The sequence below is a fragment of the Rhodonellum sp. genome (assembly GCF_030656585.1).
GTDB lineage: Bacteria > Bacteroidota > Bacteroidia > Cytophagales > Cyclobacteriaceae > Rhodonellum > Rhodonellum psychrophilum.
Genome location: NZ_JAUSPP010000031.1, coordinates 403,547 through 630,200 on the forward strand (window position 1 = coordinate 403,547; position 226,654 = coordinate 630,200).

Sequence of the window (226,654 nt, forward strand, 5' to 3'; positions counted from 1 at the left end):
TTCTTCTTCCACTTCATAGAATAGGACCGTATTGACCCTATGTTTCGGGGTCAGAGGATTTGGGCGTGTCGTTCCATTTTGCCTTAGGCGTGCATCCGTGAATGTATAGCCCAAAAAGAGCTTGAAATCTTGGTATTCCAGCTTGACATTTGTTTCGGTTCCCTTTGATTCACTGGACCCCTCGATATTGACAAATCGGAATCCTGCCTGAACCTCCTCAAGAAACAAAGGATTATCGAGATAGGTGTAGAAAAACAGATGGTTGATACTCAGAAACAATTGGTCATCGAAAAGTCCGGTTTTGTAATTCACATCCCAATTCAACCCGTAGCTTTTTTCAAGCCTGTTGGTATTGGGATCAATCGGCAAGACATTTCGGTATTGGATCCTTTCGCTTTCTTCCGTGAAAATGGTCGGGGCTTTATAGCCCAGTCCTCCACCAATTCGGGAAGTGGCTTTTGGAGAAACACGATAGAGAAGTGCCGCTTTGGGGAGGATTGCCCATCCATAATTCCCCACATAATCTGTTCTTAATCCAGTTTCGAGGGTGGTTTTTGCTGAGGTTTTCCACGTGTTTTGGAGAAAGAGCCCAAAAGTATTCAAGTCATAATCCCTAAGGGAAGCCGAACCAAATTGCTCTTCACGGAAGCTTTCGGTCCAGATATTTCCCCCAAGGACCCAGTCCATTTGTTCCAGATCCATTCCCATGGAAATCTCGCTGAAGGTCGATTGTTGCAATCCCTTGAAGCGATAATCCCCGGAAGTCAATCCCCGGTCGAAGAAATTGACACTGTTTTTCACTTGGAAATGCCGACGATCATCGAATTTGTGGTCTAAGAAAAACTGGCTGCTTACCCGCTGGGTTTTGTTTTCCTCGAAGAAGCCATTCGGGTTTTCCTCAGGATTTTTGATATAGGCCACGTTGCCGCCCAGTCTGTCTTCGAAGGTGGTGTTCAGCCCAAAATTCAATTTTGTTCTTTCAGAAGGATAGAGAAAAATACGGGGGTTGAAGGTGAACCTTTCGAATTTCGGGATGGCAGTTAACCCAATATCAGCAGGATCGTAAGGACTGTTGGTGTTGTAGGCTCCAAAAATGGTGGTTCCGGTCTTGTCGTTTCTTTTGCCATAAAAACCGCTAAGATCCAGTCCCCCTGCATTGGTCCCGTTGAGGAGGAAACTCAATTCTCCATCCGTTTCAGGGGTTTTGGAAATCAAGTTTACCAATCCTGCAATGGCACCTCCACCGTAAAGTGTGGAAGCAGAACCCTTGATGACTTCCACCTGTTTGAGATCCAATGGAGGGATCTGGAGCAGTCCCAGCCCACTTGCCGCACCGGAATAGAGGGGAAACCCGTCCTTCAGGATTTGGGTATATCTTCCGTCCAATCCCTGGATTCTGATTCCGGCATTGGCGCTGGTGGGGGAAGTGATTTGGACTTGGATGCCGGTACTTTCACTGAGCAGCAATCGGATATCACCGGGTTTCATGTTGGCTTTTTCCTCCAGCTCTTCCCCTGCGATAAACTCTACCCGGGTGGGGATGTCCTCGATGGATCTGGAACTCCTTGTGGAAGAAATCGTGACCACATCCATTTCCTGTTCCTGTGGTTGGAGAAAAACGACAATTGGATTTTGGCCCATCTCTGGGATTTCAAAACTCAGGGTTTTTGCTTCATAGCCCATCAAGGAAAAGCGGATGCTGATTTTTCCCGTGGGAATGTTTTCCAGGACAAGAAGTCCTTGCAGGTCAGAAACTGCGCCGGCAGTACTTCCGGTGACCATGGCCAAAACTCCGACGAGTGCTTCTTGGGTGTTTTGGTTTTTAAGTGAAAATGAAATGGATTTTTGGGCAAAGGCATTGCCAAGCAAAAGGCAAAGCCAAAAGGCCAGTATGTACTTTGGCATGTTGGTATTTGATTTTTTGGATGAGTTTCAATAAGTTTTTAAAGGGGTCCGGTGGAATGTGGATCAGTGGATTATCCGGATTCCGGTGTGGTTGGAACCGCGGATTCAACCCGTTTGATGTCCGTATAGTCCTAAACTAAGAAGGCATACGTTTCCAGCAGGTGAAATTCAACCCGAAATATGCATTAGGTTTCTAAATGGAATCGAAACTGCAAGAAAATCAGCCTATTGAGAGAGAAATTTCTGAAACCAATAAGGTAAGGCCAAAATAGTCAAGACCTAATTGATTATCCGTTACTTACAATCTTGAATTGAGTTCGTAATGCATAAAACGGGTTCAACCGAGTTTTGGTGGTTGCCAAATGGAAAAGGAGATTTCCGGAATGGAAAAAAATGGATAAATGGGAGGAATGCTTTTCAAATCTAAAATCTCCGAGCAGGTAGCTGTCAATGCGTTGGGGAAATAAACTGCTGCACAGGTTTGACAAGGTCCAAAAGGATTGCAACAATGGTGATTTTCATGGTCATCCGCCGCTTCCTGTTCCATTGTAATACTGTCATGATGGCAATCCTCCTCCACATGCAAAGGCGCCGAGGCCAAAAACAGCACATAAAGGAGCAATAAGAGCGGCAGCATTTTCACACAAGAAAAGTAATCAATTTTAAGGTGAAATTGGTTTTTTTATGATTGGGAAAATTCTCTTGACGGAATTTTTGATCGAAATCTCAAAATGCATTGTAACTGTTCCATCTCCAATCAATCGGTTAGGCATGGAAGCAAATAATATCCAATGTAGAAAGATTCATCGGTAGTATTGAGCCAATATGGATAGACAACAGTGCTGATGAAAGTTAGAACCTCGGGCCTCGATTGAATCCGTTTTATACATTGCGACTGCCATTCAACACAGTATTTGTCTGATAATTGGTCCGTTGTTGACTTTTATTGACTTCACCATATCGGTTTCAGGAATTGGTCTCCCAATGGTTTGATTTTCTTTCGGTCCCAATATCCATAGTAAGCCTAATGCGTATTTCGGGTTGAAATAGGGGCAATACATAAAAAACCCTTCTGAAGTATAATCAGAGGGGTTTTTATTTTGAAATTAAAAAAATCACATTTCAAATAGGTCCATTCCCTTCATTATCCATCTTCTTTCCTTGATGTCGAAAGTTACTTTCTGGTCGGGAAACTCAATAAATTCTTCTTTTCCGGAATTTTGTGGATAGTAGGGGCTCAGGTCTTCGCCTTTCACCATTTTATCAAAAAGCATAAAGCCCTTCTCTTTCATTTCGGGTACTTCAAATTTCCAGGTCCTAAAAACCTCTTCATAGTAGGTGAGTTCGCCATTGGCATTTCTTTGCATTTTGACTCCGATTGCTATTTTTTTCTCTTTTAGGGAGGGGGCGATCCTGCTGGTCAATACATATTCATAATCATCTTTTTGATGATATGCTTCCACTGTATATTCTTTGGCAAGCGTGCTGTAGTGTTCATCAAAATCCGCATCAAACTTATTTTCTTGGGTACCTTTTTTTGGAAGGTGCCCCATATAACGAATGGTTGTCAACAAGAGCTGGCTTTTTTCCACTTCTGTTAAATGCTTGTCGGCCTCGTATTTATTCTCAGTAGAACAAGCAGAAACCAATAGCATCAGGGCAGCAAGGATTGGAAATAGGAATTTCATTGCTTTTTGAGATTTAGGGATAAAGATAAAAAGACTTGCCATTGGCATCAAGCCAATGACAAGTCTTTCACTAGGTTTAAGAAATCTTATTTTGCGTAAACAATATTCAATGGAGAGAACTCAGCCCATCCATCCGTCCAATCCGTTGTGCCAAATGCACCAACGAAAGGAACATTCTTGTCAAAGAAAGCAGTTCTTGTGGCTTCTGAAAATTTAGCATCTTCAAAAGAAGCTCCCGTCAAGAGTGTTCCATTTGCCACCAAAGAAAAGTTGGGATTGTTTGGATAATTGGCTACGGTATATTTTGCAAAGAAATTGTCTGGGTTCAGACCATATCCTCTGTAGAAAGCTTCCCATGGACCATCAGCTGCAGGAAGTGAAACAGAGGTGTTTTTGGATTCCCAATAAGCTTTTACATTGGCCACATCAGCACCACCACCAGCTGCATAGTCCGTATTTGGGTTGATCAGGATATTGTTTGTCAATACTCCTGTACCAGATTGGTACTGTTGGGTGACCGAAGCAGTATTGAACCTCAAGCCTACAGGGAAACCTGCAATAACTGAATTGGCAATGGAAACCGCAGTTCTTCTTCTCATATCCATTCCGTGGAAGTTGTTTCCGGAAATTGATCTTCCGACTCTGTCTCTTGGTCCATAAATCGTGATGTTGGAGAAGGTTCCGGTGGTATATGGCTGCACGTCATTGTCGTTTGGTCCATTGTCGGTTTCAAAGCCATTTGACTGAGACTGATCCGCATAGAAAGGATTCCTTACGGCCAAACCAAACTGAACATTTCCTGAATAACCGTAATCTACATCGAAATCATCATCCCAAGTAGAATGGGAAATCAAATATCTTCCATTCACTGTACCGCCAAACCATTCAAATCCGTCATCTCCACCAAAGGATACCATCAGGTGTTCCATGAAGGTGCCTCTTCCAACACCACCCATCGTGATGGAGTTGGTTTCATTGTTTGGCGTCAATTCAATTCCTGCATATTCCACTCTAAGGAATTCATATTCTCCGGAACTGTCAGCATCGTCCTCTCCACCAAAATTGGCGACAGGATCGATTCCTTCCACAGCTGGATTCGCCTGGTTGGTTTTAGCCCTTCCCAAGATCACCAAGCCACCCCAGTCAGAGCGGTCTCTTTCACCTGGAGCCTGTGCGGAGGTCATGATGATAGGAAGTGCTTTTGTACCTCTTGCAATCAATTTACCGCCTCTGTTTACGATCAATGTGCCTTTTGATCTTTTCTCGCCGTAGATAACTGTTCCTGGCTGAATAGTGACCGTTTGGCCAGTTTGGATAAATACTTGTCCTTTTAACAAATACTGCTTGTCAGCAGTCAGTGTTCTGGTCGACAAGTCACCTATAAGTTCTACAAGGGTTTCTTCCGGTTCCGGTGTAACGGGTGTTGGGTTGTCTTCTCCACAAGAGAAAGAGAAGGCCAGCAATGCCGCAAAAGCAGCGAATTTCAGGGTCTTTTTCATTTTTAATGTCAATTAAGTAATTGGTTAAGTAATGTTTTTGCTATTTAATCCTGTAGCTAAGAGAGGCACTGAAAAGGCTTCCTTTTTTCCACAGGTACATGGGATCATCCACTTTGGTGTCGATTTTCCTGTCGAAGTTTGAATCTTGGTAAAAACGATATTGGAAATTAAGTAGGTCCTGTACACCAAACTTGAAGGTGGTCCTGTCACGGAAAGTCTTGGAGACGGTCAAGTCAATTGCCTGTCTTGGCATTTCATAGATCTCGGGATTGTTGGCATTTCCTGCCACAAAGATTCTTGGACCGGTCACATTATAAGCCGCGCTTATTTGGACATTACTGTTTGGATTGATGTAGTACAATGCGGCGTTCACAACATAAGGCGATTGGCCTTGTAATGCCCTTCTGCTATCCTGAAAAGACACATCATCCCCCAAAAAGACTTCCGACCAGATCAAAGAAGCGTTGACGTTGAAGGAAAGATCCCTTAAAAACGGTGCTGATGTGAAGGAACTGAATGCCTTTCTGGCTTCCAACTCCACTCCGTATACCGTTGCGTCCACTGCATTGGCATATGTAAATTGGAGCTGCTCTGTTACGTTCTGCTGAACCGTTTCGATAGGCTTATCAAAGAATTTGTAAAACGCGCCGAAGCTGAATGTTTCTCCCTCATTCGGGTAAAATTCATACCGGAGATCAAAATTGTCGATCCGTGCCATTTCCAGATTTGGATTGCCAAAGAAACCAGCGAGGTATTCAAAACTGTAGTAAAGAAAAGGAGCGAATTCCCTGAATTCCGGCCTGTTCAACGTCTTTCCATAGCCCCCTCTGATCAAGGATTTTTTGTTGATGTTATAATCCATGTTGAAGGAAGGAAGCACTGCCAGCTCTCTTTTGTCCACTCGAACCAATCCGCCATCATTGCGACTGTCAAGTTGCTGGATGCTGTATTCGGTTCTTACGCCACCGGAAAAGTTAAATGCTCCCAATGGATACACTCCACCAATGTACCCTGCAGACACCAAAGTGGAAGCATCGTAACTGTCTGTCGGACGGGTACCTTCCTGAATCAACCAGCCATCATTGTTTCTGTAATTTTCAGGAGCGAAGGATTGGTCTATCGGGAGACGGATTAAATTCTCCTTAGAACCAGTTTCGTGAAAACCTGGATAGTATGTTGTGATGTAGCGGGCATTGAAATTTCTTGCCTTGTAATCCACCAAATACCCTGCTCTCAAAATCCTTGGTCTGTCTTTTTCTACACCTTTGAATTTTTTCTCGAAATTGACGCCGTTGCTGATGCCATAATCTTTGAGGTAACCATAAAACCTGCCCAAATCCTGGGGACTGGACGCTGGAGGGTCATTGATTACATATTGTCCTTCTGAACCTTCAGTACTGAAATAACTCCTCAACCTTCTGAAATCAGGCTCTTCTTGGTACATGTAATTGCCTCCCAAAACCCAATTCAACTTCGTTTGCTCATCGTTGAAAAAATGTGTTCCTTCCAGTTGACCTGAATAGATCAGTTTGGATTCATAGCGGAAAGCATAGTCCCTTGCACCTTCAGTTCTTTGCACAAAATCTTTGCCCTCTCTAAGAACGGTTTCGTTCAAACCTGTTTGGTTGAAGAGATTTCGGAATTCGATTTTATTGTCCTTGTTCAATCTCAAAAGCCAGTTGGACATGATCCCCACTTCGTTGCTTTTGGAGTAATAATCATCAAAGTACTCATCCCTTTTTTCAGTGATCGCGCCTGGCACCGGGAAGAAATATCTGTTTCTTTCGGCTTGATAATATTGCTGGTTTTGGGCCCAAGTAAAACTTGTAACGGTGGAGAGTCTTTTGCCTCCAAGGCTCCAATTTTTCCCGAATGACAAGCCCGAACTTAGGTTTGGCAATGCAGTACTGGTGTTCACCCCATAATTATTGTCCAAAAGCCTTCCCGCTTCTGCTCTGAGTGGACTGCCTCCTGAGGCGTTTAACAATTGATCGGTAGTTGGGAAATTTTTTGGCAAATCCCTGGAAGTATCGAATCCGAGAACATCTGTTTTAGAGCCTCTTGTTTGCTTGTAGTCTTGAAGTGAAGTCCCGTTTCTGAAACCAACACCCATTCCAAAATTGATGAAGTCCTCATCAGGGGCATTTTTGGTAAAAACCTTCACCAAACCGCCCGCAAAATCTCCAGGAACTTCCGGAGAAGGGGATTTGTAGATCATCATCCTGTCCAGGTTTTCGCTTGGGATCAGGTCGAAAGAAAAAGTTCTCTTATCCACTTGGGTGCTCGGCGCAATGGCATTGTTGATCATGACCACATTGTATCGGTCATCCACACCCCTTACTCTTACAAATTTATTGTCGACGATGGTAACACCCGAAACCCTTTTCATCACTTGGGCGGCATTGCCATCTTGTGAAAGCTTGATTTGGTCAGCAGAGATGCCACTGACTACTTGAAGGGATTTTCTGATTTCGGAAACAATGGCCACATTAGAGCCTGTTTCCCGGGTGGCCATGACGACCACTTCTCCCAAATCCCCAAGATCTTCTTCCAATTTTACATTCAATACAGTGGCTTTTTCTGCCACTACCTGAATGTCTTCAAATCGAATGCTTTTGTAGGAAATGAATGAGATCACCAAGGTGTAACTCCCTGGCTCGACTCTGGTGATTTCAAAATCACCATCCAAGCCGGTGGCCACACCAAGACTGGTGCCTTCCAATCTGACATTGGCTCCGATGATGGTTTCTCCGGATGCAGCATCCGATACGACTCCTCTTATGCTTCCGGATTGGGCTTGCAGTCCCAATGCGAAAAAGAAGGTCAACAGCAATAAACAAAGATTTTTCTTCATGTGGAAATACGTGTTTTTACGAACACCACAAAGGTCAGAAGAGAATGTTAACTGATAGGGTAGTAAAAATTATCAATTCATTAATTAGGGGGTATTTAAAAAGTTTCAGCCATCACAATAATTTAATATTGTGATGGCTGAGCAATGGATTTGAATCAATTTAAATCGCTATTTCTTTGGAATGAAGCTTATTTCAATGTTACGCTTTTGTTAATGGGGATTTTGTCCAAAATAATCCTGACCAGATCGCGGCTATTGACCCGGTCCGCTTCAGCCTCATAATTGAGTATCAATCTGTGATTGAGCACATCTTCGGCGATTTCCTTGATGTCCTCAGGCAATACATAATCCCTTCCGTCCATATAAGCAACAGCCCTTGCAGCAAGGTTGAGGTTTATACTGGCCCTAGGCGAAACGCCAAATTGGATGTACTTGGATTCTTCTTTCAATCCGTATTTTTCAGGGAATCTTGTCGCAAATACCAATTCGATGATATAGTTTTCCAAAGGCTCTGCGATTTTCACTTCATTGATCTGGGAACGAATTGCAAAAATATCCTCCTTGGTGAGTATCGCGTTGACTTCGGATTTAAAATGCATGTTTGCCATCCTTCTCATCACTTCCAATTCATCTGATTTGGAAGGATAGTCAATATGGACCTTCATCATAAATCTATCTACTTGGGCTTCCGGAAGCGGATAGGTTCCTTCTTGGTCCACCGGATTTTGCGTAGCCAAAACCAAAAAAGGCCTGTCCAACATGTACGTGGTTTCCCCAATGGTGACCTGTTTTTCCTGCATGGCTTCCAGCAAGGCAGACTGAACCTTGGCCGGAGAACGGTTGATCTCATCCGCCAAAATAATATTGGAAAAAATCGGACCCCTTTTGACCTTAAAATCAGCTTCCTGCTGGTTGTAGATCATCGTTCCGATCAAATCCGAAGGCAAAAGATCCGGGGTGAATTGTATCCTTTTGAAATCAAGGTGAAGCACTTTTGCCAGTGTGTTCACCGTCAATGTCTTCGCCAATCCAGGAACGCCTTCCAATAAAATATGGCCATTGGTAAAAAGACCGATCAAAAGTCTGTTGACCATCCGGTCCTGACCAACGACGATTTTCCTAACTTCTTCTATTACCTCTTGAATTTTCTGTTGATGCATGGTTTGGTTATTGGTTGATTGGAATGCTCACAAAGTGAGAAGAATACCCAAAGGTACGGAATCCAAAAGGCTTATCCTTTGGGAACGGGACGGATTGCCCAGTAACAACCCATTTTCTGAATGGTCTCCTTTGAAATAGGATTGAAAATGAATTGGTGCCAAAATTAGAATAAAATAGATGCTATCCCAATACCTATTTTGGGTAATTTATCAGCGGTAAAATGCAGCCAAGAATCCGACTATTTTTCACCTTTTCTTCTTAACGGCAGATTTTCCAATAAATTTAAAATTTGTGGTTTTTTTACCATCCGACAATTGCCCTACCCGAAGATGCAACAGTCGATAGATTTCCTCCTGGGAAAATTCCCGGACTTCTCCCACATCAAATCCACTGATGGTGAGCTCCTCCATCGACCAGCGAACCAATCTCAAAGTCGGGAATCCGACCGCTGCGGTCATCTTGCGCACCTGTCGATTTTTTCCTTCAGTCAACTTCAACTCAATCCAGCTGTCGGGAACATTTTTTCTGTACCTGATCGGTGGGTTTCTTGGAGGCAATTGCGGTTCCTCATCCAACAATCGGGCCTCTGCTTTTTGTGTGGCATACATTTTCCCATCCACATTAATTTCCACCCCATTTTGCAAAGCAGCGATCGCCTCAGGTGAAGGAATCCCCTCCACTTGTGCCAAGTAAGTCCTTTGGTGCTTAAATTGAGGATTGAGCAGGTGGTGGTTCAGCGGCTTGTCATCTGTGATCAAGAGCAAGCCTTCGCTGTCTTTGTCCAATCTGCCGACGGGATAGACCTCTTTCGGGAAATCCGAAACTTCTTTCAAGGAATCCTTTTCGCCGCTAAATTGGCTAAGGATTCCAAAGGGTTTGTAAAGAATAAAATAACGAGGACTGGACATTTGTAATAGAAAGGGGCAAAAATTTTGATTACAATCAGGAAATGGATTTGGAAAACAGAAATGGATTTGTTCAAAAAAAGAATCGTTGTGAAACGGAGAAAAAAGAGGGTCGAAATCTTGCCTTTTATGCAATCTTAAGGACCCTCAATATGTTTTTTCAGCCGATCAACTCCCACATCCTATGCAATCAAAATGGCTGTCCATTGGTTTGACGCCCATGCGTTGCATTTTTAGATTATGGATCTGATCACGGATTTCCATGTCCTGAAACATGTCTCCGGTAAGGGACCCTTCCAGACGTTCTATTTCAGTGTCCAAAGCGGTGGTTTGTTCTGTATTCATAAGGCCTTTGTTTTGGGGATTAGCAAAATTCAAGATATAAAAGTTCAGGGATTTTCGTCAATTTTTTTTAGCCACTGAATAGCAAAGATTTAAATTTCCTTTTTTAAAACGTTCTTAAATTTTCCAAAAAGGAACAATTCCAACCATTATTTTGTCATTATTACATTAAAAGCATCTCCTTTTTTGATTTTAACCCAAAGCACATGAAGCAAACAGACCTTAAATCACTTTTGGCGCTCCGCAAAACCCTGCACAAAAACCCAGAAGTTTCCGGCCGGGAAATTGAAACCTCTAAAAGGATAAAGGAATTTTTTATACCCTTGAAGCCCGATCTAATCATCGAAAAACTAGGAGGTGAGGGGATTGCATTCGTATTTGAAGGTTTGGAAAAAGGTCCTGTTTCGCTTTACCGCTGCGAGTTGGATGGCTTGCCTATCCAGGAGAAAAACGACATTCCCCATATTTCAACACTTCCCGGAAAGTCCCATGTATGTGGGCACGATGGACATATGGCCATCATATCCGGATTGGGTTTGGAATTGTCCAAAAATCGACCACAAAAAGGGAAAGTGGTTCTGCTTTTTCAGCCTGCTGAGGAAACCGGGGAAGGCGCAGCCGCCATCCTGAAAGACCCCAAGTTTCAACAGATCAAGCCCGATTATGCCTTTGCCCTCCATAATCTTCCTGGATATGAACTGAATCAGGTCATCATCAAGAAAGGTGCGTTTGCAGCTTCTTCCGTGGGAATGATTGTCAAATTGCATGGCAGAACCTCCCATTCTGCCCACCCAGAGGCTGGAAACAGCCCCGCTGAAGCGATGTGCAAAATTATTTTGGCCTTGGAAAGACTTCCGGATGCCATGAAAAAATTCACATTGGTGACCGTTGGCCATGCCCAGCTTGGAAATGTTGCCTTCGGAACCACGCCAGGGGAAGCGGTGGTGATGGCCACGCTGAGATCCTTTGACAATGAAACAAGGGATAAGTTGGTTGGTTACGCCGAAAAACTCATCGCTTTGATCGCAAAGGAATACGGACTGACATTTGAAATCACCTATACCGAATCTTTTGCCGCCACCCACAACGATCCTGACGCCTGGCATTTGGGAAATGAAGCCGCCAAAAAATTGAAGTTGAAAACCAAACATATTCGGGTTCCTTTCCGCTGGTCGGAAGATTTCGGCTTATTTTCCGATTATACCAAAACCCTGCTCTTCGGCTTGGGATCAGGCAAAAAACAACCGCAACTCCACGAACCCAATTTTGACTTTCCAGATGAAATTATCCCTACAGGAATCCAAATGTTTTTGGAAATCATGGCACAAATCCACGGCAAACCAGAAGTAGCCCAATCCTAAAATCAAAACGCAATCGTCCAAGAATGAACCACTTGGTTCACCGGAATTCCTGGAACAGCAATTCGCCCTATTTAAATCCCTTTATGAACCACACTTCTTACATTGAAATCAGTAAATCCTCCTACAAAAAAAACATTCAATTTATACGGTCGGAGGTGGGTCCGGGACCCACGATTTCGGCTGTGGTAAAGGGAAATGCCTACGGTCACGGAATAGAAAATATCGTCCAAATCGCAGAAGCGGCAAACATAAGACATTTCAGCACTTTTAGCTCAGATGAGGCCCTCCGGGTTTACCAAAGCAGCAAAAAAAACAGCGAAGTCATGATCATGGGGATGCTCGCCAATGAGGACCTGGAAGAAATCATCAAAAAGGGGATCGGTTTTTTCGTTTTTGAATTCGACAGATTGAACGCCGCTACAGAGGTAGCAAGAAAGATCGGTGTGAAGGCCAAAATCCATATCGAGGTAGAGACCGGTTTTCACCGGACGGGATTTGAATGGGAGGAAAGGGAAAAACTCGAACTGTTTCTCAAAAACAACCTTGAATTTCTGGACTTAAAAGGACTGTGTACGCATTATGCCGGTGCGGAAAGCATCAGCAATTATGTGCGGGTTATGGATCAGATCAAAAGATACCACCAATTCAAAGATTGGTTTGCCGAAAAGCAAATCGAATTTGAAAAGTACCACACAGCCTGTTCTGCAGCTACATTGAATTATCCGGAAACGATCATGGACTTGGTCCGGATCGGAATTGCCTCTTACGGCTTTTGGCCGACACAGGAAACCTACATGAGCAAGTTCAAACAACTGCCTGAAAACAACAAAAACCCATTGAAAAGGCTCATTTCTTGGAAAAGCTCCATCATGAGCACCAAAAAAGTCAAAATGGGAGACTTCATCGGCTATGGCTCCAGTTATATGGCTCCGCGAAACATGACCATTGCCTTGGTGCCGATTGGGTATTCCCATGGATACAGCAGGATGTTGAGCAATTTGGGCAAGGTGCTTATTGGCGGCCAACTCGTATCAGTGGTAGGAACGGTCACGATGAACAGCATTGCGGTGGACATTACAGATCTGAAAGGGGTCGGGAAAGGGGACGAGGTCGTCCTGATCGGAAAACAGAAAAAAGGAGAAGTCACGGTAGCTTCCTTTGGAGAATCCACACAACAGGTAAATTATGAATTGCTGACCCGCTTGCCTCAGGATATTCCAAGGAAAATCATTGCCTGATTATTGGGGTTACAGATCTCCAAGCTAATTTTCAGATTCGGGATCAATAAAATATAACGGTTTTGTTCCCAAAAGGGAAGATTTTTCTCCCCAAATGATATCTAATGGCCTTGGAAAGGACAACTTTTTCCACGTCTTGGCCCATTTGAACCAAGTCAGAAACGCTGTTATGGTGCCTGACCCGCGCCACGTCCTGTTCGATGATCGGACCTGCATCCAATACCTCAGTCACATAATGGGCGGTGGCGCCAATGATTTTCACACCCCTTTCATAGGCGGCATGGTAGGGTTTGGCTCCGACAAATGCCGGCAGGAAAGAGTGATGGATATTGATGATCTGATTGGGATAATGCTGGATGAAATCCCCGCTCAGGATCTGCATGTATCTGGCCAGCACGATAAAATCCACATCATGGGATTTCAACAAATCCAATTGTTTTTTTTCCGCCTCAGCCTTGTTGGCATTGGAAGTGGGGATGTGGTGAAAGGGAATTCCAAAATTGTCCACTACTTCTTTCAGGTCCAAATGGTTGGATATGACCAAGGGGATTTCTACCTCAAACTGTCCGGAATAATACCTGCTTAGGATATCAAATAGGCAATGGGAGAGTTTGGAGACAAACAAGGCCATTTTTGGTTTGGGGGAATTGAAATGTAGATTGTACTCCATCCGAAAATCTTTCCCAACCTTTTCCCAGAAAACAGCCCCAATTTCTTCTTTTGCCAAGGCAAAACTTTCAAGTTCCCAGGCTGCGCGCATAAAGAACATCCCCATGGCTTGGTCCACATGCTGGTCTATTTCAAGAATATTGCCTTTGTTCACAAACAAAAAATCAGAAACCGCCGCTACGATCCCCTTTTGGTCTGGGCATTGGATGATTAAAATCGCTGTTTTCATCGGAAGTAATTAGGATTCAAAAATAAAAATATCCAAAATGAATGTTGTTTTTCCAAATATTTTCAAAAAAAGCATGAAATAGATAATAAAAACACAATGGAACAACCGAAAATCGGTTATTCCAACAATGCCTGAATGTCATCCTTGCTGAGGGTCTTCATGAAGCTTTCCTCGGTACTGATCAATTCCCCGGCAAGGGCCATTTTTCTTTCCTGCAGGGCCATAATTTTTTCCTCCACGGTATTGTGGGTAATAAATTTATAGATCATGACCTTATTTTCCTGACCGATCCTGTGCGCCCTATCGATCGCCTGTGACTCAACTGCAGGATTCCACCAAGGATCCAACAAGAACACATATTCCGCTTTGGTTAGGTTTAGACCCACTCCACCGGCCTTTAGGGAAATCAGGAATATTTTGATTTTGTCATTTTCCTGAAAGGATTCCACCTGGGCTTGTCGGTCCTTGGTCGTTCCGTCTAGGTAAGCATAGGGGATTTGTTTTTCCTCCAAATATTCCTTCACAATGGCCAAATGCCGAACAAATTGACTGAAAACCAAAACCTTATGCCCCTCACTCGCCGTGGCATTGAGCATGTGGATCACATCCTCCAGTTTCCCGGAATCTCCCGTATAGTCTTTGTTGGTCAAGCGGGGATGGTTGGCAATCTGTCGCAGCTGGGTCAAACCCCGAAGCAGCATGAATTGTTGGTTTTTAAGTCCCGGAAGACTATTTTCATTGACGATTTTTTCCCTGTAATAGCTCTTCACTTCCTCATAGGCCTTTTCCTGATCGGGTGTCATGGTGGAATATTTCACATTGACAACCTTCTCGGGAAGGTCGGTGGCCACTTGGGTTTTCAACCTCCTTAGGACAAAGGGTTTGATCATCGCATTCAATTTGATGGCCTTGTCCCGGTCGTTCTTTTTCTCAATCGGCAATAAAAACTGTTTTTTAAACATGCTCTGATTGCCCAGAAGTCCATTGTTGATGAAATTCATCTGGGACCAAAGATCCATGGTGCCATTCTCCACGGGCGTTCCTGTGAGGATGAGTTTGTGCTTGCATTTCAACTCATTGACTGCCTTGGAAATGATACTTCCCGGATTTTTGATGGCCTGGGATTCATCCAAGATGATGTAGTTGAAATAAAAATCCTGTAGGAGTGAAAGGTCCATCCTTGTGATCCCATAGGAGGTCAATACCAAATCATATTTGGCAAATCGACTGTTGTCTTTTAGTCTTTGCGTGCCGGTATAGACCAAAATCTTCAATTCGGGCGTAAATTTCTTGGCCTCAAGTTCCCAGTTGTAAATCAGGGAGGTTGGCATCACCAAGAGTGATGTCGCGCCTGAAGTCCTTTGTTTTTCGTGGGCCAGAAGCGCCAGTGTTTGGACAGTTTTTCCAAGACCCATGTCATCTGCCAGGCAACCTCCAAACCGGTATTCATTCAGAAACCGCAACCAATTGTACCCCGCTTTTTGATAAGGTCTGAGTGTTCCATGAAAAGTCTCAGGAAGATCATAGTCTTCAATGGTGTCAAAGTCCTTCAGTTTTTCCAGTTTTTTGCTCAGGGAAAGCTGGACAAGGTTGTGGTTTTGCAGTTCCAAGGCCAGTGCGATGTGGTGTTTTTTCAACTTCAGCACGGGGTCGTTCTTTTCCTGATCTTCCAAAAAGGAGAAAATCTCTGAATAATTGACAAACCACGCCTCGGGGATAACGGCGATTTCTCCATTGGGCAACTCAAACTCCGATTTTCCCTGAAGCAAAAGTTTCCGGATTTTGGAGAACGGGATTTCGTAGGTGCCAAACCGGATCAAAGCGTTGACATCAAACCAGTCGATGTTTTCCTTTACCTCCACACTGATGTGTGCATGGCCTATAAAGTAACGTTTTCCTTTAAAAATGGCAGATTGGCGGATTTTGATCCCCATTTCTTCCAAGTTGTCCTTATGGGTATTGATCCATCCAAAGGCTTTTGACTTGGTCAGGGAAAAACGGGAAGATTTAACCGGAAGACCCAAATCCTTCAGATAATCTCCATAGGACTTTTCCTTTTCCAAGTCACGGATGACTTTGTGAAAAACATAGTTGTTTCCCAATTCCTCGAGTTCGACATTGTTGGAAGCCTTTTCTTCTGAGCGAAACGCATAGTCACCATATTGGAACTGGAGGTCAAAAACGATCTGGTCTTCGTCCTCATTTTCCAATTTGTTGCCAAACAGGTCCAATTTTGGGGTTCCGGGAAGGTCACTGAGACTCAGGACTGGTTCTGGCTGACTTCTCTCCACCTTGATGTCAAAACCTTGGGCATAGACGTCAAAGGAGGCCACTAGCTGGGTGACAAACTTTTTGTAGTATTGTTGCTCGATTTTTTTGGGAATGACAATGAATTTTTTGTTCAGAAATGGCTGTAGCTTTTTTCCATCCACACCTTTCGCAAAACTAAAAAGATTGTTGTCCACCACCAGCCAGGCGGGGTCGTGACAGACCAGATAGCCATTCCGATATTGCCATTCCAGTTTTTCTCCCCGGTATTTGATCGTTGGGAAATAATGCGTGTTTTCCTCATTTCTTCGGAAATGGAAAAGCACTTTGGCTTTTTCCGGCATGATCTCAATTTCCCTCCAAATCGGATTGCCATCATTTCCCATCTCAAACAACCGTTTTCCCTGGAGGTTTTCAAGGACCTTAGCCCTCAATCCTTCCACTTTGACCTCGATCAGTTCTTGGATGGTTTTGTTTCCGGTTTTTTCATCATAGATCTTCCGAAGATATTCCTTGGCTTTAAGTTTCTTGGTATTGAGTTTTTTCACCAAGGCATCCTGTTGCATTTCATCCATCCACTGAATCAGTGCATAGTCCTTCTCATCAAGACCTGCAGCAAACTCGGGTGCATTGACATGCGAAATATTTTGGTGGGCAAACGAAAGCCTGCCCTTTTCATCCAGCTGAATCACAAAGGATTCGAAAAGCAATCCAAGGTATTCGTGGCTAAATAGGGAGTATACAATCTCAAAAGGCTTCTCGGAAGAAACTTTCATAGTTTTCTGGGAAAATAATCAACGGAGCAAAACTGTCCAATCAACAGTTTTTTTGAATTTAAACTAGCTCGAAAATTAAACAATAAAATTTATAATAAGGGGTTTTCCCAGAAAGAATGGGAAATAAATAGGAGAAATAAGACAAATTATAAGAGGTTGGGAAGAATTTAATCATCCGGAAAGTCCAAATATGCAAAAAATGAGGTGTGGATAGGTTTTTATTGCCCTTTCCTACCCGTAAACCGATCGACCAATTTTCACCCAAATATCCAGGAATGCGATGGCCAATGACATTATCTTTTCTTCCGTTTTTTGGGAAAAACGGCTGTTCTTACTTTGGGATTGCCCTGAGTTGGTTTTTGTATTGCAGCCACTTTCTCACTCTTAAAAACTGTTCCCATTTGGGAAAAAGCGTAATGTCCTGGATGCCATGGATTTCAGCGTAGAGTCTTTCAGCAAGCGGATAATTCCCAACTTTGAAAGCCTGAAAGGCATATTTTACAGCGACCATTGCCCGGGCATGTTCAAGTTCCTGTTCTATATAGGCATCTCCCGATTTTTGCAAGGCGAATTCGATTGAATCGGGGCTGGTTTTCACCGAATTGGACTGGATTTTGTTTTTCAGGACCAAACCTTCCAAAGTTGTACAGCGACTCAAGGCCACATAGACTTGTCCGGACTCGAAAGAGCGACTGATGTCCAAGATCGCCCGTTCAAAAGTCAAGCCTTGGCTTTTGTGGATGGTAATGGCCCAGGCGAGTTTCAGTGGGAATTGAGAAAAGGTACCGATCACTTCGGATTCTACATGATCCTCTTTTTCGTTGTATTTGAATTCCACGTTTTCCCAAAGCTCCCTTTCCACCTCGTAAATCCGTCCTGGCATGGATTGTACCTGAATAGAATTCTTTTCGATCTTCGTGATCTTCCCGATCATGCCATTGTAATAGCCCAAAAAGGAGTTATTTTTCATGAAGATTACTTGGGCACCCACCTTGAAGGTGAGATCCATCGGGTCAAAAGGAGCCATGTTCGGCGGAAAATTGTCCTTGATTATCCCGGGAAAATGATGTTCTGTCCCCTTCAGTTCTTCCAGCTTTTTGCTGTTGATTTCTGCGATGGTCTGATTGTGCGTTCCCAGCAACACATATCCCTGGTCCAAAAGGTCAAAGGAATATTTTTTGACCGTTTGGTTCAACAAGGCAATATCGTCAAAGGTGTGTGAAGATTCACGGACCCTGTTGAGCAAGGCCTTGAACTCTTCGTCCTTTTGCCGATAGATTTTCTGAAGCTCGATATGAATGGGCTGCAGGCTTTTGAATGCATGGGAGCCAAAGAAAAATCTGGTATTGTAATGTTGGGACAAATGCTGCCAGTCCTCATTTCGGACCACGGGCGGCAATTGGAAAGGATCTCCGATGAGAATCAATTGGACTCCCCCAAAAGGCAGGTGCAATTTTTTTCTGAATACCCGAAGGATTTGATCGATCACGTCCAAAAGCTCCACACGGACCATGGATACTTCATCGATGATCAGGATGTCGAGCCTTCTGATCACATCCAGCTGGGGTTTTGCAAATGAAAAAGTCTTGAATATGGAGGTCTTTTTGTCACGGGCATTGGGCTGAAGCCGGGGATCTCCAGGCAGGAAGAGCTGCCTTGGATCAATCCTGAAGAAGGAGTGAATCGTTTTTCCCTTGGCATTGATGGCAGCGACTCCTGTAGGAGCGATCACAGCCATATTTTTATCCAGGTTGATTCTTTTTAGCGTATGGAGGAAAGTGGTTTTGCCAGTTCCTGCCCTTCCGGTGAGAAAAAGGGATCTTTCGGAGAAAAGCGCAATCTCCAAAGCCTGAATAAATGCCTTGTTTTCGGTGTCGAGATTGTTCTTTTTAAACTCGTCATAAAAAAACTGCTTCAAAGAAAAAGAGGACATTCGACTGGGTTTTGATGAATCCCCCAAGGTAAGGAGAAATTGAATGATTCCCATTGACAGCCTCCACAAACAGCCTAAAATTAAAGCCTATTACCGCCCAGACTCACATCTTGCTGCCAATTTATCTCACGCAATTTCATTGGAAAAAAAACTTTGTTTCATAAAAGCCTGGTCTAAAATATCCAAAAAACACATCGACGGCATATTCCTGCCAAAAAAAGGCCTTGCTGGATTTTAAATCCAGCAAGGCCCAAATTTCCAAAAACCCGGCAAGTTTATGCCGTATGGATTGATGGATTCAATTGGCTACAAATCATCATCCTCTTCGAAATCGTCATCGTCCGGAGCGCCCATGTCAAACATGGAGCTGAAGAGGTCCTTGAACTGCATCCCTGTTTCAAGCAATTTTTTGCTCAACTGGCTGTACTCCGCCAAACCGTGGAGTGCAAATTCCATGAAGAACTCCTTTTCTCTTTCCGGAAGGTTTTTCACCGTCTGGGTAATGACGGTTTCAAGTCCCGGAACCCCATGCAGAAGGGATTTGTACGTTTTGTCATTTTGGGAAGCCAAAATGTCCAGGGAATTTCCTTCCCCAAACCATGCCACCGTTGCCTCATAAGGATTGGCCAATTTTTCTTTTTTGTTCTGCTCAGGTGATGGGAAATAATCCGTGAACAGGGTCCTGATGGCTTTTCCAATCAAATTATAGGCGACCAAACCGGCACCTTCCTGTTCTCCTTCATACACCAACTCCACTTTTCCGGTAATTGCTGGAATGACGCCAATCAAATCTGCGATTCTGATGACGGTACTTTCCTCATTGTTCAGATAAAGGCGTCGCTCTGCCGCACTGATGAGGTTTTCATAGGCGGAAATCGTCAAGCGGGCAGAAACGCCACTTTTTTCGTCCACATATTCGCTACTTCTTGCCTCAACTGCAATCTGCTCGATCAGGTCCTTCATCAATTCGGGAACATGAATTTTGTCCAAGGGCTTGCCGTCCAGTCTTGCTTCCTGTGCAGTGATCCTCTTTCCGATTTCGATGGATTTTGGATAGTGCGTGATGATCTGGCTTTCGATACGGTCCTTGAGTGGCGTGACGATACTTCCTCGATTGGTGTAATCTTCTGGGTTGGCCGTGAAGACAAATTGGATGTCCAAGGGCAATCTCAGCTTGAAACCACGGATCTGAATATCGCCTTCCTGCAGGATATTGAACAGGGCAACCTGAATCCTTGCCTGCAAATCGGGGAGTTCGTTGATCACAAAAATGGAACGGTGAGACCTTGGCACCAGGCCATAATGGATCACCCTTTCGTCATTGTAGGAAAGCTTCAGTGTAGCGGCTTTTATGGGATCCACATCACCGATCAGGTCAGCAACAGAAACATCCGGGGTAGCGAGTTTTTCGGTGTAGCGGTCGTGTCGATGCCACCAAGAAATGGGTGTATGGTCGCCCTTTGAGGCGATAAGGTCATGCGCATAGGCAGTCAAGGGCTGAAGTGGGTCGTCATTCAACTCTGCTCCATCCACCACTGGCACATATTCATCCAATAAATGGGTCATCAATCGGGCAATTCTTGTTTTGGCCTGTCCTCTCAATCCCAAAAGGTTGATGTTGTGCCGTGAGAGTATGGCGCGCTCGATATCCGGGATTACAGTATCTTCAAATCCCCAAATGCCTTCGAACACGTTCTCTTTTTTCTGGATTTTTTTGATGAGGTTTTGGCGAAGTTCTTCTTTGATCGAGCGGGGCTGGTAGCCGGACGCTTTCAATTCCCCCAAAGTCTTTATTTTCAATAATTCTTTTGCTGTCAATTTCTGATAGTCCATGCTATACACGTTTTGTTCTGTTTCTTTTATAATCTTCAAAAATAAGGTCTCCCAGACCTTTCAAACTGCTGTAATAAGCATTGCCATTGTTCACCTTGGTGAATTCTTTGACGAATTCCTTGAGATAGGGATCCGTTGCGATCATGAAGGTGGTCACAGGGATTTTGATCTTGCGGCATTGAGCAGCCAATTTTAGCGTCTCGCTGAGAATTTTGCTGTCGATACCAAATGCGTTTTTATAATATTTGATGCCGACTTTCAAACAGGTTGGTTTACCGTCGGTGATCATGAAGATCTGTTTGTTGGGATTTTTTCTCCTTCGGAGCAAATCCATGGCGAGTTCAAGTCCCGCTACTGTATTGGTGTGGTACGGCCCGACTTGTAGGTAGGGCAAATCCTTGATTTCAATCTGCCAAGCATCGTTTCCGAACACGATAATGTCCAAGGTGTCTTTTGGATATCGGGTTTTGATCAATTCGGCCAAGGCCATGGCCACTTTTTTGGCCGGGGTGATCCTATCTTCCCCATAGAGAATCATCGAATGCGATATATCGATCATCAGGACTGTGGAGGTTTGGGTTCGGAATTCATTTTCATTGATTTCCAAATCCCCTTCCGTCAACAGGTAATCCCCAGAAAGTCCATGGTTGATCTGTGCATTCCGCAAAGAATCCGTCAGGGCTATCTGATCCAGATTGTCTCCAAATTCATAGGCACGACGATCCGTTCCCTTTTCTTCCCCTTGTCCCGAATGGGTTGTCTTGTGGGTTCCTCCCTTGGCTTTTTTGAGTTTTCCGAAAATTTCTTCCAGGGCACTCTTCCGAATGGTTTGCTCCGCTTTGCCAGTGATTTTGAAACCACCTTTTTGGTTTTCTTCCGTCAGGTAGCCCTTGGACTTCATCTCTTCGATAAAATCCCCGATGCCGTACTCCGGATTGGTCATTTTGTAGCGCTTGTCCAGGTTACTCAGCCAATTGAGGGCCTCCGACACATCTCCTCCCGTCATGGTCACCAATTGAAGAAAAATGTTCAACAGGTTTTCGAAAGCATTTTTCTCAGGGTCCTGCGGGGGTATATATTGTGTAAATCTAAATCCTTTCATAACACGGTCATAACCAAAATAGGGGAAAACTGGTTTAAATCTTGTACGATTAATATGAAAATATATGAAAAACTATCTCTTTCCCGTCTACCTGGTCACAGGCTTTCTCTTGATCTATGTGACCTCCGTCCAGGTGAATTTAAGCACAGGACTGATCCTATTTATGTTTTCCATTTCACCGGTTTTGGTGCTTTGGATGGTTTATAAAGTATTGACGGCCGATGTGGAGGTCAAACATACTTTCGAAGAAAAGTGGTATGAGGACTACGATGCGCCTCTTTTGGAAAAAAAATAATCCTAAACCAATTGCGATGAATAAAAAAATAAGGGTAACCGGAAATGTTCAAGGAGTTTTTTTCAGAAAGTGTACTCAACAAAAAGCCCTGGAATTGGGGATAAAGGGTTGGGTCAAAAATGAGCCAGACGGATCTGTATTGACGGAAATCGAAGGTGAGTTCTATGCCGTGATGGCAATGGAAGAATGGCTGAGGAAAGGACCTCCGAATGCAAAAGTGGACGCCCTCTGGGAAGAAGAAGGAGAAAAACAGGGGTATGCGGATTTTTCAATCCTGTATTAATTCCCGAAGGCGAAAAGTATTACTTTTCACATGCCCCTTTCACAAAGGAGGTTACGCCGCTATTGGTGGCCAGACAGTCATTGGAATAAGTCTTTCCGTCGCAGCCGCAGACAGGATCAAAAAGCATATAACAAACTGCTTCAGTATTGATTTTTGCGGGATCAATACAGTTCACTATTTCCTTGGGTTGCTGGTCCTCACACTGGAAAGCTAAAAATATTCCTGAAATGGCCAGAATGATTATTGACAATGTCTTTTTCATGAATTTGCGATTTGTTATAAAGACGTAAAACCGAGGAGAAACGCTACAATTTCTTCAGATTTTTCACTCGGGTCTCGGATAAGGGGCTTTTCCACCCACAGTCAATCTGATAAAGTACGAATACTCACGCTCCTGATTCAATAAAAAATAATCTTTTGTATGCATTTTCTTCAAATAAATTTCGATTGATTATTTTTGACCGCATTCAAAAACCGACGCAAATGAATCCCTCAATAGATCCGATTCTTCACCTGAAAAAAACATTTTCCAATATAAGTTACGCTGAAAAAAAGCTGAGAAACAGGGAGTTTATCAAATGTGAATTTATCGCTTGTGATTTTGCGAAAAGTGATTTGAGAGACAATGATTTTGAGGATTGTACTTTTAAAAACTGCAATTTTTCCATGGCTTTGATCGAAGGGGCGGGTTTTAGAAATGCCACTTTCATTGGATGCAAATTGCTTGGGGTAGATTTCACGAGATGTAACAGGTTTCTGTTTTCCTTCAGTTTCCAAGACTGTTATCTGGATTACTGCACTTTTTTTGGCACAAAACTTCGAAAAACGAAATTCACAGGTTGCTCACTCAAAGAAACGGATTTCACGGAGACGGATTTGACAGAAGCTGTTTTTGATGCTTGTGACCTGAGCGGGACAAAGTTTTCCAACACGATTCTGGAGAAAGCGGATTTTCGTTCGGCCAATAATTTTGCCATTGACCCCGACAGGAACAAAATGAAAAAGGCGAAATTTTCAGCCTTGAACCTTGGAGGCTTGTTATTCAAACACCAATTGGAGATCACCAATGATGGATAGGTTGCAATTCAATACTCCATTGCTAAAAGTGTTGTTATTTTGGTCGCAAGAGGTCTTATTCCCAAATGCAAACCTCTGAATTTTTGAAAAAGGTTTGCTGCCCTTTTCAAGTGATTTTTTCAACCCGTTTTATGCATTACAAACGCTATTCAATATTGTAATGAACTGATAATCAATTGGGTGTTGACTATTATTAACTTCACCCTATTGGAGTCAGGAATTATTCTCCCAATAGTCTGATTTTCTTTCAGTTTCAATCCCATTTGGAAACCTAATGCATATTTCGGGTTCAAGAGTCGTTCAGTCTCTGTTCCCCCAAGTTTGGAAAGGGCTTCATTTTTCGTTTCCTCCTGCGACTCTCGATAATTTTCTTAATTTTGTCAATCAAAAAAAGAAAACAATATGCTTGACAAATTACAAGCACTCAAAGATAGATTTGAAGATGTGGGTCAGCTGATCATTCAGCCGGATGCGATGTCGGACATGGGCAAATACACCAAGCTAACCAAAGAGTACAAGGACTTGGAAAAAATTGTGGAATTGTATGACGAGTACAAACTGGTTTTGGATAACATCACCAGCTCCAAGCAAATTCTGGACAAGGAAAAAGATCCGGATTTTAGGGAAATGGCCAAGGCGGAGATCGAGGAGTTGAAAAACAGGCAAGAGGAATTGGAGGAAAAACTCAAGCAACAATTGATTCCCAAAGATCCAAATGATTCCAAAAACTGTATCCTGGAAGTAAGGGCAGGTACCGGAGGGGATGAGGCCGCGATTTTTGCCGGAGATCTCTTCAGGATGTACCAACGCTTTTGTGAAAAACAGGGCTGGCAGCTTACCGTACTGGATCTAACCTTTGGCTCCTCAGGAGGATACAAAGAAATCATCAGCACCATCACGGGACCTGATGTCTACGGGATGATGAAGTATGAATCCGGAGTCCACCGCGTACAGCGCGTGCCCGCCACCGAAACACAAGGTCGGGTCCACACCTCCGCAGCTTCCGTTGCCGTCCTCCCAGAAATGGATGAGGTCGAGGTGAATATCAACATGAATGAAATCCGAAAAGACACCTACTGTTCCTCCGGTCCTGGTGGACAATCGGTCAACACCACCTATTCGGCGGTAAGGCTTACCCACCTTCCCACAGGAATGATCGTGACCTGTCAGGATGAAAAATCCCAGATCAAAAACTTTGAAAAAGCGCTGAAAGTATTGCGTTCCAGGCTTTACGAAATTGAATTGAACAGGCACAACGATGCCGTGGGCGCACAAAGAAGGTCAATGGTAGGAAGTGGAGACAGGTCTGACAAAATCCGGACTTACAACTATTCCCAAAGCCGCGTGACGGATCATCGTATCAACAAAACCGTCTATAACCTTCCCGATTTCATGGAAGGAAATATCGAGGAATTCATTTCCGCCCTGAGATTTGCAGAGAATCTTGATAAAATGAAGACCAATGGCATGGAAGAATAGCCATTTGCTGAAAAAAGAAGGATAATAATTGCAGAATGCTAATAATTTTAGGCGTTAAACTGTAATATTTTGGTTTTTAGTACAGAAAATCACAAAAGGGCGTTAACTTAAAGAAAACTAAAACCAACCTGCATGATTATTAGTGGAAATAAAAGCATAAGTCTGGTTTCTTGGCAAGATGGACATTTCCATAGCTTATATCCCTTGGCCAACAATCCAAATATAGCCAAGAACCTCAAAGACAGTTATCCTCAGCCCTATACGATTCACGATGCACGGTTTTGGATCGAGCACAACCAAAAATTCAATCCCCCACAAAACTTTGCCATTGAGTTTGAAGGCAAATTAGCAGGATCGATTGGCTGTGAGATCGGGAAAAATGAATTGAGCACAAATTTAGAGCTGGGCTTCTGGATCGGAGAACCATTCTGGGGAAAGGGTATCGCGACTGAAGCGGTCCAGCTTTATAGCGAATACGTGATTGAAAAATTTCCGGAAATCAAAAGGATTTACGCGCAGGTATACGATTTCAATTTTGCCTGCATGAAGGTGTTGGAAAATGCCGGATATGTTCCCGAAGCCATTTTGAAACATGGCTATATAAAAAATGGTGAAGTTGGAGATCTTTTCCAATATGTGATGATTCGCGATGACGTAGAAAAACACGCGTAAAACAAACGGCCTGGTTCTTGGGAAATCCTTCCCGCTTTTGAACCAGGCCATTTATTTTTAGATATCGATGGCCAAAGCCTGTTCAATATCCCAGATAATGTCGGAATAATGCTCTACTCCAATGGAAATCCTAACCAGTTTTTCACTGATTCCCAGCAAATTTCTGTCCTCCTCGCTTACATCGCTGTGGGTCATGGTCGCTGGATGCTCTACAAGCGATTCAGTACTTCCCAGTGAAACCGCCAGTTTGATAAGTTTCAAATTGTTCAAAAAAGAAAAGGCTTCCTTTTCTCCTCCGACGATGTCAAATGACAACATCGCTCCTGCTGAGGTCATTTGTTTTTTGAAAACAGCATATTGAGGATCCCCAGGCATTAGATTTCCGAGGTAATAGACTTTTTCCACCTTAGGATGATTTTGAAGGAATCCCGCTACTTTCTCGGCATTTTCAGCCTGCTTGGTCATCCTTACCTTTAAAGTTTCCAGACTTCTCATCAGCAACCAACCCGTCCAAGGTCCAGTCATATTTCCCAAAAAGGTCCTAAGGGTCCTTACACGCTTCATGAGCGATACATTACCCAATACTGCACCAGCAATAAGATCAGAGTGACCCCCGATATATTTGGTGGCGGAATAGACGACCAAGTCCGCCCCGTGCGCCAAAGGATGTTGCCAAAGTGGCCCCATATAGGTATTGTCGACGCAAACGATCACCTTATCATCATTTCTGGAATGCTGGTCAGCTACCATTCGGCAAACTTCCAAGTCAAACAGCGTATTGGTGGGATTCGCTGGCGTCTCCACAAATACCATCTTGACCTTGTCTTCAGCCCCTTTGGACTTTACCATTTCGGTGATTTCTTCCAATGACTGGGAACTTGTAAATCCAATGCCATTGATTCCGTATTGTGGCAAAACCTTATTGATGAAATGATCTGTACCGCCATAGACGGGCTTGCTGTAAAGAAGAACATCGCCAGGCCGCAAAAACTCCAGCATAACTGTAGAAATGGCCGACATGCCGCTTTCAAACACAGCACATTCCTCTGCCTGATCCCAAAGACAGAGTCTTTCTTCCAAAATTTGAAGATCCGGATTGTTCAATCTGCTATAGATCAATCCCAATTCCTCGTTAGGTTCTTTTTCCCTTTTGCCATAGGCAACCTGAAAAAAGGATTTGCCCTCTTCAGCAGATTTGAATACGAAAGTGGAGGTTTGGAAAATAGGACATTTGATCGCCCCTTCGGACAATTCCGGCTTGTATCCATGGGTCATCATCAGACTTTCCGGATGAAAATTTCTTTGGTCCATTACATTTGGGTTTAGGAGTGCAAATGACATAAAATCTTCCAATAAAATCAAGAAGACTCATAAAATATTATTTTGAATCACTTAAAAATATATGGATTTTATTTTATAAAAATGGATCAGGAATATATTTTATTCCATTTTACCAAAATAAAATTTTGTTTGGCTTTTTGAATAACGAGGTCCGCCTCCAAAAAATATGGGGGGAAACCCAAAAAGAAATTTCTCATCAATTTCCTTTTGGGTTTCATCAAGACCCCGATGAATGAGGAGGGTACCCCAGTAGGGGGTTGAAAATTAATTCACGATTATTTTCCTGTAATATTCCCGCTCTCGGGTGCGGATCGCCACGGTATGGAGTCCCCGTGGCAAATTGTAGATTGCGTATTCAAAAACCCCTGGTCTTCCCTTGATTTGATTCAAAGTTTGTCCCAAGGCATTCACGATTGAAATTTCCTGGACATCGCCTAGGCCCAGCAATCTTAAATTGAGGTTTCCTTGCGACGGGTTTGGATAAAGTTCGATTTTGGCATCGAAATTTTCCTCTCCTATACTGGTAATGAGATTCACATTGACCTTCAAACTTCTTTCTTCACCCTTGTTGCAGCCGTTCATTGGAGAGACGATCAAGTCGAAATTCCCCTCCTTTTTCCAAGTCACCTTGACTTTACTTGTCCCTTGCCCTTCCGAAATTTCTCCTCCACCATCACTTACACTCCACTGGTAGTTGACATTTGGCACTTTCACCACTTGGTATTCTTCTTCGGATAAGGCGACCATAACAGGCCCGGAAATTACTGAGGGAAGTTCGGGAACATTTTGCACCAAGATGCTTTTAGAAAAAGCCAATCCATTTCCACAAGGGTTTTTGGGGGTAACTTTTAGCTGCTGGGCATTCAATCCTGTCCATTGCACTTTGACCTTGGAAGTTCCCTGGCCTTCCAGGATAAGTCCACCAGTCAATTCCCATAAAAAATCGGTCCCTGGAACATCGAAAACTTCATATTCTGCAAAACTATTCAAGCAGACCGCCCCTTCGCCGGTAATTTCGGGGATTTTTACAGGCTCGGTGGAAACCAACACCTCAAGTCCACGGGTACTTCCATTTCCACAATTGTTTTTCCCCCTAACCAATACTGCATTTCTTCCCGGACTGTCCCATCTGACGATAACTTTGTTGGTTCCCTGACCTTCCAAAATGGTCCCCCCATCCACTCTCCAGTCAAATTCCTCTCCCTGAAGCAAATCGGACTGGACGGTGTAAATCTGCTGACTGAGGCAAATATTGCTTTCCCCAAAGATGACTGTTGGGGTTTCCGGGACTTGGCAGCTGTAACTGAAAAGCGTTCCCTTCGCACCGACAGCATACCCCCGGCTCAGGTCGCCGAAACTGATCCCCGAAAAATTCTGGAAGGTCCCCGTGGGCATTCTTTCCCAGGTCTCACCGGCATCGATCGTCCTAAGCATCAATCCTTTTTCGCCGGCAATAAATCCAACAGACTCATCCAAAAAATCAATAGCAGTCATGTTTTGTGTAAACGATGTGGTGATCTTTTTCCAGGTTTTCCCTTGGTCCGAACTTTTCAGAATACTGCCTTTGTCTCCGACAACGATGGCATTTTGCACGTCCAATAATTTCATCGCATTTAGGTTTTCTGTGGTAGGAAGGGTGATTTTCTCCCATTGTTGCCCGCCAAAAGACCATCCCAAATACCCGTTTTTTCCGATTACGATCCCAACCGCAAAATCAAAATAGGCGATGTCCCTTAAATCCACATTCGTATTGCTGCCAGTGACTTCCTTCCAATTCACACCAGAATCTGTCGTCGAAGAGATAAATCCACCATTTCCGACTACATAACCCACACTGTTGGCAAAAAAGAAAAGTCCATTGATGTTTACCTCCGTGTTGAGGTTGAGGGAGGTCCAGTTGGAGCCGGAATTTCCCGTCCTGAGGACAATCCCGTTTTCTCCGGCGAGATAACCAAAGTTGTTTGTGGGAAAAGACAAACCGTTGAAAGCAATGGACAAAGGCCTGGAGCGATCCACCAAGGAGGTTCCACCATTGGAGGTCACCAAGAACCTGCCCGCCTTTCCAATGATATAACCAAGATTTGCCGTTTTGAATTTTGTTCCCGTATAGTCATTGTCCACACCCGATAACCGAAGTGTCCAGCTTCCTCCAGAATTGATGGAAGAAATGACAAAGCCGTTGGTTCCTACAGCAAACACAACATTAGAACCCGTCCTAAAGCTTGCTGCGGCATAATTCTCGGAATTGTTGATGTTGATGCCATCGAAGGTCAGGCCTCCATTGACGGTCCTAAGCAGCGTTCCGGAGTTGCCCACTATCACCCCGGCATTGGAATTGGTTTTGTTGAAAGAAACGCTGATCAGGTCCCTTTCGGTACCGCTGTTGACAACTGTCCAAGATTGGGCGGCATCAATTGTTTTTAGAATTATTCCCTTTTCACCCACGGCATAACCCGTTTTGCCTGACACAAAATAAATGTCATTCAATGATTTACTTTCACCGGTATTGCCCAAGGTCCATGCATTACCTCCATTGAAGGTTTTGAGAACCTGTCCGGAAGACGTTGCAATATAGCCGGTGTCAGAATTGACAAAATAAAGACTGTTCAAATCCGTGGTGTTATTCACTTGTTGCTTCGACCAATTTTGTCCGCCATTGGTGGAGCGGAACACTTCGCCTTTTTCTCCGACGATGTAAGCCCTATTTTCATTCAGAAACTTTACTTTTTTCAAAGTGGCTGCAGTAGCCAAATTTTTCAGCTGCCAGGTGCTCCCGCCATCGGTTGTCAGATAGACTTGTCCATTTTCACCCACAATGAGTCCTCTGTTTTGATTGAAAAAATCCACGGCGAGCATTTTATTGTCCGTCGGAGGTTCCAATTCAGTCCAACTCAATCCCCCATCAATGGTTTTCAGGATAATCTGTTCCCCTGAAACAAAACCTATTTCGTCAGTTACCCATGAAATTCCAGTCAGTTTATTTCCCCAACCCCCAAGCCTTCTCCAGGTTTGGGCAAAAAGCGAATGCCCTACGATTACGAAAAAAAGCAATAGCAGTAGAAGTTTCTTCATAATGGGGAAGTCTATTTCAGGGATTTTAGCGCACTAAAACGAAATTAAATATAAGAATAGTCTAGAGGTTTACAAGGTGTCGATTTGAGCCCTAGAGTCAAGCCATTGCGAAATTTGCATAAACAGCATTAAACTTTTGAGGAAAGGTGAATTTCTTGCTGTTATGGTTTAGAAAATAAATTGAATTTTTCGAATAATTTCAAATTGGTTTTTGGAAAACCTCACCAAACTAACAATTTTCATTAAAACACCCCTTTTACTAGTCTTTAGATCGCTGCGGAAATGGACACTTATGGGCAGATTGGGGAATGAGAATTGGCCCTTGCCTCTTGATGGAATCACCTATTCTCAACCAACGCCACAACGCTTCTTTTGAAACTATTCCCAATCCTGCAGGTCCTGATTTTTGGCGGTTACATGGGGTTTTCGCTTTCGTCAAATTGAGTTTTTGGTTGGTCCTTATAGTGAACAGCCCGTCCGCTGGGATCCCAATTGAATGTACCGTCGATTTCACAATGGAATTTTAAAGGCATATCGTATATTTACAATAACCAAGATTTTTACTTCCAGCTATCGGGGATAAACCAAAAAAAAGATGAAAAAAACAATATTTAGCCTAGCCCTCTATTTGGCTTTGAGTGCTTGCGGTTCCAATGAACGGGTGAGCAAGGAAGTTTTTGAGCAGGTTAATAGAAGCATGGAAGTCAAGAAACTGAGTGAATCCGAAATCATTCAGGCGGCCATGGTTTGGGGGGAAGAAATCAGCAAAGAAAGCCAGGAACAGTTGATGGCAGCGCTGAAGAAAGCAATTGCCGATGAAGGGGTTCCGGGTGCCATCGAATTTTGCAACGTGAATGCCTTGCCAATTGTAAGGGAAGTTGGGGAAAAACATGGTGTAACTGTCAGAAGGGTCTCCATGAAATACAGAAACCCCGAGGACAAACCCTTGCCTGAGGAAGAAGCGCTTCTAGATGCTTATACCTACAATTCCGAAAACGGGATCAAGAACGAGCCCAACATCCAGAGAATCCAAAATGGCGATATTTTGCTTTTCACAAAAGCGATTGTAATTCCCGATGCCTTTTGCCTGAACTGTCACGGGTCGATCGACAAAGAGATCAGTCCGGAGACTGCCCAAAAATTGAAAAATCTATACCCAGAAGACAAAGCCACCGGACATAAAGTGGGCGACCTTCGGGGAATGTGGAGCATAGGCCTCCCAAAAAAGGAATTGATAAAAAGACTTTAATTCCCAAAAGCAGAAATACGATCTTGGTAGGTAATGGAAAATTCGCCTGTGTGAGGAGGCTCGGGGACGTCCCTTCAAATCTCAAGCTCAATTTATCATCAATCTGTATATTCCAAAACATGCATTGGGCTTCCCATTGGGGTTGAAACTACAAGAAAATCAGACTATTTGGAGAATAAGGAGAAGTACCGAGTCGGTGACGTTAAATACGGCAAACAACTCACTGATTTTTAAGCAATTTCAGGATTGAATTGAATTTGTAATGCACAAAACGGGTTAAAAAAGGTGCGGGCTAGTTTTTGCACTTGGGTTTTGCGGTGATATTCAATGCTTCACGTCTTTCGCCCTAAATCATCACGAAGGATTTTAAAAAATTCAAGGTTGTTTTTTGGATCAAAAATCTCTATCAAAATTTCGGTTCACCCATTCAAGTTTTTCCTTCTTCTGTCGATGAAAAAGCTTGAGCGAGTGAACCGTATTTTTGGAATATATATCCCTTAAACCCAAAATATGCATTAGGTTTCCAAATGAGATCGAAATTGCAAGAAAATCAGCCTATTGTGAGACTAATTCCTGACACCAATAAAATGAAATCAAAAACAATCAACAACTAATTGAATATCAGTTAATTATACCATTGAATTGAGTTCGTAATGCATAAAACGGGTTCAATTACTTTTTTTGTTATCCAAACACAATCATTTGGATTAGGCTTGGTTTTATAAATACATTCTCTATAATCAGAGAATTATTTGCCAAAAGTATCCTGTTTTTTACTCTACAGTTACGGATTTGGCCAAGTTTCTTGGCTGATCCACATTACATCCTCTCATCACGGCGATGTGATAGGACAAAATCTGAAGAGGTACTACAGCCAGCAAAGGAACAAATGCCTCTTCTGTAGCAGGAATCTCGATCACGTGGTCCGCTAGATTTCTTACCGAAGTATCTCCCTCTGTCACTACCGCAATGATTTTTCCTTTCCTTGCCTTAACTTCCTGTATGTTACTTACTACCTTTTCGTAAGAACTGTCCTTGGTCGCGATAAATACGACTGGCATTTCTTCATCAATCAAGGCAATCGGACCATGCTTCATCTCTGCAGCTGGATATCCTTCTGCGTGGATATAGGAAATTTCCTTCAGTTTCAAAGCACCTTCCAGGGCAACGGGGAAATTATAACCACGTCCCAAATAGAGGAAGTTTCTGGAATCCTTATATTCTGCTGCAATTTTTTCTATCTGATCGTTTAGCTTCAAAGCCTTTTCCACCTTCCCCGGAATAGTTTCCAGTTCACTCAACAGTTGGATATATCTGCTTTCAGGCAAAGTTCCTCTTTGATAGCCAAGTTTCAAGGCCATCATCGTCAAGACAGAAATCTGTGCCGTAAACGCCTTTGTGGAAGCCACCCCGATTTCCGGGCCTGCGTGGGTATAAGAACCTGCGTGGGTCGCCCTTGCAATGGAAGAACCCACAACGTTACAAACCCCAAAAATGGTCGCTCCTTTAGATTTTGCCAATTCTATCGCTGCCAGGGTATCTGCCGTTTCGCCCGACTGGGAAATGGCGATGACGAAATCCTTTTCACTCACGACAGGGTTTCTGTAACGAAACTCTGATGCATATTCTACTTCCACCGGAATTCTCGCAAATTCCTCAAAAAGATACTCTGCTACGAGACCTGCGTGCCATGAAGTACCACAAGCCGTAATGATGATTCTTTCTGCGTTTTGGAATTTATTCATATAATCCCTCAAACCGCCCAATACCAATCGGCCATTTTTGGCATCCAACCTTCCTCGCATACAATCTGCGATCGATCTTGGCTGCTCATTGATTTCCTTAAGCATAAAATGCTCGTAACCACCTTTCTCTATCGCTTCCAACTGCATTTCCAGTTGGTTGATATAGGGATTGGTTTCTACATTTTCAATCGTCTTGATTTGAAGTTTATTGTCCCTGATCACAGCGATTTCATAATCATCCAGGTAAATCACCTGGTTGGTATATTCGATGATCGGAGTAGCATCAGAAGCGAGAAAATACTCGTTTTTCCCAACACCAATAACCAAAGGGGATCCTTTTCGCGCCGCGATGAGCGTATCGGGCTCTTCTATATTCATGATAACAATCGCATAGGCGCCCACCACTTTGTGCAGAGCCAATCTCACAGCCTCTTCCAGGCTACAGTCATTGTTGTCGTAGATATCTTCGATAAACTTGATGAATACCTCGGAATCTGTTTCACTTTGAAACTGATATCCTTTGTTGACGAGGTCGGTTTTCAACACTTCATAGTTTTCTATGATCCCGTTGTGGATCATCGCAAACTTTTCGTTGGAAGAATAATGAGGATGTGCATTGACGTCATTGGGTTCTCCGTGAGTTGCCCATCGGGTATGCCCAATCCCTATTGTAGAATTGAGATTTTTGAGATCAACCAGATGGTTTTCCAATTCAGAGACTTTTCCCTTCTTTTTGTAAATGCTTAGGCCTTCCTTGTTGAGGAGGGCTACGCCGGCACTGTCATAGCCCCGGTATTCTAATCTTTTGAGACCTTTGATGATGATAGGCAAAGCTTCTTGCATGCCTACGTATGCTACTATTCCGCACATAAGTAAAAATATTGAGGATTAAAGGTAATGTTTTATAATAATGGCAATCAAAAATGCAACCAAAAACCAATCTTCAATAAAAAATTCAGTTTTTACGCTTTTCAATTGCGGTAATCATTTACAATGCTCTAATTTTAGAGTAATATATTTTTAATTTGATATTGTTTTTATTGACCACAAATTCTTTAAAAGATTTCTTAAAATCATCTCCCGCTGTTCCGGGTGAGTTTGGGTAAAGGATCCAATCATTCCTTTGCAGATTGGATCTATACACTGAATTGATATAAGAAGTGATTCTTTGATTGTAAACCTTTGATTCAGAGAAATAAGCCAAAAGAGCAGGGGCCAATACAGCCGGAACGATGTTTCCATTGGGATCAACGCCCTGTTGTGCTTGGCCATCGGCCTGTATAGACAGTGGTTCACCATCGAATCTGGTAAGCACCCTGTTGGTTTCATTGGTGAAATTCATCACCATAAAAGTGGGAGGGAGATTGTCTGCAGAAGCTGATTCCAATGGGCCTATTTCAAAGGAAATATCGTTAAAGGTGACATTTGTTATGCTATCAAGGAATGCATCAATGGGACTCGTGTCTATTTTCAAGACCAAACCAACACCAGATTTGGATCCTACTTTTTCCCCGGTGTCATAAGCTTTGCCTGATTGAGTGATGATTTCTGTTGGCGTACCTTGACGGTCATTCTTCACATAATTGAAATGACGGGATTGTGCAGTACTAATTGGATAAACCGTTGGAACGGTATCGCCTTGGTAGTGATAAAAAACCGAAATTCCAGTCGTGTTCCCCACTCTTAGACTGATGGAAGCTTCTTGTTCAGGGTTTCCGGTAATCGCTATGCCCTGAATCAATCGCCTGAAGGAAAATATATCCTTGAATGCGTCACCTTTTTTCATTTCCTGAAAAAGGAAAGCCGCAAATTCATCCTTCACCTTCGTGCTTACCATGGTATCTTTTCTAGCGGAAAAATTAAAACTATTTTCGGCTATTGAGACAGGATCAAATTCCAATCTATCAAAACTATAATAAGATGTGTCTTGGATTCCTTCTGTCAACAAATGGACTTTAAGGGATTTTGGTGTGCTGAAATTCTTTCCGGTTGCAGATTCTACCTGAAAATTGAACTTGACAGAATCCAAAATCGCCTCTTGCCTTGGCAAAGGGGCAGTGACATTGATGGCAAGTCTACTAAAACCAATACCTTCAGTTTTACCAAAGAAAGCACTGGTTTCTCCTCCCACCACAAAACTTCCCTGATTGGTCGTGTTGAATGAATCCAACAAGACCATAGACGCAGATAGGGGTATCTCCGTAAAGAAAACCCCTATTTGATTATTGTTTGGATCCAAGTCTAATCCTATATTGGAAGGATCGCTACATGAACTCGCAATGGTCAAGGAAATGAACAAACCTCCAGCCAGTTTAGCCGGCAAGGTCTGTATAGATGTTGTAATAACTTTCAAAAAGCTGTTCTTCTTCTTCGCTGTTAATTTCACACTTTTTATCTTTAGAGCACTCTTCAATGAGTTGGGTAAGATGTTCTGAGATGTCATTGCTCTTGATGACTACGTCGGCATATGCCATTCCGATTTTAAGGAAACCTTCGTAATCTTTTGATTTCAAGGGCGCAAGAATGGAATCATCGATATCCACCATTTTGACCTTCTCAAACAAATCATCGCCAAATTTATGGTTAAATCCGGTATTATAAATAGCGAATACAGATTTTGTATCTTTAAATAGAGGTTCGTTCTTGTATGTGGTCTTCAGATACATTGGAATCAAACTTGTCATCCAATCATTGCAATGAACCACATCTGGAGCCCAGCCCAGTTTTTTTACTGTTTCAATGACTCCTTTACAAAAGAAAATCGCTCTTTCGTCGTTGTCTTCATAGAATTTTTCCTGCTTGTCATGGAAAACGCTTTTCCTCTGGAAATAGTCTTCGTTGTCAATAAAATAGACCTGAAGCTTGGCATTAGGTATGGAAGCAACCTTGATGATCAAAGGTTTTTCTTCCTCTCCAACAGAAATATTGATACCTGAAAGTCTCACTACCTCATGCAATCTATTCTTTCTTTCGTTGATCAAACCAAATCTGGGAACAAGAATACGGATTTCCATTCCTTTTTCCTGCATGGCTTGAGGCAATGCCCTTACAAAGTTGGCAACCTCTGAAGTTTCAAGGAATGGATTGATTTCACTGGCTACGTAAAGAATACGAAGTTTGGACATATCTTGTTTATTTATGTTTAGGGATAATACGGGACTACAAACTTACGAAAAAAAAGCGGTAAATCCATTGTTTTTCTAAAGAATACCCTACTTTTGCGACTATTTTACAATTTGCAAACACAAGAAAGGTGCATATCCTCCGGACAAAAAACGAAATATCAGACAGTCTACATCCATTGAGAATTGACAATAAAACAATCGGTTTTGTGCCTACAATGGGCGCTTTACACGAAGGACATTTGTCTTTGATCCATCAGGCAAAATTATCTTCTGACTCTGTTTTAGTCTCCATATTTATAAACCCAACCCAATTCAATAGCAAAGAGGATTTTGAAAAATACCCCCAAACACTAGAGGAGGACCTTCAGGTTTTGGCTGCTTCTGGTGTTGATTACGTGTTTTTGCCTCACCTGAACGAAATTTATCCTGAGCCAACCACCTTAAATTTTGACTTCGGAGACTTGGAAAGGACCCTTGAAGGGACCTTTAGACCTGGCCATTTCAATGGTGTTGGACTGGTGGTTTCCAAACTGTTAAATATTGTTAAACCCAACAAAGCCTACTTTGGACAGAAGGACTTGCAACAAGTAGCCATTATCAAAAGACTGGTAAAAGACCTCTCCTTTGATGTGGAAATCATCGTGGTGGAAACCAAAAGGGAGCAGGATGGCTTGGCCATGTCTTCCCGGAACCTAAGGCTCAGTTTGGAGGAAAGGACCATCGCGACGCTTCTCTATAAGTGTTTGATTTTTGGCAAAGATGAACTATTGGCAGGAAAAGATTGGTTTGAGGTAAAAGACAGGATTACAAATAGGTTCCACAATGAGCCCCAAGCCCGATTGGAATACTATGAATGGATCGAATCGGATACATTTGGCAGAGTAACCCAAATCCAAAATTCACAAAAAACATCCATCTGCATAGCGGCTTATATTGGCGAAGTCAGATTGATCGATAACCTTACTATTACTGAATAATTATATCATCCATGCATATTCAAGTATTAAAATCCAAAATACATCGGGTAAAAATCATGCAGGCAGAACTCCATTATGTGGGGAGTATCACCGTAGATGAGGACCTTATGGACGCTGCTAATCTCATTGAAAATGAAAAAGTACAGATCGTCAACATCAATAACGGCGAACGTCTGGAAACCTATGTTATCAAAGGAGTAAGGGGAAGTGGAATGGTTTGCTTGAATGGCCCAGCCGCAAGGAAAGCCCAAGTAGGGGACATCGTCATCATTATTTCCTATGCTTCCATGGAATTCGAAGAAGCCAAAAAACATAAACCGGTGATTGTCTTTCCAGATGACCACAATAAAATAATCTGAGTTGAAACTTACTCTTAAACAATGGATCCAGGTGTTTCTCTCTTTTGGGGTGGCCATCTGGATTTTTTGGTTTTTATATAAGGACATCAGCCAAGAGGCACTTTTAGAAGGACTTCGGGAAACCTCGGGTTTTTGGCTCGGACTGTCTATTTTGATTTCCATAATAGGCTTTTGGTTGAGAGCTTGGCGCTGGAAACTGTTGATCCAAGTTGGTGAGTCCGACAGCATTCCTACCAAAAGAGTATTATTGGCATTGATGATCGGTTATTTGGCGAATTTACTCGTTCCACGGGCTGGTGAGATTGCACGATGCGGAGCATTGAAAAAAACCGAAGGCATCCAAATCGGGAAACTTTTCGGAACTGTCATTCTAGAACGAACCATAGATTTGATTTTTCTGGTCTCCACCATTTCTATTGCCTTCCTGATTGAAAAAGACCTCTTCCTCAGCCTATTATCCGATTTGGTTTCCTTGGAAACACTCGGGGACAAAATCTCAAGCGCCCTGCCACTCCTTTTGGGAGGAGCATTTGTCGCATCGATTTTTATCTATTTGGTTTTTCAAAAATACAGGGATCATGGCCTGTTCCAAAAATTCCAGCATTTCATCAGGGATATCATAAAGGGGTTCATCAGTCTCAAACAAGTTCGGAATCAATTTGGCTTCTGGTCATCTTCTGTACTTATTTGGGCAATCTATTATCTGACCATGTATTTTGTGGCCCTTGCCATCCCTTCCACTGCCAGTCTGTCAGCCGGTTCGGTTCTCATGGTGATGGTCATGGGAAGTATTGGCATGATCGCACCTGTTCAAGGGGGCATTGGGACATTCCATGCACTCGTGGCCTTTATTTTGATGGCATATGGTTTGACGAATGAGGAAGGTAAAATCTTTGCCGTGATTGTCCATGGAAGTCAGGTACTCACAGTGATTGTCTTGGGAACAATTGCATCAGCCGTTTTCCTGAAACTTTCAGCTAAGAAAGAACCTAAATCCTCTTAACTTCGTATTCAGAAAGCAATAAAAAAATAAAACTATGATCATACTCATTGTCGTTGTCTTTGCAATTCTTGGATTTGTCGTCAGCCGAAGGCTTAAAAGCAAGTTCAAAAAATATTCTCAAACCTCATTGAAGGCCAATCTTTCCGGAAAGGAGATTGCCGAATTGATGTTGGCGGATAATAATATCCATGACGTAAAGGTAAATTGTGTGGAGGGCCAATTGAGCGACCACTACAATCCGATGAATAGAACGGTGAATTTAAGCCCGGATGTATATTATGGAAGAAATGCTGCTTCAACCGCCGTTTCAGCACATGAGTGTGGTCACGCAGTACAGCATGCGACTTCTTACACTTGGCTGAAAATGAGATCTGCCATGGTGCCTATTCAAAACGCCAGCAGCAAGATTCTAAACATCGTCTTGATCGCATCTCTTTTGGGAGGATACCTGATCGGCTTGCCTTATGAATTTATAGGAACCATTGTAGTCGGTTCTTATGGAATCATGACACTCTTTACCTTGATCACTTTACCAGTGGAATTTGATGCCAGTAACAGGGCCTTGGCTTGGGTGAAGGAAAGAAACGTGGTTACCACTGCTGAATACGCCATGTCAAAAGATGCACTCAAATGGGCTGCCATGACTTATGTAGTTGCAGCATTGGCCTCTTTGGCCACATTGGCTTACTATATCTTTGTGTTCTTTGGAAACAGGGATTAATCGGAAACTGAAATCAGTGAAATGAGTTTACAATAAAGGGGCAAGAAATTGTCCCTTTTGTTTTTTTCAGCTATATTCCTGCAATCATTCAATAAAACCCAAATATTCATATGAATTTCGAATACACGGAGGAGCATCTTGCAGTAAGGGATGCCGCTAGGGAATTTGCCCAAACAGAACTTTTACCAGGTGTCATTGAAAGGGATACCCATGCCACTTTTCCACACGCGCAGATCAAGGAGATGGGAGCCCTTGGCTTTATGGGCATGATGGTGGACCCTAAATACAACGGTGGTGGAATGGATACCATTTCCTATGTATTGGCTATGGAGGAAATTTCCAAAATCGATGCTTCGGCCTCAGTTGCCATGTCTGTAAACAATTCCTTGGTTTGCTGGGGTTTGGAGAAATACGGCAATGAAGAACAAAAAGAAAAATACCTAAAAAGGTTGGCCAAAGGCGAAATCATTGGAGCCTTTTGTCTTTCAGAACCGGAAGCGGGATCAGATGCGACTTCCCAGAAAACCACAGCCGAACGCAACGGGAATCATTATCTCCTGAATGGGACCAAAAATTGGATCACCAATGGAAATACCGCCAGTGTGTATATTATAATCGCCCAAACAGATCCTTTAAAAGGACATAAAGGGATTTCAGCCTTTATCGTCGAAAAGGATTGGGAAGGTTTTGTGGTCGGCAAAAAAGAAGATAAGCTTGGAATAAGGGGTTCTGATACACATTCCCTAATGTTTACCGATGTAAAGATTCCTGTGGAAAATAGGATTGGGGAGGAAGGTTTTGGTTTTCGCCTAGCGATGGAGACCCTGAATGGTGGCCGTTTGGGAATTGCAGCCCAAGCCTTGGGCATTGCTGCCGGAGCCTATGAGTTGGCCTTGGCCTATTCCAAAGAAAGAAAAACTTTTGGCAAACCCATCTGTCAGCACCAGGCGATTCAGTTCAAATTGGCAGATATGGCCACTGAAATCGAAGCTGCCCGACTGTTGGTTTTGAAAGCTGCGTGGCTAAAAGACCAAGGAAAAGAATTTTCTCAAGCAAGTGCAATGGCAAAACTCTATGCCTCAAAAGTAGCAATGGACGTGACAATTGAAGCGATTCAAGTACATGGAGGTTATGGATATGTCAAAGAATACCATGTAGAACGCCTGATGAGAGATGCAAAAATTACACAGATTTATGAAGGAACCAGCGAAATTCAAAAAATAGTCATATCGAGAGGCATTTTAAGCTAATCGTATTTTCATTGGCAAAAGAGACATTTATTTTAGATTTTATACCCATATTTATTTATTTTTCAATATATATTGAATTATTGCATGCGTGTTTCAAAAAATATTATATTTTTACAAAAAATATAAGCAGAATTTCGTCATGGAATATTACAATAAAGTCATAGAATCTGTAGGTGTTCGCTTTGTAAAAGGGAATAATTACAAAATTGAAAAACCTGTTTTTGTTACTGACTACCAAGATATAGAAAATACTGCCATCCTTTTGCACAAAGGTTCATTGAAGTTCTCGGATGACCAAGAAGGAGTAAACGAAGGCGAGATCCTTTTTATTCCCGCTGGCAGGTCGAGCAGCATTTCTTTTGGTTCAGCAACCAAGAAAAATGAAATCAACAACGAAAACTTCCTTGACAATAAAAGAAAATATCTTCAGACGGTTAGTTTCAAAGAGATAAAAAATCTTGAGGAGGATTGTATCACATTGGTCACCTTCGAAGCGAAGGTTTTTGATGTAGTCAATTTCTTCAATTCACTCGGAATCCCTCCTTTTGTAATCAGATTCAATGACAAAATTGCTTCTATCGTAGAAGACATCGTCAAAGAATCCGAACAAAATACGCCTGGAAAAGAAAGGGTTATCAAGCTTCATACCGAGTTATTGGTGGTGGAGATTGTGAGACACATTCTGAAAAACAGGTTGTTCGTTGAGGAATTGTCCACAAACAGCACCTATTTCAAGGATCCCCGACTAATCGACATGTTCACCTATATCAAAAAGAACATCGGTGGAGATCTTTCAAACAAGGTTCTGGCCTTGGTGGCGAATGTTTCCGAGGACTATGTGGGCCAATATTTCAAAATGCTTACCGGCATCAATCCACAAGATTATATAGAATACCAGAGAATGGAGGCTGCTGTAGAATTACTCAGAACTTCCAAGAAAAGTATCCGGGATATCGGCAAGGAAGTCGGCTATAAGGACACTGCCTATTTCTGCCGAAGATTCAAAATGATGTACGGTTTGCCTGCAGGTAAAATGAGAAGAAGAGAATCCCTAATTAACGTTCAGGGATAAGTTAAATACCGCTATATATTCCAAAACCTCGGTCAAAAAGCCGGGGTTTTTTTCTGCCCCGTTTCCAATAACCACCAAGTCCGCTCCCGATGTGAACGCTTCTTTCACTTTGGGAAGACTATTCAGTCCTCCACCCACGATAAGTGGCGCAGGAATGTGTTTTTTAAGGGCATGGATGATTTTGGAAGAGACTGGATTTTTTGCCCCACTCCCTGCATCGACATAAAAATATTGAAGCCCCAAGAGATGACCCGCAAAAGCGGTGGCAACACTTAGGTCTGGCTTGGTGTTGGGCAAGGGGATGGTTTGGCTGATGTACTGTACGCTTGTCGGCGCACCACTATCAATGAGCAAATATCCGGTTGGCAAAATTTCAACCTTTGTTTTCATCAGCAAGGGAGCTATTGTGACGTGCTGACCAATCAGAAATTCCGGATTTCTCCCCGATATCAATGATAGAAATAAAAGACCGTCAGCTTTTTCTGAAAACTGAATGACATTCCCAGGAAAAATCACAACAGGAATCTCGGTGGTGAGGGACTTGATAAGACTCACGATCGAATCAATCGAATTTTCCTGGATTAGACTCCCTCCCACGAAAAAAAAATCAAGGTCGAGCCGAATAGCCTCCTTGATTTGGTTTTCCAATGATTCTGTGGATTTGACCTTGTCAGGATCAATCAACCAAGCCACTGCTTTTTTACCTGAAGAATTGAGACCTTTCAGCCTTTCTTCAATTTTGCGTGGCCTCATCAATTTCCTCCAATTTGGATTTCTCCAAGCTATTCATCAACATATCCTTTCCATACGCCAAAATAATAGGCAATAACAAAGGGCCAAATCGGCTTAAAAAACCGGAACGGCTGTTATGGGTAAGTTTGTTTTTAATGTCATCATCCAGCAAACCTTCTTTTTCCAAAGCCCTCAATACTTTGACCGTCTTCCTGGTTTTCTTTTTCTGAACCATGCGCACAAGCGCATAAGAAACCAATCCACCGATCAGAACCGCTCCACCAACCTTGAACCAGTCACCTGATTCACTTTTGACAAGATTCAACTGCATCTCCAGTGTTTGTTCCAGTTCTTCCGCCTTTCTTTTCATGTCATCCATCATATCCATTATTTTTTCATTTTAAAAATAAACTCCCTAAGATTTTCCTGAAGTGAACCTTTCATTCTTCTCGAATTTCTGATCAGGTATAGCAAAAACAAAACCAACAAATAAATAAAGCCAACGTAAAAAAATCCTTTGTAGGTCGAATAGGTCAATTCACTGATATAAAAAGCGAGTGAAATACTTAAAAACAGCAACACCAATAACGAAACCATTGCCATACTTACCAGGATCAATATTCTGGTGAGAATGGAAGAAAATTGATCCTGAACCTCATCCCGAATAATATTGAACCGGACTTCAATAAGCTTTTTTATTGTTTGTACTATTTCAGAAACGTTTAACATAAATCTCGCTTTTATTGTGCCAAAAATTAGTTGAAAATAATCACAATATACGGCAAAAACCCGGGTTCAAAAATTTACGGGGATTTCAGGCTCTTGATTCCGCTCATAAAACTCAAATCTCAAAACCGCTTCCAGGGCATTTTTAATGGCAATATTGACCGTAAACTGAGCCGATGTCAAATCAAAATCAAGGTTCGATAGTTTTGAGTAATTGTTTGCGCTGGAAGGAACTTGCATATCCTTTTTAATCGCTAAAGACACCTCATTGAACAACTCCGGCTTGCCAACTTTTATCTTGTTGCACACCAGCAATTCATTTTCGTTGTATTTGTTTTTTCGGGAAGATGTCCCAAATAGTCGGCAGATCAAACCCCTGTTTTGATAATCAGAACAAAATCCGGCATGACCATCTTCACTGGTTTTTTTATAGAGGACACAAGCATCATCATCCAGTGTTTCCAGCTTTTCCAAAACACTTTCCGCCTTTCCTTCTTCAAACAATTTGAACGCCAAGGGTAAAAATTCAATGACAGAGGCATTCACCTTTGGGTTGGAACAACAGAGTCCACAGCCTGAGAAACAGGTCAACTGGCTTTCATCCAAATAAGACTTTATCTCCATCCCCAATTCGTCAAACACTTGCCTGACCCCCAGAGCCTTATCCTGTAAATTCATTTGTCCTATTTAAAAGTTTGTGAAGGTAGACACTTTCGCATTCAAAACAACATCCTGGTCACAATGCAACTTTTTTATCTTTTTATATATTATTTAAAACCGTTCTTGCCCAATTGAAATGGAAAAACCTAACTTTGATTGCTTGAATACATCACTATTTAAGCAATCATATACTGTACTTTTTACAAAAAACGTGATCTTATGAATGAGCAATTAGAGGATTTTGAAAAAAGACAAGAAGAGAAAATATTACAGGCGTTCAAGGAACGGGATTGGAGTGAAATAAAAAGTGCCGATTCCTGGGTAATATTTAAGGTCATGTCTGAGTTTGTGGAGGGTTTTGAAAAATTGTCGAAAATCGGACCCTGTGTTTCAATCTTTGGATCGGCAAGGACGCCCAGAGAGAATAAATTTTATCTCATGGCTGAGGAAATCGCAGCCAAACTGGTAAGACATGGATATGGCGTAATCACCGGTGGTGGTCCCGGAATCATGGAAGCTGGAAACAAAGGTGCACATTCCCAAAACGGTAAATCCGTGGGCCTCAATATCGTACTCCCCTTTGAACAGTTCAATAACATCTATATCGATCAGGACAAACTGATTACATTCGATTATTTCTTTGTCAGAAAGGTCATGTTCACGAAATATGCACAAGGCTTCGTGGTTCTGCCAGGGGGTTTTGGGACTTTGGATGAGCTTTTTGAAGCTTTGACCTTGATCCAAACCAATAAAATCGGAAGATTCCCGATCGTGTTGGTTGGCAGGGAATATTGGCAGGGACTGATCGATTGGATAAAAAACACCATGCTGGATCAGCACAAAAATGTAAACGCCGAAGATCTTTTCCTCTTTTCTCTCGTAGATGAACCATCAGAAGCCGTAAAGGTAATCGATGATTTCTACAGCAAGTACCTCCTTTCCCCAAATTTCTAAACTTGAAAAACTACCATCTTTACATTATATATACTTTGGTTGCCATTTTGTTTGGAGTTGCTTTTCACCTGCACAATTCTAAAGAAAAGTCAATTGTGGATTACAATGAGGTGATCATCCACCAATCTTCGGGAGAGGAAATGAAAATCCTTATACCAGAAGCACATGCAAGGATTTTTGCAATCCCCGAAAAAATCTCGTTTTCTGGTGAAAAGGTTCCAATGGATCTTCCGGACGTAAGAGAGAGATTTGAAAGGGAAATATATGTCAATGCCTACTGGCAATCAAACATGATCCTTTTGATGAAAAGGGCCAATAAATTCCTTCCAATCATAGAAGAAATCCTACTCCAAAATGGCATTCCGGAAGACTTCAAATATTTGGCCATGGTTGAATCTGGACTTTTGAACGTTGCCTCACCTGCTGGCGCCAGAGGATTTTGGCAATTTATGCCAGAGACTGCAAAGGAAAACAAATTGGAGGTCAATGATGATGTGGATGAGCGGTATCATTTGGAAAAATCCACCTTGGCGGCAACACGCTACCTCAAGGCTTCCTATGGGAGATTTGGGAATTGGACATCCGTAGCGGCTAGTTACAATATGGGAATGTCCGGCTTGGGAAAAAGAAAGGTGGAGCAAAAAATGACCAGTTATTATGACCTTTTACTGAATGAAGAAACCAGCCGATACCTCTTTAGAATCCTTGCCTTTAAAGAAATTTTTGAACACCCCAGTAAATATGGTTTTAAGCTCGTTGAAAATGATCTCTATAGACTCCCGAATTTCCGTGAACTTAAAGTGACCCAATCCATTCCAAATTTGGCGGATTGGGCACTTCGTCACAATACAAATTACAAAGAATTGAAAATCCACAATCCATGGTTAAGGTCATCAAAATTGACTGTGGCAAATGGAAAAGAATACATCTTAAAAATCCCCGTGAATTGACATCTTCTGGCTTTTGATTTTAGGTACTCCCATATTTGGGAATTTGGTTAAATTATCCTTCATTTAAACCTATTTTCACCGGTGACTTCATGAAGAAACTCTTAATTTGGGTAATTGCATTACTCCTTTTGATCCTACTTGTTTTTAAAGGTCTACCGGTTTTGGTCAACCTCTACCTCAATGAGAATGCGGACAGGATTGTCAGCAACATGATCACACGAACCAGTGGTTTTGGGGATCACGAAATTACCTTCGGCGAGATCAAATTGGACTACAATTACTCAGGTACTTATTTACAGCTGGAAGACATCCAAATCACCCCCGCAGACAATATCAGCGAAAACCAACTCAAGGTTACACTTTCTGCAAAACAAGTGAGGGTCTCGGGGTTTAGATGGAAGGATTTCCTGATGGAAAATTCTATCGTTGTTGATTCTGCCACGATTGACAACATCACCATCAAAACCCTTTCTCCAGCATTGGATTCCATGCATTTTTCAGAATCCAAACCCAATCGGAAAGCACACAGGGACTACAAAATCATCAGTGTCAAGCATTTTGGATTGAATCATCTCTCAGTGGAAAACAGGGACAGTTATTCTGATTCCTTACGGCTTGAACTTTTCGATCTTTCAGTGGGTGCTTCAGGATTTAGGCTTACAGAAGAATACATACAAAATAAAGAAGCACTTTTTGACGTAGACATGATCCAGGGAACAATTTCAAAGGCAAATTTACATTTTGACGAATACCGTCAAATGGTAATTGTAGATAGTCTGGCTTTCAATACAGAAGACAACACGTTGGGAATCGGGAATTTCTCCCTTATACACAAGCTAGATAGATATACCTATACTGGATTGCAGGACAAAAGAATGAGTTGGATCGAGATTGGAGACACCAAATTAAAGGTCAGGGGAATGGATTTCAATTCTTATTTCAGAAATGGGACGGTTGAAATCGATTCGTTGATCGCCTCAAATCTGAAACTATCTGTATTTACGGACAAGCGGAAATCTGAAGACTTGTCAAAACGCCCCCCCATGTTTCATGAGAGTTTAAACAAACTTGAACAAGTACTGCATATAAAAAACACACTGTTGAGGAATGGGTATTTGAGAATAGAGGAGAGGGCGGACAACAATGCGCCCCAATCCGGAGCACTATTTTTTACGGAGTTAAATGCGCACATCAAGAACATTTCCAATCACAAAGAAATGATGGCCGGAAATTCTCAATTGGTCATGAATGTAAAGGCCAAGCTGATGGACATTGGCCCTGTGGATTTAAGCATGGATTACGATTTGGCAAGTGAAAATGGCACCTTCAAATTAAAGGGGACTCTCGGAAAAATGCCGTTGCGAACCTTGAACAACATGATAGAGCCTGAGGCCAAAATCAGCTTGAAATCCGGGGTGATCAACCGGTTGGATTTTAACATTATCGCAAATGATTACGAGGGCAGTGGTGAGGCGATCGTCAGGTATGAAGACCTTGAACTCGAATTATTGAACAAGGATTTTGGCAAAGATCAAAATGTATTCAGAAAAATAGGCTCTTTTCTTGCCAATAAAGTGGTCATCAAATCCAACAACCCAAACAAGAGGGGAGATTTGAAAAAAGGAACGGTTTATTATCTCCGAGAGCCCCATAAATCCATTTATAACTATTGGTGGAAACTGATTTTCAGCGGATTGAAATCTACATTGACGGGAGAAGATCTTGAGGAAATGAAGAAAAAAGAACTTGAAAATAGAAATGGGACTCCTAAAAAGGCAAAATGAGGTTTTTCAATGCCTAAGGAGGGAAAGAATACAGCCCAATCCAAAACTTAAATCAAACCCTTCAGTTTAGCAACAAAGAATTAACATGGGAAACCCAAGTTAAAATTCTTATTTTTGCATGTTAAGAAATAATGATTTAGTCCTTCATGACAGATTCAATAGCCGAGAAAGAAGAGTGGATAGAGATTTACGGAGCGCGTGAGCACAATCTGAAAAACGTAGACATCAATATTCCGAGGAACAAATTGGTCGTCATCACAGGCCTGAGTGGAAGTGGGAAAAGCTCATTGGCATTTGACACCATTTATGCCGAAGGTCAGCGCCGGTATATGGAAAGTTTTTCTGCTTACGCTCGTTCTTTTTTGGGAGGAATGGAACGCCCCGACGTCGATAAAATCAACGGGCTTTCTCCCGTAATCTCCATCGAACAAAAAACCACCTCCAAAAACCCACGGTCAACAGTCGGCACTGTGACGGAGATCTATGACTTCATGAGATTGCTGTATGCCCGAGCGGGAGAGGCTTTTTCTTACCTGTCTGGTCATAAAATGATTCGGCAAACGGAGGACCAGATTTTGGAGCAACTTTTTGAAAATTTTAGGGGCAAAAAACTTTATATCCTCGCTCCAGTGGTAAAGGGCCGAAAAGGACATTACCGAGAACTTTTCGAACAAATCAGAAAAATGGGTTTCCTGAGAGTTCGAGTGGATGGTGTGGTCATGGAAGTGGTGCCGAAAATGCAGCTGGACCGATACAAGATCCATGATATAGAAATCGTAATCGACAGGATTGTAGCCGATGAAGAAGATCGCTTCAGGATCAGCCAGTCTCTCAAAACAGCTTTGCAACATGGAAAAGGGATCATCATGCTGCGGGATGAAGAAGGGAACCTTTACCATTTTTCTAAATACCTGATGGACCCGACCACCGGGCTATCCTATGATGAACCGGCACCCAACAATTTTTCCTTTAACAGTCCCTATGGAGCTTGCCCTACCTGCAACGGTCTGGGTCAAATCGAAGAAATCACAAAAGAAAGCATTATCCCCAACCCAAAGCTGAGCATCAGTAGAGGTGGGATTGCACCATTGGGTGAGTTTCGTGACATCTGGATTTTCAAAAAAATCGATGCCATTCTCAAGCATTACAAATGTGCCATCACGACACCTATCGAAAATCTGCCCATTGAAGTGATTGACATTCTCCTTTATGGAGATCAAATTGAGATCGCCGTAGATTCTGTCAAATACCCGGGCACAATGTGGAACACTACTTTTGAAGGCATTGTCAATTTCCTCCAGAAGCACCAAGAAGGGAGCTCCGACAAAATCCAGAAATGGGTAAGCGAGTTTACCGTTGTGAATGTATGCCCAGACTGCCAAGGTTACCGGTTGAAAAAGGAATCCCTCCACTTCAAAATAGGAGAAAAACATATCGGAGAATTGGCCATGATGGATATCACCTCCCTTTCCAATTGGTTTGAGGATGTAGAAAGCAGAATGACCGAAAGGCAGCGCTTGATCGGAAAAGAGGTATTGAAAGAAATCCGAAAGAGAATCGGTTTTCTCTTGGATATCGGGTTGGATTATCTCTCGCTCAACCGTCCCCTAAAAACACTTTCCGGTGGAGAGGCGCAGAGGATTCGGTTGGCCACACAAATCGGAACCCAACTCGTCGGCGTACTTTACATATTGGATGAACCCAGTATAGGCCTCCACCAAAGGGACAACGTGAAGCTGATCAAAGCTCTTAAAAACCTAAGGGACTTAGGGAATTCAGTTCTTGTGGTGGAGCATGACAAAGACATGATGTTGGATTCGGATTATGTGGTGGATATAGGGCCAGGTGCAGGCAGGCATGGTGGGCATATCGTTGCTGCCGGAAAGCCTGATGATTTTTTAAAACAAAAAAGCCTCACGGCAAAATACCTTTCTGGGGATCTGAACATCCAAGTTCCAAAAACAAGGAGAAAGGGAAATGGAAGTTACCTTTCGCTCAAAGGAGCAAGTGGCAACAATCTTAAAAAAGTGGATATAAACCTACCTCTTGGGTCCATGATTTGCGTGACGGGAGTTTCCGGAAGCGGAAAAAGCACCTTGATCCATGACACGCTGTACCCTTTGCTCAACCAGCATTTTTACAACTCAAAGAAGGATCCCTTGCCTTATGAAAAATTTGAGGGTTTGTCCGAAATCGATAAAGTCATAGAAGTTGACCAATCACCCATCGGAAGAACTCCCAGATCCAATCCCGCCACTTATACGGGCGTATTTTCAGACATCAGGACTTTATTTACAGAGTTGCCCGAATCAAAAATCCGAGGATATAAACCGGGAAGATTCAGTTTTAACGTCAAAGGAGGAAGATGCGAGGGATGTGAAGGCGCTGGAATGAAGTTGGTGGAAATGGATTTCCTTCCAGATGTTCATATTCCCTGCGAAACCTGTAAGGGAAAAAGATACAATAGGGAAACACTGGAAGTGAGGTTCAAGGGAAAATCCATTTCGGATGTTCTGGAAATGACTGTAGAACAAGCCGTCGAATTCTTTGACTTCCAACCCAAGATCCTTCGGAAAATCCAAACCCTCAATGATGTCGGATTGGGGTATATCACTTTGGGTCAACACGCCACCACACTTTCCGGAGGTGAGGCACAAAGGGTTAAACTTGCTACAGAACTTTCCAAAAAAGACACCGGAAAGACCTTCTATATTTTAGATGAACCAACTACAGGCCTTCATTTCCAGGATATTGAACATTTATTGGAAGTTTTGAACAGGCTGGTTGAAAAAGGCAATACCGTGTTGATCATCGAGCATAACTTGGATGTCATCAAAGTGTCGGATTATATCATCGACATTGGTCCGGAAGGCGGGAAAAATGGGGGAGAAGTCGTTGTACGGGGCACTCCGGAACAAGTGGCAAAGCATCCAACAAGTTACACCGCCAAATTCCTAAAACCTGAATTGGCTTAAATTGGCTTTTGACTATAAAAATGCTGTTTGTCCCCTTTTATAAAATTAACGTCACTAAGCTTGACTTTACTTCTTACCTTTGAAGTAAGGGAATGAACAGAAACAAACTATATTGGATATTGCAGATCTTGGGTTGGTTGAGCTTTGGCTTGATCAACCTGTTTTTTGTATCTCTAGAAAGAGGTCTTTCTGCTGTTCAGATCGGTGCTTTTTTATCCTTAGCGGGTTTTTACCTGGTCTCTACCCACTCCCTGCGGTATGTCATAAAAAAGTACGGTTGGCTGAATCGTAATTTTACGCAGCTCATCACCAATACCCTTTTTGCCTTGGCAATATTGAGTGTATTAAATACCTCCGCACAAATTCTGATCAACCTGGTTTTTGACACACTCAATCCTGACCAAGATTTCAGGCTTGTGGTGATTTCAGTCAATATCTTTGTCAGTTTCCTGTTCTATTCGCTCTGGGCAATGCTTTATTTTTTGATTCACTTTCTGGACAATTATAACCAATCCCTAAAATATCAGGCCAAAATCAATGAAATCCAGCTCAACCATCTCAAAAGCCAACTCAATCCACATTTCATTTTTAATGCACTGAACAGTGTCCGTGCATTGGTGGACGAAGACCCCAAAAAAGCCAAATTGGCCATCACCCAATTGTCCAATATCCTGAGATTTTCATTGATGATGGACAAAAAGAGAACCATAGAATTTGAAAATGAAATCAACACCGTCAAGGATTATCTGAATCTTGAAACGATTCGGTTTGAAGAGCGCATCCGGGTGTTTTATGACATCGATCCGGTAGCTTATGAATATAAAATCCCACCGATGATGCTCCAAACAATTGTGGAAAATGCCATCAAACATGGAATATCCAATAGGGTCAAAGGCGGTACCATAGAGATTAAATGCTATGAGGGTCTCACGGATGATTTATACATACAGGTAAAAAACAGTGGACAGCTCCAATTCCCTTCCCAAACCAAAAAGAAAGAAAGGGAGGGGCACGGGATCGACAACACGATACAAAGACTAAAATTGATTTATGGAAATCGCGCTTCCTTTAAAATATTCAATTCCGGCAGCGATTTTGTCATAACAGAAATAAAAATTCCAAAACAAACCCTTACATTGGGTTAAAATTAAAAAAATAATGCGTGCACTTGTAATTGACGATGAAAGATTGGCAAGAAAAGAACTCATCACTTTGTTATCACAATTTGATCAGGTTGAGGTGATCGGTGAAGCCAACAATGTAGATGATGCCAAGGAAAAGATCGATTCACTTCTACCCGATGTGGTGTTCTTGGATATTCAAATGCCAGAAAAAACAGGTTTTGACCTTCTTGAGGAGCTTGATAACGTTCCTCATGTCATCTTCACGACCGCCTACGATGAATATGCCTTGAAGGCATTCCAAGTCAATGCGCTTGATTATTTGTTGAAACCCATCGAACCAAAAAGATTGGGCGAGGCCATTGAGCGCTTACAAAAAAAATTAACCGAGTCTACTGCCAAAACCGAAGGAGCTGAATTTCCCTCAAATTCAAAAAAGCTTACTTTAGAAGACCAAGTCTTTGTCAAAGACGGAGACAGATGTTGGTTTGTGAAACTTGTCAATATTCGACTTTTTGAATCAGATGGGAATTACATCAAGGTGTACTTTGAAAATTTCAAACCCATGATTCACAAATCCTTAAATGCATTGGATGAGCGACTGGATGAGAAATCATTCTTCAGGGCGAGTAGAAAACACATCATTAACCTAAGCTGGGTAGAGGGAATAGAGCCTTGGTTCAACGGAGGACTGGTCGTGACGCTAAAAGGTGGGGATAGGATAGAAGTAAGCAGAAGGCAGGCCGCCCGGTTCAAAGACATGATGAGCCTTTAATAAATAATTAAATCGCCAATTAAGATAATTTAACGGAATAATTGATTCTAATAATATTTTTGCGTAAATAGTAACTAATACTTATTTTGAATACAAGAAAACCTATTTGTTTCACTTATTAACGCATTATTTCCAGCAAAAGCATTTATGAAAGAGGAAAGAATTCTTATCGTTGAAGATGATGTCAATATTGCAGAAAATATTGAAGAAATATTGCAACTTTTAGGATATGTGAATATCGACATTGCCAATTCCGCAAACCAAGCCATCAAAATAGTAAAGAAATATCGGCCCGATATGATCTTTATGGATATCAAACTTAAGGGCGATAAGGATGGTATAGAATTGGGGGAAATTCTGAAGCAAATGGTGGATGCACCCTTGGTTTATGTAACTTCCTACAGTGATCCCACAATCATCGAAAGGGCAAAAAGAGTAAATCCAGCCGGGTTTATCGTGAAGCCTTTTAATACCAATGACATTCACGCTATCGTGGAGATTGTTCTCTACAACAGACGATCAAAACCTGCATCAGAATCCGCTATGTCCAAAACAAAGGACGAAAGTCCTTATTTGGTTTCAGATGCTGTTTTCATAAAAGCCGATAATGCTTTTGAAAGGGTTCCGTACCCAGAAATCTACTATGTGGAAGCAAACGGAAACATGGTAACCATTTTTACAAAAAACCGAAACTATACCATTCGGAAATCAATGAAGGACATGGAGGAAAAACTCCCGTCAAACCTGTTTCTTAGGGTTCAAAAATCATTTATAGTCCAACTCGCCCAGATTGAAAATTTCAATACCAAAGAAATCAATTTACAAATGGGTGCTGTTTTACAAGTAGGAAGACAATATTACAACAGCTTCTTAGCAAAATTGAATACAATTACAGAAAGTTAAGGAAGGTTGAGAACCACTCAACTTTCCTCAACTCCCCAAGGTTGGCCAATTATCCTATGAGATAAAACTCTTGTTTGCCATAGGCTGTGATAAGGTGGCATTTTTTAAACGCGTCCATAAATTTTTCCTGTATTTCGGATTTTTCTCCATAAAACGCGGCGATTACCTCACCATATTTATTGATAACCGTTATGGTTGGCATTTTAGCCATTTCTGAAAAATCCACTTCAATTGGGGCAAGGGATACTTCTTGGATCGAATCAAGATTTTCTTTCTGGTGCATCAAATCACTTATGACCTGCTGCTGCGGTCTTCCATCGGTTGCATTTGCCTTGAAAACGATCGTAAATGCCATGATTAAACCTAATAAGGCACATACATTTTTCTGGGTTAAAATTGATGCTTTCATTTTTGTGGTATTTAGTTGTTTATTTATCGCTTGTTGACCCGAGGTGAAACCTCCAATTTGGATTTCAGCAATCAGGCTGTATAAGCAATAAATCAAACGTCAATCCATATTTTTAAAGAGCTGATTTACAGAGTATTAATGATTTCATATTAAAAAAGATGTTCGATTTTGGACACAAAAGCATCCAGTTTGATACAACATAAAAACCGGCTAAACAATTGATTAACGGAAAGACAATAGAGGTGAAAAATCAACAACCCGGTAATGCAGATAGGGCTGCACTACCGGTTGATCATAATGAATTTTTATAGAAGATCATTTGCCAAATTGGCCAATTCCGATCTTTCCCCCTTTTCCAGTTTTATATGGGCATATAGGGGATGGTCTTTTGCCCTGTCGATGAGATAGGATAGTCCATTACTTTGGCTGTCCAAATAGGGCGTATCAATCTGGAAAACGTCACCCGTGAAGACAATTTTTGTGTTTTCCCCTGCCCTACTGATGATGGTCTTGATTTCGTGTGGGGTTAGGTTCTGGGCTTCGTCCACAATGAAAAATATATTGGACAATGACCTTCCCCGGATATAGGCCAGCGGTTGGATAACCAATTTCTCCTGATTGACCAGTTCTGAGATTTTCTGGAACTCTTTGTCGGTTTCATGGAACTGATTTTGGATGAATTTCAGATTGTCCCAAAGGGGTTCCATATAGGGGTTCAACTTCGATTTAATATCCCCTGGCAAATATCCAATATCTTTATTGCTCAAAGGGACGATGGGCCTTGCCAAGAATATCTGCTTATACTCCCGTCTTTGTTCAAGTGCTGCCGCCAATGCAAGAAGCGTTTTTCCGGTTCCGGCAACACCCTGGATAGAAACCAATTTTATCTTGGGATTGAGCAAGGCGTGCAGCGCAAATGTCTGTTCCGCATTTTTGGGTTTGATATTATAAGCCAGCTTTTTATCCACCCGCTCCATGGAATTGTCTTCAGAATTGTAAAAGGCCAAGACCGAATTCTTTTCACTCCTTAAAATATAAAAAGCATTCGCTTTCCTTTTTTTGGTGCCAAGAATCAATTTTGATTCCACCGAATGGGATTCGTAAAGCTTGTCGATTAGATCTCCCTCAATTCCATCCATGTGGAACATACCGGTATTTTCCAATTCGTCTATATTCTTCACTTTCCCTGTTTCATAATCCTCAGCAAAAAGATCCAGTGATTTGGCCTTAAGTCTTAGATTGATATCCTTGCTGACAAGGATGACCTTTCTTCCCTGCTCTACTTGCTTCAGGTGTAAGGCTGCATTCAGAATTTTATGGTCATTCTTTTCTTCCCCAAAGATTTCATTGGCATTCATGGCGTTTTCCGGATTCATCAACACCTTGAAAAAGCCCTTTGATTTCCCATTCAGGGGGGTCCAATTGTGAATCATATTGTCCATGGACAATTTATCCAACAGGCGAATAAATTCCCTTGCCTCAAAATTTTTGGAATCATTCCCTTTTTTGAAGTGATCGAGCTCTTCCAGTACCGTAATCGGAATGACCACATCGTGTTCTGCAAAAGTCATTATGGAGTTATGAGCGTACAGGATCACGGAGGTATCCAACACAAATATTTTTCGGTCTTTGTCGGATTTTGATTTTGCCATGGGAAGAGCTGATAAAATAGTTAGGTAGGAATAAGTTAGAAAATTATAATTTGGATTTCCATTTTATGAAAAGAAATAAAAATTCAATATCAAAAACACAAGCTTAAAAATTTGATTTTCAGCGAGAAAAATTTTGGGTGGGTGTGAAGTTCACAAATTCACATTCGGAATTAAACATATAGGCATGAATTGGACGCATGGCTTACAATTCATGCCTATATAGTATGCATTAGGATTCTTAATCGGACTTGAAATTGCATAAAAGTCCGCCTATTGGGAGAATAAAGAGTAATAACGATATGAGGAAGACTAGAACAGTAAACAACTGACTAATTCATAATTTAGCAATTTCAGACTGGAATGGGATTGGCAATGCGTAACACGGGTTGCATCATCAAAACACTTCCCCAATACAATACGGAGATTCAGAGCGCAACCCCAAAAAAATTCTAATAATGATCTACCAAATGAAACCATGGGTCTTTTCTCCTTCTCGATTTTCACTTTCCCAGAATAAAAAAGCCACCTTTAAGCCCGATTTGTGGGGCATAAGGTGGTTTTTTTATAATCTTATGGTTTTATGAAAGCTTGTTTATCCTACTTTGGACCCTTTCAATTCCGCCTCGACTTCCATCAAGAAGGTATCAACTGTCCCTTGCTTTACATGTGGCATCACCACGATTTTGAACCATTTTGGATCAAATTCATACGAATCTGCAACCAATTGATACTTATGGGCCAGTTTTTTGGAAATATATTGGGCCTCTATCGCAATGATGTTGAGGTGTGGGTTCCTGAAATAAACCACACCCATTCCCTCTAGTTTTTTGCAAATTCTTTCAGTCTTGTCACAAAGACTTTCCATTTTATACTTCCAGCCTTCTGAGCCGTGGATTTGCAATATCATCCACATTGAAATCGCGTTGGCACCGGATCGACTGCCGCTTATGGTGTAATCCTTTCCAGGGATATATTGAGCCTCTTCGGTCTTCACGTATTCAATCAATCCTTTCCTTACCAAAAAAAGTCCGGTTCCGTAAGGGGTCTGAAGCATTTTGTGACCGTCAGCTGTAATGGAGCTCAGGTAAGGATTCTGGAAAGTAAATCTACTCGTGGGGTTGGTAAATGGGTAGATAAATCCGCCGTATGCTGCGTCTACGTGAATCTTAAACGGCACATTCTGGTTGGAAAAATAATCTCCCAACATATCGATATCATCTACAGACCCAAACATTGTGGTAGAAAGATTGGCGATGACGATGAAAAACTTGACGCCTTCATTTCGGGCTTTTGTGATTTGCTCCCCCAATGCTGCCCATAAAATCTCCCTAGACTCTGGATCAACTTTCAGAATTATACTTGAAAGGTTCAGGATATTTGCACCCTTGGGCATGGAGTAGTGTGAATCCTCAGAATAGACCACTGCTATTTCACCAATTCTTGCCTCATATTCCTTGATGAAGAAGTTTCGGTAGATCCACATTGCCTCAATGTTGGCCTCAGTTCCTCCTGTCGCCACATATCCATCTTGTTCTCCAGGGTTTCCATTGAAAATCTCTTCAGCGACCAATTTGATCAGCGCTCGTTCGATTTTCTGTGTCCCCTGAAAAACCTCTAAAACGGATTCTTCGCTTAGGGTATGGACCCCAATATGGTTGGGATTGCTGACCATGGCCGACATATAAGGCGCATCCTTTAGGAACGGTGCATCAGGATAGAATTCTGTCGTGTCGAGATAGGTGCCGGGAATACCCAATATGGGATGCTCTCCTCGATAATCAAGATTTTCCTCAATGGATTTGAATACGGTTTCTTTGATCTGCTCGTGTGATAATTTTTTCCAATACATGATAGTTGAATAAATGGTGAAATCAGTTCCAAATTTTCCAAGCCGCTTCGGCTTGAAGATGAAGCATTTCCAATCCATTTTTCACAACTGCACCACGGGCCTCCAAGGACCGCATCAAAAAGGTTTTTTCGGGATTATAAACCAAGTCGTAGACTTTGTGTTGACTCGTTATCCAATCCACATTGATTTTGGGCATTTCCTCCGTGTTGGGATAGGTTCCCACTGGAGTCGTATTGATGATCAAGTGATGGTTTTTCAAAATATCTTCTTCTTGAGCCAAAACCTCGTAACTGATCAGGTTGGGGTTTTTGGTGTCATTTCTGGAAACCATCAAGAATTCCATACCCAAGTCGTTTAAGGCTTGCACCACAGCCTTAGAAGCACCGCCAGTGCCCAATACGAGGGCTTTTGGCTTCTCATTGCCCAACCATTGTTCTAAGGATTGTTTGAACCCAATATAATCCGTGTTGAATCCCGTAAGCTTTCCTTCTTTGATCCGAATACAATTGACCGCACCAATTTCTGCACAAGCCGGGTCCAAGGCATCGAGGAAAGGGATTATTTTCTCTTTATAGGGAATGGTCACATTTATTCCCTCTAATTCCGGATTTTGCCCGATTATACTTGGGAAAAGGGATTCGTGTTCAATTTCAAACAAATCGTATTGGCAATCTGTAAGGCCCTCTTTCTCGAATTTGGAAGTAAAATACTTCTTGGAAAAAGAATGGGTGAGTGGAAAACCAATAAGTCCAAATTTCCTCATCTTATTTTCATATAATTTGCTCCCTTTTCAATTCCGATGACCAAAAGGATTCCAAATAAAAAGGACAAGATGGCAATTAAAAATAAAGATTCCTGACCCGTTACAGATAAGTAATGGTGCGGAAGAATATTTTCCGTCATAAAGGGTTTTTGAATCCCTTTGGAGGAAACCGTATAAGACAGCACTTTTTTCCACGGCCATATTTTATTGATCGACCCCAGCATAAATCCTGACAATAAACCGATGGTGATGGCGTGGTGGTTTTTCAACAACCAAGTGATCAACCTACTGAAGGACAGGATTCCCACAATACATCCCGCTGCAAAAAGACCCAATACAAGAATGTCTTTTTCGGCCACCGCAGCAAGGATCCGCTCATACTGCCCCATGATCAAGAGCAGAAAGCTACCAGAAATCCCGGGCAATATCATGGCACAAATTGCGATCGCACCAGCAACGAAAGTAAACCATAGCGTATCAGGAGAACTCATCGGCGGAAGACCCGTAATCCAGAATGCCAACCCGGCACCGATCAGAATGGCTAAAACTACTCCAATCGTCCAGCGTTTGATATCCCTCAAAATTACCACCGCAGAGACGAGAATCAACCCGCAGAAAAATGACCACACGGGAATGGGATGGTATTCCAACAAATATGAAATCAATTTTGAAAGCGTAAAGATGCTGGTCAAAATCCCAAACAACAGCGTAAAGAGGAAACTTCCATTGATATGTTCCCATAGAGACTTCCATTGGAATTTGAAAAGAAGTTTCAGGGCTTCTTTGTTTATGGAATTGATGCTCTCTAGCAAATCTTCATAAATACCGGTAATCAAAGCAATAGAGCCCCCGGAAACCCCAGGCACAATATCTGCTGCTCCCATAGACATCCCTTTAAGGTAAGTCAGGATGTAATCTTTAAGATTTTTCATCGATTTTAACACAAAAGGGACTGCCTTTTTAAATGAGGCAGTCCCTTAACGTTTAGAGTTTTAGATCTCCCAAAAAGTGGTCGAAAGTATCCCCTCTTAATCCCAGTCGGATTGTTTCAAGTGGGATCAGTTCATTTGGGGCAATGTTTCCAAGATTGACATTTGCTCCCAAAAGTTTGACAAACCAAACTTGCTGTTCTTTTTGGGGAGCCTCCCAAATGATTTTTTCTTCTGGGATTTTGGTCAGGATTTCCTCAACAAGACCTTGTCTGACCTCTCCTGAATCCCTAAATAAACCGACATTTCCACCTTCTCGGGCTTCTCCGATGACTTTCCAAGAACCCGCATCGAGTTCTTTTTGCATCTGTTCGATCCATTTGTAGGGAGGGATAATCTTTGCTGCATCCTTTGATCCAACTTCGGAAAGAACCGTCACCTCTTTAGAAAGCAATTTGATGTAATCGCATTTTTTTTCGTGCGAAAGCGTGATGGATCCATCCGAAACCTCCACAAAACTCAGGTTAAATTCTTGAACGACCTTTCTGTAATCGTCAAATTGGTCGCGGATGACAAATGCTTCAAACAAGGTTCCACCCAAATACACGGGAATCCCTGCATCTTGATAAAGATTGATTTTTTGAGCAAGATTTTTTGTCAAATAAGATGTCGCCCACCCTAATTTAACAATATCCACAAAATCACTATTGGCACTTATAAAATCTTCAACTTCTCGGATACTGAGGCCCTTGTCCATGACCATCGTTAGGCCAGAGGCACGCGGTTTCTCTGTACGTACAGGAATGTTATTGAGTACGTAATTCATTATTTTAAAATTTTCGGGTAAATAAGGTTTAAAATCAAGCTTTCTTAGAGCTATCCTTAAATTGAGTAATGATTTTGAAAATGGCCTTTTGATGTTTGATTTCTGGCATCAATTCATACAGCAGGGTGTGTTTTTCAAAGTCCAAAGTTAATGCATTTTCCAGATTTGTAAAGGCTTCTTTGTATTTACCGATTTTGATATGGAAAACCACCAATCGATAATAGAATTCAGCCTCCTCTGGTAACTCTTCAAGCCCTTCATTGATGACATCAATTGCCTCCTCAAACCTATTTTGATCAAAATAAATAATAGAAAGATTTACATAGGTCTCCAAAATACCCGGCTCCAGGTTGATGGCTTCCTCGTAGGCTTCCGCACTGGCCTGAAGGTTTCCAAGATTATATTCGGCATCTGCCAATCCTACCCAAAAATTGGCATTTTCGTTGGAAAGTTTGATGGCCTTTTTGAAATAATGGATGGATTCAAAAAACTTATCTCTTTTGAGCATGCACATGCCCAATCCAAACCAAGCATCCTCATATTCGGGATCCAGTTTGGCGGATTTCTTAAAATATTTGAAAGCCTGATCAATCTGGTCGAGTTTTTCGTATGCCGCTGCCATGTAACAACAATTCTCGGAATTTATTCCCTCGCAATTGATCGTGTTTTGGTAGGCTTCAAGTGCCAACTCAAACTCTTGGGTGTTCATGTACGCATTGCCCAAATTGAAATATGCCGAAGAAAATGAATCATCGATGATCAGTGCATAATCATAGGCTTTAATGGCTTCTTCAAATCGGCCCAATCGATTGTATACCACACCCAGATTATACCAAGCACCCGCACTGTAAGGATCTTGGTCTATGAATTCTTGATAAAACTGAAGGATTTCATCAAATGAGCCTTCTTCCTCCGTAATCATGGCCAGCTGGAACAAGGCGTCTTCATGATTGATCTTCATTTTGACACATTCCTTGTAATAATACAGCGCTTTTTCGGTGTTGTCTTCTGCCCTGTAGAAATTGCCAAGCGAGTAAAATATTTCAGCCTTATCCACTGCCAAGGGGAGAAAATCCTCAAGGATGGATATGGCCTCCTTCACGTTGCCCGCCAAAAGCATGGCATTGGTCAGCGCCAATATGATTTCCTCATTGTTGGGGGAAAGGTTGTTGATGTTTTCCAGAATTTCCAAACCTTCATCCAGCTCATCATTGAAGATCAGGCATTGGCCTTTCATCAACTTGATCTCAATACTGTAGGGGAATTTTTCCAGTGCATGATTGCTGGCTTTGAGTGCCTTCATGAACTTTTGCTGGTCAAAGTAGAAACGGATGATATCCTCTAGTTCTTCTTCTTCAAAATAGAGATCCAAATTGGACTTAAGTGAGTTTTCAAATCGCTCAACTAATTCCTTATCGTTTTCCCATTCGTTTTCAAAATCTCCGGTCATCGATTTTCTTTTTAATTCTCGATTAAGATACCAAATATAATGGTGGGTCAAAATCTTAAATTGATTAATTTATTCTTAAAGGTGATTCGCATTTTAACTTGATGTGGCAATTTTCTAAAGATTTGAAAACAACCCTTTCATCAAAACGAAGTCCTAGATTTTTTCGTTCGCTACCGCCCAAGCAAATGTTTCTTCCAGCGGAGTATATTGGAACTGAAGCAGATTTTGGACCTTCTGGTTGTCCATAAAAACTCCGATTTGGGCAAGATTTAAAGTTTTGGTGTTTAATTCGCTCTTGGTAAATCCTAGCTTTTTACCAAGCCAAATCCCTGCCAATAGGATTTTGAGCATCGAAGGAGTGATTTTTTTTTCTGGTGCATTTTTCCCAAATACCCCTGCCATTTTATCAAAAAAACTTTTGTAGGATAGGGATTGCTGATTCAATATGAACTTTTCGCCCCAAACAGCTTTCTCATAAAGCTGAAAAATCAATTCGGCAGCATCCCTAACATCCAAAAAATTGATGGAACCTGCCGGATAATAATGGCCACCCGTCAATACATGTTCGTAAAGACCATTACTTTTACTTCTGTCGGAAATCTTCCCGAGCAATACAGAAGGCAAGACCACGAGAACATCCAACCCTTCTTGAGCAGCTCTCCAGACCTCCAGTTCCCCTAGATATTTGGAAATGGCATAGGAGGTATTTAGGGGAGAAGTCGTCCATTTGTGTGCTTCGTCCAAGATGTCCAAATCGGGAGTTTTTCCCAAAGCGGAAACTGAACTGATGTGAATTAATTTTTTCACTCCCTTTTCCAGCATGACATTCACCACATTGGTCGTTCCTTCCAGATTGACTTTCATCAAATTTTTATCATCGGAAGGATTGAAACTGACCAATCCAGCCGCGTGGATAATCAGATCTATTCCTACAAAGGCTTCCTCTAAAGAAAGAACATCGGTGACATCCCCTTCTGTCCAATGGATCCGGTCAACCAGCCCCCCCAAAAGTCGAAGATCACTGTTCGGTCTTTTCAATCCATGGATTTCACCTATGGCTGAAAACTTCTTGGCCAGGTACGCGCCCAAAAAACCCGTGATTCCTGTGATCAGAATTTTCATAATTGCTGGTTCAGCAAATCCAATTGCTTCAGCTTATCTAAATATTTGGTTCTTGGCAAGGTCTCGAGCATGTCTAAATAACGCTCGTTGTGACAATCTGTTCCAAGTAATTTGACCTTTTTTTCATCGATCAACAGTTCTGCAAAAGTCTTGATCTGTTTGGAATAAAACCCTGTCAAAGAAAGCAGGTTCATCTGAAAATAAATATCCCTATCGATCAGATCACTGACCAGTTTTTTGTCCTGTACCAAATATTGATAGCGCTCTGGATGTGCAAGAACCGGTTTATAGCCCTGCATTTCCATCTCAAAAAGAATTTCAAGCAACATTTGGGGTTTACTGATAAACCCAGTTTCCACCAACACATAATTGTTGGAAATCGTCAACAGTTTTTGCCCTCCCTGAACCTTTTCAAGAAAAATCTCATCCATATAGTACTCTGCAGCGGCATGGATTTCTATGTCCACACCCTCCTCAGATAGCGTGTGTTTAAGTTCTGACAAACCAATTTGGATGATTTCCGGAGTGTTTTTGTAAAACTCGGACATGATATGGGGAGTCGTGATGACCTTCCTATATCCGTACCCCTTCAACCTTTTGATCAAGGTAATGGATTCCTCCAAGGTTTTGGATCCATCGTCTATTCCGGGAATCAGATGGGAATGCATGTCCACTTCCAGCCAACTCATATCCAGAGATTCCTGATTTTCTTTTTTGCTTTTTTTGAATAAGTCAAAGAATGCCATTATAATCCTCCTTTACTTAACTTTCTGAACGCTTCGAGTGTAGGCCACTGCATGTCTTTTTCGGAAAGAATCGGCGAAGAAACCATCCAGTCAATTTCCAATTCAGGATCATTCCATAGGATTCCCCCCTCGCATTCCTTGTTGTAATATTCAGAACATTTGTAGGAAAAGACGGCGTCTTCCAAAACGGAAAACCCATGCGCAAAGCCCTCGGGTAAAAGCAACATGTTGTGGTCTTTTGTATCCAATATCTTTGAAAAAACTTTTCCGAATGTTTTTGAGTCCTTTCTCAAATCCACGCCAATATCCAATACCTTTCCCTGAATCACCCTTACCAACTTGGCTTGTGCAAAGGGTTTCCGCTGAAAATGAAGTCCTCGGACCGTACCTGCCTTAGAAAAAGATTGATTTTCTTGGACCCAATTTGTCGGTATTCCGTTTTTCTCCAATTGGTCCTTGCGAAAGGACTCAAAAAAATAACCTCTATTGTCTTCAAATACACTTGGGTAAATTTCAACAACACCTTCTATGGGTGTATTTACAATTTTCATGAATTTATTTTCAATTTGGGTTATAGAAGATGATAAATAAGTTTTTTTTCCCAGGAAAGCCAAATACTATTTACCACCATATTTCACTTGAAATATGCTTTTTGGAAAGATTTTTTATCATTCCTTGGATAAGTACCTCAAATATAGCATGATTTCGGCCCAGGTTGGTAAATTTGTAGAAGATTCCTTTTGGAACTTATTACAATTCCATAGCCTTTTAAAAAAAAGCAAGTCCATTCATGACCAAATATTCAAAAAAATTACAAAAATTACATGATACCGCGCCTCAACCGGAGACTGCGGTACTGGTAGCGCTACTTCGACAAGGGCAATCCGACCAAAAGGCCAAGGAATACTTGGAAGAATTGGCTTTTTTAACCGAGACACTGGGAGCAAAATCAGTCTATACCTTTACCCAAAGGATGGAAAGGCCGGATGTCAAAACTTTTGTAGGCTCGGGTAAATTGGAAGAGATCAAAAATTATGTGACGCATTTTGAGGTAAACATGGTGGTCTTCGATGACGATTTGTCGCCTTCCCAAATGCGTAACCTTGAAAATGAACTCAAAGTAAAGGTCTATGACCGCTCCTTGCTGATCTTGGATATTTTTTTAAATAGGGCCCAATCTGCACAAGCCAAAACCCAGGTTGAACTTGCCAGGTTCCAATATCTGCTTCCAAGACTGACCAATATGTGGACACACTTGGAACGCCAAAGGGGTGGCACGGGCACAAGGGGTGGAGCCGGAGAAAAAGAAATTGAGACAGACAAAAGGGATATCCGAAGTAAAATCACCCTTTTAAAGGCAAAATTAGAAGAAATAGAAAAGCAGGGTGCCACACAAAGAAAAGGCAGAAAAGGGGTTGTCAGGGTGACTTTGGTGGGATATACCAACGTAGGAAAAAGCACGCTCATGAACCTGATTACAAAGTCCAATATCTTAGCAGAAAACAAATTGTTTGCTACAGTGGATTCCACTGTCCGAAAAGTTGTGCTGAACAACATTCCTTTTCTATTGTCCGATACGGTTGGATTTATTCGGAAACTCCCTACGCACTTGATCGAATCGTTTAAATCTACCTTGGATGAGATTCGGGAAGCTGAGCTATTGGTCCATGTGGTGGATATTTCGCACCCAAATTTTGAGGATCACATTACGGTGGTCAACCAAACACTCGATGAAATCGGCGCTGGGGAAAAGCCCATGATTTTGGTTTTCAATAAAGTAGACTTGGTCAAAAAAATGCCTACCGAAGTGGAAAGGCAAAACATGAGTGATTTTGAGTTTGAGGAGGCAAATTTCCTTGATTTGGAAAAACTCTCAGAAGCATATGCTAAAAAAACAGGAATTGAACCTGTATTTATGGCCGCCCATGACGGCACCAACGTGGAGCTGTTCAGGGAAGTTCTCATCAAAGAAGTCAAGAAACAACATATGAAAATGTATCCGCATTATTTGGAGGATGAGGTGATCGACATGTCACAATTCAAGGATATGGAATAGTGCAGAATATTGATTCCCTGGGGAAATTTGGGAACTTCAAGGATCAATCCACTTTGGTTTTCACAAGAACCTGAAATGAATAAAAAAAGCCTCCTTAGGGAGGCTTTTTTTATTCATTTTTTGTGATTTTTTATTTATTCTTAACCCATTTTTCCAACCACTCATGCTGCTCATAAAGTGTATGAAGTATGGATTCTTTGGCTGAATAGCCGTGACTTTCATGGGGAAGAAAAACCAATCGGGTGGTTGCTCCATGTCCTTTGAGTGCATTGTAATACCTTTCGCTCTGGATTGGAAAAGTCCCTGAATTATTGTCAGCCTCTCCATGGACCAATAGAATCGGGGTTTTTACCTTGTGCGCATTCATGAACGGAGACATCGTATTGTAGACATCCGGAGCCTCCCAATAGGTTCTTTGTTCATACTGGAAACCAAATGGTGTCAGCGTCCTGTTGTAGGCACCGCTCCTCGCTATTCCCGCTGCAAAAAGCTGGCTGTGGGAAAGTAGGTTTGCAGTCATAAAAGCCCCGTAAGAATGCCCGCCAACTGCAATTTTGTCTCTGTCTCCCACACCACTATTGACGATATAATCGATGGCGGCCTCTGCATTGCCGACCAGCTGATCCACAAAGGTATCGTTTGGTTCGTCTGCTCCTTCACCCACAATGGGCATTTCGGTTTGATCCATGATGGCATACCCTTGCGTCACCCAATAAATCGGGGAGCCCCAGTTCAATCTCGTGAACTGATACTTTGACCCCCTTACCTGGGAGGCGATTTCCGCTGATTTGTATTCCCTTGGATAAGCCCACATCAATACTGGCAATCTACCATCCTTGGCAGCATCATAACCCGACGGGGTATAGACAACTGCAGAAAGATCCAAACCATCCTTTCTTTTGTACCTCACCAATTCCTTGCTGATTCCCTTTATGGAAGCATAAGGATGAGAAAATTCCGTAATTTGCATTGGGGCAATTCTTTTCCGGGTATTTACAATCCAATAATTGGGTTGAATATCTGTACTTTCCTTGACAGTAATGAACTCAGTCGCATTCTCATTGAGGACTTTTACGACCCTTTCATAATAAGGAGCCTGACTTCTCCAAAGGATTTTCTGTGCTTTCGTTTTAACATTGTAAGAAGACAAGAATGGCATGCTTCCTTCAGAAGACCCACCTTCACTCGTCATAAAAACCTCATCTCCATTTCTCAAAAGAACGTTTTTACCATATTGATTTAGTGTGAAAACAGGATTTCCTGGATCGTTATAAATATCGTCGGAGGAACGTGAGAAAATTTCTTTTTTATTTTCTCCAGGTTTTGAAGGGTTGATCAAAGAGATTTTTTCCTGTCTAGTCGAAAACCAACGTTCGTTCAACAGTGCAAAATTGTCGTCGGACCAATTGATTCCAGAAAAACGATATGCGGTGCTGACAAGCTTGCTTTTTTCGTTTGTAAAAGGGGCGTCAAGTGTAAAAACGATCTCTCTTTCCTCCATCGCAACTTTTGGATCTCCTCCATCTTGCGCCTCTACCCAATACAGCATGGCTGGCTTGTCTGCCCTCCAGTTGATGGATCTTGGCCCGGTAACTGTAGCATCAAACCCTGATGGCCTGTTTTCATCCAAAGGAATTTGAGCAAGCGTCTTGATCTTATTTCCTTCCATATCCCAAATTTCAACATCATAAGGGAAACGGGAAGCAGGAACGAGATATGAAAAAGGTCTCTTGATCACATCCACCATGATGTACTTTCCGTCAGGGGAAAGATCCATGGATTTGATCATTCCCGAGGGCCCGACAGCATTTTGGCTACCATCCAACCCAAGCGAGATGAGTTGCGAATTCATGAAGTATTCAAAAAGTGCCTCATCATGTGGATTGCTCAACAAATCTTGATAGGTTCTGGAAGGAGCTGCATTTCCTGCAGTCTCCTGCATATTGGGTCCAGATGGCGCTAAAGGTGTTTTTGGCATTTGCCCCCTTTTGGGATGAATGGCTTTGAGTAAAATGCGGTTGTCTGGAGTCCAAACTACCGCGCCACCATTGGCTAGATTGACTATTTCATCCGTGAGTTTTTTCGCTTGAAAAGTAGTCAGATCCACCAGCCAGAGGCTGATCCCTGTATTGGAAGCATTGGTGAATACCATGTGTTTTTCATCTTTGGAAAGGGAAAAACCACTCATTTTCGGGTTTTGGGGTAAACCGGATATTTCTTTTTCGGATGCTTCCTTTAGCTTCTTGATTTTAATGCTTTCATAGGTAATGCCTCTGCTTGGACTGTTGGTCGCTGGGTTAATCCTTACTCCCGCTATCCTTAACTCTGGCTGGGAAAGCTCTTCAATGGATGGATTTCCTGATCTTTCGAGAATCAGCATAAAATCACCCATTCGGCTAAAACTAACGGAGGGAGTGACAGGGGCATTTACAAGATCTGCAATCGCCTTGGGAGGTGTTTTGTAATTTCCATTACTTTGTGCTTGTATTGAGCCGGTATTCCCTAACCAAAAAACTATAACGAAACACCACAGCTTTGGTAACCTTCTTAAAGTATTTTTCATAATCAAAATTTTGATGTCCCTAAATTTAAAGATTTCTTAATGGATAATCTTGATATTTCGGTCTATGGTAGACATCCGTTATAAACGGCTGGATGTCGATGGTTTTAAACAAAAAAAGGAGCCTGATGGCTCCTTTTTTTATGTTTTTTATTATTTGTTATTTCCCTTTTGCCCCGATGGAAATCATGGCACAACGGAAGCCAATGCTGTTTGTTGCTGAATCCTGGTGCATAAATCGTCTAGTTCCTGGTGCAAGCCAGTAGGCCACATCTCTCCAAGATCCACCTTTGTAAACCCTGAAATTATCATCGATCAACATGGTCGTGTAATTTTCTTGTTCATCGTAAATCCCATCTTTTCTTAACGGATTCAAATCGTCAAAATCCTGAAATGAGAGTGGTCTGTAAACATCTTGTACCCACTCATTCATATTTCCAGCCATGTGATAAAGTCCAAAATCATTCGGAGGCATGTCATATACGTTGGTTGGTAGAATTTCTCCATCATTGGATTCTCCACCAGCGATACCCGCATAATCCCCACGCCCTCTCTTGAAGTTGGCCAAGAAGTCGCCCTGTTTCCCTTTTCTTTTTACGTCATATGGATTTCTGACTCCTCTTCCGTCCCAAGGGTAAATTCTTCCATTTTCCTGGTTTTCATCCATGTACTGCGTTCCGATCATGGCTTTTGCAGCATATTCCCATTCTGCTTCATTGGGAAGTCTATATTCCGCAAGGGCAACTCCTCTTTCAATTAATTGTCTTTTTGACAAGGTACTGTCAAGTCCTTCCTTTTCACGAAGAATATTACCAACAATATCTGTTCTCCATTTGGAGTAGGCGACTGCCTGACTCCACGATACCCCAGCTACCGGGTAAAAATTGAATCCCGGGAATCTGAAATAATAGGTGTCATACAAATCATTGTAGGACATCGCTCCCGCCCAGACCTTGTCCTTCGGCTCAAGCTTAAGGACCGAATCAGCGCTCACACTTTTTTTGATGTAGAACAGAAATTCCTTGTAATCATTGTTGGTGACTTCCGTCTCGTCCATATAAAAAGACGCGATGGTTACCGTTCTTTCCACGTTATCCCTAAATGCCATTACATCCTGTTCTTGAGAACCTACTACGGTCCTCCCACCTTGGATATATTTCAGTCTTGGGCCCACCACCTGCTGCGCAAGTTTGGTTACCTGAAACTTAGAACTGTCATTGGGATCGAAGCTGAATTCCGCACCTGTAGATGCACTTGCTTTTCCAGGTTTTGCAGCAGTTCTTCTGCCGTATCCCGGTGTTTTGTTACAAGAAGATAGGATACCACCCATTACGATCAGGGCCGACACGGCTATCATACTTAGTTTGTTTTTTGCAAAAGCCATTTGAGAAAAGTATTTTTTGTGCACAAATTACAACGCTAATATAGAATCAATAATATTTTATCACAATATTATTTTTTCTTCAAAATTCCTTTCTTGGAATGGATTTACCCATTTCCGGCGAAGGAATACAAATATAGCTGACCCAAAAGCAATTTTCGAGCCATTTAATTTTATTCTTATTTATGATTATTTATCTCCAAAAGCCACTGTTTGGCTTTTTTGATGCTTTTCACACCCGTAATGGTGAGAATCAAACGATTTTTATGCTCCTTTATTTTACAGAATTTTGGATGCTTGGGGATGAAAGCCAATATTCTTCCAAATATTTCTGACTTATAATACTTTTCCTTGTGGGCTGGAAGAAAATAACATTTCATCACCTCATTTTTCAAAACCAATTTTTCAAAACCCAAGCCCTGAGCTATCCATCTTATCCTTACCGTTTCAAAGAGGTCGTGAACAACCTCTGGAATCGGACCAAAACGATCTAGAATAGAAACAATGTAGGCGGCTAGATCTTCCTCTTGTTTAATATTGTCCAATTTGGAATACAGATTGAGTCGCTCAGAAATATTGCTCACATAACTTTCCGGTATGAGAAGCTCCATATCCGTCTCGATGACACAATCCTGCACCAACACCTCCACTTTTTCCTTCAAATCATCTTCAAAAAGGGCAGCAAATTCATTTTCTTTCAATTCCTGAACCGCCTCATCCAGGATTTTGTGATACATTTCAAAACCCAGATCCGTAACAAAGCCACTCTGTTCCGCACCCAGCAAATTCCCAGCTCCTCGAATATCCAGGTCCCGCATCGCCACTTTTATTCCATCACCGAGGTCCGAAAACTCCTCCAGGGTCTGAAGTCTTTTCCTTGCCTCGGAGGTAAGTCCTGAAGTAGGTGTGGTGAGTAAGTAACAAAAAGCCTTTTTGTTACTTCTTCCCACACGTCCCCGCATTTGGTGGAGGTCACTCAAGCCGAACATGTGTGCCCTATTGATGATGATCGTATTGGCATTGGGGATGTCCAAACCTGATTCAATGATATTGGTGGAAACCAAAACATCGTATTCTCCCTCAATAAAACTGACCATGATTTTCTCCAACTTCTTGCCATCCATTTGTCCATGTGCTCCGGCTACCCTTGCATCCGGTACCAATCGCATGATTAGGTTGGCAATGGAGTCAATTTCACCTACACGATTGTGGACAAAAAACACCTGACCGCCTCTTCTCAGCTCAAAGGCGATGGCATCTCTGATGATTTCCTCCTCGAAAGAATGAATCTCTGTCGTGACGGGCTGGCGGTTGGGCGGTGGGGTGGCAATCACCGAAAGATCCCTGGCCCCCATCAAGGAGAAGTGCAAGGTCCTTGGTATAGGTGTGGCTGTAAGTGTCAGCACATCTACATTCAATTTCAATTCCTTGAGTTGGTCTTTTACCTTGACGCCGAATTTTTGTTCCTCGTCAATCACGAGCAGTCCCAAATCCCGGAATTTGATGTCCTTGTTGACAATCCTGTGCGTCCCCACCAGAATATCGATTTCTCCGGATGCCACCTGTTTGATGATTTCCTTGATCTCCTTTGCGGTGCGGAAACGGTTTATGTAATCTACTCTTACAGGAAAAGCTGCCAATCGATCTTTGAAAGTATGGTAATGCTGCATGGCCAAAATGGTCGTGGGAACCAGGATAGCAACTTGCTTTCGGTCATTGAGTGCCTTGAAAGCTGCTCGGATAGCGACCTCTGTTTTTCCAAAACCCACATCACCGCAGACCAAGCGGTCCATCGGATAAGGTTTTTCCATATCGGCTTTTACATCCACGGTAGCGGAGGCCTGATCCGGTGTGTCTTCGTAAATAAAGGAGCTTTCCAATTCGATCTGCAACACAGAGTCTTGGGCAAAACTGAATCCTGGTGCAGTTCTTCTTTTGGAATAAAGGGCAATCAATTCCTTTGCAATGTCCTTGACCTTGCTTTTGACCCTTTTCTTTTTGTTTTCCCAATCTGGAGAGCCCAATTTGGACATGGCAGGTGCCGTTCCTTCCTGACCGGAATATTTCGATATCTTATGAAGAGAATGGATATTGACAAAAAGAAGATCATCATCCCTGAAAATCAACCTTACTGCTTCTTGTAATTTTCCGTTGACTTCGATTTTCTCCAAACCTGCAAACCTCCCCACACCATATTCTACATGCACCACATAGTCTCCTGGATGGAGCATTTTGAGTTCATTGAGGGTAAGCGCTTTTGATTTGGTGGATTTGTTTTTTGTTTTGTACCGGTGAAAACGCTCAAATATCTGGTGATCGGTGTAGCAAGCAATCTTGAGCGAACGGTCCACAAATCCTTCCCTTAAGCCAATCATAAGGGATTGGAATTTTAAAGTGGGATCCAATTCATGGAAAATATTTTCGAGTCGATTGATCTGTTTATCATTTTCAGAACAGATGATGTTGAGCAACCCATTTTTCTCGTTTTCCACCAAATTCGCCACCAGCAAGTCAAAATCCTTGTTGAAGGAGGGTTGGGGTTTGGAGTCAAAGTGAAAAACCTGACACTCCTTAAAATAAAATTTATGTCCAAATTCCACTTTTGTAAACCTCCCGATCTTGTCTACAAAAGTTTCAGAGCGGTCAAAAAGGTCCTTGGGTTGGATCAACAATCTGTCTTTTTCGACATCGTGCACAATTTTTGAAAATTGTAGACTGGCTTTATCATAGGACTCATCCAATACATCCAAGGTGAATTGATAATCCTTGAACCAAATGGTCGCTTTTTCCGGCAAAAAATCAGTGAATGACTGTCTAACCTCTTGGAGCAATCTGGTTTGGATATTGGGAATAATACTGATTTTATCGACGGGGCCTAAGGAAAGCTGCGTTTCCGGATCAAAAGTCCTGATGCTTTCCAATTCCCTTCCGAAAAGCTCAAGCCTGAAGGGATATTCATTTGCATAGGAAAAAACATCAAGAATGCCTCCCCTTATGGAGAATTGACCAGGTTCGTAAACGAAGTCAGATTTCTCAAAATCATAGGTAGACAATAATTCCGCAATAAATTCAAGATCGACTTTTTCACCCACGCGGGCCGTAAAAGTATTGTCCTTCAATGATTTTTTATTGATCACCTTTTCATACAGCGCCTCAGCATACGTGACGATGATCTCATTTTTGTTCCCTTTGACAAGGATTTTGTTGAGAATCTCCGCCCGCATCAGCACATTGGCATTCTCTACCTCATCAAATTGATAGGGCCTCTTGTAGCTTGAGGGAAAAAGCAAAAGGTCTTTTGTGTCCAAAAGCTCCTGAAGATCACTGTTGAGATAAGCCGCTTCTTCTTTGTCATGGGCAATGATCAAATGAAACCCACCAATTTCTTTGAAGATGCTGGAAAACAGAACCAAGTCAAGACTTCCTGAAAGACCTTTTACTTGAAAACTTTTTCCCTTCTCCGTTTGGAGTGCATGGGCCATGGTACGCACAAAAGGATCCTGATGATAAAGGGATTGAAATGCTTTTTTATCCAAAATTTTTGAACTGGGTTTTGACGGTAAGAAGTGCAAAGTTACAGAAATGATTTGTTTCCGCCTTAAAAAGACAATTATCAAATTGTCATCGAATATCTTGAACCTATGGATGATTTAAATGTTTATGAAAATAAAGAATTGTCCTGATATGCAAAAATCGAGCGGAACATGGTTCCAAAAAATAGAAAACATGCACCCTTATCAAACCCTGATGTATTTGGGGATGTTCGGAAGCGGTTTGATTTTCACGTTTATGACCTTGGCCTTTCTTTTATCTGGAGTCGGTAATATGGACGGAATCGGTTTCAGGATGCCCAAAGCCTTTATCGGGAGTACATTCATCCTTCTGATCAGTGGATATTCGGTTTCCAAGATGATGTTACATTTCAGGGAGGAAGAAATTTCAAAATTGAAAAACAGCCTATTGGCCACTTTTTTATCCGGACTTCTTTTTACGGTACTTCAGTTTATCGGGTGGAAGGAACTTACCGCCATGGGGATAGATTTCACAGGGCTTCCAAGGGGAAGCTTTTTATATGTCCTCAGCGGCATTCATGTCTTTCACTTGCTCGTGGCGATGGTTTTTGCCTTGATCATGTTGGTCCAGTATTCCAGAAAAGAAAAGGACCAAATCCAACATCTCATTCTATTGACCAATCCTTTTGAGAAAATGAGAATACACCTTTTTACCACCTATTGGCATTTTATGGACCTAATATGGATTGTGTTGTTTTTCACGTTTGTATTAGCCTTTTAGGCAAAAATTTTAGTTCTTGGAGATTTTAGACAAAACCTTACTTTATCAATAATAAATATGGCTGATCAAAATTACGAAATCAATATTAACCCCGATTGGATCAAGAAATATCTTGGGAAAATCATCATTGGACTAATCGTTTTGGCTGGCATCTTTTCCGGCGTCAAGACAGTGGGGCCTGAGGAAGAAGGAGTGGTTGTCCAGTTGGGTGAATATAACCGAACAGTTCAACCCGGACTAAGTTTTATCATCCCTTATGGCTTTGAAAAAATGTTTAAAATACCCGTCCAGCGTCAGTTGAAACAAGAATTTGGCTTTCGGACGGCCCAAGCCAGTCAGCGATCTGAATATGTGAAAACCGGCTATGCCGATGAGAGCATGATGCTGACAGGAGACCTGAATCTAACCGACGTGGAATGGGTGGTACAATATCGGATTACCGATTCATTCAAATACCTCTTCAAGGTCAGAAATGCTGACAAAACCCTAAGAGACATGTCAGAGGCGGCCATGCGAAAAATCGTCGGGGACAGAACTGTCAATGAGGTACTGACCGTGGGTCGTCAGGAAGTTGCTTCCAGTGTCGAAGTCTTGTTGCAGAAAATGTGTGACGATTATGAAAACGGCATTCGGATCGATCAGGTCGTATTGCAGGATGTCAACCCTCCCGAAGCGGTAAAACCTTCTTTCAATGCTGTAAATGAAGCCCAGCAAGAAAGAGAAACACTGATTAACCAGGCGGAAGCTGAATACAACCGGGTGATCCCAAGAGCTAGGGGTGAGGCGGAAGAAACCGTTCAACTCGCAGAAGCCTACGCTCTTAACCGTGTAAACCGCGCAAAAGGTGAGGCAGAAAGATTCAATTCTTTGTATGAAGCCTACATCCAGTCCCCAGAAGTAACAAAACAACGGATTTACCTGGAAACAATGGAGCGCATTATGCCAAAAATTGGCAACAAAATCATTGTGGATGACAAAGGAAACAGTGTGTTGCCTTTATTGAATATTGACAAAGCTAAAGTCCTAAAACCATGAGAAAAAGTATAATAGGATACATTGTAGTCGCATTTATCGCTGTATTGTTATTAATGAACAGCGTGTATATCCTCGATGAAACACAGCAAGCCATCGTTACACAATTTGGAAAACCTGTAGGAGATCCCAGAACCACTCCGGGTTTGAATTTTAAAACCCCCTTTTTGCACAAAGTACAGTTCTTTGACAAACGTTATTTGGAATGGGATGGGGACAGAAACCAAGTGCCCACCAAGGACAAAAAATTCATATTTGTCGATACATATGCCCGTTGGGAAATCACTGACCCGCTTCAGTTTTTTATCCGACTGAGAGATGAAAGGTCCGCCCAATCCAGGTTGGACGACATATTGGATGGGGAAACCAGAAATGCGATCGCCAGCCACGAGCTTCTGGATCTTGTTCGCTCCACCAACAGGGATCCCGAAGTCACGGAAGAGTTTATGGAGGAAATAGAAATTCTTTCCGATATCTCGGTAGGTAGAGATAAAATTGAAAAGATCGTGTTGGAGAAAGCAAATCTTAGGACAACTGACTTGGGCGTAAGGATTCTAGACTTTAGATTCAAACGGATGAATTACGTCGATGATGTCAGGGATAGGGTTTATGACAGGATGATCAGTGAAAGAAATAGGATTGCTGACCAGTTTCGATCAGAAGGCCAAGGTGAGGCTAGGGTCACGGAAGGAAACAAGGAAAGGGATTTGGCACAAATCCAATCCGAAGCTTTTAGACTTGCAGAAGAAATCAAAGGTAAAGCCGATGCAGAAGCGACCAAGATCTATGCCGCAGCCTTCAACAAAAACAGAACCTCTGTTGACTTATACAAATTCGTCAGGTCCATGGAAAGTTTGGAGAAATCTCTGGATGAAAACACAAGCCTAATTCTTTCCTCAGAAAGCGAGTTTTTCAAATATTTCAAAAAATTGAATTGACAAAAAAAAACCACTTGGTAATCTAATAACCAAGTGGTTTTTTTTCTAACAAGGAGTATCTTTAATTGCTTTTCTTCAGAAAATGAAAATAAACATATCCACTAAAGTTGAGCAGGACTACCTACAGGTAAAAGAGGGGTTTACTGAACATCTATTTTCCAAACTTAGCCCTCCATTCCCACCTGTAAAACTCTTGAGATTTGACGGGTCAAAAAAAGGAGATGTTGTCAGCCTTGAGTTGGATTTTTTGTTGTTCAAACAGGTCTGGACAAGTGAAATCACGGATGATCAGACAAGCGAAAGTGAATTTTTCTTTGTGGACAAAGGAATAAAGCTGCCATTTTTCTTAAAATCTTGGGAGCACAGACATCGAATCGTCAAAGATGGTGACTCGAGTATTATCAAAGATGAGATCACGTATGAAGGTCCAAACGGTGTCATGACCTTTTTGCTTTTTCCTGCACTTTGGCTCCAGTTTCTGTACCGTAAGCCCGTTTATAAAAAAATATTCAAAGGGTCTGCAATCAACCCAAGAACTTCAGGTTGACGCAATCGGGAATTTTACAATCTCCATAAAGGACCAAAGAATGGCTGGTGATACCAGATTGAAACTCGATACCGATCGCTTCTTTGATGAAATTGATGCGTTCATCGGAAAACTCACGAATTTTCCTGCATTGGTTGCAGACATGGTGGTCATGGTGTTTATAAGTCAATGCCTGCTCATAAAGGGCCACTTTGTCCTTAAATTGGTGTTTGACAGCCAATCCACATTCCACCAAAAGATCAAGTGTGTTGTAGATGGTTGCTCGGCTCAACGTATATCCATTGTTCCGCATCGAAAGGAATAAACCCTCGACATCAATGTGCTCATCTTGGGGCAGGGCATAGAGTTCGTCAAGGACAGAAAACCGCTCAGGGGTTTTCCTGCTTCCCTGTCTTAAGAGGAAATTCTCAAAAATCTTTTTCGCTTTTTCAACTAGTGACTTCTCTGCCATACCTTCAAGATCTAAAAATTAAAGATGCGGGATTTTTTAGATTTTTTCAAATCGAAGCCGCACAATGGTCAAAGATGGTACTTATTTGCTATTATTCTAAATTGGTCGTTGATTTTCGGAAGAAATACAGTTTAAATCTAAGCATTTAAAGATTTTACGAAACAAATTTATCCGCCTGTATATTATGCTTATATTAAGGAGTGATTTTCTCAAATATCAGCCCACATATGGCTTTAAAAATTCTGGTTCTGATTTTACCCTTGTATTTGGCCATTTCTAGTTTTGGAACCGCACAGGTACCGGGATTCTACATGAAGGAACCTTCGAGAAAAACTGAACTCCCATTTTTAGCATCGAATAATCTTATCATCATTCCGATTTCCATCAACGGAAGTCCTGCTATAAATTTTTTGGTTGATACCGGGGTTAAAACCAACCTCCTGTTTAGCAAGACCATTGGTGAGCAAATTGGTCTTGTCTTTACCAGAAAACTTGATCTGGTCGGTGCGGACGGCAAAACGGTGATCACCGCTTCTGTCTCACCAAACAACCACATGGATGCAGGCAATCTAGAGGGGATCAGCCAAACATTACTGGTTCTTGACGATGATTTCTTTGAGTTGGAAATGATCATCGGTGTTCCGGTATATGGCGTCATCGGGTATGAGTTTTTCAAATACAATCCTGTCAAAATCGACTACAATACAAGCAAGATCACTTTTTACGATTCCAACGTCATGAAATGGCGGCCTTTTGGATTCAAAAAAATATCCATGAAAGTGGAAAACAACAAACCCTACATCAACACAAAAATAAAGCAGGTTCAGGGAGAAGATCTCGATGCGAAGCTATTGATTGATACCGGTGCCAACCATGGCTTGCTCCTGAACATGGAAACTTCTGATAAAATCATATTGCCTCCTGTGTTTATTGAAACAGAATTGGGCAGGTCCTTGGGTGGTGATTTATTTGGTTTTGTGGGAAGAGTGAAGCAATTGTCCATCGATGGCATGAAATTCTCAAACGTGATTGCCTCCTATCCAGAAGAGACGGAGTACAGTTATGTGATCAAAGAGACTGGACGGCAGGGTAGTCTGGGGTCAGAAATCCTTGGACGAACGCGGATGATTTTGGATTACAGAAGGGAACGCTTATACTTGAAAAAAGGGGCTACTTTCAATAATCCTTTTGAACATGACATGAGTGGAATTACCGTAAAAATGTATCCCTTGGATGAAAAACGTTTTTATATTTCAAAAATCAGAGAAGGTTCTCCTGCTGCTGTGGCAGGTATCAAACTTCGGGACGAAATCATGACGATAAATAAAATACCCCTTGATTTTTGGGAATTATCAGACTTGGTAAAGCTCTTTCGATCGGAACCTAACCGGGAAATATTTTTGGAAATTAAGCGATTTTCAAATGACGAACTTGAGACTTTTGAAATGCTGCAAGTGAGTTTTAAACTTAAAAAGCAGATATAAATCTTCCAAAAATTGATGAGAACTGTTTTGTACAGACAGTTTTCATTAAAATTTTTAAAATTCCCTTTTCAATTTGTACATTTGGTACAAGATTTTTGACTTTTAATTAACTATAATACAATAATATAAATTACAATTGCTCACTCTTTTAAGAGAAAAATGTCAGACAGATTAAATTCTTCTTTTCAAAATATTTTACTTACTCTAAAAAAGTACAACGATCAAACTTTTGAATTGCTTTATGTTTCATCCGAAATCAAGCAGGTGATCTCGGGAAAGGAAAAGTTTTTTCAAGAAACTTTCTTCAACAGGATTTTTCCAACTTTGGAAACGAAGGTATTCGAATATTTATTCAAAACACTTGGAAATGGAGACAAATTTATTTGTCCACTGATTATCGGCAAGGATTTTTTCCACCTTGTCCAAATAGAGGGTTATGTGATCGCCCAAGAAGACCAATCCTATCTGATCAATGCACTGATCACACCTGTTCAGCAGGAAAATCCTGGGAAATTCAGCTGGTTGATGGATCCCTCAAATGGCATAGTATACTCCGGAAAAAATTCTGGAAAACCCGTCCAGAATATAACGAAATGGAATTCCTTTCTTATTGAAAAATTTCCATTTCTGGAGCTTGAAAAACTGACCGCCTTCCAGGAATCCCGCTCTGAGGAGGTATTGGCCGTATTTCCAGAACATATTTACCTGAGTCGAAAACCACTGAGCAATGGTTTTTTGCTTTTCCAATTGGAATATTTTCAATCCTTGCCGTCTGAAAAAGAATCAACATCCTCTTTTCTAGAATCCACAAAGCTTAGATTGATCTATTACGACTATTACCCAGAGAGAGCAGAAATACGGTGGTCTGGTGGATTGGAGGAGATCTTGGGTTATCCAGCTTCATTTTTTGAGGGATTGTCCAAAGAAGGTTGGAAAAACCTGATCCACCCTGAAGATCGGGGTATTTACAAAAAGGGATTGTCCCATTCGCCATCCATCGTTTACAGGATGTTGCACAGAAATGGATATTACATTTTCGTTCAGGAAGAAATAAAAGAATACGGAAAAAGTAAGGACCAAGAAAAAATGATCCTTGGCATTATCCGCGATATTTCCGAAATAAAAGAAATAGAAAAGGACCTGCTCGAAAACAAGACCATGGTGGAAGAGCTTACCGGAGTGGTCCCCGGAATGGTTTATATGCTCAAAACATTTCCTGATTTAAGCCATGAATTTATTTTCGTAAGTGAAAACATACGGCAACTAGCTGAAATTGAACCCCAAGAACTTCTTGAAGATGAGAAAAAATTCATGGACTTGGTACATCCTGAGGATATTGCGACGCTACTTCAAATAGATAAAGAATCTTACGAGAAAGGAACTAAATTTGAATGCTCTTTTCGTATTGTAACGGCCTCGGGGAAAACCAAATGGATTTACGGTGCTTCCAATCGACTTGAAAAATACCAGCAGGAATCAATCTGGGCAGGAATTTTTATAGATATCACTTATACCAAAGACAAAGAGAAGGAATCTTCCATCAACCTTCGAAAATATAAATCCCTTTTTGAAGAAAATCCTTTGCCGATTTTTCAATATGACAGGGATGGTTTCGTCTTGGACATCAACAATAGTTTTCTTCAAAAAATCGATCTTGATGACCCACTTAAAATCATTGGAAAAAACATATTTGATTTGATCGGGGATCAGCCCATCAAAAATGCATATCTGGAGAGTTTCCTAAAAGGCTATGGGTTTTATGAGGGTCCTTATATCAGTTATTTTAACAACAAACTTTTCTATTTGCGGCTCACCGCAAAAACAATGGATGATGGGAACAGCTTTCAAGCCATCCTGGAGGATATCAGTGAGCAGGAATACGTGCACAACATCTTGTCCCATCTTACCGAAAGCACTTCCAGGTTTAGCGGGCAATCGTTTTTGGATAAACTCACCGCCATTCTTTCGGAAAGATTCCAGATGGACCATTGTTTCATTGCAGAAGTAAACGAAGAGATCACCGAAGCCAAAATTATATCCTATTCCAAAAAAGGTCAAAAAGCCTCCAATTATTCCTATTCTATTTCCCAAACTCCCTGTTTGGAATGTTTGAATTCATCTAGCCCTATTATTTATACCAAAGACGTTTACAAGCATTTCCCCAACTCCAAGATCTTGGTAGAAGGACAAATATCTTCCTACTTGGGTGTACCGATCACGGATATGGAGAATAAGCGTGTGGGTTTGTTGGTTTTGATGGACGAAAAACCCCTTTTGTCCGGAACCTCCATTTCGCCTGTGCTCACCATTCTTGCAGACCGTATTGGTTCGGAGCTCGACAGAATGTATTATGAAAACAAGTTGGTCAACTCAGAACTTTTATTCAGGAGCATCGCTGAGAATTTTCCAAAGGGAACCGTAGAGGTATTGGACAAGAAACTGACCTACATCTATGCCGAGGGAAAAGAATTCAAGACATCAGGAATGGATCCCAAAAAACTGATCGGAACACCACACCTCTCCAAATATGAAAGTTTTGTTTCCAATGAAGTCCGCGAATATCTGGACAAAATCCTGAATGGGGAATCCGTAATGTTTGAGGTTATCATTGGAAATCAATATTACCTGAAGAGCGGAGTACCACTGATGGACAAATCAGGAGAAATTGACAGAATTCTCTTGGTGACCCAGAATATAACCGAAACCAAAATCGCAGAGGAGGAAAGAGAACAACTTATTCGAGACCTGAAATCCCAAAATGAGGAGCTTCAAAGATTTGCCTATATTATCTCGCACAATTTAAGGGCCCCAATTGTCAACATTTCTTCCTTGCTGGAACTTTATGACGAAGAGAAATCAGTCGACCCAGACAACAAGGAAATAATCGATAACCTGAAGATCTCCACATCTATTTTGAATAGCACTTTGCAAGATTTGATAGACGTCGTCTCCATCAAAAAAAACAAGCTCCCAAAAATAGAAAAAGTGGATTTCCTCCTCCTTTGCCATAACATTGAGATGAGTCTTCATAAACAAATCCGTGAATCCGGTGCGCTTATCCAGAAAGACTTTTCCAAAGTACCCAATATCAGTTATATCTATTCCCACCTTGAAAACTTTCTTACCAACCTGACTACCAACGCGATAAAATACAAACACCCCGATAGAAAGCCGGTCATAAACATCCGCAGTGAAGAAGAAGGGGGTTTTACAGTCATCCATTTTGAAGACAACGGCATAGGGTTGGACTTGGATCGGTACGGGGAGCGTTTGTTTGGCCTTTATCAAAGATTTCACTCCCATGTAGAGGGTAAAGGCCTTGGGCTCTACCTTGTTAGAGAACAAATCAGATCCCATGATGGCAACTTAAAAGTAAGAAGCCAAGTTGGGGTTGGCACCACCTTCTCAATCTACCTCAACCAATTGAAATCAAATATTGAAGATTTGAAAAAAGGAAAGTCCAATCCCCACAATTGATTTCATTTTGGTCTTTTGGAAAAACCTTTAAATTCAAAAACCAGAAGTTCCTATAAAAAATCCGGTTTTCGACAGTGGATACAAATTATAAGAACCGTTTAAGTTAGATTTGCGTTTAGAAACTGTTTAAAAAATAAAAACACAATGAAAAAATTCTTGATTCCCATTATTGTCCTGGTACTGATCGGGATTTTTGTTTACACAAAAGCAGTCGGTGTTTATAACCAATTTGTCCAAACTGAAGAAACAATTAATGGAGAGTGGGCGGAAGTTGAAACCCAATATCAAAGACGGGCAGATCTGATTCCCAACTTGGTGAATACTGTAAAAGGTTATGCTGATTTTGAACAAGAAACACTGACAGGAGTCATTGAGGCGCGATCTAAAGCCACCTCCATCAACATCAATGCGGAGAACCTTACACCTGAAAAAATCGCGGAATTCCAACAGGCTCAGGACCAATTGAGTGGCGCTTTGAGCAGATTGCTTGTCACTGTAGAACGCTACCCTGACTTGAAGGCAAACCAAAACTTTCTTGAATTACAGGCACAACTTGAGGGGACGGAAAATAGAATTGCGGTAGCAAGAAGGAACTTCAACCAATCTGTACAGGCTTATAATTCAAATCTCAGAACCTTCCCGAACAATATCTTTGCCGGCTGGTATGGATTTGATCGTAAGGGATATTTCGAGGCCTCCGAAGGCTCAGAAAATGCTCCAACAGTACAATTTTAATCAAATTTGATCCATGGCCGAGAAATTATTTAGTCCTGAGGACAGATCCATAATCATTGGAGCCATCCAGTCTGCTGAAAACGAAACTTCTGGAGAAATCCAGGTGCACATAGAAAACCATTGCAGTGGCGAGGTCTTGGACCGCGCCGCTGAGGTTTTCGAAACCCTGAAGATGCACAAAACCCAGTTCCGCAATGCGGTTCTGTTTTACCTCGCGGTTGAAGATCATAAATTTGCCATTTTGGGAGATGCCGGGATCAACAGTGTGGTTCCTAAAAATTTTTGGGAAAACATTAAGGAAGAAATGGCTGTGAGCTTCAAAAAGAAACATTTCACCGAGGGGCTTCGCAAAGGTATAGAAATGTCCGGCCAGCAATTGAAAGCCCACTTCCCCTACGACCAAAAAGGTGATGCCAACGAACTTCCAAATGAGATCTCATTTGGGTAATTAATTATGCAAAAAAGAATCCTACTTCTCTTCTTAATAAATATCATTTCCATTTCCTTCTTATGGGCACAAAATGATTTTCCACCTTCGCCAAATCCACCGAGATTGGTGAATGATTTTACCCAAACACTTTCTCCCTCCGAAATTTCACAACTGGAAAACAAATTGGTGGCCTATAATGACAGCACCTCTTCCCAGGTGAGTATCGTCATGATCAGGTCAATTGGGCCATATGACATCAGTGATTATGCTTTCAAGCTGGGTGATTTGTGGGGAATTGGAAGAAAGGACAAAGAGAACGGCATCCTTATCCTCGCTGCGATGGAGGATAGAAAAGTATTTATAGCCACAGGATATGGAATGGAAGGTGCCGTCCCGGATATCTTGGCAAAACGGATCGTGGATCAGTTGATTGTTCCAAATTTTAAAATGGAGCAATATTATACGGGCTTGGACAAAGCCACTGATATGATCTTTAAACTTGCTTCAGGAGAATATCAGGCAGATAAAGTCATCTCAAAAGGGAACCATGGAGGAGCAATCGTATTCTTCCTGTTTTTTCTTTTCCTTTTCGTGATTCTTCCCATGCTCAAAAACAGAAAAGACAACGACAACCATATGGGTGGAAAAGGTGGTGGAATCGATTTGTTCACCAGCATCATGCTTGCCAATTTGCTCAGAGGCGGCGGAGGAGGGAAATTTGGCGATTTTTCTTCTGGGCGTGGAGGATTTGGCGGCCGCAGCGGCGGCGGCGGATTTGGTGGATTCGGTGGAGGATCTTTTGGTGGTGGTGGAGCTGGTGGCAGTTGGTAATCCAACACCATCAAATACCAAGGTTATCCACTCTCCTCACCAAGCTATTTCCCTGCAGCAATTACTGCCAAGTCGACCGTAACTGCACCAGACATCAGCAGGCTGTTGGCACAAGAGGTAAGGGTGGCTCCAGTTGTCATGACATCATCCACCAAGAGTATTCTTTTTCCTTTGATTTCGTCAAAATAACGGGCGGAAAAAACATTGGCTACATTTTCTAAGCGCTCCATTCTCGATTTCTGCGTTTGCGTATCGGTAAATTGATCTCTTTGCAAACCCCTTGAAATGGGGACTCCCAGTATTTCACTCAAGCCCAAAGCAAATTGTTCGCTTTGGTTGTATCCTCTCCTTTTTAATTTTATGGGATGTAAGGGCACAGGTATGATATAATCCCAATGGGAACCAAAACCCCATTCGCTAAGAATGTGGGCATATATCCTTCCAAGTTCAACCCCTATTTCGGGTTTATTCCTGTATTTGAGCTGGTGAAGCAATTTTTGACTGGTCCCTTTTTTGGTGAATTGGAGAAAGGAAATGACCAAGTTTGGCTTGGTAAGCCCCAAGATTTTTAGGGAAAGTTCGTTGTTTTGGGGCCTTTGGTGGTAATTGGTGATCGGAAGAGATCCAATGCACACCTTACAGAGTTGGTTTTCAAAAACAAAAAGACTCCTCTTGCAAACACAACAGGTTTTTGGGAAAACCAAGGACAGAAAATCTTCAAAAAAAGTGAAACGCATCTCGAAAAAGGGTTGTTACAAACAATGGGCGGAAAATACCTGTTATATTTGCCAGTTAATTAAAATTTTAATTAAAAGTTAATGAATTTAATAGAAGAATTCAACACCTATAGAGGCCAAATGAACGAAAAGATCATGGCCGCAGACAACAAAGTAATAAAAAGATTCTTCAATTTGGACACCAATACCTACGCAGCAGGTGCTGTTAATGTCAAAACAAAAGAAATGATCGGGTTGGCATGCTCTATGGTCTTGAGATGCGATGATTGTATCAAGTACCATTTGGGTAAATCCTTTGAAGAAGGCTTGAGCAAGGAAGAATTGTTTGAGGTATTTTCCATTGCAACTGTTATTGGCGGATCCATTGTAATCCCACATTTGAGAAGAGCCGTAGAATACTGGGAAGAACTAGAAAACACAGTAAAATAACATGTTCAAAAAAGATCTCGATCTCGACAAACGATTCAACAAACTCCTCTTTGGAATACAAGAATTGGTTGGAAAAAAGCCCGCCGATCTCAACGGAGTGTTGTTCCTGATTGGCGTCCAGGAATTGGGGCAGGGGCAACGGAATTTTACAAAAGAACAAAAACAAGACCTGATGCATATCGCAGTCTGCAAGGTACTGAGTCTATCGGGTTTTTATGAATTGGACTTCATTGATCAAGACGGATGGCCACATTGGAAACTGTTGAAAAAACTTCCCCATTTCAATGCCTTGGAACAAGAAAAACTACTCAAAATCCACACGCTGGATTATTTCGAGCAAGAATTCCAGATAGAAATCAAATAATTTACTTGATTTGGGAACAAAAACAATCAATTGCAAATGAAATTCGTATCCTATAATGTAAATGGCATCCGGGCAGCCTTAAACAAGGGTTTTAGAGACTGGTTAATAGCCGTGAACCCAGATGTAGTCGGCCTCCAAGAGGTAAAGGCTTTGGAAAACCAAATCGACCGAAGCCAATTTGAAGACCTAGGTTATCACATCTATTGGCACCCTGCCGTCAAAAAAGGATACAGTGGAGTGGCTATCCTTAGCAAAATCAAACCCAACCACGTCGAATATGGAATGGATCATTCCCTATATGACGATGAGGGGAGAATTATAAGAGCAGATTTTGACGGGGTTTCCTTCCTTTCTGCCTATTTCCCTTCTGGCACTACAGGTGATGTAAGACAGGATTTTAAATATCGTTTTCTGGATGACATATATGGCTATTCTCAAGATTTGATAAAAAAAATTCCTAATTTGATATTGAGTGGAGACTATAACATCTGCCATAAGCCAATCGATATCCATAACCCGATATCCAACAAAAATTCCTCGGGATTCTTACCCGAAGAAAGGGCTTGGATGGATAAGTTTACCAGTACAGGATTTGAAGACAGTTTCAGGTTGTTCAATCAGGACCCCCACAAATATACCTGGTGGAGTTACAGAGCGGGATCCCGAGGTAAAAATTTGGGTTGGCGGATTGATTATCATATGACGACAAGTCCACTTAGGGAGAAGATCAAAAGGTCGTTGATTTTACCAGACGCCATTCATTCCGATCATTGTCCCATTTTAATAGAATTGAACTAAAAATAAATAAGTAATTTATCAATTTTACCATAAAAGCTTCATGAAATCTATTAAAATTTCAATTCCCTCTTTGATTGAAAACATAAAAATCGTAGAAAGCTTCATTGACAACGCAAGAGACAGATTTCAAATCAATGATGACATTTACGGAAACATCATGATTTCGGTAACAGAATGTGTAAGCAACGCGATTCTCCATGGAAACGGTGCTGATAGCGCCAAAAACGTGGGCCTTGAGTTGTTTTTTGAAGAAGACCAAGTTCGGTTTATCGTAAAAGACGAAGGAAAAGGATTTGATTTTGAAAACATCAAAGACCCAACATCACCAGAAAACCTAGAGAAAATGGGGGGTAGGGGAATTTTTATCATGAAGCACCTGTCTGATGATGTAAAGTATGAAGACGAAGGAAGAAGAACCATCTTGACATTTTACATCTCTTAATATGGCGATTCAGTTTTTTGAAGAGGAAATCAAATTCCAGCTTAAAGAAAAGAACAAACACAAAAAATGGTTGAAGAAAATCGCCGAAGAAGGTGGGTACTCTATAGGGGAAATAAACTATGTATTTTGCTCTGACGAATACCTTCACCAAAAAAACCTGGAGTACCTCAATCACGACACACTCACAGACATCATCACTTTCGACAATTCTGAAGGGGATAACAAAATAGAGGCAGACATCTTTATCAGCATAGACAGGGTAATAGACAATTCCCAAAGAATGGACATTCTGTTTGAGACAGAATTGTTGCGCGTAATGAGCCACGGGATTTTACACCTAATGGGCTACAAAGACAAAAAAGAAGAAGAAGTGCTGAAAATGAGAAAAATGGAGGAAGTCTGCATCCATCATTTTCAAAACATGTAAATGTTTCACGTGAAACATTTACAAATACACCACGTGGAAAACACACTAAAATCCATAACAAACGGAAGTGTTCCACGTGAAACAATTAAGAAAACAATTTATGTTTCCAATATACGACGTAATAGTAATAGGGGCGGGTCATGCAGGTTGTGAGGCTGCGCATGCCGCGGCAAAAATGGGATCAAAGGTATTGTTGTGTACCATGAACATGAACACCATTGCCCAGATGTCCTGCAACCCAGCCATGGGCGGTGTGGCCAAAGGTCAAATCGTGCGAGAAATCGATGCGTTGGGAGGAATGTCAGGCATTGTTTCAGACAAGTCGACCATTCAGTTCCGAATGCTCAACAGATCAAAAGGGCCTGCCATGTGGTCCCCGAGAGCCCAGAATGACAGAATGCGTTTTGCTGAAGAATGGAGGCTAGCCCTAGAACGAACACCAAATGTTGATTTCTGGCAGGAAATGATCAGTGGAATTGTGGTAAAAGACAATAGAGTGGTCGGGGTCAGAACAAATATAGGCATTGAAATTCAAGCAAAATCCGTCGTTCTTACAAATGGCACCTTCCTGAATGGGATCATACACATTGGGGAAAAACAATTTGGTGGTGGAAGGACCGGCGAATCCGCTTCAAAAGGAATTACAGAGCAACTTGTAGGCCTTGGCTTTGAAGCTGGGAGAATGAAGACCGGAACACCGCCTCGTGTGGATGGCAGGAGTTTGGATTATACCAAAATGGAAATCCAACACGGAGACGAGAACCCAGAAAAGTTCTCCTATTCTGATGAAACCAAGCCGATAAAAGAACAAAGACCGTGTTGGATTACCTACACAAATACAAATGTCCACAAGGCCTTAGAAAAAGGCTTCGACAGATCTCCAATGTTTAATGGACGTATCCAAGGTCTGGGCCCGAGATATTGTCCATCCATTGAAGATAAAATCAACCGTTTTGCCGAAAGGGAGAGACATCAAATATTTGTAGAACCTGAGGGTTGGGATACAGTTGAAATCTATGTCAATGGTTTTTCAACCTCATTGCCACAAGATGTGCAGTACGATGCAATCAGAAAAATAGAAGGTTTTGAGCAAGCCAAGATGTTCCGTCCTGGATATGCTATAGAATATGATTTTTTTCCTCCAACCCAACTTAAGGCCACCCTGGAGACTCATTTGATAGAAAACCTGTATTTCGCAGGGCAGATCAACGGGACAACAGGATATGAGGAAGCCGCTTCACAGGGATTGATGGCAGGAATAAACGCATCATTAAAAACTGATGAAAAAGATCCTTTCGTGTTGAAAAGATCTGAAGCCTATATCGGTGTATTGATCGACGATCTTATCAACAAAGGCACAGAAGAACCCTATCGCATGTTTACATCCAGAGCGGAGTTTCGATTGCTTTTGAGACAGGACAATGCAGATTTGAGATTGACCCAATTGGGACATCAAATCGGTCTGGCAGATGATATCCGTATGGAAAAAATGCTTGACAAAAAAGCAGATACCGCCAGATTGATCAATGACCTCAAACAAAAAAAACTCGCTCCAGAAGAGATCAATATCAGCCTAGAAGGTTTGGATACGGCAACTATAAAGGAAAAAATAACCTTGGAAAAGCTATTGAAAAGGCCTCAAATAGGATTGACACAAATTATGGAATTGGATGCTAATCTAAAGCAATATCTATCCAAATACAGCAAAGACGCTTTGGAGCAGGCAGAGATTCTGATCAAATACGACAGCTATATAGAGAAAGAACAACAGATGGTCGAAAAACTCAACAATATGGAAAATTACAAAATCCCCATAGAATTCGATTATCTGGGAATAACAGCCTTATCAGCGGAAGGTAAACAAAAACTCAACAAAATAAGGCCCGAAACATTAGGGCAAGCATCAAGAATAAGTGGTGTGTCACCAGCAGATCTATCCATACTAACGGTTTACCTAGGAAGATGAGAGAAAGATTAACCAAATGCCCACTTTGTAAAAGTGGGCTTTTTCTTAATCATACAGAAGTTAAAGACTTTGCTGTTAGCCAAGAAAAATTTTTGCTTTGCCATTGTTCCTCTTGTAAGTTGATATTTACAAACCCAAGGCCAGAAGAAAAAGACATAGGAAAGTATTATGATTTTGAGGGGTATATTTCACACCAAGACAAATCAAATAACCTAACCAACATTATATACAAGTGGGTGAGGAAAATAACCCTAAAAACCAAAATTTCATGGATTCATGACAGATGCCCACAACCTGGTAGATTGTTGGATTATGGGTGTGGAACTGGTTATTTTTTAAAAACAGCAAAAAGATCGGGATGGGAAGTAACTGGCATTGAACCCAACCAAGATGCAAGAAAAATAGGAAAAGATTTTGGACTCAACATCTTAAAAACCATCGATAATCTTGATGAGGAAAAGAAATTTGATGCCATAACATTGTTCCATGTATTGGAACACATTCACTCATTGAGGAAAACGAGTAAGAAATTAATCAAAAAACTCAAAAATGACGGCTTCCTCTATATTGCTGTTCCCAATTATGATTCATTTGATTCCATACAATACAAAAACAATTGGGCTTCCTTGGATGTACCGAGACATTTGTATCATTTCACCAAAGAAAGCATACAGCACTTTGCCAATGAAATGAGCATGGAGATTATAGATCAAAAACCTATGGTTTTTGATAGCTATTATGTTTCTCTTTTATCAGAAAGTTATGTCCATCCGAAAACAGCCAAATTGAAAAACTTGATGAAAGCACTTACAATGGGCTGGAAATCAAATAGATGGGCAAAAAATAATGATGGAAAATATTCAAGTATTTTGTTTATTTTGAAGAAAAAATGAAATTAATCCATAAATTATTAATATTTATAGCAGTATTCATACTTCATTCATGTGCTAAACAAAGCACGCCAATGGGAGGTCCAAAAGACCTGGATCCTCCAAAACTATTGGAAACAAATCCTAAAAACAATGCGGTCAATATAAGACCATCGACCATCATTCTCGATTTCGATGAATACATAAACATCGAAAACCCCAACAAGCAAGTGATTATCACACCGAGAATAAAAAAGGATGAGATGCAGGTCTTAGCGGTAAAAAACCGTGTGACCATGAAACTAAATCAAGAACTTGAGGACAACACCACATATGTGTTCAATTTCCAAAAAAGCATTACAGACATCACAGAAAAAAACCCAGCGGAAAATCTTAAACTCGTCTTTTCTACGGGTGAGAATATAGACAGTTTAACATTTTCGGGAAAAGTAAATTTCTTGTTTCCACAAAGAGAAAGAAACATGAAAGATGTACTGGTAGGATTGTATCCATTATCAGACACGACAGATGTACTGAGCGGGCCTCCCTATTACATAGGACAAGCTGATACGTTGGGAAGATTCGAAATCACAAATATCAAGGCAGGAGCATACAGTGCTTATGCCTGGCATGATACTAACAACTCCCTTAAAGCTGAAGATAAAACAGAGCCATATGGGTTCTTGGATACTGAGGTCAACATAACAGACAATATTGACGACGCACAATTTTATATATCAAAAGCTGATCTATCTCCAATTAAGATTAATAGGAGTTCGCCTGTAGGCACCAATTATGATATCATTCTAAGCAAGACTATCACAGAAGTAGAGGTAGAGCATCCAGACATTCATAAAAAATTGTTTTATAGAATCAAGGACAAAAATATGCGTTTTTACCACACTGATTTTGAAGGAGACAGTACGGCCATTGGGTTGGTTTTCAAAGATTCCGTAGGTTTCAAAAAGGATACAATGGTCTTTGCCAAGTTCCAAGAGAGTGATAGATCAAAAGAGAAACTGGAAAGCACAATCAATTCTGGGACTAATTTTGTCAGAAAATTTACCTCGGAGATAACTTTCAACAAGCCCATAAAGAAAATAACACTGGATTCCTTATTTGTCAAATATGATACAGCATCAATTTTACCGATAAAACGAGAGTGGATATATTTAAAAGACAGCTCAGATTTTACAAAAATATACATTGATATCGCTATTCCAGATTCCTTAAAGAATGAAGTATTCACAGTTTATTCAGCAGATTCAACCTTTTTTGATGTAGAAGGACTTACAAACGAAAATAAAATTGAGGGAACGTACAGGAAACTAAAAAAGGAAGTTCTTGCGGATGCTTTGAGAGTAAAGATAAACAGCAATAGATATCCACTCATCATCCAATTATTGAACAACAAAGATCAGTTGGTCAAGGAAGAATACCTAAAGGACAAAAATGAGATTGTATTTATGGAATTGGAAGCGGGAACCTATCGAGTAAGGATTATCGAAGACCTAAACGGAAATAGGAGATGGGATCCATCAAATCTCACGGAAAAAAGACAAGCCGAGCCGATATATTACCATATCAATTCCGAAAATGACAACTCACGGGACATCATCTTAAAAGCAGGATGGGACAATGAAATCACCATCAATCCTTTAAATCCCATTGGACTAGGCCTTTTGAAAAATGGAGAAAACGAACCCTCGCCAACAAAAGATGAAGAAAATCAACCCACAATACTGTAGACAAGTACCCATAGGACTGTGCATAAGTAAGGATAAAATGGGTACAAAAAGAGGTTTGTCCCCAAATGAGATTTTTAAAAAGAGTAAAAGTTTTTAAAGTATGGACAACTCTATGTTTGTACACCCTTGTCAACAATTACAAACACAAGTTTTTATGAACAGCTATCTTTTTCGGGATTGTTCACAACTTTATCGGTTTTTTACAAGGGTAGATGATAATGAAGAAGTTATCAAAGAAAAAAATGTGGGTAAGAGGTGCATAACATTCATCGATTCAAAAAAAATCCTGTGGGAAACTATTTGAACAATTGTTATCCACATATCCACCCTATAATAACTTTAATAGTTCTCTTCTTAAATTAATCAAATAAATATACAATAGGGTGGATAACTTATTTTGATCGCTTTTGCTTTCCTCAAAGCTTTTTGATACCTTAAAAAAACATTAAGCCCATTTCCACATGCAGATCAACAGACTCTTTGACATCATCGATTATCAGATTTTAAAATACAACAAAGAGGTCGCCCTAGGCCATAAAGTAAATGGAGAATGGGTAACCTTTTCATCCAAGGATTTGAAAAAGATAGTGGATCAACTGAGCATGGCTTTTTTATCGTCCAATATTGGGTCAGGAGACAAAGTTGCCATTATTTCAAACAACCGTCCAGAATGGAATTTTATAGATTTGGCGCTCCAGCAAATAGGCGCCATATCTGTTCCGATGTATCCAACCATCTCAGCAGAGGACTATAAGTACATTTTTGAGCATGCAGAGGTGAAAATGGTTTTTGTGGGTGATGAGGAAATATTAGCCAAAGCAAAGGAAGCATCCCTTGGAATTGAAAGGCAGATATTCTCTTTTGACAAATTAGAATCCTGTATCCATTGGGAGGATTTTATGTCAAAAGGAAAGAATGGAGATTTGAGTGCGCTAGAGACGGCTAAATCATTTGTAATGGAAGAGAGTCTCTTTACCATTATCTATACCTCAGGAACGACCGGAACACCCAAAGGAGTTATGTTGTCGCATGGCAACGTGCTACACAATGTATCTGCAGTGGAAGACCGGATCATTGTACCTGCTGGAAATTCGAAGGCATTAAGTTTCTTACCCCTTTGTCATATCTATGAAAGAACAGGCTCTTTTTGTTATCTATTCATGGGTATTTCCATTTATTACGCTGAAAGTATGGAATCAATTGGGGAAAATTTAAAAGAAATCCAGCCTCAAATGTTCAATACAGTCCCCAGATTACTGGAAAAAGTATATGATAAAATTGTTTCCAAAGGCTACGGGCTAACCGGTATAAAAAAATCGCTCTTTTTCTGGGCCTTAAACCTTGGTCTGCAATATGAACCCTCCAAGGATCAGGGATCATGGTACAATTTTCAATTGAAATTGGCCAATAAAATCATTTTCAACAAATGGAGAGAGGCGCTTGGAGGCAATATTATGCAGATCAATTCAGGCGCATCTGCACTTCAACCAAGATTGGCCCGGGTTTTTTGGAGTGCTGGCATTCCTATTTGTGAGGGTTATGGGCTTACCGAAACTTCTCCCGTTATATCCACTTCCGTATGTAATCTAAAGGAAATTAGAATAGGATTTGTAGGAAAATTGGTCAAGGAGGTCGAAGTCAAAATTGCTGAAGATGGAGAAATCTTGGTCAAGGGACCAAATGTCATGAAAGGCTACTACAAGAATGCAGCATTGACCGCAGAGGTACTCAAGGATGGCTGGTTCCATACAGGCGATATTGGAGAGCTACACGAAGGCAATTACCTAAAGATCACTGATAGGAAGAAGGAAATGTTCAAAACTTCCGGAGGTAAATATATTGCTCCACAGCCTTTGGAAAACAAATTCAAGGAATCTGTTCTAATCGACCAATTGATTGTGGTGGGAGAAAACAAAAATTACCCAACGGCACTGATTGTTCCGAGTTTTGATGCACTAAAGGATTATTGTAAACACAAAGATATCCCCTACACCCATGACGAGGAGATGATCGCAAAGGATGAAATTTTGGAGAAATTTCAAAGGGAAATAGATGATCTAAACAAGTATTTTGGGAAATGGGAGCAAATCAAGAGGTTCAAATTGCTTTCAAAATCCTGGAGCGTGGAATCCGGTGAACTTACTCCAACCATGAAACTGAAGAGAAAAGTGATACATGAAAAATATGCGAAAGAAATGGAAGATTTATACAAATAAAATTTTCAGAAACTTATTTTGATATTTCAGTTTTCTAATCCAAAATTCAATACTTAATGGCCCTAAATTGATAACGGAAAAATAATATTCCGTTATTTTAAAATTTATGTTTTTTTAATTTCCTCTGCATGCATAACTTTTTTAGGAAATAGTATGCATGCATACAATATTTTTCTTACATTAGAAGTGTAAAATATTGTCTATGAAACGAGAAGAAACGGTAGATCATCACATCAAGAGTGCTTGGCATGCCATTTCCAGGATGTACAATCAAAAAGCAGCCCAGGAAGATTTTACCACGGCCATGGGATTTGTTCTGATCAACATCAACTCCAAGGAAGGGACTGCTGCCACCAAAATTGCCCCATTGATTGGACTGGAGGCAAGAAGTCTCACCAGGATGCTCAAGACTATGGAGGAAAAAGGATTCATTTTTAAAAAAGCGGATCCAAATGACAAAAGATCCGTGAGGATATTTTTGACGCCGGAGGGTAAACGCAAAAAGGCAATTTCAGTGGAGACCATCAAAAATTTTAATCTTCAGGTAAGGGAATTGGCCAGTGAAAGTGAGCTGGAAATTTTCTATTCAGTGTTCCAGAAAATCAATAAAGTCATTGAAAATATTCAATCAGAACCAATAAACCCCAATTCGTACAGTGATAAGGTGTACGAACTTTAATAAAAAAACTTTATGAAAAGAGCCATTAAAAAAATTGCCATTTTAGGTTCGGGAGTAATGGGATCGAGGATTGCCTGCCATTTCGCCAATATTGGCGTTCAGGTATTGTTGCTCGATATAGTGCCCAAAGAACCGAGTGAGGAAGAAAAGAAAAAAGGTTTAACTATCTCTGACAAGGCAGTCAGGAATAGAATTGTTGAAACCGCTTTAACCAACACATTAAAATCAAAACCAGCTTCTCTTTACGATGCTGGGTTTATTTCCAGGATCACCACAGGTAATTTTGATGATGATTTGCCAAAAATCAAGGATTACGATTGGGTGATGGAAGTAGTAGTGGAAAGACTGGATATCAAACAGTCACTTTTTGAGAAGGTGGAAAAATTCAGGAAACCAGGCACCTTAATTACCTCAAATACCTCCGGAATTCCGATGCACCTCATGTGCGAAGGAAGGTCTGAAGATTTTCAGGCGAATTTTGCCGGAACCCACTTTTTCAATCCCCCGAGGTACTTGAGATTATTGGAAATTATTCCGGCTCCCAAGACCAATCCTGAAATCATCGATTTCTTGATGGATTTTGGGGACAGGATTTTGGGTAAGGAAACTGTGCTCTGCAAGGATACCCCTGCATTTATCGCCAATAGAATAGGTGTCTATGCCATTATTTCGGGGATGCATGCTGTTGAGAAAATGGGACTCAGTGTATCTGAGGTGGACAAACTCACAGGAACACTCATTGGAAGGGCCAAATCTGCTACTTTTCGTACCATGGATGTAGTGGGATTGGATACTACGGTGAACGTTGCCAATAACCTTTACAAGGCGCTCTCGCATGATGAATCCAGGGATAAATTCAAATTACCTAAGATTGTCGAAGTATTGAACGAGAACAAATGGTGGGGTGATAAAACCGGCCAGGGTTATTTTAAAATGATCCGTCATGAAGATGGCACCAAGGAACTTAAGGAATTGGACCTTAAGACATTTGAATATAAGGATGTAGAGAAGCCAAAGTTCAAGGCATTGGAAGCCTCCAAGGAAATCGATGACTTGAAGAAAAGAATTAAATTCCTCGTGAATTTTGAGGATAGGGCAGGTGAATTTTACAGAGCTACTTTCTACGATCTGTTTCAATACTGTGCAAATAGGATTCCTGAAATATCCGACGAACTCTATCGTATCGATCAAGCAGTTTGTGCTGGGTTTGGTTGGGAGTTGGGTCCATTTGAAACCTGGGATGTTTTGGGTTTACAAGAAACCGTCGAGAAGATGAAAGCTGCCGGAGAAATTGCAGCTCCATGGGTTCATGAAATGTTGGATGCAGGCCATACGGCTTTTTACAAGGTTGAAAACGGACAGAAAAAGTACTACGATATTCATTCAAAATCATACTTGCCAGTTCCGGGTGCGGAAGAATTTATTCTCTTGGATACACTTAAAGCGGCCAATAAAAAACTTTGGGGCAATGCTGGAGCCACGATCTATGACATGGGCGATGAGGTGATTGGATTGGAATTCCATACCAAGATGAATTCCCTGGGTGCGGAAGTGATAGAAGGAATCAATACCGCCATCAGCATGGCTGAAAAATCCTACAAAGGATTGGTGATTGGAAACGAAGGTGGAAATTTCTCCGCAGGGGCAAATTTGGCCATGTTGTTCATGTTTGCAGGTGATCAGGAATACGACGAAATCAACCTGATGATTGCACAGTTTCAAAACACCATGATGAAGGTGCGCTATTCTTCTATTCCAGTGGTGGTTGCTCCACACAATATGGCATTGGGGGGAGGTTGTGAAATGTCTCTTCATGCAGATGCGGTTCAGGCACACGCGGAATTGTATATGGGTTTGGTAGAAGTAGGTGTCGGTTTGATTCCAGCAGGTGGAGGAACCAAGGAGATGACGCTGAGATTTTCCAACAGACTGATTGCCGGAGATGTGGAACTCAACCAACTTCAGGACTACTTTATGAACATCGCCACTGCCAAGGTTTCTACCTCAGCACATGAGGCAAGGGCTTTGGGATATTTGCAGACCAAGGACGCCATCACCCTGAACAGAAAAAGGGTGTTGGCAGATGCCAAGGAAAAAGTACTGGCCTTATCCGATGCGGGTTATATCCAGCCGATACAGCAAACCAATATCAAGGTACTTGGAAAAACTTCTTTGGCCTTGTTTGAAGCTGGGATTACCGGGATGCAGTACGGTGCTTACATCTCTGATCACGATGCAAAAATCGCTAGAAAACTTGCCTGGGTAATGTCTGGAGGGGATTTGTCTTCTCCGACAGAAGTGACTGAGCAATATCTTTTGGATTTGGAAAGGGAGGCCTTCTTGAGCTTGACTGGTGAGAAAAAGACCCTAGAGCGGATTCACTCCATTCTATTCAAAGGAAAACCACTTAGAAATTAGTGTCTGTTCCCAGACAATTTGGATCGATTGGCCAGGATCAAGATTTGGTCACCTTAAATTTTCAGTTAACCCAATAAAAAATAAAATGGAAGCATATATAGTAAATGGATATAGATCGGCAGTTGGCAAAGCCAAAAAAGGAGGTTTTCGTTTTTATCGGCCCGATGATTTGGCTTCTGATGTCATCAAGCATTTGGTCGCCAACACACCGGGTTTGGAATCCAAAATGGTTGAGGACCTCATTGTAGGCAATGCCGTTCCGGAAGCCGAACAGGGCATGCAGATGGGGAGAATGATTTCACTACTTGCCTTGGGAGTAGACAATCCTGGATTTATTGTCAACAGATATTGTGGCTCGGGATTGGAAGCCATTGCTTTGGCGGTTGGCAAGATCAAGGCAGGAATGGCAGATTGCATTATCGCCGGCGGTACGGAATCCATGTCAATGGTCCCGATGATGGGTTATAAAACAGCGCTCAACTGGAACATTGCCTCCAAAACTCCGGATTATTACCTCAGCATGGGGCTTACTGCGGAAGAATTGGCAAAGGATTATAACATCACCAGAGAGGAATCTGATTTGTTCTCCGTAAAGTCACATGAAAAGGCTTTTGCAGCCATTGCCGCTGGAAAGTTCAAGGATGAAATTGTGCCTGTGGAAGTAGAAGAAACTTATCTTGACGAAAAGGGAAAGAAGAAAACCCGAAAATACATCGTCGATACAGATGAGGGTCCTCGAAAAGGAACATCAATGGAAATCCTTTCCAACCTAAAACCTGCATTCAAAAACGGAGGTCAAGTGACTGCGGGAAATTCTTCCCAGACTTCTGATGGTGCCGCATTTGTGGTCGTGATGTCGGAAAGAATGGTCAAGGAATTGAATATTGAACCCATCGCCAGGCTGATGTCCTACGCTGTCGCCGGTGTTGAACCTCGAATCATGGGGATAGGTCCAAAAGTGGCAATCCCAAAAGCGGTGAAGCAAGCCGGTCTTTCCATCAATGACATTGAATTGATTGAATTGAACGAGGCATTTGCAGCCCAAAGCTTGGCGGTTATCAAATCCCTAGACCTTAACCCTGATATCATCAATGTCAATGGCGGTGCTGTGGCCATGGGTCATCCCCTAGGTTGCACCGGAGCCAAGCTATCCGTCCAACTTTTCAACGAGCTCCGCCGTCAGAATAAAAAATACGGAATGGTAACCGCTTGTGTTGGAGGTGGGCAAGGAGTGGCAGGGGTTTTTGAACTCTTGAAATAGGTGAATGTGATCGGTTTCAATTGTTTACCGGTTGTTGCTTGAACACAAAACAATACGCGTCAGAATGCCTATCCTTTTAAAACTGAAACAAAATGGAAACCATAAAAAAATCAATCAATGGCGGTGAATTCCTAATTAAGGAAACAGCTGCAGAGGACATCTTTATTTTTGAGGAGTTCTCGGAAGAACAAAAAATGATGGCTCAAGCTTGTCAAGACTTTGTTGATACAGAGATTACTCCCAGGATCGAGGAGATAGACAGCATGAAAAACCCGGATTTGGTACCCCAGATTTTCAAAAAAGCTGGAGAACTGGGTCTTTTGGGCATTTCCGTTCCCGAAGTCTTTGGTGGAATGGGCATGAGTTTCAATACCTCTATGCTGATCGCCGACATTATCGGGGCTGCGGGATCATTTTCCACTACCTATGGTGCGCACACCGGAATCGGTACCTTGCCCATTCTTTATTACGGTACGGAAGAACAAAAGAACAAATACTTGCCCAAGTTGGCAACCGGTCAATGGGCTGCCTGTTACTGTCTGACTGAGCCAGACGCTGGCTCAGATGCCAACAGTGGTAAAACAAAGGCAACGCTCTCTGCTGATGGAAAACATTATGTCCTCAACGGGCAAAAAATGTGGATCTCCAATGCGGGTTTTGCGGATTTGTTCATTGTCTTTGCCAAGATTGAAGACGATAAAAACCTGACTGCCTTCATTGTCGAAAAGTCCTTTGGTGGTATCACGATGAATGAAGAGGAGAAAAAGATGGGAATCAAAGGCTCGTCTACCCGTCAAGTATTCTTCAATGATTGTCAGGTGCCTGTGGAAAACATGCTTTCCGATCGTCAAAACGGATTTAAAATCGCCGTGAATATCCTTAATATCGGAAGGGTAAAACTTGGTGCAGGTGTTTTGGGAGGTGTGAGAACCGTTACAAGCCTTGCCATCAAGTATTCTACCGAAAGAAAACAATTTGGTGTGAGCATCAATACTTTTGGTGCCATCAAGGCTAAGTTGGCAGAAATGGCGATTCGAACTTTTGCTACAGAAGCCCTTTGCTACCGTGCAGGGCAGGATATAGAGGATCGAATCAACAGTCTGATCGCTGAAGGAATGCAAGATTCCGAAGCAAAACTCAAGGGTGTGGAGCAATTTGCCATCGAATGTGCCATTGCCAAGGTTCATGGGTCTGAAGTGCTTGACTATGTCGTGGATCAGGGAGTTCAGGTCTATGGTGGAATGGGATATTCTGCAGATGCACCAATGGAAAGGGCCTATAGAGATGCAAGGATTTCCAGGATATATGAAGGGACCAACGAAATCAACAGAATGCTGATGGTTGGGATGCTTTTGAAAAGGGCAATGAAAGGGGAAGTCAACATTTTTGAACCGGCAATGGCTGTTTCCAAGGAATTGATTTCTGTACCAAGTTTCGAATCTCTCGATACCTCAACACTTTTTGCTGCCGAAAAAGATGTTCTGAATAAATTGAAGAAAGTATTCCTGATGGTTGGAGGAAAAGCCGCCATGTCACTTCAGGACAGGATCGAGGATGAACAGGAGGTGATGATGAATCTGGCAGATGTCATGATTGAAATTTATGCGGCAGAATCCGCTATCCTGAGAGCTGAGAAATTGGTGGGACTGAGAGGCGAGGAAAGTTGTCAACAGCAGATCGCAATGGCCAAGGTTTATCTGTCTGAGGCGGCAGAAAAAATAAACATCGCTGCGAAGGAAGCAATCGCTTCGTTTACTTCTGGAGATGAGCAAAAAGTCATGTTGATGGGATTGAAGCGTTTCACCAAAATGGATTTGGTAGATACCAAAAGCCTGAGAAGACAAATCGCTGATTTTATGATTGAAAAAGGACATTATCCTTTTTCCTAAGCAAAATACCAACCGATCGCTCCAAAATCCACGATATTGGAACGATCGGTTTTTTTTAATTTGTAGCTTTCTCCACGAAGACCCGAAAGACAAAATAAAAAGATAGCTAAAAGACGTCAGCTTAAAGCTACCTTTGTATATGCAAAATAATTTGGAAGAGACAACCGCGGAGTTTCTAAAAAATCTTTCCATCGCGGAACTCAATGACATGCAGAAAGCGGTCATTGGAAAGGCAGCTTCTTCAGAAAACTTGATGTTGCTCGCCCCCACAGGATCTGGTAAAACCATCGCTTTTTTGATTCCTCTTGTAAACCAACTTCAAAAAGACAGTCCTGGGGTGCAGGCATTGGTTGTGGTTCCATCAAGAGAGTTGGCCCTTCAGATCGAGCAGGTATTCAAGGCAATGAAAACTTCTTACAAAGTAAGTTGCTGCTACGGTGGACACTCTGTCAAAATCGAACAAAACAGCCTAAATGAGGCCCCTGCTGTGATTATTGGTACACCAGGAAGATTGGCAGATCATATCTTCAGAAAATCATTTGACCCAAAGACCGTCAATATGGTGGTTTTGGATGAATTTGACAAATCCCTACAAATGGGATTTCATGATCAATTGACCTTGATCTTTAAGGCCCTAAACGGCAAGCAAAAGCACCTGCTCACTTCTGCTACAAAATTGAAATTGTGGCCTGAGTTTCTTCCTTTCTCCAAACCCGAAGCACTCAATTACCTGAAGGACGAAGTGGATTCCAAACTGGAATTGAAGCTGGTACACACCCGAAGTATTGAAAAAGTGGAAACCTTGATGAGGTTGGTCGCTGAATTCAACGACGAAGTGTGTTTGGTCTTTTGTAACCACCGAGATGCTGTGGACCGAATCAGCACCTTGTTTACAGACCATCGATTTGCGCATGGTGTCCTTCATGGAGGAATGGAGCAGATCGATCGGGAAAAAAACCTGATCAAATTCAGGGGCGGAGCACACAATGTGCTTATCGCAACAGACCTTGCCTCAAGGGGATTGGATATCCCAGAGATCAAACATGTGGTACATTACCAATTGCCACCAAAGGAAGATGCCTTTATCCACAGAAATGGGCGGACAGCAAGGATGCACGCCGAAGGTCAGGCCTACCTGGTTTTGGCCAATGACGAAGCTTTGCCTGAATACGTTGAAAAATCCGTTACGGAGATTACACTTCAGGAAGAATTGGTGCTACCGCCTCCTCCCATTTTTGCGTGCTTATACATCAGTGCAGGGAAAAAGGATAAAATCAGCAAGGGCGATATTGTCGGACTATTGACCAAAAATGCGGGTATTTCGGGAGAAGACATCGGCCTGATTACCATCTTGGATTTCGCATCTTATGTCTCTGTGAAGAGAACTCAGGTAAATAAAGTCCTTGCCAAATTGAAAAACGAAAAGCTTAAAAAAATCAAGGTGAAGATTGAGGAGGCGAATTAGGGACACACTCTTGTTCCATAGTGTTTTTAGAATTCATTGAACAGCTCATTTTTACCATTATCCCTTTAAAATCAAAATTTATGAAATTTCAAATAAAAATAAATAGCATTCTTACCGTTGACGAAATAAGAGAATATTGGACTTCAGAGGATTACATCCAGTTGTTGGAAAAATTCGATTATCCCGATGCAGAAAAAGCACCGAAGGAAACCCTGAGAGAATTGCTTTTGATGGCCATTACCGATTTTGAGCCCCAAGAAGCAGCTGTGAAGGTTTTGGAATACAAGTTGTCCGATCATCTTGCTGATGGACAAATCGAACAGATTTCAAATGACATGCTTTTGGACAAGGTTTGTGAGGAATATCCGGAAATTGGATTGCAGTCTACCTTGTTTCACGTCAACCAACTCCTGTTTAAAGCCTTCAATGGAAAATTTCCCGATGCAAAGGCAAGCGTGATCGATTGCTCCATCGCTCGGGTTGACAAAAAGCCAAATCCGGTGCTTACCAAAGAGGATATTCTTAAGTTATTCAGTGTGGGCTTGTCCGACAGGAGTCTTTTGGAGAGACTTTTTGAGCCTCAGATGAAAACGGAGATCGATTTTCCAGAGGCTGAAAATATTCTATGGGATGTGAATGCCTCCGAAGACAATAATTTCAGTATCACGACATCCGAATATTGGTTAAAAGAAGAGGATTTCGAATTTTCTGAATTTGAATCCGAATTGAATCAAAAAGAAGCTGAGTCCTAAAAAGATCAATTTCTTCAAATCTTTGCACTCAAGGTCAGAAGGCGAAATCCAATAGGGTTTCGCCTTTTTTGTGCCAACTGATTCAAATTTTTCCATTCAACCCGTTTTATGCAATTTCAATTCATTTCCGGACTGAAATTGCTCAATAATCAGTCGGTTGTTCATTGTTTTTGACTTCACCATACTGGACGATTCATTATTATCCAAATAATCTGATTTTCTAGTAGTTATAGCCCTATTTGGAAGCCTATTGCATATTTCTTCTTACTTCAACCCGTTTTAGGCATTTCCAATTCAATTCCAACCTATAATAGCTTAATAAGCATTCAGCTATTTACTGCTTTTACCTTCATCAATTCGGTACTTCACTTGGTCTGATTTTCTTGTAGTTTCAAGACCTTTTAGGGAACCTAATGTATATTTCGGGTTCAAGTTAGATGCTTTGCGTTATTTTTTCGGTGTCTTACAATTCGGGTTTGAGTTTTCGGGATGGGGTTCTCTCTGCAGTGTTTGGTTTTCCAATTTTTGAAAAAGGTAAGTCCAAATGCGTTTAAGAAATTTTGAGGAAGGATATGATTTAAGTAACTTATTTCGATTTAGAAGTGAAAAAACTCAATGCTGTTCAAATTATGACTTATAAGGGGTTTTGAGCCAATAAGGTAGGAAAAAACTTCAAAACCGAATCGGCTCAGGTCATCTCCAAATATTGGGCTTGAAGACGTTAAATATTGCCAGCTGGATTCAGTGTGGAGAGACTGTGTTATTAAAGAATTCCAATGCAATATCTCTTGGGAAACTTTGGATCTTCTTTTCTATCCAATATTCATTTAAAAAAATGCAAAAATCTATGATGACAAGCAACGGAGTACTTCTACATGAATTTTATACTGCCTTTGCTAAAGCAGATGCCGACAGAATGTCCGCTTGTTATCATTCAGAGGTGGTTTTTACGGATCCTGCATTTGGGGAACTTAAGGGCCGGGATGTCGAAATGATGTGGAGGATGCTGATCAAAAGAAGCAAAGGGAACCTCAAGATCACCTTTCGGAATGTCCATGCGGATGAAAAAAATGGGACTGTAGATTGGATTGCCGAGTATGTTTATGGGGGAACGGGAAGAAAGGTTGTCAATACCATTCATGCAAGTTTCGAATTCATGGATGGAAAAATTATCAGGCACAACGATCAATTTGATTTGTGGGCATGGACAAGACAAGCTTTGGGTTGGAAGGGCTTTTTATTGGGTTGGACACCTTTTATGAAAGCCAAAATCCAAAAGCAAACCAATAAACTTTTAAAGGCATTCAAAGAAAAAAATTAGCCCTTGGCAAATCTACCAAGGGCTGGATGTTTTATGCTACTGCACTTACATTTACCTCTATATTTCCTCTGGTTGCATTGGAATATGGACAAACCTCATGTGCTGCATCCACTAATTTTTGGGCATCTTCCAAGGAATTGGCCTGCGGAATTTTGACAAAAATGTCCACTGCCAGTCCGAATCCTCCATCACCTGTTTTGCCAATATGGGTTTTAACGGTGATTTCAGCATCGTCCAATTTCACACCATTGGCAACTGCTCCCAGAGCCCCACCAAAACAGGCGGCATAGCCTGCAGCAAACAATTGTTCTGGGTTGGTCTTTCCTCCCGGACCCCCTATTTCTTTTGGCATGGCTACTTCCATGTCGAGCAAGCCATCATCTGTCTTGATTTTTCCTTTTCTTCCTCCCGTATTTACGGCAATTGCTGTATAATCAATTGTGATTTTTTTCATGGTAATCTCAATGTTTAAGCGTTTCTATTAGTTTATTGACTTGAATCTTAAACAGTGATAACTCCCCTTCTTCCCATTGGTTTAAGAGAGAATGAATTTTTTCTGGAATAGGTGTTGCTTTTGCTTGCAGAGATTTTCCTGGATATGTCAATTCAATTTCAACTTTTCTTTCGTCTTTGTCGCTTCGATTTCTTTTTATGAAATTATTGGCCTCCAATCTTTTTAGCACTGGGGTAAGTGTTCCGGAATCCAAAAAGAGCTTCTCTCCTATCTGGCTGACCGTCAATCCATCTTTTTCCCATAAAATAAGCATGACCAAATACTGTGGATAAGTCAGGCCGAGCTCTTCCAAAGGTTCTCTGTAAGCCTGAATCAGTATTCTGGATGCCGCATAGAGCGGAAAGCAAACTTGGTTTTTCAACAATAAGGAATCATCTGAAATGGACATATCGGCGGCTTTAAATTGTAAACAATTAAATTTAGTAATCTTTATTTAGTTTCCCAAAAAATTTTTCAATCCTTCACAGCCAATATCTTCCTGCCGATCATTTCGGCGTTTGATTTTTTTTATCTAACCGAATTGAGTACTTAACTTTTATTTTTCAATAGTATCTTCCAATCATGGGATGGTCAACAATTGCACGTTTTAGCTTATGTGGATTGATTTCTCCTAAAACCTTATAAGCCACCCTTCCGCCGGGTTCGATGAGCAATGTGATCGGCAAACTTCCATCCCAGTCATTATTGACCACGTTTATGACGGCATACTTGTCTTCGGTATCGATCAGGTAATTGGGAATGGCAGAATACTTGGCTTTAAGGAATTTGAGAACTTTTGCCTCTTGTACAGGGCTGTCCAAGCTCAGGGAGATGAATTGGAAATCTCTTTCTCCATACATCCTTTGGATTTCAATAAATTCCGGATATTCGATCACACAGGGTCCACACCAAGTTGCCCAAAAATTGATCAGCAACAACTCATCTGTATCATTTTTCAGAATTTCGGCCAATTGCGCTGTACTGATTTTTTTGACTTCCACGGTCTTTTCCTTCCATTCCGCATTTACTTTTTTGGCGTATTCATTTTTCCAAGCCCATTTGATCGAACAGCCGAAAGCTGGTGTAATCGCCTTTTCCGGTTCCAGGACTTCCCCAGCGAGGGTTCTGTCGATGGCGTTGCGAAGGTCCTCCGCTTTACCTGTTCCGGGCTTTTCCGACGCATCAATTCTTCCGGAATAAGCGAGTTTTCTTTCTTTGTCAAATACGAATACATGTGGAGTCGTCGTCGGCCCATACGCCAGGGAATAGGCATGGTCATCGCCGTCATAGAGATAAGGGAAATTGTATTTCTGGTCTTCATGGCGGATTTGCATACTTTTGAAATCATCGCTGAGGTCTGTATATCCGAGTTCTTCGGGAAGAATCCCGATTGGACTATTAGGGGAGATGGCCAAAAATCCCACCGATTTGTCCGAATATTCATCCACCAACTGGATATAGCGATCTTCGTAAGCCTGCGCTGTAGGGCAATGGTTACAAGTAAAATTGATAACCAATACCTCTGCTTCCCGAAAATCATCTATTGAAATGAGTTTTCCATCCACGTTTGGCAAATTAAAAAAGGGAGCCTTCTCCCCTATTTTAAGTTTTGGTACTTGCTTTTCCGCAACCTCTTGAGGATTTGGGACAAAAATTGAGGCCATCTCTTTGGCGCTTTTCTCCGGGGAGGGCTTGTTGCATGAAACAGAAAACAGGATTGTCCAACACAGACCCAAAGAAAGCAATTGTGTTTTTTCCATGGTTTCAAGAAATTTGAGGTTTATCAAAATCAAATTGATTGGTAATTAAAGATACCATTTTGAATTCGAAAAAAATTCTCTTTCTCCTCAAAATGAATGGCTTATCAAAACCAATTTTCGACTGAGGACAAATATGGGGCCGAAGATCAGCGGTTTTCGATCAACCGAGTTTCAGTGATATTTTGAATCGAAATTAGAAAGGCCTTGGAATGGAAAATTCCCAAATCCAAGACCTTTGTATTTTAGGCTGCTGGGGAAGGTTACTTTACGTAAGCAGCATTGTTTAGGTATTCAAAACTTTTTTGGACGCTATCGATTGGATCGAAATTATACCGCTCCACCTCAACAAAGAAGTCTTTCATGCCTTGGGCATAAGCCGCTTCAAAAATCGGTTTGAAATCCATGTCTCCACTGGCGCCGATTTCCTCTTCATCCTTTATATGCAAAAGGGGGAATCTTCCGGGATATTTTTTCAAATAATCAACCGAATCATAACCACCTTTTTTGGACCAGTACACATCCAATTCAAAACAAACCAGCTTTGGATCGGTCTTGGCCAGCATGTGGTCGTACATGACCACACCTTCAATTTTTTCAAATTCACGGGCGTGGTTGTGAAAGCCAAATTTCAGACCCGATTTAGCGGCCAAAGCTCCGATGGCATTGTAGTAATCACACCAAATATCCAATTCAGCCAAAGTCTTTGGTATCGGCATCGAAGGCTTGATGATATACTTTGCTCCCATGGCTTTGTGGTCGGTGATTGCTTTTTTCCACCATTCCATTGCCTCCTCCTTTTTCTCAGGGGTATATTGCGGCCCGCCCAAGTGGGCACTGTTTAGCTTCATTCCAAGATCTTCAATAAATTTCCTAAACATTTTTGGTTCCATGCCATAAACCTTTCCATCCTGATAGTTGGCTGTCTCGAGTGACTTGTAGCCTATTGAGGCCACCTTTCTTAGTGTACCTTGAGGATCTGAAGCCATATCGTTTCTTAAGGAATAGAGTTGTAGACCAATCGGTCTTTTGGCGAATACCGAATTAGCCAATAGGCTGGTCGGGCTCAACAAACTTCCAATGGCTATCGCCCCGGATAGTTTTAAAAAATCTCGTCTTTTATTCATTTTTGCTGGGTTTAAAGTGTGAATGCTTTTTCGTAATTGTAATGAAGTTTTGTGCTTGCTTCCCAATCCTCTGGGAATGTTTCTGTTTTTGGGTCCCAGACCAAGGGCCTTTGGAGTTCATTGGCAATGTTTCCCAAAGTACAGACAATACAGGTACTGTGACCTATTTCAACTGGAACCATAGGGTCTCTTCTTTTCTGAACGGAATCGATGAAGTCAAAAAGGTGTGGCGGAAACCCTAGGTTTGGGCGTTCCATGATTGGATTTAAGGTTTCATCTGAGGCGGCGAATTTGCCTCTTGAAACTTGTATCCATCCCTTTTCACCGACAAATTTTACTGCCTGTGTGGGGCCATCAAAAGCCCCCACGACCATTTCCACACCAGTTGTATATTGGTAGGTCAGAGGTTTGCCATTCATGGCAGGAAGAATTTTTGAAGGTCCGTTGCGGTCCATACCCATTCCCCACTGCGCAATGTCAAACATATGAGCTCCCCAATCCGTCATGTATCCTCCCCCTGTTTCTTTGTATTTTCTCCAAGCTCCCCAAAAAGTTTCGTTCTTTTCTGGATTTAGGCTGATGGATGGGTTCAATTGCTCGTTGTAATGAATTGGTTTCAATGGTCCCAACCAGGATTTCCAATCCAACCCATCGGGAATTTTTTGTTCAGGCAAATCATAAGAGATGGGATGCTCCGGTTGTCCTACATTGACCAAAACCTGCTCGAGTTTTCCGATTCTTCCTTTTTGAACCATCCTCACGGCGTGTTGAAAATTCAAGTCTGATCGCTGCTGACTGCCTACGGCGAGGATGATTCCGTTGGTCCTAACCGCCTTTACCAATTCTTGGCCTTCTCTGATGGTCAGTGTAAGTGGCTTTTCCAAATAGATATCCTTTCCTGCTTTGCAGGCATCTATGGCCATCAGGGCATGCCAATGATCGGGAGAGGCGATAACAACCGCATCTATGTCCGGTCTTGCCAAAAGGTCCTTGTAATTTTCATAGAGGGTCACTTTTTGGGAGGGCTTGCCATTTTCGGAGTAGGCCTTGGAAACGCGAAGTTCAAATCGCTCCCTTTTTACCTGATAGACATCCGCACCTGCCACCACTTCTACCCCAGGGATTTTTATCATGCCATTGAGGAGACCCATGGATTGTCTGCCCAATCCGATAAACCCAAGTCTTATCTGATGAATATCTGCAAGGGGCTTAATATTTTCTGCCCAACTCATTCCTGGCAAGGCCGCCAATCCTGCGGTGGTCAATAGGGATGTCCCCAGAAATTTCCTTCTGGAAAAAGTGGTTTTGTTGTTTTTCATGTTCGTTGGGTTTAATGTCAATCCAAAAAAGGGTGATGCATCCCATTTATTCAGAAATACAGCTGAATATTCTTTTTTCGGCATCGCCTTCAGTATAATATTACTTTAAAACGATTTATCTAAAAAATTTAAGGGTCCAAAAAATAGCCTTCGTATGCCAATGTTTGATAAAGGGCCTGATTTCTTCTTTGTGAGGCAATTTGGGAGGAATGCTAGCATGAAAGATTTATCCCAATCCTCTGGAAAAAAGGGAGGCTCCTGTTGATTAGAAGGAATTTGCGTAGTAAAACGAAGCTTGTCTCTCCCATACCCGAAGTCAATATTCCGCCAATTCCTGAGGGACAAAATCAGTGTTTTCGGTTTTATGGAATTTACTGAAAAAGCAGGTAGGAAATCAATGCGTAAAACAAAATCATTCACTAAAATCTGCTTTTTCGGGTTCATATGGCGACCAAATTTGAATTGGAGCACAAAATTACCAATACCATGAAAAAGAGGCTTTTAATTCAAATATAATTCCGCTTGGCTGGCCACGCCGGGTAAAATGAAAATAAAAATGAAATCGGTTGCATTTATTCTTATTTTTTTAGAGGTTTAGCAAATTATTGGCTTTTTCAGTGCTTTGCCTAAAAACAAAGGTGTGAAGAAAAGTGGTAATCAACCTATTTAACAAACCCTCAAAATAATCAAACTTATGGAAACAACATCCGCCATTATTTTCAGTAAGGTCAAAAAAATACCGATTGGAAATTGGCTTGTTCGCATGACAGCTGCACTGATATTTATTTTTATCAGCAATCTGTCAATGGCTCAGAGCGTAAGTGTTTCGGGAACTGTTCTCGACGAAAATGAAATTGGATTGCCTGGTGCTTCAATTCAAGAAAAAGGAACTACCAATGGGGTGGTAACAGGTATAGATGGAGAGTATAGGATCAATGTAAAGCCAGGAGCCACATTGGTCTTTTCATTTATTGGTTTTACTACTCAGGAATTACTGGTGGGCAATCGGTCTTCTATAACCGTAAATATGAAACCTGATATCAGTTCACTCCAAGAGGTGGTCGTCGTTGGATACGGGACCATGCGCCAAGAGGCGGTGACTGGATCTGTGGCTTCAATAGGAGGGGACGTCATGAGGGAAGTAGCTTCGGCAAATATCACACAGGCCCTTCAGGGTCGTCTCCCAGGTGTGGAAATATCCCAGACCTCTTCTCAGCCGGGCGCTACCATGCGTATTAGAATAAGGGGCAATCGGTCACTTACGGCAAGTAACGATCCCTTGGTCGTATTGAATGGAATTCCATTTTCTGGTTCCATTGGAGATATCAATCCGGAGGATATCGCAAGTATTGATATCCTAAAGGATGCATCGGCAACGGCGATTTATGGATCGAGAGGTGCCAATGGTGTGGTATTGGTGACAACCAAGAAAGGTTTTAAGGGGCAGGAGGCGAAAGTGAGTTATAGCGGTTTTCACGGCCCAAAAACAGTCTTCTCTCCATATCCCATGATGAATGGACCGGAATTTATCCAAATGAGAGAAGCCGCAGGCATGTTTACCAATGGACCGAGTGAGTCCAATGAAATCAATACAGATTGGCAGGATTTGTTTTACCAAAACGGCGTAATGTCCAACCATGATATAAACGTTACTGGTGGTGGAGAGAAAAGCACATACAGTTTTGGTTTGGGATACTACCACGATGAAGGAGTCGTCCCTACCCAGCAGTATGATAGAATCTCCATGAGGGCTGCAGTTGACCAGGAAATTGGGAATTACTTTAGAATAGGATTCAATACCAACAATAATTTTAATACCACGCAAGGTTCTCAAGTTGGTTTGTACAATGTCCTGAGTATGTCTCCCATCGCATCTCCGTTTAATGCGGACGGAACCAGGAGGAGGACAATCACCATGCCTTTGGATGAATCATTTGTAACCACTCGTGAAACTGTGAGAGACTTAGAGGGTCAATGGCTGAACGAAACGCGCGCATTTGCAACATACAATGCAATCTATGCAGAAGCGAAAATCCCAGGAGTGGATGGCTTGAAATACAGAGTCAATTTAGGTTTGGATTACCGTCAAAGCAACCAAGGTGACTATACGGGAAGAGGCATCAACACCGCAAACCCTACTACTCCTTCCACGGCAGGTGTGGGAAATTCCCATAACTACCATTGGATTGTGGAAAACTTGATCACCTACGATAAAATATTCGCAGATAAACATTTTGTCAATGTAACAGCCTTATACTCAACCGAACAAAATAAATTTCATAGTTCCAGAATGACGGCAAGAGATATCCCAGCCGATCAGTTTCAGTTTTATAACATTGGTCTTGCCAATGGAGAGATTCAAGTTAACCCAGGCGATCAAAGCTATGAACTGTGGGGTTTGATGTCCTATATGGGTAGGGTAATGTATTCTTATGACGATCGGTACATGATCTCAGCAACTTTACGTTCTGATGGTTCTTCTAGACTAGCACCGGGCTATAAGTGGCATACTTATCCTGCTGTATCAGCTGGGTGGAATTTGCGAAAGGAAGGTTTTATGAATAATGCCGCCTCTGTGGACTTGTTGAAATTGAGAGTCGGCTATGGCCAGACCTCAAATCAGGCAATCGCACCTTATGCGACATTGGGAGGCTTAGGAACTAGACCCTATAATTTTGGAAACGATACCTATGCTACCGGTTATTTTGTCAATTCACTCCCCAATGCGGATCTGGGTTGGGAATACTCGGAGACCTATAACATAGGGGTTGACTTCGGTTTGTTTAACAATCGTCTGACAGGTAGTGCAGAATATTACATTACGAACACAAAGGATATTTTGCTGGGTGTGAATTTACCAGCAACTTCTGGAGTAGGAAGTTACACTGCAAATATTGGTGAAACCCAAAACAAAGGGGTTGAACTATCCTTGAATGGATTGATATTCGAAAATAAAGATTGGAGCTGGGAAGCAGGATTGAATGTTTATGCCAACCGAAACAAACTAGTCTCCTTAGCGTCCGGACAGACGAGAGACGAAGGAAACTGGTGGTTTGTGGGTTCTCCAATTGATGTAATTTTTGATTATCAGTATCAAGGCTTGTGGCAGGAAAATGATATGCACCGGAATATTTTGGAGCCAGGAGGAAATCCGGGAATGATCAAAGTTACCTATACAGGTGAATTTAATGATGAGGGAGTACCTACCCGGGCGGTTGGGCCTGCTGATCGTCAAATTCTTGATTTGCAACCCAACTTCATGGGAGGATTCAATACCCGCGTTGGATACAAAAACTTTGATTTGAGTATTGTTGGGACCTTCAAAAGCGGTGGAGTGCTTATTAGCTCCCTTCATTCTTCTTCAGGATATCTCAACATGATGAATGGAAGAAGAAATAATGTTAAAGTGGATTATTGGACTCCTGAAAATCAAGATGCTAGATATCCTGCACCAGGAGGCTTGGCGAGTGGTGACAATCCTAAGTATGGCAGCACGCTGGGCTACTTCGATGGCTCCTATTTGAAAATCAGAACCATGACCCTTGGTTACAACTTTGACAATGCAAGCAATTGGATGACCAAAGCGGGATTGAGTCGATTTAGAGTTTATGGTGCTGTACAGAATCCATTTGTATTGTTTTCTCCATTCCATAAGGAAACAGGCTTGGATCCTGAAACCAATTCATTCGCCAACCAAAATACCGCAATTACCAATGCGCTCCCAAGTCGATTGTTGACTATTGGCACCAATGCGCCAGCAACACGTAATTTTATATTGGGTATTAACTTGACATTTTAATTTAATATGAAAAAGATACAGCTATATAAAAATTCAATAAAGGGCTTGTTTTTGACAGCGCTTTTCCTTGTATCATGCTCTGAAATATTGGATGAAAAACCCCGGAGTATATTTGAACCTGGATTTTTCCAAACCGAAGAAGGCATTCAAGGTGGATTGACATCGATGTATGCGCACCTTCGCTACATTTATGGACAAGCATATTATTTCAACACCACCCTAACCGGGACTGATGAAGTAACATATGCCCAGAGTGCGGACCAAAATTTCTTGGTGATGGATATCAGTGGCCAAGGAGATATTGATCCGAACAACAGCCGTGCAGATGCTTTATGGGGAGCCGCATATTCGAATATAAACACCGCAAGCGGTATCATAAAGTTCGCTCAAAATGCGGGTGTATCCGATGCCCTCGTGGCAGAAGCCAGGTTCTTTAGGGCTTTTGATTACTTCTTGTTGGTTCAGACTTTCGGCGGTGTGCCGCTTGATTTAGGCGCTGGGGAATTGGAATTTAATGTTGTCCCAACCAGGACCTCCGTAAGGAATACTGTGCCTGAAGTATACACGAGGGGAATCTTCCCAGACTTGGTCAGAGCTGTAAATGAACTGCCCGAGGTAAGTAGGCTTACAGGTACCGCGACCAAAACCTTGGCCCGTCTTTATTTGGCAAAGGCCTACCTTACTTATGCTTGGTGGTTGGAAAATCCAAACAACATTCCTACGTATCCAGAAACTTCCAGAGTAGATCCGGATGGAAATAATGCACAATGGTATTTCCAGCGGGCCTATGATATTGCGAACGAAGCAATAGACAATCCGGGACCTTTTGGCCTTCAAGAGACATTTTATGATGTCAATTTGGCGCAAAATGACCGCAACAAGGAAATGTTATTGTATGCAGATCATACTGAAACCAGTGAGTTTTACAATGGTGGAAGTCTCACTTTTGGAGGTGGAGGCGCACCTGATAACTTCGCGGGTTGGATGATGACTTGGAATTATACCGTGATCAGAAGTAGTGCATCGGCCACCCAATGGGCCAATAATATCGAGTCTGTAAGGCGGGAAGCTGCTCAAGCGACAGGTCGACCATGGACGCGTATGTGTCCGACAATAGGTGTGATTACCAATACCTTTGCGGATAAGAGCAATGATTCTCGCTATGACGGTACCTTTACTACGGTATACCGTGCCAATACTGACAAAGCACCAGCCATCAGTAGCCCCATTTATAATGCGAATTTGATCCAAGTGCAGCCAGGTGACGCGATTCTAACATTTTTGAATGAGGAGCCTGATCAAGCGATTGTGTATCCTACTCCAGCGAGTTTGGGTGGAAATATTGGTGCAGGGATATTGCCGGGAAGATCCGATTTTGTGGTTTCTCCAAAAGGAATAAGCAGAATCGTCTATCCAGGTCTTTGGAAATTGGGGCCTTATCGCACAGACAGTGGTGACGGCTTGGGTCAGCCAAATGCGGGAAGTACCAGACCATTCAACATTGCCAAGTTCTCTGAACTGTACCTGATCGCGGCTGAAGCTGCTGTAAAAGGAGCCGTTGGAGGCAAAAGCGCACGTGATTTGGTCAATGTGCTTCGTGCAAGAGCAGGTGTATGGCGTTGGGATAACAATGGGAACCAAGAAAAAATCATTGACAACAGCGCAGAAATGATTGCTGCCACTCCAATGGTGATCGACATCAACTACATTCTTGCCGAACGTTCAAGGGAATTTTATGCCGAAGGCTATCGTTGGTATGACTTGATCCGTACGCAAAAGTGGGAAGAATTGGCAAAGACCTATCAAATTGGAGGTAGGAATTATGGAGACCACACGCCGCAAACCATCACGAGAAATATCAAAGCGCACCATTACCTAAGACCAATTCCACAGAGTCAGATTGATGCCATGGAGGGTGATAGAACCATTTATCAAAATCCAGGGTATTGATTCGTGAGAATTTAATATTTAAAAATCAAAACTGGTTTGTTACTGGGTGGGAGATAATCTTCCACCCATTTTTTATTCAACTCGAAACCTGAATTTGGTTTCCCAATAGGTCTTGAAATGGCAAGAATATCAAACCAATTCATAAATAAGGTGTAATACCGAACTGGGGAATTCAAGCAAACAACTGGATGATTATTAGGTAATTATAGGATGGAATTGAGAATGAATAAAACTGGTTCAAAACAATTTTGTAGTTTGATTTTTCCAATTGGGCGGTTTTACTCTGGATTCAGGAAATAAATATAAAAATTAAGTCCTTAACCCTCATAACCAGGCGTCAAAACTACGTTCTTATTTGTAGCGAGATTTTTCATTTACAATTCCAAAAATACCGGGTTTAGGGATCTTTTTTTTGAAAAGCGATCCGATTTTACTAATTAAAAAAGCCATCCTTTTTTTTCAAAGAAGATTCCCGGATAATCAATTCCGAGCGTAAAGTGATTTTATTTGTGTTTTGTAGCGTAGTCCTTTCTGGTTCATCCAGGTAATTGATCAGACTTTTCATGGCAACCTCCCCCATTTCAAATCCCGGGTAGTTGATGGTTGTGATTTTAGGTTCCACAAGTCTGGAAATCACCTCATTGTTAAAACCTACAATGGCGATATCTTCTGGTATTCTTATTCCCCTTTGTTTTAGATGATTGATGCAGCTTGCCGCACAGGCATCATTGGAGACAAAGAGCCCATCAGGAATCGGGTTCATTTCTAAGATTTGGTTTACAATTTTTTCGCCCGCCTCTTCATTGATTTCAGACAGTATGATAATTCGATCTTGGTCAAAAGGAATGTTTTTTTCCATCAGTGCATACTTGTATCCCTTCAATCTATCCGCATACACACTCACTTTGACACTTCCCAAGACGTGGACAATACGCGTACAGCCTTGTTCAATTAGGTGGTTTGTGGCTACCTGAGCAGCTTGAATATTGTCTATTGTAACTCCTGTACTGTCATCGCTATTGGCTATTCTGTCATAAAATATCACAGGAATACCCCTTTTGTGAAATGGCGCAAAATGTTCCAAATGCTCCGCGTCACTTGCCAAGGAAACCAGCAATCCATCCACCCTACTGTTGAACATGGATCTGGTATTGGCAATCTCTTTATCGCTTGATTCAAGGGATTGACTAATGACTAAGTTGAAACCTGCTTTATTGGCGACTTTTTCCATGCCGGCCAGGACGGAGGACTGAAAATTACTGTTCAAACTTGGTACAATCACCCCAATGTTATTCGTTCTTTTACTTCTTAAATTTGCCGCAAATACATTGGATTGATAACCCATATCGGCTGCAGCCTGAAAAATTTTTTTCTTCGTTTTGTCTTTTACTGCCGGATGGTTGTTTAAAGCCCTGCTGACTGTGGTTGGAGAAACTCCCAAATCTTTAGCTATATCATATATTGTGATATCTTTTTCCATTTTATGTCTAAAATCTCGTAGTTTCATTGGTCTGGATAAAAAGAATTTCTCCACTAACCAATTCAGTAAAATGTGTTGGTTTCAAAAACTTTCTTCTTTTAGTTTCATTCAAAAGGATTGAATGAAACCGATTGTATTTGGAATAGACTATTCTTGACCAAGTGCAAAGGTAAATCAGATGTTTGAAAAGCCAAGTGAAATTTCCACATTCAATGCGGTCTTGTGTTTTAAAAATGCCGATTTCTAATTGGCATTCAGTGAGATCAACAAAAATTTATCCTTCCAAAGCTGGACTAGGATAATACTATTCAATTTTTTTGAAACCCTGATCTTGAGCAAGGCAATCCATTCGATGAGGGGATTGGCTTTTATTCCAAAAAAATAGGATACTGCTATTGATCAACCACCATACAAGCTCGATCAAGCAATGAAATCGGTTGTATATTTGAGTTTTAGAGTGCAGGGTTATATTCGAAACAATTCTTTGGCTTACCGGAATATTATTGAATGAATGATCTCTTCTGCCTAGGCTCCGAATTTTAACCCGTTTTATGCATTGCGAATGCCATTCAATACTGTATTTATCTGATAATTAGTCCGTTGTTGACTTTAATTGACTTCACCATATCGGTTTCAGGAATTGGTCTCCCAATGGTTTGATTTTCTTTCGGTTTCAATATCCTTAGAAAGCCTAATGCATATTTCGGGTTTAACTCAATATTTCAAACGGTATAATGCATCAATAGCTTCATTCCAGCTGAAATTGCTTAACAATCAGTCAATGATTCCTTTTTTTAATCTCAGCTTGTCGGTACAATGCCTTATTTTCCAAATAGCCTGGTTTCCTTGCAGATTCAAGCCCATTAGGTTTCCGAATGTATGTTTCGGGTTCAAGCCAATCCACTTAAAATCTGGGTCAGGGAGTTTTGGATTCTTTTCCCTTCTATGATTCCTCGTAGACATTATTCAGGCTTTCCATAGAACATCAACAATTGATGTTGTAGCCCTATGCTACCTGATAGTGGTGATTTAGGGTGAAAATGGATCGCCACATCTTATATTGGTTCTCTCGAAGGTGCAGACTTTGTTCTCCAGGAATTTGGCTGAAATTTTTGGTTTTTGGGAATTCTAAAATGCCTCTTCCACATCGTATTTCCAGAGATAAAAAAACGCCTTTTCTATTCCCTCAAAGGTTCTTCCGGGATTGGTCCTGATGCTGATCCGTTTTCCCTCTTCATCTGCAATTTTCACGATTTGGTGGTCTCCAAAATAAGAAACCTTAAATATGGTTCCAATCAGTTGCTGATCGTCATTCTGAACCACTTCAGCGTGCTCCGGCCTGAAAAGTAACTTTACTTTGCCTTTATAATCTCCCGCTTTTTTGTCTTTTATAAAACCAAAGGGTGTGTAAAATCCTTCAGATGTAGGCGTCGCCAAGATTTCGTTTCTCTTTCCAAAGAAGTTGGCAACATAAGGATTCACGGGTTTTTCATAAAGCATTTTGGGGATATCGATCTGCTGCAGATAGCCTTTGTGCAAGATCGCAATCCTATCGGCAGTCGAAAGCGCATCACGAGTATCATGTGTGACTAAAATGGCAGTCACACCTGTTTTCTTGATGATTTGTCGGATTTCTTCCCTGACCTGATCCTTGAGCATTGCATCAAGATTGCTAAAGGGTTCATCCATCAAAATGATTTTGGGATTCGGAGCCATCGCTCTCGCCAAGGCTACGCGCTGTTGCTGGCCTCCGGAAAGCTGATGGGGGTATTTGTTGAAATCTTCCTTAAGTCCTACCAAGAGGAGTGTTTCTCGAACCTTTTTTTCTTTATCGCCCTTGAATTTTTGCAGGCCAAATTTCACATTTTCCAAAATGGTCAGGTGTGGAAAAAGTGCATAATCCTGGAAAACCATCCCCACTTGCCTTTCATGTGCCGGGACCGATTCCCGACCCTCTACGATGACCTGTCCGGAAAGTGAAATCGAACCGCTTTCTGGATGTTCCAAGCCTGCAATCAGCCTCAATAAAGTGGTTTTTCCTGAGCCGCTTTCCCCCACCAAAGCCAAAATTTCCCCTTCTTTGACATCAAAAGAAACATCATTGATGGCATATTCGGGAGCTTGGCTGTATTTTTTGAAGATGTGATGGAGTGATAAAATCGTCATCAGGTTTTGGCTTGTATCCTTAAAATTCTCTTTTCTTAATGAGCCTGTTGAGGAAAATGATGGGTATGATTCCTGTCAGGATGATGATCAATGCAGCATTCGCCGATTCAGCGATCATTTCATTGGTCGCCATGTCAAATGCCTTGGTGGCCAATGTCTGATAATTGAATGGTCTTAAAATCAAAGTTAAAGGTAATTCCTTTAAAACGTCTACAAAAACCAGTAATATGCCGGAAATCAAACTGGTCTTGATCAAAGGCAGGTCTATTTTCCAGAGCGTTCGTGTGCTTCTCGTGCCAAGAAGCCTGCTGGCCTCATTGATGTGTATCCCGATTTTCTGGAATCCAGCATCTACTGGGTTATATCCTACGGCCATAAACCTCACCACGTAGGCAAAGACCAAGGCAAATAAAGTCCCAGATAGAAACAACCCCGCGGTTTTGGAAGAAAGAAAAGAATCATAAATCCACTTGTCAAATGCCAAAAATGGAATCAAAACGCCAACGGCAATCACCGCTCCGGGTACCGCATAACCCAAGGTGGACACTTTGGTAATGCTTTTAATCCACTTGAAGGGGCTCAAACGCAAAGTATAGAGCAATACTACAGCAAAGAGTACGATGATAATACCGCTGACTGCGGCCAGGCCAAAACTTCGGAAGATCAGCAGGAAAAATTCAGAATCGATGACTTTCTCATACGTCATGCTTACCCAATACAAGAGTTGCAAAAATGGGGTCAAAAAGCTGACTATAAAAATAAGGAAGCAGATTCCGGTAAAAAGGACCTTTTTGACCATGGACAAATGAATTCTAGCTGTGGGTTTGTTGATCCCATTCACTGCAGAATATTGTCTATTCCCTCTGTGAAGGGATTCGAGATAGAGTATGGCAAATACAAAGACCATCAGGATAGCCGCCAAATAAATGGCTGTGGAGGAATCTCCCATTGAAAACCAAGCCCTGAATATCCCCGTGGTAAAAGTATTCACGCCAAAATATTTCACCGTACCATAATCGTTCAGGACTTCCATGGAAGCCAATGCGATCCCCGCCACTATTGCCGGGCGGGCCATAGGAAGTGCGACCTTGAAAAAGGTTTTGGTTCTGTTTGAACCCAAAAGAAAGGAGGCTTCCTGAAGGGTTTTGGATTGTTGGGCAAATGAGGCTCTCGAAATCAAAAATACATAGGGGAACAATGTAATGGATAAAATAAATATTGCCCCGGGAAGGTTCATGATGTCAATCAGGCTGCCCTTTACCTGAATGTCCATCGTGTTGCGGAGAAAACTGTGAAATGGGCCCGAATAATCCAGCAAACCTACATAGGTGTAGGCCATGATGTACCCTGGAAATCCCAAGGGTAAAATAAGCAACCATTCGAAGTATTTTCTGCCGGGAAACTCATAATTGGAAACCAACCAGGCAGTGCTGACACCGAGCAAAAAGGTAAAAAAAGCCACTCCAAGGAGTAGGAGAATTGTGTTCTGGAAATAGTCAAAAAGTAGGTTATTGAAGATATGTGACCAGCTATCTCCAGGACGATCAAATAGTTTGAATAAAATGGTGAACAAAGGGGTAGCTACCACCAATACAATTAGAATAGAGTAGCCTGTCCATTTGTTCCACCAATAATAATGTCGTTTTCTTATTTCCAAGGATTTTAACCCATTTTATGCATTACGAATGCCATTCAATACTGTATTTATTTGATAATTAGTCAGTTATTGGCTTTTATTGACTTCACCATGTCGGTGTCAGGAAATAGTCTCCCAATTGTCTGATTTTCTTTCGGTTTCAATATCCTAAGAAAGCCTAATGCATCTTTCGGGTTTAACTTATTTCCAACCGACTTTATCAAAAATGATAACTGCCTCATTGTTATTTTCACCGAGTTTGGAAAGATTGAGGTCGTCCGTTTTAAAGTTCCCCCATTTTTTCAATAAATCGGAAACCTCTACAGAAGGGTTCACGGGATATTCAAAGTTGATATTGGCCAAAATTTCTTGGGATTCTGGCTCAGATAGAAATTCCAATAATTTTATTGCATTCTCCTTGTTGGGAGCATATTTGGTGACGCCCGCACCTGAAATGTTGATATGGGTTCCTCGGTCTCCTTGATTGGGGAAAAATATGCCAACTTTTTCTGCGGCTTTTCTTTCTTCCTCATTGGCATCATTGAGCATGATACCGATATAATAGGTATTGACGATCGCCACATCCCCTTCACCGGAGGCGACAGCTTTTACCTGATCTCTATCACTGCCTTTTGGAGATCTGCTCATGTTGGCAAGAAGATCAGCGGCCCATTTTTCCGCACCTGCACTTCCATTGGCCGCAATGATCGATGCCAATAGGGATTGGTTATAAATATTCTCGGAAGATCTGGTCAATATTCTTCCTTTCCACTCTGGCGCTGTCAAAGCCTCGTACGTGCTGAGTTCTTCTGCTTTTACCCGCTCTTTGCTGTAGGCTAGAATCCTTGCTCTATAAGTCAAACCAAACCAGTATCCCTCTGGATTTCTGAACTTGCTTGGAATATTTGTGTCCAAAATCTCCGAGGAAATAGTTTGTAGCAATCCTTTTGTTTCAGCGCGGTGAAGTCTTCCTGCATCCACAGTGATCAAAACATCCGCAGGTGAATTGGCACCTTCCAACTCCAGCTTTTGGATCAGTTCATCTGCACTGGCACTTACGACATTGACTTTGATCCCAGTTTTTTCGGTGAATTTGTCAAAGATCAGTTGATCTGCTTCGTAGTGTCTGTGGGTATAGACATTTACGACACCTTCTTCGGGGGTGCTGCTACAGGAAAACAATGAAACCGCAAGGGCTGCAACGAGACTGGTTTTTAAAAGAGTTTTGAGCATATTTTGGTAGATTAATGGGGCAAAAATAATCATTATTTAAATCAAATCTAAATAAAGACAAAAAGATTTTTATATTTGTGGCCACACAGTTAAGCGGATTTTTTGAATGGAATTATGAGATGTTTAAGGAATAACAATGACAATCCAACAACTTGAATACATCATTGCAGTGGACAAACATCGCCATTTTGGCCATGCAGCGGAATCCTGTTTTGTTACCCAACCCACCCTCAGTGCGCAAGTAAACAAATTGGAACAAGAGCTCGGTGTCATTCTTTTTGACCGCTCCAAGATGCCCGTGATTCCAACAGAAATTGGAGCGACTATCATCGAACAAGCCAAGAAAGTGACTTCTCACAGCAAGGGTATTTTTGAATTGGTTAGCCAGCTCAAAGGGGATGTTTCCGGAGTGATCAAGATTGGCATCATTCCCACGCTTGCCCCCTATCTGCTGCACCGTTTCATTCGGGTTTTTCTCGAAAAATATCCCAATGTTCAGCTTCAGGTTGAGGACTTGATTACCGAGGAGATTCTAAAGAGACTTAAAAACGATGAAATCGATCTTGGGATTATTGTTACTCCTTTGGAAGAACCGGGGTTTTTGGAAAAGCCCATGTTCTATGAAAAATTTTATGCCTATTTATCAAAAGACCATCCTCTTTTGAAAAAGGATCGCTTGGATATCAAGGATCTTGAGAATGCAGATATGTGGGTGCTTCAGCAAGGTCATTGTTTCAGGGATCAGGTGCTCAACCTATGCAACAAAACCAAATTCCATAGGATGAATTTTCATTATGAAAGCGGCTCTTTGGAAGGGCTAAAAAACATGGTGAATAAATACCAGGGAATCACCCTTCTTCCAGAATTGGCCACCTTTGATTTGACCGAGGAGGAAAAACTCCGGCTAAGAAGATTCGACAAGGAAGAACCGATACGCGAGGTAAGTATTATTCTGACAAGAAGTTTTTTGAAAAAGAAATTGGTGGAGCTTCTTTACAATGAAATCACCGCATCCATTCCCCATCCAATGACTTCAAAAGCGCATGGAAAAATCGTGAGATTCAAGTAGCAAAAAATTATTAGAGCAATTGGTTCTTTCCATCCATTCATTCAGAGAGGAAAAGAAAATGTTTGATTTTATTAACAGTGTTTTTTTTCTCTACAGCTTTCAAAAAACAATTTGAAACCTATTTGAAATATTCGAGGTTAAGTTTGGATTGGAAGAACATTGCTAACTATTCCAGAATATTTATTTGGAATATCCACCCCGTTTTTGAATCATGTACAGAAAAATCGTTTTTTTGTTAATACTCATTCTTTGTTTGCCTTTCTACTCACCTACGTTTGGCCAAAACATTTTCAAAAAATATGTCAACGGGATCATCAATGACACTTCTGACATCAGGGAACCCCAATTTTTGATGTATCCAACGGTTGCCTATTCTCCCGAAACAAGTTGGGAAATCGGATTTTCTTCTCTCTATGTTTATTATCCAAAAAAAGACACCACCAACAGACTAAGTGAGGTCAATGCCTTTACATTTTTTACCCTTCAGAATCAATACGGACTTTGGTTGGATCACGCATTGTACACGGATAAAAACAAATGGTTTTTTCTGGGAAGGTTGCGCCTTCAGAGTTTTCCGCTGAAATACCACGGAATTGGCATGGATTCCCCTGCGGGATATTTGGCACTTGTAGAAGCCAATCAGATAATGATCAGAGAAAGAGTACTTCGGCAGGTAAGAAAAAACCTTTTTTTTGGACTTCAGGCTGACTTTCAGCGACTAGGCGGTGTGGATTTTAAGGCCTCACCCGAAAACCCGACAATTGATTTGCCAACAGGAAGCGAAGGTTCTACAAATTTGGGTTTGGGAGCTGGGCTCGTTTATGACAACAGGCACAATGTGCTCAATGTGAGAAAAGGACTGTTTTCAGAATTGGCCATTTTGAGATATACCCAAGCACTTGGCGATTTTGGTTTTACTTCGGTTCTATCAGACACAAGGATTTATAGGCCGATCGGAAAAAACAATGTGCTGGCAGCCCAGCTTCTTGGCCAGTTCACTACAGGGGATGTTCCTTTCAATCAACTGGCCTTGATGGGTGGTGACAACATGATGCGCGGATATTATATGGGCCGGTATCGGGACAAAAATCTACTTGCTTTCCAAGTAGAAAACCGATTCCTTCCGCTCCCTTTGGGTTTTTCAAAGCGGATAGGAGCAGCGGTTTTCGGAGGATTGGGGACAGTGTTTCCCGATTTCCAAAAAGCATCGATTCACAAAGTGGTCTGGTCAGCGGGTGCCGGTTTGAGGTTTCTTTTGTTTCCCAAAAAGGACATTTATACCCGTTTCGATCTTGCCTATACGCAGGAAGGATCCGGAATTTATCTTTTTATTGGAGAGGCTTTTTGATGAAAATTCTTACTCCACTTTGGTTGGGTTTAAAGAATTCTTTACCGATAATGATCAGCCGATCAATTCCGCCCCTATCCCATTCCCCTCAGGAAAAGTGATTGAATCCGGCGTTATCCTGACTCCTGTGGCAATGTCATGCGCCAGCAACATGGCTCCGTCCATATCTACATAATCCAATAATGGGGCAATGTGGGCGATGGCAGTGATCCCAATTGAGGACTCGGTCATGCAGCCCACCATGGTTTTCATACCCAAAGATTTGGCTTCTTGCAGCATCCGCAGTCCAGGTGTGATTCCTCCAGCTTTCACCAACTTTACATTGATGCCGTGGAAGTGACCAAAGCATTTTCTGACATCTGATTCGATGATACAGCTTTCGTCTGCAATTACGGGCAATTTGCTGAATTTGAAGACCTCTTTCATCCCCTCCAGATCATCTTTGGGGAGAGGCTGCTCCATAAATTCGACCTTGAGTCTTGCCAGTTCTTCCGAATTCCTGATGGATTGTTCCGCTGTCCAGGCACAATTGGCATCAATACGGAAGATGGAATCCGTATATTTTCTAAGCTCACGGATGATTTCCATGTCATGGTCCGTTCCCAGCTTGATTTTATAAATGGGCCAATCCACCTCCTTCATTTTGGAGACCATTTTTTCGATGGAATCTATGCCGATCGTAAAATTGGTGGTGGGGGTGTTTTTTGGATCGAGTCTCAGATATTCGTAAAGCTTTTTCCCCTGTCTTTTGGTAAAAAGATCCCAAGCCGCCATATCCAAGGCACATTGTGCAAATGGGTTGGTCTTAAAGATTTCTTTGGTGTTTTCCCAAAGCTCCTCTGGTGAATTCCAATGGCCATTTTCTACCCGATCTTTAGCCTCTTCCAAACAATGGGTGATGTTCTCCGCCGTCATTCCATAGAAGGGATTGGTGGTGGTTTCTCCATAACCATACATTTCTCCATCATCCAAGCGGACTATCACCGTGTCCTGAATGTCCCGGCTTTGATGGGCAATCGTAAAAGTGTGCTTTAGAACAAGATCTTTGACAATGTAGGAGAGCTGCATAAAAATGAATTTATATTTTGGCCAAAAGTAAGTGTATTTTTTTGCTTAAGTCCATAACTTACACGGATTATTCCATGAAATCAAAGACCCGCATGATTCCTTCATTCAGTTTCAAATCCACCAGTTTTTCTGCCTTGTTGTTCCTGTTTTTTCTTTTTTCCTGTCAAAACGAAAAAAAGGAATTTCTTGCATTGGACATCAGTCTTCTGGAGGCGGCCCATGAACAGTACCAAGAAAAGTCCATCACAGAAAGAAGATTCAAGCATGCCCAAGCCATACCCTTGGTGAAAGGGAGATTGGGCGGACATTTTGTTGTGGAAGAAATAGGGGAATCTGTAGAAGGGAAGAAAATCTTCCAAATGACCATCGGTGATGGTCCTACCAAGGTCATGCTTTGGTCACAGATGCATGGCAATGAAAGTACGGCCACCATGGCACTTTTTGATCTTTTCAATTTTTTGGAAGCCAAAGATGATGATTTTGAAGACCTCAGGAATACCCTGAAATCCAAACTCACCCTGAGGTTTATCCCCATGGTCAATCCCGATGGAATGGACAACTGGACCAGAAGAAATGCTTTCGACATTGATCTTAACCGTGATGCCATCAAGCAAACTTCGCCGGAGGCCATTGTCCTCAAAAATGCCAGAGACAATTTTTCACCAGCATTTGGATTCAACCTTCATGACCAGCAGGTCTATTATAATGTTTCTCAAACAGAAAAGCCTGCTACCATTTCCGTCTTGGCTCCCGCATATAATTATGCAACAGAAGTGAATGATGTCCGAAAGAATGCCATGCAGGTCATCGTGGGAATGAACCGTGTCCTTCAGCAAATCGTCCCTGGCCAAGTCGGGAAATATGACGATGCTTTTGAACCAAGGGCTTTTGGCGACAATTTCCAGAAATGGGGAACAAGTACCATTTTGATTGAATCTGGAGGCTATAAAGATGATCCCGAAAAGCAGTATATCCGTAAGCTCAACTTTATTATTATCCTCAATGCACTTTCTGAGATCGCCAATGGCTCCCATGGTCAATATGTTTTGGAGGATTATTACAAGATTCCTGACAATGATTTAAAGTTGATGGACTTGATTCTGAAAAATGTGGCCTTGGTAAAAAATGAGACCAATTATGGGGTTGACTTGGGTATCAGAAGAAGAGAGGCCGATGCAAACGATAGTTTTTTCGTGAATGGAACCATTGATGATTTGGGCGACTTATCCGTTTTTTATGGTTTCGAGGAATTCGATGCCGCAGGAATGGAAGTGGTACAGGGCAAAATATATGAAACAAGCTTCAAGAATCCGGAGGAAATCACGATGGAAAAATCCATTGAATTGCTGAAAAAGGGGTTTTTGGGAGTTAAAGTGATAGAATCCTTGGATAGACAAAGTCACGCTTTCCCGATTTTGCTGTTGAAGAACAAGACAGAAATTCCAACTGGAATAGAAATGGGGGGAAGTCCCAATTTCTTTCTGGCCAAGGACGGAAAGTTGAAATATGCTGTTGTGAATGGCTATTTGATCGATCTGGAAAATCCGACTACTCAATCCTATAGACAAAAGGTGATGTGAGTGACCTTGATATAGGCATCCTTTTTTATATCCAAAATGATTATTGATCAGGAATTGTTTTAAATTGGTTTACCTAAAATTCATTATCTATGAAAAATCATCTTACCGCGGTTATTTTTGCAATCGCCATAATAATCTCCTCCATTGTTTTGGCAAATTCCATTGTGAACCGCAACAAAAAGGCTGGAGCCGTCGATGTGACCGGCTTAGGAGAAAAGAATTTTTCATCCGATTTGGTGGTTTGGGAGGGGAATTTCAGTAGAGAAAATTACGATATCAAGTTGGCCTATGCGGATTTGGAGAAGGACAAAAAAGCAGTAACCGACTATTTGGTCGCCAAGGGAATCCCAATAGAGAAGATCATTTTCTCCGCCGTCAGCACCAATCCCAGATACCAGCAGAATTACAGCAGTACCGGCAATTTTATGGGACAGACTTTTTTGGGTTATGAACTCAACCAATCCATTCAGATCGAATCCAAAGAAATAGAAAAAGTCGAGAAAATCTCGCGTGAAATTACGGAACTGTTGATGCAGGGGGTTAAATTCTATTCCCAGCCTCCTCGATATTATTATACCCAACTCGAAAGCCTCAAGATTGAAATGATCTCGAAAGCCACCGAAGATGCAAGGCTCAGGGCCGAAAAAATCGCCGAAAATTCAGGGTCGAAATTGGGTAAATTGAATTCCGCCAATATGGGGATTTTCCAGATTACAGGCCAAAATTCTACAGAGGACTACTCCTGGGGAGGCACCTTCAATACTTCTTCAAAGGAAAAAACCGCCTCGATCACGATGCGGTTGAGTTATGGTATAAAGTAAATCATCTTCCCATATAATCAAAAAGGGCACGAAAGGTTTATCCCTTCGTGCCCTTTTTGATTCTGAAAATGCTGGATCTATTCGATCTCGCTTTTTACTGTTAGTTCTATTTCTTCTCCTGAGTCGTCCAGGAATCTGTACTCCGTCACGGGTAGTGAGGAATCTCTGATCAGTTTTACCCACTTAAAATATTTGAAAAACCATTTTACACGTTGGGAAATAATCCCGTTGGTAAAATATGCATACAGGTATGGGTGAAGCCCGATGTGTATGCTTGAAACATTTTGGATAGTAGCGATATGCTCGAGGTCTGTTTCCAATTTGTCGGCGACCAATATGGAAGCCTGAATCTTACCGGTGCCATTACAGGCTGGGCAGGTTTCTTTGGTGACAATGTTTACTTCAGGTCTTACCCGCTGCCTGGTGATCTGCAAGAGACCAAATTTGGTAAGCGGCAAAACAGTGTTTTTTGACCTGTCAGATTTCATTTCGTCTTTCATCGCTTCATAAATAGCCTTCTTGTTGTCGGCTTTTTTCATGTCTATGAAGTCAATGACGATGATGCCTCCCATGTCTCGGAGGCGTAGTTGTCGGGCAATTTCTTTTACAGCTGCCAGGTTGGTTTTTAATGCCGTTGTTTCCTGGTCACTTTCTTGATTGGATTTATTTCCGCTGTTCACGTCGACGACGTGAAGGGCTTCGGTATGTTCAATGATAACATAACCGCCTTGTGGAAGACTTATCGTCTGACCAAACAAGCTTTTGATCTGCTTTTCTATTCCAAAACTTTCAAAGAGCTTTGCTTTACCATTGTAAAGCTTGACAATTTTTTCTTTTTCAGGGGCAATCGTCCTTATATAAGTCCGAATCTGATCGAAAATCAACTCATCCTCTACTGTGATTGCATCGAATGATTCGTTGAGCAGGTCTCTAATGATGGAGGATGCCATGCTCATTTCTCCGATTACCTTGTCGCGGCCTTTGGCTTTGGCCAATTTTTTCATTCCTTCTTCCCAAGTGGTCACCAGATTCCTGAGGTCTTTGTCCAATTCTATAACGGATTGGCCTTCGGCAACGGTTCTGATGATGACGCCAAAGTTGGCGGGTTTGATGGAAGTGATGAGTCGGACCAGTCTTCTTCTCTCTTCTGCACTTCGTATTTTTTTCGATACGTTGACAGAATCCGAAAATGGGACCATTACCAAATAGCGACCGGCAATGGAGAGCTCACACGATAGTCGTGGGCCTTTCGTTGAGATCGGCTCTTTTACAACCTGAACCAATATTTGGCTGTTTTTAGAAAGGACATTGGAAATTTTCCCAAGCTTTTCTATTTCAGGCTCCAAACCAAACCCTTTTAAGTTGTAGTTGGTGGCATTTTGAGTGAGTATCTGCTTCGTGTATTTGTTCAAGCTGTTGATCTGCGGACCCAAATCCTGATAATGCAGGAAAGCGTCCTTTTCATAACCAACGTCTATGAAGGCTGCATTGAGCCCATTGACAATTTTACGAACCGTACCCAGATAAATATCACCGACTTTAAACTGGTTGTCTTCCCCACCGGAGTGGAGCTCTACCAAGTTTTTGTCCTTCAAAAGGGCTATGCGACTACCGCCTTGAGCAGAATCGATTACTAATTCTGTGCTCAAATCGTGTCTCTGTTTATAATGTAAATGAACGTTTAATGTAAAAACTCAAATAAGAAGAAGTGTACTACTTCTTCTTATTCTTATGTCTGTTTTTTCTTAATCTTTTCTTACGCTTGTGCGTAGCGATTTTATGTCTTTTTCTTTTTTTACCGCAAGGCATGATGATGTATATTTAAAGTTGAACAATTATTTATAACCTTTCCAAGTAACTTTCTACACTTGACAGCACCATAGGGTCAGTACTCGTGCTTTTGACTATCTGGAACTGCTTTTTTGCTTTATTATTTTGTTTTGATTCGAAATAACTCACTCCCAAGTAAAACTGACCCTGAATGTTTTCCGGATACAATTTTACCAATTCCTCAAAACGTTCAGCAGCTCTTTTGTATTGGCCGGATTGCATTGATAGCAGGCCCATATTGAAAATCGCTTGTTCGTTTTGTGGATCTTCTTCCAATATTTCCCTCAGCATGGTGATGCCTTGCATTGGGTTGGAAGAGGAAACATAAGTCATGGCAACCTTTGTTTTTAAATCCAATCGTTTTGGATCTTTTTCCAAAACCTTATTGAGGTAATTCCTTGTTTTTTCAGCAAGAAAAACGAGTTTTTGGTCATTCAAAGCAAAACCAAATGCCTCGTAATACGCATTTCCCGCTTTTTCCCATCTCTCGGCATTGTCAATTTTTTCTGCAGCCCTTTCATAATAAAATGCTGCGCTGTCAAATTTACCGATTTGGTTGTACAATAAAGCGATAGAGTCTGCGAAGGTAACGAATTTTTCTTTATTTTCTTCTCTATCCAGTTTTGTCACAAGTGAGGTGATCGTTTCCCTTTCAGAAGCAGAAATTGGCGCATTGTGCAATGCTTCGGTTTCTGCCACAGGGTTTGCTTCATTACTGGATATTTCTGAATTGCCCTCGTCATTGTCGATAATTACCCTCGGAAGGAGAAATAAAACGCCGATAGCAATTATTGCCAAGGCGAGAACTAAGATTTGGGTTTTTTTCATAGAGAAAAAATAGTCCTCAGGACTATTCCTGAGGAGATAATTCCTTTATTTTCTTGCTGTTTTTGATTTTCTCAATAAACACTTTTGAAGGCTTAAAGGCCGGTACATAATGCTCATCGATTACGATAGCTGTATTTTTGGAGATATTTCTTGCGATTTTTCTAGCCCTCTTCTTGTTAATGAAGCTGCCAAAACCTCTTACATAAATGTTCTCCCCGTCTGCCATGGAATCTTTTACTACCTTGAAGAATGCCTCAATTGTCTGAGTTACATCGTCTTTCTGGATTCCTGTTTTGTCCGAGATCTTGGTGATTACTTCTGCTTTAGTCACTGTAGATTATATTTAATTTGTTATCGAATAAGCTTAACGACCTATTAACCAACTGTTTTTGGGATTGCAAATTTACACTAAGCATTTCAATATAAAAACAAATTGTTCAAAATTAGCTTCATTTGTTTGATGAAAAAGTAACCTGATAAAATTCCCTATTTTGAAATATAAGCATTTTGCCCATAGATTGTTGGATTGGTATGGCCCAAACAAAAGAGATTTGCCTTGGAGAAACACCAATGACCCCTATATCATTTGGTTGTCCGAAGTGATTCTGCAACAAACACGCGTAGCCCAAGGACTCCCATATTTCGAGAAATTTCTTCAAAACTATCCCAAAGTGCAGGATTTGGCACAAGCGCCAGATGAGGAGGTGATGCGGCTTTGGCAAGGCTTGGGTTATTATAGCAGGGCACGTAACCTGCATCAGTGCGCAAAAGACATCGTTGAAATTCATGGTGGGGAATTTCCTGGTTCCTACAAAGAATTGTTGAAGTTAAAAGGTGTGGGTTCCTATACTGCTGCCGCCATCTCTTCCTTTGCTTTTGGCGAAGCCGCAGCGGTTGTGGATGGAAATGTGTTCAGGGTCTTGAGTCGGTATTTTGGAATAGAAACAGATATCGCAAGCCCCGCGGGGAAAAGGGAATTTGAAATCTTGGCAAATCAAATCATTCCAATATCTGCCCCAGGAGAATTCAATCAATCCATCATGGAGTTTGGTTCCCTTCAATGCAAACCCAAAAACCCAAACTGTCTGGATTGCCCTTTAATGGAAGGATGTTTTGCTTTTAACAAAGAAATGGTCGATCAGCTCCCCTTCAAAGCCAAAAAAATCAAGGTCAAGGAAAGATTCTTTACTTATCTGCACATCACGAGCGGAAACGAAACCGTGATTCGACAAAGAACAGCCGGCGATATTTGGCAAGGATTGCATGATTTCCCGCTGATTGAAAGCAATGACCTGGATTTGGAGAATCTGCAGCTTCTCCTCTTGGACCCTGAACTCAATTCCTTGGATCCAACTGTCAATCTCAATTCAGGAAAAATATTCAAGCACTTGCTTACCCATCAAAGAATTTTCGCAAAATTTATTTCCCTGGAGATAGAAAGAATACATCGGGCTAATCTATTGATCTGGGCAGAAAAACAAGGCTACCTCCTTGTCAATGACTCGGAGTTGGAGAACCTTGGTAAACCTAGGCTGATCCTTAAGTTTTTGAACGGTGAAAAATAATGCCTAAATTCATGTTCAAATTTTTTTACACACAATAAATTCAAAAATATGGCAGGAGTAAATAAAGTAATTTTAATAGGTAACCTAGGTGCAGATCCTGAAGTAAAGCACTTGGAAGGTGACAAAGTTGTCGCCAATATCAGTTTGGCCACGACAGAATCCTACAAAGACAAAAGTGGCAATAGGGTTGACAATACCGAATGGCATGATTTGGAATTATGGGACGGTCAAGCTAGAATCGCAGAACAATACCTTAAAAAAGGCATGCAACTCTATGTGGAGGGAAAAATCAAAACGGATACTTGGCAGGATGAGCAGGGGAATAATCGTAAAAAAGTCAGGATTAGGGTCTTAAGCTTTACCATGCTGGGTGGAAGACCTGAGGGTGGCAGCACTGCTTCCGAACAACAGCCATCTGGAAATTATGCAAACAAACCAGCGATGAACAGTCCCAATCCACCGGTGATGGAAAGTGCATCCACGGATGACGATTTGCCATTCTGATATGTTTTTTGAAATTTTCATCAGGAATTGGTTAATTTTGCGGTGATCATTTAAAATTTTGATGGACGACCCCTATCCGAGTATACTTTTGCTGGCTGAAATGGCCCCCATTTCAGCTGGCTATCTTTTGTTAAATGGATTGATTTTTATTATTCTTTTAATTCTTTCTGGCTTGATATCCGGATCAGAAGTTGCTTTTTTTTCCCTTGACGCAAATGATCTTGGGGGGCTGGATAATCAATCTGATGACAGGGCAAACAAAGTGATAGAATTGGTTGGATCCCCTCAGCAGTTGTTGAGTACGGTCTTGATCTTAAACAACCTTATCAACGTAGGCATAGTTACGCTGACCACCTTTGTCACCTGGACATTGTTTGGTACAGGTGCATCTGGCATTGTGATCATTTTAGTTCAAACTGTAGGCGTTACATTCGCCATCGTATTCTTTGGTGAAATCGTTCCAAAGGTGTACGCAACCAAGGCCAAAATTGAGTTTTCATTGATGATGGCCAAGCCTTTGTCGTTTTTTTCAACGATACTGAAGCCACTTTCTTTTTTCTTGATGTCCATCAGCAATATTATCGAAAGGAGAATTGAACGAAAAGGATATTCAATGTCAGTTGGGGAATTGCATCAGGCTTTGGAGATTACCGCCGAAGACACGACGGACGAAGAAAAAGATATTTTAAGGGGAATTGTGAATTTTGGGACTTTGTCTGTGAAGCAGGTGATGCATTCCAGAATGGAAATCACAGCAGTGGAAATCGGGACAGATTTTCATGAGTTGATGGATAAAATCAATAAAAGTGGATATTCCAGAATCCCGGTATACCGCGAAACGATCGACAGCATAGAAGGAATTCTTTATATCAAGGATCTTTTGGCCCACATTGACAACCAGGAGGATTTTGAATGGCAGAAATTTGTCAGGAAAGGTTTTTTTGTGCCGGAAAACAAGAAAGTGGATTCCTTGTTGAAGGACTTTCAGCAAAGAAGGGTCCATATGGCGATTGTGGTTGATGAATACGGCGGCACATCAGGATTGGTTACTTTTGAGGACTTGATTGAGGAAATCATCGGTGAGATCAACGATGAATTTGACGATGTAGAGGATTTTTATTTCAAAGAATTGGACCCTCAAACTTTTGTTTTCGAAGGAAAAATATCGCTCAACGATTTTTGCAAAAAGCTTGATTTGGACACCCAGATCTTCGACGAGGTGAAAGGGGAAAGTGAATCATTGGGTGGGCTTTTACTTGAAATCAATTCCAGTTTTCCCAAGAATGGGTCGAAGATTGTTTTTGAGAATTTTGAATTTACCATACTTTCCATGGATACCCGTAAAATCAAAAAGATCAAAGTCCATCTTCTTTCTGATAGCGAGGATAATGTGGGCCATAACGAAGATTGAATCAGAATTTAGCGGCAAAATAAAAAGAATGTTTTTTTTATATTTAAAGCATAATATTTTATAATATTTTTTGTTGTCTTTGAAGAAACACCCCTGTTTTAAAAATGCAGGAGAAAAATCTGAAAATTTTTTCAATAAAATTCAGAAAAACCTATTTTTCAATCAATTACGGAATTTGTGGAAAATATGGTTTAAATAGAGACCTGTTTTTAATAAAAATGTATTCCAATTGAATAATTCATTAAAAAAGGAGCGCAATATAAATTAATGCCAATTACAATTAATGGTTTAATTAGGTGTGAACTCTATATTTTAATGCCTTGTTTGTTGCTTGAATTTTAATAAAAAGAAATTTTTTTGTAAATTTTGCAACTCAATCTTAAAAACCTATTAAACTATTATATAATGAATGAAGGCTTATATCGATCAGAATTCGAACATGATTCCTGCGGTATTGGAGCGGTAGTGAATGTGAAGGGGAATAAAACCCATGAAACAATCAGTGATGCTCTTTTCATGCTGAGCAATATGGAGCACAGAGGCGGAAGAGGAAGCGACCCCAAGACTGGGGACGGTGCTGGCATCCTTATCCAAATCCCACACTCATTTTTAAAGGAAGTCTCCTCCAGGGCAGGATTCAATATACCCGAGGCTGGAAATTATGGCGTCGGGATGACCTTTTTTCCCAGAAACAAGCAGCTTTATAAGAAGTCCAAAGAACAACTGAATCAGATCATCAAGGATTTGGGATTCAAATTGATCGGCTATAGAGAGGTTCCAGTCGATGAAACCGTCCCTGGTTCTGGGGCTTTGGAAGTCATGCCAAACATTGAGCAGGTCTTTGTGTCCCATCAAGAGGGGCTGCAAGGGATCGACTTGGAAAGAAAGCTCTATGTGCTTCGCAATTATTCCTCTAGAATCATCAATGAGACGATTTCTGGGGTGAACAATGCATTCTATTTTGCCAGCTTCAGTGCATTTACACTTATCTATAAAGGCCAGTTGAGAACCGATCAGGTTTTGCCTTTTTATAAAGACCTTCAAAACAATAAGATCACTTCAGGATTGGCAATCGTCCACTCCAGATTTTCCACCAATACTTTCCCAAATTGGAGGTTGGCACAACCCTTCCGCTACCTTTCACACAATGGTGAAATCAATACCATCAGGGGAAATTTGAACAAGATGAAGTCCAAGATGACACTGATGAAATCAGTACATTTTTCGGATGATGAATTGTCCAAACTAATGCCTGTGACCAATCAACATTACTCCGATTCAGCGAATCTTGATGCGTTGGTTGAACTGCTGACGCTTAGTGGGAGATCATTGCCACACGTCATGATGATGCTTGTTCCTGAAGCATGGCAAGACAATCAGATGATGGACAAGGACCGAAAGGCATTTTATAAATTCCATGCTGCATTGATGGAGCCTTGGGATGGGCCTGCCGCCTTGTTGTTTACCGACGGGAAATCACTTGGCGCCACTTTGGACCGAAATGGTCTTCGTCCGCTAAGGTATTTGATCACCTCGGATGACAGGTTGATTTTGTCCTCGGAAGCGGGGTCTCTGCCTGTGAGAGAATCTACGATTAAGGAAAAAGGAAGGATAAGCCCAGGAAAAATGCTTTGGGTGGATCTGGAAAAAGGAAAAATTTCTTTTGACGATGAAGTCAAGGCAAGCGTCTGTGACAACAAGCCCTATGACAACTGGGTGCGGGAAGAAAGATTGAAGCTTAGGGTCATGCCCAATCCAAAAGAGCTCGACCAACCCTATACGACTGAGGAAATCAAAAAGAGACAAACGATATTTGGTTACACCTCTGAGGATTTGAAAGTTGTGCTTGCGCCTATGGGTGACACGGCTTATGAACCATTGGGTTCCATGGGTGCAGATACGCCACTTGCGGTACTCTCAAAGCAGAGTCAACACATATCCAATTATTTCAAGCAGCTTTTTGCACAAGTGAGCAATCCCCCTATCGATCCGATCAGGGAAAAATTGGTCATGTCGCTATTCACCAGAATAGGAGAAAGCCACAACATTTTGGATGAAAGTCCGAGACATACCCGTCAGATCCATATTTCCCAGCCGGTGCTGCTGAATGAGGATTTGGAGAAAATCAAACACCTTGAAGAGCAGGGCTACCGCGCCATCACTCTTTATGCGCATTTCGAGACAGATCACAAACCAGGAAGAATGCTCGAAGCGCTGAACAAACTCAGCAGAGAGGCTGAGGGAGCGATTTATGGGGGTAAAAATATCATCATTATTTCCGACAGAAACAGCACTGAAGACAAAGCGCCAATTCCATCCTTATTGGCAATCGGCGCGGTGCATCACCACTTGGTGAACAAGAAACTAAGAACACGGGCAGGCTTGGTCGTGGAAGCAGGAGATATCCGGGAAACGCATCACTTTGCCACTGTAATCGGATATGGTGCCTCAGCCATCAATCCTTATTTGGCCTTGGAGTCGCTTCTTTCACTCAATGAAAAAGGAAGTCTATCCAAGGTAATTCCACAAAAACAACTTTTTGCCAATTACCAATCGGCCATTGGAAAAGGATTGTTGAAAGTGCTTTCCAAAATGGGAATCAGCACCCTGCAATCCTATCAGGCCGCTCAGATTTTTGAGGCCATCGGTCTTGGTCCAGAGGTCATTGACAGGTGTTTCAAAGGAACAGTCAGTCGAATCAGTGGTATTTCATTTGACGAATTGGCAGAAGAAGTCCTGATCCGCCACCATACTGCGTATGAAACCGAAACACCCGTTTTGGAAGCGGGAGGTGTCTATCAGTGGAAAAGAAGAGGGGAAAAGCATTTGTTCAATCCGGAGACCATTCACCTGCTTCAGAAATCAACGAGGCTTAACGATTATTCCCTATACAAGAAATTTGCGGAAAAAATCAATATCCAAACCAAAGACGCCATTACTCTAAGGGGTTTGTTTGAATTCAAAAAAAGGATTTCGGTGCCAATAGAAGAGGTTGAACCCGTTGAAAAAATACTGAAAAGGTTTGCAACCGGAGCGATGTCCTTTGGCTCGATTTCTCACGAGGCACACTCTACCTTGGCCGTTGCCATGAACCGCATTGGTGCCAAAAGCAACAGTGGTGAAGGAGGTGAGGATGAAATCCGATACCAAGTAAAAGAAAACGGAGATTGGGAAAGATCCGCGATCAAGCAAGTGGCATCGGGAAGGTTTGGGGTAACCTCCAACTATCTCGCCAATGCCGCAGAATTGCAGATCAAGATGGCACAAGGTGCCAAACCAGGTGAAGGTGGGCAGCTGCCCGGCCACAAAGTGGATGATTGGATCGGAAGGGTAAGACATTCCACTCCGGGAGTAGGATTGATTTCTCCACCTCCCCATCACGACATTTACTCTATCGAGGATCTTGCCCAACTGATTTATGATCTTAAAAATGCCAACAGAAAAGCCCGGATCAATGTAAAATTGGTTTCCCAGGCGGGCGTCGGTACTGTGGCGGCTGGTGTTGCCAAAGCACAGGCGGATGTCATCCTGATTTCGGGAGCTGATGGGGGAACGGGAGCCTCTCCTTTGAGTTCCATCCGACATGCGGGACTTCCCTGGGAACTCGGGATTTCCGAAGCACACCAAACTTTGGTCAAAAATAATTTAAGGAGCCGTGTCGTGCTCCAGACCGATGGACAGTTGAGAACAGGAAGAGACATTGCCATTGCAACATTGTTGGGTGCCGAAGAGTGGGGTATTTCCACTGGTGCATTGGTCGTGGAAGGTTGTATCATGATGCGGAAGTGTCATTTGAATACTTGCCCTGTCGGCATTGCCACCCAAAATCCAGAACTCAGGAAGTTATTTACCGGAGATCCAGACCATGTGGTGAATTTCTTCACCTTCTTGGCACAGGACCTTAGGGAAATAATGGCCTCTCTGGGCTTCAGAACCATCAATGAAATGGTGGGACAAAGCGATGTACTCAAATCAACCGGTCACTTGAACCATTGGAAATGGGATAAACTGGACGTCAGTCCGATTTTCCACAAAGTGGAAGTCCCTGACCATGTCGGGATATTCAAGCAAATCGATCAGGAGTTTGAACTCAAAAAAGTGCTGGACAGAAAACTGATCAAAGCTTCCCTTCCAGCTTTGGAGCAGGCGAACCCCGTTTCGGGCAGTTTCCAGATCAAAAACACTGACAGGACAGTGGGAGCGATGCTCTCCTATGAAATATCCAAAATCTATGGAAGTCCAGGATTACCGGAAGATACTGTTCAATTCAAATTCCAAGGTTCCGCAGGACAAACTTTTGGAGGATTCCTCACTAAGGGAGTCACGTTTGAACTTGAAGGGGAAGCCAACGATTATTTTGGTAAAGGGCTTTCCGGTGGTAAACTGATTGTATACCCAAGTCGGAATGCCAATTTCCCAGCAGAAGAAAACATCATTATTGGAAATGTTGCCTTTTATGGCGCGACTTCAGGAGAAGCCTATATCAATGGAAAAGGCGGCGAAAGGTTTGCTGTCAGGAACTCAGGTGTAGAAACTGTGGTGGAAGGAATCGGAGATCATGGATGTGAATACATGACAGGCGGACTTGTGATCAACCTCGGTGAAATCGGAAGGAACTTTGCTGCAGGGATGAGTGGAGGACTTGCCTATGTCCTTAAGGATTACCTGCACCTCATCAACACCGAAATGGTGGACATGGATCCACTTAATGAGGATGATTTTGTGACCATCAAAAAGTATTTAAAGAATCATGTGAAACTTACGAACAGCCAACTTGCGTGCAAATTTCTGGACAATTGGGATGGATTCAGAGAAAAATTCATCAAGGTAATACCAAGAGATTACAAGGAGGTTTTGAGAAAGAGAGCATTGGAACAAACAAAAACATTGGTGTAAGATGGGAGCGAAAGAAGGATTTATTTTATTTAAAAGGGAGTTGCCGGAGACGCGCACACCGGAAGATAGACTTAACGATTACAAAGAAATATACAAACCGTTTGACGGAGATAAACTCAACCATCAGGCTGCTAGATGCATGGATTGCGGTGTTCCATTTTGCCACCAGGGATGCCCCTTGGGCAATGTGATTCCGGAGTTCAACGAGGCAGTGTATCAAAATGAATGGGAAGAAGCGTTTCAGATATTGCGGAGCACAAACAATTTCCCTGAATTTACGGGAAGGATTTGTCCAGCCCCCTGTGAGGCTTCCTGCGTATTGGGGATCAATAAAGACCCGGTTGCCATTGAGTTGATTGAGAAAAACATTGCAGAGAAGGCCTATGAACTTGGATTTGTTCAGCCGAGAAAACCCACTGAATCCACAGGGAAAAAAGTAGCCATTATCGGTTCTGGCCCTGCGGGACTTGCTGCAGCAGATCAATTAAACCTTGCCGGCCATGAGGTCACTGTATTCGAAAAAGATAAAAGCGTAGGGGGATTGCTTCGGTATGGAATCCCGGATTTCAAACTGGAGAAATGGGTGATCGACCGAAGGGTAGACATCATGGAAAAAGAAGGCGTGATCTTCTCCACAGAAACCGAGGTGGGATTCAACATCAAAGCGGAGAACATCCTTAGGAATTTTGATGCAGTGGTGTTGGCCACAGGAGCCGCACATCCAAGGGAATTGAAAATCAAAGGGCATGATCTCAAGGGGGTCCATTTTGCAATGGAATTTTTGGGGGAACAAAACCGGGTGACGAGTGGGGAAATCAAAGAAAACCCAATATCAGCCACAGGTAAGCATGTAATTGTGATTGGTGGAGGGGATACCGGAAGTGATTGTATTGGTACATCCAATCGGCATGAGGCTGCATCAGTGACCCAATTGGAGCTATTGCCAAAACCTCCGACCCAAAGGACAATCCTGAATCCTTGGCCGGAATGGCCCATGACGATTAGAACTTCAAGTTCTCATGAAGAGGGTGTCGACCGCGTATTTTCTGTCCTGACCAAGGAATTTATCGGGAATGAAAAAGGAGAGGTTTCCGGCTTGGTACTGGTCGATCTAGAATGGAAGGAACAAAATGGGAGAATGCAATTTGTGGAGATTCCAGATACCGAAAGAACAGTCCCCTGTGATTTGGCATTGATAGCTATCGGATATACCGGCCCAGCAAAAAATGGTTTGTTGGAGTCTTTCGGGGTGGAAATCATGGAAAATACACTTCCCAAATCCAAAAATTACCAAAGTTCCAATAGACATGTGTTTTTGGCTGGTGACATGAGAAGAGGTCAATCCTTAGTGGTTTGGGCAATTTCGGAGGGTCGTGAAGCCGCAGTGTTGGTAGATGAGTTTCTTCAGGGAAGCTCCATGTTGCCTAAAAAGGACGAAAGTCATTTTCAGGTGGTGGATGAGTTTAATAAAATGGATTTATGTTAACGCTAATAAACCTTGAATAATAGAGTAAAGCGAGATAGTAAGTTTAGTTTAACGATGTAAAAATCCCTCCATTTGGAGGGATTTTTTAACAAAAAAGAGAAGGTCAATGACCTTCTCCTTTGTTTTGGCACCCATTTCAGGTGTCATTTTTATTAACCAACCTTGTATCATGTGAAATTTATTTGTCCCTTGAGGGTCTTTTGCGGCGTTGTTGGAATTTTTCACGGTCTGGGTTTTGGCGGGCATCACGGATCGTATTTCTTTTTTCTCGGTTCTCATCCTTTAGTTCCATCCACTTTGTTTTTTGCTCCGGAGTCAAAACCGCTTCAATCTGTGCTTGCTGGTCCTTGTTTTTCTCCATCATTGCGGCTCTTTTTGCCTGCATTTCTTCTTTTCGCGCTTCCATTTCAGCTTGCCTTTTTGTGGCATTCTCCAAGTTGATCTGGTAGATCTGTTTTTTCTGATCCTCGCTCAGTTCAAGTTGTTCTGTCATTTTGGAGGTCATTTTTTCTGCTCTTTCCTCTGGGCTCTGCATCGTTTTTTGATGACCTCGCTGCGCAGATACGGCAAATATGGTCAAAGAGAATATTGCGGCAATTAATAGTGTCCTTTTCATGATTTTCTTAGTTTAAGTTTAAATACAGGTAAAATACTTGGAAATTTTTTTGCAATGCTTCCTTTCCCGGGAATGAATTGGGTATTGTTTCCAAATGTTTTGGAATTTGGTATTTAGACTTAGGTCAAGCTTTAGGGTTTAATCCAGGTCACCGAATAAAATGTTAACAAACCTTAATTGTTATTTTTGGTCAAAAGGAGGTATTATTGAGCATTAAACCCGAATGATGCATTGGGCTTCCTAATAGGGCTGTAACTACACGATAATCAGACTATTTGAATACTATTGAATAGTCCAATCTGGTGAAGTCAAAAACAGCAACAACCAACTGATTATTAAGCAATTTCAGTCCGGAATTGAATTGACAATGCATAAAATGGGTTAAATTCTGAAACCTAATTTTACCCTATGAAAAAATTTCATTATTTCGGCTATGCCAGCAACCTCGATGTAAGCACATTAAAAGGAAGGTTGAAAAAAGAGCCTGTCCTCCTTGGGCTTGGCGTGCTTCCCTCCTATGGTTTTAGATTTAATTTTGAAAATCCGGATGGTTCTGCTCGAGCCAATCTGGTAAAAAGTGAAAACGAGTCTGTTTACGGGTTGATTTTTGAAATCAACCAAGAGGATTTTGACTTTTTCCTTTTGTCAGAACCGGGATATGATTTTGTCCAAGTGGAGGTTTTTTCACAAAAAGGCGAAATGAAAGCCTACACCTTCATTTCCAGCGACTGCAAAGAAAACATATTTCCCAAAAAGGGATACCTGGAAACGATTCTGAAGGGTGGCAGGGCAAATGGAATCCCCAACGGATACCTCGCAGGAATCATCAATCGCGCCGGTCCGATTCAATGACCCAAGGATATTTATGCCTTGTTTTCTTTTTGTTTTACGACTTTTGGCCTGATCAATAGCCTGAGACTGGGGTCGAAGGAAAGATAATTCCAAGCCCAATCGAAAAAAATAAAGAGCTTGTTTTTGACCCCAAGGATGGCCATTAGGTGGATAAACAACCAGGTAAGCCAAGCCATTATTCCTTGAAATTGGATAAAGGGAAGATCCACCACAGCCAGTTTCCTTCCTATCGTAGCCATGGATCCAAGATCTCTGTACCGGAAGGGCTTCCATTCTTGGGATTTTAAAACCCCTTTTAAATTCCCAGCCAAATTATCCGCTTGTTGCAAGGCGACTTGTGCGACCTGGGGGTATCCTCTGGGATCATCGATTTCCATGAGACAAAGATCTCCCAGGGCAAAAACATCCTTGGAGCCTTTAAGGACATTGAAAGTATTCACCAATAGCCTTCCGTTTGCCAATTTTTGTTCATTCCCAATCCCCTTGATGCTTGCGGGTTTTATTCCTGCCGCCCATAGCAATGTTTTTGTTTGGATGGATTCACCACCTTTAAGTTTTACGGTCAGGCCATCATAGTCTTCGACTTGCGTATTCAATAAGACATCTACGCCCAGGTTTTGGAGATATTCCAGGGATTTGTTTTTGGCTGCGGTGGACATGCTGGAAAGTAAACTTCCTCCGGCCTCGATCAAGACCACCCTCATGTTTTTAAAACTCAATTCCGGGTAATCTTTTGGCAGGACATTGTTCCTCAATTCCGCCATAGCTCCTGCCAACTCCACTCCTGTCGGTCCGCCTCCCACGATGACGACATTCATGATCGGTTTCCGCTTTTCTTCTTCGGCGATGTTGATGGCAGTTTCGTAGTTGGAAATGATTTTGTTTCGGATAAAAAGTGCTTCCGATACCGATTTCATCGGCGTGCTAAAAGCTTCAATGTTTTTGGATCCAAAATAGTTGGTTTCCGCCCCCAAAGCCAAAACCAAATAATCATAATCAAGGTAGCCTACATCTGTATAAAGACGATTGATGTTTTGGTCGATTTTTTTGGCTTCCGCCATTCGAAAATGGACGTTTTTGGATTGATGAAAAATTTTTCTCAGGGGAAATGAGATGGCGCTGGGCTCAAGGCCAGAAGTAGCGACTTGATAAAAAAGCGGTTGGAACTGATGATAATTGTTCTTGTCCAATAAAATCACTTGGTAGGCAGTCCCGTTGAGTTTTCTTGCGAGCTTCAAACCGGCAAAACCTGCTCCGATAATGATTATTTTCTTTTGGCTTGTTTTTGGGAGGTTTGGGAGGGGTGCGTCCAAATAAAAATCCATGAGAGTAGTTTTTGATATTCCATTACTGTACGTAAAAACCTTTGATTTAATAAAAAAAGGCCAAATTTTATTTAGGTAAAGCGATTTAATTATCCTTGGGACCTATATTGCCTATGGCAATAAAAAAGATTTATTAATTTTGTCAGTAATAAATTAAAGCGAACATGGGAAGAGCATTCGAGTTCAGGAAAGAACGAAAATTCAAGCGGTGGAATAAAATGTCTAAGGTGTTTACCCGTCTTGGAAAAGAAATCGTGATGGCGGTGAAAGCCGGAGGGCCCGATATTTCCAATAATTCAAGGTTGAGGACCATTGTGCAAAATGCCAAGGGTGCATCGATGCCGAAGGACAGGATTGAGGCGGCAATCAAAAGAGCCTCCAACAAGGACGAAAAGGACTATGAAGAAATCGTATATGAAGGCTATGGTCCATTTGGGATCGCCGTCATCATAGAAACCTCTACCGACAATACCAACAGGACCGTTGCCAATATCAGAAGTTACTTTGCCAAGGCAGGTGGCTCACTGAGCACTTCGGGTTCGGTAAGTTTTATGTTTGATAAAAAGGCTGTTTTTCGATTTTCACAAAACGGTTTGGACATTGAGGAATTGGAGTTGGAATTGATCGATTATGGACTGGAAGAAATAGACGAAAACGAAGGGGAAATTTTTGCCTATACTTCCTTTGAGAATTTTGGCAACATGCAGCATGCCCTGGAGGAAAGGAAAATAGAGGTGATCAATGCCGATTTCCAATGGTTTCCGGCTACCACGATGGAACTCACGCCAGAGCAAGAGGAAGAAATCAATAAAATGATTGAAAGAATTGAGGAAGATGATGATGTCAATCAGGTTTTTACCAATATGACCTGATTTGAATCCGTTTTTTCATACTAAAACAATTTCCGATTAAAATGATTTATCCCAAAAGAAAAAACATCAAAGAAGAAACCAGGCATCGACTCGTGATTGTGGGAAGCAAAAACCCAGTAAAAATCAGTTGTGCAGACAAGGCTTTCCATGCCGCTTTCGACACGGCGTTTATTGTGGAGGGAGTCAATGCAAGTTCCGAAATCGAAGATCAACCCTTTGGTGATGAGCAGACTTACTTAGGGGCCAATAATAGAGCGAAAAATGCCAAGAAAATCTTTCCGGAAGCGGATTTTTGGGTTGGAATAGAAGGTGGAATTGAAGAAAAAGAGGGGGAAATGTCCGCCTTTGCCTGGGTGGTGGTACTGGATAGAGATGACCGGATGGGAAAGGCCAAAACAGCTGTCTTTTTCTTGCCTTCAGTCATTTCTGATTTGGTCAGAGGAGGACTGGAACTTGGTGCTGCCAATGACCGTTTTTTCCAAGAAGAAAATTCTAAACAAGGGGATGGTGCTGTGGGTTTACTGACCAATGGAGCGATCAATCGGAAGGAATATTATAAACAAGCCGTGATTTTGGCACTGATCCCATTTTTGAATGAACCGCTCTACCCTTAGATTTGACAATCGCAGATAGATAGTTTCAATTAGAAAGTATAAGGAATAGATTTTACCTTTGCATCAAGAAATCAGCATAAAACACACATATGTTACAGGAATTAGAAATTGACAATTTACAGGAAGTTGTAAATGAAAACGAATTGGTTGTCGTGCAATATGGTGCCACTTGGTGTGGAAATTGCCGCATCATGAAGCCAAAGTTCAAGCGTTTGTCTGGAGATCATGAGAACATCAAGTTTTTGTATGTGGATGCAGAAAAACTTCCAGAGTCAAGAAAACTGGCTCAGGTGACTAATCTGCCAACTTTTGCATCATTCAAAGGAGGTAAATTAGTAAACCAAACACAAACCAACAAAGAGGAAATCCTAAAAACACTGATCGATGAGATTGCCAATAATTAAACACGTCTTGGGTTTCATTGAATCCAATGACGAAGACTGGGTACAGGAGACGATCGACCTGTTGGAAAACATGACAGAAATTGCATCTCTCAAGGATGAGGAACTGGAAGTGATGGGAGAATTGATCTCTAATCTATATGGTTCTTTGGAGGTCAATAAAATGATCAAGGGAGGTATGGACAAGAAGGAAGCAATGAATGCCTTTATGAAAAGAGTCACTGGTTCCATTGACAAATAAAACAGTAAGCAAAGGTTGTTTAATCACCCGTTAATTTAATCAATGCTTAATTAGGGTTCCGATATGGAACCCTAATTTTTTTTCAGGTTTTCCAAAAACTGACGCAAAGCAACTTGGGCATTGGGATGGGCATCCCATTTTGGACCGATATAATTTTCATTTCTGACCAAAAAGCGGATGTAATATTTGACCACAATACCGGTTTTTTCTTCAATGTTTTCCACTTCCAAGCCCATACTTTTCATCAAATCGCCTTCCCGGGCTTCTAACCGCATCAGGACGAATTGGACCCTATTGGCAATCAATTCGGCATCTGTTCTGTATTCGGTAAGGTATTCCACTTGGTTGGAATAGTGATTTTTTAAGATGCTTTCAATTTCCGCTTTCTCTGCATTTTGCTCCGCCAGAACCGTTTCTGGGGATTTGCCCAACAAATCATACCGGAAAGTACTCAAAAAACCTTCTTCACCCACAGCGCCTGTAAGCGGAACACCCAGCTTGAAGACCTCCAAATTCAGTGGGTTTTTGGCAATAAAACCTTTGGCAGTAGTCAGGCCTTCTGAGGAATTTGGGAATTCAGGGACCTCCAAGACCAAGTAATTTTTGCTGGGATTGGATTTACCAACATTTTCCAAGGTTGTCGAAAGTTCCTCAAGGGAATTTGCTGCGGTGTTCCATCCGCCGGAATTGGAAACGATGTTTTTGTTCTTTGTAAATGGGGTAATATTCAAGACCAATTCTCCGTTTGCTTTTCGGGTAAGGAGGATGATAGTGGCCACCTTTCTTTTGGAAAATGCATCACCATAGCCAGCTTGCACTTCGCCGGACAAGGCGATGTCTTCCAATTCATAATACCCGATGGGGTCAGCGCCTGCTGCCACCAGTGGCGAATGGATTTTCTCAGAAAGTGTTTTCCAGTCCATAGAAGGTTGAGCCTGAGGTGAATTTGAAATCAATACCACCGATTTTCCGTCAAAAAAACTTTCAGGGAGCATGTTTTGACCATTAGCTTTGTGGAACAGAATCAATACAATGATAAATGCTGAAATATATTTCATGATTTTTGGGATCGGACTAGGGAAACCTTACTAATTTTACGAATATACACAACGAGTGATTAATTCTTTCCATATGAAAAACCCAATCAAATTTCTTTCCTTTCTCATTTGGTTGATGCCTGTGGCCTTGTTGGCACAGAGTATCGATGGGAAGACCGTTCTTCAAGACATCCAATACCTTTCAGGGGACCAATTGGGAGGTAGAAAAACGCTTTCGGAAGGAAATATCGTTGCCCGGGAATATATCAAGGAACGTTTCAAGAGCCAAGGCCTCCATTCCCAATTTTCGGATTTCACCCAATTTTTTAACTTTAAAAATGAAAGGGAAGGAAAATTTTATGAAAATGCTGCCAATATCGTTGGTTTTATGCCGGGAAGTGAAACGGACAAACTCATCGTGGTCATGGCCCATTACGATCATATTGGTCAAACAGACGAGGTCATTTTCAACGGTGCAGATGACAATGCCTCTGGAGTTGCAGCATTATTGTCCCTATCTGAATACTTTTCCAAAAACAGGCCGATGCATTCCATGATGTTTGTCGCCTTGGACGCCGAAGAAATGGGGCTTCAGGGTGCCAGTGCTTTGGTGAACGATTTTCCATTTCCCATCGAACAAGTCGTACTCAATATCAACATGGATATGATCAGCAGAAATGACAAGAACGAATTGTATGCCGTCGGCACCTATCATTATCCAAAGTTGAAGCCAATTCTTGAAAAAGTTTCCCAAGGAAAATCCCCCAAACTGATGCTGGGCCATGATCAGCCCAACACCGGTTTCGAGGACTGGACCATGTCCTCCGACCATGCGCTATTCCACAAAAATAATATCCCTTTTATCTATTTTGGTGTTGAGGATCACCAGGATTACCACCAACCCACAGATACTTTTGAAAATATTCACCCGGAATTTTATTTGGGAGCGGTTCAATTGATCGTGGATGCCTTGATCGCATTTGACAAAGAATTGATACCTTTAAAATAAAAGGAATAAGCAGGTTGTTTTGAATTAAAAGAATTGAAATTGTTGATCATAAAAATTAATCGATTTATAGGTTTTGCCTAAAACAGACATCATTACGCGTCTTTTGATTTGGCGGCTTAAAAACATAAGCACCAAAAACTTTGTCTTGATCCTGAGCGGTTTGGTGGGGATTCTTGCTGGTTTTGCTGCTGTGATTTTAAAAGCAACCGTACATGCCATCCAAACCTTTCTAACCCAAGACTTTAATCAGGAATACGCCAATTTTTTCTACATCATCTATCCTTTAATAGGGATCTCCCTAGCCTATTTGATCGGAAATTATGTTTTGAAGGATGTTGGGGGGCATGGTATTCCAGAATTATTGTACAATATTTCAAAGAAGAGCAGCTTGATCCCGAAAGTCAAAATGTACAGTCGGGTGATCACTTCTGCCATTACGGTTGGTTTCGGAGGTTCTGTTGGTTTGGAAGCGCCCATTTTGGTCACAGGTTCTGCGATAGGGTCCAACTTCGGAAACCTGATGCATCTTAATGCCAAAAAAAGAACCCTGCTGATAGGTTGCGGTGCCGCAGGGGCTATTTCTGCCATTTTTGGCGCGCCTATTGGCGCCGTCATTTTTGCCATTGAGGTAATCTTGATGGAGGTAAGTGTAGCGAGTTTTATCCCCTTATTGATAGCCTCGGTGGCAGGATCCCTTACTTCGATGCTGCTCCAGGGTAAGGATGTGATGTTTACATTCAATCTTTCGGATAATTTTTTGGCTGCCCATACTCCCTATTATCTTTTACTGGCGATCATGACAGGGTTTATTTCCCTTTATTTCAGCAGAGCCGTATTTAAAGTGGAGCGTTTAATGGAACAATTCGATGAGCCTTTCTTAAAACTCCTTTATGGCGGGGCTTTTTTGGGCTTGATCGTCTTCTTTTTTCCCTCCATTTATGGGGAAGGTTACGAGACCCTTTATGCGTTGATTGAAGGCGAACCACAGCGCATTTTGGCCAACAGTCCCTTTTTCGGAGAGTATTCCAATCCTTATTTCATCATCACTGTCTTGGTCTTGATTATTTTTCTTAAGCCAATCGCGTCTGCTGTTACTATCGGTAGTGGGGGCAGTGGGGGTATTTTTGCCCCCTCTCTGTTTGTGGGTGGCATTGCCGGTTTCCTATTTGCCTATACCTCCAATTTATTGGGGTTTCCAATTCCTTTGCCAGTGGCCCATTTCACCCTGGTGGCGATGTGCGGGGTGATGAGTGGGGTCCAGCATGCCCCCTTGTCGGCCATCTTCTTGATAGCCGAAATTACCGGTGGATATGAGCTTTTTGTGCCACTGATGTTGGTCTCTGCGATTTCTTTCGTTACCACTTCTTACTTTGATAAGGACTCCCTTTACAAAAAGCAATTGATGGACAAGGGTAGGTTTCTTCCCGAATCCAAGGACGAGGAAGTATTGGATCTCATCGATATCCGAAAATTGATCGAGAATGATTTGTTCCCCATTTTACCGAATGCAAGTTTGGGAGAACTTTGCGATTTGGTCAAGTTGTCCCGTCGAAATATTTTTCCGGTAGTCGGGGAAGATGGGGTTCTCAATGGGATCATCACCTTGGACGATATCAGGGATATCATGTTTGATCCCGAAAAACAGGAAACCACCAAGATCAGTCAATTGATGCACAGTCCTCCTGAAGTCATACTCCTCCATGAAAATATGCAAATAGTGATGCAAAAGTTCGAAAGATCCGGAGCGTGGAACCTTCCCGTGCTGCAAGACGGGAAGTACCTTGGCTTTATTTCTAAGTCTCGTATTTTCAATGCATATAGAAAACGTTTAATAAGACAAAACCAAGAATAGAGAAAAAGAAATTTTATGCTCTTTCATTGATTTATCCACCATCCTGAAAACCAATAAATCAGTATGATTCTCATTTTCAGTTGTTTATCCACAAAATTGGCTAAATGTAAGCGGCCTTAAGTTATTGATAATCAAATAGATAAGGCTTGTTTTTTTGGGCGTGTGGATAACTTTCGATAAATGTGGATAAATAACCCTTGCTTTTTAATAACCTTATTAGGGGCCTGATTTTTAGGTTTTTGATTTTCTTTCAAACCCTTTTTTACTAGAATCGTAGACCATTACAGGTGATAAAATTCCTGTTTAAGAAAATAAAATTTTGAATTTTTTTCGCTTTGGACTTTACTGATGAAAATTATTTCCATTGCCTAAATTTTGGGATTTGTAATGTCTTGTTGTTTATTTAAAAAACACAAAAATCAAAATAAAAATCATATTCTAAATGAAACCAATCCCAAAAATTTCTGTCTTTGCCTTCATTTTGTTTGCTGCATGGATCAGTACAGCCAGTGTTTGGAAAGCAGATGGTTTCAAGGTTATTGATTTCGATGAATTTGAATCCATTACCAAAACCCCCTCTGAGAAAATCCGCATGTTTAATTTTTGGGCCACTTGGTGCGCGCCTTGTGTCAAGGAAATGCCCGATTTTGAGAAAGTAAATGCGCAGGATCCAGAGGTAGAGCTGATGTTCATTTCTTTGGATGATGGTAATAAAACCCAAAGGGTACAAGAATTTATCCAGAAAAGAGGGATTAAGGCCCCGGTTTTCCTTTTGGACGATGTGGATTACAACAAATGGATTGATAAGGTTTCTTCGAATTGGTCGGGTGCCATTCCGGCAACATTGTTTATCAGCGCGGATGGCACTAGATTTTTTCATGAAGGAGAGCTCAATGAAAAGCAATTGAAATATTTGATCAAAAAAATAAAACAAGGGCATAATGAAAAATAAAACGATATTAATGTTGGGCTGTTTCTTGTGGATTGGGATTTCTTTTTCCACCCAAGCCCAGGAAAAAGGGTATTCGGTGGGGGATAAGGCTTCTGATTTTGAGCTAAAAAACGTAGATGGTAAAATGGTTTCCCTTTCAGGCTTGAAAGATGTAAAAGGGGCGATCGTCATTTTCTCCTGCAACACCTGTCCCTATGTGGTCGCCTATGAAGACCGGATGATAGCGCTACATCAAAAATATGAATCACTGGGATATCCCTTGATTGCCATCAATCCAAATGATGATAAGGTAAGCCCGAAAGATAGTTTTGAAAATATGCAGAAGAGAGCAAAGGACAAAAACTTCCCTTTTGCCTATGTCCATGACAAAAAGCAAGAAGTGATCAAATCCTATGGGGGAAGCAGAACCCCCCATGTTTACCTGTTGAAAAAAGAAGACAACGATTATGTGGTCAAATACATTGGTGCAATAGACAACAATCACCAAGATGCCTCCTCGGTGACTGAAAAATATCTTGAAAATGCGATGGATGCGGTTTTGTCCGGAAATGAGGTCGCTCTAAAAACCACAAAAGCGATAGGCTGTACCATTAAGTGGACAAAGCCCTAACAGAAAAAATGGAATGATTTCAATTTTTATCCTGCGAAAATCACTTCGATGAATTGATCTTCAATACAATTGCCTCCACAACACAAAAAAAGTCCCAACTCAAAATTTCGAGTCAGGGCTTTTTTGATTTTATACCGCCTTGGCAGCATCCATTTGATTGACGATGTCTTCGTAATCCAATTTGTCCCAATTTTGGGTAATCAGGGGATTTGCCATCACTTTGTCCATAATCGCTTCTTGCAATTTCCCCTGCGTGTACGCTTCAGAGTAAGGCATATCCGAGAAAGTCACCATTGTGTAAAGCGGAATCCATTCATTGGGAAATAAGCTGTGCAATTTGGCTTCAATTTTCTTTCTCAGGAGAAACTTTGGATCCGCTGTCGCATCCCTCATTTCCACGAAATTCTCCATCGCCAATTTGGAAATGGCGTCGGTATCCGGTTTTCTCATTTTCTGAAATTTTGCAAAAACGAGTTCCCAGGCGTTTGTTCCCAACTTTTCAATCAAACTGTCCAAAATAAAACAATCTTCAAATCCGCAGTTCATGCCTTGACCATAGAAAGGGACCATTGCATGGGAGGCATCTCCTATCAGCATGGCTTGTTTCAAGACCCAGGGATAGCATTCCACATTGATCAAGGCAGATGTTGGGTTGGTAAAAAATTCCTCTCCCAGATTTGGCATCAATTGGTAGGCGTCATCAAAGTAGTTTTTGAAGATACCTTCAACATCCCTTTTATCATTGATTTTATCAAAACAAACCTTTGCGCCTTCAAAGGGCAAAAACAGGGTGCACGTAAATGACTTGTCAGGATTTGGCAAGGCGATCAGCATGAACATCCCCCTCGGCCAAATATGTAGCGCGTTGGGGTCCATGGCAAATTCTCCCTCTGCCGTGGCGGGAATACTCAGTTCTTTGTATCCATGGGAGATGTATTCCTGTCGGAAATTGAACCTGACCTGCTTTTGCATGGCCATTCTCAGGGAGGAATAAGCCCCATCAGAACCGATGATTACTTTTGAATGAATTTTTTCCGTACCAGTTTCGGGTACTGTAAAACTAATTTCATTGGTCCTTAAGTCAACGGATTCGCATTTATGGTCAAAAAATATTTTCACGCCTTTGTTCTCGGCTTCCTCCACCAAAAGCTGATTGAATTTTCCCCGTGAAATGGAATAGATGGCTTGCTTGTCTTTGCCATAGGGAAGAAAGGAAGTGTTGCCATGTTCGTCATGGATTCTTCGGCCATACATAGGGATGGTCAAAGCCGCGACCTTTTCGGTCATGCCGATTTTCTCCAAAGCTTTCCAGCCCCTGTCACTCAAGGCCATGTTGATGGACCTTCCTTCTTCCTTGTACCCAACTTTTCTATTGTCAGCTCTTTTTTCGTAGACGGAAACATCACAGCCTCTTTTCTTCAAGTAAATACTTAAAAGAGAGCCGATTAACCCTGCGCCTAAAATGCTTATCTCATTTTTTTCCATTATTTCTTTTTCAATAACTCCCTCAATCAAGCGAATTTCAGGATTGATTTTTCCAATATTTGGGCGAATCTAAATACGTCCAAAAAGCTGTTGTGAAGTGGTGTTGGGGCGATCCTCATTACTTTTGGGTGCCTCCAATCTCCGATGATTCCATTGAGATACAATTCATCAAACACAGCCTTTCCACCTTTATGGACCAACAAAGATAACTGACAGCCCCTTTCCTGTGGGTTTTTTGGCGTAATTATTTCTATTACACCACTATCCCCAGAGATTTGTTGGATTAAAAACTCCAAATATCCTGTCAATAGTTCACTTTTTTCGCGGAGATTTTTTATTCCAGCCCGTTCAAAGATGTCCAGGGAAGATTGATGAGCGGCCAAGGCCAACACATTTGAATTTGCTACCTGCCAGCCATCCGCCCCATACATGGGTTTAAAGCCCTTTTCCATCTTGAAGCGTTCTTCCTCATCATGTCCCCACCAACCTGCAAAACGTGGAAGATCCGGATTTTGGGCATGTCGCTCGTGGACGAAAACACCAGAGACATTGCCAGGCCCTGAATTCATGTACTTGTAACTGCACCAAGTGGCAAAATCAACCCCCCAGTCATGAAGGGACATCGGGACATTTCCTGCCGCATGGGCCAAATCAAATCCTACATTTGCCCCCACGGAATGCCCCGCTCGGGTGATGGATTCCATATCAAAAACCTGACCAGTATAGTATTGCAAGCCTGCCATCATGACCAAAGCCAATTCCTCCCCCTGTTCTTCGATCGCCAAAAGTATATCCTCTGTCCTCAGAGTATGTTCCCCGGGTCTAGGAGCTACTTCTATAATGGTTTTTTCTGGATCCAGCCCATGGAATTTAACTTGGGTTTCCAACATGTACATGTCCGAAGGAAAAGCACCGGCTTCGGTGATGATCTTAAAACGGGTTTTTGATGGACGATAAAAGGAAACCATCAGGAAATGAAGATTGGAGCTTAGGTTGTTCATGGCCACCACTTCGTGTTCGTGTGCACCTACGATTTCGGACAGGGCGGGCTTGGATTTTTTTCTTACATGGTACCAGGCATCTTCGCCCTTGAAATGTCCATCAACAGCCAGTTCTGCCCAGTTGTCCAATTCCCTTTGGATGTATTCCTTGGTGGATCTTGGTTGGAGTCCAAGGGAATTACCGCAGAAATAAATCGCTTCTTTCCCTTCTATTTTTGGAAAATAAAACTCATTCCGGAAATCCTTCAAAGGATCTTCATTGTCCAGTTGCCTGGCGAAGAATTCGGAATACTCGTATTTTATGTCTTTCATATTGGTTTACTCATCTGCCGTTCGAATTTTGAAGGGATTACAAGAATTATATTTGGTCTTAATTATTGAAATCCTCTGCTTTCAAAAAGGATTTTCGGTATTTTTTGGGAATTCCTTGTGCGAGTCTTATCCCCAGTACCCTTATTTTTCCATCACTGTTCCGCACTTCTTGCATTTCGTATTTTCGGGGTTTTCCCAAAAACGGGCCATGATCGGGGGAAGTTGATTGACGATATCAGTGATTTCCTGATATTCTTCATACAGTTTATTTCCGCAATTTTCACAATGCCAGATAAAACCGTCTCTTTCTCCGGGATTGCGGTAGCGTTCGATCACCAAGCCGATGGTATTGGCAGGACGTCTAGGGCTGTGGGGCGTCCTTGGAGGAAGCAGAAAAATCTCCCCTTTCTTGATCGGAAAATCCACTGGTTTGCCCTCTTCGATGATCTTGAGGACAATGTCACCCTCGATTTGATAGAAAAATTCCTCCCCTTCATTGTAGTGGTAATCCTTTCGGGAATTTGGGCCTCCGACTACCATGACGATAAAATCTTTGTTGTCCTTGTAGATTTGTTGATTGCCAATGGGAGGCTTCAGCAAATGGCGATTTTCTTCAATCCATTTCGTGAAATTAATAGGTTTTGAAAGTGGCATGGCCTGTGGTTTTTTGTGAGATTTTTAAAACGGAAAGAAAAGGATTTGATTTCTTCGGGCTATCGCTTAGGGGTATAACTCTTTTCAATGCTAAAAGTATAAAAAAACTGTCATTTTTTGAGTTTCTTTGGTCCCTCAAACAACTGAAGGCAATATGAAACTTCCCATCATTGACACCCATTGTGATTTGCTGTCTTACTTGGCCATCGTGCCCGGCGCAAAAGCCGACAAGGTTGACGATATCGCATGTGCCCTTCCCTTTCTTCAAGAGGGAAATGTCAAAATGCAGGTTTTGGCGATATATACCGACGTGTCTTCTGGAAGCATGGCTTTTGCGATGCTTCAAGCCCAAAAGTACCGGCAGCTGTTGCAGGAATTTCCCAATGGGTTTTGCCAAGCCGATGCGGATTTTTTGCACTCGATAACTGAACAATCGAAGATAGGACTGGTGACCGCCATTGAAAATGCGGCCGGATTGGCCAATGAGCAAGTTCCACTTGAAGCAGCATTTCACCAGCTCGATAATTTGATTGGTATGACGGGAAGAATGGCGTATATCAGTCTAACACATCATACCGAAAACCGATTCGGCGGAGGCAACTACACCGAAGTAGGCTTGAAGGATGACGGAAAAAGACTGTTGGATTACATTTCGGGCAAAAAAATAGCAATAGATTTTTCCCACACCTCGGATGTATTGGCAGAAGGGATTTTGAATCATCTGGAGAAGGAAAATCTGGATGTTCCGATCATTGCCAGCCATTCCAATTTCAGGGAAATCTGGAACCACAAAAGAAACCTTACCGATGAATTTGCCAAGGAAATTATCAAAAGAGGCGGTATTATAGGAGGGAATTTCCTCCGTGCATTTTTAGACAATGAAAACCCCGAAAGGATTTATGAGCATATTCTCCATGGTTTTGAAATCGGTGCAGAAGAGCAGATGTGTTTTGGTGCGGATTTTTTCTATACCAAAAATTTCCCTGACAAATCCCGCTTGCCTTTCTATTTTCCCAATGTGGCGAATGCAGGAAAATACCCCTCCATACTTGAAAAACTCTCCGAAAACCTCAGCCAGGACCAACTGGAAAAGCTGGCGTATAAAAATTGTCAGCGGTTTTTCGGTAATTTATGGAAGAAAGCCTAATGGGATTATTAAAATGGAAAAAAACCATATGGAAATCCATTTATTGATTTTGCCAATTTAGAATTTAAAATAGAGATTCCACATTTGTCCAATCGATAACCATGTCCTCCCATCATTTTGTAAAAGAACAACAGGAGCCCGCACTTTTGATCCTAAAGACAGAAGGGGTGGATTTTGAGCAAATAGCCTCTTTGCTGGAATGGTCGCCCACCGTTTTGGTGGCACAGGACGCGGTTGAGGCGGTGATTTCTTGGGGAATCAAATTGGATGTGGTCTTGGCTGATTTGGATTTTCAAGCAAAAAACAGTCACTTGCTTGAGGAGCAGTATCCCATGAAATTCAGAACATTAGTACATGGGGATTTTTTGAATGAAGGGATTCAATACCTAAAAGAGACCGAGCATTCGGCGGTAAATGTGGTTGGATTTGACCATAAAGATGTTTTTGGATTGGAGTCCCTTTTGGAGAATTTAGACATTGTCATCATTGACGGACCTATCCGTTACTTTCCAATCAAAAACGGCACGTTCAGAAAATGGTATCCTGAAGGATCCCTTCAGCTTCATGCCCCGGAAAATATGCTTTTGGAAATGAAAACCGGAGAGACGACAGCATTCATCAAGATCAATCACGCCACTTTTGTGGAGGTGGAAGAAGGGTTTTCGAGTTTCCAAGCCAAAGGAATTTTTTGGATCGGGGAGTTCATGGTTGGCTGATGGAAAAGTAAAACGCGATTTGGGCTACCTTATTCCTGTAACCATTCTGTCCCTACCATTGAGGTCTTCCAAAATATGGATTTCTGAGTAGCCTAAATCCTCAAGCAATTTTTTTGTTTCTGGTCCAAATGCTTCGTTGATTTCAAAATAGAGCTTTCCTCCAGGTTTTAGTGCGATTCGGCCCTTCTCGGCAATGCTCCGATAAAAAATCAGCGGGTTATCATCTGCTACAAATAGGGCAAGGTGCGGTTCGTATTGCAGCACATTTTGATGCATTTGGGCTTGCTCGGAATCCCTTACATAAGGAGGGTTGCTGACCAGGATATCCAGGCCTTGGATTGGGATTTCATCCTGAAGGATGTTGCAGTGGAAAAACAAAACGTCGGCTTTCAATGATTTTGCATTCTCTTTTGCCATTTCCAAGGCAATTTCGCTGATATCCAGGCCGAATACAGTTGCATTTTTCAACTCCAATGCCAGCGTAATCGGGATGCATCCAGAACCCGTGCCCACATCCAGAATCTTCAATCCTGGTGTCTGGTTTTCCTTGATGATCAAGTGGACCAACCCCTCTGTTTCGTTTCGTGGAATCAAAACCTCTGGTCCGACCTTAAATTCTCGCCCATAAAAAGGAGCTTTTCCCAAAATATACTGGATCGGCATTCCCCGGAGCAACTTTTCCAAAGCAATTTCCATTTCTGCCGGAACGGCTTCGATAGGGACATCATTCAATATATCCATTCGCTTCCTATTTAAAAAGGACTCAAAAAGCCAAAAAACCAGACTTTCCGCTTCCAGTTTCGGATAAATCAGGAGAAGCTGATCGCGGTAGGAGACAAAGAGGTTTTTGAGTTGCATATTCTTTGGGATAGACTTTTATTGCTTTTTTAGGGAAACAAAATGCACAAGCGATTTCGCAAATTTAAGAACATTGGGCGACGGATTATCAAATATCTTTTGGAGAGGTGTTGATCTGACGATGAAAAAACACCGCACCGACTCCATAGCAGACCACATCCCAAAAATCCCGGGTATAAACAGGAGAAAACATCGGAAGCAAAAATTCAAAGAGAAAGGCAAAATAGGCTACTCCGATCAATATCTGGGTTTTGGTGAAGATGAACCCATCTTTCAGGGGAGAAATCCAGCGAAAAACCTGCAGGGAGATGCCCAACACGACAGGCATCGCAAGCAGGTCATCCAGATATTCATGAACGAAGGGAATAAAGATTCCGAGAATCCTTTCCAAAAATTGGTTTGCCCAGAAAAGAAGGCAACACACGATAAAATATGGATTTCTGATGACTGACATCAGCCGGGTAAAGCGGCGATCACCCAAGCCAAAAAAGTGAGAATCCCCATGTAGATCATGTAAAAGAAGTTACCCGCTTTCTTAAGGCCTTTGACCAAGTCGCTGTCTCCTTCTTTGATATGAAATATCCATTGTTCATCGTTTGCCTTTTTGTCTTTTTCGCGGATTTTTTGGTATTCCAAATCGCGTCCGCCCAATGGTTTGCCGCAATGCTCGCAGGTATCCTGCATATCCGTCGTCCATTTTGACCATTCCCCACAATGGGGACATTTTTTCTCTCCCATGGGGGCAAATTAAACAATTTCGCTAAAAAGCCCCGCGTTTTGTAAAAGTGAACCTGAGATGCAGGGGCTGTTTTCAAGTGGTCAATTAAAAGGAAATAATGGCGTTTTCGAATCTATTGGCTTGACTATCAATATTATTTGGACATTGATTTTATAAAAAAAATCAAGTAATGCCCCAGAATTAAAACTATAAAAAAATATTTTCTTTTAATTGTCTCATTTTTGAAGGTTGATTCGTCATGAAATTATAACACGTTACCTCATGACTTTTAAAAAATCAGTTTCTATTATTATCCCCAATTATAACGGAAAGGATTTGTTGGAAATCTATCTGCCAGACACGATTCAAGCAATTTCCTGTGAAGGTGTTGACTATGAGATTATTGTGATCAATGATGGTTGCCGAGACGACTCCAATGATTTCTTGAAAATCCACTATCCCCAGATCAAGGTCATCAACAATCCATCCAATATGGGTTTTTCCTTTTCCTGCAACAGGGGTATGGAAATCGCTCAGTATGAATTGCTCTTTTTCTTGAATTCTGACATTAGGCTTTCTCCAAATTACTTCTCCAAACTATGGAAGTATTTTTCCAATCCCCACACATTTGGGGTAATGGGAAAAATACTGGTTCCCGATGGAAAAAAAATAGAGGTAGCAGCCAGGTTTCCACAGATGAATGGCTGCAAACTCAAGACCGACCGTTTGTTTTATTTGAGTGCGGCCTCAACCAAAGCCACGCCAACCATTTTTCTGTCTGGTGCAAATGCCTTGGTGGATGCCAAAAAATTCAGGGAACTGGGAGGCTTTGATGAGATTTACTCTCCCTATTATTCAGAAGATGCGGATTTGGGGATCAGGGCATGGAAACTGGGATGGAAATCCTACTATGATCACGTCTCCACTTGCTATCACTTGGGCTCCCATACGACCAAAAAATACTGTGAGAAAAACCAAGTCAAAATGGTCTATTACAGGAACAGAATGGTCCTCCACGCCATCCATACCGAGGATACCGACCTCTTGTTCTGGAAATTTCAATTGTTCCTTATGGAGGTGATTCCAAAATTGCTGATTGGGCAGATTTGGATTCTCCAGAGTTATTTTGGCTTCAGAAAGAAAAAGGAACAGATTGATTTGTCCAGAAAATTTCTTGAGCAGCTTATGCATTCGCACAACAGTAAAAAAACGATGCCGGACATCAATAATTATTTCAATAAAATCAGTCAGGATAAAAACCTCATTTGGGTTTGATACGAGAACAAAGGAAATTATGAACACTTATTTTAGGCTATTGGCCTTTGCCAAACCTATTGAAAAATACGCAATTCCGTATGTGATCTTCACGCTTTTTGCCGTGATTTTCAATACGATGAACCTTGCATTGTTGGCGCCATTACTTAGTACCCTTTTTGAAGACAACCCGGTTTTTACAAGTCAAAAGCCGGAATCTTGGACGGATATCATGGGTTACATCAATTACTACACCCAAAGGATCAATCTGGAATTTGGCGCTTATCAAGCCCTCAAATGGGTTTGTTTGGTGATCGTCCTGTCTGTATTGCTGAGCAATATTTTCCGATACCTTTCCCAAAGGGTGATGGAAAACCTCCGGATCCATACCTTGCTTAATTTTAGGAAGGCGGTATTCAACAATGTAATGGACTTGCATGTGGAGTATTTCAATGAACAGCGTAAAGGCAACATCATTTCCAAAATTGCCTCGGATGTACAGGTGGTGCAATATTCCGTAACGAGCACCCTTCAGGTCTTGTTCAAGGAACCCCTTCAGCTTTTGGCTTATACCGGGATTTTGTTTGCCATTTCTTACAAGCTTACCCTGTTTGCCCTGCTCGTCATTCCCATTTCAGGTTTTGTGATCTCCAAAATCGTCAAAAAACTGAAATCCCAGGCCACTGAAGCCCAAGAATTGTATGGATTGATGATCAGCTATCTCGATGAAGCCCTTTCGGGAATTAAAATCATCAAGGCATTTAACGCAACCGATAGAATCAAACAGAAATTTCACAATGAAAATGTCCGGTATTCAGATTTGGGCAGAAAAATGGCCTACAGACAGCAACTCGGCTCTCCGGTGTCTGAATTTCTGGGTGTGCTCATGGTGGCGGTGATTCTTCTGTATGGCGGCTCCTTGGTGATTTCGAATCAGTCGGAATTATCCGCGGCAGAATTCATTACCTACATCGCGATATTTTCCCAAGTCATGCGGCCTGCCAAAGCGATAACTGAATCTTTCAGCAGCATCCATGCAGGGATAGCGGCTGGAGAAAGGGTTTTGGAACTTATAGATGAGAAACCAAAGATTCAGGATGAGGCACAGCCCTTTGTCATCAAGGGATTGGAAAAAGGAATTACATTTCAAAACGTACATTTCTCCTATCATCAAAAACCTGTCTTGACAGATGTCAGTTTTTTTATTCCCAAAGGAAAAACCGTTGCCCTGGTAGGGTCATCGGGCGGTGGCAAGTCCACGTTGATGGATCTTATCCCCAGGTTTCTGGATGTCAATAAAGGTAAAATCCTGATAGATGGATTGGATATCCGTTCCGTGGACAGCAACTCCCTTCGGGCAAACATTGGCATCGTCAACCAAGATTCCATTCTTTTCAATGACACGATCCATACCAATATCGCTTTTGGCAAGCCCGATGCTTCAAGAGAAGAAATTATTGCCGCGGCGAAAATTGCCAATGCGGATGATTTCATTTCCAAAACACTTCATGGATATGATACCAACATTGGAGACCGAGGGACCAAGCTTTCCGGTGGACAAAAGCAGAGGCTTTGCATCGCAAGGGCTGTACTTCAAAATCCAAGCATCCTTCTTCTCGACGAAGCCACCTCGGCGCTTGATACGGAATCCGAAAGATTGGTCCAGGATGCCTTGAACAAACTGATGGTAAACCGGACTACTCTGGTGATTGCGCACAGGCTCAGTACGATTCAAAAAGCAGATCTCATTCTGGTCCTTGAGGAGGGAAAGATCATTGAGCAGGGCACGCACCACGAGCTGCTCTACCAAGAAGGGCGCTACAATAGATTAATCGAAATGCAGCAATTCACAATGATATGACAGCAAAGCAATTTCCACTCATTTCCATCGCCTTGTGCACCTTTAATGGTGAACGGTTTTTGAAGGAACAATTGGATTCCTTGGTTGGCCAAATCTATCCAAATCTCGAAATCATCGCAGTGGATGATCGGTCGGAAGATGGGACCTGGGATATTTTGAAGGATTATGCCGAAAGATTCCCTTCACTCCAAATCATTAAAAACACCCAAAATCTTGGCTATCACAAAAATTTCGAAAAAGCACTGGGATTGTGCAAAGGAGACCTGATTGCCATTTCAGATCAGGATGATCGCTGGGAGTTGGAAAAACTGCAAACCATGCAGCATGAAATCGGGCAAAATATCATGCTCTATCATGATTCTGAATTTATGGATGAAAATGGAATGTCCATGGAATATAAGATGTCCGAGAAGTTCAACTTTGTAAAAGGGGCGGATCCAAGGGCATTCTTTTTCCTGAATTGTGTTTCCGGACACAGCATGATTTTCAGGAAATCGGTTTTGGAGAAGGCGCTTCCTTTTCCCGAAAAAGGCTTTTATGACCATTGGTTGGCGTTTGTTGCCTCACATTTGGGTAGCATTGACTATCTAAGCGATTCTCTGGTCAAATACAGGCAGCATTCACAAAATGCAACGGATATCATCGGAACCAAAACCATCACCAAAGGGCTCTCCCCTTCTCTTGATCGGTTGGAGAGGGAAAATCAATGGTTGAAAATTTGCGCAGGTTTTCAAAACGGGGTGACAGATGCGACATTCTCAACCCGTTTGTACCAACAGGCATGGAAAAGAAAGGACAATTACATCAATCTGGATTTTGGGATTGAGATATGGAAAAGCAGGCATTCCCTACTTCCCATTTTGAAGAAAAGCGAATGGTCCAAAACCTGTTTTGCCCTTCGTCACATTTGGGGGGTCAAGGCCAAAAGGATTTTTAAATTTTCATGAGATGAAAGACAAAGTATCCATCATTATTCCCTGTTACAATTATGGGGAGTTTCTCACTGAAACTTTGGCAAGCCTCATCCACCAAAGTCATGAAAACTGGGAAGCGATCGTGATCGATGACGGATCCACGGACAATACCGAATCCATCATTCTTCCCCTGCTTAAAAAGGACAGCAGGATTGTCTTTTTTAAGCAAATCAATAAAGGTGTTTCTGCGGCAAGAAACCTGGGATTGCAATATGTTTCTGGTGATTTCGTCCAATTTCTCGATGCTGATGATCTCCTAAGTCCCGAAAAGCTCAGCTTGCAGTTGGACTATTTCAGGCAAAATCCCAGCGTTGACATTTGCTACACAGACAACCATTATTTCCAAAATGGGCAACCCGATGTTTGGTTTCCGGACCAGGAAATGGAAGGGAAAAAATGGATGCCTCATTTTTTTGGGAAAGGAGTTGAAGCCATACAGGCGCTGATAAGAAACAATATTGCGGTCTCCAGTAGCCCTTTGATTAGAAACAACATCATTCAAAAATCCAATGGTTTTCCGGAAGAAGTTGCCCATACCGAAGATTGGCAGTTTTGGTTCGATTGTGTATTCAATGGAGCATGTATTCACTATTTTTCCCATCCGGATGCTTTTAGCCTGATTCGTGTCCATAAGAAAAGTGTCAGTCAGGACATGCAAATCATGCGGTACGGGGAATTGAATCTGAGGAATTGGGTCGGGAAGAAAATCGAAGAGAGTTCTTTTTCAAAGGAAGAAAAAAAGAGGCTGATGGAGGAAAACGAAAACCGAAAACTGGCCCTTTTCAAATACATCATGTATCATGGTCCATTGCTAGATCCTTCACATTTGATGAAAATGGCAAAACTTTGGGATTGGCCAACGGTCATTTCCTTTTATTTCAAAGCACTGAATTTCAGAAGAAAAACCATCAATAAACAACATGCAAAAAATAGACGTCATCATACTGTCCAATGCCAGCAGCCCGGAGTTGAAAGGAATAACTGAGAACGCCGTACAAAGCCTGATCGCATCCGAAAATCCCAGCGATATCCAATTTGATATCGTGGTGATAGAGTCCAATAAAAAGCAAGAAGAATATGCATACCCTTGCACCCGGACTCTTTTTCCAAGGAAGAAATTCGGTTTCCATAAATATTTTAATCTTGGGATTTCAAAAACAGATAGCCAATACATTTGTCTCGCCAACAATGACCTGGTTTTCCACAAAAGCTGGGCTTCCGAAATGTTGCGCGCTTTCGATGCGGATCCGTCACTGGTTAGTGCTTCACCGGCATGTTCGATTCATCATCCGGCCCATGGGGTTGATTTGTATTCCGGAATTCATGAAGGGCTTGAAGTGAGAAAGGAAGTTGCAGGTTGGTGTCTGTTTTTCAAAAGAGAGATGCTGGACATTACTGGAAAACTGGATGAAGGCTTCACTTTTTGGTATTCGGACAATGATTACATCAATACCATCCAGAAGCATGGTCTCAAGCATGCACTTGTAAGTTCCTCCATCGTAGATCATTTGGAAAGCCAGACATTGAAGAGCAAGGATGAAAAAGAACAATTCAAGCTTACCCATAACGATCGGTTTTATTATGAATACAAGTGGGGAAAACGCAGCCTTTTTTCCTATTTGAACATCAAGAGAAAATTATTCTTCAGATGAAAAGGAAAAATCCAATCGACCAAAAATTGGCTTAATGCTAGATTAAACCGGAAGATTGAAAATATTGAATTTTTCAAATCGGATAATTCAATATGCTTTTGGTATGCGGGAAGTGAGCCTGTGCAATCGTCTCTTATGGAGGTGATTTTGGCGTTATAGGCGCCGCTTTACTTTTTTAAAGGCACTAATTTTAAGCTTTTCGACTTCTAACAATAACTTTCCTATCTTTGCAGGCAAATTCAACTTCATGAAACTCCACACCAATACAGTCCATGGCGTCATTACAGCCATTGATGAAATATTCCATCAAAATAAGTACGCCGATAAAGTTATCGAAAGAACCCTGAGATCCAATCCCAAATGGGGCGCGAGAGATAGGGGCTTTATCGCAGAATCCGTATACGAAATGGTTCGTTGGTGGAGGTTGATCAATGAGGTGAGTCCTTCGGATGATTTGTACCATCTTTTTGGTACGTATTGGTTGCTTCAAGGGCAAGAATTGCCTAGCTGGAGAGAATTCAAGGGAATCGATCCCAGGGATGTTGAAAACCGCTATCAGAAAATTCAGGAGCGTGCCATTCTTCAGTCCATACCGGATTGGTTGGATGAGATGGGCGCCAATCTATTGGGAGACAAATGGGAAAAGGAACTGGATACCTTGAACCAAGAGGCGGAAGTTGTCCTTAGGGTGAATACCCTAAAAACAACCCGTGAAAACCTGATGAACCGCCTAGCCGAAGATGGTATTGACACCTATACCCCTACTGGCTACAAAGATGCCTTGGTTTTGGCCAAGAGACAGAATGTTTTTAGAAACCCAGCGTTCAAAGAGGGACTTTTTGAGGTGCAAGATGCCTCTTCTCAATTGGTGGCAGCTGCTTTGGATGTTCAGCCAGGAATGCGTGTGATCGACGCCTGTGCCGGAGCTGGAGGAAAAGCCCTTCATTTGGCAGCATTGATGGAAAACAAAGGCAGGATTTTGGCCATGGATACCGAGGCCTGGAAACTGCAGAATGCCAAATTGCGCGCCAGAAGAGATGGGGTGAGCATCATTGAGCCCAAAGCGATAGAAGGAAACAAAACCATCAAAAGATTGAAGGAATCCGCCGATCGTTTGTTGCTGGATGTGCCTTGTTCTGGCTTGGGTGTGTTGAAAAGAAATCCTGATACCAAATGGAAATTAACGCCTGAATCGATCGAAAAAGTCCAAAAGATCCAAGAAGAAATCCTTCAGAATTATCCTTCCATGCTAAAGCCCGGTGGGATCATGGTCTATGCGACCTGTAGCATTTTGCCAACAGAGAACGAAATGCAAATAGCCAAATTTTTGGCCAGTGAAAAAGGCAAGGACTTCGAGTTGATAGAGGACAAGAAAGTTTTGGCCCAGGAAAGTGGCTTTGATGGTTTTTACATTGCGAAGCTGAGAAAAAAAGAATCTTCCACTCCTCAAGAAAGTGAAACGGCACCGGAAACCGAATAATAAATAAGCGTTGTCGGAGAGGAAATGATTTAGACCTCTCCGGCAATGCTTGATTTTTTAAATTATATTTTCCCCATTGTGTTTTCAAAAAAAAGCAGGTTTTTACAAGAGGATATCGCTTGATGATTTGCTCTTTTCTCGATAAAATTTCCCCTTCGAAAGAAGCCGACCTTTTATAAAGATGAAGGGAATTGAAGTCCATTCTTTCCTTTCATACTTTTTTTAATCCCATCTTCCTCCCAATCTCAAATCCCGAAAACGGTGTAAATTCTTTAAAACAGAAGAAAATTCCTTTTTAAAGAGCATTTTTGGCAAATAATGGGATTTATTTTGAAAAGCGTTTGATCCACATTTGAAAATGTTTGTATCTTTGGCGTGCAAATAGGGTAACCTAACCGATATTTGCCATGAATCAAAAGTCACAAAAGTTTCTTTTTGAAGCACTCACCTACGATGACGTGCTTTTAGTCCCAGGATACTCAGAAGTTCTCCCGCGCGACACCAACACATCCACTCAACTCACCAAGAAAATCCGGCTCAACATTCCATTGGTTTCAGCAGCCATGGACACCGTCACCGAAGCAGAATTGGCGATTGCCATTGCTTTGGAAGGAGGATTGGGATTTATCCATAAAAATATGTCCATTGAGAAACAAGCCTCACAAGTCAAAAAGGTGAAGCGGTCTCAATCCGGAATGATTCTAGACCCTATCACACTACACATTGATGCCAAAGTAAAGGATGCTCAAAACATCATGAGCGAATTCAATATCGGCGGTATTCCTGTGGTGGATGAAAATAGGACACTTATGGGAATCATCACCAACCGTGACTTGCGATTTATCAAAGATCCCAACCGGAACATTAAAGAAATCATGACCAAGGAGAATCTGATCACCGCCAAGGGAGGAATCACTTTGGAGGAAGCGGAGGAAATTCTTCAGGAATACAAAATCGAAAAACTTCCCATAGTCGATGAGGAGTATAGACTTTCTGGTCTGATTACCTATAAGGATATCCTAAAGAGGAGAGACAAACCAAATGCCTGTAAGGATGAATTTGGTAGATTGAGAGTTGGCGCTGCTGTCGGTGTCACAGCAGATATCGAAGAAAGAGTGGAGGCCTTAAAGGCTGCCGGAGTGGACGTTGTTTCCATTGATACTGCTCATGGCCATTCCAAAGGTGTCATTGATGCATGTAAAAGAATCAAGGCTGCGTTTCCGGATTTGGAAGTCATCGTTGGAAACATTGCCACGCCAGAAGCAGCGATTGCGCTAGCGGAGGCTGGAGCCGATGCGGTAAAAGTCGGTGTGGGACCGGGAAGTATCTGCACCACGCGCGTCATTGCTGGAGTGGGTGTTCCTCAGTTGTCAGCAGTATACGAATGCGCAGAAGCCTTGAAAGGTACGGGCGTACCGGTGATTGCAGATGGTGGAATCCGTTATTCGGGAGATTTGGTAAAAGCCATCGCCGCGGGTGGAAGCTCTATCATGATCGGATCTTTGCTTGCCGGAACCGAAGAGGCTCCTGGAGAAATGATCATTTTTGAAGGCAGGAAATTCAAATCCTACAGGGGAATGGGTTCTCTTGAAGCGATGGAATCCGGTTCAAAAGACCGTTATTTCCAAGATGCGGAAGACAACATCAAGAAATTGGTACCCGAGGGAATCGTGGGAAGAGTACCTTACAAAGGACTTGTTTCCGAAGTTTTGTATCAGTTGATCGGAGGATTACAGGCAGGTATGGGCTATTGCGGTACCCCCAATATTGAGGACCTTCAGCGTGACGGAAAATTTGTCAAGATCACTTCGGCAGGAGCCAAGGAGTCCCATCCACATGACATCAGCATCACGAGAGAGGCACCGAATTATAGTGCTAAAATGTGATGGAGTAAATACATTGTTGTGGCAAAAGCTGCATTTTATAAATGAAGGAGCGGGGAAATCATGATTTTCCCGCTTTTTTTGATGTCAAAATTTAAAAACTCCAAATATTTCATTTCCTGAATAAAAATAAGAAACCCCAGATTATCAATATTCGTAGGATGAAAAAACCGCAATGAATATGAAAAAAATCCTAACGCTCCCTCTCTTTATTATTTTGCTTTTCGCAAGTTCGTGTCAAGATGGAGATGATACCCTTCCCCTCCCATTTTTGGGAACTTGGGAAATGGTTGGCTTCAACAATTACCTTGAATTGGATTACGTCACCATCTATGTATTTAAAGGAGATGGAACCTATAGCTACAGTTCCACGCTTCGTGAACAAGGCTCTGTCGTGGATTTGGGGTATAATTTTCATGAATCCGGGACTTTCTTACTCGACAACAATACCATTGTATTCACCCGGACAGCATTTTTACACCGGCCTTATTTTGGTGAAAAAGTCCATTATGCAAAAGAGGAATTGCAAAGCACCTTTGTAGAGGGATATCCGGATTATTCCAAAACCTATTCGCTGAGAAATGAAGGGAATGAACTTTTTTTTCCTGGAGGGATAGTAGGAGGGGATGTGATCGAACAGGATATGAAATTTGAAAAAGTAAACTAAGATCCCATCCGTAACAATGGATGGATGGAACTGGTCTAGGCTGGAAAAAGATTTGGATTAAGCCATTCCAAATTTTTTGGACGATCTGAATTTTGATTTTCGACAAAAAAAAGCCCTCGGAATCGTCAAATTCCGAGGGCTTTTAAATTCTTTTTTGAGCCAGATTAAAGGACTCTTTCGAATTGACTGAAGAAAAAGTTCCCTTCGATTGCAGCGTTTTCGTCGGAATCGGAACCGTGAACGGCATTGGCTTCGATGGAAGTTGCAAAAATCTTTCTGATCGTTCCTTCAGCAGCATCTGCTGGATTGGTCGCTCCGATCAATTTTCTGAAATCTTCCACTGCATTGTCTTTTTCCAAGATCACGGGCAGGATAGGTCCCGAGGACATGTATGCGCAAAGTGCTGCGTAAAAAGGTCTTTCGCTATGGACTTCATAGAATTTCCCTGCCATTTCCGGAGACAATTTGGTAGCCTTCATGGCCACTATTTTGAATCCTGCCTCTTCAATCATTTTCAAAATCGCACCTGAATTTCCTGCGCCAAAAGCATCAGGCTTAATCATCGTGAATGTTCTGTTATTTGCCATTTCCTTAAATTTATGTCAACGTTTTATTGGAGTGCAAAAATAGGGTAAATAAACGAATCTCCGAATAAAGCCAGCGAATTCTATCCTATCTGATTACATGTTAGGCAATTGGTAGAATTGGGATTTTTCAAAAATAATCCTGACCTTTGTCGACTGTGTTTTCTGCGGGGAACATATAAAAGCCTTAAAATGCAAGAATTAGAGTCTCTAAAAGATATAATTGCCTTACCGAAAAAAATTGTCATCACTACCCATCATAAACCTGATGCAGATGCATTGGGTTCTTCCTTGGGAATGGCCAATTACCTTATTAAAAAAGGTCATGAAGTCGATGTGATCACTCCATCGGATTACCCCTCTTTCCTCCATTGGATGAAGGGGAACAAAAAGGTGATTAATTTTGAAGACCTTTCCAAACAGGAAAAGGCCATCAAAAAAATTGAATCAGCTGATGTGATCATTTGTCTGGATTTTTCCTGCTTGAGTAGGCTGAATAGCATGCAGTCTTATGTCAACAATGCCACCGCTTACAAAGTCAACATCGACCATCACCAAGATCCAAAAAACTTTTCTGATTTCAATTATTGGAGTACTTCTGCTGCAGCTACTTGTGAATTGGTCTATGATCTGATCGTAAAAATTGGTGACCACGACCTGATTGACAAGGATATTGCAGAATGTCTTTATGCCGGGATCATGACAGATACCGGGGGTTTCAAACACCCCAATACCACCAAAAACGTACACTTGGTCACTGCCGAACTTATTGGCTTGGGCGCTGACAACACCAAGATTTCAAAATTGATCTATGATACCAACAGCATAGACAAACTAAAATTCCTGGGTTTTGCCATTACAAGAAGATTGACGATTTTGGAAAATCTACACACGGCTTATTTTTCCATCACTAAAAAGGATTTAAAAAAATACAATTCCCAAACCGGCGATACTGAAGGCTTGGTCAATTACGCCTTGTCTTTGGAGGGAATCAAAATCGCGGCGCTCTTCACCGAGCGAGACGATGCCGTCAAGATATCCTTTAGATCCACGCATGATGTGGCCATAAACAAGTTTGCAGCAGCGTTTTTTGACGGAGGGGGACACAAAAACGCTTCCGGAGGAAAATCTGAAATGGGCTTGAAAGAAACCACAGATAGATTCGAAAAACTTATCAAAAAAAACAAAAAAGCTTTATTAAATCAATTAGAACTCGTCCATGAAAACAATTAAAAGCATTTTATTGTCTACCGCGCTGTTGGTAGTCATTACCGGTATGGTTTCCTGCAAAAAGACAGAAAAAACATCTGACGGTATAGAATATACTTACATCAAGCAGGGAAAAGATTCTCCCAAAAACGGGGAATTTATCCTCTATCACTTGGTGGTCAAAAATGATAAGGATTCTACCTTTATCTCTACCTATGATCAAAAGATGCCTGGGTATCTGATGTTCAATGATTCCACTCCAAAACAAAACGGAATGGACGAAATCTTTTTGGGTCTGAGAAAAGGGGACAGCATCGCATTTGAAAGTACCGCACTGAAAGTGTTTGGGGAATCCAACATGCCTCCTTTCCTTACCAATGAGCAAAACGTGAAAATCAGGATCGGTGTCATCGACGTTTTGGACGAGCAAGGTATCCAGGCCTATTTCACTGCGCTTCAGGAAGCAGAAATGAAAAACCAAGCCCAAGACGCTATCAAACAACTTGAAGTAGATACCCAACTCATAGAGGATTATATCGCAAAAAATAATTTGACTGCGACCAGGACAGAATCCGGCCTTTACTACGTCATAGAAAAAGAAGGAGAAGGCGATCAGATCCAAAATGGTGAAATGGCATTTATCCATTATGCCGGTTACTTGATGGACGGGACACTTTTCGATACCAGCAGCAAGGAACTTGCTCAAGCCAACAATGCCTACAACGAACAAAGGGATCAGCAAGGCGGATATGCCCCAATTGATGTTGTCGTTGGAGAAGGACGTGTGATCGCAGGATGGGACGAAGGGCTTGCCCTGTTGAAAAAAGGATCAAAAGCAAAGTTTTTGATTCCATCCCCACTAGGTTATGGAGACAGACAGTCTGGTCCATTAATCCTGCCAAACTCTGTTTTGATTTTCGACGTTGAAGTGACAGATGTACAAAAATAAAACTATGAATAAATTCAGTGTTTTCATTTTACTGGCAACAGTTCTTTTTTCGGGTTGTGTTTCCGAAGAGGAAAATACCCAAATCATTTTTGAAAGGGATTTAAAAAACATTGAACTTTATCTTTCAGAAAATGCGATTCCTTCCGTGAAGGAGTTCAAAGATCCTGCCTCCGGTTTGGTGCTTATTTGGCAAGAAGTTTCTGCCAGTGGTAAACTCCCTGTAGTAGGTGATACTCTTAAAGTGGATTACGTAGGCAAGCTTTCGAACAACAAGGTTTTCGATACTTCCTTGGAATCAGTGGCGAAGGATAATGATCTCTTCAATGCAAACAGAGTTTATGCCCCTTTGGAACTGTTGTTCGGATATGGCCAGGTAATTCCAGGATTTGAGTATGCCTTGTCGAAAATGGAAATGGGAGACAAAGCTACAGTGATCATTCCTTCGATTTACGGTTATGGATCACAACCAGTATCTTCCATTCCCAAAAATTCCATTTTGATTTTCGAAATAGATTTGGTGGGAGTAAACGGGGTTCAAATCCCAGACGATTTATAAATGAGAAAGATTGGTATAATACTGTTTTCAAGTCTGATCTTGATTTTCAGCTTTTCCTGCGAATCAGCGAACCCATTTGGTGGACCGGTTTATGACACGGAAGGGAATCTAAAAATAGACAGTCTCAAAATAGCTGAGTATCTTTTGACTACGCCATATGATAGTCTGTATAGGATCCATGACCCCAGTGGGGTAGTGGTGATTGTACAAGAGGAAGGGACTGGCTCCAGGCCGAGAAACAACAATGTGATTTACACAAATTATGTTGGCAAACTACTCGACGGAACAGTTTTCGATACGAATCTTGAGAATGTTGCCAAAGAAAACGACCTTTTTGTAGAGACCGCAACGTATAACATCTTCCAGTTTCCATTGGGGTCTACTTCTTCGATTCAGGGATTTAGTATTGGTTTTCAACGGATGAGAAGTGGATCAAAGGGAATTATCATTATTCCTTCCCCATACGGTTACAGGAATCAAGAAAACATAAATAGAATCCCACCCAACTCCGTTTTGGTTTTTGAAGTGGATTTTCTGGGAATGGATTAAAAGTTTGAAAAAGGCCGCTCTAAGCGGCCTTTTTTGTTTTGAATGGGATCAATGCAGGTACTTCTTCCTTATATTTTTTGTATTCCTCTCCGAAAAGAGCGGTAAGTTTTTTCTCCTCATAATAGATGCCGAAAGGGAGATAGACCAAAAGAGCCACCAAATGAATCATGGAGGAGAGGGTGGGTAGGTAAAAAAAGTATCCCAAAAAAATCAGAATCAGCCCTGAATAAATGGGATGTCTAACATATTGATGAATTCCTTTTCTTATCAGATCTCCCTTTTTATCGAGATCCTCATGTGGTGCCAGGCCGATAAATTCCATGCTCTGGAAATGCTTGAAAGCTTTAACCAAAATAATGGTTCCCAAACCTGCGGTCAAAAAAGATAAATAGGTCAAACCAGGGGAGGAATTCAGCAGCATTTTGGATTCAAAAAGCCCAGCATAAACAAAAATCGCCAAAAACAGGATGGATGAACTAAAACTGTATATTAAACGGTACCATTTATAGGCACTTCCCATCTTTCCTTGCAATTTTCTTTTTATATTCAAACTCGCAAGCAGACTGTGTAAGAAATAGAATAGGGCCCAAAGGACAACCAAAATCAAGTGTGACATGACATCTTCTTATTATGAAATATTTTTATTCTCTGTCAAAAGTAGAGATTACTTTTCGGAAAAGCGTATTTGCCATTTTGGTGAAATAAATGAAAACAAACCAACTTCAATGCATAACGCTTTCACCTTCTTAATATCGACACAATGAAGATCGGCATAATTAAAGAGGGAAAGGTGCCTCCGGATAGAAGGGTTCCTTTTACCCCGAAACAATTGTTCAAATTAAAGGAAAACTACGGGGCAGAATTGGAGTTTTTGGTCCAATCCAGTGAAATCAGGTGTTTTCAGGATGAGGAATACAGGCAAGTTGGGATTGAAGTAGTGGATGATATTGGAAGTTGTGATGTCTTGATGGGCATTAAGGAAGTCCCCATCGACCAGCTGATCCCCAACAAGACCTATTTTTTCTTTTCCCATACTTTTAAAAAACAGCCCTACAACCGGAAGCTACTGAAGGCGATTTTGGAGAAGAATATCGAGTTGATAGACTATGAAGTGGTCAAAAATGACCAGGGGGAAAGACTTGTGGCGTTTGGTAGATGGGCTGGAATTGTGGGCGCATACAATGGTTTTTGGGCCTATGGAAAAAAATCCGGACTCTATGCGCTAAAACGGGCGATGGCATGCCATGATCGTCTAGAGCTGAATGAGGAGCTCCAAAAGATCCAGCTTCCACCAATTAAAATCGTCGTAACAGGAAAGGGACGGGTTGGCAAAGGAGTTCGTGAAGTTTTGGATGCCATCAAAATCAAAGAGGTTTCTCCCCATGACTTGGTTCATCATTATTATGACGAACCGGTTTTTGCCTTGCTGTCATCGAGTGACTACAACAGGAGAAAGACTGATGGAGGATACGACAAGAATGAATTTTATACCTATCCCGAAAAATATGAGAGTCATTTTCTCAAGTTTGCGGAGGTGAGTGACATCTTGATCGGTGCAGCTTTTTGGGATTATCGGGCACCACGCCTGTTTGAACTGGAGGATATCAGGTCGGATGATTTTAATATTTCTGTGATTGCGGACATCACCTGTGACATCGATGGTTCCATTCCAACGACCCTAAAGGCCAGTACGCCGTTGGATCCTGTTTATGATATTGATAGGCAGACATTACAAGCGATGCCCGCATTTGGGAAACAAAACAGTATCTCCGTGATGGCGATTGACAACCTTCCCTCAGAACTGCCGAGAGACGCCTCGGAAGATTTTGGTGACCAATTGACCCAATATGTAATCCCTGAGCTGCTGAAGGAAACATCAACCGTCTTGGATAGGGCCACTGTCACAAAAGAAGGCGATCTCACTGTAGAATTTATTTATTTGCGAGATTTCGTGAATGATGCACCACAAGATTTTTAGAAACATGAAAAACATTCAAAGATATATCGAACAGACTGTGCTCAAACCCACTGCTGTGGATCTTGATATTGAGAGGTTGGTCTCTGAAGCCAAGCAATATCATTTTTTAGGGATATGTGTCCCGCCATTTTGGGTGAAAAAAGCAAAAAGGGAGATTGGTGACGAAGCCATCCAGTTGGTGACCGTGGTTGGGTTCCCCTTGGGCTATAACACGACTGAAACAAAAATTTTCGAAACCGAGCAAGCCATTAAAAATGGGGCTGACGAAATAGATGTCGTATGGTCCATCACTGCGTTTAAATCAGGAATGAATTGGCCTAAGATTGAGTTGGCAAAAGTCTCCTCATTGTGTCATGCACAAGAGCGGATATTGAAGGTAATCATTGAAACATCCTATCTGAGTGATGCCGAGATTCTTCAAGCTTGTGAAATCTGTGTCGATGCAGGCGTGGATTATGTGAAAACTTCCACAGGTTTTGCACCAGAAGGTGCAAAACTGAGACATATTGAGCTGATGAGGGAATATTTACCGAGTACAGTTGGGATTAAGGCAAGTGGTGGAATTAAGAATCTTTCCCAAGCTGTGGAATTGATAAAAGCAGGTGCTGACAGAATTGGCACGAGTTCAGGTGTGGAAATATGCAAGGAGCTCGGAGGGATATGAAATTTATTTTTCTAAAATAATCTCTTTTTTGGGTGTTTCGACCGCTTTTATGCTGGAATCTTTGATTTCGTAGTTGTTGAAATAAATCAACAAAAAAGGGATGATAAAGAAACACAACAGGATATAAGCAAAACCCACGAGACGGGATTTTACCGTTTCCCTTCCCAGGAATGTGGCGATCCTGACGGGAATATTCCTTATTCCCGGAAAGGGAAGAAAAATCATTGCGCCAATAAAATTAAACAAGAAATGGACGATCGCGATGCTTATCGCGGCTTCGGTTTTGTAGAGTGCGGCTATTGCCGCAGTGACTGTGGTCCCAATATTGGCTCCAATGATGAAAGGAAATACTTTCACCAATGATACTTTTCGATTGACTACCGCTGGTACAACCAATGAAGTCGTGACCGTACTGGATTGGACGGCTGCGGTGAAAAAAACGCCATACAGAAAAGCCACCAAAGGAGATTTGAAGATATGCTTGCTTACTTTTTTGAAGTTATTGGAAACAAAGGATTTGAATACGGTAGTCGAAAGAAATTTGATCGCCAAGAAAACCAAAGCCACACTTAGGATCAATCCCAGCAAGGGATAATATAGGATGTCAAGCAGCCACAGGGTCAATGGTCGGGTAAATAGAACGTTATAGGTATAATCCACCTCGGATCCACTATCGACATTAAAGAATGTGTTGGTCAAAAACTGGGCGGTTTTGCTTAAAAATCCGAAATAGAATTCCAAAGGAAGAAAAATGATTACGGTGATGATATTGAATATGTCGTGGACAATTCCAGCCGAAAAAGCTTTTTTAAAATTTCTGATATCCATGATATAAGAAAATGAAACCAGGGTACTGGTGATGGTGGTTCCAATGTTCGCACCCATTATCAAGGGAACGGCCTGTACAAGGGAGAGATTTCCAGAGGCGACTACTGCGACGATCATGGCAGTAATTGTAGAGCTACTCTGAAGCAGGGCAGTCATCAGCAAACCCACAAAAAGCCCGATGAAAGGATTGTTTGTCGCTTGGAAGAGCTCCATGGCGACCTCATTGTTGAGTCGGGTGGCAGAAACCGTGAGAAGATCAATCGAAAACATGAAAAGCGCCAATGCAACGAGCATTTGCAAAAAAATATAAAACGTAGGTGTGGGCGAAGAGACTTCTCTTATTTCGGTCATTTATATAAAAACCCCTGGAGAGGGGTCCAGAATCTGATTTATTGGTGTACAAAGTAAGGACACAATTGTCACAAAGTGCCTGATTCAAGATGAAGATTTTGTTAATAATATCTTTGAAAAAACGAGAGAATTGGAAGTACTAATCATATAAAATTTTTTGATTTCTTCTTTTTTCTTTATTTTCTTTTGTTTATTTCCCTTAGGAGTGTCTCTTTGGGGAATATAGTGATGTTAAGAAATGGTCTTATAGGCTTAACAATTTCTTAATATACAAGCCCGATTATCTTCTTTAAATTTGCACCACGTTTAAAATACCTTTTATTCACCTCACATGGTAAAACTTAAAGATCAAAATATCAATCAGGATGCTCTTTCAAAAGCAGCCTATTCACTTTTTGATTTCTCGAAAAAAGAAAGGCCTTTTTTAATTATTATCTGTGTTTTGGTTTCCATTGCCGGGATGATAACTCCCTACACCTATGCTGCGATGTGGTTTGGGTTTGCATTGGCGGCCTACTCTGCCATTGCCAATGACAGTATCCAGACAATTGGTACTTTTATCGGCTCCAATCAAACCACCAAATGGTATTGGTTGTGGTTGTTTATGGGCCTGATTTTCGTGGGCACAGTCACTTACAGCTGGATTGTGTTCAATGGCGATGTAAGTTATGAGCGGCTTCAGGTGCCGGGTCTTGACATTGCGCCTACGAATTTTGTGTTTTTACAATTAGCAGCTCCTATCGTTCTGTTGATCATGACCCGATTGAGAATGCCGGTTTCCACCACATTTCTCTTGCTTAATGTGTTTACCTACAAGGCCGGAACGATCGTGGGTGTAATGCAAAAAAGTTTTCTGGGTTACCTTTTGGCTTTTTTTATTGCCATCGTGGTTTGGTTTGCCCTTGAAAAATTTGTGAAGACCTATTTAAAAGGAGAGGCAAAGCCTTATTGGTATGTTTTGCAGTGGATCACTTCAGGTACACTCTGGGCAGTTTGGATCATGCAAGATGCTGCCAACATCGCCGTTTTCCTTCCAAGACAGTTGAATTTGTGGGAGTTTGTTGCCTATGCAGGCTTTGTTTTTGGAGGATTGGGTTTTCTTTTTTATCTAAAAGGGGATAAAATTCAGGGTATTGTCAACGAAAAGACAAATGTGACAGACGTAAGAGCGGCGACCATTGTTGATTTTGTGTATGCCATCATCTTGTTTTATTTTAAAATTGCAAGCAACATACCCATGAGTACTACTTGGGTTTTCATTGGACTTCTTGGGGGAAGGGAATTGGCCATTGCCTTGGCAAAATCCAGAAAACTAAAGAAAAGAAAAGCAAGACTGGTGAGGGCTTACCGACTGGCAAGAAAAGATGTCATAAAAGCTGGAATAGGCTTATTGGTTTCATTGGTCCTTGCCTTGATCATCAATGAAGGGGTGAGAAAAGAGGTGTTTGATCTAGTCGCCAATATATTTTGACAATTTAAAATAGGCACAAACCCTTCTATGGTTTGTGCCTTATTTTTTTAGAGCTAAATTTACTCGGAATCGATATTAAATGGAGCTTTACACTGACGCGTATTACATGAATGAGGCCTTCAAAATGGCCAAAATTGCCTTCGAGGAAGGAGAAATTCCAGTAGGGGCAGTGGTTGTCTGCAGGAAAAAAATCATTGCTAGGGCTTACAACCAAACGGAAAAATTGACGGACGTCACCGCGCACGCAGAGATGCTCGCCATCACAGCCGCCGCCAATGCTTTGGGCTCAAAATACCTTCCAGAATGCGCTTTGTATATTACCCTGGAACCTTGCGTCATGTGTGCAGGAGCTTGTTTTTGGTCCCAGTTGGGCGAAATCCACTATGGAGCATCAGATCCCAGAAGAGGGTTTTCCCAAATATCCCAATATTTGCTCCATCCCAAAACCAAGCTTTCTTCAGGTTTAATGGCCGAAGAGTCCAAACAACTGTTGGATGATTTTTTCAAAAAATTAAGAAATTGACCCCTTTTTTGAGAGAATAGAACCATTCCCCAATCAATTTGGTTAGTTAAAAGTAAATCGAAACGAATAATTATTTTATCATAAACTATAAAACTTTATAAAATATGGCTTTTGAACTTCCAAAATTACCCTATGATTTTAATGCGCTTGAACCGCATATTGATGCCAGAACTATGGAAATCCACCATGGTAAACACCACAATGCTTATGTGACCAATCTCAACAAAGCGATAGAAGGTACAGATTTAGCAGACAAGAGTCTTGAAGAGCTAATGAAGGTTGCCGGAGCCAATACACCGGTAAGAAACAATGGCGGCGGACATTACAACCACAGCCTTTTCTGGACAATTTTGTCACCCAAAGGTGGTGGATTGCCTTCAGGAGATTTGGCGAAAGCCATCGATGCAAAATTCGGTTCTTTTGATGCTTTCAAAGAAGAATTCAACAAAGCGGCTACTACTCGATTCGGATCAGGTTGGGCATGGCTTGGCTTAGATGAGAGCAATGAACTTTTTGTTTCCTCTACCCCAAATCAGGACAATCCTTTGATGGATGTGGCTGAGAAAAAAGGCACTCCAATTTTGGGACTTGATGTCTGGGAGCATGCGTATTACCTGCACTACCAAAACAGAAGACCTGATTATATTTCTTCTTTCTGGAATCTTGTTGATTGGGATGCAGTGAGCAAAAGATTTACCGCTGCGAAATAATTAATTTTCGATGCAAGAGTGATTTAGCCTTGGGGATTTCAAAATCCCCAAGGTTTTTTTTGTACCCATATCGAACGGAAGAAGTGTACGGTATTGGGACACATAAAATTTGGGAGTGTTTTATAAATGACTGAATAATAGATATTTACGCCTTATAAAAATTGTTGGCATTTGTTTTTCATAGTGGCTGATACAGCATTATGAAAAACATTCAAAAAACAACAACAATGAAACTCTCCACTCAAATTTTTACAGCTTTTTTCTTCTTTTTACTAGGAATGAGCAATCTCGCCGCCAAAGAAGTCATGCAGATCCGTGGCCAAATTAAAGATCAAAATGGGGCAGGTCTTCCATTTGCCAATGTAGCATTATTGGAATCCGTAAACGGTGCCATGATCACGGGGACGGTTTCAGATGATAATGGACAGTTTAAAATTGAATCCGTTAAATCCGGAAAGGCACAATTGGTTATTTCCTCCATTGGTTTTGAAACCTACAAATCAGAGGAATTTGAAATTAAGCCAGGTGCCATGAAGGATTTTGGCGCCATCACCCTTCAGGAAGAAATGGCGGCTTTAGGAGAAGTAACCGTGAAGGCTACCCGGCCGGAAGTGATCATCGAGGCTGACAAAACAACCATTAACGTAGAGGGAACGGTCATGGCCGAAGGCAATACAGCTTTGGACGTCATCGGAAGGTCCCCTGGAGTCTACGTGGACCAAGATGGAAAGATCAACTTAAATGGCCGTTCAGGGGTTACTGTCATGATCAATGACCGACAGACTTACATGAGCGCAGATGACTTGGCCAATTTCCTGAGAGCCATGCCCGCCGACAACATCAAAAGTATCGAGATTATCAACAACCCCACTTCAAGGTTTGATGCAGAAGGTGCTGCGGGTGTGATCAACATCAAGTTGAAGAAAAACAATATGGATGGGGTTTTTGGAAATGTCCAGGCTGGCGGTCAATACAACGGCCAATATGCACCCTTCGGTGGCGTTACCTTGAACGTCAAAAAAGGAAAGTGGACAAACAATGCCAGCTTGAATTACAACGAATATGCTGTCTACAACGATCTTGAAATCAACCGCAATTTCCAATTGGAAGAGGGCGTTTCCCGATTCGAACAGATCGGTAGGATTACAACCCGTAACAAAAACTTGTTTTTCAATGGAGGTTCAGATTATGAAATCAACAAAAACCATAGTGTTGGCATAAATCTCCAAGCTTCGAAATCGGAAAGCAGTGATAACAATAACTCCAGCACCCTAGTTGACAATCCGGGTACATCGGACAGGGACAACATTTTTTCCTTCAATGAAAGCATTGGAAACCGAGACAGAATCTTTGGTAACCTTCACTATTTGGGCCTTTTGGATACTTTGGGTACCAAGTTGACCGCTGACATTGATTACACCAAAATGTGGGCGAAAGGAAATTCTCTGCTCAACAATAGCTACTGGGTAAATGACCAAGAGGACCAAGCCACACGGGATAGGATTTTGAATCTCAACGAAATGGATTACAATATTTTTACTGCCAAAGTGGATTTTACAAAACCCTTTGGAAAAGGAAGAGTTTTGGAGACCGGTTTAAAAGGTAGCTGGGTAAAATCCGACAATGATCTGGACTTGAGCAGATCCATTGAAGAACAACCCTTTATGTCAGATCCCAACAGCAATCAGTTTATTTACGAGGAAAATGTCCTTGCTGCTTATGCTTCTTACAAAAGTAAATTTTCCGACAAAGTGAGTTTTCAAGGAGGATTGAGAGCGGAATATTCTGACATCACCGGCACATCGGTGACCTTGAATCAGGTCAACAAACAAGAATACCTGAATTTGTTCCCAAGTGTTTTTATCCAGCATCAGGTCAGTAAAAACTATCAGATCATCTACAATGCAAACAGAAGGATTACCAGACCAAACTATCGCCTGCTGAACCCCTTCGTTTACTACATCGATCCATTGACAACGGAAGAGGGAAATCCCAATCTAAAACCACAATATGCACACAACCTGGAAATGAACCATGTGATCAAGGGGTCCTACCAATTTTCATTGGGTTATTCCCAAACAAATGATGCCTTCCAGCAGATATTTGAGCAAGACGAGGAATCCAGGACGACCACCACTTACACCACCAATTTGGACAAGTCACAAAACATAAACTTCAAGGCCATGATTCCAGTGGAGATCAGGCCATGGTGGACCACAAGTAATATGCTTCAGGTAAATTACAACAAATGGAATTCGATGATCGGAGAGGCCTTGCTGGATGTAGAACAAACTTCTTATATGTTGAGATCACAGCATAACATTACGCTGCCGGAAGGATTCAAGCTGGAAGTAGTGGGAATGTATCTTGGACCACAGCTTTATGGACAAGCAATGTTGAAAAGCTTTGGCTGGGTGGATGCCGGTGTGACGAAATCCTTCAAAAAAGACAAACTGACACTGACTGTAAACGGAACGGATTTGTTTCGTACCCAAGTGATCCGTGCAAATGTCCAGTTTGACAAGATTGATACCAGTTTCAGACAGTACAGAAGCAATCAGGGAGTAAGGCTTACCCTAAGGTATAAATTTGCCCAAGGGGAAAGTTTCAGGATTTCCAACAGAAGCGGAAGTACCGAAGAGCGAAACAGGTTGGACTAATGAAAATTATCCACAGCCCTATTTGATAAATTGGGCGTGAAAAAAAACGAACCCGAATGCCTGAAATACAGCGTATTCGGGTTCGCTAATTTTACCGGAATATGGATTTTTCCCTCCAAAAAAGACCGGGTTTCACCCGTGTTTTTTCAAAATCAAAATAGCGTCCATCCCAAAACCCCATTGTAATCCCAACTCTTTTTCGGCTGGGAAAAGCAACAAAAATGGTTTGTTGCAATATTGAAAAAGAGGGAATCAAAAAACGGATAAATGGTCTATTCCTGGGTTTTAAAGTGGTATAGGAAGATCAATACACCTGTAAATGCAGGTTTTTTTTGACCTTTGATTTCCAGTTTCACATTGACTTCTGCCTTGATCGTTCCTCGAAGGTTCGCGATGTTTTTCAAGGAAGCATTGAGTCTTACCTCGCTGTTCACCAATACAGCTTGCGCAAAACGGAGGTTTTCGATGCCATAATTGACCATCATTTTCAGGTTTTCCACTTTAACGATCTGCTCCCAAAGATAGGGAACGATGGAAAGTGTGAGGTATCCATGTGCGATGGTATCCCCAAATGTCCCTTCCTTTTTGGCCCGTTCTGGGTCTGTATGGATCCATTGATGGTCAAGCGTGGCCGTACCAAAGAGGTTGATTTGTTCCTGGGTGATTTTATGGTATTGGGATTCCCCCAGGGTTTTTCCAGCGTATTGTTCGAAGTCCTCAAAACTTCCAATGATGATTTGACTCATAATATTATCCGATTTAAAAAAATAAAGGTATCAAATAATTCTATTGGATTAAAGCCATTTGCCCAAGAAGGAAGCAACAGCAGAAAATTCTGTGTGAAAATGAAAATACTGGTGTCCTACTTAAGCACAATTAATTTATTGAAAAAATCTTTTTTAATACAACTATGTATGTAAATTTAGTACTGCATAATAGGATCTATGGCAAGGTTTTCGATTTTTTTAATTGTACTGGAATTGCTTTTTTTCACCCCAATAATGGCCTTCCAATCGGAGACAATTCCTGTTTATTCCAAATTGGAACAAAAGCAGACCATTCAATTGAACCCGGATTTTTCAGTCACCACCAAACAGTTTCAGTCCATCCACATCTTGGAGCCAAAAGGACTTCAACATGCCAACATCAATATCTATTATGATAAATTCAATAAAATTGAAAATTTTGAAGCCCTTCTGATTGATCCGGTTTCTGGAAAAACAATCAGGAAAATAAAGCTGAAGGACCTCAGCGACGCTTCACGGGTCAGTGGAAATACGCTTTACCAAGACAGTCGTGTCAAATTTTTCGTGATGAGAGCCCAAAAAACACCCGTGATCTTGGAGGTTTCCCTGGAAGTGACAAACCAGGGAAATTTTTATTTTCCAGATTGGAGGCCGGTTCCGCATTACAATCAAAAAGTCACCGAAACAAGTCTGGAAGTGATTTATCCGGAAGATTTGGGTATCCGGTATAAGACACATCACTTGAATTCAATCCCTGTGTTCTCCGGTGAAGGATCTACCAAATCGATCAAATGGGAAGAGAAAAATCTATCTCCACAGAAAGAAGGAACTGAAGTGGATGATCCTTATCTCGAACTCGCACCCATCAAGTTTTCCATGGAAGGGTATGGTGCATCCATGGATTCGTGGGCAGGATTGGGCAGTTGGATGGGATTGTTAAACAAAAACAAAGATGTTCTTTCTCCTCATTTTAAATCGGAGGTTCATGCTTTGATTCAGGGAGTGGAGGATGATCCATACGAAAAAATCAGCGTGCTCTACCAGTACCTCCAAAAAAACTACCGATATGTCAGCATTCAGTTGGGAATAGGGGGATGGATGTCTGAGAGTGCAGATGAAGTGGTCAAGTCAAAATATGGGGATTGTAAAGCCTTGACCATGCTGATGAAAGCAATGCTCAAGGAAGTGGGAATTCCTTCTCAATATACCTTGGTCAAGGCTGGAAAAGCCGTTGAAAAAATTGACCTTGATTTTCCATCTAATCAATTCAATCATGTGATTCTCAGGGTGCCCCAGGAAGATGCTTCCAAGCCTTTATGGTTAGAATGCACATCAAATACGTTGCCAGCGGGTTATTTGGGGGATTTCACAAGGAATAGGGATGTATTGGTGGTGACGGATGCGGGTGGTTTTATGGACAAAACACCCGCATACGATGATGATAACTTCAACACGATTGTGTCCAGTTATGCCTTGGACTTGAAGGAAAATGGAGATGCCACGCTTAGTGGGTTGAGCAAATTCTATGGGGCTCCTGCTGTCGATTTTATTGACGTTCACAATTATTATGGCGACAGGGAAAAAAAGATTTTTTTGAACGCCAGGTTGGGAGGCAATGGTCTCTTGGTAAATGATTACCAAATGGATATTGGCCAACTGAATGATGTTGCCATCGCTGAGGTCGAGTTCAATGGCATTGTCCAGCGATTTTCCCAAAACACCTCCAAAAGATCGATTATCCCTGTCACTTGGAAAAAAATAGATGAGGAGATGATGGTCAATAATCATTTGATGTTGAAAGAATCCTTTCTGATCCGGACTCCAAATGGTCTGAAACTGGATGAAACAACATCGTCCATAGAGATTGAGGAGGAATATTTCAAATTCAAAGTGCTTGTAAGCGAAGAGAATGGACAGGTTTTCGTCCAAAAGGAGCTTGAAATCCATTTCCCTGAAGAGATGTCGAAGGAATCCAAAAAGGAGGCGATTGATAAAATCAATGTCCAAACCAATAAAAGTTTAATTTTTAAAAAATCAGTATCAATATGAGAGGTGTCATGATCAAATTTTTGCTTCTGCTGTTTTTGTCAATGGGCGTTAGGATTGTTGAAGGACAGGAAATGCGGTTTGGGAAATATTCACAGGCCGAAATCAAGCTGACCGAAGTGGATTTTGAGCCAGAGGCAAATGCTGTCGTATTGGAGGAATTTTCCAGAAACCAATTTATGGGAGGGATCCAGCATACGAATGTTCACCGGAGAATCAAGGTCCTGAAAGAAAGCGGGAAATCAAACGGAGATGTAAAAATCGCCTATTATTTTGGAGATGACGGTGTGGAGATGATCCAAAAATTCAGTGCCCAAATCATGAATATCATAGATGGAAAAGAAGAGGTAATCATGCTTTCCAAAAAAGATTATTTTGAAGTGGATCGGGAAAACGGATGGAAGGAGATTCGATTTACTTTTCCAAATGTAAGAGAAGGGTCCATTATGGAATACGAATACCTTAAAATAGACAAAAACATTACCTTTTTGGATAGTTACCTTTTTCAAAATGAAGTGCCCACGCTCAAATCTGTCTATTTTCTGGAGATTCCCCCCTATCTGACTTATCGAATGCTTCTACAAGGGGATGCAACAATTAAGGCTGAATACCAAACCAGCAAAGCGGGTGTCTACAAATGGACCCTGACCAATCTGAGATCCATTTTTGGAGAACCTTATATGAATCATTATGTGGATTATTTGGAGAAAGTAGAATTTCAATTGGCTGGGTATGCTGTAAGAAACAAAATTGATGGTTATGGAACCAACCCGGGCGGATACAAAGAAATCCTTGGCTCATGGCAGGAGCTGTCCAATACGATAAGGGAGATTCCAGACTTCAATTCATATATGAATCCAAACAATACCATTGAAAACCGGCTTAAAAGTTTCCGGACATCATCGGAATCTGAAAGCGATCGTGCCAAAGAAATTTACAAGTATGTGACAGAAAAATTCAAGTTCAATGGAAAATCCGGTGATATTCCTTCCCAAAATCTAAAAAGCCTGCTTGATATCGGCAGAGGTTCGCGGGCAGAAATCAACCTGAGTCTGTTGGCACATTTGAAAACCAACAATATCGAATCATTTCCAATGTTGATCAGCAGTAAGGGAAACGGTCGGTCCACATTGGTGGAGGCTCCATTTGCCGGTCAATTCAACCAGTTGATCCTGATGGTAAAAGCTGATGGGAAAGAATTCTTTGTTGATGCCACCGATCCCAATATTCCTTTTGGCTACCTTCCTTTGGAAAACCATTCGAGTAGTGGTTTTATCCTTTTGGAAAAAGAAAGTGGATTGCGTCCAATCCAACTGACACACCGTTCTGGCATCAAACAAATGACCAACATCAAAGCAAATGAGCATGGCGAGTTGATTTCGGAGTCCACAATAAGATTTTTGGATTATGAGGCGTTGGCAATGTCAAAAAAAAATGAATCAAGGGGAGAGGACGAATTCAAGAAAGAATTTTTCAACAAAACAGGAGGAGAATATTTGGACTTTGTTATCGAGGATACGGATGAGCCCCGAAAACAATTGGATGCCAAAGTCAAATCCTTGTTGACAACGACAGCATCCGAAACAATTTTTCTGATACCCTTTCAGTATCAAAGATGGACGGATAATCCTTTTCAATCCGAATATCGATCATTTCCTGTCGATTTCAATTATGTGTTTAGCGATAATTATACCACCATAATTGATATTCCAGAAGGATTCGAGTTGGATGATTTCCCGGAAGATGCGGCCATCAATACTCCTGGAGACGCTGTATTCTTTTCTTATAAGATCACCAAATTCGACGGGAAAGTCCAAATTAATGCCACCCTCGACTTGAGGAGAAAAGTCATTGAAGCATCCCATTATCCTGAGCTGAAATATTTTATGGAAATCGTCATCAGTAAATTAAAAGAACCCCTTGTCCTGAAGAAAATCTCCCAGCCATGATCCCAATCGGAAAGCCAATCCTCATTTCTTAATCTGATAAAATTCGACGTACTTTGTCATTCAATTGTAAGCAAAATGACAGCGGAATTTTCCCCTAAATACATCCACGGTTACCAAGAAGAAGAACAGCAAAGACTACGGCATCAGGCTTTGGTGATTGAAAAGCGAATCTATGATTTTATAGACTTCTCCAATTGTCGGAAGCTTTTGGAAATTGGTTCTGGAGTAGGTGCACAGACAGAAATTCTTTTGAAAAGATTTCCATCTTTGCACATTACCGGCGTTGAGTATGAACCTAAACAAATCATAAAGGCGCGTGAAAACATGACTCAATTGGGATTTGGGGACGATCAAGTCATTTTTATCCAGCAAGATGCAAAAAACCTTCAGCTGGAAGACACTTTTGACGGGGCGTTTATTTGTTGGGTATTGGAACATGTGTCAGATCCGATCCAAATATTGGTCAGCATGAAACCATTTTTAAAAGCTGGAGCCAAATTGGTCATTACGGAAGTTTTTAACACCACTTTTTATACCTACCCCGAAAAAAAGGAAATCATGGAGTATTGGAAAATTTACAATGACTACCAATCCAATATTGGAGGAGATCCACAAGTGGGTGCCCGATTGGGTGATTTGCTTTCCCAATCCGGCTATCAGGGGATAGAGTTGAGGTCCGGTGGATTCCACTTGGACAGCAGGGAGTTTGAAGAAAAACGCATCGTGTTTGACTATTGGAAAAATCTAATGGAAAGCGCTTCCCCTGCATTGCTCGAAGAAGGACTGATCGACCATCAGCAATTAAAATCCATGCAAGAGGCGATGGATTCACTCAAAGAAATGAAGGAATCGGTTTTTTATTATAGATTTATCCAGGCAACAGCCTTTGCTTAATTGTAACGATCCGATGACGATATTCAGAAAATCAATACGCATACTGGGGAAGATTATTCTTTGGTTTTTTATTATTACCATCGGTTTGACAATAATATACCGGTTTTTGCCAGTCCCTTTGACACCGCTGATGGCGATCAGGTGGATGGAGCAGGTTTTTGACAAGGAAAAAGAGGTGCGATTTAAAAAAGATTGGGTTTCCATCGACAAGATTTCCAGGCATATGCCACAAGCAGTAGTGGCTGCAGAAGATCAAAAATTCCTGGATCATTTTGGCTTTGATAGGGAAGCAATGGAAAAGGCCTGGGAAGGGAATAAAAAGGGGAAGCGTATCAAGGGCGCAAGCACCATCACACAACAGACGGCCAAAAATGTATTCCTTTGGCCGGGAAGAAATTTAATTAGAAAAGGGCTTGAGGCCTATTTTACAGTATTGATGGAGGTACTCTGGTCTAAGGAAAGGATCATGGAAGTTTACCTGAACGTAATCGAAATGGGAGAAGGGATCTACGGAATCGAAGCTGCCGCGCAAACCTATTACAAGAAACCCGCAGCCAAGTTAAGCCGACAGGAAGCAGCGATGATTGCAGCTGTTTTGCCCAATCCAAGGCGCTGGAGTCCTGCTCGACCCACCCCCTACATTTACGGCAGACAATCCTGGATTCTGAGGCAGATGAACAATATTAATCCAGTAGGTTTCGGGATTTGATCAAAGGAGTTTCAGGACCTCATCGATATATTCGCGGGTATTGGAAAGTCTAGGCACTTTATTCTGTCCACCGAGTTTTCCGCGGGACTTCATCCATTTTTCAAAAACTCCTTCTGCGACGAAATGGATTTTGGGTGCATTGAGCGCAATATCCCGATAGCGCTTGGCGTCATAATCGGAATTGATTTCCCTTAAGGTTTGGTCCAGCAAAAAAGCAAAACGGTCATTGTCTGAGGGCATGGATCTGAATTCTACCACCCATTCATGTGCACCCTTGCTTTTGGAACCATCAAAATAAACCGGAGCGGCGGTGAAATTCGTAATGGTGGCACCGGTAGCCTCCGCAGCAGTCTGAATCGCTTTTTCCGCATTTTCCACGATGACCTCCTCGCCGAAGGCATTGATAAAATGCTTTGTTCTTCCTGTAATTTTGATTCTGTAGGGCTTGATACTCGTGAATTTGACGGTATCCCCGATTTTGTAGCGCCAAAGCCCACCATTGGTGGTGATCACCAAGGCATAATTTTTCCCCAATTCAACGGCTTCTAGGGGGATGACTATCGGGTTTTCATTGTCCCACTCTTCCATTGGGATAAATTCAAAGAATATTCCATAATCCAACATCAACAGTAAATCTTCCGAATCGGGCTGATCCTGTATGGCAAAAAATCCCTCAGACGCATTGTAGGTTTCCATATAACGCATCTTATCTGACGGAATCAATTCCCGGAACAATTTCTTGTAGGGTCCAAAAGCAACCGCGCCATGAAAAAACACCTCGAGGTTTGGCCAAACTTCCAAGATGTTTTTTGCACCCTTGATGTCCATTATTCGCTGAAGCAACACGATTGTCCATGTGGGGACGCCAGAAATACTGACCACATTCTCCTCCATGATTTCCCTGGCCATTTTCTCTATCTTCTCTTCCCATTCGCTCATGAGTGCGGTGTCAAGACTCGGTGTCCTGGCAAATTGAACCCAAAGCGGTAGATTTTCCATGATGATGGCAGAGATGTCTCCCACTTTGGCATTCCCGTTTTTGTCAAATGGATTGTCCCCGAGACTTCCTCCAATGCTTAAACTTTTCCCTGAGAATAATTTGCTGTCGGGATAATTGTTTACGTACAGGGAAAGCATGTCCTTTCCGCCCTTGAAGTGACAGTCTTCAAGGGATTCTTGGGAGACAGGGATATATTTGCTTCGGTTGGCTGTGGTGCCGGAAGATTTTGAAAACCAATTGATCTCTTCGGGCCAGATTACATTTTCAGCCCCCTTCATGGTTCTTTCGATATAAGGGGTCATCTCCTCATAATCGTACAGCGGGACTTGCTTTGCAAAATCAGCATAGCTACGGATTTTAGAAAAACCGTTTTTGATCCCAAACTCTGTTTTTTTTGCCCTATCGATAAGTTCATTGAGTATTTCCCTTTGAACTTCAATCGGATTTTCCTTAAAATTCTCGATTTGACCCATCCGGTTTTTAAAAATCCAGGTCATAAAAGTGTTGACAACTTCCATCAGTTGAAGGTTTTTCGTTTGAGTTCAAAATTTTGGCCCAGATAAACGCGCCTTACCTGTTCGTCTGCCGCGAGTTCTTCTGCTGTTCCAGCCTTCAGGAGTCGACCCTCAAACATGAGGTATGCACGATCTGTGATGGAGAGCGTTTCGTTGACATTGTGGTCGGTGATTAGGATTCCTATGTTTTTTGTTTTGAGTTTTGCCACGATGGTTTGGATTTCTTCCACGGCAATGGGGTCAACACCCGCAAACGGTTCATCCAAAAGGACGAACTTTGGATCCACGGCCAATGCCCGTGCGATTTCCGTCCGCCTTCTTTCTCCACCGGAGAGTACCATTCCAAGATTCTTGCGCACATGGGTGAGGCTGAATTCTTCAAGGAGGCTTTCCACTTTCTCTTTTCTTTCCACTTTATTCATTTTGGTCATTTCCAAAACGGCCATAATATTCTCTTCCACGGAAAGTTTCCTGAAAACGGAGGCTTCCTGTGCAAGGTAGCCGATGCCCAACTGTGCCCGCTTGTACATGGGGAGGGAAGTGATGTTCCTGTCTTCCAAAAAAATCTGCCCTTCATTGGGCTGGATGAGGCCTACGATCATGTAGAAAGTGGTCGTTTTGCCCGCACCGTTTGGACCCAAAAGCCCTACGATCTCACCCTGTCCCACTTCTACGGAGATGTTGTTGACTACCTTTTTTCCTTTATAAATTTTGATCAGGTTTTCGGCCCTTAATTTCATATCAATCGAATTTAATGTCTTTTACGTACAATTGAAGGCTGCTGGTGTTTCTAAAGGTGTTTTCTCGGATATCAAAGGCGATATTAAAACGCATTTTTCCATTCAGCATCTTGAAGTAGGTATCATCCTCATATTTCAATTTGTCTGCCAGACCAAAAGCAATGCAGGTTGGCTGGGTTTGCTGCCCATCCTGTACAATATTGAACCTGAGGTGTTTGTCTTTCAATACCTTCACATTTTCGGCATACACGTCATTTGCACAAAAAATGGGTTCTGGGTTGCCCGGACCAAAGGGAGCCATTTGCTTGAGGATGTTGTAAAATTTATAATTGATCTGGTCCAGGAGGATTTCGTCATCGATTTCCATTACGGGCATCATGTGGATCGTTTCGATTCGTGAACAGACCACCTGCTCGAATTTTTCCTGAAAGGCGACGACATTGTCTACCGAAAGTGTTAAGCCCGCAGCATACTTGTGTCCACCGAATTGCTCCAAAAGATCACTGCATTCGCTGATGGCTTCATAAATGTCAAAGTCATACACAGACCTTGCACTTCCTGTAGCTTTGTTGTTGGATTCCGTCAGGATGATGGTGGGTCTGTAAAATTCCTCTATGCAGCGAGAGGCAACGATACCAATGACGCCTTTGTGCCAATCTTCCTTGAATAAAACCGTGGATTTGAATTGTTTGGTTTCGTCCATTTTGCGGATCATGGACAGGGCTTCTTTGGTGATGTTTTCATCGAAATTCTTTCGCGTAGCATTCACGTCTTCCACCAATGCCGCACGTCGGAGTGCGTCCTCCAAATCCTTGGCAATCAACAATTCCACAGATGCTTTTGCATGTTCAATTCTCCCGGAGGCATTGATTCTGGGACCTATTTTGAAAACAATATCGGAAATTTCGATCTCCTTTTCTATTTTACTAGCAAGAATAAGTGCCCGAATCCCCGGTCTTGGGTTATTGTTGATTCGTTCAAGGCCATAGAAAGTCAGTATTCTGTTTTCGCCAGTGATCGGGACGATATCCGCAGCAATGCTGATCGCCAGAAGATCCAGGAATCCAATAAGCCCTGCAGGGTCCATTCCAGTAAATTCTGAATAAGCCTGAATCAACTTAAAACCTACTCCGCATCCACTGAGTTCTTTGTAGGGATAGGAACAGTCCTTCCTTTTGGGATCCAGGACCGCTATTGCTTTTGGGATTTCTTCTCCGGGTGTATGGTGGTCACAAATAATGAAATCCACCCCGAGTTCAGTGGCGAAAGCCACTTTTTCAATGGCCTTGATCCCACAATCCAAGGCTACGATAAGTTTGAAATTGTTATCGGCAGCAAATTGGATTCCTTTATCCGAGATGCCATATCCTTCTTTGTACCGATCTGGAATATAAAAGCTGACCTGGTCGTAAAACTGTTTCAGGAATCCATAAAACAAGGCGACAGAGGTAGTGCCATCGACATCATAATCTCCATAGACCATGATTTTTTCTTCATTTTCTATTGCGGATTTCAACCTGTTGACGGCTTTGTCCATGTCCTTCATCAGGAATGGGTCATGGAGCTTATCCAAGTCCGGTCTGAAAAAATCCTTGGCCTTTTGAAAAGTGTCCACACCTCTGTTCACCAAAATATTTGCCAATGTTGGGTTTACATTGATTTCACTGCTCAGCGCCTCTACCCTTTCCTCGTTTGCCTTTTTACGGATCTTCCAATTGTACTCCATCGGGCTAAATTACTAAAGTATGCTGCTTATTTCTTAAAAAAGTTTTCAATTGTGATCCTGATCAGGCAATTTCAATTTCCCTACAAAGAAAATCCCCCAAATCCGTCGGAGGATTTGGGGGATTGAAAACCTTTAATAGAGATTTTAGGGCTGTTCTGCCACCAATTTCACGTCCAATTCCACATCATCATAAATGAGTTTGTCCGCGAGATTCTCGAAATAATTTCCAGACCTATACTTGATGTCATATTTGGTGCGGTCAAAAATAATTTTTGCTGTGGCAATGACCTTGTTTCCCACAGTTTCCACCTTTGCAGGGAAGGCCACCGGATGTGTGATTCCCTTGATGGTCAAGTTGCCTTTGATTTCATAATCTTTTCCGTTGCTGGTTTTCGCTTCGGTGATCTTGAAACTTGATTTACCATGATTGGAGACTGAGAAAAAATCATCGGATTTCAGATGGTCGGTCAGTCTTTTGTTGGAGTTGGCATCGCTGATGTCCTCAACCGTGAGGACCGTCATGTCAATTTCAAATGAGCCACCTGTAATCCTGCCATTGGCATAGTCCAAATTGGCATCACTCAAAGGCACTTTTCCGAAATGCTCACCGGTTACTTTCTTGGCTTTCCAGGTAACTGTACTTTCGGATTTATTCACTTTTAAGGTTGCTGGTGTATCCATTTCCATTACCGGAGCAAATGCCACGGCGGATAAGAGCAGAAGTGTTGACAGTAAATGCATAAGGTTTCTAGGATGAAAGGTTAAATGAAATAAGAATAAATTCCTTTTCAGGGAACATTCCCTTAGACAGATTTTGGCAGGGGAAGGTTTAATTCGATTTTGAATTAAACCCCGGATTGTTCAGGTTTTTTTCATGGGTTGTAGAAAATGTTCATTGGACCCTGTTATGCATTGCCTATTATCTTGCAACTTCAACCCCAATAGGAATTGCAATGCAGATTTCGGGTTATCCAGTGTCTTTTTGTTCAAACCTTTTTTGCCTCTTCCCAATAGACATCCATCTCGGCCAAAGACATGTCTTCAATCTTCTTTCCGGCCTCTTTCGCGGCTTTTTCCAGGTATTGAAAACGCTTGATGAATTTTAGGTTGGTCCTCTCCAATGCTTCTTCTGGGTTGATGTCGATGAATCTTGCGTAATTGATCAAGGAAAACAAAAGATCGCCAAACTCTCCCTTTGCCCTGTCCAAGTTGATTTCCTCAGGCTTGGCAGCATTGAATTCTGCTTTGAATTCCTGCATCTCTTCTTCGACTTTCTCCCAAACCTGGTTTTTTTCTTCCCAGTCAAAACCAACCCCACGGGCTTTTTCCTGAATCCGCATTGCTTTGATAATGGCCGGAAGTGATCTGGGCACACCTCCCAAAACCGAAATATTTCCTTTTTCCTTCAGCTTGATTTTCTCCCAGTTTTGTTTTACAGCCTCTTCATCCTCAGCGATGGTATCGGCATAGATGTGGGGATGTCTTCGCACAAGTTTTTCGGAAAGGCTGTCAATGACTGTTCCGATATCAAAAGCCGATTTTTCTGCTCCGATTTTTGCATAAAAGACAATGTGCAAAAGAATATCGCCCAATTCCTTCTTGATCTCCTCGAGATTGTTGTCCAATATGGCATCTGACAATTCGAAGGTTTCTTCGATGGTCAAGTGCCGAAGGCTTTCAATGGTTTGCTTTCTGTCCCAAGGACATTGGTCCCGAAGTTCATCCATAATGGTCAAAAGCTTGTCGAAAGAAGCGAGTTGTGATTTTCTTGAGGATAATTCAGACATATGCATTGAAACTATTCAGAATGTATGGGGGTTTTGAAAGTAATACGTAAATTTGGACAAATAAATTTATTATGGCAACCTTGTATTTAACAATGGGCTTTCTTGCTCTGTTTTTCGTACTTATGTCTGTAAGACTAATCTTTTTGAAGGACGGACAATTTAAAGGCACCTGTGCTTCTCAAAATCCCTTCCTCAACAAAGATGGAGACTCCTGCAGTTATTGCGGAAAAATCGTAGATGCAGACAGCAGCTGCGGCAATCCTGACAATGAGGTGGACAAAGTCATGGCAAAATTTAAATAATATCATCTTTTCTATTCCTGGGAAATCCGGAATTTTTTTAGTTTAACCTTAATTATTTTAAAGTGGCTTTAATCAAATCAATCTCTGGTATCAGAGGAACAATAGGTGGTAAACCAGGAGAAGGTCTTACCCCAGTAGATATTGTCAAATTTGCTTCGGGCTATGGTGCTTGGGTTTTAGAGCATACCCAGAATCCCAAAATCGTGATTGGCCGTGATGCCAGGATTTCCGGGGAGATGGTTTCCAAACTGGTTGCTGCCACATTGCAAGGCTTGGGAATTGATGTTATTGATTTGGGCTTGAGTACCACGCCGACCGTTGAACTGGCTGTTCCTTTGGAAAAAGCGGGCGGAGGAATCATCCTCACAGCCAGCCATAATCCTGTACAATGGAATGCGCTGAAACTGCTGAACGACAAAGGGGAGTTCATCTCCGATGCAGAAGGCAAAGACATTCTCGAAAAGGCAGAAAACGATGATTTCCAATTTGCAGAAGTAAGGAAACTGGGTTCTTATACTCAGATTGATGACTATATTGACAGACATGTGGAGCATGTTCTGAACCTTAGATTGGTCGACAAAGAAGCCATCGCGGCAAGAAAGTTCAAAGTGGTGATCGATTGCGTGAACTCTACCGGAGGAATCGCATTGCCAAAACTGCTCGCTGCTCTTGGAGTGGAGGAAGTGGAAGAAATGTACTGCACTCCTGATGGCAATTTCCCCCACAACCCTGAGCCCCTCCCCGAGAACCTAAGGGATATATCGGAGAAGCTTCGCAAAGGAAAGTATGATTTGGGAATTGTGGTCGATCCGGATGTGGATAGACTCTGTTTTATAAACGAGGATGGCTCATTTTTCGGTGAGGAATACACCTTGGTGGCTGTTGCGGATTATATTTTGTCCCAGGAGCCGGGAAATACGGTTTCCAATCTCAGTTCAACCCGTGCACTTCGGGATGTCACCGAAAAAAGAGGCGGCAATTATGAAGCCGCAGCAGTAGGAGAAGTCAATGTGGTCAACAAAATGAAAGAAGTCAATGCCGTTATCGGTGGAGAGGGAAACGGAGGCGTGATTTATCCTGAATCCCATTATGGAAGGGATGCTTTGGTCGGTATTGGTCTCTTTTTGACCCATTTGGCCAGATTTGGGAAAACCAGTTCCAGACTTAGAGCAACCTATCCCAATTATTACATCTCCAAGAATAAAATCGAGCTTACACCGGATATCGATGTGGACGTCGTCTTGGAACAAATAAAAAATAAATACAAAAAGCAACCCATCAATGATATCGATGGGGTAAAAATCGAATTTGATAAGGAATGGGTGCATTTGAGAAAATCCAATACTGAGCCCATTATCCGGATCTATTCAGAATCGGAGAGCAAGGTTACCGCTGAACATTTAGCACAAAAACTAATACTGGATATCAAGGAAGTGATTACCTTTTCCAAATAGGAAGAAGACGCTACGCGCGCACCCTTCATTCCAAAGGAATGAAGGGTGCGCCTTGAGTGGCAGAAATGGTTTCCTTAAGGAATACAAAGTTTGTTAAAACGTTTTCGGTTTTAGAAATGAAGCTGAGATAGATTGAGAAAATGATGAGAGTATATTTGGACAATGCTGCGACCACAGCGATGGATGACAGGGTGATTGAAGCCATGATTCCTTACATGAAAGAGCATTATGGGAATCCTTCTTCGGTACACAGCCATGGAAGGGAAGTGCGTTCAGCCATAGAACGCTCCCGGAAAAAAGTGGCAGAATTGCTGAATGCATCTCCATCGGAGATTTTTTTTACTTCTGGTGGCACTGAGGCGGACAATACAGCTTTGGTCTGCGGCATAGAAACACACGGAATCCAACATGCCATTACTTCTCCTTTGGAGCATCATGCGGTATTGCACACATTGGAGGCATGTGCCAAAAAAGGGAAAATCAAATTGAGCCTTGTTGATATCAACGAAAAAGGGGAAGTCAATTTGGATCATCTCGAAGATTTGCTCAAAAACAATTCGAAAAGCATGGTCTCCCTCATGCAGGCCAACAATGAAATCGGAAATATCAATGACCTCAACTTGATCGCGAATATCTCGAGGGAATACGATGCGTTTTTTCATTCTGATACGGTACAGACCATGGGGCATTATGTCCACGATTTGAAAAACCTTCCCATTGATGCCTTGGTCGCTGGGGGACATAAATTTCATGGCCCAAAAGGTTCTGGTTTTCTTTATGTCCGAAAGGACAAAAAAATCCATCCTTTCATCTACGGTGGTGCACAAGAGCGAAATATGCGTGGGGGAACAGAGAATGTGATCGGCATTATCGGCATCTCAAAAGCACTGGAACTTGCCTACGAAGACATGGCGGGACATAGAGCACATATTGAAGGATTGAAAAAAAGAATGATCGAATTGCTACAAGCAAATATCCCCGGCGTAGTTTTCAATGGTCTTTCAGGTGATTTGGATAGAAGTCTTTACACCGTACTCAACGTAAGTCTTCCGCCTTCTGAAGAAAATCGAGGGATGTTGCTTTTCAATTTGGATCTCAGTGGGATTTCTGCTTCTGGAGGTTCAGCTTGCAGCAGTGGTGCATCCGTTGGTTCTCACGTTTTAAGGGCCATTCACCACAACCCTGAGCGGGATTCGGTCAGGTTTTCCTTTAGCAGGTTCAATACCATCGCCGAAATCGAATATACCGTCGAAAAATTAAAGGAATTTTATGCCGTGGAGGCATAAACAATTGATAAGTATCTTAAAACACAAAATCCCCAATATTTCGAATATTGGGGATTTTGTGTTTTTTGGAGCATCTGAGACTTGTTTTTTTCGACTGAATCAAGGCTTGGAATCAAAGTGCTGGTTCTTTTATATAGAATTGAACCCTTATTCGGCAAATTGCAATCTGACCAAGTTGGCATAAAATCCATCTTCTTTTTCAGCCAATTGCTCATGGTTGCCTTCTTCCACGATTTCGCCGTCTTTGAGCACGTAGATCCGGTCCACTTTTCGAATGGTCGCCAAGCGATGGGCAATGATGATCGTCGTTCGGTTTTTCATCAGTTCATCCAAAGCTTCCTGTACCAAGGACTCAGACTCAGCATCCAATGATGAAGTGGCTTCATCCAATATCAAGATAGCTGGGTCCTTTAATATTGCCCTGGCAATGGCCACACGCTGTCGTTGACCTCCGGATAACTTGATGCCGCGCTCCCCTACCAGAGTATCCAAGCCTTCGGGGAATTTGCTGATAAATTGCCAAGAATTTGCTTTTTTGGCCGCTTCGATGATTTCCTCTTCCGTTGCATCCGGTTTTGCATAGGCGATGTTTTCTCGGATACTCCCGCCAAATAGTAAAACTTCCTGGGGTACGATGCCAATATTTGACCGCAGTTGCTGAAGGTTCCAATCACTTATCGGTTTGCCATCTACCAGAATCTGTCCTTTCTGGACTTGATAGAATTTCAAAAGAAGTTGCACAATGGTGGATTTACCGGCACCACTCTGTCCTGCCAAGGCAATCTTTTCTCCCGCTGGAATTTTCAGGTTGATGTTTTTGAGGACTTCAAGTTCGGTTCTGGTAGGATAGGAAAAAGCAACATTTTCGAAACTGATATCGCCATGAACACGAACTTTCTGAAAATCCGCAGTGGATTCCTCGGGAATTTCTTCCAGAATTTCCAATACCCGCTCGGATGAACCGATCGCTTTCTGGACTTGGCCATAGATGTCGCCCAATCCTGCGATAGATCCACCAATGAATGTGGTGTAAAGTACAAACGACACCAAGTCGCCAATGCTCATTTCTCCCCGAGCTACCAATGAAGCGCCATACCACATCACGGCTACGATCCCACCAAAAAGCGCGAAGATAATAAACGAAATGAAGGCACCCCGAAATCCGGCTGCTTTTAGAGCCACATGGACGACTTTGTCCAAACCTCTTCTGTATCTTTTGGTCTCGAAATCTTCGCCGACAAAAGATTTTACGGTCATGATCGACTGCAATGTTTCCTCAACGATCACATTGGCCGCAGCCAGTTCGTCTTGGGTTTCCTTTGAAAGCTTCCTGATAAATTTACCAAAAACCATGGCGATAACCACCAATATCGGGAAGGTAGCCAACATGAAGAATGTCAGTTTTGGAGTGGTGACCATCAAAAAAGCCACCCCAGCGATCAGTGTGATAATCTGACGGAACAGCTCCGCAAGGGTCACTGAAAAGGTGTCCTGCAACAAACTCACATCCGAAGTAATCCTGCTGATGAGTTCTCCCGTTCTCCTCTTGTCAAAAAAAGTCATCGGCAATTGGACCATTCGACTATAAAGGGAAATACGGATGTCCCGCATCGACCTTTCGCTGACCTTTGCAAACAACCAAACACGGAAGAATGAAAAAATACTCTGTATCAGAAGAATTCCCAAAAGGATGAATGCAATGGAATTGATGCCGTTGACGATCCAATCTTTTCCTGAGGCCGTGTCAATAAGTTTTCCTGCCACAAAGGGAAATGTCAATAAAGTAAGGCTTGAAAACAATAGAAAAATCAAGCCAAGAAAAAATGTTTTTTTATAGGGAAGGATGAATCTAAAAATGCCACTAAGTTTACTCAGGTTTTGCTTGCTTAACTTCCTTTTTTCGTGTTCTTCTATTGCAACACCTCTTTTTTTAGCCATGGATAATTTCTATTCTTATTAATTTCGCCTTCAAATTTACAAAATAAGGTTGGCGCTTGTCCTTATTATTTTTTTTATTGCTCTAAATGAGCTTTGTTTTTTAGCAGTGGCTTCAACCTGTCAAATTTTAAACCCCTCTCTTTTCGATTCAACCCAGCGGATTTTTATGGTTTTTCAGAGGGCTTTTGGGCTTTTCCTTTTCCGGTAATTCGTCTCAAAAACTGCTTTTCCTTTTCCCAAAAGAAACCAAACTGCCCAAATACAAATCCATAAAACAGCAATATTATCTGATAAAGCGGCAAAACAAACAAGAGATAAAGGACTGTTTTCCAAAACCCTCCCTTTTCCAAGCTTATTCCCAAAAGATCAAATATCGGTTGTTTAATAAAGAGCACCGTCGTGCCGGTTAAGGCAAAGACGATCAAGATCACACCCACCTGCCATAGACTTTTGAGTTGCCATTTTGTTTTTAACCGCTCTAGGAAGTTTTTTTTAATTTCAGATGACACAAATTCAGTAGTTTATTGTTTTTCAACTCTGTAAACCGGATAGCGATTGAGTTCTTTTTCCTTCCAGGGAGAATGGTCATAGACCCACCTCAGTTGTGCGGGACCGCTGTTTGCCAATTCTTGATTTTTGGATTTTTCTTCCTCTAATTCCTTTTTCAATTCCGGCTTGCTTTTCAGAAATGCAGCGGCCAAATCCTCAAATACATACGAAGAATAGCCTTCCTTGGACTGCAAGATCGTGTCAAAGAAGTTCCACGCAAAAAAGCTATCCTCTCCCTCTGGTTCTAGTACCTCCACGATATACCTATTGATTTCCTGGTCCATTGGAACCAACCAATCACCTTTTCTGAAATTTACGTGCTCAGTTGATTTTTCAATCTGGATGTTGGAATGCAGGAAATGTCCTTCATATGGTCGGGGAGCGGTTTGGAAATCCTTGATATGATATACCGTGACAAGGGCTAGGCTGTCCTGTAGAAGGGCTGTCATTTTCACTCCATTCCTTTGTAGGTTTTCTATGATGGGATGCCAGGCTTGCGGGATGATATAGGCATTGGGTCTGTTGATCAAAATTGGGTTTGCATACGTGTCAAAAAAGTTTACCTCCTTCACGAAGGGCTTATCCCGGTCATAAAATAATCGGGGAAGGCCTGAAATTTCAGAGGGTTTCTCTCCGGATTCATATCCCAGATATTCGATAAGCTTGTGTTGGCTTTTGTCAATTTTGTGGTTTAAGCCAAATGTTTCTCTTGTAATTTGCGCTGAACGATCTTCTTTGGCAATCCTCACTATCCTTTTTCCATCTAAGCTTAGGATTTCCATGAATGTTTCAAATAACGAATACGTGGAGCGTACGCGTTCCGAATAGGATTTCAACATGTGTGTTTCCGGCATAAAACTCAGTGTGTTGAAAAGTGCGGCATAACCGCTGCTGTATCGGCCATTGTCTTTGAATTGGTTCCAGCCATCTTCCGGTTTTCCGCTCCATGCGTTGACATAGGGTACCATTGGGAAATTTCTTTCCTTCATTCCCTGAAACAAGGCCGGGTTCATTTCTTTTTCAAGATAGCTTCCCAGGTTTCCACCAAGCCTGTTGTGCTGGGTAGCGATCAAGGTCATCACATGCTGGTAATCCGCGCCATTGCTGACGTGGGTATCAATAAACACATGTGGTTTTAGCCATTGAAAGAGCTGTTGAAAGGATTTTCCGTTCTTGGTATCTGCTTTGATAAAATCCCTGTTGAGGTCAAAATTGCGTGCATTTCCACGAAAGCCAAATTCGGTTGGTCCATTTTGGTTTACGCGGCTATAAGCGCCGCGATTGAGATGTCCACCGATGTTGTAAATGGGAACGATTGCGATTGCCAAATCTTGGGGTACTTGGATTTTGCCCAGGAGAATATCTCTCAAAAAAAGCATGGAAGCATCGATTCCATCCGGCTCTCCGGGATGGATGCCATTGTTGATGAATAGAACCAATCTTTCTTCCTGATGCCATTTTTTTGGATCAAAAGTCATTTGCCGATCAAAAAGGACCAGATGTAAGGGCAGGCCACTATCGGTCATGCCCATTCTCATGATTTTGACCTCCTGAAAATCCGCTGCCAATTTTTCAAAATAACCGATTACTTCCTCATAAACGGGTGTTTCCGTTCCATCGGAAGTTTCGAAAAGTGTTGGGTAGGTTTCCTGTGCGTGAAGGTTGGTCAACATCAACAAAGCACAGACCAGAAAGAATGATTTTTTCATGCTTGAATTTGGGGAAAATGTTCAGGAAAAACTATCATGTTTCAATAAGAGGGTCAAATTTAAGAACCACCTCAACATCCGATCTTTTGTCAGAGATTATTGAGTTTTCGCCAAATGAAAAAAGCGGGAATTTTCCCGCTTTTAGAAATTCACTATCTGATTACCATTCAAACAAACCTGCATTTAGGCTTCTTAAAGCACTATTTTTCAATTTGGAATCCACCAATATTGAAATATTGTGTCTGCTCCCGCCATAGGAAACCATTCTGATGGGATAATCATCCAAACAGGTCATGATATTGGTGATCACTCCCTTTGTTTCTGCTATCTGATTGCCAACAATTGAGATGATCGCCTGATCTTTGTCCACTTCCACCGTTCCATATTTTTCAAGTTCTGAAACGATTTCCTTCAGGTGGGTAATCTCATCAATGGTTACCGAAACTGCCACTTCCGAAGTCGTGATCATGTCAATCGGAGTCTTGTATTTTTCGAATACCTCAAATACTTTCCTCAAAAAACCATACGCCAAAAGCATTCTGCTGGATTTTATCTTGATGGCCGTGATCCCATCTTTACCAGCAAGCGCTTTTACCCCACTGCCCAATTCCTCTGCGGTGATGGTCGTTCCCAGAGCATCTGGTTCCATGGTATTCAGTAGTTTTACAGGGATATTAAACTGCTGAGCTGGCCAGATGGAGGCTGGGTGTAGGATTTTTGCCCCGAAATAAGCCAATTCTGCGGCCTCGTCAAAGGAGAGTTGCGCGATGGGTCGGGTTTTGTCGACGATTCTCGGATCATTGTTGTGCATCCCGTCGATGTCTGTCCAAATTTCAATTACATCCGATTGGATTGCTGCGCCTATCAGCGAAGCCGTATAATCGCTACCACCTCTTTTAAGGTTATCGACTTCATTTCGGTGGTTTTTGCAAATATATCCTTGGGTGATGAAAATCCTGTCTCCAGGATAATTTTTAAGGATGGACTTTAATTTCTCAGAGATCTTGTTAAGCTCCGGTTCTTGATTTTCATTGATGCTCATGAAATCAAGGGCTGGTAAAAACACAGCCGGGATGTCAAATTCCTGGAGAAGCGTATAAAAAAGCTTGGTGGACAACAATTCACCCTGTGCCAAAATATCCCTGTTGATGGCTTCATTAAAAGAGATTTTCAGGATAATATTCAGGAATTCGAAATGTTCCTTGATGATTTTTTCAGCTTTGGATTTGGCAGCGTCGGTCCTCAACAAGTCTTGATAAAACCCTTGGTAATGCTTGTGTAGCACATCAATGCGTTCTTTTGCAAGATCCTTATTGGCGTCTGCAAGAGCATCTCCAATTCCTACAAGGGCATTGGTGGTGCCGGACAAGGCTGACAGCACAACGATTTTCTTTTCACTGTCTCTGGTGATCAAATCTTTCACCTGGTGCATTCTGTCGGGTCTTCCTACTGAGGTCCCCCCGAATTTCATTATTTTCATGAGGATGTTTATGGTTTGGTGGCGGTCTAATGGTTTGATTCAATAATTGGGCTGGATACGCTTAACAAGCTTATCCAAGAATGGTTTTGAATTGGCCCTTGCAGGCCAATTCAAAGAAATGAGGTGTTTTTTTGGTGATTGTCAATCCCAAATCAGAAACCCAGCATCTTAATCGCAGTGATGGCAGCTTCGTCTCCCTTGTTGCCATGTTTTCCACCTGCTCGGTCCAGCGCTTGTTGTTGGTTGTTGGGCGTCAAGACGCCGAAGATGACGGGTTTGTTATATTTCAATCCCACGTTTGTGATGCCATTGGCAACGGCATCGCAGATAAAGTCGAAGTGGCGGGTCTCGCCCTGTATCACACAGCCAATGCAGATGACCGCATCGATTTCTTCCATTGCCGCAAGCCATTGTGCTGCCAGTGGAAGTTCGAAGGACCCCGGGACATTTTTTCTAAAGATGTTTTCTTTTTGGGCCCCATGTTTCAAAAGGGTGTCCACAGCACCCGAAAAAAGGGATTCTGTGATTTCTTCGTTCCATTCAGAGACCAAGATCCCGAATTTTTTTGACTTGATGTCGATAATATTTTTGTCGGAATATTGACTTAGATTTTTGAGTGATGTTGCCATATGGAGTCGGATTGGGAAATAGAATAAACAAAAAAGAGTAAGACCGATGGCCTTACTCTCCTTAATATGCTGTACTGAAAAGCATTATTTTGAGGCAAGACCTTCTAAACGTGCTTTATGCTTTCGCGCTGCCGTGAACTCGAAAGATTCGAAATATTTATCTTCAATGATGGAATAGGTTTTCACCGCGTTGTCGAAGTCACCTGCCTCTTCGTAAGCGATGGCGAGTTTCGAAAGATACCTTGGGGTGAAGTATTTGTTCTCTTTTTCATCGGCAGCTTTTTTGTAAAAGCTTATGGCTTCTTTGGTATTGCCCAATTCAAGATTTGCATCGCCCAATAGCGCATATGCCCTGGCCTGAACGAAATAATCATCCGCAGAGAATTTTTTCATATGGTCGATGGATTCTTTGAATTTCCCTTCGGAAAGATAAATCGCACCTATATAAAAATGGGAAAGATTGGCAGCGGCAGTTCCTGAATATTGATCTACGATCTTAAGGAAGCCTGGATTCGAGCCATCGCCATTCAAGGCCAAGTCAGTGCTGTCCTGCTCAAAATAATATACAGCTTGGAACATTTCTGCCTGGGCCTTTTTGTTTTGGTTCTGCTTGTTGATTTGGTAAAACAAGACGCCAGCGATCACCAGGATTCCGGCAATCAAAATGCCACCAAAAATCTTGGAATTTTTCTTGATGAATGTTTCTCCCCTGTTCAACCTCTCGGCAATCACTTCAGGGTTTTCAAGAAGTTCATTTGCTTGCTCATCCTGAGCTTTTGTTGTATGTTTCTTAGTCATTCTCTTCAAATTTCAGCCGCAAATATAGGGCTTTTACTTCAATCACAAATTTTGCTAAAAAAAACAGTCATGAATATTCAAATTAAATATCCAAGACTGTTTTCTTTTTTTATTGTTTTGGTAACTACTCCATTACAAATGGGTAATCTTCCTGAAGGTAAACATCCTTGAATGCATCCTGACCATCTGGCCAAGGAGACTCTTCAGCAAATTTCACCGCATCTTCGACTTGTTTTTTCACTTTTTTGTCGATTTCGGTCAATTCATCCTGAGTCAGGATGTCGTTGTCCAAAATTGTCTTTTTCACTTGCTCCAGTGGATCCCTTCCTTTATACTCCTCCACTTCTTCGCGGGTCCTGTATTTTTGGGGATCTGACATCGAATGTCCTTTGTATCGGTAGGTTCTGAATTCCAACAATGTTGGGCCATCGCCTTTTCTTGCTCTCTCGGCTGCTTCTGCTACGGCTTCGTGGATATCTTCCACATTCATGCCGTCTACGGCAAAGGCTGGCATGTCATAGGCTTCTCCGATGGTGTAAAGCTCTTCCACATTGGAAGATCTTTTTACGGAAGTTCCCATGGCATATCCGTTGTTTTCAATCACGAAAATGACCGGTGTTTTGTAAAGCATGGCCAGATTGAAGGCTTCATGAACAGCACCTTGTCTTACCGCTCCATCACCCATGTGACAGATACATAGATTTTTTGTGCCTTTGTATTTCTCGGCAAAACCGATTCCTAAACCCATGGGCACTTGGGCACCTACGATACCGTGACCTCCCATGAAATTTCTCTCCTTGTCAAAAATGTGCATCGATCCACCTTTTCCTTTGGTGGTGCCGGTGGCTTTGCCGAATAGTTCGGCCATGATAGCCCCAGGGTCTGTTCCCAATCCAAGTGGATGGGCATGATCCCTGTATGCGGTGATCCATTTATCGTCTTTGGTCAATGCTGTGATGGCTCCAGAGGCGCAAGCCTCCTGTCCAATATATAAATGACAAAATCCTCTGATTTTTTGCTGACCATAGAGTTGGCCTGCTTTTTCTTCAAATCGTCGCATCAATAACATGCTTTCGTACCAAAAAGTATAAGTTTCTTTGGAGTATTTCACCTTTGACTTTGTCGCTGTACTCTTCTTTGCCATATCGAATTTTATAAAATATGCTAAATTAGGCCTTAAATATAACCAAAAGGGTTGAAATTTAAGACCGAATGCGAAAATAGTCAAAAACCCAACACATTCTAAAGATGCACCTGAAAAATATCCAACTGAATCAATTTAAGAATTACGCACAAAGCCAGTTGAACTTTTCAGCAGAAATCAATTGCTTCGTTGGGATCAATGGAAGTGGGAAAACCAATCTTTTGGATGCGATCCATTACCTCTGCCTGACCAAAAGTGCATTGAATGGGGTGGACGCCCAAAATATCCAACACGAGAAAGACTTTTTCACTGTTTTTGGGGAATTTGATTTGGAAGAAAAAGATTGGGAGATCAAGTGCATCGTAGAGCATGGGAAAAAAAAGCAATTGCTCCAAAACGGGAAGGGGATTGATAAAATGAGCGAACATGTTGGCCTACTGCCCATTGTGATGATCGCCCCTGATGATACACAAATCCTAAAGGACGGCAGCGAGGAGCGCAGACGGTTTTTTGACAATATGCTGTGCCAATTGAACAAATCCTATCTGGAGCAATTGGTCAGGTACCAGCATTTTTTGAAACAGAGGAATGCCTTGTTGAAAAAATTTGCGGAAACCGGAAGGTTTGAGGGTAGCCATCTGGAGCCGTATGACCGGGAAATCATCCAATTGTCCCAATCGATAGCCAAGTATCGGCAGGATTTTATCCTGGAATACAAACCCCTTTTGATAAAACATTACGCGATTATTTCAGATCAACAAGAGCCCATCGACATTCAATATGAGTCCCAATGCCTGTCGCAGGATTTTCCCAAAGAATTTATCGGTAACCATAGACGCGATTTTGTGCTCAAAAGGACGACCATGGGGATTCACAAGGATGACTTTGTTTTCGAAATAGATGGATATCCCATCAAAAAATTCGGGTCGCAGGGACAACAAAAGTCCTTTGTGATTTCACTGAAACTTGCCCAGTTCCAAATATTTTTTGAGCATAAAAAAACGAAACCCATTTTGTTGCTCGATGATATTTTTGACAAATTAGATGACCGACGCATCAAAAAACTCATGAACCTGGTGGCTGACCATCAGTTTGGGCAATTGTTTATTACGGATGCCCGACCGGAGCGCTCCAGGAAGATTTTGGAGCAAATTGACGGGGAAGTGAAATTTTTTCAGATTGAAAATGGAGGGATTCAACCCTAAACTCAATACCTTCTGGGCCTGTTGAGCTGCCCATCAACGGAATATTTTCCGGGACCCAAAAGGAAAAGCACGATAAATATCACCAAAAAAAGGAATGCTTTTTCTTTGGCTGGAAAAGGATCGGCAGCGTGGGCCACAAATCCCGCCACCAGCATCGTGATCATAAGCGGAACCAAGGAGAGCCGTGTCATTAAGCCAATTGCAAGCAATAGGGCACAGAAAAACTCCGCAAATATGGCAAGCTGAAGGGATAAGGCAGACCCAATGCCCAATGGGTCTGAAAAAGTCATCAGTTTTGCACTGTAATTGGACAATTTGTCCCAGCCATGGGTAAGCATCATAAGCGCTGCACCGACGCGAAGAATGAATATCCCGATGTCTTTCGAAATGGGTCTGGTAGAAAAGAGCCAATTTTTCATGATTTTTCGATTGTTTGAACTTTAATTCAAGTTAAAACAAAAAAAACATATTTTCACTTCCTGACAAAACGTTACGTGCGTTTGGAGCCTTAATTCCTATAATTCAACTAAATTGTTTTTGGATATGGGGTTAAGTTTAGGCTTTTGACTGTATCAAGGGGAATTATTTCAAAGAAAGATTTTTGGGGAAAAAAATAGTTCTTATGTTTAAGGAACTTCTAGTTGGAAGTTAACCTTGGGACGAAGGTTCGTCTCACATTTTAAAATTTCGAAAAGTTTGTTCCGGTATATCTATTACGCTGTTAATTTAAATGCATACTCGCTTTTTTTCAGAATGAATAGATATACCATTTTTATACTCCTGCTTCTCTTGTTTTCCTGTGGCGCGAAGGAAGCATCCGAAGGAGTCATTTCCATTGATTTGGAAAAGTCCATAGAGGGCAAATTTTCGGATTTGTTCGAAAGCATCGAATACGTGCTATTGGACAATCCCGATGAATCACCGCTTGTATGGCCCTACACGCTTAAATACCACGCGGGGAATTTCTGGATGCGGGATATTTCAACGAATATGATATTTAAGTATTCTGGCAATGGGAAAATATTGGGCGTAATTAGACCTATGGGCAAAGGACCTTTGGAATATTTTCAGGCGGATGATTTTCAGGTTTTTCAGGATTCCATTGTGCTGAAGGACAGCTATCTTAAAAAATTCATCTCTTTTGACCATTTTGGAACCCCCATCAGGGAATACAAATTCCCCCTCAATTCCTTACATTTCCATAAAGGGGATGGATACACACTTCATTTTTCGGGCTTTACCCAAAGAAACGAAGGCTATTTGTTTCAAAGGATTGCGGAAGCAACCAAGGATCAATTGGGAGTCTTTCCTACGGATGGGTCAAGGGCGAAATTGGGTAATGCAGAAGGACCTCAAGGCTTTTTGTCTGTACCTGACTCCGAGAAATTAATCTATTTACTTCCACAGACAAGAGAAATTGCATTTTTTGATGGTACGAAGGGCTCCCCAATTTCCATTCTGGAATTTGATTATGGGGCCTATAATTTACCGGAAGAGCTTATTGGTCAGAGAAGAGGAAAAAATGATGAACCAAATTCCTATGTTGAAGCCAATGGGGCATTTTTGCCCTTGAAGAACAAATATTTTTTATTCGTCAAGCAGGGGAAGGAGAATTTTCATTATGTTTTTTTGGATCAGGACTTTTCCTTGTTGGCACAATATCAAAATTTGAAAAATGATCTGGATGGCTTCGATTTAAAATCCTTTCCGTGGGCATCAAATGAGCATGAAATTTTTTATTTGATGAGATCAGTAAAATTTTACAATGCTTACGTGGAAACCTTCGCAAATCAAAAAGTCAAAATTTTCCCCAATACAATTCATGATTTCTTCCAGCGCAACAAGGAAAAGCTGGTGGATGACAACTGGATGATCATCCGGTTGAAGGCAAAAGTGTAGTAGTGGTCTGTTAATGGGTAATTGTTTTTTAGGGTTCAGTAAAATTTAAAAATTGCAGATTATTTCCAAAGATTCTCAGGATATTCCACCTGAAAAATTTAATTCAAGGAAATCGAACTTTCCCCAATGATTCTGCTATTCGTTTACTTTGCTTTTTTTACAATCACTTTCCACAACCTAAAGATTCCATAAGCAATTAAAGAAAGTAAAATCAGATTTAAAATTTGGATTGCTAATCCAATATAACCTGAAATATTTATGCTGTAGATTTCCATGTTGTCTTATTTTATTTGATTTCGACGAATTCACGAATTATTTGAATCCAAAGAACAAAGGCATTAAATCCAGGCAGCGTTTATGTTTTAAATAAATTTAAATTTGATCACGGGGAAGCGTTGTTGTTTTATTTCCCCAAATTCTTTGATTCGAAAAAATCTTTAACCAAAGTTAGACAATAAGACCTCACTATAAAATACTCGCTAATGGGTATTTTATAGTGAGGTTCTCTTCTATTTCCAAAGATTCTCAGGGTATTCCCCGGATGCATGCATTTTTTGGAGGGATTCGATCACCACGGGTTTGTCCTCGGTGTAGGTGACACCAAACCAGGTTTTTCCACCTTCCAGGATTTCAAAAGCGGCTTCTTCGGCCTCAATAAGGTTGTTGGCGACGGTTGGAATGAAAAATTCAGCTTTTAGGTTTTCGACGTTGGCGGGCAGGAATTCATGCCACATCCGGTCAATATCCGAAAATACATCTTGGTGAAAACCCCAGAAATTCATGGAAACAGGCGTTCCTTCTTTGATTTCAATCTCTTCACTGTCGCCCTTGGCCAGTATCTTATTGCCTTCCCGTGCGATGGAAGTTCTTTCTACCATCCCGATAAGTTGGTTGGCGGCATTCATGGAGCAGACGCCCCGGCTGACCGTTCCGTGTTCGGAAAGTACATTTTGGATCGCATAGCCTACCATGGCGTGCAAATCGGATCTGACATCATTCTGAAGGAATTCGGAGATGACGGCGAAAGCTTCCCTGCCATAAAAATCATCTGCATTGATAACCGCAAAAGGCTCCGAGATGGCATCCTTGGCACAAAGCACCGCATGGGCGGTTCCGTATGGTTTTACTCTTTCGGGATTTATAAATTCTTCGGGAACAAAACTGGTGATGGATTGTAGGACAAAATCGACTTCTATTTTTCCTTCCAATTTTGGCAACAACAAGTCCTTGGTCAATTGAAGGATCTCCTCTCGGACGATCAATACAATTTTTCCAAAACCGGCTCGGATGGCGTCATAGATGGAATATTCCAGGATGGTTTCTCCATTGGGGCCAAATCCATCGATCTGTTTATTTCCACCGTACCTGCTGCCCATTCCCGCGGCAAGCACCAGAAGTGTAGGTTTATTTTCCATAGTTAATTTGTAATGAATTGAATATAGGCCCCAAATCTAGGAGTTTCATTTTTCATATAAAGGGAATGTGCTTTTAATTTTAAATAGGAACACGACTAAATCTGATTGAGTAAGAATAATTATACAGGTTCAAAAAAAAGTCAGTTAGTTGTAAAAAAGCAGTAATAAATAAAAAAATGGCTTGTCTGATGCCTTATGAATCAAAAAAAGGGTTTGAAATTTTAAAAAGAGGTAAAAAATAAACCAAATTTCATTTTTTTGTAATTTTTGTTTTACATTAGCATCTCTTTCCTAACAAACCGCTAAAATATTTGCCGAAAATGAAAAAAATAGAAGCAATCATTAGAACATCCAAATTTGAGGAAATATACCACTGCGTAGCAGGCCTGGGAGTGAAGTTCCTCACCTTCTATGAAGTGAAGGGAATGGGTATGGAACATGCCAAACCACAGACCTATCGTGGAGTCGCCTATGAGCCTGCCTATATCCCCAGAACGAAACTGGAAATCGTCACTGTGGAGGAACTCGTACAGCCCGTGATCGACTGCATTCTCAAAATGGGGAAAACCGGTGAGGTTGGTGACGGCAAGATATTCGTCTATGATGTACTTGAAGCCCACAGAATCAGAAATTCGGACATGGGCGAAATCGCGCTCTAAATCTCCAGCCTATTTCATTCACCATTAACCTATTAGAACCTATGAACCAAGAAATATTTACCATCAATAACCTTTGGATGATGGTCGCAACCATTCTGGTGTTTATCATGCACCTGGGATTTGCAAGCCTTGAAGCCGGACTGACCCGCGCCAAAAACACCGTCAATATATTATTCAAAAACACGATCATTCCCGCCATCGGCTTGCTGACTTATGCCTTTATCGGATTCAACCTGATGTATCCGGGTGAAGTATTTTCCGGGGGATTCTTTGGCTTGGCCGGTTTGGGGATTTCCCTTCCTGAGGGTTGGGATACTTATGCATACAATGAAGGCTATACGTTTTACACCGATTTTATTTTTCAGGCGATGTTTGCTGCCACTGCAGCCACCATCGTCTCTGGTGCCGTGGCCGAAAGGATCAAATTGGGACCTTTTATTTTCTTCTCTATATTATATGTAGGGGTTTGTTACCCGATAGTGGGCATGTGGAAGTGGGGAGGGGGATTTCTGGATGCCTTGGATGTCCCGTTTTATGATTTTGCAGGTTCCACGATTGTCCATTCTGTTGGTGGATGGGGCGCTTTGGTAGGTGCCTGCCTTCTTGGGCCAAGACTGGGAAAATATACTGAAAAGGGGATGAATGCCATTCCAGGGCATAATATTCCTTTGGCGGTCATTGGCGTCTTTTTACTTTGGTTTGGCTGGTTTGGATTCAATGGAGGATCAGTATTGTCCGCAGATCCGGGTACCGTTTCTCTTGTCTTTGTCACCACGGCTATCGCGGGAGCTGCCGGAGCTTTTGGGGCTTTGATCGCCTCGTACCTCAAATTCAAATCCTATGACATTACCATGGTCCTTAACGGAATCCTGGCCGGTTTGGTAGGGATCACCGCAGGAGCTGACCAAATGGGCATCGGAGAAGCCGCCATTATCGGATTTATCGGAGGAACCTTGGTTGTATTCGCCGTGGTGTTTTTTGACAGGATCAAAGTCGATGATCCCGTTGGGGCCATTTCGGTCCATTTGGTTGGAGGAATTTGGGGCACACTTGCCGTAGGTTTGTTTGGAAATTTGGCAAGTTTTCAGCAAGTCATTTCCCAACTGATCGGCATAGGCTCTGTGGGCGCATTCTGCTTTGCCTTCAGTTGGATTATTTTCTTCAGTATGAAAAAAATGATGGGCATCCGGGTAGATGAAAAAGAAGAGTTGGAAGGATTGGATATCAATGAGCACAGCATGAGGGCTTATCCGGACTTTGCCTCAAAAGACTAAATATCAATTTTGATGACACAAAAGAAGGGATCGCCGCGGCAATCCCTTCTTTTGTGTTTGTTGCTTTAAAATGCCTTTAGGCTAATGTCCATGCTTTGTACTTGGTGCGTCAGGGCGCCTACGGAAATATAATCCACGCCGCATTCGGCCACATCCTTCAAATTCTCTTCCGTGATCCCGCCGGAAGCTTCAAGTTTGTATCTTCCATTGACCATTTCCACGGCTTTGCGCATGGTGGCAAAGTCCATGTTGTCCAACATGATCCAATCCATTCCGCCGACGCGCAATGCTTCTTCCAATTCCTCCAGATTTCTGGTTTCTACCTCTATCTTCAAATCAAGCTTCTTGTCAGCAAGGTAAGCTCGAGTGGAGGCCACCGCTTGCTGGATGCCTCCTGCAAAATCAATATGGTTGTCCTTCAGCATGACCATGTCGTAAAGCGCAAATCTGTGGTTACGGCCACCGCCCAAGACAACAGCCCATTTTTCCATCATCCTAAAATTGGGCGTGGTCTTTCGGGTATCCATCAATTTTGCTTTGGTGTGGGCAATCAATTGGGCAAGCTTATGGGTTTTGGTGGCGATTCCGCTCATTCTCTGCATGCAGTTGAGCACCAGCCTTTCTGTGGTCAGAATCGAGGCTGCGCTGCCCTCCACAATCAATCCTATGTCACCGGATTTCACCAAATAGCCATCTTTGAGCAGCAAGGTTACTTCTAGGTTAGGATCGAATTGTTCAAAAATCATCTTGGCCAAATCCAGACCGGCGATCACACCATCTTGTTTGATCAGTAGCTGGGCTTTGCCAATTTTTTCAGCGGGAATGGACGCCAGAGTGGAATGGTCTCCTTCGCCGACATCTTCCAGCAGGGCCGCTTGGATAAATTCCCGGATTTTGATTGGGGATAAATAAGGTAGGTTTTTCACACCTCAAAAATAAGGAAATAAACGGAAGGGGGAATTAAAATGCGCTATCGCTCGAGAGAATTTCCAAGCTAAAAATCCTGAGCACATCCAGACTCGATTTGATTTTGATCAAGATCCTGAATTGGGAATTGGGCGACGTATAATTGCCGATAAAGTATTGGATTTGATTTTCCACTCCACCTTTGTGGATAATTTGGAAGTCTTTTGGGGGATGTTTTTTGAAAAAATCCCGAAGGACCAATTCTGCCTGAATTTTTGAAAATTCACCTTGGTCACCATTGATATTGAGCTCAACCCCGTTGTCAAAAAACCGCGCCAAGTCCTTGCTTGATCCGGCACTGAAAAAATTGGAAATATTTTCGATTTGCAATATAACGGGAGCTTCTTTTTCCGGGAAGACGGAAAAGACCACCATGACCAGATAAAAGAATGCAGGCAATAATTTATTCATACTTAACACGATAACAAAATCTAAGCCAAAACCCTTTACAAATGCGTTGGATTCATTTTGAAACTGTTTTCCGGCGAGGATTCTTGAAATTGGGACTGTTTATATTGAATTTTTGTGGCCAAAATGAATCCAAAATCAATTTTTGGAACGAATGGCGTGTTTATTTGGCCAACTTAATTCGGCTGAAAAACCCAATCTCCGGGAGAATGTTAAAATATATTCCCCGAATTTTTGTCCTAATGGTAAAGAATAATCACTTTTACGTTTCGCTTAGAGACACATTATACTTTCATAAAACCGTATATTTGTACCATGAATAAAAAAATATTGCTCATGATCCTGGATGGTTGGGGAATCGCAACCAACCCCAACGTATCAGCAATTGACAAAGCCAACACCCCTTTTGTAGATAGCTTATTTCGCAAATACCCGCATTCAAAATTACATGCTTCAGGACTGGCCGTCGGTCTTCCAGAGGGCCAAATGGGTAATTCTGAAGTTGGGCACATGAATATCGGTGCCGGTAGGGTCGTTTATCAGGATTTGGTGAAAATCAACAAAGCGGTACAGGAAAATCACCTGAACCACCATCCTGTTTTGGTGGAGGCATTTGCCAAGGCAAAAGCTTCAGGTAAGAAGGTCCATTTCATAGGCTTGGTTTCGGATGGCGGTGTTCATTCCCACATCAACCATTTGAAAGGACTCTGTGATGCCGCAAAAGCCAATGGGATTGAAGATGCTTTTATCCATGCCTTCACAGATGGAAGGGATACGGATCCCAAAGGAGGAATCGAATACTTACTGGATTTGCAGGAACACCTTCAGCATTCCACCGGAAAGATAGCTTCGGTAGTGGGAAGATATTATGCTATGGATCGTGACAACCGTTGGGAAAGGGTGAAACTCGCCTACGATGGAATGGTCTATGGAGAAGGCGAGAAATCCAAGGACATCATTGCCTCCATGAAAAAATCTTATTCCAATGGCGTTACAGATGAATTTATCCGGCCCATTGTACAGGTAAATGGCGAGGGAAAACCTTTGGCGACGATCCAAGACGGGGATTTGGTCATTTGTTTTAACTTCAGAACTGACAGAGGTAGAGAAATTACCCAAGCGCTCACGCAAAGGGATTTTGAAGAATACAAAATGAAGAAGTTGAATCTTGAGTTCATCACCTTCACCAGTTATGACGAAACATTCCAAGGGATAAAGGTCCTTTTTGAAAAGGACAATCTTCACAATACACTGGGTCAAGTGCTTTCAGAACATGGGAAGAAACAGATCCGGATTGCCGAAACCGAAAAATATCCCCACGTCACATTTTTCTTTTCAGGCGGAAGGGAAAAAGAATTTGAGGGAGAAGGAAGGATCGTTGTCCCTTCTCCGAAGGTAGCGACCTATGATCTGAAACCTGAAATGAGTGCCTTTGAAATTGCAAATAAAATCAAAGCGGAATTGAAAAAGGGAGAGGTTGATTTTATCTGCCTCAATTTTGCCAATGCAGATATGGTGGGCCACACCGGGATTTTTGATGCAGCGGTGAAAGCAGTGGAAGCGGTTGACAAATGCACAGAGCAAGTGGTGACTCAGGCTTTGGAAAGTGGGTATACCAGTATTGTGATCGCCGATCACGGAAACAGTGATTGCATGATCAATGAAGACGGCTCGCCAAATACTGCACATACCACCAACTTGGTTCCCTGCATACTCGTGGATCAGGAACAGATCCAAATCAAGGATGGAAAACTTGGGGATTTAGCACCTACGATCCTTACATTGATGGGCATCGATATTCCTTCGGAAATGACCGGAGAGGTATTATTGAAATAATATGGGAAAGTTTTCATTCAGTTTGATCCTTGTTGTATTTCTTTTGGGTTGCAACGGAGGAAAAGACCAGGCAAAAGTACTGGACACAGAGCCAGCTTATTTCCCTATAAAGGAATTCATTGAAGATCAAGCGAAAAGGCTTGACAAAAAAGGAGTCCGAAAACGTATCGAAATCAAAGGCAAAAGCCAGGATGTCGAAAAGACCCTAACAACAGAAGACTGGCTTGTCGAGCTGGATTTCTTTGTCAAGGCAGACATCAACAGATCTTCCTTGGCCAATTCTTATAAAACGCAAAGGAGCGAAAAATTTCTCATCCATGAATTGAAACCTGGAGAGAAAGGGAAAGTCAAAAAGATAGTCGTTGGATATGAGGACAAATTGATCAAGCAGATTAGTTTTCAAATGGAAACAGATGACACCTTTTATCATTCAGGAACCCGCGGCGTACTTTATACCCACTCCGAAACGGGCTTGTTGGATCAATTTTCTATAGAAGGAACTCAAAAGGTAATCTTTTTTTCCCCCAATAAAATTACGGTTAAAGCATCTGTGAATCCGTATTAGATTTTGAAATTGATTTTGCAAAAAAAAACCGGCTCCATTTATAGGAGCCGGTTTTTTTTTGCCACTGAAGTTTTATCAAACAAATGCGAAGAAAACCAACCAGATGATAATCAAAACAGGCAAAAGAATCGGGAGTGAAAACCGAATGATATAGCCAAAGAACGAAGGCATTTTGATGCCGCTTTGTTCTGCAATGGATTTGACCATAAAATTTGGGCCGTTGCCAATGTAGGTCATCGCACCAAAGAAAACTGATGCAATGGAGATGGCCATCAATTCAAAAGCGGAATCATCATAGTTGTCTAAGGCAAAATTTCTTACCATTTCCACGTTGCTAATTTCAGCACCCTGGGAAGCCATTGCAGCAGCCAAGAAATTCAGGTAGGTAGGAGCGTTGTCAAGGACGCCTGAGAGTATCCCGGTCCCCCAATAAAGCGTGTTGTGGGTGATCAATGCCGATCCCTCAGGGGATTTTGCAAAATCCCCTACCAATTCCAAGGCAGGCATCATGGTGCCAAAAATCCCGATGAAGATAAATGCAACCTCCCTAATCGGCTCAAAATTGAATTCGTTGCCTTTTATCGCTTTTTGGTCGGCAAATCTGAAGGAGAGATACGCCACAGATAACATGATGATTTCCCGGATAAAGGAGAATTTCTGTCCATCGTAATGGATCGCTGGTACCCATTCAATCACGTTGGGATCCAAAAACACCGAGCCAATGATCACCAATAGCCAAAGAAAATTTCTGGATCCGATGAGTGAAAAATTATTGGAAAACACTGTTTCTTCCAATTCATGTTCATCACTTGCCCTACCGAATTTCCGGTCGACAAAATAAAAGGTCAGAGCCAAAATACCCAAAGCCAATAACCAGGCGGGCCAGTTGTATTCAAGTGTCCAAAAGAATGGAATCCCTTTTAAGAAGCCAAGGAACAGCGGCGGGTCACCGATCGGAGTTAGGGAGCCGCCGATATTGCTGACCATAAAGATAAAGAAGATGATGTGGTAGGATTGGATATTGCCTTTGTTGAGTCTGATAAAAGGCCTGATCAAAAGCATGGAAGCCCCCGTGGTACCGATAAGATTGGCGACCAAAGCGCCGACGAGTAGCAGGGTAACATTTGCCAATGGACTGGATTTTTTGTCGATTTCGATCAGGATTCCGCCCGAGGCAATGTAAAGTGAGGCAAGGAGCGCAATGAATTGCACGTATTCTGCCAGCGCATGAACAGGGCCGTGCACATTTTGCAGGACAAATAAATAATAAAAAACGACCAATAAGGCCAATCCCACCGCAACTTTTGGGTAATTGTGGTGCCAGAAATGTTCGTAAAACAAGGGGCCGGTGGCGATCATCAGCAACAAGGCGGCAAAAGGAATAACCAACCAAACAGGTGCCGATCCATGGCTGGAATGGTCTTCTTCATGCTCGATCAATTCCTGATGAAGGTCCTCTTCCAAGGTGGAGGCAATCTCTTGATTCTCCACAGGCACCTCCAACTGGGCCAATCCCAAAGAAAAATCATTCTTGGCATGTGTTTCTTGGACAACAGCAAAAATGAAGATTCCGGAAAGCAGCACAAAAGCAGCAATAAAATTCTTCATCAAAATATAATTAGAGGTAATTTCGAAAGATTAAGCAACCACAAGTCAAGGCATTTTATACCTCTTAAGGGCAATTTGGAAGTGTTAATTTCGCTAAACTACTTATTTTGATTGAAAACCGCTAACATAAACAGATTAGCCAAGAGGATTTATTTTAAACTTTACCCTCTTGGCTGATGACTGGTTATATGCTTATATCAATTGTCGCAAGGCGATTTCAAAAGATGCCTGTGCGATCCCTGTTTTTTCAGGATTTTTTTCATGCGTTTTTTTGAGCGCCTTTGAAATTGTCCTGCTCACGTCTTTGAAAATACCATCGTCTGTGAGTACTGCATTTTCTGTCATCAGGTAAGCAAAAACCCTGGCCATACCACAATTTGCCATGAAATCAGGGATGACGGACACTTGCTCATCCGCCCAAAGCCCTGTAGGACCAAAGAAAATCTCCGGATCCGCAAAAGGGACATTGGCACCGCAAGAAATGACTTCAAGGTCGGATTTGACCATTCGCTCCACATTTTCTTTCGTGAGCAATCTGGATCCTGCCGCAGGGATAAAGATTTCACTTTTCACATCCCAAATACGTTCGTTGATCTCCTCAAAAGGGATCAATTTGTCCGCAACCAATTTATTCCCATCTTTTTTCAAAAACAGTTCCCGGATCTCATCCAATGTAAATCCGGCTTCATTGATCAAGCCTCCTTCACGGTCAATGATACCGACAATTTTAACACCTTCCACAGCCAAAAAACAAGCTGCAGCGGCGCCAACATTTCCCCAGCCTTGGATGATGGCACGTTTTCCTTTTATTTGGCCACCCCAGATTTTATAATAATGGAGTACGGCCTCCGAAACTCCAAAACCTGTGATCATGTCTGCCACAGTGTATTTTTTGATTCCATTTGGGGTGTAGTGCGGATCTTCCAAAACCTTGGAAACACCTTGCCTCAATTGTCCGATCTTTCGGATTTTTTGAGGTTCTGTGGCATGAAAGTGACCGTTTACAATTCCCTCTTGGGGATGCCAAAGACCGTAGGATTCCGTGATGGGGATAACTTCATGGATTTCATCCACATTCATGTCGCCACCTGTCCCGTAGTAATTTTTCAACAAGGGCATCACCGCTCGGTACCATCTCTCAAGTACTTCTGCTTTTCTGGGGTCATTGGGGTCAAAATTGATTCCTGATTTTGCGCCACCAATGGCAGGTCCAGAAACCGTGAATTTAACTTCCATGGTTTTGGCCAGCGACTCAACCTCCCTCTTGTCCAGTCCTTTTCTCATTCGGGTGCCACCACCCGCCGCGCCGCCGCGAAGGGAATTGATGACCACCCAGCCTTCCGCCTCAGATTCACTGTCACTCCATTCAAAAACTATTTCGGGTTGTTTGTTTTCAAATTTTTTGAGTAATTCTTTCATCTCTCTATTGTTATGTATTTGGGTTTTAAAACTTCGTCAAAAATAGAAAAAATATTACAGCATTATAGACACCTGTCTCACATCCCGAAAACAGATCCGCCACTGTTGTCTCTGGATGCACCCGTTACGGATGCCAGACAGTTGTTTTCTCCCCGCACTTTCAGGACTCCCAAAAAAGCAAAGATCAAGGCTTCTTTGAAACCGATGATTTGTGGGTCTGCTTTTTCTATGAGGATCTCATTGCCAAGTTCTTCTTGTAATTTTTCCATGAAAAAGGTGTTGAAAGCGCCCCCTCCCGTAACCAATAAGCTTTGTTGCTTTCCGGGCTCGCGCCAAAGGGTTCTGATGATTTGCTGCGTAAAATGGATGACCAGTGTATGCAGGATGTTTTCAGGTTGATGGCTTTTTGCCGTCAAAATCTTCATGAAGTCATGTGCAATATCTTCCCTTCCCAAGGATTTTGCTTCGATTTTCCTGTAAAAAGGAATGTCGTTCAGTGTCTCCATAAGCTTGGGCAGGAGTTTTCCGGACCTGGCAAATGCCCCATCTTTGTCGAAGGGGCTCGCCAATTCCCCGGCAAAATGATTGAGCAAAAGGTTGAAGGGGCAAATGTCAAAAGCAGTTCTTAAGCCCCCTTTTTCCATGCTGATGTTTGCGATTCCGCCCAGATTCAAACAGTAATCGTATTTTGAAAAAAGCAATTGATCACCGATGGGAACCAAGGGCGCTCCCTGTCCACCCAATTGCACGTCTAGCATCCTGAAATCATTGATCACCGGCAATCCACTGGCTTGGTGCAATGCCCAGCCGTTTCCTATTTGAAGACTTAGGCCTTTTGCAGGTTGGTGAAATACCGTGTGGCCATGGGAGGAGACAAATTCCGGTTGTAAATGGTTTTTTCCACAAAATTCCCGCACCATTTCCCCCATCCATTTTCCAAAGGCCACATCCAAATGCGCTAATTTTAGACCTTTTAATTTATGACTGTTTTGGAGTTCCTTTCCCATTTTTTTGGGGAAGGGAACGGTTTCGCTTCTGAGGATTTTGTATTGCCAAGATTCTGTTTTTTCAAATTCACAATAGGCGATATCCAGTCCATCTCCTGAAGTACCAGACATGAGTCCTATTGTTTGGTATTGATTTTTGGTCATCATGGGTTAATTCTTGTTAAATAAATGCCCTTAAAGTTAAATTTATTTTAATCAAAAGCGCTTCATTCCGAAAATGTCTAATTTAGCAGGACAAGATTTTCTCATAAATTTCCCCACCGAAGTTTTGCCATTTGCTTATTGGAAGAAATGAAAAATTTGATCATCGATATTGGCAATACCAGAATGAAGGCGGCGATCTTTGAAGGGGAAATACTGGTCATGGAAAAGGCTTTCCATGACATTTCCGAGTTGAGGGAGTTTTCAAAAAGTGTGGAATTTGACCATTGCATCATCAGTTCTGTCATATCAGTGGACTTGGAAGCAGCATTGGGTTTTCCTTTTCTGCTTCTCACCAAAGACACAGAGTTGCCAATTGAAAATCACTATGCCACCCCCGAAACGCTTGGGGTAGACAGAAAAGCCGCGGCTGTGGGAGGCAGGGTGATGCTGGAAAAAGGGCCGGTATTGGTCATCGATTTGGGCAGTTGCATTACTTATGAATTTCTCAATGAAAAAAACCAATACCTGGGAGGGGCGATTTCCCCGGGCCTGAATATGCGGTTCAAGGCCATGCACACACAGACAGCAAAGCTGCCGCTGGTGGGCTTGGAGGATTCCCAATCCATAAGATTGATCGGTGACAGTACTGAAATGGGACTTAGGTCAGGAGTCTATTTTGGCGTCCAATTTGAAATGGAAGGATTTATGCAGGCTTACCGTTCACAACACCAAGATTTAAAGGTCATTATTTGTGGAGGGGATTCAAAATTCTTTGAAAGCTTGACAAAAGACCACATATTTGTAATCCCTAATTTAGTCCTATATGGATTGAATAGAATTTTAACGTACAATGTCAATAAAAAATAGATTACGGATTCTGGGTGCTTTGAGCGCCTTTTTAATATCTTCCGAAGCTTTTTCCCAATCTAGCGCTTCAACATACAGTGCATTGGGAATAGGGGAGTTCAATTATAGCGGACCCACTCATACCCAAGCAATGGGAGGATTGGGGATCAGTTTTGGTACCGGATGGGCCGTGAACAATGTGAATCCCGCCCTTTCCACACGGAATACGGTTTTTAACTTTCAAGCGGCTTTGAATTACAAGAGAATAGCCGCATCAACCGAGTCCCAGAGTGAAGACGTAGATGGGGGTGGTCTCTCCTACATTGCCATTTCTCTCCCTTATAAAGCAGGAAAAGCAACCCTCGGTATGGGGCTCAATCAAATCAGCAGTGTCAACTACAATATTTTAGTTTCAGGCGATGTGGCCAATTCGAACCTTTCTTCCCTGAGTAGGATAGAAGGAGATGGAGGGATATCAGAGGCCTACATTTCGGGTGGTTTATTGGTGGCAAAGGGCCTGAGCATAGGGCTACATGGATCTTATTTGTTTGGATCGACGATCAGAACGAACCAACTTAGCTTGGTCAATGAAAACGATTTGCCTGTTGGGGTATCCTCGGAATATTATGAAAGATTAACCATCAGTGATGTTGCGTTTAAAACGGGGGTACATTACCTTTTCAAGGTAGGGGAGAAAAGTAACCTTCATTTAGGAGCCATTTATCATGTATTTGGAAATGTCAATGGAAAAGAATTTGCAAAAGTTGCCGATTTTGGCCAAGCTAGCAAGCCAGAAACGCCGGGGGACTTGATCAGTGACAATAAAAAGGGAAGTGTTTTTATTCCAAACAGATTGGGATATGGAATTTCTTATGAAAAAATCAATAAATTTGTTATTGGCCTAGAGGCACAGTTTCAGGAATTCAGTCAATATAAATCCTTCAAAGGCAATACTGGCGAACTTGGGGATTCCTTCAAGGTGGCTTTGGGCGGTCAGATTACCCCAGACTATTTCGCCATGGATAATTTGTTGAAACGAACAACGTATAGAATGGGCTTGGAGTACCAAAAAACGCCTTATATCGTTAATCAGACACAGATAGAGGATATTGGCATCAATTTTGGAGCTTCGGTTCCGATGAATAATTTGTCTCTTGTCAATTGGGCAGTTAAGGTTGGAACTCGCGGAACCACCGGAAATGGATTGATACGTGAAAATTATCTAAACTTTAGTTTAGGGTTCTCAATCAATGACAATACGTGGTTTTATAAACGATCATTTGAATAACTAAAAAAGATATGAAAGTTAAATTTGCATTAGCCGGGTTATTGATCTTTGCCGCAGCGGGAGTTGCACAGGCTCAGGATTGGAATTGGCCAACCGACGAAAAGAAGGAAGCGAAAGCCAGAGAGTATAACGCTGCCTACACCGATTACATGAAGTCAGAACAATTTGTGGAAGCCACAAAGCCCCTTAACTGGCTTTTGGTGAACACACCTGACTTGAATGAGTCGATTTACATCAATGGCGTCACCATTTATAACAGTGCTGCCACCGCGGCAACGGACGCAGCTCAAAAAAGGGTTTATCAGGATTCTGTGATGACTGTTTTTGATCTCCGAAAAACCAATTTCGACAACGAAACCAAGTGGATTGAAAATAAGGCTTACTATGGCTATCAGTTTTACAGAGATGATAAAACCAAATTGGCTGATGCTGTAGCCACTTACGATCGTGCATTTGAAGTCAATGGGACGATCAATCCAGCCTACACGGCAGCGTATTTTGATTTGGTAAGAAGGCATTATCTTCTAAACAAAGCCTATACAGCTGAGGAGGTCCTCGCCATTCACGATAAATTGACCGTTTTATTGGAAGAAGCCGAAGCGAAAGGATTGGATGTCGCCACTCCAAAATCGAATGTGGAAGCACTTTTGGTAGCAATGGAGTTGATCGATTGTGATTATATCAACAACACACTTGGACCAAGACTTACAGCTGACCGCACCAATATGATATTGGCGCAGCAGATTTTCAGGTATTCTCTTCAATACAAATGTTTGAGCACTGATGCATTTGCATTGGCCTTGGAATTAATAGACATAGACAATCCAACCTTCTCTACCTCGCAGGTAAGGGCAATGCGTTTCATGCAAAACAGGGAATATGACAAGGCACAACCACTATTGGAAAAAGCCTTGAAATTGGCTGAAAACGACACCCAAAAGGCTGAAGTTTACATGGACCTTTCAAAAGTACATGCGCAGGCAGGAAGAAAAGGAGCGGCTAGATCTTCTGCATTGGATGCTGCAAAAGTGGATCCTACCAGAAACAGTGATGCTTGGGCCTTGATCGGTCAGCTTTACATGGGATCCTTTAACGACTGTAAAGGCGGAGTAAGTAGGGCAAAAGATTATTCAATCTATATCGCCGCTTACAATGCATTCCAAAGAGCAGGCGATTCCAAAGGAATGGCTGATGCAAGAGCAAGATTCCCTTCCAAGGAAGAATTGTTCACAGAAGGATTGCAGGTGGGTGAATCCATCAGCACAGGTTGCTGGATCGGGGAAAATGTAACCCTAGCCACAAGAGATTAAAGTTGTTTAAATATCCAATGAAAAGGGCGGTTTCTATACCGCCTTTTTTTATTTGCTTTTGAGAAAATCGCATTCAGGAATCTTTATCTATCTTTGTGACATGAAACCGCTTTACCATATGCTGGCCATGCTCACGATTTTCCAGTTTTTACTGGTTTCTTGTGGCCCAGAGACAGATACGGCTTTGCTGGAAGTTTATCAAGGACCTACCAGTATTGGGTATGACATTGACTTGGTACACAGTGATTCCGCCATCATCCGAACGAACCTTAAGGCGAAAAAGCAATTGGAGTTTGGTACGGGTGACATAGAATTTCCAGAAGGGATAGAGATTTCCATCTTTGGGAGAGATGGCGAATTGACTACTACGATGAGAGCCGACCGCGGGTATTTTATCAGAAAGGACAATCTTTATAGAGGAGAGGGAGACGTTCAAGTCCACAATCTGGAGAAAAACCAAAAACTTTCCTCCGAAGAGTTGTTTTGGGACCCCAATACAAAAAAAATCTATACCGATAAGTTTGTGACCATTCAGGAGCAGGAGACATTGATCAACGGGACGGGAATGGAAGCAGATGAAGGATTTAACGAATATAAATTATTTAAGGTAACGAACAGTAGAATGCTTTTGCCAGGAGAAGGGTTTTGAAATGAAATTAGGAGACATTTTACTTTTATCGCTTTCAGCAGCTTTGGTCATCATTGGGACGCACCTCACAATGAAGGGGGGGGTAACGCTTTCCTATCCCGTATTCATGCTGGCAGTGGTGTTGTTGTTTTGGTATCAATTCCGCAAAATGCAGCTGAAGCAAGAACAGGATTCCAAAGAATCTCGCCCAAGTAAAAAGCCAAAAAACAAACATTAATGGAATCAAGTTATCTGATTTATGTAGGGATCACCCTTGTTTTTTCCGCATTTTTTTCCGGTTTGGAAATTGCATTCATTTCTTCCAATAAACTTCAAATAGAACTACAGAACAAGCAAGGCTTGCTTTCAGGTAGGATTCTATCCCGATTTTTAAAGCATCAAGGGCAATTTATCGGGACTACTTTGATTGGGAATACCATCTGCTTGGTATTGTACGGTATATTCATGGCCTATCTTCTCGATCCCCTGATCAAAGGATGGGTTCCGGATTCATTTGACAACCAGCTGGTCTTGCTGTTGATCCAGACGATCATCTCCACCATCATTGTATTGGTCACGGCGGAATTCATTCCGAAAAGCATTTTCATGCTCAATCCCAATACCTTACTTTCTGCATTTTCCCTTCCTTTTTTGGTCTTGTATTATTTGATGTTTCCAGTAGTTTGGTCCGTTGTGGGGCTGTCCAAATGGTTCATCAAGAATGTGTTGGGCCTCGACTACAACGAGGACAAACCTGTTTTTAAAATCACGGACCTGAATGCGTTCATCCAAAACAACCTGCACCATTCCAGTCAGGATTCAAAAATGGATCTCGACACAAAAATCTTTGACAATGCGGTGGAATTCAAAACCATCAAAGTGCGGGAGTGTATGGTGCCTCGGACAGATATCGTCGCAGTGGAGATTGACGCCAGCATTCAAGAATTGAAAGAGGTCTTTGCCGAAAGTGGACATTCCAAAATTATAGTTTACAGGGAGAGCATCGACGATGTCATCGGGTATTGCCACCAGTTGGAATTGTTCAAAAAGCCTAAAAAAATCACCGATATCCTCACTTCGGTTATCATTGTCCCTGAATCTGCACTGGCCAACGAACTTTTGGTGCAATTTATTCAAGAAAGAAAAAGTCTTGCTTTGGTCGTGGATGAATTTGGTGGCACCAGTGGGATTGTGAGTATGGAGGACATAATAGAGGAAATATTTGGCGAAATACAAGATGAATATGACAATGATGACTTGATCGAACAGCAGCTTTCAGAGCATGAATATCTGATGAGTGCCCGTCATGAGATCGATTATCTCAATGAAAAATACGGTTGGGATCTCCCTTATGGGGATTTTGAGACTTTATCGGGTTTTATCCTTTCCCTTGCAGAGAATCTCCCCAACAAAGGGGAGTCCATTTCCTATGGGGCATTCACCTTTACCGTGGTCGCCAAACACGATCATCGGATTGATACTTTGAAAATCAGAGTAAATTCCACCTCATTTTCCAATAAGTGATTTATTGACAGCGTAATATTTTGATATTAGCGATAGATGTAATTATTTTGCGGCACTTCATAAAACCAGAAGAATGGCATTAATTAAAAAAATCAGACAGAGAACAGGTCTTGCAATCGGTGTAATTGCAGTAGGATTAATATTCTTCCTCATTGGAGGAGACATTTTGAGTCCGAATTCTACCCTGCTGGGTGGGGGATCAAATGATGTTGGGGAAATCGCAGGGGAAAGTATTTCCTATGAAGAATACATCCAAAAAATCGAAGAAACCAAATTCGCATTCCAGCAGAACACAGGAAGAACACCTTCCGAAAATGAAATGTATAGCCTTCGTGAGCAAGCCTGGCAGGCCTTGATCGTAGACCGTGTTTTCAAGACCCAGTATGAGGCGCTTGGATTGACTGTAACCGATGCGGAATTGGTGGACATGGTGCAAGGCAAAAACATCATCGCGGAGCTCAGGCAGCAGCTTGTCAATCCCGAAACCGGTGAGTTCGATAGAATGCAGTTGGTAACCTTCCTTCAATCCCTTGAAAATGCACCTCCTGAGCAAAAAGCTTTCTGGGCGCAACAAGAGAGACTTTTCGCAGATTCCAGGCTGAGAATCAAATATGACAATATTTTGACCACCGCCGAATACGCCACCACTGCGGAAGGAAAACTTGAATACAGAATGGCCTCCACAGTAGCGGACGTCGACCACTTGTTCATTCCTTTCTATGTGATTTCTGATTCTGCAGTTGCTGTTACAGACAATGAATTGAAAAGCTACATCAAAAAGCATGAAGCGAAATTCAAAGTTTCTGACAATGCCGACCTTCAGTATGTGAGTTTCGATCTCAACCCAAGTGGTGAAGATTCAACCCTAGTCCTTTCGGAAATCAGAAGATTAACGGACGAACTTCGCGCAAGCGATTCAGATTCCACGTTTGTTTTGAGGAATTCAGAAGGTCAAAATCCATTCATGGTTTATAGACCTGGCGACGCATTGCCACAGACTTTGGTCAACAATGTTGAAAACATCGCAGTAGGTGAAACCTATGGTCCTTTTCTGACCAACAGATCGACCTACATCACCCATAAGGTTACTGAAAAATTTGATGGAACGCCAAGGATTAGAGCCAGCCATATTCTCTTCGGGACCAATGGTCTGGATGAGGCGGGTAAAGTAGCCGTTAGATTCACTGCGCAAAATGTATTGACAGAGATTCAAAATGGGCTGGACTTTGCGAGTGCAGCAGCACAATACGGCCAAGATGGAACCGCCCAGAGAGGTGGAGACCTTGGATGGTTTGCCAAAGAGGATTTTGTTACTGAATTTGCCGAGGCAGCCTATGCCGCCAAGTCAACAGGATTGATCAATAATTTGGTGGAAACCGAATATGGTTTTCATATCATCAGCGTGACGGAACTTCCTAAATCCGAAACCTATAAAATTGCCACTGTTGAGTTGGAACTGGCGCCAACAGATGCCACCAGAAACGATGTCTTCAGAAGGGCAGATTCTTTTGCCGCCAATACTTCCAATGCCAAAGAATTTGAAGCCAATGCGAAAGCAGAAGGATATAGAATCATCCAAGCAAATGGAGTAGAGCCATTTTCGAGAAACCTGAACAATCTGCAAAATGCAAGAGAGGTTATCAGGTGGGTCTTCAATGATGCATCCGTTGGAAAGGTCTCCCCAGTGTATGAATTGGACAATTCTTATGTTGTCGTTTTGCTGACCAACAAATCCGAAGAAGGAACAGCTTCATTGGAGCAGGTAAGACAAGAAGTGACTGCTCAAGTGAGGAACGAGAAAAAAGCAGCCATGATTGTCGAGAAATTGAAGGGCAAAACAACTTTGGAAGAAATGAAAGCTGTATTTTCCACGGATGCCTCCCTGGACAATACCTCTGATTTGAGGTTGAATGCCTCCGTTCTTCCTGGTGTTGGTTTTGCGCCAAGGGCAATTGGAGCCATCTTTGGATTGAAAAACTCAGGTGAAATGACCAAGCCTATCCATGAGGATATTGGCATCGTAGTCGCCAAATTCAACAATATGGTGAGCCCACCAGAAATAGCGGATTACACAGGATACCAAAGACAGTTGGTGATGAATTCTTCGCAGAGAGCATCTTATATGGTGATGATGGCGCTTCAGGATTTGGCTGAAGTAAAAGATTACCGATACAAATTCTTCTAAAAAGACCTCCTTCCATAAAAAAAACCCATGTAATCGATACATGGGTTTTTTTTATGCCCTGGGCATATTTTTTTTGTGTCGGATATATCTCGTAAATTCGAAGATCATGAAAGACACATTTGATAAACAAGCATTCAAAGACAAATTAGAGGCCCAAACTACATTCCCGGTCCTTTATATGTTTAAATTCATCGTTCCAAGTGGTAAGGAAAGTGAAATTGCTGCCTTATTGCCCAACAATAAGATGCTCTTGAAGCAATCGTCCAAAGGAACTTATGTGAGTGCTACCATTCATGCGATGATGCCAAACAGTGAGGCCATATTGCAGGTTTATGAAAAAGCGGCGACCATAGAGGGCGTCATCTCCTTATAAAATTAAAGAACCATTATTATGTGGAAAGAAGAAAACAATAAATTGACAAGAACATTTGAATTTGGGGATTTTGCAGAGGCATTCGCCTTTATGACCAGGGTTGCTTTTTTGGCAGAAGCCCATCAGCATCATCCCAATTGGAGCAATGTTTACAATAAAGTCATCATTGAATTGACCACGCACGACAAAGGAAATACCGTGACAGAAAAGGATCGAAAACTGGCAAAAGCCATTGATAAAATCTAAAATGGATCCTGATAAAACCATTCACCTCTACCTCGTTCCCACCCCTATTGGTAATCTAAAGGACATTACGCTCAGGGCAATAGAAATCCTGAAATCAGTGGATGTGATTTTGGCCGAAGACACCCGGACCACAGGCAAGCTGTTGAAGCACTATGAAATCCACCGACCTCTCCAAAGTTATCATGTTTTCAACGAACATAAAACAGTGGAAAGGCTTTTGGAAAGACTGAATAATGGTGAACAAATGGCCTTGGTCAGTGATGCTGGAACACCCGGCGTTTCTGATCCAGGGTTTTTATTGGTAAGGGCTGCAAAGGAGGCCGGATTGGAAGTGAATTGTCTTCCTGGCGCGACGGCATTTGTCCCCGCCTTGGTCAATTCCGGTTTACCCACAGATCGATTCACGTTCGAAGGGTTTCTTCCACACAAAAAAGGACGAAAAACCAGGATTGAGAACTTACTGGAGGAAAATCGGACCATGATTTTTTATGAATCCCCCCATCGCTTGGCCAAAACCCTCCTTCAGTTTTCAGAGGCTTTTGGACCGGACAGAATGGCTTCGGTTTCCCGGGAAATGACCAAAATTTATGAGGAAAACGTAAGGGGAACCTTGCAGGAATTGATTGCCTACTATGAGATTCATCCGATCAAGGGAGAAATCGTCATCGTGCTTGCAGGCAAATAGCCAAAAACAATAATTCAATCAGGTACCTATTAAACCAATACTATGGATTTATCGGAAATTTTGGATAAAACAAAAAAAGTCGCCATCGAGGCAGGTGCTTTTATCCGAAAGGAAAGGCAATTTTTTGACTTAAAAAGATTGGAGTACAAAGGCTTGAATGATTTGGTATCCTACGTGGACAAAGAGGCCGAAAAGATGATCGTCGAAAACCTCTCCAAAATTCTGCCTGAGGCGGGTTTTATTACCGAAGAAGGAACCGATTCCACTGTAGGGCTTGACTATACCTGGATTATTGACCCCCTGGATGGGACCACGAATTTCATCCATGGCTTTCCCCTTTTTTGCGTCAGTATCGGATTGCAAAAAGGGGATGAAATTGTCCTTGGCGTAGTTTATGAAATCAATTTCCACGAATGTTTTTACGCGCTCAAAGGCCAAGGAGCCTTTTGTAACGATACACCGATCAAGGTGAGCAGCGCTCCGGATTTGGCCTCAAGCTTGATTGCGACCGGATTCCCGTACAGTGCCTTCGATCAGATTGACTGGTACCTTGGGGTATTGAAATCCTTGATGAAGCAAACCCATGGACTGCGGAGATTGGGAAGTGCGGCGATCGACCTTTGCTATGTGGCTTGTGGAAGAGCGGATGGGTATTTTGAGTACAACCTCAACTCATACGATGTAGCCGCAGGCGCTTTGATCGTTCAGGAGGCGGGAGGTACCGTGACAGACTTCTCAAAAGGAAAGAATTACATCTATGGCCGGGAAATCATCGCCAGCAATGGCCACATCCATGAGCAATTGTGGAATGAATTTCCTACTGCCGAAAAGGGTTGAGAATATGGAGGTCCGCCTCATGCTGCCCTTTTTCTTTTTAGCTTGATTTTTGATCCATTCTTTGCATGTTCTCGTTATCTATAACGTGACAATTTGAAAAAACCATTATGAAAAAGACAATCATCATCATTTTAGCGGTATTCACGGTATTGTTGGTTGCCTTGGTTGCAGTCCCTTTTATTTTCAAAGATAAAATCATCGCCAAAGTCGATCAGAAAATTGCCAGCGCAGTCAATGCACAGGTATATTATGATTACAACAATATCAGTTTCAGTGTTTTCAAGCGCTTCCCACACATCAGCGCCACCTTAAAGGAATTTGGGGTAATAGGGAATCCTCCTTTTCAAAATGACACCTTGGTCCATGTGAACAACCTTCAAGTGGATTTCAATCTGAAGTCAATCCTCTTTGGTGACAATCCCAGCTTAACTGGCCTCCATTTGGATGGCGGGAGCATGTATGTCAAAGTACTCGGGGATGGCATGGCCAATTATGACATCATGTATCCTGAGGAGGAGCAAGAGGTAGCGGAAGAAAGTGACTTCCAAATCGGAGTGGATTTGATAGAAATCAAAGATTTTGATCTGATCTACGATGATCGCCAGTTGAAGTATTTTATGGCGCTTGGCAATATCAATATGGTTGGATCCGGCGATTTTACCATGGATGTTTATGATCTC

The 226,654-nt window shown here is 41.9% G+C and carries 194 protein-coding genes and 1 pseudogene (1 of these 195 only partly in view); 112 read left to right on the forward strand and 83 right to left on the reverse strand.

The genetic code is table 11. The annotated features are described in order from the left end of the window. The 8 genes from Q7J63_RS08660 to Q7J63_RS08695 form a co-directional block, all read right to left on the reverse strand. Window positions 1–1,905, reverse strand: the 5' portion of a protein-coding gene (locus Q7J63_RS08660; RefSeq protein WP_304885446.1) for a TonB-dependent receptor domain-containing protein. It extends 270 nt beyond the left edge of the window; 1,905 of the gene's 2,175 nt are visible here — the first part of the coding sequence; it begins with the start codon at window positions 1,903–1,905; its stop codon lies beyond the left edge, outside the window. Between the two features lie 337 nt (window positions 1,906–2,242). Then, on the reverse strand, window positions 2,243–2,542 hold the full coding sequence (locus tag Q7J63_RS08665; protein ID WP_019596025.1) for a hypothetical protein: 300 nt from the start codon (window positions 2,540–2,542) through the stop codon (window positions 2,243–2,245). A 478-nt stretch (window positions 2,543–3,020) separates the two neighbouring features. After that, window positions 3,021–3,593, reverse strand: coding sequence for a hypothetical protein (locus Q7J63_RS08670; RefSeq protein WP_304885448.1), 573 nt, complete (start codon window positions 3,591–3,593; stop codon window positions 3,021–3,023). An 86-nt stretch (window positions 3,594–3,679) separates the two neighbouring features. Further along, complete coding sequence (locus Q7J63_RS08675) at window positions 3,680–5,092, reverse strand: hypothetical protein (RefSeq protein ID WP_019596022.1); 1,413 nt, start codon at window positions 5,090–5,092, stop codon at window positions 3,680–3,682. A 40-nt stretch (window positions 5,093–5,132) separates the two neighbouring features. After that, the gene (locus tag Q7J63_RS08680) at window positions 5,133–7,946 is read right to left on the reverse strand and encodes a TonB-dependent receptor (protein ID WP_304885450.1); all 2,814 of its coding nucleotides are present in this window, start codon (window positions 7,944–7,946) and stop codon (window positions 5,133–5,135) included. A 188-nt stretch (window positions 7,947–8,134) separates the two neighbouring features. Then, entirely contained in the window at window positions 8,135–9,106 is a 972-nt protein-coding gene (locus Q7J63_RS08685) for a MoxR family ATPase (protein WP_019596020.1), read from the reverse strand. Window positions 9,107–9,352: 246 nt separating this feature from the next. Further along, window positions 9,353–10,015, reverse strand: a complete 663-nt coding sequence (locus Q7J63_RS08690; RefSeq protein ID WP_304885452.1) for a pseudouridine synthase — start codon at window positions 10,013–10,015, stop codon at window positions 9,353–9,355. A gap of 165 nt (window positions 10,016–10,180) precedes the next feature. Continuing rightward, on the reverse strand, window positions 10,181–10,357 hold the full coding sequence (locus Q7J63_RS08695; protein WP_169368192.1) for a hypothetical protein: 177 nt from the start codon (window positions 10,355–10,357) through the stop codon (window positions 10,181–10,183). A 203-nt stretch (window positions 10,358–10,560) separates the two neighbouring features. On the opposite strand from Q7J63_RS08695, the gene Q7J63_RS08700 reads away from it, so the two are divergent. Further along, window positions 10,561–11,715 carry an amidohydrolase gene (locus Q7J63_RS08700; RefSeq protein ID WP_304885455.1) on the forward strand — a complete coding sequence of 385 codons (1,155 nt, stop codon included), beginning with the start codon at window positions 10,561–10,563 and terminating at the stop codon, window positions 11,713–11,715. An 83-nt stretch (window positions 11,716–11,798) separates the two neighbouring features. Further along, window positions 11,799–12,953 (forward strand): alanine racemase, encoded by a 1,155-nt coding sequence (alr, locus tag Q7J63_RS08705; RefSeq protein ID WP_304885457.1) that lies wholly within the window; start codon window positions 11,799–11,801, stop codon window positions 12,951–12,953. Window positions 12,954–12,996: 43 nt separating this feature from the next. Here alr and purU read toward each other — a convergent pair whose 3' ends face one another. The 5 genes from purU to Q7J63_RS08730 all read right to left on the reverse strand — a co-directional run bounded on the left by purU (window position 12,997) and on the right by Q7J63_RS08730 (window position 21,763). Continuing rightward, window positions 12,997–13,851 (reverse strand): formyltetrahydrofolate deformylase, encoded by an 855-nt coding sequence (gene purU, locus Q7J63_RS08710; RefSeq protein ID WP_304885458.1) that lies wholly within the window; start codon window positions 13,849–13,851, stop codon window positions 12,997–12,999. A 116-nt stretch (window positions 13,852–13,967) separates the two neighbouring features. After that, window positions 13,968–16,895: a DEAD/DEAH box helicase gene (locus tag Q7J63_RS08715; RefSeq protein ID WP_304885460.1), complete on the reverse strand. Its 2,928-nt coding sequence runs from the start codon at window positions 16,893–16,895 to the stop codon at window positions 13,968–13,970. Between the two features lie 331 nt (window positions 16,896–17,226). Further along, window positions 17,227–18,828, reverse strand: coding sequence for an ATP-dependent RecD-like DNA helicase (locus tag Q7J63_RS08720; protein ID WP_304885462.1), 1,602 nt, complete (start codon window positions 18,826–18,828; stop codon window positions 17,227–17,229). A gap of 306 nt (window positions 18,829–19,134) precedes the next feature. Then, entirely contained in the window at window positions 19,135–20,661 is a 1,527-nt protein-coding gene (locus Q7J63_RS08725) for a magnesium chelatase (protein WP_019596007.1), read from the reverse strand. Window position 20,662: 1 nt separating this feature from the next. Beyond that, window positions 20,663–21,763: a VWA domain-containing protein gene (locus Q7J63_RS08730; RefSeq protein ID WP_019596006.1), complete on the reverse strand. Its 1,101-nt coding sequence runs from the start codon at window positions 21,761–21,763 to the stop codon at window positions 20,663–20,665. 64 nt (window positions 21,764–21,827) lie between these two features. Between Q7J63_RS08730 and Q7J63_RS08735 the strand changes: the two genes are divergently transcribed. Both Q7J63_RS08735 and Q7J63_RS08740 read left to right on the forward strand, forming a co-directional pair. After that, the gene (locus tag Q7J63_RS08735) at window positions 21,828–22,058 is read left to right on the forward strand and encodes a hypothetical protein (protein WP_304885465.1); all 231 of its coding nucleotides are present in this window, start codon (window positions 21,828–21,830) and stop codon (window positions 22,056–22,058) included. Window positions 22,059–22,074: 16 nt separating this feature from the next. Further along, window positions 22,075–22,341, forward strand: coding sequence for an acylphosphatase (locus tag Q7J63_RS08740; RefSeq protein WP_304885467.1), 267 nt, complete (start codon window positions 22,075–22,077; stop codon window positions 22,339–22,341). A 19-nt stretch (window positions 22,342–22,360) separates the two neighbouring features. On the opposite strand, the gene Q7J63_RS08745 is transcribed toward Q7J63_RS08740, so the two are convergent. Continuing rightward, on the reverse strand, window positions 22,361–22,603 hold the full coding sequence (locus Q7J63_RS08745; protein ID WP_019596003.1) for a hypothetical protein: 243 nt from the start codon (window positions 22,601–22,603) through the stop codon (window positions 22,361–22,363). Window positions 22,604–22,824: 221 nt separating this feature from the next. Here Q7J63_RS08745 and Q7J63_RS08750 point away from each other — a divergent pair, with 221 nt between their 5' ends. The 3 genes from Q7J63_RS08750 to Q7J63_RS08760 all read left to right on the forward strand — a co-directional run bounded on the left by Q7J63_RS08750 (window position 22,825) and on the right by Q7J63_RS08760 (window position 25,569). After that, window positions 22,825–23,418: a pentapeptide repeat-containing protein gene (locus tag Q7J63_RS08750; protein WP_304885469.1), complete on the forward strand. Its 594-nt coding sequence runs from the start codon at window positions 22,825–22,827 to the stop codon at window positions 23,416–23,418. A gap of 402 nt (window positions 23,419–23,820) precedes the next feature. After that, window positions 23,821–24,897, forward strand: coding sequence for a peptide chain release factor 1 (prfA, locus tag Q7J63_RS08755; RefSeq protein ID WP_019596001.1), 1,077 nt, complete (start codon window positions 23,821–23,823; stop codon window positions 24,895–24,897). Between the two features lie 132 nt (window positions 24,898–25,029). Beyond that, a complete protein-coding gene (locus tag Q7J63_RS08760) occupies window positions 25,030–25,569 on the forward strand; it encodes a GNAT family N-acetyltransferase (RefSeq protein ID WP_019596000.1) in 540 nt (179 codons plus the stop codon). Between the two features lie 57 nt (window positions 25,570–25,626). On the opposite strand, the gene Q7J63_RS08765 is transcribed toward Q7J63_RS08760, so the two are convergent. Both Q7J63_RS08765 and Q7J63_RS08770 read right to left on the reverse strand, forming a co-directional pair. After that, window positions 25,627–26,880 carry a cystathionine gamma-synthase family protein gene (locus tag Q7J63_RS08765; RefSeq protein ID WP_304885473.1) on the reverse strand — a complete coding sequence of 418 codons (1,254 nt, stop codon included), beginning with the start codon at window positions 26,878–26,880 and terminating at the stop codon, window positions 25,627–25,629. Window positions 26,881–27,174: 294 nt separating this feature from the next. Further along, window positions 27,175–29,982: a YCF48-related protein gene (locus Q7J63_RS08770; protein WP_304885474.1), complete on the reverse strand. Its 2,808-nt coding sequence runs from the start codon at window positions 29,980–29,982 to the stop codon at window positions 27,175–27,177. Window positions 29,983–30,577: 595 nt separating this feature from the next. Here Q7J63_RS08770 and Q7J63_RS08775 point away from each other — a divergent pair. Next, complete coding sequence (locus Q7J63_RS08775) at window positions 30,578–31,231, forward strand: DUF3365 domain-containing protein (RefSeq protein WP_019595995.1); 654 nt, start codon at window positions 30,578–30,580, stop codon at window positions 31,229–31,231. Between the two features lie 773 nt (window positions 31,232–32,004). On the opposite strand, the gene glmS is transcribed toward Q7J63_RS08775, so the two are convergent. The 3 genes from glmS to Q7J63_RS08790 all read right to left on the reverse strand — a co-directional run bounded on the left by glmS (window position 32,005) and on the right by Q7J63_RS08790 (window position 36,101). Continuing rightward, entirely contained in the window at window positions 32,005–33,846 is a 1,842-nt protein-coding gene (glmS, locus tag Q7J63_RS08780) for a glutamine--fructose-6-phosphate transaminase (isomerizing) (protein ID WP_026333419.1), read from the reverse strand. A 118-nt stretch (window positions 33,847–33,964) separates the two neighbouring features. Then, window positions 33,965–35,362, reverse strand: coding sequence for a DUF4270 family protein (locus tag Q7J63_RS08785; RefSeq protein ID WP_304885477.1), 1,398 nt, complete (start codon window positions 35,360–35,362; stop codon window positions 33,965–33,967). Further along, window positions 35,289–36,101 carry a glycogen/starch synthase gene (locus tag Q7J63_RS08790; RefSeq protein ID WP_019595991.1) on the reverse strand — a complete coding sequence of 271 codons (813 nt, stop codon included), beginning with the start codon at window positions 36,099–36,101 and terminating at the stop codon, window positions 35,289–35,291. Before Q7J63_RS08790 ends, Q7J63_RS08785 begins: the two co-directional genes overlap by 74 nt. Before the next feature lie 128 nt (window positions 36,102–36,229). On the opposite strand from Q7J63_RS08790, the gene panC reads away from it, so the two are divergent. From panC to Q7J63_RS08820, 6 genes are all read left to right on the forward strand, one after another. Then, window positions 36,230–37,078: a pantoate--beta-alanine ligase gene (gene panC, locus Q7J63_RS08795; protein WP_304885480.1), complete on the forward strand. Its 849-nt coding sequence runs from the start codon at window positions 36,230–36,232 to the stop codon at window positions 37,076–37,078. A gap of 11 nt (window positions 37,079–37,089) precedes the next feature. Further along, a complete protein-coding gene (panD, locus tag Q7J63_RS08800) occupies window positions 37,090–37,437 on the forward strand; it encodes an aspartate 1-decarboxylase (protein ID WP_026333417.1) in 348 nt (115 codons plus the stop codon). A 1-nt stretch (window position 37,438) separates the two neighbouring features. After that, window positions 37,439–38,440 carry a lysylphosphatidylglycerol synthase transmembrane domain-containing protein gene (locus tag Q7J63_RS08805; protein ID WP_304885483.1) on the forward strand — a complete coding sequence of 334 codons (1,002 nt, stop codon included), beginning with the start codon at window positions 37,439–37,441 and terminating at the stop codon, window positions 38,438–38,440. Between the two features lie 34 nt (window positions 38,441–38,474). Then, window positions 38,475–39,161, forward strand: a complete 687-nt coding sequence (locus Q7J63_RS08810) for a zinc metallopeptidase (RefSeq protein ID WP_019595987.1) — start codon at window positions 38,475–38,477, stop codon at window positions 39,159–39,161. A 110-nt stretch (window positions 39,162–39,271) separates the two neighbouring features. Continuing rightward, window positions 39,272–40,411, forward strand: a complete 1,140-nt coding sequence (locus tag Q7J63_RS08815; RefSeq protein ID WP_304885486.1) for an acyl-CoA dehydrogenase — start codon at window positions 39,272–39,274, stop codon at window positions 40,409–40,411. Between the two features lie 139 nt (window positions 40,412–40,550). Continuing rightward, a complete protein-coding gene (locus Q7J63_RS08820; RefSeq protein WP_026333416.1) occupies window positions 40,551–41,483 on the forward strand; it encodes an AraC family transcriptional regulator in 933 nt (310 codons plus the stop codon). Here Q7J63_RS08820 and Q7J63_RS08825 read toward each other — a convergent pair. The 4 genes from Q7J63_RS08825 to Q7J63_RS08840 form a co-directional block, all read right to left on the reverse strand. After that, window positions 41,463–42,236, reverse strand: coding sequence for a geranylgeranylglyceryl/heptaprenylglyceryl phosphate synthase (locus Q7J63_RS08825; RefSeq protein WP_304885488.1), 774 nt, complete (start codon window positions 42,234–42,236; stop codon window positions 41,463–41,465). The two genes, Q7J63_RS08820 and Q7J63_RS08825, sit on opposite strands and share 21 nt — an antisense overlap. Next, window positions 42,217–42,603 carry a hypothetical protein gene (locus Q7J63_RS08830; protein WP_019595982.1) on the reverse strand — a complete coding sequence of 129 codons (387 nt, stop codon included), beginning with the start codon at window positions 42,601–42,603 and terminating at the stop codon, window positions 42,217–42,219. The genes Q7J63_RS08825 and Q7J63_RS08830 overlap by 20 nt, the downstream gene beginning before the upstream one ends. After that, complete coding sequence (locus tag Q7J63_RS08835) at window positions 42,603–42,944, reverse strand: phage holin family protein (protein ID WP_304885490.1); 342 nt, start codon at window positions 42,942–42,944, stop codon at window positions 42,603–42,605. The genes Q7J63_RS08830 and Q7J63_RS08835 overlap by 1 nt, the downstream gene beginning before the upstream one ends. A 66-nt stretch (window positions 42,945–43,010) precedes the next feature. Next, a complete protein-coding gene (locus Q7J63_RS08840; RefSeq protein WP_304885492.1) occupies window positions 43,011–43,619 on the reverse strand; it encodes a YkgJ family cysteine cluster protein in 609 nt (202 codons plus the stop codon). Between the two features lie 201 nt (window positions 43,620–43,820). On the opposite strand from Q7J63_RS08840, the gene Q7J63_RS08845 reads away from it, so the two are divergent. The 7 genes from Q7J63_RS08845 (at window position 43,821) to Q7J63_RS08875 (ending at window position 53,063) form a co-directional block, all read left to right on the forward strand. Then, window positions 43,821–44,555, forward strand: a complete 735-nt coding sequence (locus Q7J63_RS08845; protein WP_304885494.1) for a TIGR00730 family Rossman fold protein — start codon at window positions 43,821–43,823, stop codon at window positions 44,553–44,555. Between the two features lie 2 nt (window positions 44,556–44,557). Beyond that, entirely contained in the window at window positions 44,558–45,505 is a 948-nt protein-coding gene (locus Q7J63_RS08850) for a lytic transglycosylase domain-containing protein (protein WP_304885496.1), read from the forward strand. Between the two features lie 89 nt (window positions 45,506–45,594). Continuing rightward, window positions 45,595–47,289, forward strand: a complete 1,695-nt coding sequence (locus Q7J63_RS08855) for a hypothetical protein (RefSeq protein WP_304885498.1) — start codon at window positions 45,595–45,597, stop codon at window positions 47,287–47,289. Window positions 47,290–47,435: 146 nt separating this feature from the next. Further along, window positions 47,436–50,264 carry an excinuclease ABC subunit UvrA gene (gene uvrA, locus Q7J63_RS08860; protein ID WP_304885500.1) on the forward strand — a complete coding sequence of 943 codons (2,829 nt, stop codon included), beginning with the start codon at window positions 47,436–47,438 and terminating at the stop codon, window positions 50,262–50,264. 92 nt (window positions 50,265–50,356) lie between these two features. After that, window positions 50,357–51,409 carry a sensor histidine kinase gene (locus Q7J63_RS08865; RefSeq protein WP_304885501.1) on the forward strand — a complete coding sequence of 351 codons (1,053 nt, stop codon included), beginning with the start codon at window positions 50,357–50,359 and terminating at the stop codon, window positions 51,407–51,409. 13 nt (window positions 51,410–51,422) lie between these two features. After that, window positions 51,423–52,160 carry a LytTR family DNA-binding domain-containing protein gene (locus Q7J63_RS08870; protein ID WP_019595974.1) on the forward strand — a complete coding sequence of 246 codons (738 nt, stop codon included), beginning with the start codon at window positions 51,423–51,425 and terminating at the stop codon, window positions 52,158–52,160. Window positions 52,161–52,307: 147 nt separating this feature from the next. Beyond that, entirely contained in the window at window positions 52,308–53,063 is a 756-nt protein-coding gene (locus Q7J63_RS08875; protein ID WP_019595973.1) for a LytTR family DNA-binding domain-containing protein, read from the forward strand. A gap of 49 nt (window positions 53,064–53,112) precedes the next feature. Here Q7J63_RS08875 and Q7J63_RS08880 read toward each other — a convergent pair whose 3' ends face one another. From Q7J63_RS08880 to rfbC, 10 genes are all read right to left on the reverse strand, one after another. Then, entirely contained in the window at window positions 53,113–53,472 is a 360-nt protein-coding gene (locus Q7J63_RS08880; RefSeq protein ID WP_304885505.1) for a hypothetical protein, read from the reverse strand. Between the two features lie 305 nt (window positions 53,473–53,777). Then, window positions 53,778–55,124, reverse strand: a complete 1,347-nt coding sequence (locus tag Q7J63_RS08885) for a PhoH family protein (RefSeq protein WP_304885507.1) — start codon at window positions 55,122–55,124, stop codon at window positions 53,778–53,780. 592 nt (window positions 55,125–55,716) lie between these two features. Then, window positions 55,717–56,973 (reverse strand): pyridoxal-dependent decarboxylase, encoded by a 1,257-nt coding sequence (locus tag Q7J63_RS08890; RefSeq protein WP_304885508.1) that lies wholly within the window; start codon window positions 56,971–56,973, stop codon window positions 55,717–55,719. Window positions 56,974–56,995: 22 nt separating this feature from the next. Further along, on the reverse strand, window positions 56,996–57,736 hold the full coding sequence (locus Q7J63_RS08895; RefSeq protein ID WP_019595968.1) for a shikimate dehydrogenase: 741 nt from the start codon (window positions 57,734–57,736) through the stop codon (window positions 56,996–56,998). After that, window positions 57,733–58,668, reverse strand: coding sequence for a DUF368 domain-containing protein (locus Q7J63_RS08900; protein WP_019595967.1), 936 nt, complete (start codon window positions 58,666–58,668; stop codon window positions 57,733–57,735). The genes Q7J63_RS08895 and Q7J63_RS08900 overlap by 4 nt, the downstream gene beginning before the upstream one ends. A gap of 52 nt (window positions 58,669–58,720) precedes the next feature. After that, window positions 58,721–59,491, reverse strand: coding sequence for a phosphosulfolactate synthase (locus tag Q7J63_RS08905; protein ID WP_019595966.1), 771 nt, complete (start codon window positions 59,489–59,491; stop codon window positions 58,721–58,723). A gap of 34 nt (window positions 59,492–59,525) precedes the next feature. Continuing rightward, window positions 59,526–60,941, reverse strand: a complete 1,416-nt coding sequence (locus tag Q7J63_RS08910) for a tetratricopeptide repeat protein (RefSeq protein ID WP_019595965.1) — start codon at window positions 60,939–60,941, stop codon at window positions 59,526–59,528. A gap of 153 nt (window positions 60,942–61,094) precedes the next feature. Beyond that, window positions 61,095–62,063: an NAD-dependent epimerase/dehydratase family protein gene (locus tag Q7J63_RS08915; protein ID WP_304885512.1), complete on the reverse strand. Its 969-nt coding sequence runs from the start codon at window positions 62,061–62,063 to the stop codon at window positions 61,095–61,097. Then, entirely contained in the window at window positions 62,060–62,809 is a 750-nt protein-coding gene (locus tag Q7J63_RS08920) for a tyrosine-protein phosphatase (RefSeq protein WP_019595963.1), read from the reverse strand. Before Q7J63_RS08920 ends, Q7J63_RS08915 begins: the two co-directional genes overlap by 4 nt. Further along, window positions 62,809–63,360 (reverse strand): dTDP-4-dehydrorhamnose 3,5-epimerase, encoded by a 552-nt coding sequence (rfbC, locus tag Q7J63_RS08925; RefSeq protein ID WP_304885514.1) that lies wholly within the window; start codon window positions 63,358–63,360, stop codon window positions 62,809–62,811. The genes Q7J63_RS08920 and rfbC overlap by 1 nt, the downstream gene beginning before the upstream one ends. A 239-nt stretch (window positions 63,361–63,599) precedes the next feature. Here rfbC and hflX point away from each other — a divergent pair, with 239 nt between their 5' ends. Beyond that, complete coding sequence (gene hflX, locus Q7J63_RS08930) at window positions 63,600–64,865, forward strand: GTPase HflX (RefSeq protein ID WP_019595960.1); 1,266 nt, start codon at window positions 63,600–63,602, stop codon at window positions 64,863–64,865. Window positions 64,866–64,995: 130 nt separating this feature from the next. Here hflX and Q7J63_RS08935 read toward each other — a convergent pair whose 3' ends face one another. From Q7J63_RS08935 to mfd, 3 genes are all read right to left on the reverse strand, one after another. Further along, on the reverse strand, window positions 64,996–67,428 hold the full coding sequence (locus tag Q7J63_RS08935) for a S9 family peptidase (protein ID WP_304885517.1): 2,433 nt from the start codon (window positions 67,426–67,428) through the stop codon (window positions 64,996–64,998). 157 nt (window positions 67,429–67,585) lie between these two features. Beyond that, complete coding sequence (gene gldJ, locus Q7J63_RS08940; protein ID WP_019595957.1) at window positions 67,586–68,809, reverse strand: gliding motility lipoprotein GldJ; 1,224 nt, start codon at window positions 68,807–68,809, stop codon at window positions 67,586–67,588. Between the two features lie 176 nt (window positions 68,810–68,985). Next, the gene (gene mfd, locus Q7J63_RS08945) at window positions 68,986–72,342 is read right to left on the reverse strand and encodes a transcription-repair coupling factor (RefSeq protein WP_019595956.1); all 3,357 of its coding nucleotides are present in this window, start codon (window positions 72,340–72,342) and stop codon (window positions 68,986–68,988) included. A 148-nt stretch (window positions 72,343–72,490) separates the two neighbouring features. On the opposite strand from mfd, the gene Q7J63_RS08950 reads away from it, so the two are divergent. The 4 genes from Q7J63_RS08950 to Q7J63_RS08965 all read left to right on the forward strand — a co-directional run bounded on the left by Q7J63_RS08950 (window position 72,491) and on the right by Q7J63_RS08965 (window position 75,616). Continuing rightward, the gene (locus Q7J63_RS08950; RefSeq protein WP_019595955.1) at window positions 72,491–73,099 is read left to right on the forward strand and encodes a cytochrome c oxidase subunit 3; all 609 of its coding nucleotides are present in this window, start codon (window positions 72,491–72,493) and stop codon (window positions 73,097–73,099) included. Between the two features lie 57 nt (window positions 73,100–73,156). Beyond that, complete coding sequence (gene hflK / locus Q7J63_RS08955) at window positions 73,157–74,134, forward strand: FtsH protease activity modulator HflK (RefSeq protein ID WP_019595954.1); 978 nt, start codon at window positions 73,157–73,159, stop codon at window positions 74,132–74,134. Further along, window positions 74,131–75,069 (forward strand): protease modulator HflC, encoded by a 939-nt coding sequence (gene hflC / locus Q7J63_RS08960; RefSeq protein ID WP_026333413.1) that lies wholly within the window; start codon window positions 74,131–74,133, stop codon window positions 75,067–75,069. Before hflK ends, hflC begins: the two co-directional genes overlap by 4 nt. An 82-nt stretch (window positions 75,070–75,151) precedes the next feature. Next, the gene (locus Q7J63_RS08965) at window positions 75,152–75,616 is read left to right on the forward strand and encodes a hypothetical protein (RefSeq protein ID WP_019595952.1); all 465 of its coding nucleotides are present in this window, start codon (window positions 75,152–75,154) and stop codon (window positions 75,614–75,616) included. Here the strand turns inward: Q7J63_RS08965 and Q7J63_RS08970 are convergent. Next, window positions 75,594–76,067 (reverse strand): Fur family transcriptional regulator, encoded by a 474-nt coding sequence (locus Q7J63_RS08970; RefSeq protein ID WP_019595951.1) that lies wholly within the window; start codon window positions 76,065–76,067, stop codon window positions 75,594–75,596. The two genes, Q7J63_RS08965 and Q7J63_RS08970, sit on opposite strands and share 23 nt — an antisense overlap. Window positions 76,068–76,294: 227 nt before the next feature. Here Q7J63_RS08970 and Q7J63_RS08975 point away from each other — a divergent pair, with 227 nt between their 5' ends. The 5 genes from Q7J63_RS08975 to Q7J63_RS08995 all read left to right on the forward strand — a co-directional run bounded on the left by Q7J63_RS08975 (window position 76,295) and on the right by Q7J63_RS08995 (window position 83,024). Then, the gene (locus Q7J63_RS08975) at window positions 76,295–77,551 is read left to right on the forward strand and encodes an aspartyl protease family protein (RefSeq protein ID WP_019595950.1); all 1,257 of its coding nucleotides are present in this window, start codon (window positions 76,295–76,297) and stop codon (window positions 77,549–77,551) included. 159 nt (window positions 77,552–77,710) lie between these two features. Continuing rightward, window positions 77,711–81,028, forward strand: coding sequence for a PAS domain-containing sensor histidine kinase (locus Q7J63_RS08980; protein ID WP_019595949.1), 3,318 nt, complete (start codon window positions 77,711–77,713; stop codon window positions 81,026–81,028). Between the two features lie 144 nt (window positions 81,029–81,172). After that, window positions 81,173–81,763 carry a LemA family protein gene (locus Q7J63_RS08985; RefSeq protein WP_019595948.1) on the forward strand — a complete coding sequence of 197 codons (591 nt, stop codon included), beginning with the start codon at window positions 81,173–81,175 and terminating at the stop codon, window positions 81,761–81,763. A 13-nt stretch (window positions 81,764–81,776) separates the two neighbouring features. Then, window positions 81,777–82,211 carry a TPM domain-containing protein gene (locus Q7J63_RS08990; protein ID WP_304885525.1) on the forward strand — a complete coding sequence of 145 codons (435 nt, stop codon included), beginning with the start codon at window positions 81,777–81,779 and terminating at the stop codon, window positions 82,209–82,211. 6 nt (window positions 82,212–82,217) lie between these two features. Continuing rightward, window positions 82,218–83,024 carry a YgcG family protein gene (locus tag Q7J63_RS08995; protein ID WP_304885527.1) on the forward strand — a complete coding sequence of 269 codons (807 nt, stop codon included), beginning with the start codon at window positions 82,218–82,220 and terminating at the stop codon, window positions 83,022–83,024. A gap of 44 nt (window positions 83,025–83,068) precedes the next feature. On the opposite strand, the gene Q7J63_RS09000 is transcribed toward Q7J63_RS08995, so the two are convergent. Then, a complete protein-coding gene (locus tag Q7J63_RS09000) occupies window positions 83,069–83,761 on the reverse strand; it encodes a ComF family protein (RefSeq protein WP_304885529.1) in 693 nt (230 codons plus the stop codon). An 81-nt stretch (window positions 83,762–83,842) separates the two neighbouring features. Here Q7J63_RS09000 and Q7J63_RS09005 point away from each other — a divergent pair, with 81 nt between their 5' ends. From Q7J63_RS09005 to Q7J63_RS09080, 16 genes are all read left to right on the forward strand, one after another. After that, a complete protein-coding gene (locus tag Q7J63_RS09005; protein ID WP_019595944.1) occupies window positions 83,843–84,190 on the forward strand; it encodes a carboxymuconolactone decarboxylase family protein in 348 nt (115 codons plus the stop codon). A 1-nt stretch (window position 84,191) separates the two neighbouring features. Beyond that, window positions 84,192–84,554, forward strand: coding sequence for a hypothetical protein (locus Q7J63_RS09010; protein ID WP_019595943.1), 363 nt, complete (start codon window positions 84,192–84,194; stop codon window positions 84,552–84,554). Window positions 84,555–84,590: 36 nt separating this feature from the next. Next, window positions 84,591–85,352: an exodeoxyribonuclease III gene (locus Q7J63_RS09015; RefSeq protein WP_304885531.1), complete on the forward strand. Its 762-nt coding sequence runs from the start codon at window positions 84,591–84,593 to the stop codon at window positions 85,350–85,352. Between the two features lie 40 nt (window positions 85,353–85,392). Continuing rightward, on the forward strand, window positions 85,393–85,794 hold the full coding sequence (locus Q7J63_RS09020; RefSeq protein ID WP_019595941.1) for an ATP-binding protein: 402 nt from the start codon (window positions 85,393–85,395) through the stop codon (window positions 85,792–85,794). 1 nt (window position 85,795) lies between these two features. Continuing rightward, window positions 85,796–86,221: an rRNA maturation RNase YbeY gene (ybeY, locus tag Q7J63_RS09025; RefSeq protein WP_304885533.1), complete on the forward strand. Its 426-nt coding sequence runs from the start codon at window positions 85,796–85,798 to the stop codon at window positions 86,219–86,221. Between the two features lie 100 nt (window positions 86,222–86,321). Then, complete coding sequence (gene mnmG, locus Q7J63_RS09030) at window positions 86,322–88,187, forward strand: tRNA uridine-5-carboxymethylaminomethyl(34) synthesis enzyme MnmG (RefSeq protein WP_304885535.1); 1,866 nt, start codon at window positions 86,322–86,324, stop codon at window positions 88,185–88,187. Window positions 88,188–88,423: 236 nt separating this feature from the next. Beyond that, window positions 88,424–89,080: a class I SAM-dependent methyltransferase gene (locus tag Q7J63_RS09035; protein ID WP_370691878.1), complete on the forward strand. Its 657-nt coding sequence runs from the start codon at window positions 88,424–88,426 to the stop codon at window positions 89,078–89,080. Window positions 89,081–89,151: 71 nt separating this feature from the next. Further along, window positions 89,152–90,804: an Ig-like domain-containing domain gene (locus Q7J63_RS09040; protein WP_304885539.1), complete on the forward strand. Its 1,653-nt coding sequence runs from the start codon at window positions 89,152–89,154 to the stop codon at window positions 90,802–90,804. A gap of 461 nt (window positions 90,805–91,265) precedes the next feature. Next, the gene (locus Q7J63_RS09045) at window positions 91,266–93,020 is read left to right on the forward strand and encodes a long-chain fatty acid--CoA ligase (RefSeq protein ID WP_304885541.1); all 1,755 of its coding nucleotides are present in this window, start codon (window positions 91,266–91,268) and stop codon (window positions 93,018–93,020) included. Between the two features lie 202 nt (window positions 93,021–93,222). Next, window positions 93,223–93,699, forward strand: coding sequence for a MarR family winged helix-turn-helix transcriptional regulator (locus tag Q7J63_RS09050; RefSeq protein WP_019595933.1), 477 nt, complete (start codon window positions 93,223–93,225; stop codon window positions 93,697–93,699). A 12-nt stretch (window positions 93,700–93,711) separates the two neighbouring features. After that, window positions 93,712–96,117 (forward strand): 3-hydroxyacyl-CoA dehydrogenase/enoyl-CoA hydratase family protein, encoded by a 2,406-nt coding sequence (locus tag Q7J63_RS09055; protein WP_019595932.1) that lies wholly within the window; start codon window positions 93,712–93,714, stop codon window positions 96,115–96,117. Window positions 96,118–96,202: 85 nt separating this feature from the next. Then, on the forward strand, window positions 96,203–97,378 hold the full coding sequence (locus tag Q7J63_RS09060) for an acetyl-CoA C-acyltransferase (RefSeq protein ID WP_019595931.1): 1,176 nt from the start codon (window positions 96,203–96,205) through the stop codon (window positions 97,376–97,378). A gap of 92 nt (window positions 97,379–97,470) precedes the next feature. Continuing rightward, on the forward strand, window positions 97,471–99,267 hold the full coding sequence (locus Q7J63_RS09065; protein ID WP_304885544.1) for an acyl-CoA dehydrogenase family protein: 1,797 nt from the start codon (window positions 97,471–97,473) through the stop codon (window positions 99,265–99,267). Between the two features lie 139 nt (window positions 99,268–99,406). After that, on the forward strand, window positions 99,407–100,732 hold the full coding sequence (locus Q7J63_RS09070) for a DEAD/DEAH box helicase (protein WP_304885546.1): 1,326 nt from the start codon (window positions 99,407–99,409) through the stop codon (window positions 100,730–100,732). Window positions 100,733–100,812: 80 nt separating this feature from the next. Beyond that, the gene (locus Q7J63_RS09075) at window positions 100,813–101,484 is read left to right on the forward strand and encodes a hypothetical protein (RefSeq protein WP_304885548.1); all 672 of its coding nucleotides are present in this window, start codon (window positions 100,813–100,815) and stop codon (window positions 101,482–101,484) included. Window positions 101,485–102,331: 847 nt separating this feature from the next. Continuing rightward, entirely contained in the window at window positions 102,332–102,805 is a 474-nt protein-coding gene (locus tag Q7J63_RS09080; protein WP_304885550.1) for a nuclear transport factor 2 family protein, read from the forward strand. A gap of 31 nt (window positions 102,806–102,836) precedes the next feature. Here Q7J63_RS09080 and Q7J63_RS09085 read toward each other — a convergent pair whose 3' ends face one another. The 5 genes from Q7J63_RS09085 to Q7J63_RS09105 form a co-directional block, all read right to left on the reverse strand. Then, window positions 102,837–103,259: an organic hydroperoxide resistance protein gene (locus Q7J63_RS09085; protein ID WP_019595926.1), complete on the reverse strand. Its 423-nt coding sequence runs from the start codon at window positions 103,257–103,259 to the stop codon at window positions 102,837–102,839. Between the two features lie 7 nt (window positions 103,260–103,266). Next, entirely contained in the window at window positions 103,267–103,707 is a 441-nt protein-coding gene (locus Q7J63_RS09090) for a MarR family winged helix-turn-helix transcriptional regulator (RefSeq protein ID WP_019595925.1), read from the reverse strand. Between the two features lie 154 nt (window positions 103,708–103,861). Then, on the reverse strand, window positions 103,862–105,058 hold the full coding sequence (locus Q7J63_RS09095) for a redoxin domain-containing protein (protein WP_304885551.1): 1,197 nt from the start codon (window positions 105,056–105,058) through the stop codon (window positions 103,862–103,864). A gap of 260 nt (window positions 105,059–105,318) precedes the next feature. Then, window positions 105,319–106,182 (reverse strand): sugar phosphate isomerase/epimerase, encoded by an 864-nt coding sequence (locus Q7J63_RS09100; protein ID WP_304885553.1) that lies wholly within the window; start codon window positions 106,180–106,182, stop codon window positions 105,319–105,321. Between the two features lie 11 nt (window positions 106,183–106,193). Next, window positions 106,194–107,501: a Gfo/Idh/MocA family protein gene (locus tag Q7J63_RS09105; RefSeq protein ID WP_304885555.1), complete on the reverse strand. Its 1,308-nt coding sequence runs from the start codon at window positions 107,499–107,501 to the stop codon at window positions 106,194–106,196. 694 nt (window positions 107,502–108,195) lie between these two features. Between Q7J63_RS09105 and Q7J63_RS09110 the strand changes: the two genes are divergently transcribed. Both Q7J63_RS09110 and Q7J63_RS09115 read left to right on the forward strand, forming a co-directional pair. After that, window positions 108,196–111,300: a TonB-dependent receptor gene (locus Q7J63_RS09110; protein WP_304885557.1), complete on the forward strand. Its 3,105-nt coding sequence runs from the start codon at window positions 108,196–108,198 to the stop codon at window positions 111,298–111,300. 6 nt (window positions 111,301–111,306) lie between these two features. After that, complete coding sequence (locus Q7J63_RS09115) at window positions 111,307–113,250, forward strand: RagB/SusD family nutrient uptake outer membrane protein (RefSeq protein ID WP_019595917.1); 1,944 nt, start codon at window positions 111,307–111,309, stop codon at window positions 113,248–113,250. A gap of 433 nt (window positions 113,251–113,683) precedes the next feature. Here Q7J63_RS09115 and Q7J63_RS09120 read toward each other — a convergent pair whose 3' ends face one another. The 4 genes from Q7J63_RS09120 to Q7J63_RS09135 form a co-directional block, all read right to left on the reverse strand. Beyond that, window positions 113,684–114,730 (reverse strand): LacI family DNA-binding transcriptional regulator, encoded by a 1,047-nt coding sequence (locus tag Q7J63_RS09120; protein ID WP_019595915.1) that lies wholly within the window; start codon window positions 114,728–114,730, stop codon window positions 113,684–113,686. Window positions 114,731–115,858: 1,128 nt separating this feature from the next. After that, a complete protein-coding gene (locus Q7J63_RS09125) occupies window positions 115,859–116,896 on the reverse strand; it encodes an ABC transporter ATP-binding protein (RefSeq protein WP_304885560.1) in 1,038 nt (345 codons plus the stop codon). A 19-nt stretch (window positions 116,897–116,915) separates the two neighbouring features. Beyond that, window positions 116,916–118,553: an iron ABC transporter permease gene (locus Q7J63_RS09130; protein WP_304885562.1), complete on the reverse strand. Its 1,638-nt coding sequence runs from the start codon at window positions 118,551–118,553 to the stop codon at window positions 116,916–116,918. 180 nt (window positions 118,554–118,733) lie between these two features. Beyond that, on the reverse strand, window positions 118,734–119,798 hold the full coding sequence (locus tag Q7J63_RS09135) for a Fe(3+) ABC transporter substrate-binding protein (protein WP_304885564.1): 1,065 nt from the start codon (window positions 119,796–119,798) through the stop codon (window positions 118,734–118,736). Window positions 119,799–119,901: 103 nt separating this feature from the next. Between Q7J63_RS09135 and Q7J63_RS09140 the strand changes: the two genes are divergently transcribed. Together Q7J63_RS09140 and Q7J63_RS09145 are read left to right on the forward strand one after the other, a co-directional pair. Then, window positions 119,902–120,834: a hydrogen peroxide-inducible genes activator gene (locus Q7J63_RS09140; protein WP_304885565.1), complete on the forward strand. Its 933-nt coding sequence runs from the start codon at window positions 119,902–119,904 to the stop codon at window positions 120,832–120,834. Window positions 120,835–121,045: 211 nt separating this feature from the next. Beyond that, entirely contained in the window at window positions 121,046–122,182 is a 1,137-nt protein-coding gene (locus Q7J63_RS09145) for a BamA/TamA family outer membrane protein (protein ID WP_304885567.1), read from the forward strand. Between the two features lie 54 nt (window positions 122,183–122,236). On the opposite strand, the gene Q7J63_RS09150 is transcribed toward Q7J63_RS09145, so the two are convergent. After that, window positions 122,237–123,250: a dipeptide epimerase gene (locus Q7J63_RS09150; RefSeq protein ID WP_304885569.1), complete on the reverse strand. Its 1,014-nt coding sequence runs from the start codon at window positions 123,248–123,250 to the stop codon at window positions 122,237–122,239. 74 nt (window positions 123,251–123,324) lie between these two features. On the opposite strand from Q7J63_RS09150, the gene Q7J63_RS09155 reads away from it, so the two are divergent. Both Q7J63_RS09155 and Q7J63_RS09160 read left to right on the forward strand, forming a co-directional pair. Continuing rightward, window positions 123,325–124,830 carry a M14 family zinc carboxypeptidase gene (locus Q7J63_RS09155; protein ID WP_304885571.1) on the forward strand — a complete coding sequence of 502 codons (1,506 nt, stop codon included), beginning with the start codon at window positions 123,325–123,327 and terminating at the stop codon, window positions 124,828–124,830. Between the two features lie 89 nt (window positions 124,831–124,919). Beyond that, window positions 124,920–125,651, forward strand: a complete 732-nt coding sequence (locus Q7J63_RS09160) for an SIMPL domain-containing protein (protein WP_019595906.1) — start codon at window positions 124,920–124,922, stop codon at window positions 125,649–125,651. A 77-nt stretch (window positions 125,652–125,728) separates the two neighbouring features. On the opposite strand, the gene Q7J63_RS09165 is transcribed toward Q7J63_RS09160, so the two are convergent. The 3 genes from Q7J63_RS09165 to Q7J63_RS09175 form a co-directional block, all read right to left on the reverse strand. Beyond that, on the reverse strand, window positions 125,729–127,300 hold the full coding sequence (locus tag Q7J63_RS09165; RefSeq protein ID WP_019595905.1) for an Rne/Rng family ribonuclease: 1,572 nt from the start codon (window positions 127,298–127,300) through the stop codon (window positions 125,729–125,731). A 190-nt stretch (window positions 127,301–127,490) separates the two neighbouring features. Beyond that, on the reverse strand, window positions 127,491–128,309 hold the full coding sequence (locus Q7J63_RS09170; protein WP_019595904.1) for a tetratricopeptide repeat protein: 819 nt from the start codon (window positions 128,307–128,309) through the stop codon (window positions 127,491–127,493). 22 nt (window positions 128,310–128,331) lie between these two features. After that, the gene (locus Q7J63_RS09175) at window positions 128,332–128,640 is read right to left on the reverse strand and encodes an HU family DNA-binding protein (protein WP_019595903.1); all 309 of its coding nucleotides are present in this window, start codon (window positions 128,638–128,640) and stop codon (window positions 128,332–128,334) included. A 160-nt stretch (window positions 128,641–128,800) separates the two neighbouring features. Between Q7J63_RS09175 and mutY the strand changes: the two genes are divergently transcribed. The 5 genes from mutY to Q7J63_RS09200 all read left to right on the forward strand — a co-directional run bounded on the left by mutY (window position 128,801) and on the right by Q7J63_RS09200 (window position 138,171). Next, window positions 128,801–129,874 (forward strand): A/G-specific adenine glycosylase, encoded by a 1,074-nt coding sequence (gene mutY / locus Q7J63_RS09180; RefSeq protein WP_304885574.1) that lies wholly within the window; start codon window positions 128,801–128,803, stop codon window positions 129,872–129,874. Window positions 129,875–129,922: 48 nt separating this feature from the next. Beyond that, a complete protein-coding gene (locus Q7J63_RS09185) occupies window positions 129,923–130,378 on the forward strand; it encodes a single-stranded DNA-binding protein (RefSeq protein WP_019595901.1) in 456 nt (151 codons plus the stop codon). 61 nt (window positions 130,379–130,439) lie between these two features. Then, on the forward strand, window positions 130,440–131,789 hold the full coding sequence (gene gldE, locus Q7J63_RS09190) for a gliding motility-associated protein GldE (protein WP_304885577.1): 1,350 nt from the start codon (window positions 130,440–130,442) through the stop codon (window positions 131,787–131,789). Window positions 131,790–132,194: 405 nt separating this feature from the next. Continuing rightward, entirely contained in the window at window positions 132,195–136,685 is a 4,491-nt protein-coding gene (gene gltB, locus Q7J63_RS09195) for a glutamate synthase large subunit (protein WP_304885579.1), read from the forward strand. Window position 136,686: 1 nt separating this feature from the next. Then, window positions 136,687–138,171, forward strand: coding sequence for a glutamate synthase subunit beta (locus tag Q7J63_RS09200; protein WP_019595897.1), 1,485 nt, complete (start codon window positions 136,687–136,689; stop codon window positions 138,169–138,171). 178 nt (window positions 138,172–138,349) lie between these two features. Here Q7J63_RS09200 and Q7J63_RS09205 read toward each other — a convergent pair whose 3' ends face one another. Then, window positions 138,350–138,787: a DUF4890 domain-containing protein gene (locus tag Q7J63_RS09205; protein ID WP_304885581.1), complete on the reverse strand. Its 438-nt coding sequence runs from the start codon at window positions 138,785–138,787 to the stop codon at window positions 138,350–138,352. Window positions 138,788–139,195: 408 nt separating this feature from the next. Here Q7J63_RS09205 and Q7J63_RS09210 point away from each other — a divergent pair, with 408 nt between their 5' ends. Further along, window positions 139,196–139,639, forward strand: coding sequence for a gamma-glutamylcyclotransferase family protein (locus Q7J63_RS09210; protein WP_304885583.1), 444 nt, complete (start codon window positions 139,196–139,198; stop codon window positions 139,637–139,639). A gap of 11 nt (window positions 139,640–139,650) precedes the next feature. Here the strand turns inward: Q7J63_RS09210 and Q7J63_RS09215 are convergent, their stop codons facing one another. Then, a complete protein-coding gene (locus tag Q7J63_RS09215; RefSeq protein ID WP_019595893.1) occupies window positions 139,651–140,964 on the reverse strand; it encodes an NAD(P)/FAD-dependent oxidoreductase in 1,314 nt (437 codons plus the stop codon). A 164-nt stretch (window positions 140,965–141,128) separates the two neighbouring features. Between Q7J63_RS09215 and Q7J63_RS09220 the strand changes: the two genes are divergently transcribed. The 4 genes from Q7J63_RS09220 (at window position 141,129) to Q7J63_RS09235 (ending at window position 143,092) form a co-directional block, all read left to right on the forward strand. Further along, window positions 141,129–141,836 (forward strand): YebC/PmpR family DNA-binding transcriptional regulator, encoded by a 708-nt coding sequence (locus Q7J63_RS09220; RefSeq protein ID WP_019595892.1) that lies wholly within the window; start codon window positions 141,129–141,131, stop codon window positions 141,834–141,836. A gap of 41 nt (window positions 141,837–141,877) precedes the next feature. Next, window positions 141,878–142,450 carry an inosine/xanthosine triphosphatase gene (gene yjjX, locus Q7J63_RS09225; RefSeq protein ID WP_304885586.1) on the forward strand — a complete coding sequence of 191 codons (573 nt, stop codon included), beginning with the start codon at window positions 141,878–141,880 and terminating at the stop codon, window positions 142,448–142,450. 89 nt (window positions 142,451–142,539) lie between these two features. Then, the gene (locus Q7J63_RS09230; RefSeq protein WP_019595890.1) at window positions 142,540–142,854 is read left to right on the forward strand and encodes a thioredoxin family protein; all 315 of its coding nucleotides are present in this window, start codon (window positions 142,540–142,542) and stop codon (window positions 142,852–142,854) included. Further along, a complete protein-coding gene (locus Q7J63_RS09235) occupies window positions 142,835–143,092 on the forward strand; it encodes a hypothetical protein (RefSeq protein WP_304885588.1) in 258 nt (85 codons plus the stop codon). The genes Q7J63_RS09230 and Q7J63_RS09235 overlap by 20 nt, the downstream gene beginning before the upstream one ends. A 71-nt stretch (window positions 143,093–143,163) precedes the next feature. On the opposite strand, the gene Q7J63_RS09240 is transcribed toward Q7J63_RS09235, so the two are convergent. Continuing rightward, complete coding sequence (locus Q7J63_RS09240) at window positions 143,164–144,150, reverse strand: NTPase (RefSeq protein ID WP_304885590.1); 987 nt, start codon at window positions 144,148–144,150, stop codon at window positions 143,164–143,166. Between the two features lie 73 nt (window positions 144,151–144,223). On the opposite strand from Q7J63_RS09240, the gene Q7J63_RS09245 reads away from it, so the two are divergent. From Q7J63_RS09245 to Q7J63_RS09260, 4 genes are all read left to right on the forward strand, one after another. Then, window positions 144,224–145,138 (forward strand): M28 family peptidase, encoded by a 915-nt coding sequence (locus Q7J63_RS09245; RefSeq protein ID WP_304885592.1) that lies wholly within the window; start codon window positions 144,224–144,226, stop codon window positions 145,136–145,138. Window positions 145,139–145,211: 73 nt separating this feature from the next. After that, the gene (locus tag Q7J63_RS09250) at window positions 145,212–146,990 is read left to right on the forward strand and encodes a chloride channel protein (RefSeq protein ID WP_304885594.1); all 1,779 of its coding nucleotides are present in this window, start codon (window positions 145,212–145,214) and stop codon (window positions 146,988–146,990) included. Window positions 146,991–147,432: 442 nt separating this feature from the next. Continuing rightward, the gene (locus Q7J63_RS09255; protein ID WP_019595885.1) at window positions 147,433–147,942 is read left to right on the forward strand and encodes a TlpA disulfide reductase family protein; all 510 of its coding nucleotides are present in this window, start codon (window positions 147,433–147,435) and stop codon (window positions 147,940–147,942) included. Continuing rightward, window positions 147,932–148,552, forward strand: a complete 621-nt coding sequence (locus Q7J63_RS09260) for a thioredoxin family protein (protein WP_304885596.1) — start codon at window positions 147,932–147,934, stop codon at window positions 148,550–148,552. The genes Q7J63_RS09255 and Q7J63_RS09260 overlap by 11 nt, the downstream gene beginning before the upstream one ends. Before the next feature lie 129 nt (window positions 148,553–148,681). Here Q7J63_RS09260 and Q7J63_RS09265 read toward each other — a convergent pair whose 3' ends face one another. From Q7J63_RS09265 to Q7J63_RS09275, 3 genes are all read right to left on the reverse strand, one after another. Further along, complete coding sequence (locus tag Q7J63_RS09265) at window positions 148,682–150,037, reverse strand: NAD(P)/FAD-dependent oxidoreductase (RefSeq protein ID WP_026333402.1); 1,356 nt, start codon at window positions 150,035–150,037, stop codon at window positions 148,682–148,684. A gap of 26 nt (window positions 150,038–150,063) precedes the next feature. Next, a complete protein-coding gene (gene kynU, locus Q7J63_RS09270) occupies window positions 150,064–151,350 on the reverse strand; it encodes a kynureninase (protein ID WP_019595882.1) in 1,287 nt (428 codons plus the stop codon). A gap of 141 nt (window positions 151,351–151,491) precedes the next feature. Beyond that, on the reverse strand, window positions 151,492–152,004 hold the full coding sequence (locus tag Q7J63_RS09275; protein ID WP_019595881.1) for a 3-hydroxyanthranilate 3,4-dioxygenase: 513 nt from the start codon (window positions 152,002–152,004) through the stop codon (window positions 151,492–151,494). Window positions 152,005–152,158: 154 nt separating this feature from the next. On the opposite strand from Q7J63_RS09275, the gene Q7J63_RS09280 reads away from it, so the two are divergent. Together Q7J63_RS09280 and Q7J63_RS09285 are read left to right on the forward strand one after the other, a co-directional pair. Continuing rightward, window positions 152,159–153,151 (forward strand): dipeptidase, encoded by a 993-nt coding sequence (locus tag Q7J63_RS09280; protein WP_304885601.1) that lies wholly within the window; start codon window positions 152,159–152,161, stop codon window positions 153,149–153,151. Window positions 153,152–153,252: 101 nt separating this feature from the next. Then, window positions 153,253–153,867: a thiamine pyrophosphokinase gene (locus Q7J63_RS09285; protein WP_304885603.1), complete on the forward strand. Its 615-nt coding sequence runs from the start codon at window positions 153,253–153,255 to the stop codon at window positions 153,865–153,867. Between the two features lie 24 nt (window positions 153,868–153,891). Here Q7J63_RS09285 and prmC read toward each other — a convergent pair whose 3' ends face one another. The 3 genes from prmC to Q7J63_RS09300 all read right to left on the reverse strand — a co-directional run bounded on the left by prmC (window position 153,892) and on the right by Q7J63_RS09300 (window position 155,463). Next, window positions 153,892–154,725 (reverse strand): peptide chain release factor N(5)-glutamine methyltransferase, encoded by an 834-nt coding sequence (gene prmC, locus Q7J63_RS09290; protein ID WP_304885605.1) that lies wholly within the window; start codon window positions 154,723–154,725, stop codon window positions 153,892–153,894. A gap of 88 nt (window positions 154,726–154,813) precedes the next feature. After that, window positions 154,814–155,116: a magnesium citrate secondary transporter gene (locus Q7J63_RS09295; RefSeq protein ID WP_304885607.1), complete on the reverse strand. Its 303-nt coding sequence runs from the start codon at window positions 155,114–155,116 to the stop codon at window positions 154,814–154,816. A gap of 62 nt (window positions 155,117–155,178) precedes the next feature. Next, complete coding sequence (locus Q7J63_RS09300) at window positions 155,179–155,463, reverse strand: hypothetical protein (RefSeq protein ID WP_019595875.1); 285 nt, start codon at window positions 155,461–155,463, stop codon at window positions 155,179–155,181. A gap of 262 nt (window positions 155,464–155,725) precedes the next feature. On the opposite strand from Q7J63_RS09300, the gene Q7J63_RS09305 reads away from it, so the two are divergent. The 8 genes from Q7J63_RS09305 (at window position 155,726) to Q7J63_RS09340 (ending at window position 165,214) form a co-directional block, all read left to right on the forward strand. Further along, window positions 155,726–156,718 carry a glycosyltransferase family 2 protein gene (locus Q7J63_RS09305; protein WP_304885609.1) on the forward strand — a complete coding sequence of 331 codons (993 nt, stop codon included), beginning with the start codon at window positions 155,726–155,728 and terminating at the stop codon, window positions 156,716–156,718. A 19-nt stretch (window positions 156,719–156,737) separates the two neighbouring features. Beyond that, the gene (locus tag Q7J63_RS09310) at window positions 156,738–158,558 is read left to right on the forward strand and encodes an ABC transporter ATP-binding protein (RefSeq protein ID WP_304885610.1); all 1,821 of its coding nucleotides are present in this window, start codon (window positions 156,738–156,740) and stop codon (window positions 158,556–158,558) included. Beyond that, entirely contained in the window at window positions 158,555–159,505 is a 951-nt protein-coding gene (locus Q7J63_RS09315) for a glycosyltransferase (RefSeq protein ID WP_304885612.1), read from the forward strand. The genes Q7J63_RS09310 and Q7J63_RS09315 overlap by 4 nt, the downstream gene beginning before the upstream one ends. A gap of 1 nt (window position 159,506) precedes the next feature. Further along, entirely contained in the window at window positions 159,507–160,517 is a 1,011-nt protein-coding gene (locus Q7J63_RS09320) for a glycosyltransferase family 2 protein (RefSeq protein WP_304885614.1), read from the forward strand. Next, window positions 160,453–161,184 (forward strand): glycosyltransferase family 2 protein, encoded by a 732-nt coding sequence (locus Q7J63_RS09325; RefSeq protein WP_304885616.1) that lies wholly within the window; start codon window positions 160,453–160,455, stop codon window positions 161,182–161,184. The genes Q7J63_RS09320 and Q7J63_RS09325 overlap by 65 nt, the downstream gene beginning before the upstream one ends. A gap of 247 nt (window positions 161,185–161,431) precedes the next feature. Further along, window positions 161,432–162,664, forward strand: coding sequence for an RsmB/NOP family class I SAM-dependent RNA methyltransferase (locus tag Q7J63_RS09330; protein ID WP_019595868.1), 1,233 nt, complete (start codon window positions 161,432–161,434; stop codon window positions 162,662–162,664). A gap of 407 nt (window positions 162,665–163,071) precedes the next feature. Next, complete coding sequence (guaB, locus tag Q7J63_RS09335; protein WP_019595866.1) at window positions 163,072–164,550, forward strand: IMP dehydrogenase; 1,479 nt, start codon at window positions 163,072–163,074, stop codon at window positions 164,548–164,550. 178 nt (window positions 164,551–164,728) lie between these two features. Continuing rightward, window positions 164,729–165,214 carry a lipocalin family protein gene (locus tag Q7J63_RS09340; RefSeq protein ID WP_304885619.1) on the forward strand — a complete coding sequence of 162 codons (486 nt, stop codon included), beginning with the start codon at window positions 164,729–164,731 and terminating at the stop codon, window positions 165,212–165,214. A gap of 164 nt (window positions 165,215–165,378) precedes the next feature. Here the strand turns inward: Q7J63_RS09340 and Q7J63_RS09345 are convergent, their stop codons facing one another. Beyond that, window positions 165,379–165,801, reverse strand: a complete 423-nt coding sequence (locus Q7J63_RS09345; RefSeq protein WP_022582155.1) for a nucleoside-diphosphate kinase — start codon at window positions 165,799–165,801, stop codon at window positions 165,379–165,381. Between the two features lie 189 nt (window positions 165,802–165,990). On the opposite strand from Q7J63_RS09345, the gene Q7J63_RS09350 reads away from it, so the two are divergent. From Q7J63_RS09350 to Q7J63_RS09365, 4 genes are read left to right on the forward strand one after another with little or no spacing between them, the layout of a single operon-like run. Then, window positions 165,991–167,031, forward strand: coding sequence for a bifunctional oligoribonuclease/PAP phosphatase NrnA (locus Q7J63_RS09350; RefSeq protein ID WP_019595862.1), 1,041 nt, complete (start codon window positions 165,991–165,993; stop codon window positions 167,029–167,031). Then, complete coding sequence (locus Q7J63_RS09355; RefSeq protein ID WP_304885622.1) at window positions 167,018–167,956, forward strand: FKBP-type peptidyl-prolyl cis-trans isomerase; 939 nt, start codon at window positions 167,018–167,020, stop codon at window positions 167,954–167,956. The genes Q7J63_RS09350 and Q7J63_RS09355 overlap by 14 nt, the downstream gene beginning before the upstream one ends. 4 nt (window positions 167,957–167,960) lie before the next feature. Further along, entirely contained in the window at window positions 167,961–168,512 is a 552-nt protein-coding gene (locus Q7J63_RS09360; RefSeq protein ID WP_304885624.1) for an FKBP-type peptidyl-prolyl cis-trans isomerase, read from the forward strand. Beyond that, complete coding sequence (locus tag Q7J63_RS09365; RefSeq protein ID WP_019595859.1) at window positions 168,513–169,061, forward strand: FKBP-type peptidyl-prolyl cis-trans isomerase; 549 nt, start codon at window positions 168,513–168,515, stop codon at window positions 169,059–169,061. A 19-nt stretch (window positions 169,062–169,080) separates the two neighbouring features. Here Q7J63_RS09365 and Q7J63_RS09370 read toward each other — a convergent pair whose 3' ends face one another. Continuing rightward, on the reverse strand, window positions 169,081–169,677 hold the full coding sequence (locus Q7J63_RS09370; protein WP_019595858.1) for an isoprenylcysteine carboxylmethyltransferase family protein: 597 nt from the start codon (window positions 169,675–169,677) through the stop codon (window positions 169,081–169,083). Window positions 169,678–169,821: 144 nt separating this feature from the next. Between Q7J63_RS09370 and Q7J63_RS09375 the strand changes: the two genes are divergently transcribed. Next, entirely contained in the window at window positions 169,822–171,039 is a 1,218-nt protein-coding gene (locus Q7J63_RS09375) for an NAD(P)-dependent oxidoreductase (RefSeq protein ID WP_304885626.1), read from the forward strand. Between the two features lie 4 nt (window positions 171,040–171,043). Next, complete coding sequence (gene deoC / locus Q7J63_RS09380) at window positions 171,044–171,703, forward strand: deoxyribose-phosphate aldolase (RefSeq protein WP_304885628.1); 660 nt, start codon at window positions 171,044–171,046, stop codon at window positions 171,701–171,703. Between the two features lie 3 nt (window positions 171,704–171,706). Here deoC and Q7J63_RS09385 read toward each other — a convergent pair whose 3' ends face one another. Further along, window positions 171,707–172,882: a Na/Pi symporter gene (locus Q7J63_RS09385; protein ID WP_304885630.1), complete on the reverse strand. Its 1,176-nt coding sequence runs from the start codon at window positions 172,880–172,882 to the stop codon at window positions 171,707–171,709. Between the two features lie 331 nt (window positions 172,883–173,213). Here Q7J63_RS09385 and Q7J63_RS09390 point away from each other — a divergent pair, with 331 nt between their 5' ends. The 4 genes from Q7J63_RS09390 to Q7J63_RS09405 all read left to right on the forward strand — a co-directional run bounded on the left by Q7J63_RS09390 (window position 173,214) and on the right by Q7J63_RS09405 (window position 178,246). Beyond that, a complete protein-coding gene (locus Q7J63_RS09390; RefSeq protein WP_019595854.1) occupies window positions 173,214–174,353 on the forward strand; it encodes a hypothetical protein in 1,140 nt (379 codons plus the stop codon). A gap of 79 nt (window positions 174,354–174,432) precedes the next feature. After that, window positions 174,433–174,876: a nucleoside deaminase gene (locus Q7J63_RS09395; RefSeq protein ID WP_304885632.1), complete on the forward strand. Its 444-nt coding sequence runs from the start codon at window positions 174,433–174,435 to the stop codon at window positions 174,874–174,876. A gap of 104 nt (window positions 174,877–174,980) precedes the next feature. Beyond that, window positions 174,981–175,586: a superoxide dismutase gene (locus Q7J63_RS09400; RefSeq protein WP_019595852.1), complete on the forward strand. Its 606-nt coding sequence runs from the start codon at window positions 174,981–174,983 to the stop codon at window positions 175,584–175,586. Window positions 175,587–175,813: 227 nt separating this feature from the next. Continuing rightward, on the forward strand, window positions 175,814–178,246 hold the full coding sequence (locus Q7J63_RS09405) for an outer membrane beta-barrel family protein (protein WP_304885634.1): 2,433 nt from the start codon (window positions 175,814–175,816) through the stop codon (window positions 178,244–178,246). Between the two features lie 272 nt (window positions 178,247–178,518). Here the strand turns inward: Q7J63_RS09405 and Q7J63_RS09410 are convergent, their stop codons facing one another. Next, window positions 178,519–178,992 carry a MaoC family dehydratase gene (locus Q7J63_RS09410; protein WP_019595849.1) on the reverse strand — a complete coding sequence of 158 codons (474 nt, stop codon included), beginning with the start codon at window positions 178,990–178,992 and terminating at the stop codon, window positions 178,519–178,521. Window positions 178,993–179,247: 255 nt separating this feature from the next. Between Q7J63_RS09410 and Q7J63_RS09415 the strand changes: the two genes are divergently transcribed. The 4 genes from Q7J63_RS09415 to mtgA all read left to right on the forward strand — a co-directional run bounded on the left by Q7J63_RS09415 (window position 179,248) and on the right by mtgA (window position 184,590). After that, a complete protein-coding gene (locus Q7J63_RS09415) occupies window positions 179,248–181,041 on the forward strand; it encodes a DUF3857 and transglutaminase domain-containing protein (protein WP_304885637.1) in 1,794 nt (597 codons plus the stop codon). Between the two features lie 8 nt (window positions 181,042–181,049). Then, window positions 181,050–182,987 (forward strand): DUF3857 domain-containing protein, encoded by a 1,938-nt coding sequence (locus Q7J63_RS09420; RefSeq protein ID WP_304885639.1) that lies wholly within the window; start codon window positions 181,050–181,052, stop codon window positions 182,985–182,987. Between the two features lie 75 nt (window positions 182,988–183,062). After that, window positions 183,063–183,881, forward strand: a complete 819-nt coding sequence (locus Q7J63_RS09425) for a class I SAM-dependent methyltransferase (protein ID WP_304885641.1) — start codon at window positions 183,063–183,065, stop codon at window positions 183,879–183,881. Window positions 183,882–183,894: 13 nt separating this feature from the next. Further along, a complete protein-coding gene (mtgA, locus tag Q7J63_RS09430; RefSeq protein ID WP_304885643.1) occupies window positions 183,895–184,590 on the forward strand; it encodes a monofunctional biosynthetic peptidoglycan transglycosylase in 696 nt (231 codons plus the stop codon). Here the strand turns inward: mtgA and Q7J63_RS09435 are convergent, their stop codons facing one another. From Q7J63_RS09435 to mazG, 5 genes are all read right to left on the reverse strand, one after another. Continuing rightward, window positions 184,591–186,108: a GH3 auxin-responsive promoter family protein gene (locus Q7J63_RS09435; RefSeq protein ID WP_304885645.1), complete on the reverse strand. Its 1,518-nt coding sequence runs from the start codon at window positions 186,106–186,108 to the stop codon at window positions 184,591–184,593. Next, window positions 186,108–186,845 (reverse strand): LPS export ABC transporter ATP-binding protein, encoded by a 738-nt coding sequence (gene lptB, locus Q7J63_RS09440; RefSeq protein ID WP_019595843.1) that lies wholly within the window; start codon window positions 186,843–186,845, stop codon window positions 186,108–186,110. Before lptB ends, Q7J63_RS09435 begins: the two co-directional genes overlap by 1 nt. Window position 186,846: 1 nt before the next feature. Continuing rightward, window positions 186,847–188,571, reverse strand: a complete 1,725-nt coding sequence (gene recJ / locus Q7J63_RS09445) for a single-stranded-DNA-specific exonuclease RecJ (protein WP_304885647.1) — start codon at window positions 188,569–188,571, stop codon at window positions 186,847–186,849. Between the two features lie 144 nt (window positions 188,572–188,715). Then, the gene (locus tag Q7J63_RS09450) at window positions 188,716–189,312 is read right to left on the reverse strand and encodes a YceI family protein (protein WP_304885649.1); all 597 of its coding nucleotides are present in this window, start codon (window positions 189,310–189,312) and stop codon (window positions 188,716–188,718) included. A 245-nt stretch (window positions 189,313–189,557) separates the two neighbouring features. Beyond that, entirely contained in the window at window positions 189,558–190,358 is an 801-nt protein-coding gene (mazG, locus tag Q7J63_RS09455; RefSeq protein ID WP_019595840.1) for a nucleoside triphosphate pyrophosphohydrolase, read from the reverse strand. A gap of 71 nt (window positions 190,359–190,429) precedes the next feature. Between mazG and Q7J63_RS09460 the strand changes: the two genes are divergently transcribed. The 3 genes from Q7J63_RS09460 to Q7J63_RS09470 all read left to right on the forward strand — a co-directional run bounded on the left by Q7J63_RS09460 (window position 190,430) and on the right by Q7J63_RS09470 (window position 193,400). Continuing rightward, complete coding sequence (locus Q7J63_RS09460; RefSeq protein ID WP_019595839.1) at window positions 190,430–190,660, forward strand: hypothetical protein; 231 nt, start codon at window positions 190,430–190,432, stop codon at window positions 190,658–190,660. Window positions 190,661–190,722: 62 nt separating this feature from the next. Next, a complete protein-coding gene (glmM, locus tag Q7J63_RS09465; RefSeq protein ID WP_304885650.1) occupies window positions 190,723–192,114 on the forward strand; it encodes a phosphoglucosamine mutase in 1,392 nt (463 codons plus the stop codon). A gap of 143 nt (window positions 192,115–192,257) precedes the next feature. Further along, window positions 192,258–193,400 carry a cysteine desulfurase family protein gene (locus Q7J63_RS09470; RefSeq protein ID WP_026333397.1) on the forward strand — a complete coding sequence of 381 codons (1,143 nt, stop codon included), beginning with the start codon at window positions 192,258–192,260 and terminating at the stop codon, window positions 193,398–193,400. A 147-nt stretch (window positions 193,401–193,547) separates the two neighbouring features. Here Q7J63_RS09470 and Q7J63_RS09475 read toward each other — a convergent pair whose 3' ends face one another. The 7 genes from Q7J63_RS09475 to pdhA form a co-directional block, all read right to left on the reverse strand. Next, window positions 193,548–195,338, reverse strand: a complete 1,791-nt coding sequence (locus Q7J63_RS09475) for an ABC transporter ATP-binding protein (RefSeq protein WP_304885652.1) — start codon at window positions 195,336–195,338, stop codon at window positions 193,548–193,550. 164 nt (window positions 195,339–195,502) lie between these two features. Then, window positions 195,503–195,847 carry a DUF6787 family protein gene (locus Q7J63_RS09480; protein ID WP_019595835.1) on the reverse strand — a complete coding sequence of 115 codons (345 nt, stop codon included), beginning with the start codon at window positions 195,845–195,847 and terminating at the stop codon, window positions 195,503–195,505. 12 nt (window positions 195,848–195,859) lie between these two features. Then, window positions 195,860–197,596, reverse strand: coding sequence for a M14 family zinc carboxypeptidase (locus Q7J63_RS09485; RefSeq protein ID WP_304885654.1), 1,737 nt, complete (start codon window positions 197,594–197,596; stop codon window positions 195,860–195,862). 160 nt (window positions 197,597–197,756) lie between these two features. Further along, the gene (locus Q7J63_RS09490) at window positions 197,757–199,076 is read right to left on the reverse strand and encodes an aspartate kinase (protein ID WP_022582153.1); all 1,320 of its coding nucleotides are present in this window, start codon (window positions 199,074–199,076) and stop codon (window positions 197,757–197,759) included. A gap of 152 nt (window positions 199,077–199,228) precedes the next feature. Next, window positions 199,229–199,705 carry a 6,7-dimethyl-8-ribityllumazine synthase gene (gene ribH / locus Q7J63_RS09495; protein WP_019595831.1) on the reverse strand — a complete coding sequence of 159 codons (477 nt, stop codon included), beginning with the start codon at window positions 199,703–199,705 and terminating at the stop codon, window positions 199,229–199,231. Between the two features lie 84 nt (window positions 199,706–199,789). Then, on the reverse strand, window positions 199,790–200,503 hold the full coding sequence (locus Q7J63_RS09500; RefSeq protein WP_019595830.1) for a tetratricopeptide repeat protein: 714 nt from the start codon (window positions 200,501–200,503) through the stop codon (window positions 199,790–199,792). Between the two features lie 124 nt (window positions 200,504–200,627). After that, entirely contained in the window at window positions 200,628–201,647 is a 1,020-nt protein-coding gene (gene pdhA / locus Q7J63_RS09505) for a pyruvate dehydrogenase (acetyl-transferring) E1 component subunit alpha (RefSeq protein WP_019595829.1), read from the reverse strand. Window positions 201,648–201,751: 104 nt separating this feature from the next. Between pdhA and Q7J63_RS09510 the strand changes: the two genes are divergently transcribed. After that, entirely contained in the window at window positions 201,752–202,852 is a 1,101-nt protein-coding gene (locus tag Q7J63_RS09510) for a DNA replication/repair protein RecF (RefSeq protein ID WP_304885658.1), read from the forward strand. Between the two features lie 2 nt (window positions 202,853–202,854). Here the strand turns inward: Q7J63_RS09510 and Q7J63_RS09515 are convergent, their stop codons facing one another. After that, a complete protein-coding gene (locus Q7J63_RS09515) occupies window positions 202,855–203,271 on the reverse strand; it encodes a DoxX family protein (protein WP_304885660.1) in 417 nt (138 codons plus the stop codon). Between the two features lie 334 nt (window positions 203,272–203,605). Here Q7J63_RS09515 and Q7J63_RS09520 point away from each other — a divergent pair, with 334 nt between their 5' ends. After that, window positions 203,606–204,751 (forward strand): 6-bladed beta-propeller, encoded by a 1,146-nt coding sequence (locus tag Q7J63_RS09520; protein WP_304885662.1) that lies wholly within the window; start codon window positions 203,606–203,608, stop codon window positions 204,749–204,751. A 509-nt stretch (window positions 204,752–205,260) separates the two neighbouring features. On the opposite strand, the gene Q7J63_RS09525 is transcribed toward Q7J63_RS09520, so the two are convergent. After that, window positions 205,261–206,166 (reverse strand): sugar phosphate nucleotidyltransferase, encoded by a 906-nt coding sequence (locus Q7J63_RS09525; protein ID WP_019595824.1) that lies wholly within the window; start codon window positions 206,164–206,166, stop codon window positions 205,261–205,263. 320 nt (window positions 206,167–206,486) lie between these two features. On the opposite strand from Q7J63_RS09525, the gene Q7J63_RS09530 reads away from it, so the two are divergent. After that, window positions 206,487–206,825: a P-II family nitrogen regulator gene (locus tag Q7J63_RS09530; RefSeq protein ID WP_304885664.1), complete on the forward strand. Its 339-nt coding sequence runs from the start codon at window positions 206,487–206,489 to the stop codon at window positions 206,823–206,825. A 41-nt stretch (window positions 206,826–206,866) separates the two neighbouring features. After that, window positions 206,867–208,099, forward strand: coding sequence for an ammonium transporter (locus Q7J63_RS09535; protein WP_304885666.1), 1,233 nt, complete (start codon window positions 206,867–206,869; stop codon window positions 208,097–208,099). A gap of 65 nt (window positions 208,100–208,164) precedes the next feature. Here the strand turns inward: Q7J63_RS09535 and nadC are convergent, their stop codons facing one another. Both nadC and Q7J63_RS09545 read right to left on the reverse strand, forming a co-directional pair. Continuing rightward, on the reverse strand, window positions 208,165–209,025 hold the full coding sequence (gene nadC / locus Q7J63_RS09540; protein WP_304885668.1) for a carboxylating nicotinate-nucleotide diphosphorylase: 861 nt from the start codon (window positions 209,023–209,025) through the stop codon (window positions 208,165–208,167). Window positions 209,026–209,059: 34 nt separating this feature from the next. Then, window positions 209,060–209,476, reverse strand: coding sequence for a DUF4783 domain-containing protein (locus tag Q7J63_RS09545; RefSeq protein ID WP_304885670.1), 417 nt, complete (start codon window positions 209,474–209,476; stop codon window positions 209,060–209,062). 312 nt (window positions 209,477–209,788) lie between these two features. Between Q7J63_RS09545 and gpmI the strand changes: the two genes are divergently transcribed. Both gpmI and Q7J63_RS09555 read left to right on the forward strand, forming a co-directional pair. After that, a complete protein-coding gene (gpmI, locus tag Q7J63_RS09550; RefSeq protein WP_019595818.1) occupies window positions 209,789–211,309 on the forward strand; it encodes a 2,3-bisphosphoglycerate-independent phosphoglycerate mutase in 1,521 nt (506 codons plus the stop codon). A gap of 1 nt (window position 211,310) precedes the next feature. Next, window positions 211,311–211,874, forward strand: coding sequence for a hypothetical protein (locus Q7J63_RS09555; RefSeq protein WP_304885672.1), 564 nt, complete (start codon window positions 211,311–211,313; stop codon window positions 211,872–211,874). 75 nt (window positions 211,875–211,949) lie between these two features. Here Q7J63_RS09555 and Q7J63_RS09560 read toward each other — a convergent pair whose 3' ends face one another. The 3 genes from Q7J63_RS09560 to Q7J63_RS09570 all read right to left on the reverse strand — a co-directional run bounded on the left by Q7J63_RS09560 (window position 211,950) and on the right by Q7J63_RS09570 (window position 216,055). Then, window positions 211,950–213,482 carry a sodium:proton antiporter gene (locus Q7J63_RS09560; protein ID WP_304885674.1) on the reverse strand — a complete coding sequence of 511 codons (1,533 nt, stop codon included), beginning with the start codon at window positions 213,480–213,482 and terminating at the stop codon, window positions 211,950–211,952. A gap of 192 nt (window positions 213,483–213,674) precedes the next feature. Beyond that, entirely contained in the window at window positions 213,675–214,901 is a 1,227-nt protein-coding gene (locus tag Q7J63_RS09565) for a Glu/Leu/Phe/Val dehydrogenase dimerization domain-containing protein (RefSeq protein WP_019595815.1), read from the reverse strand. 77 nt (window positions 214,902–214,978) lie between these two features. Next, complete coding sequence (locus tag Q7J63_RS09570) at window positions 214,979–216,055, reverse strand: anhydro-N-acetylmuramic acid kinase (RefSeq protein WP_304885676.1); 1,077 nt, start codon at window positions 216,053–216,055, stop codon at window positions 214,979–214,981. 144 nt (window positions 216,056–216,199) lie between these two features. Between Q7J63_RS09570 and Q7J63_RS09575 the strand changes: the two genes are divergently transcribed. The 12 genes and pseudogenes from Q7J63_RS09575 to Q7J63_RS09630 all read left to right on the forward strand — a co-directional run. Continuing rightward, a complete protein-coding gene (locus tag Q7J63_RS09575; RefSeq protein ID WP_304885677.1) occupies window positions 216,200–216,919 on the forward strand; it encodes a type III pantothenate kinase in 720 nt (239 codons plus the stop codon). After that, window positions 216,903–218,186 (forward strand): hypothetical protein, encoded by a 1,284-nt coding sequence (locus Q7J63_RS09580; protein ID WP_019595812.1) that lies wholly within the window; start codon window positions 216,903–216,905, stop codon window positions 218,184–218,186. Before Q7J63_RS09575 ends, Q7J63_RS09580 begins: the two co-directional genes overlap by 17 nt. 11 nt (window positions 218,187–218,197) lie before the next feature. Next, on the forward strand, window positions 218,198–219,496 hold the full coding sequence (locus Q7J63_RS09585) for a lipopolysaccharide assembly protein LapB (protein ID WP_019595811.1): 1,299 nt from the start codon (window positions 218,198–218,200) through the stop codon (window positions 219,494–219,496). Between the two features lie 100 nt (window positions 219,497–219,596). After that, a complete protein-coding gene (gene lptC / locus Q7J63_RS09590; protein WP_019595810.1) occupies window positions 219,597–220,145 on the forward strand; it encodes an LPS export ABC transporter periplasmic protein LptC in 549 nt (182 codons plus the stop codon). 1 nt (window position 220,146) lies between these two features. Then, the gene (locus Q7J63_RS09595) at window positions 220,147–220,362 is read left to right on the forward strand and encodes a hypothetical protein (protein WP_019595809.1); all 216 of its coding nucleotides are present in this window, start codon (window positions 220,147–220,149) and stop codon (window positions 220,360–220,362) included. After that, a complete protein-coding gene (locus Q7J63_RS09600) occupies window positions 220,362–221,648 on the forward strand; it encodes a hemolysin family protein (RefSeq protein WP_019595808.1) in 1,287 nt (428 codons plus the stop codon). The genes Q7J63_RS09595 and Q7J63_RS09600 overlap by 1 nt, the downstream gene beginning before the upstream one ends. 73 nt (window positions 221,649–221,721) lie before the next feature. Beyond that, on the forward strand, window positions 221,722–223,833 hold the full coding sequence (locus tag Q7J63_RS09605) for a SurA N-terminal domain-containing protein (RefSeq protein WP_304885680.1): 2,112 nt from the start codon (window positions 221,722–221,724) through the stop codon (window positions 223,831–223,833). Window positions 223,834–223,939: 106 nt separating this feature from the next. Next, window positions 223,940–224,206, forward strand: coding sequence for a DUF493 family protein (locus Q7J63_RS09610; protein ID WP_019595806.1), 267 nt, complete (start codon window positions 223,940–223,942; stop codon window positions 224,204–224,206). Window positions 224,207–224,224: 18 nt separating this feature from the next. After that, on the forward strand, window positions 224,225–224,452 hold the full coding sequence (locus Q7J63_RS09615; RefSeq protein WP_019595805.1) for a 4a-hydroxytetrahydrobiopterin dehydratase: 228 nt from the start codon (window positions 224,225–224,227) through the stop codon (window positions 224,450–224,452). A gap of 1 nt (window position 224,453) precedes the next feature. Beyond that, complete coding sequence (gene rsmI / locus Q7J63_RS09620; protein ID WP_304885683.1) at window positions 224,454–225,137, forward strand: 16S rRNA (cytidine(1402)-2'-O)-methyltransferase; 684 nt, start codon at window positions 224,454–224,456, stop codon at window positions 225,135–225,137. A 42-nt stretch (window positions 225,138–225,179) separates the two neighbouring features. Then, entirely contained in the window at window positions 225,180–225,974 is a 795-nt protein-coding gene (locus Q7J63_RS09625) for an inositol monophosphatase family protein (RefSeq protein WP_304885685.1), read from the forward strand. A gap of 107 nt (window positions 225,975–226,081) precedes the next feature. Continuing rightward, window positions 226,082–226,654: pseudogene (locus Q7J63_RS09630) on the forward strand (hypothetical protein); the annotation flags it as partial.

Bases quoted from the DNA above. Each gene is read 5' to 3' on its own strand.
- Q7J63_RS09575 (WP_304885677.1), top strand. From the start codon at position 216,200: ATGAAAAATTTGATCATCGATATTGGCAATACCAGAATGAAGGCGGCG.
- Q7J63_RS09625 (WP_304885685.1), top strand. From the start codon at position 225,180: ATGGATTTATCGGAAATTTTGGATAAAACAAAAAAAGTCGCCATCGAG.
- Q7J63_RS09515 (WP_304885660.1), bottom strand. From the start codon at position 203,271: ATGAAAAATTGGCTCTTTTCTACCAGACCCATTTCGAAAGACATCGGG.
- guaB (WP_019595866.1), top strand. From the start codon at position 163,072: ATGAATCAAAAGTCACAAAAGTTTCTTTTTGAAGCACTCACCTACGAT.
- Q7J63_RS09020 (WP_019595941.1), top strand. From the start codon at position 85,393: ATGAAATCTATTAAAATTTCAATTCCCTCTTTGATTGAAAACATAAAA.
- Q7J63_RS08820 (WP_026333416.1), top strand. From the start codon at position 40,551: ATGGAATATTACAATAAAGTCATAGAATCTGTAGGTGTTCGCTTTGTA.
- Q7J63_RS09600 (WP_019595808.1), top strand. From the start codon at position 220,362: ATGGAATCAAGTTATCTGATTTATGTAGGGATCACCCTTGTTTTTTCC.
- Q7J63_RS09365 (WP_019595859.1), top strand. From the start codon at position 168,513: ATGAGAAAGATTGGTATAATACTGTTTTCAAGTCTGATCTTGATTTTC.
- Q7J63_RS08680 (WP_304885450.1), bottom strand. From the start codon at position 7,946: ATGAAGAAAAATCTTTGTTTATTGCTGTTGACCTTCTTTTTCGCATTG.
- Q7J63_RS09005 (WP_019595944.1), top strand. From the start codon at position 83,843: ATGAATTTAATAGAAGAATTCAACACCTATAGAGGCCAAATGAACGAA.
- Q7J63_RS08990 (WP_304885525.1), top strand. From the start codon at position 81,777: ATGGCCGAGAAATTATTTAGTCCTGAGGACAGATCCATAATCATTGGA.
- Q7J63_RS09205 (WP_304885581.1), bottom strand. From the start codon at position 138,787: ATGAAAAGGACACTATTAATTGCCGCAATATTCTCTTTGACCATATTT.
- Q7J63_RS08905 (WP_019595966.1), bottom strand. From the start codon at position 59,491: ATGAATTACGTACTCAATAACATTCCTGTACGTACAGAGAAACCGCGT.
- Q7J63_RS08675 (WP_019596022.1), bottom strand. From the start codon at position 5,092: ATGAAAAAGACCCTGAAATTCGCTGCTTTTGCGGCATTGCTGGCCTTC.
- Q7J63_RS09070 (WP_304885546.1), top strand. From the start codon at position 99,407: ATGCAAAATAATTTGGAAGAGACAACCGCGGAGTTTCTAAAAAATCTT.
- Q7J63_RS09410 (WP_019595849.1), bottom strand. From the start codon at position 178,992: ATGAGTCAAATCATCATTGGAAGTTTTGAGGACTTCGAACAATACGCT.
- Q7J63_RS09110 (WP_304885557.1), top strand. From the start codon at position 108,196: ATGGAAACAACATCCGCCATTATTTTCAGTAAGGTCAAAAAAATACCG.
- Q7J63_RS09010 (WP_019595943.1), top strand. From the start codon at position 84,192: ATGTTCAAAAAAGATCTCGATCTCGACAAACGATTCAACAAACTCCTC.
- Q7J63_RS09045 (WP_304885541.1), top strand. From the start codon at position 91,266: ATGCAGATCAACAGACTCTTTGACATCATCGATTATCAGATTTTAAAA.
- Q7J63_RS09580 (WP_019595812.1), top strand. From the start codon at position 216,903: ATGTCAATAAAAAATAGATTACGGATTCTGGGTGCTTTGAGCGCCTTT.
- Q7J63_RS09135 (WP_304885564.1), bottom strand. From the start codon at position 119,798: ATGATTATTTTTGCCCCATTAATCTACCAAAATATGCTCAAAACTCTT.
- Q7J63_RS09520 (WP_304885662.1), top strand. From the start codon at position 203,606: ATGAATAGATATACCATTTTTATACTCCTGCTTCTCTTGTTTTCCTGT.
- Q7J63_RS09355 (WP_304885622.1), top strand. From the start codon at position 167,018: ATGAAAACAATTAAAAGCATTTTATTGTCTACCGCGCTGTTGGTAGTC.
- gldE (WP_304885577.1), top strand. From the start codon at position 130,440: ATGGACGACCCCTATCCGAGTATACTTTTGCTGGCTGAAATGGCCCCC.
- Q7J63_RS08840 (WP_304885492.1), bottom strand. From the start codon at position 43,619: ATGAATTTACAGGATAAGGCTCTGGGGGTCAGGCAAGTGTTTGACGAA.
- Q7J63_RS09145 (WP_304885567.1), top strand. From the start codon at position 121,046: ATGTACAGAAAAATCGTTTTTTTGTTAATACTCATTCTTTGTTTGCCT.
- Q7J63_RS09075 (WP_304885548.1), top strand. From the start codon at position 100,813: ATGAAATTTCAAATAAAAATAAATAGCATTCTTACCGTTGACGAAATA.
- Q7J63_RS08895 (WP_019595968.1), bottom strand. From the start codon at position 57,736: ATGAGGAAATTTGGACTTATTGGTTTTCCACTCACCCATTCTTTTTCC.
- Q7J63_RS08775 (WP_019595995.1), top strand. From the start codon at position 30,578: ATGAAAAAAACAATATTTAGCCTAGCCCTCTATTTGGCTTTGAGTGCT.
- Q7J63_RS09470 (WP_026333397.1), top strand. From the start codon at position 192,258: ATGAGAGTATATTTGGACAATGCTGCGACCACAGCGATGGATGACAGG.
- Q7J63_RS08920 (WP_019595963.1), bottom strand. From the start codon at position 62,809: ATGGCATTCTTTGACTTATTCAAAAAAAGCAAAAAAGAAAATCAGGAA.
- Q7J63_RS09425 (WP_304885641.1), top strand. From the start codon at position 183,063: ATGACAGCGGAATTTTCCCCTAAATACATCCACGGTTACCAAGAAGAA.
- Q7J63_RS08965 (WP_019595952.1), top strand. From the start codon at position 75,152: ATGAAAATAAACATATCCACTAAAGTTGAGCAGGACTACCTACAGGTA.
- Q7J63_RS09485 (WP_304885654.1), bottom strand. From the start codon at position 197,596: ATGAAAAAATCATTCTTTCTGGTCTGTGCTTTGTTGATGTTGACCAAC.
- hflK (WP_019595954.1), top strand. From the start codon at position 73,157: ATGGCTGATCAAAATTACGAAATCAATATTAACCCCGATTGGATCAAG.
- kynU (WP_019595882.1), bottom strand. From the start codon at position 151,350: ATGAAAGACATAAAATACGAGTATTCCGAATTCTTCGCCAGGCAACTG.
- Q7J63_RS09140 (WP_304885565.1), top strand. From the start codon at position 119,902: ATGACAATCCAACAACTTGAATACATCATTGCAGTGGACAAACATCGC.
- gltB (WP_304885579.1), top strand. From the start codon at position 132,195: ATGAATGAAGGCTTATATCGATCAGAATTCGAACATGATTCCTGCGGT.
- Q7J63_RS08790 (WP_019595991.1), bottom strand. From the start codon at position 36,101: ATGTCCAAACTTCGTATTCTTTACGTAGCCAGTGAAATCAATCCATTC.
- Q7J63_RS09345 (WP_022582155.1), bottom strand. From the start codon at position 165,801: ATGGCAAATAACAGAACATTCACGATGATTAAGCCTGATGCTTTTGGC.
- Q7J63_RS09390 (WP_019595854.1), top strand. From the start codon at position 173,214: ATGGTAAAACTTAAAGATCAAAATATCAATCAGGATGCTCTTTCAAAA.
- Q7J63_RS09375 (WP_304885626.1), top strand. From the start codon at position 169,822: ATGAAGATCGGCATAATTAAAGAGGGAAAGGTGCCTCCGGATAGAAGG.
- Q7J63_RS08690 (WP_304885452.1), bottom strand. From the start codon at position 10,015: ATGTCCAGTCCTCGTTATTTTATTCTTTACAAACCCTTTGGAATCCTT.
- Q7J63_RS08760 (WP_019596000.1), top strand. From the start codon at position 25,030: ATGATTATTAGTGGAAATAAAAGCATAAGTCTGGTTTCTTGGCAAGAT.
- Q7J63_RS08770 (WP_304885474.1), bottom strand. From the start codon at position 29,982: ATGAAGAAACTTCTACTGCTATTGCTTTTTTTCGTAATCGTAGGGCAT.
- Q7J63_RS08815 (WP_304885486.1), top strand. From the start codon at position 39,272: ATGAATTTCGAATACACGGAGGAGCATCTTGCAGTAAGGGATGCCGCT.
- Q7J63_RS08855 (WP_304885498.1), top strand. From the start codon at position 45,595: ATGAAGAAACTCTTAATTTGGGTAATTGCATTACTCCTTTTGATCCTA.
- Q7J63_RS09260 (WP_304885596.1), top strand. From the start codon at position 147,932: ATGAAAAATAAAACGATATTAATGTTGGGCTGTTTCTTGTGGATTGGG.
- ribH (WP_019595831.1), bottom strand. From the start codon at position 199,705: ATGGCAACATCACTCAAAAATCTAAGTCAATATTCCGACAAAAATATT.
- Q7J63_RS09240 (WP_304885590.1), bottom strand. From the start codon at position 144,150: ATGAAATATATTTCAGCATTTATCATTGTATTGATTCTGTTCCACAAA.
- Q7J63_RS09160 (WP_019595906.1), top strand. From the start codon at position 124,920: ATGAAAAATCATCTTACCGCGGTTATTTTTGCAATCGCCATAATAATC.
- Q7J63_RS09310 (WP_304885610.1), top strand. From the start codon at position 156,738: ATGAACACTTATTTTAGGCTATTGGCCTTTGCCAAACCTATTGAAAAA.
- ybeY (WP_304885533.1), top strand. From the start codon at position 85,796: ATGGCGATTCAGTTTTTTGAAGAGGAAATCAAATTCCAGCTTAAAGAA.
- Q7J63_RS08935 (WP_304885517.1), bottom strand. From the start codon at position 67,428: ATGAAAAATACTTTAAGAAGGTTACCAAAGCTGTGGTGTTTCGTTATA.
- Q7J63_RS08880 (WP_304885505.1), bottom strand. From the start codon at position 53,472: ATGAAAGCATCAATTTTAACCCAGAAAAATGTATGTGCCTTATTAGGT.
- Q7J63_RS09105 (WP_304885555.1), bottom strand. From the start codon at position 107,501: ATGAAAAACAACAAAACCACTTTTTCCAGAAGGAAATTTCTGGGGACA.
- Q7J63_RS09525 (WP_019595824.1), bottom strand. From the start codon at position 206,166: ATGGAAAATAAACCTACACTTCTGGTGCTTGCCGCGGGAATGGGCAGC.
- Q7J63_RS09435 (WP_304885645.1), bottom strand. From the start codon at position 186,108: ATGGAAGTTGTCAACACTTTTATGACCTGGATTTTTAAAAACCGGATG.
- Q7J63_RS09545 (WP_304885670.1), bottom strand. From the start codon at position 209,476: ATGAATAAATTATTGCCTGCATTCTTTTATCTGGTCATGGTGGTCTTT.
- Q7J63_RS09235 (WP_304885588.1), top strand. From the start codon at position 142,835: ATGAGATTGCCAATAATTAAACACGTCTTGGGTTTCATTGAATCCAAT.
- Q7J63_RS09475 (WP_304885652.1), bottom strand. From the start codon at position 195,338: ATGGCTAAAAAAAGAGGTGTTGCAATAGAAGAACACGAAAAAAGGAAG.
- rsmI (WP_304885683.1), top strand. From the start codon at position 224,454: ATGGATCCTGATAAAACCATTCACCTCTACCTCGTTCCCACCCCTATT.
- Q7J63_RS09245 (WP_304885592.1), top strand. From the start codon at position 144,224: ATGAAAAACCCAATCAAATTTCTTTCCTTTCTCATTTGGTTGATGCCT.
- Q7J63_RS08830 (WP_019595982.1), bottom strand. From the start codon at position 42,603: ATGGATATGATGGATGACATGAAAAGAAAGGCGGAAGAACTGGAACAA.
- Q7J63_RS09210 (WP_304885583.1), top strand. From the start codon at position 139,196: ATGAAAAAATTTCATTATTTCGGCTATGCCAGCAACCTCGATGTAAGC.
- Q7J63_RS09285 (WP_304885603.1), top strand. From the start codon at position 153,253: ATGTCCTCCCATCATTTTGTAAAAGAACAACAGGAGCCCGCACTTTTG.
- Q7J63_RS08995 (WP_304885527.1), top strand. From the start codon at position 82,218: ATGCAAAAAAGAATCCTACTTCTCTTCTTAATAAATATCATTTCCATT.
- Q7J63_RS09460 (WP_019595839.1), top strand. From the start codon at position 190,430: ATGGCAACCTTGTATTTAACAATGGGCTTTCTTGCTCTGTTTTTCGTA.
- Q7J63_RS09015 (WP_304885531.1), top strand. From the start codon at position 84,591: ATGAAATTCGTATCCTATAATGTAAATGGCATCCGGGCAGCCTTAAAC.
- Q7J63_RS09090 (WP_019595925.1), bottom strand. From the start codon at position 103,707: ATGTCCATTTCAGATGATTCCTTATTGTTGAAAAACCAAGTTTGCTTT.
- Q7J63_RS08885 (WP_304885507.1), bottom strand. From the start codon at position 55,124: ATGGCAAAATCAAAATCCGACAAAGACCGAAAAATATTTGTGTTGGAT.
- Q7J63_RS08700 (WP_304885455.1), top strand. From the start codon at position 10,561: ATGAAGCAAACAGACCTTAAATCACTTTTGGCGCTCCGCAAAACCCTG.
- Q7J63_RS08765 (WP_304885473.1), bottom strand. From the start codon at position 26,880: ATGGACCAAAGAAATTTTCATCCGGAAAGTCTGATGATGACCCATGGA.
- Q7J63_RS09170 (WP_019595904.1), bottom strand. From the start codon at position 128,309: ATGAAAAAAACCCAAATCTTAGTTCTCGCCTTGGCAATAATTGCTATC.
- Q7J63_RS09255 (WP_019595885.1), top strand. From the start codon at position 147,433: ATGAAACCAATCCCAAAAATTTCTGTCTTTGCCTTCATTTTGTTTGCT.
- Q7J63_RS09385 (WP_304885630.1), bottom strand. From the start codon at position 172,882: ATGACCGAAATAAGAGAAGTCTCTTCGCCCACACCTACGTTTTATATT.
- glmS (WP_026333419.1), bottom strand. From the start codon at position 33,846: ATGTGCGGAATAGTAGCATACGTAGGCATGCAAGAAGCTTTGCCTATC.
- Q7J63_RS08910 (WP_019595965.1), bottom strand. From the start codon at position 60,941: ATGACCGGAGATTTTGAAAACGAATGGGAAAACGATAAGGAATTAGTT.
- Q7J63_RS09405 (WP_304885634.1), top strand. From the start codon at position 175,814: ATGAAACTCTCCACTCAAATTTTTACAGCTTTTTTCTTCTTTTTACTA.
- Q7J63_RS09230 (WP_019595890.1), top strand. From the start codon at position 142,540: ATGTTACAGGAATTAGAAATTGACAATTTACAGGAAGTTGTAAATGAA.
- hflX (WP_019595960.1), top strand. From the start codon at position 63,600: ATGACCAAATATTCAAAAAAATTACAAAAATTACATGATACCGCGCCT.
- Q7J63_RS08950 (WP_019595955.1), top strand. From the start codon at position 72,491: ATGCAAAAATCGAGCGGAACATGGTTCCAAAAAATAGAAAACATGCAC.
- Q7J63_RS08730 (WP_019596006.1), bottom strand. From the start codon at position 21,763: ATGAAAGGATTTAGATTTACACAATATATACCCCCGCAGGACCCTGAG.
- lptC (WP_019595810.1), top strand. From the start codon at position 219,597: ATGAAACCGCTTTACCATATGCTGGCCATGCTCACGATTTTCCAGTTT.
- Q7J63_RS09610 (WP_019595806.1), top strand. From the start codon at position 223,940: ATGAAAGACACATTTGATAAACAAGCATTCAAAGACAAATTAGAGGCC.
- Q7J63_RS09415 (WP_304885637.1), top strand. From the start codon at position 179,248: ATGGCCTTCCAATCGGAGACAATTCCTGTTTATTCCAAATTGGAACAA.
- Q7J63_RS09320 (WP_304885614.1), top strand. From the start codon at position 159,507: ATGAAAGACAAAGTATCCATCATTATTCCCTGTTACAATTATGGGGAG.
- Q7J63_RS09305 (WP_304885609.1), top strand. From the start codon at position 155,726: ATGACTTTTAAAAAATCAGTTTCTATTATTATCCCCAATTATAACGGA.
- Q7J63_RS08825 (WP_304885488.1), bottom strand. From the start codon at position 42,236: ATGAGGCCACGCAAAATTGAAGAAAGGCTGAAAGGTCTCAATTCTTCA.
- Q7J63_RS09115 (WP_019595917.1), top strand. From the start codon at position 111,307: ATGAAAAAGATACAGCTATATAAAAATTCAATAAAGGGCTTGTTTTTG.
- Q7J63_RS08670 (WP_304885448.1), bottom strand. From the start codon at position 3,593: ATGAAATTCCTATTTCCAATCCTTGCTGCCCTGATGCTATTGGTTTCT.
- prmC (WP_304885605.1), bottom strand. From the start codon at position 154,725: ATGCAACTCAAAAACCTCTTTGTCTCCTACCGCGATCAGCTTCTCCTG.
- Q7J63_RS08750 (WP_304885469.1), top strand. From the start codon at position 22,825: ATGAATCCCTCAATAGATCCGATTCTTCACCTGAAAAAAACATTTTCC.
- Q7J63_RS08985 (WP_019595948.1), top strand. From the start codon at position 81,173: ATGAAAAAATTCTTGATTCCCATTATTGTCCTGGTACTGATCGGGATT.
- Q7J63_RS09275 (WP_019595881.1), bottom strand. From the start codon at position 152,004: ATGCCACTTTCAAAACCTATTAATTTCACGAAATGGATTGAAGAAAAT.
- Q7J63_RS09060 (WP_019595931.1), top strand. From the start codon at position 96,203: ATGGAAGCATATATAGTAAATGGATATAGATCGGCAGTTGGCAAAGCC.
- Q7J63_RS09560 (WP_304885674.1), bottom strand. From the start codon at position 213,482: ATGAAGAATTTTATTGCTGCTTTTGTGCTGCTTTCCGGAATCTTCATT.
- Q7J63_RS09565 (WP_019595815.1), bottom strand. From the start codon at position 214,901: ATGAAAGAATTACTCAAAAAATTTGAAAACAAACAACCCGAAATAGTT.
- recJ (WP_304885647.1), bottom strand. From the start codon at position 188,571: ATGGAGTACAATTGGAAGATCCGTAAAAAGGCAAACGAGGAAAGGGTA.
- Q7J63_RS09500 (WP_019595830.1), bottom strand. From the start codon at position 200,503: ATGACTAAGAAACATACAACAAAAGCTCAGGATGAGCAAGCAAATGAA.
- Q7J63_RS09615 (WP_019595805.1), top strand. From the start codon at position 224,225: ATGTGGAAAGAAGAAAACAATAAATTGACAAGAACATTTGAATTTGGG.
- Q7J63_RS09350 (WP_019595862.1), top strand. From the start codon at position 165,991: ATGCAAGAATTAGAGTCTCTAAAAGATATAATTGCCTTACCGAAAAAA.
- mazG (WP_019595840.1), bottom strand. From the start codon at position 190,358: ATGTCTGAATTATCCTCAAGAAAATCACAACTCGCTTCTTTCGACAAG.
- Q7J63_RS09200 (WP_019595897.1), top strand. From the start codon at position 136,687: ATGGGAGCGAAAGAAGGATTTATTTTATTTAAAAGGGAGTTGCCGGAG.
- Q7J63_RS09315 (WP_304885612.1), top strand. From the start codon at position 158,555: ATGACAGCAAAGCAATTTCCACTCATTTCCATCGCCTTGTGCACCTTT.
- Q7J63_RS08890 (WP_304885508.1), bottom strand. From the start codon at position 56,973: ATGTATTGGAAAAAATTATCACACGAGCAGATCAAAGAAACCGTATTC.
- Q7J63_RS08810 (WP_019595987.1), top strand. From the start codon at position 38,475: ATGATCATACTCATTGTCGTTGTCTTTGCAATTCTTGGATTTGTCGTC.
- Q7J63_RS09605 (WP_304885680.1), top strand. From the start codon at position 221,722: ATGGCATTAATTAAAAAAATCAGACAGAGAACAGGTCTTGCAATCGGT.
- mnmG (WP_304885535.1), top strand. From the start codon at position 86,322: ATGTTTCCAATATACGACGTAATAGTAATAGGGGCGGGTCATGCAGGT.
- pdhA (WP_019595829.1), bottom strand. From the start codon at position 201,647: ATGGCAAAGAAGAGTACAGCGACAAAGTCAAAGGTGAAATACTCCAAA.
- Q7J63_RS09450 (WP_304885649.1), bottom strand. From the start codon at position 189,312: ATGCATTTACTGTCAACACTTCTGCTCTTATCCGCCGTGGCATTTGCT.
- Q7J63_RS09220 (WP_019595892.1), top strand. From the start codon at position 141,129: ATGGGAAGAGCATTCGAGTTCAGGAAAGAACGAAAATTCAAGCGGTGG.
- Q7J63_RS08900 (WP_019595967.1), bottom strand. From the start codon at position 58,668: ATGAAAAATCTTAAAGATTACATCCTGACTTACCTTAAAGGGATGTCT.
- Q7J63_RS09395 (WP_304885632.1), top strand. From the start codon at position 174,433: ATGGAGCTTTACACTGACGCGTATTACATGAATGAGGCCTTCAAAATG.
- Q7J63_RS09570 (WP_304885676.1), bottom strand. From the start codon at position 216,055: ATGATGACCAAAAATCAATACCAAACAATAGGACTCATGTCTGGTACT.
- Q7J63_RS09265 (WP_026333402.1), bottom strand. From the start codon at position 150,037: ATGGAAAAAAATGAGATAAGCATTTTAGGCGCAGGGTTAATCGGCTCT.
- mtgA (WP_304885643.1), top strand. From the start codon at position 183,895: ATGACGATATTCAGAAAATCAATACGCATACTGGGGAAGATTATTCTT.
- Q7J63_RS08875 (WP_019595973.1), top strand. From the start codon at position 52,308: ATGAAAGAGGAAAGAATTCTTATCGTTGAAGATGATGTCAATATTGCA.
- Q7J63_RS09100 (WP_304885553.1), bottom strand. From the start codon at position 106,182: ATGAATAAAAGACGAGATTTTTTAAAACTATCCGGGGCGATAGCCATT.
- Q7J63_RS09420 (WP_304885639.1), top strand. From the start codon at position 181,050: ATGATCAAATTTTTGCTTCTGCTGTTTTTGTCAATGGGCGTTAGGATT.
- rfbC (WP_304885514.1), bottom strand. From the start codon at position 63,360: ATGAAAATTGTAAATACACCCATAGAAGGTGTTGTTGAAATTTACCCA.
- alr (WP_304885457.1), top strand. From the start codon at position 11,799: ATGAACCACACTTCTTACATTGAAATCAGTAAATCCTCCTACAAAAAA.
- Q7J63_RS09340 (WP_304885619.1), top strand. From the start codon at position 164,729: ATGAAAAAAATCCTAACGCTCCCTCTCTTTATTATTTTGCTTTTCGCA.
- Q7J63_RS09215 (WP_019595893.1), bottom strand. From the start codon at position 140,964: ATGGATTTTTATTTGGACGCACCCCTCCCAAACCTCCCAAAAACAAGC.
- prfA (WP_019596001.1), top strand. From the start codon at position 23,821: ATGCTTGACAAATTACAAGCACTCAAAGATAGATTTGAAGATGTGGGT.
- Q7J63_RS08725 (WP_019596007.1), bottom strand. From the start codon at position 20,661: ATGGACTATCAGAAATTGACAGCAAAAGAATTATTGAAAATAAAGACT.
- Q7J63_RS08980 (WP_019595949.1), top strand. From the start codon at position 77,711: ATGTCAGACAGATTAAATTCTTCTTTTCAAAATATTTTACTTACTCTA.
- panD (WP_026333417.1), top strand. From the start codon at position 37,090: ATGCATATTCAAGTATTAAAATCCAAAATACATCGGGTAAAAATCATG.
- Q7J63_RS09585 (WP_019595811.1), top strand. From the start codon at position 218,198: ATGAAAGTTAAATTTGCATTAGCCGGGTTATTGATCTTTGCCGCAGCG.
- Q7J63_RS08845 (WP_304885494.1), top strand. From the start codon at position 43,821: ATGAATGAGCAATTAGAGGATTTTGAAAAAAGACAAGAAGAGAAAATA.
- Q7J63_RS08735 (WP_304885465.1), top strand. From the start codon at position 21,828: ATGAAAAACTATCTCTTTCCCGTCTACCTGGTCACAGGCTTTCTCTTG.
- Q7J63_RS09325 (WP_304885616.1), top strand. From the start codon at position 160,453: ATGCAAAAAATAGACGTCATCATACTGTCCAATGCCAGCAGCCCGGAG.
- Q7J63_RS09490 (WP_022582153.1), bottom strand. From the start codon at position 199,076: ATGAAAATAATGAAATTCGGGGGGACCTCAGTAGGAAGACCCGACAGA.
- Q7J63_RS08715 (WP_304885460.1), bottom strand. From the start codon at position 16,895: ATGAAAGTTTCTTCCGAGAAGCCTTTTGAGATTGTATACTCCCTATTT.
- Q7J63_RS08745 (WP_019596003.1), bottom strand. From the start codon at position 22,603: ATGAAAAAGACATTGTCAATAATCATTCTGGCCATTTCAGGAATATTT.
- Q7J63_RS09185 (WP_019595901.1), top strand. From the start codon at position 129,923: ATGGCAGGAGTAAATAAAGTAATTTTAATAGGTAACCTAGGTGCAGAT.
- Q7J63_RS09040 (WP_304885539.1), top strand. From the start codon at position 89,152: ATGGGAGGTCCAAAAGACCTGGATCCTCCAAAACTATTGGAAACAAAT.
- Q7J63_RS08970 (WP_019595951.1), bottom strand. From the start codon at position 76,067: ATGGCAGAGAAGTCACTAGTTGAAAAAGCGAAAAAGATTTTTGAGAAT.
- Q7J63_RS08915 (WP_304885512.1), bottom strand. From the start codon at position 62,063: ATGAAAATTCTGATCACAGGAATCACGGGTTTTTTGGGCGCGTACCTG.
- Q7J63_RS09125 (WP_304885560.1), bottom strand. From the start codon at position 116,896: ATGACGATTTTATCACTCCATCACATCTTCAAAAAATACAGCCAAGCT.
- Q7J63_RS09300 (WP_019595875.1), bottom strand. From the start codon at position 155,463: ATGGGAGAGAAAAAATGTCCCCATTGTGGGGAATGGTCAAAATGGACG.
- Q7J63_RS09080 (WP_304885550.1), top strand. From the start codon at position 102,332: ATGATGACAAGCAACGGAGTACTTCTACATGAATTTTATACTGCCTTT.
- Q7J63_RS08685 (WP_019596020.1), bottom strand. From the start codon at position 9,106: ATGCATCAACAGAAAATTCAAGAGGTAATAGAAGAAGTTAGGAAAATC.
- Q7J63_RS09055 (WP_019595932.1), top strand. From the start codon at position 93,712: ATGAAAAGAGCCATTAAAAAAATTGCCATTTTAGGTTCGGGAGTAATG.
- Q7J63_RS09050 (WP_019595933.1), top strand. From the start codon at position 93,223: ATGAAACGAGAAGAAACGGTAGATCATCACATCAAGAGTGCTTGGCAT.
- Q7J63_RS08720 (WP_304885462.1), bottom strand. From the start codon at position 18,828: ATGTCCTCTTTTTCTTTGAAGCAGTTTTTTTATGACGAGTTTAAAAAG.
- Q7J63_RS08835 (WP_304885490.1), bottom strand. From the start codon at position 42,944: ATGTTAAACGTTTCTGAAATAGTACAAACAATAAAAAAGCTTATTGAA.
- purU (WP_304885458.1), bottom strand. From the start codon at position 13,851: ATGAAAACAGCGATTTTAATCATCCAATGCCCAGACCAAAAGGGGATC.
- Q7J63_RS09360 (WP_304885624.1), top strand. From the start codon at position 167,961: ATGAATAAATTCAGTGTTTTCATTTTACTGGCAACAGTTCTTTTTTCG.
- Q7J63_RS09595 (WP_019595809.1), top strand. From the start codon at position 220,147: ATGAAATTAGGAGACATTTTACTTTTATCGCTTTCAGCAGCTTTGGTC.
- deoC (WP_304885628.1), top strand. From the start codon at position 171,044: ATGAAAAACATTCAAAGATATATCGAACAGACTGTGCTCAAACCCACT.
- Q7J63_RS09065 (WP_304885544.1), top strand. From the start codon at position 97,471: ATGGAAACCATAAAAAAATCAATCAATGGCGGTGAATTCCTAATTAAG.
- Q7J63_RS09370 (WP_019595858.1), bottom strand. From the start codon at position 169,677: ATGTCACACTTGATTTTGGTTGTCCTTTGGGCCCTATTCTATTTCTTA.
- Q7J63_RS08975 (WP_019595950.1), top strand. From the start codon at position 76,295: ATGGCTTTAAAAATTCTGGTTCTGATTTTACCCTTGTATTTGGCCATT.
- gpmI (WP_019595818.1), top strand. From the start codon at position 209,789: ATGAATAAAAAAATATTGCTCATGATCCTGGATGGTTGGGGAATCGCA.
- Q7J63_RS09150 (WP_304885569.1), bottom strand. From the start codon at position 123,250: ATGCAGCTCTCCTACATTGTCAAAGATCTTGTTCTAAAGCACACTTTT.
- Q7J63_RS09280 (WP_304885601.1), top strand. From the start codon at position 152,159: ATGAAACTTCCCATCATTGACACCCATTGTGATTTGCTGTCTTACTTG.
- Q7J63_RS09510 (WP_304885658.1), top strand. From the start codon at position 201,752: ATGCACCTGAAAAATATCCAACTGAATCAATTTAAGAATTACGCACAA.
- Q7J63_RS09120 (WP_019595915.1), bottom strand. From the start codon at position 114,730: ATGGAAAAAGATATCACAATATATGATATAGCTAAAGATTTGGGAGTT.
- lptB (WP_019595843.1), bottom strand. From the start codon at position 186,845: ATGAAATTAAGGGCCGAAAACCTGATCAAAATTTATAAAGGAAAAAAG.
- Q7J63_RS09530 (WP_304885664.1), top strand. From the start codon at position 206,487: ATGAAAAAAATAGAAGCAATCATTAGAACATCCAAATTTGAGGAAATA.
- Q7J63_RS09155 (WP_304885571.1), top strand. From the start codon at position 123,325: ATGAAATCAAAGACCCGCATGATTCCTTCATTCAGTTTCAAATCCACC.
- Q7J63_RS09000 (WP_304885529.1), bottom strand. From the start codon at position 83,761: ATGCGTTTCACTTTTTTTGAAGATTTTCTGTCCTTGGTTTTCCCAAAA.
- Q7J63_RS09555 (WP_304885672.1), top strand. From the start codon at position 211,311: ATGGGAAAGTTTTCATTCAGTTTGATCCTTGTTGTATTTCTTTTGGGT.
- Q7J63_RS08870 (WP_019595974.1), top strand. From the start codon at position 51,423: ATGCGTGCACTTGTAATTGACGATGAAAGATTGGCAAGAAAAGAACTC.
- Q7J63_RS08665 (WP_019596025.1), bottom strand. From the start codon at position 2,542: ATGCTGCCGCTCTTATTGCTCCTTTATGTGCTGTTTTTGGCCTCGGCG.
- gldJ (WP_019595957.1), bottom strand. From the start codon at position 68,809: ATGGCTTTTGCAAAAAACAAACTAAGTATGATAGCCGTGTCGGCCCTG.
- Q7J63_RS08740 (WP_304885467.1), top strand. From the start codon at position 22,075: ATGAATAAAAAAATAAGGGTAACCGGAAATGTTCAAGGAGTTTTTTTC.
- Q7J63_RS09330 (WP_019595868.1), top strand. From the start codon at position 161,432: ATGAAACTCCACACCAATACAGTCCATGGCGTCATTACAGCCATTGAT.
- Q7J63_RS09095 (WP_304885551.1), bottom strand. From the start codon at position 105,058: ATGGAAAAAACACAATTGCTTTCTTTGGGTCTGTGTTGGACAATCCTG.
- Q7J63_RS09535 (WP_304885666.1), top strand. From the start codon at position 206,867: ATGAACCAAGAAATATTTACCATCAATAACCTTTGGATGATGGTCGCA.
- Q7J63_RS08695 (WP_169368192.1), bottom strand. From the start codon at position 10,357: ATGAATACAGAACAAACCACCGCTTTGGACACTGAAATAGAACGTCTG.
- hflC (WP_026333413.1), top strand. From the start codon at position 74,131: ATGAGAAAAAGTATAATAGGATACATTGTAGTCGCATTTATCGCTGTA.
- Q7J63_RS09085 (WP_019595926.1), bottom strand. From the start codon at position 103,259: ATGAAAAAAATCACAATTGATTATACAGCAATTGCCGTAAATACGGGA.
- yjjX (WP_304885586.1), top strand. From the start codon at position 141,878: ATGATTTATCCCAAAAGAAAAAACATCAAAGAAGAAACCAGGCATCGA.
- uvrA (WP_304885500.1), top strand. From the start codon at position 47,436: ATGACAGATTCAATAGCCGAGAAAGAAGAGTGGATAGAGATTTACGGA.
- Q7J63_RS09400 (WP_019595852.1), top strand. From the start codon at position 174,981: ATGGCTTTTGAACTTCCAAAATTACCCTATGATTTTAATGCGCTTGAA.
- Q7J63_RS08865 (WP_304885501.1), top strand. From the start codon at position 50,357: ATGAACAGAAACAAACTATATTGGATATTGCAGATCTTGGGTTGGTTG.